Here is a 163723-nt window from a genome sequence, read left to right on the forward strand (position 1 = left end):
CCGAAGCCGATTCCCCGGGTGCCCCCGGTGATGACGGCGACCTGTCCTTGTAGTTGCACGGATGGCTCCCTAGCGGTGCGGTGAGCGGCGACGGTTCTCCACGTCGGGCGCGGGGACGGTTCTCCACGTCGGGCGGAATGTGCGGGGCGCGTCGGCGATGAGTATGACCTCAGTCACAACGACTGTGCAACGGTTTGAAGCACTAGAAACTAAATCCAGTATCTAGTTACTGATCGAGAATTCGTCGCGTTGACCTGTGAGGACTGCCGTTCGCGGAACGGTGAAGACTGAGATCGAGTGCATGAACTTGTGGGGCTGGACGTCTGCCCCGCTAGTTACTAGAGTCTCTCATAAGTAACTAGCGAGGAGGCGACGATGGATCTCGGACTGGCCGGCCGCAGGGCGCTGGTGACCGGGGCGAGCCGTGGCATCGGCCGCGCCATCGCCGAGGCCCTAGCCGCGGAGGGATGCTCGCTGGCCCTGTGCGCCCGGGGGCCCGAGGACCTGGACAAGGCGCGCGCCGAGCTTGAGGCGGGCCCTCTCCAGCGTCATGGCGCCGCGATCGTGGCCGAGGCCGTGGACGTGAGCGACGTCGCGGCGCTCAGAGGCTTCGTGGACACCGCGGCCGATCGGCTCGGCGGCCTCGACATCGTGGTGTCCAACGTGTCGGCCGGCAACACCAAGGGCGAGGATGCCTGGGAGCAGAGCTTCCGCGCCGACCTGCTGGCTTTCGCCGAGCTCGCTGCGGCCGCCGTGCCGCATCTCGAGCGCAGCGATTCGGCCGCCATCGTGGCGATCGGCACGACCAACGCCTCCGACACCGCCCGCCCGGCCGGTCCCACCCCGTACTCGGCGGTCAAGGCGGCGGTCGTGCAACACGCCTCCGCCCTGGCGCACTCGCTCGCCCCCAAGGGCATCCGGGTCAACACCGTCTCGCCGGGGCCGATCGACTTTCCCGGCGGCCCGTGGGAGCAGATCAGGCAGGCGAGGCCCGCGGTGTACGAGGAAGTGCTGGGCAAGCTGCCGATCGGCCGGTACGGAGCCGCCGAGGACGTGGCCAACGCGGTGGCCTTCCTGGCCAGCCCCCGGGCCGCCTTCGTGGTCGGGGCGAACTTCGTGGTCGACGGCGGGCTCCTCACCCGCGTCCAGTACTAGGACGGCCCGGTGGGTCCCGGCGGCAGGCTCGACGCGGTCCTGGTGTGCGGCGGGCGCTGGCACGACTTCGACCACGCCCGGCTCCGCCTGCTGGCGGAGCTGGCGCGGCACGAACGCGTGCGCACCAGGGTCTTCGAGGACTACGGCTTCGGCGGAGCCCTGAACGCGCCCCTGGACACGGCGGACCTCCTGGTCACCTACACCTGCGACGTGCGGCCGACGCCCTCGCAGCAGGACGCCCTCACCGAGTTCGTCGCGCGTGGGGGCCGCTGGCTCGCGCTGCACGGCACCAACGCGGCCATCGACGCCCCGCCGGACGGCGGCCCTCGCATCTTCCGCACACCTCCGGAGTTCGGGCAGGTCGAGACGGTGCTGGGCAGCCGCTTTCTGGGGCATCCCAAGATCGTCCCCTACCGCGTCGAGGTCACCGACCCGGCGCATCCCCTGGTGGCGGGCATCGAGCCCTTCGAGGTGCGAGACGAGCTGTACGTCAGCAGGTTGCACGGGCCGCTCCAGATCCTGCTGCACACCACCTTCGACGGGCCGTGCCCGGGCTTCGAGGAGGGCCATCACCATGGCGATCCGCTGCGGCCCGTCCTCTACCTGCGGCGACATGGGGCCGGCACGGTCTGCTACCTCACCCTCGGGCACTGCCGGGGCCGGTTCGACGTGCAGGACCTCGGCGTGGACGACACCGGGCGGACCGACCGGGGGAGCTGGGACGTCCCGCAGTTCCAGACGGTGCTCGCCCGGTGCGTCGACTGGATGGCCACTACTTACTAGAATCAATCTATAGTTGTTTCGGCGAAGGAGAACCGATGAACACTCCGCAGGCGCCGGGCTCGGCCCGCTGCCCCGGGCCGAGCGTCCAGGACTATCTCGACCGGGACAGCCGCCCGGTGCCCGCGGTGCTGCGCTACGAAGCCAATGACTTTCTTGGCAGCGAGGACATCGACGTCGAGCGGTTCGTCTCCCCCGAGTGGGCCCGGCTGGAGCAAGAGCGGCTCTGGCGGCGGGTCTGGCAGTTCGCCTGCCTGGAGGACGAGATCCCCGAGGTCGGCGACCACGAGGTCTACGAGATCGGCACTGACTCGGTCCTTATCGTGCGCACCCGGCCCGACGAGCACGGCAGGGACATCCGCGCGTTCGTCAACGTCTGCCTGCACCGCGGCCGCAAGCTGCGCACCGAGGGCGGCAACGTGCCGGAGTTCCGCTGCCCGTTCCACGGCTTCACCTGGAACCTGGACGGCTCGCTGAAGAACCTGCCCTGCGCCTGGGACTTCCCGCACGTGGAGCCGGAGAAGTTCACCCTGCCCGAGGTGCGGGTGGACACCTGGCGGGGGTTCGTGTTCATCAACATGGACACCGCCGCCGAGCCGCTGGCCGACTTCCTGGGCACGTTCCCCGAGTACTTCGTCTGGCCGCTGGAGGACCGCTACAAGGCGCTGCACATCGCCAAGGTCCTTCCGTGCAACTGGAAGGTGGCCCAGGACGCGTTCATCGAGTCCTTCCACGTCATCGCGACGCATCCGCAGCTGCTGCCCTGGCTGGCCGACGCCAACTCCCAGTACGACGCCACCGCCGACCAGCCCAACTGGAGCCGGATGATCAACGTGCAGGGCGCGCCCAGCCCGCACGTCGCCGGCACGGTGACCGAGCAGGACGTGCTGGAGACGTTCTACTTCTCCCGCTCGTTCTACGCCGCCTCCCAGGGCCGCGACCTGCAGGTGGCGGACGGGGAGATGCCCCAGGTCCCGGAGGGCGGCACCGCCCGCGCGGTGCTGGCCGAGCAGATGCGCACGCAGCTCGCCGCGGCGACCGGGCGGGACCACTCCGCGACATCCGACAGCGAGCTGCTCGACGCCGTTCACCATCTGGTGTTCCCCAACTTCCACCCGTGGGGCGGCGTGAAGAGCAACATCGTCTACCGGTTCCGGCCCCACGGGCTGGACCCGGACTCCTGCATCGCGGAGATCATCTACATGTCCGCCTACCCGCCGGAGGGGCCGAAGCCGAAGCCCGCCAAGATCCGCTGGGTGCCGGATGACGCGCTGTTCGCCGACATCCCCGAGCTCGGCCTGGTCGGCCCGGTCTTCGACCAGGACATCGAGAACCTGCCGCATGTGCAGACGGGCCTGAAGTCCCTGCGCAAGCCCGGCATCACGCTGAGCAACTACCAGGAAAGCCGCGTCCGGCACTTCAACCGCACTCTGGACGCCTGGATGGAAAGGTGACCGGGACGCTGGACGGAAAGGTGACCAGGACGGTCGTCGTCCAGCCGGCCGGGCTGGAGATCGTGGTCGAGGACGGCGAGTCGCTGATGCGGGCCGCCGAACGCCAGGGCTACCGGTGGCCGACCATCTGCGGCGGCCAGGGCACGTGCCGCACCTGCTTCGTGCAGGTGGACGACGGCCTGGCGCACTGCTCGGGGATCGGCGGGCTGGAGCGGGAGGGCATCGCGGCGCTGCGCAGGCCGGTCGACGGGCGCACCAGGCTGGCCTGCCAGCTGCGCGTCACCGGCGGGCCCGTGACCGTGACCAAACGCGGCGTACGCCGCCGGACCGAGGGGGAACAAGGTGTCGGCTGACGAGGAGAACAAGGTGTCGGCTGACAGGGAGAACAGGGTGTCGGCTGGCAAGGAGGTCGTCCACCCGCTGACCAAGCAGGTGTACCGGCTCACCTCAGAGGGCCTGGTCGAGGTGTACGACCCGGCCACCGGCCTGCGGGGCCTGTTCGACGAGCGAGCACAGTGGCAGTCCGGCGAGCTGCGCCACGCAGACATGCAGGTCGCCGGGTGGGTCGGGCGGCTGGCCAAGCGCAACCCTCTCCCCCAGGAGCCGTGACCGTGCCGCGCACCCGCGTGGTGTGCCTGGTGCGGCGCCCCGACGGTGATCCGGTCCCTGAGGACTTCGCCGTGGAGGAGCGGCCGTTGCCCGAGCCCGGCGAGGGGCAGCTTCTGGTGCGCAACGTCTACATGAGCGTCGACCCGTCCATGCGCGGGCGGCTGGAGGCCACCGAGAAGCACTACACGCACAACTTCCGGCCCGGCGAGCCGCTGGACGGACGCGCGATCGGCGAGGTGATCGTCGCCCGCGTGCCCGGCATCGAGCCGGGCGCGTACGTGCGTCACCATCTCGGCTGGCGGGAGCACTCGGTGGTGGACGCCGTGGACGCGTCCACCGTGGACGTGTCGGTCGCGCCGCCGCGGACATGGCTGGGCGTGCTCGGCTCGACCGGCTTCACCGCCTACGTCGGGCTGGTGCGGGCCGGTGAGCTGCGGGCCGGTGACACGGTGTTCGTCTCCGCCGCGGCCGGCGCGGTGGGCAGCGCGGCCGGCCAGTTCGCCCGGCTGCTGGGCGCCGGACGGGTCGTCGGCAGCGCGGGCGGCGAGCGCAAGCGCGGTCTGGTCGTCGAGGAGTTCGGTTACGACGCCGCGTTCGACTACCGGGCGGAACGGCCGCAGGACGCGCTGGCCCGGCTGGCGCCGGGCGGCGTCGACCTCTATTTCGACAACGTCGGCGGAGTCCAGCTCGTGGCGGCCCTGCACGCCCTGCGGCAGGGCGGCCGGGTCGCGCTGTGCGGCATGGTCTCCCAGTACGGCGACCGGCGCGACCAGCAGGACCTTCAGCACCTCGTTCAGGCCGTCCTCAAGCGCCTGACCCTGCGGGGATTCATCGTCCGCGACCACGAGGACCTGCGGCCGGAGTTCGAGCGGCGGGCCGCGGGCTGGCTCGCCACGGGCGAACTGGTCGCCTGCGAGACCGTCGTCGAGGGGCTGGACAACGCCGCCGGGGCGCTTCTGTCGATGCTGCGCGGTGCCAACGTGGGAAAGATGCTCGTCCAAGTCGGCGAGGAGCGCTGACCCGCCCCGGAACACGACCCGGGGCAGGAGCCGGATCACGAACCGGGGCGGGAGTCAGATCAGGAGCCGGGGACGGGGACGGGTTCGGCGGCCGGGACGCGCCGGTCGGCGACCAGGTGGGCGGTCTCGTTCACCGACTCCACGACCACCCGGCCCGCAGGTACCCGGCGGACTCGTGACACCGAGGTGTAGCCCGGGTGGAACCAGAAGACGCGGGGCGCGCCGATCACCATCGCGAGATAGGCGTTGATCAGTCCACCATGCGAGACCACCACGACCCGGCCGCCCGGATGCGCGTCCATGATCTGGTTCATCACCCGGCTGATCCGCCCGCGGAAGGCGGGCAGGTCCAGCTCCGGCACGAAGTCCTCGAACCGTCCCTCGGCGAGGGCGACGGCCCGCGGATCTCCCGGGTCGAACTCCTCGAGTGGCGTGTAGACCACGGGCTGGACGGTCTCGCCGTCCCATTCCCGCAGGTCGTCCAGCACGTCGGCGATCATGCCCAGCCGCCGTTCGACGGGCGCGGCGGTGTCGCGGGCGCGCTGGTAGGGGCTCGTGCAGACCGCGTCGACACGTTCACCGGTCAGCCAGCCGGCCAGCCGCTCGGCCTGTGCGACGCCGGTCTGCGAAAGCCCCGGATCCATCACCCCACCCTCCGGCAGTGCGTGCCTCACGAGTAGCAGCTCGGTCATGCGTTTTTGTTTCTCCTATCCGGGGTCAGCCTGCGATGGTCCGCTCGGATGCCCAGTACGGGCGGCGCAGCGCGCGCTTGTCGAGCTTGCCCATGGCATTGCGGGGCAGTTCCTCTACGAATTCGTATGTCCTGGGGCATTTGTAGGCGGCCAACCGTTCCCTGCAGTGCGCGTCGAGAGCTGTGGGGGAGAGGGCCGGGTCACTTGGCACCACCAGTGCCCGCAGCGCCTCCCCCATGTCGGGGTCGGGGACCCCGATCACCGCTACATCGGCAACACCGGGATGTTGGGCGAGTACCGCCTCGCATTCGGCCGGGTAGAGGTTGACGCCGCCGGAGACCACCATGTCCGCGGAGCGGTCGGTGATGTGGATGTAGCCGTCCTCGTCGACGTATCCGATGTCGCCCAGGGTGAACAGGCCCGGCGCCAGGTACGCCGCGCGGGTTTTGGCCTCGTCGGCGTGGTAGCGGACGCCGTGCCCGTCAGGTGCGCGGAAGGCGAGCCTGCCGATCTCGCCCCGGGGGAGAGGGCGCGCGTCCTGGTTCACCACGACAGCCTCGAACGGCGGGACGGCGCGGCCGACCGAGCCGGGATGCGCCAGCCACTCACGGCTGTCGATCCTGGCGACAGTGCCGACCTCGCTGGCCCCATAGGACTCCATCAGCACCGGTCCGAACCACTCGATCATCGCTCGCTTGACGTCGGGCGGGCAGGCCGAGCCGGTATGCGCGACCAGCCGCAGGCTGGAGACGTCGTGGCGGGCGCGCTCGGCCTCCGGAAGCGCCAGCAGCCGCTGGAAATGCGTGGGGACCATGACCGAGGAGGTGACACGCCATTCGTCGATACGGCTCAGGCACCGCTGGGCGTCGAACCTTCCGAGCACGACTACCGGCTGGCCGGACACCAGGTGGCGCAGCGCGGTGAGCGGCCCGTTGTGCTGGAGCGGACCTACGACCAGATGGGGCCCGTCCGGGAAATTCGACCCCGCGGAGATCGCGGTCAGGTAGTCGGCGGCGGTCCGGTCTCGCGGGTCGGCCCAGCGGACCTCGGTCCCGCGGGCGCGGCCGGTCGTGCCGGAGGTGTAGACGAGCGGTGGCCGCGCCGGGCGCCCATCGGGCACGGGGCGTACGGGCGCAGAGCACCAGTCGTCCCAGGCGACGACGGGGCCGTCGGCTTGACCGGCCCGCGAGCCCTGCACCGCCACGGCGCGTAGCCCCAGCTCGGCTCCGGCGCGGACGGCGGCCTCGCGGCCCGTCGGGCCGGTGACGGCCGCGACCACCCCGGCGTCGGCGAACTGGTCGGCCATCTCACGGGCGGTGAGCTGGCGTGAGGTCGCGACGGTGCCCACTCCGGCCAGCAGCCCGGCGGCGTGCGCCACGAGCGTGGCGGTGGTGTTCTCACCGATCACCGCGACGCGCTCGCCGGCTCCGGGGGCCAGGCCGAGCAGGACACCGGCGACCCGCTCCACCTGGTCGGCGAACCGGCTCCACGTCAGCGTCACGCTGTCGTCGGCCAGCGCCGGCGCGTCCGGTGCCGTGCGGGCGCGCTCGGCGATCACTTTCCGGGACACCGGACTCCTTCCCGGCGGCCTCCGGGGCCACCGACGTTCTTTGGCTTGCGGGCCTTACGGAGGCTTGCGGGGATCACGGGGAAGGGTCGACGGGCGCCGGATGCCCGGCGGCCCATTGGTGTGCGGCCTTCGAGGCCACCCAGGCGATGGCGTTGCCGAGCAGGCGCCGGTACGGGGGGAGGGCGAACGTGGCGGCGGAGTCGCCCGGCTGGAGCATCACCAGAGGGCTGCGCCCGGCCACGGTCGCCCAGCCGATGAGATCGGACGGCGGCGGGTGGCCCGTGCAGTCGGGGGCCGCCTCCTCCCCGTGCAGCACATGCTCGTACGTGCGCACGAACAGCGCCGGATCGAGATCGGCGTCGGCGCGGAGCAGCGGGACGACCTCGGATGCGAAGACCGGGCAGCAGTACAGCTCGTCGTCCAGCTCGAAGTCGCCGACGCCCGCGCACACGGGGTGGTCGGGGGCGGCCACGCGGGCGGTGTATCGGGTGAGCCGGGTCCCCGAGGACGGCCAGTCCTTGCCGCGCAACCGTCCGGGGGCGTAGTGGAAACGTCCGCCCAGCGCGTTCGCCCAGCCCTCCCAGCCCGGCCATCCGGCCAGCGCGTGATGCAGCATGACCAGGCCCTGCCCTTGGTTGAGCAGTTCCGCCAGCGTCCGGGCGGTGGTGGGGTCGGGGCCGGACGGCTCCGGGGCCCGGCCGCGTTCGAGACGCAGGCCGGGCAGGTCGTGGCAGACGACGGCGTCGAAGGCGTCCGCATGCCGGGGGCTCAGCCAGCCCTGCGCGGACGGTTGCACGGCGTGGGCCCATGCCCAGGCGCGCTCGGCGCAGACCGCGTCCATCATGGCGCCGAACGCGTCGAGATCGACGCGATGGCCGCCGGTGATGGCGAGGATCCGCCGTGCGCCTGCCATGGCCCCTCCTCGTCGGACGGCGTGCCGGCCACTCCGGCCGCGCGAAGTAACTGTATTCAGTGTTAACAAACTTGGACAAGGCTCTGGACAAGACTTACTGAAGTCGACTACAAAAAAGTCAGGGCTGTCCGCCCACTCCGCACGACGCGCGCCTCTCGCGCCGCCGGGCCGGGGCCACCCCGCGTGAGGAGCTTCCACCAGTGCCACCAGCAACGACCGACCCCCTGACAGGGCAGGCGCCGCCAGCCGAGGTGACCCGGGACGTCCATGAGCGCATGGTCCGCATCCGGCTGTTCGAGACCGAGGCGGGCCGGCTGATGGAGGCCGGCCGCCTGCCCGGCTTCCTGCACCTGTACGTGGGGCAGGAGGCGGTGGCGGCCGGGGTGATGAGCGCGCTCGCCGACACCGACCAGATCACCTCGACGCACCGCGGTCACGGGCACGCGGTCGCCAAGGGCGCGCGGTTCCGCGAGATGTACGCCGAGCTGTTCGGCAAGGCCACGGGCTACTGCCACGGCCACGGCGGCAGCATGCACATCAACGACCTGTCCATCGGGATGCTCGGCGCCAACGGCATCGTCGGCGCGGGCATCCCGATCGCGGTGGGCGCCGCCTTCGCCAGCGTCTACCGCGACGACGGCGGGGTCGCGGTCGCCTTCTTCGGCGACGGCGCCAGCAACATCGGGGCCTTCCACGAGGCGGTCAACATGGCCGCCGTGCTGCGGCTGCCGGTGGTCTTCGTCTGTGAGAACAACGGCTACGCCGAGTTCACCGCCCAGGCCGGCCACATGCTGCTGACCGACGTCGCCGACCGCGCGGACGCCTACGGCATCGCCAAGGAGATCGTGGACGGGATGGACGCCGTCGCGGTGCACCTGGCCGCCCGGCGCGCCGTCGACCGCGCCCGCTCCGGCGGCGGCCCCACCCTGCTGGAGGCCAAGACCTACCGCTATTACGACCACCAGGGGGTCAAGGGCCTGCGCATCCCGTACCGCCCGCAGGAGGAGATCGACGCCTGGAAGGCGCGCGACGCCATCGACGCCCTGGAGTCCTGGCTGGTCGAGCACGGGCGCGCCACCCGCGAGGACCTTGAGGCCGTTTGGGACAGGACCCGGCGGGAGATCGCCGAAGCGATCGAGTACGCCGAGCGCAGTCCCGACCCCGATCCGGACACCGACCTGCTCCGCGACGTCTACACGACGTACACCACTGACACCACGGGGAACGCCTCATGACCACCCTCTCGGCGGGCAGTGCTGCCCCCGCCGCCGCACCCGTCGTCACGCGTCAGCTCAGCTACGTCAAGGCGTTCAACGAGGGCCTGGCGCAGGCGATGCGAGAGGACGCCGACGTCTTCGTCGCCGGGGAGGACGTGGCCGGCTACGGCGGCGTCTTCCACATGTTCGACGGCCTGCTCGGCGAGTTCGGGCCGCGCCGCGTCGTGGACACCCCGATCGCCGAGATGGCGCTGGTCGGGCTGGGCGTGGGCGCGGCGGCCCGCGGCCTGCGGCCGGTGATCGACCTGATGTTCATGGACTTCCTCGGCGTCTGCCTCGACCAAGTGGTCAACCAGGCGGCCAAGATGAAGTACATGTACGGCGGCGCCGTCTCGGTCCCGCTGACCATCACCACCGCCTCGGGCGCCGGCCTGGGTGCGGCGGCACAGCACAGCCAGAGCCTGGAGGCGTGGCTGGCGCACATCCCGGGTCTCAAGGTGTGCATGCCCGCCACCCCCTACGACGCCAAAGGGCTCATCGTCGCCGCCGTCCGCGACGGCGACCCGGTGGTGGTGATGCTGAACAAGGTCCTGCTCGGCGCCAAGGGCGAGGTACCCGAGGAGATCTACGAGGTGCCGCTGGGCAAGGCCGACGTGGTGCGCGGCGGAGACGACGTCACCATCGTCACCGTCGGCCGGATGCGGGACGAGGCCGTCAAGGCCGCCGAGGAACTGGCCCGGACCGGCGTCCAGGCGGAGGTGATCGACCTGCGCACCGTGCAGCCGCTGGACATCGGCACGGTGCTGGAGTCGGTGCGCAAGACCAACCGCGTGCTCGTCACCCACGAGGCCGTGACGTTCGGGGGTATCGGCGCGGAGATCGCCGCACAGATCCAGGACCAGGTGTTCGACCATCTCGACGCCCCGGTTCTCCGGCTCGGCGCCCCGTTCTCGCCGGTGCCGTTCGCCCCCGTGCTGGAAAAGGCGTACGTGCCGGACGCCGAGCGGATCGCCGCCGGCTGCCGCCGCCTCCTTGAGCGGAAGTGACCGCATGGCGACCGAGGTGCTGCTGCCCAAACTGGGCCTGACCATGCAGGAAGGCACGATCGAGGAGTGGCTCGCCGCGCCGGGCGATCCGGTGCGGGTGGGTGACCCGCTGCTGCGCATGACCACCGACAAGGTGGACATCGACGTGGAGGCGGAGGGTGAGGGCGTCTTCCACCCGGCCGTGGAGGTCGGTGTCACGCTGGCCCCCGGCACGGTCATCGGCTGGCTGCTGGCCGGCGGCGAACCGATCCCGGCGTCGCCGACCCCGGCCTCGGGGACCCTGGACTCGGCCGTGCCACCGCTCGCCCAGGACCCGCAGGAGCCACAGGACTCCGTCACGGTGCAGGTGGGGAGGTTGTTCGCCTCACCCAACGCCCGCCGGGTCGCGGCCGCCCACGGCGTGGACCTGGCCGCGCTGCGCGGCACCGGGCCCGGGGGCCGGGTGGTCTCCGAGGACGTCGAGGACTACGTGGCCGCCCAGGCGGACGCCCCCGCCCCACAGGCCGACGGCGCCGTGGTGTCCGGGCCGCTCGTACGCCGCTACGCCAGCGAACGCGGCGTCGACCTGGCCGCCGTCAACGGCACCGGCGTAGGCGGGCGCGTCCGGCGCGCCGACATCGACGCCGCCGTGATCGACGCCGCCGTGGCCGACGCCGCCGTGGCCGAGGCTGCCACCGGCCCCACGGCGACGGGCACACGCGTCATCCCGTTCAAGGGAATGCGCGGGGCCATCGCCAAGCGCATGCACGCCAGCCTTCAGGAGATGGCCCAGCTCACCCACGGCTACGAGGTCTGCATGGACGGCGTCGCCGACCTGCGCGCCCGGCTCAAGGAGGAGTGGGCCGGCACCGGCCAGCCCGTGCCGACCCTCAACGACTTCGTCGTGCGGGCGGCGTCGCTGGCCCTGCGCGAGCATCCCCTGCTGAACGCCACCGTCCGCGACGACGGCGTCCACCTGCTGGAGGAGATCCACGTCGGGCTGGCCGTGGCGGTTCCGGACGGCCTGATCGTCCCGGTGATCAGGGACGCCGCCGGCCGTTCGCTGGCCGGGCTGGCCGGGATCACCCGCGAGCTGGCCGGCGCCGCCCGGGCCGGCACGCTGCGCCTGGACCAGCTCGAAGGCGCCACGTTCGTGGTGACCTCGCTCGGCAGTTACGGCGTCGACATGTTCACCCCGGTGATCTATCCGGGCAATGTCGCGATCCTGGGGGTCGGACGGCTGCGGGACGGGGTGGCCTGGGAGGGTGACCGGCCGCTGCGCACGCGGGTGCTCACGCTGAGCCTGACGTTCGACCACCGGGCGGTGGACGGTGCCCCGGCCGCCGAGTACCTGCGCACGATCGACCGGCTCCTGCGGCAACCGCTGCGCCTGCTCGCCGGGTGACCTCGCCGCCGGCTACTGCGCCGCCTGCTACTGCGGTGCCATCCCCGTGACCTTGTCGGCCAGGGCGACGACCTCCGCCAGGAACGCGCGGTGGCCCAGCCTCTGGTACGTGACGTCCTTGGCCAGCCAGGAGGCGACGGTCGTCTCCAGAAGGGACAGCAGGCCGACGCCGATCACCTCGGCCTCGCCCGCGGCGAGCCGTCCCCGCGCCCGGCGGGTGGCCTTGCTCAGCAGGTCCAGCAGCTCTGTGCGCTGCTGCCGCCGCACCACCTCGACGTCCTGGTTCACGCCCACCGAGGAGATGAAGTAGGTCTTGCCCGCGGCCTCGTGCTGGTCGATCCAGCGCACGACGCCGGTCAGCATCTCGCCCAGCCGCTCGCCCCGCGGCAGCCCGTCGGCGGCCTGCGCCGCGTGGGCGATGAGCGCGGCGCCGAAGCTCTGCACGCCCTCCAGCAGGATCTGGTCCTTGGACGCGAAGTGGTAGTACACAGCCGCCGACGTCATGCCCGCCCGCTCGGCGATGTCGGCGACCGTGACCATGTCGGGCGCCTGCACGGCGAACAGGTCCATGGCGGCGTCGACGACGGCCTGGCGGCGGGAGGGCCGGTGCGCCGCGCGTGGAGCGGAGATGGTCATGGTGTGCCTAGTCTGCCCGCCAGGTGGGCAGCTGTCATCTCGCTGGAATAGGGTCGAGCCGTGACCGAGGCGCAGCAAGAGCAGCGGCAGCCCGCGCATCGTCCGTCGCGGCGGCAGCACATCGTCAACGCGGCCGTGCGGGTGTTCGGGCGGGCAGGGCTTGCCGACGCGAGCATCCAGGAGATCGCCGACGAGGCCGGGGTGGCGGCGACGGCCGTCTACTACCACTTCAGCGGCAAGGAGGAGCTGTTCGACCTCGCCCTGCGCCGGGTCCTGGACCAGCTGGACGAGGTGGTCCGGCGGTCCAGAGCGGACGACGAGCCGGGCGATCCGGAGACCCTGGCCAAGGTGATGGACGCGGTGTGGGACTGGATGGAGGAAAACCCGGACTCCGCCCGCATGTACCAGCTCCACCTGGCCGGAGCGACGGGGCAGGCGCGGGTGATGCGCGAGGAGTTCGAGCAGCGGCACGTGCAGCGGGCCTTCGACTACCTGGCCGACCGGCAGCCGCGCAACGCCCGGTCCGCCGCCGCCCGGCACGCCGCCCAGACGCTGGCCGTCCGGACCATGATCACATCGACGATCTACGTGTCGGCGCTGCGGGCCGAGGGCGGGCCGCTGTCGACCCTGCCGCAGCGTTCGGTACGCCGGGCCCTGCATGACCTCGCCCAGCGCCTGGTGTCCTCCTGACCAGCCGTTTCGCCTGGTAATCCAAGGGCCGTTGCACTAAGGTGCTACTTACTGAAGTTCGTCATCAGTAAGTCCCTGGCCCCGGGAGGCTCCGGTGGACGTTGCGGTCGTGGATCCCGCCCTCTTCGCCGGGACGGTGCCGCCCCGGCTGGCCGGCTCACGCTGTCCCGGCTGCGCGACCGTCACGTTCCCGTCTCGCGGCTCGTGCCCGTGCTGCCCAGCCGGGGCGATGTCCGCGCACACGCTGCCCGAGCGCGGGGTCGTGTGGTCGTGGACGGTGCAGGAGTTCGAGCCCAAGCCCCCGTACCGGCGGCTTGGAGAGGAGTTCGTGCCGTACGCGGTCGGCTATGTCGACCTCGGCGAGGTGATCGTGGAGTCCCGGCTGGACGTCCCCCGCGAGCGGCTGCGGATCGGGCTCCCCGTGCGGCTGACCACGATCCCCGCCCATCTCGGCGAGGACGGCGCCGAGGTGCACACCTTCGCTTTCTCCGCCGACGCCTTCTCCGCCGACGAGGACGGGGAGGTCCGGTGAGCGCCCGAGAGGACGTCTACATCGTCGGGGCGGGCATCCACCCGTTCGGCCGCAACGAGCACGTGGACGGCCTCACGATGGCCGAGCTGGCGTGCCGGGGTGCGCTGGCCGACGCCGGGCTCGCCTGGCAGGACATCGGCTACGCGGTCGGCGGCTCCAACGAGGCCGGCAAGCCCGACACCCTGGTCGACCGGCTGGGGCTCACCGGCGTCCCGTTCGTCAATGTGCGCAACGGGTGCGCGACCGGTGGGGCCGCCCTGGCCACGGCGGCCGGCGCGCTGCGCGCCGGGGAGGCGGGCACGGCCCTGGTCGTGGGGTTCGACAAGCACGAGCGCGGCGCGTTCAGCCGGCCTGCCGCCTCCTACGGCCTCGGCGAGTGGTACGCCACCACCGGGATGATGCTGACCACCCAGTACTTCGCCCTCAAGACCCGCCGTTACCTGCACGAGCACGGTATCCCGGAGGAGACGCTGGCGACCGTGGCCGCGCGGGCGCTGCGCAACGGCGCCCGCAACCCGATGGCCTGGCGGCGCAAGGAGCTGTCCGAGCAGGAGATCATGGACGGCGCCCCGGTGAACCCGCCGCTCACCAGATACATGTTCTGTTCACCGGCGGCCGGGGCGGTGGCGCTCGTCCTGGCCACGGGGGAGCGGGCGCACGACCTGTGCGAGCGGCCGGTCCGGTTGGCGGCGCTGTCGCTCAGAACCCGCCGCTTCGGCTCGTTCGAGGTGTTCTCCCCATGGCTGGCGCCGGAGCCGTACCACAGCCCCAGCATCGACGCCGCCGCCGCGGCGTTCGACCGCGCCGGGGTGCGCCCGTCCGAGGTGGACGTCGCGCAGGTGCAGGACACCGACAGCGGCTCGGAGATCATCCATCTGGCCGAGACCGGCCTGTGCAAGGCGGGGGAGCAGGAGACGCTGCTGCGCGAGGGCGCCACCGAGGTGGACGGCCGCCTGCCGGTCAACACCGACGGCGGTTGCCTGGCCAACGGCGAGCCGATCGGCGCGTCCGGGCTGCGGCAGGTCCATGAGGTCGTCCGGCAGCTTCAGGGCCGCGCTCTCGGCGCGCAGGTGCCCGGTTCGCCACGCGTGGGCTTCACGCACGTGTACGGAGCCCCGGGCGTCAGCGTCTGCACCGTCCTCACTTAGCAGGAACGGGGCATCAGGAACGGGGCAGCTGGGAGAACGCGCCCTTGTCGGCCCGTGGCTCGCGGGGCAGGCCGAGCACCCGCTCACCGATCAGGTTCCGCTGGATCTCGTCCGTGCCGCCCGCCACCCGGTAACCGGGGGCGCCCAGCAGGTGCCCGGTCCAGGCGAACGTGCCCGGCTCGCCGGTGTCGGCGGCGATGCGCGACCCCATCAGCTCGGCGGCGACCCGGCCGGTCAGGGTGAGCGTCTGCGAGGCCATCAGCTTGGTGATGGACGCGGCGGGGCCGGGGCGCCGCCCGGCGGCGGTGGCCCGGGCCACCCGGTCCACCGTGGCGGCGTGCAGGACGGCCCGCACGTGCAGGTCGGCCAGCCGCTGCCGCGCCAGCGGGTCGCCGGTGCGGCCGAGCCGGCGCGCCAGCGCCACCACGTCGCCTGCCGACCCGCCCTTGCGGCGTCTGCCCGCCCCGGAGGCGGACCGCTCGAACGACAGCGTGGCGTTGGCGATCTCCCAGCCCTGGCCGGGCTTTCCGAGCCGCAACGCGTCGGGGACGCGCACCTGCTCCAGGAACACCTCATTGAAGGAGGACCCGCCGCTCATCTGCCGGATCGGCCTGATCGTCAGCCCCGGGGCGTCCATCGGCACCAGGAACGCGGTGATCCCGGCCTGCTTGACCACGTCGGGGTCGGTGCGCGCCAGCACCATTCCGTAGTCGGCGAACCGGGCGCCGGAGGTCCACACCTTCTGGCCGGTGACGACCCACGCGTCGCCCTCGCGCACGGCCTTGGTGGACAGCGCGGCCAGGTCGGAGCCCGCGCCGGGCTCGCTGAACAGCTGGCAGGCCAGCAGATCCGTCCGCTGGAAGGCGCGGGCGAACCGCCGGCGCTGCTCCTGAGTGCCGTAGACGGCGACCGCAGACCCGATCAGCCCCACGGTGACGCTGATCAGCTCGGTGCTCGGCGGCACCGCGAAGGCCGTCTCCTCCTGTGCGAACGCGGACGCGTACGCGGCGGGCAGACCGCGGCCGCCGTGCTCCTCGGCCAGGGTCAGCGCCTGGAATCCGGCGTCGAACCTCGCCCGCTGGTAGGCGCGGACCCGGTCCAGCAGTGCCCGCTCCTCGTCGTCGGGCAGGTTGTGGAAGACGGCGTAGTCGTCCAGTTCCTCGTCATGGTCGAAGCTCTTGGGCGGCAGGGTGGCGGCAAGCCATCGGCGTACCTGCTCCCGCCACTGCTCCAGGGTGGGTGTGGGCATGTCCGCTCCTCGTTCTCGACCGCGCATTACCAGCCCAGCAGCCGGGCGAGCTGTTCGCGGTGATGGGCGGAACCGCCGAGCAGCGCGGCGTCGGCCACCGCCCGCCGGAAGTACAGGTGCGCGTCGTGTTCCCAGGTGAAGCCGATGCCGCCGTGGAGCTGCACGGTCTCCTCGGCCACCCAGGTGTAGGCCTCGCAGCACCAGCTCTGCGCCACTGCCGCGGCCTCCGCCAGGGCAGGCGGGTCGTCCTCGACGGCCACCCCGCGCAGCACCGCCGACCGGGCGGTCTCCACCTGCAGCAGCATGTCGGCGCAGCGGTGCTTGACCGCCTGGAAGCTGCCGATGGCCCGGCCGAACTGGGTGCGCTCACAGGTATAGGCGACGGTCATGTCCAGGCACGCCTGGGCGCCACCGAGCTGTTCGGCCGACAGGGCCACCAGCGCCAGGTCGAGACCTTCGGTGACCGCCGCCGCGCCGGTTCCGCCGACTGTGACGCGGATGGCCGGGGTGTCGTCCAGCAGCAGCATCGCCTGGGAACGGCTCAGGTCGAGGCATGGGGTGGGCTGCGCCGTCACGCCCGGGGCGCCGGCGGCCACGGTGAACACGTCCACGCCGTCCGGCCCGGTCGCCGCGACGACGAACCCGGTGGCGCCGGTGCCGTCGAGCACGAACGGGCTCATCCCGGTCAGTCGCCAGCCGTTCACGGCCGGGTGCGCGGTCACCGCCAGGCCCTCCGGGCGCCATACGCCGTCGGCGTCGGCGACGGCCAGCGCGTGCACCCGCCCCTCGGCCACGTCCTTGAGGGCAGTCGTGGCGAGCGGGCCGCACCGGGCGAGCACCTGGCCCGCCAGCACGGTCGAGCCCAGGAACGGCACCGGCGCGAGCACTCGGCCCAGCTCTTCGCAGACCACGGCCAGTTCGGCCAGGCCACCGACGCCGTACGGCTCGGGCAGGCCCAGCCCGGCGAGTCCCACTTCCTGGGCGAGCACACGCCACAGCCGCTCGTCGTATCCCCGCCCGCTCTCGTCCAGCTCGCGGACGGCCGTCGTCCCGCCCGCGTCGGCACAGACCTCGCGGACAGTGTCCCGCAGAGCCTCCAGCTCCTCGTCGTCCAACGTCGAGGTGCCGGTCTGCGCGGTGCCGGTCTGCGCGGTGGCGGACTGCGAGGTGCCCGTGGTCATGAGGTCCTGTCTTCCTGAGCGGCGCAGGTCGCCTGGGCGGCGGCCAGGCGGGCGATCGGCACCCGGCCGGGTGAGCAGGACACGTAGTCCAGGCCCAGCCGGTCGCACAGCTCGATCGAGGCCGGGTCGCCGCCGTGCTCGCCGCACAGGCCGAGCTTGATGCCCGGACGCACCGCCCGGGCCCGCTGGACGGCGATCTCGATCAGCGCGCCGACCCCGTCGGCGTCGAGCCGCTCGAACGGGCTCGCGGCCAGCAGCCCGCCCGCCACGTACGGCTCCAGGACCCGCCGCTCGACGTCGTCGCGCGAGAAGCCGTAGGTGAGCTGGGTCAGGTCGTTGGTCCCGAAGGACAGGAACTGCGCGGTACGCGCCAGCTCCCCGGCCAGCAAGGCCGCGCGCGGCGTCTCCACCATGCTGCCGATCCGGTACGGGAGGGCGGTGACGTCGATGCCCGCCCGCGCCGCCACAGCCTCGGCGGCGGCGCGGACCTGCCGGGCGGCAGCGGTCAGTTCCTCGGGCAGGCTCACCAGCGGGATCATCACCTCGAGCTCCGGCTCGACGCCCTCGGCGCGCACATCGAGCCAGGCGCCGAACAGCGCCTCGGCCTGAGCCGGGTAGAGCCGGTCGTGCAGCAGGGCCAGCCGTACGCCGCGCACCCCGAGCATGGGGTTGGCCTCGCGCAGTTCCTCGGCGCGCTCCTCGGCCTCGGCGTCGCCGGCGTGGCCGGGCGCGGGCAGGAACTCGTGCATTGGCGCGTCCAGCAGCCGCACGGTGACGGGCCGGGAGCCGATTCCGCGCAGCAGTTCGCGGAAGTCCTCCCGCTGGGCCTCCGCCAGCGCGTCCAGCGCCCGCCGTTCCGCCTCGGGATCGGCGGCCAGGATGACCCGCCGGATCAAGGGCAGCCGCTCGCCGAGGAACTGGTGCTCGGTGCGGCACAGCCCGATGCCCTCGGCCCCGAGCTCCACCGCCGTCCGGGCGTCCCGCCCGGTGTCGGCGTTGGCGCGCACGCCGAGCTTGCGCAGCGTGTCCGCCCAGCCGAGCACGGTCTGCAGCTCGCGTGGCGGACGGGCGGCACTGATCTCGACCGGGCCCGCGTAGACCGCTCCGGTCCGCCCGTCCAGGGCCACCATGTCGCCCTCTCGCAGCGTCTCGCCTCCGGCCGTCGCGGTGCCGGACGCGGCGTCGATCCGCAGCCCGCCGGCTCCGCAGACGGCGGGCACCCCCACGCCGCGCGCCACCACCGCGGCGTGCGAGGCCAGCCCGCCGGCGGTGGTGATCACCCCGGCGGAGGCCAGCATGCCGGGCAGATCGGCCGGCGTGGTCTCTGTGGCGACCAGCACGACAGGGACGCCCTCGTCGGCCCGGGACACCGCCGCGTCGCTGGACAGGACCATCTCACCGCACGCCGCCCCGGCGGAGGCGGGCAGTCCTCGCACGAGTTCGGTCTCGGTGCCGGTCAACCTGAGCCGGGGATGCAGCAACTCCTGCACGTCGGCGGGCCGGACCTGCCGGACTGCCGCGCGCTCGTCGCGGGCGCCCGCGTCGACCAGATCCACGGCCAGGCAGATGTTGGCCAGGGCGGCGGCCCGGTCAGGCCGGGCCGACAGCAGCGCCAGTTCGCCGTCTCGCAACTCGAAGTCCAGGGTGGCGGGCGCCGCGAAGTGCTGTTCCAGCGTGAGCAGCGCGCTCTCCAGAAGCCCCACGCCGCCCGGCACCGCCGACAAGTCCTCGGGCCGGGGTGGGCGGGGCGTGCTGCGGCGCACACCCCGGTAGAACGTGCCAGTGGGACGGAAGGCACCGGTCTCCGCATCGCGGCTGGTGGCAGTGCCGAAGCCGGACAGGTCCCACGGGCCCAGCGCGAGCGCTTGGACGTGCAGTGCCAGCGGCAGGTCAGCGGGCAGCTTCTGGGTGCGCCGCGCGCGCTTGGCCCGTGGTGTCTGCCAGCGGGCCAGCATGGCGCGAGCCGCCACCGAGAGCTGGCCGGCCGGATCGTCGGGAAACGGCGCGGCGGCCTCGGCGGCGATGAGTTCCAGCAGCGCGGGCACCTGCTCGTACGGGTCGGTCACGTCGAGCATCAGGTCGTCCATCGCCGCCCCGGCCACGCCCAGGCCGTGCTCTCCGATGCTGCGCAGCATCGCCGCCCACACCTCGTGCAGCACCTGGTCACGTCCGATGACCTTCATCACGGCATCGCGGTTGTGCGGAGCCAGCCCCACCACCGGCAGATCGGGCGGCAGCCCTGCGACCGGGACGGGGGCGCTGGCGGTGAGCCGCACCAGCATCGGACGCTCACCGTGGGCGAGCCGCCGCCCGGCCAGCTGCTGGAGCAGCTCGACGGCGGCCGTGGCGACGTGCGGATCGGTGAGGGACGCGGCGTCGGCGACCGGCACGGTCAGCCCGGCGACCATGGGCAGGCCCAGGGAGATGAGCTCGTCCATCTGGCCCCCGTGCGTGCCGAGCGTGGCGGCGTCCAGCCCGCGGGCGCGTCCCTGCCCGTAGGGGATCAGCCCGTGCCCGAGTGACGTGCCCGCCCAGGACGCCCGGCCGGAGACGCTCAACCGGCGTCCCTGGTTTCGGCGACCAGGCGCTCCTCGAGCTCGGCGTCCTCGGCGCGGCTGACGCCCAGGGCCAGCAGCAGCTCCTGGTGGAGGTGCATCCAGACCGTGTGGTACGAGTCGACCATCGGTGAGGCCATCCAGGAGTGGTCGCCGTCGTCGAGCCGCTCCAGCGCCGCCTCCAGCCGCGTCAGGTATCCGCCGATGCGGGGCAACACCGGTGCCAGCCGCCGCAGCACGGGCGCGACCGCCTCGTGGACGTCGTCGAGGTCGTCTCGGACCGCGGCGTCGTAGGCGGCGTCCGAGTGGTCGTTGGCGCTCCCGTCCGGGCGGCACTGCCAGGTGGTGCACACGTCGCGCAGGCGCCGGTTGATCGGCAGGAACGCCTCGTACAGGGCGCGGACCCGTCGCTCCTCGGCGGAACCGGAGGGCAGCCGCAGCATCTCACCCGCCAGTTCGGTGCCCTGGGGGGTCGGCATCGCCAGCGCACCCTTGATCACCGCGAGCCCCTGCTCGGCCAGGGTCTCCAATTGCGGGGTCACGGGTCCGCGGTGCATCCCGCGGACGGCGAGCTCGACCAGTTCGGCGGAGCAGTCCTCGGCCAGGGGCGTGGCGGACCGGCCGACGCTGCCGGTGGCTGGCATGGCGGGCATGTCGCGCTCCTCTCCGGCCCCGCGGTGGGCCCGGGGCTGGCGGGGTCACGGCACGGGGGCGACGTGACCTGGGTGGGTGGTGGTGGGAATGAGTGACGTGGATTACATCGGGTGGTGAAGGCATCGTGCCGCGTTAGCGAACTCGACGTCAAGAAACTCGTCGCTACTTTTTGGAGGTTCGATCTAGTAAGCAGCCGCGTCCGGAGGGCCGGGAACCATGCGCGTTCCAGGACGTCGGTACTCCATGGAACACCAGGTCGGCGGCCGTGTGCCAGCCTCCCGGCCGACGATCACCGGGAGTGCCGCGGGCGAGGCCGTCGCCGCCGGGCCCGGCGGGGCATGCGCGGCGGCACGGCTCCGACGCGATCGGAGGCGGGTGCGGTGCCCGGGTGCCGAATCCGGATCCCGTCGCACCTCCCAGCCGGAGCCGGCCGCTTGCGGGGCGCCGCCACAAAACTGCGGGAGAAACTGTAGCCATGATAAAGAAACTGGGTCATACTCCCGGCCATGGGAGCTGACCTTCCGCCCGGCCGGACCTCGTCCGGGCGGGCCCGCGCGGCGGAGCGGCGGTCATGAGCGCGCGCCCCTTCCGCTTCGCCTGCCAGGCCTACCGTTCGACGTCCGCGCGGCACTGGCGGGAGCTGGCCCGCCGGGTCGAGGCGCTGGGCTACACGAGCCTGCAGGTGCCCGATCACTACATCGGCCCCGGACCGGCGCTCGACTCCACGGGGCACTCGGTGCAGGTGCTGGCCGCCGTGCCGGCGATCGCGGTGGCCACCGCGGTGACGTCGACGCTGGAGGTCGGCGCCCGGGTTCTGTGCACCGGCTATCACCACCCGGTCGTCCTGGCCAAGGAGGCCGCCACTCTCCAACTGCTTTCGGAGGGCAGGTTCCAGCTGGGACTGGGCGCGGGCTGGCTAGCGGCGGAGTACGACGCCATGGGCCTGCCGTTCCCGAGTGCCGCTGAGCGCATCGACCGGCTCGAAGAGACACTGGAGCTGGTGCGGCAGTGCTTCGCCGGCGGCCCTGTCGACGTGCGGGGGGAACACGTGCACGCCACCGGCTTCACCGCGGTGCCCGCGATCGAGCGGCCACCACCGATCATGGTGGGCGGCGGGGCGCCGCGTGTCCTGAGGCTGGCCGGTGCCCGGGCCGACATCGTGAGCGTCAACTTCAACAACGCCTCCGGCGTCCTGGGGCCGGACAGCGTCGCGTCGTCCACAGCCGAGCAGACCCGGCGCAAGCTGGACTGGGTGCGGTCCGGGGCGGGAGAGCGCTTCGGCGAACTCACGCTGGAGATCGCCGCCTACTTCGTGGCCGTCGAGTCGGGAACGGGCCCCGGTGTCCAGGCGCTGACGGCGCGCACCGGGCTGGACGCCGAACGGCTCCGCGAGTTCCCGCACGCGCTGGTGGGGTCGGTGGACGCGATCTGTGAGGAGCTCGAACGCCGCCGTGCCGAGTACGGCTTCTCCTACGTGACCGTGGGCGAGGCGGTCCTGGACGACTTCGCGCCCGTCGTCGCGCGGCTGTCCGGCCGCTGAGGCCCCCGATCGGTGCTCGTCTGGAAGGGAGCGAAAGCACATGCAGTCCGAGGTGACCTCTCCGGTCGCTCTGGTGACCGGTGCCGGTTCGGGCATCGGCCGGGCGACCGCCGAACTCCTGCTCTCCCGCGGCCACCGGGTCGTCGGCCTCGACCGGGACGCCGCGGCCATGTCCCGGCTCTCGGCCGAGCCGAACGCCGAGACGGTCTGCGGCGACGTCGCCGACGAAGCCGTCAATCTCCGCGCGGTCGAGGTCGCCGAGAGCCGTTTCGGGCGGCTCGACGCCGTCGTGCTCAATGCCGGCATGCCGGGGTCGGGACCCCTCGAAACGCTGGACCTGGACACGGTACGGCGGGTGTTCGCGGTCAACGCCTTCGGCGTGGTGCTGGGCATGAGGTCCGCCCTTCCGGCGCTGCGCCGCGCGGGCGGCGGCTCCGCCGTGGTGACGGCCTCCGTCTCCGGCCTGGGCGGCGAGCCGAACCGCTGGTCGTACGGCATGTCCAAGGCCGGCGCGATCAACCTCGCCCGCTGCCTGGCCGTCGACCTGGCGGTGGAGGGCGTCAGGGTGAACGTCGTCTGCCCGGGGCCGGTGCACACCACCATGACCCGCCGGCTGCGGGAGGCGCAGCCCGAACGCTACGAGGCGCTCCGCCGGGCGGTGCCGCTGCAGCGCTGGGGCGAGGCCGCGGAGGTCGCCGAAGTGATCGCCTTTCTGGTGTCGCCGGCCGCGAGCTTCCTGACCGGCGCGGTCATCCCGGTGGACGGCGGTGTGTCGGCCCGGACCGGCCAGTTCCTCCCACCCGAGCCGGGGACGGCGCCCGTGACCGGCTCGACCTGACCCGAACCACCAGGTAACTAATAGTCGACATCAGTAACTGACCTCGGATTTCACCGCCGGTCTAGGCGAGAGTTCGGCTCGGTCGGCTCGGCCGGGGTGGTCGCCGGGTGGGCGATTCTGTCGTGGTTGATTGAGTTATCCCTGGTGGAGCCTGAAAATTCTCGGCCTCAGCTGATTGCGCGGCCGGTAGTGCCCGGTTACTGTGTCCCACATCACAAACACTAACGGCTCTCAAGTAAGTCGAGCCGGACCGGGATTCCGGGAGGGCGTATGCCGGGACCAGCCCTACGGGTGAAGGGGCTCTCGAAGAGCTTTCCGGGTCAGCGGGCCCTCGCGGACGTCGATCTGGACATCGCCCCCGGTGAGATCCGCGGCCTTGTGGGCCAGAACGGCTCCGGCAAGTCGACCCTCATCAAGGTGCTGGCCGGCTACCACGCCCCCGACCCCGGCGCGACGGTGGAGGTCGCGGGCACGGCACTGCCCCTCGGCGCCCCCGGCGCGGGCGACGCCGCGGGGCTGCGCTTCGTCCACCAGGATCTCGGGCTCGTGCCGACCCTGGACACGGTCGACAACCTCGCCCTGGGCCGCGGCTACGAGACCGGTCCCACCGGGCTCGTCCGCTGGCGGCGGGAGCGCGCGGCGGCCCGCTCGGCCCTGGAACGGCTCGGCTACCACTTCAGCGTCCGGCGGCCGCTGGGCGAGCTGTCGGTCAGCGAGCGCACGGCGGTGGCGGTCGCGCGCGCCCTCTCGCGGCACGCCACGCCGCCGCGCGTCCTCGTCCTGGACGAGCCCACCGCGAACCTGCCGGACACCGAGGTGGAGCGGCTGTTCTCCCTCGTGCGCTCCGTCCGTGACTCGGGAGTCGCCGTGCTGTTCGTCTCCCACCACCTCGACGAGGTCTTCGGGCTCTGCGACACCGTGTCGGTGCTGCGCGACGGCCGGCACGTGGCCACCGTGCCCGTCTCCGGGCTCGAGGAGAACGCCCTGGTGGAACTCATGATCGGGCGCCGGCTGGAACAGTACGACGCCCCGGCCGCCGTCCCCGGCACGGCCGGCGAGGTGGTCGTGACGGTGTCGGAGCTGACCGGCGCGGTGCTGGCGGGGGTCTCCTTCGAGATGCGCGCCGGCGAGGTGGTCGGCATAGCCGGGATCACCGGCTCGGGCAGGGAGGAGATCACCTCGGCGATCTTCGGGGGAGTCCCGCGCGGGGGCACGGTGACGGTCGCCGGGACCGCGCTGCCGCCGTCGCGGCCCGACCTGTCCATGGCGGCCGGGATCGGGCTGGTGCCCGCCGAGCGGCACGCCAACGCCGCGTTCCTCGAACACTCGCTCCGGGAGAACGTGTCGATCGCCGATCACGGCCCGTTCCGCCGGCACGGCCTGCTGAGCCGCGGCCGCGAGAGGAGCGACGTCGCCGCCTGGCTGGAGCGGCTGGACGTCCGGCCGCCCGGGACCGAGCGGCGGCTGGCCGCGCTGTCGGGCGGCAACCAGCAGAAGGTCGTGCTCGCGCGCTGGCTGCGCCGCACCCCGCGCGTGCTGCTCCTCGACGAACCCACCCAGGGCGTGGACGTCGGGGCGAAGGAGGAGATCCACGCCCTGGTCGACCGGGCCGCGGCCGGGGGCGCCGCCGTGGTGGTCGCCAGCAGCGACGACACCGAGCTCGCCCGCCTGTGCGGGCGGGTCATCGTGCTCCTCGGCGGCCGCGCCGCCGAGGAACTGCACCGTCCCGATCTGGATGCCGGCCGGATCACCGCCCTGACCGTCCGCAAGGCGTCCGCCTGAGCCGGCGCGCCGGGCCGTCCGTCACGTTGTCCGAACCGCCGAGCGGCGACAGGGCCGAGGAGTGCACATGACCACAGACGCAGCCGAGCCGAGGACCGATGGCCACGGGCAGGTCGCGCAGAAGTCCCCGGCCCCGCCCGGCCGCCCCCGGCGCATGCCTCACCTTGGCCTCGAGCGCTTCAGCGGCCTGTACGTCTGGGCGGCGGCCATCGCGATCTTCGCCGTCTGGGTGCCGGACACCTTCCTGACCATTGCCAACGCCCGTATCGTGGCGGGCGACCAGGCGATCACCGCGATGCTGGCGATCGGGCTCGTCCTGCCACTGGCGGCCGGGGTCTTCGACCTGTCGTGCGCGGCGACCATGGGGTTCGCGGTCACCGTGGTGATGTGGCTGCAGGTGCACGGGGTCAACGCACTGCTGGCCGCGCTCATCACCGTCGCGGTCGGAGCCGGGATCGGGGCCCTCAACGGGTTCATCGTCGTCGAGCTGCGGGTCAACTCGTTCATCGGCACCCTGGGGGTCAGCAGCGTCCTGGCCGGCGCCGCGTACTGGGTGACCAACGGCCAGCAGATCGTCGAGGGCGTCTCGGTGAACTTCCTCGACTTCGGCGGGTTCCAATGGTGGGGCCTGCCGCTGCCCTTCTACCTGATGCTGGCGCTCGCCGCCGTCGTCTACATCGTCATCGAGCACACCACCGTCGGCCGCTACCTGTACGCGGTGGGCGGCAACCCGCAGGCGGCGCGGCTGGCCGGTGTGCGCGACCGGCGCCTGGTGTTCGGCGCGCTGCTCGCCTCGGCCACCGTGGCCGCCTTCACCGGAGTCGTCCTGGCGAGCAAGCTCGGCTCCGCCTCCTATGACGTCGGCCTGCCCTACCTGCTGCCGGCCTTCAGCGCGGTCTTCCTGGGATCGACCCAGATCAGGGCGGGCCGCGTCAACGTCCTCGGCACGCTCGTCGCCATCTACCTGCTCGCGACGGGCGTGAAGGGACTGCAACTGGCCGGTGCGCCGGTGTTCGTCAACGACCTGTTCAACGGGCTCGCGCTCGTCGTCGCGGTCGCGCTCGCCGGCCGCTCGGCACGCCGCACCTGACCCCGCCGCCGGCCCGGTCCGGCACGCTCCCGCCTTTGTTCCCCCGCCCGCCACGGGGACCACTCACCCCCACGGAAGAGGAGCAATGATCAACTTCAAGCGGCCGCTGATCGCGGCCACCCTCGCGTCGGTTCTGGCGGCGACGGCCGCGTGCGGCGACTCGGACGCGGGCACCGCCGGTACCGTCGACGTCGCCGCCGTGGACCAGGCCAAGGCCGCCGTCGCACAGCTGCTGAAGAATCCCACCGGCATCGAACTCACCGAGCCGGTGTCCAAGCGGCCGCCCACGGGCAAGCTCATCGCCGTCCCGGAGAGCCCGCAGCCGGTCACCCACGTCAAGAACCTCGGCATCGTCGAAGCCGGCAAGGCGCTCGGCTGGCGCGTCCAGGTCATCCCCGAGGGCACCGGCCCCGAGGACGCCGGCACGGCGTTCGACCAGGCGCTGGCCATGAAGCCCGACGCGATCGTCTTCTCCGGCACACCGGTGGCGCTGCTGCGAGCCCAGCTTGAACGGGCCAAGGCCCAGGGCATCCCGGTCCTCGGCGAGAGCATCACCGACCCCGTGCAGCCCGGGATCATCTCCACCTCGCTGGACAGCGTCCCCCAGGTGGCGCAGTACGGGAAGATGGTCGGCCAGTACGTCGCCGCGCACGGCGGCGGCAAGGCGCACGCCGCGGTCTTCACCATCAGCGGCTATCCGATCCTCACCACCTTCACCGACAACTTCAAGCAGGCGCTGACCTCGGCCTGCGCGTCGTGCAAGGTGACGGTGGTCAACCAGCAGATCAGCGACCTGGGCACCAAGACGCCGCAGAGCGTGGTCAGCACGATCCAGCGTGACCCGAGCGTCAACTGGGCGATCTTCTCCATCGGCGACCTCACCCTGGGCGTGCCCGCGGCGCTGCGGGCCGCCGGTCTCACCGGGAAGGTCAAGATCGGCGGGGAGACGCCCTCGCCCGCCAACATCGCGGCGCTCAAGGCCGGCACCGAGGAGGTCTGGACCGGCTTCGCCGCCACGGTCCTCGGCTGGCGCGACGTCGACATGCTGGTCCGGCACTTCAACGGCGACAGCCTCGACACCGCCAACAAGACCCTGCTGCCGACCCAGCTCATCACCAAGGACAACGTCCGGTCGGTCCCGCTCGACTCGGGCGGCTACTACGTCGGCTACCCGGGCTACGCCGACGCGTTCACGAAGCTCTGGAAGATCGGCTGACCCCCGGCGGGTCGTCTGCGAAGGGAAGATCATCATGCTCAAGGGACTGGCGGGCAAGACCGCGGTCGTGACAGGCGCCGCCGGCGAGATCGGCGCCGCGGTCTGCCGGCGGCTGGCCGAGGAGGGCTGCACCGTCGTCGCGGCCGACATCGACGGGTCCGCCGTCGAGGACCTGGCCGGCAAGCTCGGCGACGGTGTGGTCCCGGTGACCGCCGACGTGACCACGCCGGAGGGCGCCACGGCATGCGTGGACGCGGCGGTGGAGACCTCGGGACGGCTCGACCTGTTCCACGCCAACGCCGGAGTGGAGTGCAGGGTGCGTCCGGTCGCCGAACTCGACATCGCCGACTACGACCGTGTCTTCGCCGTGAACGTCCGCGGCGTGTTCCTCTGCGCGCAGGCGGCCGTACGGCGCTTCACCGAACAGGGAGGCGGGGGCGGGCTGCTGTTCACCGCCTCCATCGCCGCGCTCATGGGCACTCCCGGCACGTCCGTCTACAACGCCTCCAAGCACGCTGTGCACGGCCTGGCGCGCTGCCTGGCCAAGGAGGTCGGCGCCCAGGGCATCCGGGTGAACACCCTGGCCCCCGGCGTGGTCGACACCCGCATGATGCGCTCGCTCGAAGACGGACTGGGCACCCTCGCGGGAGTCGGCGCCGCGGATTTCAAGACGGCGATGGAGCAGCAGGTGCCGCTCGGCCGTTACGCAACGCCCGATGAGGTCGCCGCGACCGCCGCGTGGATCCTCAGCGACGAGGTCCCGTACCTGCACGGCGAGGTCGTCACCGTCGGCGGCGGCATCGTCCCCTGAACACCCCCGGAGACCCGGGGCGGACCCCGGATCTCCTCCCACCACCGACCGGCAGGAGGACCAGATGCCACCAGAGAACACCGCGTCGTCCTGGGACACGGCGCCGAACGCGCGCTTTCCCATCTACACCAGGCTGAACGCCGCCGACGTACTGCCCGATCCGCTCACGCCGCTCGGCGCCAGCCTCGCCTGGCGCCCGCACATCTTCCCGGGCTGGGCCGCAGGCTACTTCGCGCTCGACGCCTTCCGGCCGTCCGAGCTGGATCCCGCAGGGGCCGCTGTCGGCGGGATCTTCTACGGGCACCTCTATGTCAACCAGTCCAGCGTGCGGGTCATCGGCATCCGGGCCGGCATCGGGGCGGACGCCATCGACGCCGCCTTCTTCGCCCACCCGGACGCACCCCCGCACGTGCCTCACCAGGACGACGTCAACGAGGAGCTGTCGGAGCTGATGGCGGCGCGCACGCAGTGGGCGCTGACCACCACGTCCGTCCCGGAGATCGAGGAGGAGCAGAGGATCGCCGACCGGGTCCGCGCCGAACGGCCGGATCTGCCGGAGCTGTCGCTCGCGGCCCTGGTCGCGCGCGCCCGGTCGGTGATGCCGATCGAGCGGCTGATGTGGCGCGGCGAGACCATCGGCAGCAACCAGGCGGCGATCGGGCCGGGCGTGATCGGCGCCCTGGTCGGCGCGGCCGACCCCTCCCTGCTGGTGCGGCTGATCGGCAAGGCCGGGGACGTCGATTCCGCGGCCCCGTCCTACGCGCTCTGGGAACTGTCGCGTGAGGTCTGGGCGGACCCGGGCCTCACCGCGACGTTCGACGGCGGCGTGGAGGGGCTGGCGGCACGGATCGACTCCGGTCACCCGGACTTCGCCGGAAGGTTCCGGGGATTCCTGCGCGAGTTCGGCTACCGGGGGCCGGGGGAGTGGGACATCGGCGCCGACAGCTGGGAGACGCGGCCCGAACTGGTCCTGGCGCTCGTCGACCGGCTGCGCCACCTGGGCGAGGACGCCTCGCCCGTCGCCCGGCAGCGGCGTCAGGCCGAGGACACCCAGGCGGCGATGGACCGCGCGCTCGAGATCGTCGGTGACGACGAGACCGCCAGGCAGACCCTCCGCATGGCCGTGGCCTCGGCGCGGCGCTTCGCGGCCTTCCGCGAGCGCGGCAAGACCAACGCCGTCAAGGTGCTGCACGAGGCCCGCGTCGCCCTGCTGGAGGTCGGGCGAAGGCTGCACGAGGCGGGCCACCTGGACGGCCCGCGGCAGGTCTTCATGGCGCTTGAGGACGAACTCGACGGCCTCGTCGCCGAGCCGCAGGAGCTGAAGGAGACGCTTGCGCGCCGCGAGAAGGAGTGGCAGGCCCTGTTCGGGCTGGAACTTCCGACCTTCATCGACGCGAACAGCCCCCTGCCCCCGCTGGAGCAGCTGTCCTCCCGCCGCGACGCCGAGCACGCGTCGGCGCGAGCTGGAGACGTGCTGCAGGGAGCCCCGGCCTCCGGCGGCGTGGTCCGCGGAAGGGCGCGGGTCGTGACCGACATCTCCCAGATCGCCGAGTTCGAACCCGGCGAGATCCTGGTCGCTCCCCAGACCGATCCGTCCTGGACGCCCCTATTCATGGCATCGGCCGGTGTGGTCGTCGACACCGGGTCGATGGGCAGCCACGCCATGATCGTCAGCCGGGAGCTGGGCATCCCCTGCGCGGCCGGCGTCCAGGACGCCACCCGGCGCATCCCCACCGGAGCCCTCGTCGAGGTCGACGGCTCCACCGGAACCGTGACCGTGCTCGACCTCTGACCCCTCGACCTCTGACCCAGGAGAGATCATGAAACTGCAGGACAAGGTCGCCGTCATCACCGGAGGCACGGCCGGCATCGGCAAGGCCATCGCGGCCGCCTTCCTCGCTGAGGGCGCCCGCGTCGTCATCAACGGCCGCAGCCCGGAGAAGGGCGAGAAGGCGCTGGCCGAACTCGGCGCGGGAGACCGTGCCGTGTTCTGCCGGGGCGACGTCAACGACAAGGACGACATCGAGCGGCTGATCGCGACCGCCGTCGACACGTTCGGACGGCTCGACATCCTCGTCAACAACGCCGGCGGGGCGGCCAGGCTCGCCCCGGTCGTCGAGCTCACCGACGAGGACTGGGACCTCCACATGAAGTGGAACCTGTACTCCACGTTCTACGCCACCCGGGCGGCGCTGCGCCTCATGCTGCCGCGCAAGTGGGGCCGTGTCATCAACATCTCCTCCGTTGAAGGCAAGCACGGCAAACCCGTCATCACCCCCTACGTCACCGCCAAGCACGCCATCAACGGGTTCACCAAGTCGGTCGCCAAGGAGGTCGGCACGGAGGGGATCACGGTCAACGCGCTGTGCCCCGGCATCATCATCACCGACATCGTCAAGGAGAACGGCCCGCGGACCGCCGAGGCCATGGGCATCACCTACGAGCAGCTGATCGAGATGTACGTCCAGGACTCGGCGATCAAACGGCCGAACACGGTCGAGGAGGTCGCCGCCGTCGCGGTCTTGCTCGCGTCCGACGCCGGCGCGGGCATCACCGGCGCGATGCTCAGCATCGACGGCGGCACCGCAGCGTACTGATGGAGGCACCAGCATGGAAACCTATGACGTCGTCGTGCTCGGCACCGGCGCCGCGGGCCTCACCGCGGCGCTGGCCGCCCACGACGGGGGAGCCCGTGTCGGCCTCTTCGAGAAGGCGTCCCAGGTCGGCGGAACGACGGCCTGGTCCGGCGGGATGGTCTGGATCCCCGGCAACCCGCACATGGCCGACCTGGGCCTGGACGACGACGACCGCACACAGGCCCTGACCTACCTGGAATCGCTCTCGAACGGCCTGATGGATCACGATCTCGCAGCCGCCTTCGTCGACACCGGGCCCGAGGCGGTCTCCTGGCTGGAGGCCAAGACCCCGGTCGAGTTCCGCGTCATCCCGGGCTTCCCCGACTACCACTCCGAACACCCGGGCGCCAAACGCGGCGGCGGCCGCTCGCTGGAGACCCTGCTGTTCCCGTTCGACCGTCTCGGTCCGTGGGCGGCACGGGTCACCACCGGCTACCAGCTCACCGGCAACATCATGATGGGCGAGACCTCCCTCGGCCGGGGCGCGCCCGGCGGCGTGCCGGAGGAGGAACTGGCCCGCCGGCGGATCCAGGACGAGCGCGGCGCGGGACAGGGCCTGGCCGGCGCCCTGCTGGCCGGATGCCTGGACCGCGGCATCGAACCTCGCACCGACAGCAGGGCGGTGGAGCTCATCGTCGACGACGGGCAGGTCACGGGCGTCCGTTTCGAGACGCCCACCGGCCCGCTCCTCGTCCGGGCGACGGCCGGGGTGGTCCTCGCGACCGGCGGTTTCGAAGGCGACGCCGAGCTCGTCCGCGCCTTCCTGCGCGGCCCGATGGAGCGTCCGGTCTCGACCCCGGCCAACACCGGCGACGGGCTGCGGATGGCCATGCGCGTCGGCGCAAGCCTCGGCAACATGCGGGAGGCCTGGTGGGTACCGACGATCGATATCGATCACCCCCAGGCCGGAAGGGTGCCGTGGCAGGTCAACGGTGAGCGGTCCAAACCCCACTGCATCCTGGTCAACCGTGCCGGGCGGCGCTTCACGAACGAGGCGGCCAACTACAACGCGCTGGGGGCGGCCTTCCACGTGCTGGACGTCACCACGTTCGACTACGTCAACCATCCCGCCTGGATGGTCTTCGACCACCACTACCTCACCCGCTACGGCCTGGCCGGCCACCGTCCAGACTGTCCCACGCCCGGCTGGATGATCGAGGCGCCGTCCGTCGACGCGCTCGCCCGCGCCCTGGACATCCAGCCAGGGACGCTGACGGAGACCGTCGAACGGTGGAACCGCCATGCCGCCGCCGGCGCCGACCCCGACTTCGGCCGGGGTGACACCGTCACCGACCGGTGGTGGGGCGATCCGGCGCTCGGTGACACCGCCACTTCGACGATCGGCCCGCTGGACACCGCGCCGTTCTATGCAGTGCGCGTCCGCAGCGGCACTCTCGGGACCAAGGGCGGACCGCGCACGGACACCAGCGCACGCGTCCTCGACGTCGACGGCCGGGCCATTCCCGGCCTCTACGCCGCCGGCAACACCATGGCCTCCGTCATGCACATGACCTATGGCGGAGCCGGCGGCACACTCGGGCCCGCCATCGTCTTCGGATACATCGCGGGACGCCACGCCGCCGCCAAGCTCACCGCCGAGGAGACGCCATGACGCCCCCCTTCCACGGCAGGACGGCCGTGGTCACCGGTGCGGCCGGTGGCATCGGCCGTGCGACGGCGCTGGCGTTCGCCGAGGCGGGGGCGAGCGTGACCGTCGCGGACGTGGCGGCCGATGAGGGACGGGAGACGGCCCGCCTCATCGAGCAGGCCGGCGGGCGGGCCCGCTTCATGCCCGTCGACGTCGGCGACGCCACCGACGTCCAGCACATGATCGACGAGACGGTGACGGCGTTCGGCCGCCTCGACTGTGCCGTCAACGCCGCCGCGATCGGACCGGAGACCGCCCCGCTGGCCGCATGCGACGAGGAGATCGTCGACAGGCTGCTGCGCGTCAACCTCAGGTCGGTGTTCCTGTGCATGAGATCCGAGATCAACCGGATGCTGGAGCAGGACACCGGCGGGGCGATCGTCAACATCGCCTCCGTCAACTCCTTCCGGCCCCAGCCGCACCAGGCCGTCTACACCGCGACCAAGCACGGCGTGCTCGGCCTCACCCGCGCGGCGGCCGTCGACTACGCCGCCGCCGGCATCCGGATCAACGCCATCTGCCCCGGCGCGATCGCCACCCCCATGCTCGATGCCGCGATCAAGGAGCGCGGCCGGAATCCCGCCGAGGTGGCGGATCGGCTCAGCCTGCTCGGCCGCTTCGGCCAGCCGGCTGAGATCGCGAGGGCCGCCCTCTGGCTGTGCTCGGAGGAGTCGTCGTTCACGATCGGCCACGCCCTCGCCGTCGACGGCGGCTACCTGGCACGCTGACCGGAACCCGCAGGTCACGGAGAAACCAGGGGCCGTGGCATCAGGTACGACCCGCACCGGCGCGCGGAGCGGGCCGTACCTGTGTCTACAACTGGGCGGCGACCTCCTTGGCCACCCGCTCACCTGAGCGCACCGCGCCGTCCATGTAGCCGGTCCAGTAGTCGGAGGTCTCCGTACCCGCCCAGTGGATCAGGCCGGTGGGCTGCGCCAGGGCCTGGCCGAACTCGGTCAGCACGCCGGACGCGGCGACGCCGACCGGGCCGCCGCCGCTCCAGAGTTCGTTGTCCCAGCGCTGGAACGCCGTCTGCTTCGGGCTGGCGGCCTTGGCGCCGAAGTACTTGACGAAGCTGCCCAGACAGGCCTTGGCGAAGTCGGCGGACGACGCACTGTCCAGCTTCCGCATGTTCGACTGACTGACGAAACCCATGAGGATGCCCTGGGAGGCGTCCGGCGGGCTGTTGTCGAAGGTCGCGTCGATCGGGCCGATGTCGCTGACCGCCTGGCCGGTGAGCCCGTCGGCCCGCCAGAACGGCGTGTCGTAGACGGCCACGAACTTGGCGACCGACCCCATCGGATAGCGCTGCATGAGCTGCGCCCGCGACGCCGGCAGGGCCGGCTCGAAGTCGATCTTCGCGGCCATCGCGGGCGCCATGGCGACGATCACCCGTTTGGCGGTCACGGTGATCCCGTCGGCCACGACGGTCACCTTGCCGCTGGCGACCGTCACCTTACGGGCCGGCGCGCTGTACTTGACCACGCGGCCGAGCTTGGCCGCCAGTTTGAGAGGCACCAGCGCCGAGCCGCCCACGAACCGGCTTTCCTGGGCGCCGCCGGCGACGTTGATCAGCCGGTCGATGGTGCCGTAGTTGCCCTCGTTGCCGGCCGAGGCGATGTAGTTCAGGACGTACAGCAGCGACACGTCCTTGGAACGGACTGACAGAGACGAACTGATGAACTCGTCCAGCAGCACGCGGGCACCGTCGGTCGTCGTGTTGGCGCGCGACCAGGTGTAGAAGCTCTGGCTGTCATACTCCTCGGCTTTCGCCGCTGTCCACGGCCGGCCCGGCGTGATCTCGCTTGCCGCGATCGTTCCGAGCTGTTGCAGGGCGGGGAAGAGATCGGCCAGGTCCGGGTCGGGCGGCAGTTCGCCGGCCGCGTAGGTGGACTTGGCGCCGTTGCGCCAATAGACGTTGTTGCCGGTGTTGTACGTCTTGAAGGTCGCCACGCCCATGTCCGTGGCCAGGGCGGCGATCCGGTCCTGGGTGGGGCCGATGAACTCGGCGCCGCCCTCGCTGGTGGTGCCGTCCCCGATGGGCATGTTGTAGACCCTGCCGCCGACCCGGTCGCGGGCCTCCAGCAGGATCACCGACTTGCCGGCCGCGATGAGATTGCGGGCGGCCGTCAGGCCGGCCAGCCCGCCGCCGATCACGACGACGTCGGCAGAGGCGGTGGCGGCGGATGCGGGCGAGGCGGTCGATACCGCGGTGAGTGCCGCACCGGCGGTGAGGGCTGAAGTACCGAGAACGCGGCGGCGGCTGAGTCCAGTCACGCGGAGGGTTCCTTCCATACGCGTACTGCAGACGGATTAGGCGGCAAAGCTATGGGATCGCCCACAAAGTGATCAATAGCGATCGTCCTCCTGATTTACGAGGGGTCCGGCCGTGCGGGCGCCGTACCGCTGGACGGCGCGCCCGTTCTACCTCCCGTTTTCGGGATTTCCGCTGGTACGATCCCGGGCCATCGCTCCCCGCCGCGGCACGCGGCATGGGGATGTTCCTCCGTCCATGCCTGCCTTTGCCCCCCGCTACGAAACAGGAGGAGAACCATGCGCCGCAGAACTGCCGTAGCAGCCCTGGCCCTCACCTTCACCGCCGCCTTCACCACCGCCACCGCCACTGCCGCCCCCACCACGACCGCCCCCGCGAAAGCCGCTCCCGGCGGGCACAGCAAGGCCACCCTGCTGGACAAGGTGCCGCGGCGAGGAGTGCTCCGGGTGTGCACCACCGGGGACTACCGGCCGTTCACCTATCGGGACCCCAAGACCGGCGCTTACACCGGCATCGACATCGACATGGCCAAGCACCTGGCTGCCAGCCTTGGCGTGAAGGCCGACTTCGTGACGACCACCTGGACCAAGCTCATGGACGACTTCACGGCGGGCAAGTGTGACATCGGCATGGGCGGCATCTCCGTGACCCTGGCCAGGGCGCAGAAGGCGTACTTCAGCGAGCCCTACCTGGTCGATGGCAAGGCGCCGATCGCCCGCTGCGCCGACAAGGACAAATACGACTCCCTGGCCAAGATCGACCAGGCCGGAGTGCGCGTCATCGTCAACCCCGGCGGAACCAACGAGAAGTTCGCCAAGGCGAACATTCGCAACGCCACCATCATCACCCATCCCGACAACAACACCATCTTCGACGAGATCGTGGCCGGTCGCGCCGATGTGATGATGACGGACGGGAGTGAGACGAAGTACCAGGCCAAGCTCCACCCCGAGCTCTGTGCGATCAACCCGGACAAGCCGTTCACCTTCGCCGAGAAGGCGTATCTGCTCCCGCGGGGCGACGAGGAGTTCCAGGAGTACACCGACCAGTGGGTCCACCTGACCACCCGCGATGGCACCTACAAGGGCTTCGCGGAGCCCTGGGAGAGCTGAGTACGTTGCGGCAAACGGAACCCCTGCTCGATGAGCGGGGGTTTTCCGTTGACTAGCGGCGGCGGCCGACTCCCGCGTACATCCACCGGGTGCCCTCGCCCGGGTGGTCGGGCCGCCACTCCGGTACCCACACGACCCCGGGCTCCAGGAGGTCGAATCCCTGGAACAGGGCTGTCACTTCGTCCCGGGTTCGGCTGTGGATCTGCACGGTCGCGTTCTTCCAGGCCTTCACGACCTCGCCGCCGCTCTCCGGATGCCCCTCGACGGTGCTGTGCGACATGATCAGCAGGCTGCCCGGGACGATGGCGTCATGGAAGGCCGCGATGGTGTTCCGTGCCTCCTCGTCCTCGGCGAAGTGCAGGATCGCCAGCATGAGAACGGCCACCGGCCGGTCGAAGTCGATGAGCGCACGGACCCGCGGGTTGTCGAGGATCTCCGCCGGCTTCCGGGCGTCGGCCTGGATGACGACCGTCGTGTCGGAGGGAGACAGCAGGGCCCGCGCATGCACCAGCACGATCGGGTCATTGTCGACATAGACCACCCGCGCGTCGGGGGCGAGCGCCTGCGCGACCTCGTGCACGTTGCCCTGCGTGGGCAGCCCGGTCCCGAGATCGATGAACTGGGTGATCCCCGACTCCACGGCGAGCCGCACGGCCCGTCCGAGAAAGGCCCGGTTCTCCCGTGCCGCCCGCGGCACGTCCGGCCCCGCCTCCGTCGCCACCTTCGCCGCAGCGCGGTCGACCGCGAAGTTGTCCTTCCCACCGAGGAAGACGTCGTAAATGCGGGCGGGGCTGGGGGTACTCACATCGATCCCGGGCGGTGCGTACTCCTCGTTTGTCTCCACCTTATGATCATGCCCGATCGACGCCCGGGAAGGGACGAATTGGACTACGAACCGACCACCGCCGAGCCCGTCCATCTGAACCGCTGCGTCGAACGCCACCGAGACCGTGAAGGGCGCGGCGATTACGAGTCCTGGTAGACCTCCAGTTCGATGATGCGGGAGTAGTCACCGCTGTTGGACGCGAGCGCGACGACGCGTACGGACGAGGTGGAAACCACCGGATCGGGCGAAAACTCCAGTCGGCCCGTGGTGTTGCCGCGGACGCTCGACACCGTCGTCCACTCGCCGCCGCTGCCGAGCACCTGGACGTCGAAGTCCCGCAAGCCGTTGCGGGCAGCGGGGTAGCGTACGGAGTCCAGCGTGTACAGGACGATCCGGTCGATCGGCTGCGGGCCGCCGAACTCGACCGTGTAGGTGTCCGGGAACGCCGCGCGCGTGCTGTCGTTCCAGCCGGTCCGCGTGGACCAGTCGTCGGAGTTGGTGTTGCCGTCCACGCCGCCGCAGACGTGGAAGTTGCCGTGCGTGGACGAGGCGCTGACGGGACCGCCGAGGGCGAGGTTGGCGCCCGGCCCGGACGGCTTCGGCGTGACCGTGACGGCCGCCTGCTGCCGAGCCCCGCGCGGACCCAGCCGCAGCGACACGTCGTGTGTCCCTCCGGCGGAGCCGATCGGCGCGGAGACCTGTGCTCGGAGGACGACGTTGTCGTTGGGCGGCACGTAGGTCGAGATGACGTCATGCGAGGTGACGAGTGGACGTTCCGGCGTGATGAACACGTCGACGTACGCGCCCTGGGAGCCGGAGTTGGCGAGGTCGACCACCAGCGGCCTGCCTCCGCACGGGGCGGCGAGCACGTCCAGCGTCCCGGACTGCACCGTCATCGTGACCGGCCCGCGTCCCTGCCTGGCGGCGGAGGCCGTGCCGACGTACAGGGCGACACCGGCGACCGCCGTGAGCGACACGGCCAGCAGTGCGATGATTTTGCGAACGCTCACTTGTGGTTCCCCTTCAGCGGCTCGGGAGGCTCGACCTCGGAGGCGGACAGGTATTTCCTGCCGCGTGCCGCGCTCTTGGAGTCGGCCTGCAGGCCGGGCTTGCCGTCCTCGACGGCGAAGCTCGCGCGGGTGAACACGGGCGCGCCGCGTTCCCGGACGTACGGCACGACACGGTAGGACGCGTTCCAGGTGTCGGGCGTGACGTTGAACGTCATGTAACCGCGCTGCCCGTTGTAGAAGCGGATGTGGTCGTTGGCTGCGAGAAACTGCGAGCCGAACTCGTCCATGTCCGCCCCATCCATGCCGGACGAGATGGACGAACCGAGGAACTCCGTCGCGATGGTGGGGGACGCGGGGTCGTCGAAGTCCTGTTTGACGTTCGCGGCCATGCTGCGGTGGAAGTCGCCCGACAGCACGATCGGATTGCTCGCCTTCCGCTCGACGATCCCGTTCAGCAGCCGGTCCCGCGAGGGCTTGTACCCGTCCCACAGGTCCATCCCGAACGCCTGCCCGGGGTTGGTGTTGAAGTCGACCTGCGACAGCATCATCTGCTGCGCCAGAACGTTCCACTTCGCCTGCGAGCGTTCGAGACCGCCCAGCAGCCACGCCTCCTGGGCGTCGCCGAGCAGCGTCCGGGACGGGTCCAGCCGCTGCTCGCAGTCGGTCTTCAGACCGTCGCCGCACGCTTGGTCACTGCGGTACTGGCGGGTGTCCAGGACGCTGAACTCCAGCAGCCGGCCGAAGGTGAACCGGCGGTACAGCGACATGTTCTGACCGGCCGGCTCCAGTGCCCGCAGTGGCATGTGCTCCCAGTACGCCCGGTACGCGTTGGCGCGGCGGACGAGGAAGTCCTCCGGCGGCGCTGATGGGTGGGCGAGGTCGGCATAGTTGTCGACGACCTCGTGGTCGTCCCAGGTGACGAGCCACGGTGCCCTGGCGTGCGCTGCCTGCAGCTCCGGGTCGAGCTTGTAGAGCGCGTACCGGTCGCGATAGTCCGACAGGTGAACGGTGGGGGTGTGGAACTTGCCCGGCACCGGTGTGTCCGGCCTGCCGCCATTGGTCTGCACGCCGTATTCGTACAGGTAGTCACCGAGATGAACGACCAGGTCGAGATCTTCCTTGGCCAGGTGGCCGTACGCGGTGTAGTAACCGTCGAACCATGCTTGACACGACACCATCCCGAAGGTGAACGCGCTCGCCGTCGCCCAGGGCGCGGGGGCGGTCTTGGTCCGTCCGGTCGGTGAGACCTCGTTACCCGTCTTGAACCGGTAGAAGTATTCCCGTCCGGGCCGCAGGCCGCGCACGTCGACGTGCACCGAGTGCGCGTACTCCGGCCTTGCGGCCGCCGTTCCCTGCCGGACGACCCGGCGGAACCTCGCGTCCTCGGCGACCTGCCAGCGGACGGGGACGCGGTGCGGCTCCATGCCGCCGAGCGAGGCCAGCGGTTCCGGTGCCAGCCGCGTCCACAGCACGACCGAGTCGGGCAACGGATCGCCGGACGCGATGCCGAGGCTGAACGGATTGTCCTTGAACCGGGACACCTCACGAGTCAGGGTCGACGGCTCTGCCTGCAACGGCCCGAACGCCAGTGCCAGCGCCCCGATCCCGGAGTACCCCAGGAAGCGCCGCCTGCCCGGATCGCTCAGAGCAGGCCCGACCTCTACGTTTCTGCCCACCTAGGCGCTTCCCTTCCGTCCGTCACCCTCATCAGAGAATGAGTCGTTATCAAGATCGCCTGTTAGGTTCACGCCAAGGTAACGCCAAAGCTGAGAAATGTCTCCCTTCGCGTTAACATCCGGGGCGCGGGGCCGGCCCCGGACGCGACGGAGACGTGTGGGGCAGCGCAGCCGAGCCCATGGCGGCTGGCAAGGCCCTCGATGGCGTCGAGCGGTAAGCCCCGTTCACGTCCATTGGAACGGTGGGTGGACGCCCGATCGAGTACCGCTTCCAGGCAGGGACTCTCACCGGGCGAGGTTTGCGGCACCGGCGTCTGTCGATGATCGCGGTTTTGCATGATCTTGTCGGGCGTTGGCGCTAGCTTGCTCCGCATGCCCCAGAACGAGGATCTGCTCATCCTTCCTGATGATTGGCGCGCCACTCTCCATCCACGTCGTGGCGGGACGCCCGGACCCTTGCTCGAACTCGCCCCGGACGCTGCCTCCACCGTTCAGCAGTGGGTAAAAGAGATGCGCGACGAGATCGACTATCTGCTCGACAACCAGCAGAGTCGAAGGGACCTTGCCGGATCCGCACGCGCGCACATGCAGGGAGAGACAAACCCGCAGGGCGCCGCCGTGCTCGCGGCCGTCCTCGCCGCGGAGTGGTTCCTAGGGAACGACCACGAGTACGGCGAGGAACCCTATGCCACCTTCGCGGACGCGTGGATCGGCGAGCACGGCCTGGTGTTCGCCGCCGAGGCCACGGTCGAACTCAGCGGTGTCTTCGTCGACGGTTACGAATGGCGGGAACGGAAGCAATGGCGCCATCTCCGGGGCCGCCGTCTGGACAAGCAGGACCCCTGTTACAACCGCGGTCTGGACTGCCTCGCCCTGGTCGCGGCCCGCACTCGCGCCTTTCTCGCGGCCGCCGACGAGCTGGAGTACCAGCGGGTCGTCGAGGCGCTGGGCGAGCGCCGCCAGGACGGCATGCGACGTCTGGCCGCCGCGTACCTGGTGCCGACGCAGACCGCGTGGGTCGACGAACTCTGCGCGACCCTGCCCCAATTGCAGCCGGACACATGGATGATGGTGCTGCGCACGATGGGGTCGGCCGACCATCTCGCCACGCTGCTCGCCGGTCAGAGCGGATGGTCCTGGCTCGACGGCAGGCCGGGTGTGCTCCCCACGGCCGTCGACGGCGTCGGTCCGGCGCTGGCCTCGACGCTGGCCACCGTCGCCGACGAAGAGACCGAGATCGGACGCGCCCCGCAGGAGTTGTTGCGGGCGCTCGGTGTACTCGCGACGGACGAGGCGTTCCGGCTTCTGGTGGACCGCCTTGACCGGCCGCACGTGCACAAGGCCGTGATCGAGACGGCCCGCCATTTTCCCGGGCGTGCAGTGCGGCTGCTCGGCAAGGCGGCCGCATCGGGCCCCGCGCCGATCTCCGCCCACGCCGTCCGGCTGCTGCGCGACCATGTGGCGGCCCGTCCCGACGTCACCGCCGCCGTTCTGCCGCGGCTGCCCGCCGCGGTCCGCGAGGTCGTTGAGTCGATCGACGAGCTGGCGGCCGGATGGGTGCCGGAGGCTTCGGCGGAGTCCCTGCCACGGCTGCTCGTCGAGCCGCCGTGGACGCGCGAGCGTCCCACGTTCAAGCGAGTGACCGTCAAGGGACTCCAACCGCTCACGGTGCCGGGAGAGTCAGAGGAACGAGCGGCGATCCGCGCCCTCATCCCCATCGCGCTGGGAAAGACCGGCCCACAGCGTTTCAAGGCGGAAGCCTCCCTTCGGCGCATTGCCGCGGCTGAGGGTGAGGAAGGAGTCCTCGAGGTGGCCGGTGAATACGGTGTCAAGGCCGCTAAAGCGGCCAAGACGCTGCTCGCCTCTGACCCTCTGAACGACCTTCCGGCTGAGATGCCGCGGCGGGAGGTCTGGCAGGATCCGTACATCCTTCCCCAGGTGCTCCTTCGGGAGAACGGCCTGGCGCTTCCCACCGATGCGCTCGACCACATCGTCTCCATGCTTTCCATCTCCAAGCCCGACAAGCCGTACGCGGGCATCGACGTCGTCAAGGAGATCTGCGACCCCGCCTGCCTCGCCGAACTCGCCTGGCGGCTGTTCGAGCTGTCGGGCCTGCGTGAGCAGAGCTACAGCGCGGAAGAACGCAACTGGGTGCTGACGGCCCTCGGGTTGTTCGGCGACGACGAGACGGTGCGCAGACTCACGCCGGTGATCCGCGCCTGGCCGGGCGACGGCGGCCACCACAAGGCGGTCAGGGGCCTAGACGCCCTGCTCGCGATCGGCACCGAGGTGGCGCTGATGCATCTCCACGGCATCGCCACCAAGGTCAAGTACAAGGGCATCAGGACGAAGGCGCAGGAGCGGATCAATGCCCTGGCCGAAGAAATCGGATTGAGCCCCGAACAGCTCGGTGACCGGCTCGTTCCCGACTTCGCGCTGGATGAGACGGGCGGGACCTTCCTCGACTACGGCCCGCGCGGCTTCACTGTGGGCTTCGACGAGCAGCTCAAGCCGTACGTCATCGACGACACCGGGCAGCGGCGCGCGAGCCTTCCCAAGCCGGGCGTCCGCGACGACCAGGAGCTGGCCCCGGCCGCATACAAGCGGTTCGCCACCTTGAAGAAGGACGTCCGGACTGTGGCCGACGAGCAGCTCCGGCGCTTCGAACGGGCCATGGTCGCGCAGCGGCGGTGGACCGCCGAGGAGTTCCGGACTCTGATCGTCGGGCATCCGCTGGTGTGGCACGTCGCCCGGCGGCTGGTGTGGATCACCGAGGACGGCCGCACGTTGCGCGTCGCCGAGGATCGGTCGTTCGCCGACCTCCAGGACGACGAGCTGACCCTGACCGAGACGGCCTGGGTGGGGGTGGCCCACCCGCTCCAGTTGTCCGGCAACCTGGAGGCCTGGGCCGAGGTGTTCGACGACTACGAGATCGTCCAGCCCTTCCCGCAGCTGAGCCGCCCCACGTACGCGCTGACCGAGGAGGAGCGCGCGGGCACCGAGCTGGCACGCTTCCACGACGTCACCGTGCCGGTCGGCAGGCTGGTCGGCATGGAACGGCGCGGCTGGCAGCGAGGCAGCGCCGAGGACAACGGCATCCAGGTCAGCGTCCTCCGGGAACTGCCCGGCGGAGCAGCCCTCGTCATCAGCCTTGATCCGGGCATCGTCGTCGGTGACATCGGTTACTGGCCCGAGCAGCGCATCGAACGTGTCTGGCTCAACCAGGGCACCGACCTCAGCTGGCGGACCGAGTCCCGCCCCCTGCCGTTCTCCGAGCTGGACGCGGTCACCGCCTCCGAAGTCCTCGCTGATCTCGTCGAGCTGACCACCGTCGCCTGACCTTGCCCTCGCCTGCTATGTCGCGCCGACTCGGCCCAGGACGAGCACACCTAGGTGATGTTGAAGTCGCCGTGGACGTCGCGGAGCTGGATGCTCTTCTCGGCGGGGCCGTTGAAGACGTTGACGACGCCGTCGGCTGTCGCGGTGGCCTGCGTCTGGGCGCTGCTCCAGATCGCCTCGAGCTCGGCGCGGAACTCGGGATCCTCGTCGAGGACACGCTGGACGTTCTCTTCGGTCGGCTCGCCGCGGAAGCGTTCGCGGACGCGGCGCGAGATCTCCGCGACGGCCGCGCGTACCGGCTCGCTCGCGACCTCGACGGCCTTGCCCGCCATGGCGGTGGCGATGGCGACGGTCATTGGATCAGGCACACCACAGTTCAGCACGGATCGGCTGCGGGAGCCAAGGCAATGGAACGTCGCGATGTGACGGGCAACGACTTCAAGGAACGTGTGAATGTGGCCGTGGCCTCCGGGGCGCCTTCGGCGGTGGGGTCATGAGCTGCGGCGTTGGCGCTCGCTGCGAGGCCCTGGCACACTCCGGCTTGCGACTGGGCGGACTTGCGGATCACGACCTTGCGGGCGGTGCCGAAGTGGCTGGCGAAGACCATCACCAGGCCGGGGACGGGAACCGATATGAGGGTGAAGCCCGCAACGTGGTCCAGGCGCATCGCGTTGAGGTGATGAACGTCTACACCACGCCGGGTGCCGTACGGGAGGAGCCACCGTCCGCGTTGCCCCCGGCCGCGAACCAGTTCCATGACCGGGAGCCGTTGCTGCGGCAGATCACCGAAGCCGTGAGTGTGAAGCGCCACGCCGGTGAGCCGATGGTGGTGATCGTGGCCGGGCTGAGCGGGGTCGGGAAGACCGCGATGGCGGTGCACTGGGCGACCCTGGAACGCGACCGGTTCCCTGATGGCCTCCTCTACTCCGATCTCGGCGGTCTCTCGCGGCGCGGCATGGGCGGTGGCATCGGCGAGACGGTGACCTATCTGCTCGAACAGCTCGGGATCTCGGGGGAGCACCTGCCGCGTTCGGATCAGGGGCGGCTGGCGTTGCTCCGGTCCCGGCTGGCGCGCCGCAGGGTGTTCCTTCTGCTCGACAACGCGCGTCTGGCGACCGAGGTGGAACGCCTTCTGCCCGCGTCCCCGGACAGCGTCGTGTTCGTGACTACAGGTGGTGAGCTGACCGAGGTCGCCGACCTGGCAGGACGGCAGAACGCCGAGGTGATCCTGCTGCGTGAGCTCTCGGAAGGGGTCAGTCTCGATCTGCTGCGTTCGCTGATCGGGAGCGAGCGGGTCGACCGGGAGATCGACGGCGCCCGGGCGCTTCTGCGCGTCTGCGGCGGCTGGCCGCTGGCGATCCGGCTCGCGGCGGGCAGGCTGAAGACCCGTCGCAACCTGGGCCTGGCCGACCTCGCCACCAGATTGGAGGCCGCCCACCGAGACCCGCGCCGGGTTCCGGAAGGGGAGTGGGCCGTGCGCGTGGTCGGCGACGAGGTGTACGGGGCGATGCCTGACGAGGTGCGGCGGGCGTACCGGATGCTGAGCCTGCATCCCGGGGCGGGTGACCGGCCGACTCCCACGCCAAGGGCGGGCAGGGGCCCGAGGGTGGTCTTCGGAACGGGCGCCGCCGCGGCCCTGCTGGGTTGTACGGAAGCGGAGGCGGACGCGCTCCTCGACGAGCTCGTGAACCGCCATCTTCTGGACGACGAGGCCGGTCGCTTCGTCTTCCATGACCTGATTCGCGTGCACGCACGAAACAGGGCGGAACACGAGGAGACCGCCGAGCACCGCGACGCCGCCGTTCGCAACGCGGTGGAGTGGTACCTGCGGGCAGCCGCTGAGGCAGATCTCGCCGTCAACTCGCACAGGCCGACGACCGGACCGGTTTTCCGGGAGCTGCGTGGCCGCCCGTCGCCGTACGGATCGGGACCGGAAGGCGTAAAGCGCGGGCTCGGCTGGTTGCGGGCCGAGCACCAGAACCTGTGCGCGATGGTGTACGCCGCCGAAGACCGCGGCTGGCATGACCTCGCCTGGCAGTTGTGCGAGGCGCTGTGGGGCTTCTACCTCTCGCTCAAGCACTACGACCAGTGGATCGAGACGCATCAGATCGGGCTGCGCGCCGCCGAGCGACTTGATGATGCCGAGGCGCGATTCCGGATGGGGATTCAGCTCGGGCGGGCGCTGTACGAGACGCGCCGGTTCGCCGAGGCGCATGACGTGCTCGCCGGGACGCTCGAAGTGGTGACCGACCCGCTCGACCGGGCGACGACGCTGGAGTTCATCGGACGTGCCCACCTGGACGCCGGTGAGCCGGGGGAGGCGCTGCCGTTCTTCCAGCAGTCCAAGGAGCTGGAAGAAACGCATGGCCGGATCCGTGGCGTCGGGATCAACCTGCACCATCTCGGCCGTACGTACCTGGCGCTGGGCCGGGCGGACGACGCCGTCCGCTGCCTCGACCGGGCGCAGGAGATCTTCGAGGGCATCCCGGACCCCTACAACCGGGGCCGAACGCTGATCACCGTCGGCAGGGCACACCTGAGGGCGGAACGCGCCGAGCCTGCCGCGGCGGCCCTTGGGACGGCTCTTGAGATCATGCGTGCGGAGGACCGTACGTACCAGGTGGGGGAGATCTACGAGTCGCTGGCACACGTGGCGGCGATGATGAACGACCCGGCGCATGCCGCGGAGCTGCGCGCGGCGGCGATCGCCGCGTACGACGAGGTCGGCAGTCCCAGAGCCGACGAGCTCAGGGACTCAGCCTGAGACGTGCTCCCAGGTGAACGGGAACTCGACCCGGCCCAAGCTAGTGCTCAGCGTCGCGGGCAGTGCGGCGATGGAGTGCCCTTCGGCAGTCCAGGCGTAGATCGCGGAGGCCAGAACGCCCGGATCGATCGCAATGTCCACCCGAAGCCTCGGCACACTCGGTTCGATCGCCGTGTCCGCCCGAAGCCTCAGCACGCCGCCACCGGGAAGCCGTAGCCGGCACACGCCGTCCTCGCGGGTCTCGGCCACCATGACGTCCCGATCGTCGAACGCCGGGAAGGCGCGGGCGCCGGCCCGCTGGACGACGACGTCGGCCAGCCCCCGGAGCCGATGGTCGGTCTCGGTGCCGTCCACCACCAGGTGCCGGTTGGCGCGCAACGGCGCCGCGCGCAGATCGGCCATCTCAGCCGGAAAACGTTCGACGAGGAAATCCGCACGCCCCGGTGACCGCGTGATCGTCACCGTGGCGAGCAGCGCCGGTCGCTCGGCGTCCGCCCACGGCCGCGGCTCGGGGCCGCACGGCGGCACCGGCGACGTCCGGACTGGGGCCGGAGGGGGATCGAGACGCATCAGCCGGTACATGTTCGCCCGGAGGATCTCGGCCGCGCGTCCCTGAACGGCGAACACCCCGTCCGCGACGTGCGCCCCTGTCCGCGGATCGTGCATGGCGATGGCGGAATCGACCTGCTCTGCCAGCGGACGGTCATCGATCACCGCCGCATGACGCGCCAGTTCGGACAGGGCGGTCCGGGGATCCACCGCGTCCGCCGGGAAACGTGCGAACACCACCGGCCGCCCGAGCGCCGCTCCGTACAACGCGACGGACCCGTGGTCACCGATCACAAGGTCGGACGCGACCAGCGCGGCGCGCCAGCCTTCGCGCGGCGGAACCACCACCAGGCCCGCACGGCGGCAGTCCGCCAGCCATGCCCGCACCTGCCAAGGGCTGTGGCCGTGCCACACGTTCGGATGGATGACCGCCGCCACGAGGTACTCGTCCACCGGCAGGTCGGCGATCAGCCGCGCGATCAGCCCGGGATCCTCGCCCAGCAACGATCTCGGCCCCCAGGTCGAGGTGACGACGACCAGACGCTGCCCGGGCCGCAGGCCCAGCGCCGCGCGATAGTCCTCCCGCCACGGGAGACTCGCCACGAGCCGGTCGAAGCAGATGTCCCCCGCGACCAGCGCCCTGTCCAGCGCCTCGGGGCACTCCTCGCCGAGCCGTTCCAGTTGCTCCGCGTGAGAGAGGACCACGACCGAGGGCACGACCTCGCCGTCGTGAAGCAACTGATCACGACTCAACCCGTAGGCCGCTTTCTGCTTTCTGCTTTCTGCTTTCTGCTTTCTGCTTTCAAGTATTTATTGTATCCAGCGCCATGTGGAAGTGTTATAAGTGGCGCATTTATCTCGTGCAAGGGGCCGCTGCTGGCCGCCGCGAGAGCGAGATCGAATTCCCTTCCTGTGGCCTCTTTCCATGAGATCGCCTTGACTTGGAGGTCGGCGAGGAATTCGTCCACCCCATCCGGGGCGGTCGCTCCGGGGGCCGTCGTGAGAAAGAGCTGGAGCCGGTGGTCCCCGTCGAACGTCGCCAGCACATCCAGCAGGCGGGTCGTCGACGTCACCGTGTGAGTGATCGCCAAGACCGAACGTTCCGTGCGGACCGTCGACCCGCCGGGGGAAGGAACGGTCAACGTCGCTGTCCCCTCGACTCGTCACCATCAGGGCGAGTCACTCTACCCGCACAAACAGGACAAGTCGGCAGCAAATGGCGCCGCGTCAGCGGCGCTTCTTACGCGACCCTGCGTTCTTGCCCTTCTTCTTCGGCTTCTTGGGTGTGCGGCCCCGGGCTCCGGGCCGTTCCTCGGATAGACCCTGACGCCGTCGGTGGGCCGCCTGAACGGCCCTCACCACCGCCGGCGCAGGATGGTCGATCAGGGCCGACATGATCCGTTCCCGCCATGGGTGGTCGGCGTAGGACACCGCCGTCACCAGATCGGCGGCCTCGGCCGGATCGGTGTCGTGGGCGAAGGCAGGGAGGAGGGTCCCCGGGTGGCCGCCGAGCTCGATACCGGCGGCGGCCATGTCCGCCAGGACCCAGGCGCCGTCCGCGTGGCCGGGCATGAACTCGGTCTGTTCGCCGCGATCGGCCAGGCGGAGTGAGGCTACGCCGGCGATACGCGGGTCGCCCTCCAGCGACGCGAGCGCCGCCCTGCCCGCCGGCCCGAGATCGTCGATGAGCATCGTCACGCCCACCGCACGGGCCAGCGGGCTGGCCTCGCCGAGGGCCTGAGCGATCTCCTTGGCCGCGTCGTCGGCGCTCCGGCCGTTCAGCCAGCCGGACAACTCCTCCTGGCGTTCCGCCTCGTCGTACGCGCGCATCCCGTAAATCAGCGTCGCGGCGTCGACCCCGGAAAGCGAACCAAGAATGGGGACGGGGAATTGCGCGACACGCTGGAGCAGCACGCGCCCCGCCCAGAGCCCCAGCGGTGTGAGGACGAGCGCCGAGCCCGCCCGTTCGACCAGCCCGGCCAATCCCAGCATTTCTGCGGCGTGCTCGATCGCTCGTGTGCCGGCGGTGAGCCCCCTGTCCCGCAGCTGTTCCTCGGCTTCGCCGGGCGTCGTCGGCTCACGCCGGTTGAACAGCAACAGGAGCAACGACCTCGACGCCTCCAGGGCCGGGCGATCGCGTTCCGGCACGGGAAGCTCCGGATCGATCAGGCTGAGGATCACCTCTTCCCATGACTCCAATGTGTCGGCGTCGTCTCCGTCCTCCAGCACCAGATCGCCGCAGTGCACCGCTCGTTCGTCGTCATCGATCTCAAGCAGGCCGCTGTCCAGTGCGATCACCCAGAGCCGGTGCAACTCGGGAAGTTTGGCCGCGTCAACGAGCTCGCCGGGAGGCGGTTCGGCAAGCCCGAGATGCGCGACCAGCTCCAGCGCGGCCCTCGGCGGCAACACGTCATGCTCGGTGATCCCTTCCGAGACGCCGATCCAGTCGAGCATGCCGATCAGCGTGGCCGCCAAGGGGGCCGCCCTGACGGCGTCGGCCAGCTCAGCGAGCGGAGCCATCCGCACCGGAGGAATGGGCGGAGCCACCTCCTCGGGCCCCGAGGCGGGAACGATCGCGACCCGTCGCCCACCGAAGGCGACGGCGATCTCATCCGAGTACCTGTCGAGGTCCGCCACCTCCCGCCGCTGCACCGCGCCGACCTCGTGCCGCCCCGCTGCGGCCGTCTGGAGCACGGACTTGGAACTGCTCCAGAGCTGTGGATTCATGACGGTCATCTCCAACCGCGGGCGCACCCGATCCAGCGCCGTCCGCAGCCGCCCGGCGTCCTCGTCCCCGATCCGGCCGGTCGCGCCCAGAAAGGAGATGACGTCCGCCACGGCCGCCGACACCGCGGGAAGTTCCTCGTCCGGCTCAATGATCACCAGCTCCCGGGGGCACGCCTCGAGCAGCAGTTCCTCGAGGTCGTCCGGCGTGAGCTCGGCCAGCCCCCGCGCCAGATGGTCGTCGGCCAGCGCGGACAGGACCCGAACGGCGTCCACTGAGCCGCCGTGCCCAGATTCCACGGCCCAGGCGGTGAACGAGTCGAGAAAAGAATCCTGGTGTGCCACGGGAAACGAGGCTAGTGGCCGACACCGGCCGGACCCCGCCATTTCAACGGCCGCCCCGCTCCCCGCCGCCCGAAGAGTCGCGTTCGCCCGCCGACCATCAAGGCCGTTCCGCCGCCAGAGGCGCAGCTACCGCATCGAGGAAGGAGTGCAGCTCTTCTGGCCTGATGCCGACGAGTTCTGCGCGGTGGACGGCCATCAGGAGCAGGTGCGCCACCATCTCTCGTCCTTGGTCTTCGCCCCCGAACCACTCCCAGAGTTTCTCGAACCCGAGATCGTTGAGCTCGCTGCTCACTCTGTACCGTTCCCTGGCCTCCCGGACGACCTCGGCGATGGCTCTGAACCGGTCCGTCCCAGGTCGTGCGCAGTAGAGGCGAGGATGGTGTCGATCGTCTTGCCAGTGACAGCCCGCCGGCGGGTCAGCGCTCATGGCCGCGTACACCGCCGACATATCCCTTCCTGAGTAGGGGTTGAACAGCAGTACGAAGCACTGCATAGGCTTGCCGTCCTCGCCGACAAGCCGGACCTCATCAGGGTGGAGCGTCGGATAGTGGTCGCTGGGCATGAGCGCTCCGAGTTCATAGTCAGCCGACGTGGGGTCTTCGACTCACACTTCTCCTACGCCGTGCGAGCCAGGCGTCGCCCTCGTCGATGAGAGTGATGGTGTGCTTCACCGCCATGGTCCCTCCTGCCGTGGATACCCTCGATTCCACACTGTCACCGACCTCTGACAGAACGTGGGCGCTCCGCGCCTCACCGGCGACGCGTGCGGGTCGCGACGCCGCGACGCCCGCCCCGGGTGGCGGGGGCATGACGACCGCGCGGAGATCGTGGCTGATGAGCGGTTCACCGAGCATCTGATCACGCTGAAGGAGAAAGAGGAGGGGTGATGGGTGTCGGATATAGCAAGTGGTCCGAGGTGGAGGCAAAGGCTGCTGCGCTTGACCGGCGCAGTGATGTCGAACGTGCCGCCGGAGAAACCGCGCCCGTCAAACGCTCCCCGGCCTGAAGGCCGGGGCCTTGTCCCGCTAGTCGGGGTGGGCCTTGTTTGACCAGCCCGAGCCAACACGTTTCAAGGAGGTGACTTTGTTGGCTACGTTCCGTTCAGGATCGCAGACCCACTCTCGCGTGCTTCTCCAGCGCGGGACTCTGGAATCTGGTTCAGCAGACATGCCTGGGAGCAGGCACGAAACGGGAGCCGGACATCACCCTGGGGTGGTACCCGGGGCGGGACATGGGCGAGGAGAGACCACCGCCGTTTCACCTGACGGCGGCGGCGTCACCCCCAACCCCTCACGGGTTGGGGAGAAGCCGCGTGAGCGGCACCCATCTGCCCGTCATCTGTCTGTCTGTCATCCGTCGGTGTTCGTGCTCGACAAGCACGGCACCCCGCTGCAACCGTGCCACCCGGCCCGCGCGCGGGAGTTGCTGCGCAAGGGCCGGGCGGTGGTGCACCGGCACACACCGTTCGTCATCCGGTTGAAAGACCGCACCGCCGCCACCTGTCAGGTGGACGGGGTTGAGCTCGGGGTCGACCCGGGGTCCAAGCACACAGGGATCGCGGTGTTCACCGCCCGGGGCGGGGAGCGGCGCGGCCGCTACAGCATCCAGCTCGACCACCGCGGCGCCACCATCGGCAAGAAGATGGAACGACGCGCGGCGTACCGGCGTGGCCGACGATCCCGGAACCTGCGTTACCGGCCGCCCCGGTTCGACAACCGGACCCGGCCGAAGGGGTGGCTGCCGCCGTCCCTCAAGCACCGCGTGGACACCACGGTGTCGTGGGTGGACCGGCTCACCCGCTGGGCACCGGTCACCGCTGTCCACGTCGAGCGCGTCGCGTTCGACACCCACGCGCTCGCCGTCGGCGGACCGCTGGAAGGCGTGGAATACCAGCAGGGCACCTTGCACGGCTACGAGATCCGCGAGTATCTGCTGGCCAAGTGGGGGCGGTCCTGCGCCTACTGCGGCGCGGAGAACGTGCCGCTGAACATCGACCACATCCACCCCAGAGCCAAGGGCGGGTCGGATCGGGTGTCGAACCTGACGCTGGCTTGCATCCCCTGCAACCAGACCAAGTCCAACCGGCCCGTGGCCGAGTTCCTGGCCACCAAACCGCAGATGCTGGCGGCGATCCTGGCGCAGGCCAGGGCGCCACTGAAGGACGCCGCCGCTGTCAACTCCACCCGAGCGGCCCTGACCGACGCGCTCGGGCAGCGCCTGCCCACCCGGACCGCCTCAGGCGGCCGCACCAAGTGGAACCGCACCCTGGCGGGTCTGCCCAAGACCCACACCCTGGACGCCCTGGCCGTCGGTGACCTGGAGACCATCACCCAAGTCGTCGGGCGGGTGCTTGTCGCGGGATGTTCGGGGCGCGGATCGCATGCCCGCACGACTCCGGACCGGTACGGGTTCCCGCGCTTGACACGGCCCCGCACGAAGGTGTTGCACGGGTTCCAGACCGGCGACCTGGTCCGCGCGGTCGTCCCGACCGGCAAGAAGGCCGGAACCCACACCGGACGCGTCGCCGTCCGCGACAGGGGCTACTTCGACATCCACACCCGACACGGCCGCATGGCAGGCATCGGCCACCGGCATGTCCGGCTCCTGCAACGAGCAGACGGTTACGCCTACACCACCCACCCCGAAACCACACCCGACCACCGAAGGAACAGATAGATGCCCACCACACCCACCGCGCTACGCGCTCAGAACCGCCCCGGCTCCGCCGGGCCGCCCCCTACCGGGGCCCGGATTCCTCCCCGGCTTGAAGGCCAGGGCATCCTCCGGAGGAACTGGTGAACGGCGCGAAGCGTATGTCCGTGGTTTCCAGCTCGCTGAGATCCGCAAGGCGGCTGGAATCACCCAAGCCGAACTTGCCGACATCCTCGGTGTGAGCCAAGCGCGCATCTCCAAGATCGAGCATGGTGAGGTATCCGGCATCGATGTGGTCCGCGACTACGTCGCCGCCCTCGGCGGCCACCACGATCTCGTTGCCACCTTGGGCGACCGCACCTGGCGGGTCGCCTGACCACCATCAAAGCCGCATCCATTCGGGCGCTCCAGCGGCAAGCAACTCTCTCGAAGTGGGACGGCGTGCCCGCCGAGGAGTTCCCAGGCTTTCCTGGGTGATCAGTGCAGCCAATATCAGTTCTCGGAAGACGACCTCAAGGGTTGGCGGCATCCGGCGAAGGGGCGCGGGCGTAAGAAGGCCCTGATCTGTCGGCCGACTAGTGACCGCGCGGCCGGGAGGCGGGGACATCCCGGCCGCGCGCAGAGCGAATCTCAATGGCGTGGGCGGGCCCTGGAGATGGCACGCGCGAGGGCGTCCAGGGTGATCGCGCTGACCAGACGCGAGGAGGCCCCGCGCGGAATGAGGGCCCACCACTGCTGCGAATAGATGCCCCACCAGCAGGAGACACCTGGGAAGCGCCGCCGTACCTCCGACACCGTCATCGCTTGGTCCGGGGCGATGCCCCACGCGGCTGGCAACCACGGTCCGAGGAGGAGCGCGATCGTCTCTGCTGCGGCAGCCAGGTCACTATGAGGTCCGATCAGGATGCCGGTGCTCGTTCGGTACCACCACTCGTCCGGGCTAGGGCCGGGATCGACGGCGATCGTCTCGCCGATGTGCGTGGCGGAGGGGATGTAGACGCGCAACCTCTGGGGGTCGTCTTCGTAGCGGGGGAGTGTCGGTAGACCCTTGCGGGCGAGCGCGTCGGCGAGGCGGTCCAGGTGAACGGTCGGGGAAGAGGCCGCGCGAACGGTGTGCTCGGGGGGACTCTCACCGGCCGCGCGGCCCTTCCTCCCCCAGCGGAGCCGCGCACTCCAGCGGCGCGGCTCCTTCCGGTGGCGTCGCAGGAGCGTCATCACCGGGTCCTCCGTCCGCGTTCGGCGTCGAGCGCCTGCCGCAGGTCGGCGGCGCTGTCGCGGATCACGGTCGGGTCGATGCCTGCCGAGTCGTCGTGGAGGGTCCCGATCCAGTCGCCCGGGAGGCCGTCGTACCGGGTCGCTCGCCAGATGCGATGACCGGGGAAGTCGGTGCGAAGCCTGGTGAGTGCCTGGTCATCAGGGTTTGTGTGGGTGTCCATCGCGTGGCGAGCCTCATGGGGTCGGAAACTCTCGGTTACGAGCCACAAGCTTGCTGTGATCGCCGTACGCTCGGAAAGAGCAAGAAGCCCACCGTCAGAAAGCCCACGTCGGTCGTTAGAAACTGCCCCCGGTTTCGAATCAGCGGAGTGTCCGATGCCCCGTCGCCCCCGTGACCCTGGTGTCCCACAATCGCCAACCGAATACTTCGGGACTGAGCTGCGCGCTTGTCGCGAGGCGGCTGGGCTGACTAGGCCGAAGCTCGCTGAACAGCTGGGTTATACGCCCCAGTGGATCGGCCAGATCGAAGCGGGCAAGAGTGAGTCGTCGGAGGATTTTGCCAAGGACTGCGACACGTTCTTTAGGACGAATGGGACTTTTCTCCGATTGTGGGGATGGATCCAGGATGTGGATCGGCTCCAGGTCCTGCCGCCAGGGTTTCGTCCGTTCGTCAAGGCTGAACGGAAGGCGACGTACATCAAGATCTACGGGCCGTTGTTGATCCCTGGGCTGGTTCAGACGGGGGATTACGCCACAAGAGTGCTGACGGAGGGCCGTCGCCCCGACAAGTTCGAAGAGCTCTTCGCAGCGAGGATGGCGCGGCAGGAAGTACTTGCGCAGGAAGAGCCGCCATGGCTGCTCATCGTCATCAGCGAGGTTGTGATACGCAGCATCGCTGCGGGAAGAGAGGTTATGCGGGGTCAGCTGCAGCGACTTCTTGATCTTGCCATGCAGCCTCACGTGACGTTGCAGGTCATCCCGGCCGAGGCGCCCGTGTTCCACGCGGGCGATATCGTCCTGTTGAGCTTTGAGGATGAGCCGGACATGGGATTCGTCGATGCGGCGGGGGGCCACGGGCGGCTTCTCGACGACCGTCACGATGTGGACGAACTTGCCGTAATCTTCGATCAGGCGCGGTCGGCTGCCCTCTCGGCAGAAGATTCGGTGCGCTTCGTCAGAAATGTCATGGAGGAGATGTGACGGGACAAATTCACCCTCCCATCCGCTGGCGCAAGAGCAGTCGCAGTGACTCATCGGGCGGCGCGTGCGTGGAGTTGGCCGATCTTGGTGGCGGGGTCGCGGTGCGGGATTCGAGGGATCCTGAGGGGCCTCGGCTGGTGTTCGGGGCTGCCGACTGGGAGGCGTTCGCTCGGCGGATCAAGGACGGCGGGCTCGACCTGGTCTGAGGCGGGCGATCATCCCGGGTAGAGGTCGAGTCAAGCGCGAGTCGGACCGCCCCGAGGACCCCCTGGCCGGCGACTTCGAGATCGAGCTGTCGAGCGGGTTCGGCGAGGCCGAGCAGCGGATCGACGAGTACGTCGTCTACGGCCAGCTCAGCATCATCGACCGGCGTGTCACCTGACTTGGCGAACACATGTGGTCAGCACGCTTGCTGTCCATGCCATGCATAGCGATCGATCGCAGAATTCAGCCGGATGTGTCGGTGGGGCGCGGTCGTGGACGATCAGGCCGAGTACAGGATCGATAAACCTTTGGGTGACATACCTTGCACCGTGACGACAGTATCGATCGGTCGCCGGGGTGAGGTTTCGTGTGTCGGATCTGGCGGGCCGACGGGGCGTCCCACCTGATGCGGCGGAGTTCCCCGCGCTCCGATCCGTCATGCCGCGGTCCGCGACGAACGACACATCGGGGATGTGGCACTGGCACGGCTTTGGCTGATGCCATGACGGGGAGGACAGTTGTCAGGCAGCGGTACGGAAATTCGGATTCTGGGGCCGATCGAGCTGTCGGCGGGAGGCAGAGAACTGCGGCTGAGGGGGAGGCTCCAACGTGCGTTGCTCGCGATGCTCGCGCTGCATTCGAACAGGATGGTGCAGCGTTCCCTTCTGATCGACGCCCTGTGGGAGGACCCGCCCGCGACGGCGGAGGCGCAGGTGCGACGGCAGGTGTCATGGCTGCGCCGGGCCCTGGATGACGAGTCGGGGATCGTCACCGACCCGGGCGGCTATCGGCTCCGCATCGATCCGGAGCGTGTGGACGCGCAGATCTTCAGGCGATTGGTCGCCGATGCCCGGCGCGCGACCGAGGCCGGGGATCTGGACAAAGCCGGTCGTGAACTGGCCAACGCTCTGGAGCTGTGGCACGGCCCCGCCCTCGCTGACGTACGCGGACCGTACTTCGAGGCGGAGGCGGCCCGGCTGGAGGAGTTCCGTCTCGTCGCTCAGCAGGAGTACGCGGCAACCCGCCTGGCCGCGGGGGAGGACCGGGATCTCATCGGAGAGCTGACCGCTCAGGTCTCCAGATATCCGCTGCGTGAAGGACCACGAGCCCAGCTCATGCTGGCTCTGCACCGGGCGGGACGGCAGGCCGAAGCGCTGGAGACCTACCGGCGGGGGCGCGACACGCTCGTGGCCGAGCTCGGCTTGGAGCCGTCGCAGGAGCTCACCCGCCTGCATCAGGCGATCCTGGCGTCCGACCCCGGTCTCCGCCTCGGACTCAGCTCCCGAGTCGGTGCCGACCACATCGGCCTTCGCCGCGCTCGTCGGCAGCGACCGGCCGGGGAGTCCCCCGATGGCCACGTCCCCGATCCCCGCGATGCCCTGATCACCCGGCTCAAGAACGAGAACAGCACGCTGAAGCGCCAGGTCCTCGCGCAAGGCGCCACGATCGGGAAGCTGATCTCCCGCAACGACCTTGTCGGACTGCTGGTACGCGGGACATCGATCAAGGGCTGGCCGGACGCCCTCCGAACGAAAGAGGCTCAGGGCTGATCGCTGGCCTTGGCCGCATTCCTGATTCGCGTATCGAGAACCTTCCGTACGGAGGTGAGCACGGGCTTGTTCTGAGCGATCGCGATCTTTTGATAGGCAGTTTCGACGCCGGCCCAGACATTGATGAGATTCGTTTCCTTCTTACACCTCACATCGGCGAGCGCCGTAGCGGTCTCACGTTTCGTGACGTCGTGCGTCCTGCTGTCGATGAACGCCCGGTCGCTGTTCGCGTCCACCGGCGTGGAGTAGTTGAAACCGGATCTCTTCATGCATGCGCTCCACTTGGCGAACACCGCTCGCACCCGGCTGTCCCGGGCGGACCGTTCGAGCGTCGCGACCCCCAGCCTCCCGACCGCCGTTAGATCTGGTTTCGGGTCCGGGATTCCCGCGCCGAGCATCTGATCGGCCTTGCCCTCACAACCGCCGTCCGGGATCTTCTTCCCCCGGACCGTCGGTGATCCCTTTCCGAAGACGGCCCGCTCGACTTCCGGAGAGAGGCCGGGCTGGCGAGGCCGCTTGCTTATTTCCGGAGCGCTGTAGCCGAATGTCCCGGCTCGTGCCTCTTCGGCGATGCCATAGCGGCGCGTGTTCGGCTGAAATGGAGTGTTCCGGGGATTGGGCAGATCGGCCTTGAGTCCCAAGCCTTCCAGGCAGCGTGTCATGAGAGCCTTCTTGGCCACCTGAATGGACCGCCGTTGCGCTCGAGTTGGTGAATACGCATCCAACGGCAGTGTGAGGGCGTTGATGTCACGGATGTTCAGGACATGGGCGGGAGGCTCCTTCCCGCCGTCGGTCGGAGATCCCGTGCATCCGGCTAGAGCCAGGCAGAGGCTGAGCACGGCCCCACTCTGCACGGGCGGTTTCCTTCGCATCACCCACTCCTTCGTCGAGTCATCGTCCGAATGCCGGGTCCGGGCGTCCGTTGTCACCAGATGCCCGGACCCGGCGTTCACGCGATCACCTTGCAATGAGCGCGTCAGTTGGCGTCGAAGGAGCCGAGGGTGTTGTTGATCCCCTTGTCGAGGTTGCCCGAAGTCTCGTCTTCGAGTTCCTGCTCTTGCCCGCCGTAGTTCGGGTCGCTGTAGGCGTACTCGTTCAACACCGTGTTCTTGTTCTGCCAGGAGGAGGCCGAGCTCATGGGCTTGCCGTTAGGGAACGTCATGCCCCGGAAGTCCTGGACATTATCCCGGAAGCACTTGCTTGAACCCTTCTGGCCTGCCTTTTCCCAGAAACAGCTCTCCGCCTGAGCGGGCGTAGTGGAAGCCAGGGCCGCCACGCCGATTCCGCCGGTCAGGGCCAGTGTGCCGATCAGGCGCTTGGCGCCTTTTCTCATGGGGCTTTCATCCCTTCGCTACGATCCCGTCTCCGATATGCGGGATCACTTGTAGCAAGTAAAGCGACCCGCCCTGCGGGTCGCGTATCACCGACGTATCATGCACGTGTCGCGAACTGGCGATGAACAGTGTGGAAGAACACGTGACTTATGGTCGGGGCGCCATTTTGATTTGCGCGGCCTGCTCGCGCAGATGGTCGAGCATCAGCACCGGCGGGCCGCCGAAGGGGCGCTTCGGCGGCCACATGGTGTGCCGGTCAGGAGCGCTGGCCGGGCTCGTCGACGATCGCGGCGGCGAGACGGACACTGAGGCCCTGCAAGGTCCCCTTCCTCACCAGGCCCGGCCCCGACCTGTGGTCCTTGATCGCGATGCCGCGCGCCCCGAGGTAGGTGTAGGTCTTGGGGTCGAGCAGGATCTCCTCGTGCGCCCAGTCCTCGGTCCATCCAAGGGCGATCGCCGGTCGGCCGGCCGCGTCGACCCGTCCCTTGACCAGGGTCACGCCGCGGATCCGCTTCATGGCCTGGAAGATCGCTGCCTCGGTCTTGGGAGGATGGACGTTCTCACTCAGGATGGTGACCAACGTCTCGAACACCAATCCGTCGCCGCCCCCCGGCTCCGCCTTGCGGAGCTTCCGCAACAGCGCGTCGGGATCGGTGGGAAGGGGGTTGAATCTGACCCATCGAGGATGGTTCCCCACCTGCTCGCGGTCGATCACGAGCTTGCCGTTCCGGTAAGAGGCCCACTGCTTGCCGTCAGCCCGCCGCCAGCTCTCCCAGTCGTCGGTCCTGTACGGGCCGCCGAACGCTATTCCGCCCGGCTCGACCGGCGTCGTGTGGCGGAGCTTGATGTAGATCCACTGCTGGGGCTTGGGCGCGGCGAATGGCCGGGTCTTGGCGGCCGCGGCGGCCCGGTCCAGTACCTCCGACGCCTCGGCGACCGACCCCAACTGGATGTCCGGCAGTACCGAGGGAGACCGCCCGTCATCGCCAGGCCCGCCAGAGGTCTGCACGAGGGTCGTCCCGATCGCCATGACCGCGGCGAGCGCGCCGACGGCGATGAGCCGTACGCCCGTCCGGGACGGCCGGAACCGGCGCTGTGACACGGTGCGGTCCGCGGCCCGGGCCGACGGTGCGGTCCCCTGGTGGAGATCGTCGGGTGGCGCGATGGCCGTGACCTCGTCCAGCAGATTCCGCGCGGCCGGCCGGTCGGCGTACCCGCGCAGGGACTCGTCGCGAACGCGGGACATCGTACGCACCAGGTCGTCGGTGGGATGAGACTTCATGTCAGAGACCTTCGCTCGCTGATGGATCGGTTCGTGACCGCAGGCTTCACGTCGTTCTCCGCTGAGCGCAGCGCACGGGCCAGGCGCTTGCGCGCCCGATGCAGCCGGACACGCGCGGCGCCTGGCGAGCAGCCGAGGACGGCGGCGATGGCGGAGTGGTCCAGCCCCTCCCAGGCGACGAGACCGAGCAACTCGCGGTCGTCGTCGGACAGTTCCCGGAACGCCTGGCCGAGGGCCGAGGTGTCGACGGGATCCGCACCGACCGCGGCGATCTCGTCCCGCAGGTCGTGGCGCAGGCTCGTGGTCCGCCGTCGCCGCTGCGTCTCGGCCCGCCAGTGGTTGGCCAGCACCCGCCGCGCGGTGCCGTACAGCCACAGCCGCGCCCTGTCACCGGCCGGAATCTCCTCCAACCGCCTCCAAGCGATGGTGAAGGTCTCCGCGACGACATCGGCCGCGTCCTCCGGCGAGGAGCAGCGCCGCAACACGTATCCCAGGATCGGCTCGTACGTCGCGGCGTACATCGCCTCGAACCTGGCCTTGCGATCATCCATCGAAGATCCAACGGCCAGACTTCCCATGTCGCACGTGACTCTCCTTCAGTGAGGGGACACCCCCTACGTGTCGAAAGCCGCGCCGGCGTTACCGACAGATTCGGGCCGCAGCCGGATCCCAACCGGTTCCCAACCGCCTTCGAGGAATCTCGAATCAGGTCGAGCAGTTCCCGACATTCATCACCCCGTTCGAGGAGACCCCCTGTGCCCGGATCCTTGTCGCGCCGCAGCCTGTTGAAGATCGGCGGGGGTGCCGTGGTCGCGGGCATGACCGCGTCCCTGGCCCAAGACACCTTCGCACCGTCCCCCGTTCATGCCGACTCCTGGAGCTCCAAGCTCGTCTACCCCGGCACCGATGGACGGCTCGTTTACGCGGCGGATTCCCGCGGCAAGAAGATTCCGGACTTCAGCTGGGCCGGCTACCGCAACGGCGAGGAGCCGCTCCCCCACGTCCCCGTCGTCAAGGAGATCAGCCCACTCAGCGACGGCCGTGACAACACGGCGCACATCCAGGCAGCGCTCGACGAGGTCGGCGCGATGAAGATCGGCGCCAACGGTTTCCGGGGGGCGCTGCTCCTCAAGGCCGGGCACTACCCGGTGTCCGGCGTCATCAAGATGAAGCGCGACGGGGTCGTGCTGCGGGGTGTGGGCAGGTGGTCCGACCCGGCGTCCAACACGGTCATCACCGGTACCGCCGCGGCCGGGACCACTGTCTTGTGGGTCGGCGGTACGAGCGGCGGCTGGGAGGAGCCGGCATCGAAGGTGGCCGGCACCGAGACCGCTGTCACCTCCAGCCTGGTCAAGGCGGGGGAGCGGAAGCTCACGCTGGCGTCGACGACCAACCTGAAGGTCGGCGACAACATCATCATTGAACACCCGCACACGCAGGAGTGGACCGACGCGATCGGCGGTGGGGGCATGGTGAAGGGGGACCCCTGGGCCCCCGGCTCGCTGCCCATCCGGTACAACCGGTACATCAAGGAGAAGGTCGGCAACGACATCATCATCTGCGCCCCCGTCTTCAACGATCTGCGCCGGTCCCTGTCCCAGTGCTCCGTCTACGTCTGGAACCAGGACGGGCTCGTCCGCAACGTCGGCGTGGAGAACCTCCGCATCGACATGGGCGATCCGACGCCGGACGACAACGAGAACCACCCGGAGAGCTGCATCTTCATCAGCCGGGCCGAGGACGCGTGGGTCAAGGACGCCAGGCTGCTGCACTTCTCGGTCTCCGGCGTCTGGGTGCAGCGCAGCACGCGGGTCACCGTTCAGCAGGTCGAGGCCCTCCAGCCCCGCTCGAGGATCGAAGGCAGGAAGCGGTACAACTTCTGCGCCGCCGGCATGGCCCAGCAGGTCCTCTTCCGCGACCTGGAGGCCGTCAACGCCCGGCACGCCTTCATCGCCACAGGGCAGAGCACCTGCTCGGGCAACGTGTGGCTGAACGGGATCAGCAAGAACGGGCTCAACGAGTCCGGGGGCCACCAGAAGTGGAGTCAGGGGCTCCTGTACGACAACATCCAGGAACTGTCGAATCAAAGCGACAACCCGTGGGTCCTGGCCCTGCACAATCGCGGGGACAAGGGCGAAGAGCATCAGCACGGCTGGTCCTCGGTGAACAGCGTGACGTGGAACTGCACGGTCGACAACAACAAGCAACTGTGCGTGCAGACCCCGCCGACCGCCCAGAACTTCGCGATCGGCACCACCGGCGTCGTCACCGGGAAGAACTGGTACACCGACCGGATCGGCCATGTGGAGGGGACCACCGGGGCGGGGCTGGATCCCGCCTCCCTCTACCTGGCTCAGCTCAAAGATCGCCTTCGCGGCGCGTGACGTCAGGGAACTGATTCTCTGAGGTGGCTCAGGTCCGCCGGACGGTCTGGCGGTACTGCCTGGGGGTGAGACCGATCTGCCAGGCGGCGGCCTGCACCGGGTCCCGGATCCAGCCGGGTACCAGCTCACCGAACTCCCGGCGGGTGCCGTCACGTTCCACCGTCCCGTTGGTCATCAGCAGCAGGTGCAGGTGGTCGTCGTACACCTCCTCGACACACCAGAGACTGAGGACCTGTCCGGGGTTGCCCGGGTCGGGTGCCTCCTGACCGACCTGTGGCCATCCTGCCTGGCCGGCCACCTGACGCCAGCCGGCCCGCCCGGCCAGCATCTCCACGGCGCAGCGCCGCTGCTCTGAGTTGCGCAGCGACACCGCGCGGGCGATCGGGACGTCGTCTTCGACGATCTCGCGCGGCATGGTGACGCCGTGCCACGCCCACAGGCACCAGCCGTCGGGGTACCGCACCGCCGGTCCGCTTGGATGATGGAGCCGGCCTTGGGCGTCCTGGTGCAGTTCGGTGGGGCGTTCGGTGAGGATCACGCTGTTGCGCATCGGCCACCACTCCCCGGACGACCGTCCCACCTGGAGCAGACCACGGCTGTGGCGGTCTGGTTCCCAGACACCGCACCGTTGGAGGAAGGCGAGCCGGGCGAGCTGCCGCAGCATCCGCGGGCGGAAGGCGCCCAGCCGGGGCAGCGCCGTCACTTCGGGAAGCTGCTGCGCGTCCTGCCAGGTCGCAGCCACCTGGTCGACGGCCGCGCCGACAGACTTGCCCAGCCCTGTCTCGACCGCAGCGGTCACCTCACGGCCGAGCTGGCCCAGCAATCCACCCCATCGCGGGTCCCGTTCCAGGTCGTCGAGGTCAGACGGCAGCGGGTCCAGCATGATCAGGTCGGTTTCCGGAGGGTCCTGCGGCACCCGTTCGACGATGGCCTCGGCGGTCGGTTCCGGCAGCGTCCGCCACGCCCGCCTGGTGACCAGCGAAAGCCGGCCCGCGCGGATGTCGGCACCGATGCTGCCCGCCATCGGCGAGCCCAGCCAGATCACGTGCTCCGGTGGCTGCCGGCCGGCGCCGAGGTAGACGTCCTGGACGCCCGCCTCGGCCGCTGCCCGGTCCGCCGGACCCACGGTCAGCCCGTGCCCCACCCACTCCTCACGCACGGACGGCAGCAGTGCCTGTTGCTCCGCGGTCGGCGCCGGTAGCGGCCGACCGTGGCTGTGTGCAGGCCGCAGGTCCGCCATCGTCAGTCCGCAACGACGCGGACGGTCGCGTTCCATGCTTGCTCACGTGCCGCCTGGTCACGGGCTGCCTGCGCCCGGGCCTCCTGCTTGCGTGCCTGCTTGCGGGCCTGATCGCGCTTGCGGCGAGCCCCGGGGTCGAGGACGCGCGGCGCCAGTTCGCGCTTGCGGCGCAGTACGTACCGCCCGGGGGCGATTCCGGTGTTGCCGTGCTCGGGGTGGTCAAGCCACGCGGTCGCGCCCTCGCCGACCTCCAGCGACCCCAGGATGATGTCGTTCGCCGCGCCGTCGCGAGCGTCGTACCGGACGTCACCGGAGGCGAGCAGGAGGTGCGTGTGGCCGCCCGCCTCCCCGCGGACCACGGCGACGCCGGCGGTCGGGACCCGGGTGGTCGGATGCCGGTGGTCTTCCGACGCCATCGCGGCGGGGATCACGGAAACATCGCCCTGGTGCTGCAATCCGGCGATCGTCGGGATGTCGAGTTCGGCGGCCAGGTGAGCCAGGTCGGCGCCATCCGACCGCACGCTGCTGAGGAGTTTCATTACAGCCTCCTGCGAATCGTCTTCCCATGGAATTTAGCGGCGTCCGCCCCCAGGGGAAACCGAATTTCCGTACCGCAGCACCCGCCCCTCCGGCCACGCCGAGACTCCGGGAACGTCGCGAGGAATGCTCGCCTTGACTTGATTCTCAAAAGATCCTTGTCGACTCAATCGGGTTATGACGAATTTATGATGAGCCTATGACGGTCGTCGGTAAACTTCCCAGACAAAGTTCTAGAGGAGTGTGAAATGGTGACCAAGCTTAATGCGGTCCGTCCGGGTCGCATTTCCAGAATTTCCCTGACCGCCGGAATAGCCGCTGCGTTCTGCGGGCTGTTCGGGATGTCGCAGAACGCAGCGTTTGCTGCGGCGGGGCCGGCGAAGGTGGGGCGGCTCGTGCTGTTCCAGAACCCCAACTGGACGGGGTCGGTCAACGTGATCACTGTCCAGACCTGCAACCAGGTCAGGCGCGTCGCGGGCATGGTGGGCTCGTTCGACAACGCGCCTCCAGCGGGCTGCAGGGTGTGGCTGGAGACGGCGACGGGCCTGCGCTTCGCCCTGTGCACCGGCCGCGGTGTCGTTCCCGCGCAGTTCCGACAGTCCCCGTCCGTGGTCTTCAGAGCCGGCGTCTCGGTCCCCTGCGCGCTGTAGGCGGGTCTTGCTGTCCTGTGGGCGAGTCAGGGGACCTGGAGTTCGGCTATCTGAAGGAAGCCGTTTCCAGTGCCCGGTGCGGGGCTTGTCATGTCGAACCGCAGCGAGGACGTCGTGACGGGGTCGAACGCGACAAAGGTGGGCTCGTTCGAAGCCGTCGCCCACGTGACGCGGAGGGTCCGCACGGGGACGTACCGGCGGCCGTCCCAGTACGACACGTTCAGCGTCGCGGGCAGGACGCGGCCCTCGCCGACCGTGAAGTACGCCCGTATCGGGCCGGTGATCCGCCGTGGACGCGGCGAGTTGACCGCGACCCATTCGGCGGCATGGGCGGCGCTCACCGCCGGCAGGAGCGCCGTCGCCTCCTTGACGTAGTGGTTCGACCACCCCGTGGCGAGGTTCCCGTCGAGCATCGCCATGGGTACCGCGGCGGCCGTTCCGGAGTAGCTCGCGTCCGCGGCGGGGACGCTGGGTGGCGTCCAGCGTGCCGTGACGGGGTCCGCCGGGGGAGTGGTCCCGCCGCGCGCGGGGGTGGATGAGATCGTCGCGGTTCCCGTCCGCAGCCCGGGCGCGGTGGCGGTGACCCGGATCGGCCCGGCGCGGTCCGCCGACCGGATCACCGCGAGCGCCTTGCCGCTGAAGGTCATCCGCGTGGGCGCCCGGTAGTTCTCGGCACTCTCCTGCCGTCCGCTGTCGAGGCCCGCCAGCTCGCCGCCCCTGACGCGCACGGTGACCGGGACGGCCGCGCCGGGGACCACCACGCCCTCGCGGTCGACGACCTCGGCGGTCACGAACGCCAGGGACCGTCCGTCGGCGGTGACGACCTTCCGGTCCGGGCTCAATCGCACCGCGCTGGGAGCACCGGCGGTGTCGAGCCGGTCCCGCGCGACCTCGACGCCGTCCCGCTTCGCGACGGCCACCAGCGAACCCGGCTCGAACGGCACTTTCCAGGTCAGGTGGAGCTTTCCGGTGCTGCCGTTCGGGCTGGTGTAGCTGCCGGACGGGAAGGTCTTATCGTCGCCGCTCGGCTCGGTCGTCTCCAGGTACTTCGTGCCGTACGTCGTCGTCTTGGTGTCGAATCGCCGTACGCCCAGCGACTTGCCGTTGAGGAGCAGTTCGACCGTGTCGACGTTCGAATATGCCCAGACCTGGATCTGCTCACCGCGCTTGTGGTCGGTCCAGTTCATCGGCAGCAGGTGGACCATCGGCTTTGTCGTCCACTGGCTCTTGAAGAGGTAGTAGAGGTCCTTGGGGAAACCCGCGGTGTCGACGGCGCCGAAGAACGACGACTTGACGGGGAAGTCGTTCCAGTAGGGGGTGGGTTCCCCGATGTAGTCGAACCCGGACCACAGGAACTCACCGATGAAGAATTTGCGGTCCCGGTCCTTCTTCAAGCCGTACTCACCGCTCATCGTCCAGGACGCGAGGTTGTTGTCATAGGACGACGTGGCGCGCTTGCCCGGCGTCTGGTTCTCCCCGGTGTTGGGGAGTTCGGGATCCTGGTAGACCCCGCGGCTGGAGGTGGACGACGACGACTCGGACTCGAAGAAGAACGTGTTCGGGTACTTGGCGTGCAGTGCGTCCACGGACTTGGCCGTGTTGTAGTTGAGCCCGACCCCGTCCAGGAGACGGGCGATCCGGTCGTTGACGGACCCATCGGCCGGAACACTCCGGTAGCTGTCGCTGCCCCACACCACGGGCCGGGTGGGGTCGGCCGCCTTGACGTCGCGGATGAGCCGTTCCGCGGTCGCCACCGTCTGGCCCCGGATCTCGTTGCCGATGGACCACATGATGACGGCGGGCGAGTTCCGGGCGGCCTGGACCATCGCCGTGATGTCGGCGTCGGCGTTCGCCTCGAAGAAGCGCGCGTAGTCGTAGGTGGTCTTGGCGTTCTGCCAGGTGTCGAACGCCTCGGCCATCATGACGATGCCGAGCTCCTCGCAGGCCTCGACCAGCTCGGGTGAGGGCGGGTTATGCGCGGTCCGCAGCGCGTTCACGCCCATGCCCTTCATGATCTTCAGCTGCCGGACGAGCGCGTCGCGGTTGGTGGCCGCGCCCAGGGCACCCAGGTCGTGATGGAGGTTGACGCCACGGATCTTGGTGTGCGTGCCGTTCAGTGAGAAGCCCTCGGCGGAGTCGATGCGGAAGTACCGGATGCCGAACCTCGTCGAAGAGGTGTCGACCGCCTTCCCGGCGATGGTCAGCTCCGTCCGCGCCGTGTAGAGGTGGGGCCGGTCGAACGACCACAGAGCCGGGCGCTGGACGCGCAGGTCGACGGTGTGCTGGGAGGTCCCCGTACCGGCCGTGACACTCGACCGGGCACGCGCCACCACCTTGCCCCGGGCGTCCACGATCGAGGTGGCGATGCCTACGGGCGTTGTGCCGCCCGTCGCGTTCGCGATGTCGGTGCGTACTCGCACGGTCGCGTACCCCGACTTGATGGTGGTCTCCAGGTCGGGTGTGGTGACGAACGTCCCCCAGCGCGGTACGTGCACCGGGTCGGTCGCCGTCAGCCTCACGTTCCGGTAGATGCCGCTGCCCGAGTACCAGCGGCTGCTCGGCAGGCGGTTCCGCACCTTGACCGCGATGACGTTGGGTGTACGGCCGTCGGCGCGCACCTTGCCGGTGAGGTCGAAGCCGAAGCCGGTGTAGCCGTACGGATGCCCGCCGAGCAGGCTCCCGTTCACGTACACCTCGGAGTCCATGTAGACGCCGTCGAACTCGATGCCGATCCGCTTCCCGGCCGCCGAGGACGGCAGCGTGAAGGTCTTGCGGTACCAGCCGAGGCCGCCCTGCAGGAACCCGGTCCCCGCACTGGTGCCGGCACCCGGGTCGGCCGTGGGGGTCAGTTCGATGCTCCAGTCGTGCGGCACGTTCACCGTCCGCCACATGGAGTCGTCGAATCCGGGCTCGGGTGCCTTCTCGTACCGGCCGCCGGGGTCGTCGATCCCGCTCGGGTTCGCGAGAGCGAACTTCCAGCCCGCGCCGAAATCGGTACTGCGGGCGGGCGTGGCTGCCAGCCCCGAGGGGTGTCCCGAGGCGTGCCCTGAGGCGTGTCCCGACGCGTGCCCTGAGGCATGCCCCGCCGGGGGCACGACGGCGATGCACACGCCGATCATGAGGACCGCGGCGAAGGCCGCGACGAGCCGGCGCGGCAGGCGTGCCACCGCTGGAGCGAATGCGTTCATCGAGACCCCTGTGCCGTCGTCGACTCGAGCTTTGGGAGCGCTCCCAGTGCTCGGAGCGTCACATGAGACCGCCGCGCGGTCAACACCCGATCACCTACCCGAATGATCTGTTCGGTCGGGGATTCTGCCGACAGAACCCTCTACGGTTTCTGTTCACCGGTGGTCCATATGGGGGCATGGACGGGGGCGGTACGGAGGCTTATCTTCAGGTGATACCTGAGGGTGTTTCATGTTTGCTCCGTCATGAGGAGGACCCCCCGTGCCCAGACCTCGCCGGCTCACCGAAGCGCTGCTGGCCCTCGTCTCCACCGCGGCCCTGTCCACGGCCGTGGCGGCACCCGCCTCCGCCTCCGCAGCCGCGGGCGGCTCCTTCACCGTCATGACCTACAACATCGCCGGACTGCCGGAGGGGCTGTCCAGCGCTCCCACGCCGCGGGCGCCGGCCACCACCGCGATCGGCCAGAGGCTCGGCCCGTACGACGTCGTCCAGGTGCAGGAGGACTTCAACTACCACGCCAACCTGTACGCCGCCGACACCCATCCGTACCGGACGCCGACCAGCGGCGGCGCAGGCATCGGCAGCGGACTGAACCTACTGTCGTCCTATCCCACCGGCGACGATGACTTCGAGCGGGTGAAGTGGCAGGACTGCAACCTCAACTCCGGCGACTGCCTGACCCCCAAGGGGTTCACGTTCATGCGCGTGAGGGTGGCCGAAGGCGACGTCATCGACTTCTACAACCTGCACGCCGACGCCGGGAGCGACAGCGGCGACATCACCGCCCGGGCGGCCAACCTCCGCCAGCTCACGTCCTTCATCAAGACCCACTCGAATGGGAACGCCGTGGTGGTCATGGGCGACATCAACGCCCGCTACACCAGGTCCGGCGACGGCGCGACCCTGCGTACCTTCGCCGCCGACAACGGGCTGACCGACGCGTGGGTGCAGCTCCCCCGCAAGGGCAGCGTGCCGGCCGAGGGCAGCCCCGCCCTCGTCTGCGACCCGGCCAACGTCACCGACACCTGCGAGACGGTCGACAAGATCTTCTACCGGAGCAGCCGGCTCATCACGCTGATCGCGTCGGGCTACGCCAACGAGCACGCGAAGTTCCTCGACGACTCAGGACGCATGCTGTCCGACCACGACCCGATCGTCACCAGGTTCTCCTGGGCCCAGAATCCGGACTACCAGTTCAGCGACCAGTTCGGTGGCCCGCACGGCACCTACTTCAACGACATCGAGGGCGTCCCGGCCGGCGCCCGCGCCACCCAGATCTCGTTGCGCGCCGGGGCGCGGGTGAACCAGATCGGGATCACGCTGGCCAACGGCACCGCGTTCACCCACGGGGGGACGGGCGGCACCGCGTCGTCCCGGACGCTGGCCAGCGGTGAATACGTGACCTCCGCGTATCTGTGCCAGGGCCAGAAGGACGGGCACACCAGAATCTTCTACGCCAAGCTCACCACCAACCTCGGCAACACCCTGGCCGGTGGGACGACGACCTCCACCTGCACGACCCGGACCGCGCCGTCGGGCTGGCAGATCGCCGGCTTCCACGGCCGCTCCGGCAACGAACTGGACAAGGTCGGCTTCATCTACACCCAACGCTGAGTCCGGACGCGTCCAGATGTTCGGCCCGCGGCTCAGCCGATCTTCAGGACGGTTCCTCGGTCATCTGCTCGAGGACCTCGACGAGGGCGGCGATGTCGCGCCGCTGGTAGCCGAGGGCGGCGGCGATACCGAGTACCTCGTCGGCGCGGTCGGCGGTGGGGTGCGGGATCTGGAGCCTTCGTGCCTCATCGAGCGCCAGTTCCAGGTCCTTGAGCAGCAGGCGAAGATCGAACGACGACTCCTTGGCCGGGTCCAGCACGAACGGTGCGCGTGCCTTCAGCAAAGGTGAGCCGATCGCGCTGTCGGCCATCAGCTGGGCGGCGAGCTTGCGGTCGACACCCGAACGCTCTGCGAGGAGGAGGCCCTCCGCGAGGGCGAGCACCTGGGCGGCCTGGCCGATGCTGATCGCGAATTTCAAGGCCAGCCCCTGCCCGTTCGAGCCCACGTAAGAGGGGGTGCCGAGGTCGCGCAGGATCGGTTCGATGCGTGCGTAGCCGTCGTAGCTTCCCCCCACCATGATCGTCAGGGTCCCGGTGGTCACCTGCGGGGCGCTGCCCGACACCGGTGCGTCGAGCATGGTCGCGCCGCGCGCGTCCGCCTCCGCGGCGAGCCGGCGGCTGACGTGGGGGCTGACGGTGCTCATATCGGCCCAGATGCTGCCAGGGGTGAGCCCGGCCAGGATGCCGTCCGGTCCCGAAGCGATCGCCTCCAGCGCCTCGTCATCGGGGACGGAAGTGAGAATGACATCGGCCGCCTCCGCGACCGCGCGCGGACTCCGGCGCCAGCGCAGCCCATGCGACAGCAGAGACCGTGTCCGCTGGGGCGTTCGGCTGGTGCCGTGCACGGGGCGGCCGGCGGCCAGCAGGCGCCCGGCCATCGCGCCGCCCATGTGCCCCAATCCGACCAGCCCGATGGTGGGGTGTCCGGTGATCTCCACACCGGTCTGGCCCAGCGGCTGCGAATCGAGCTGCGTCATTCCCATTTGCTCCCCTTTAGCCGGTCCGTGTTCGGTCGGTCGCCATCGACACTCACCCAGCTTCGCCCTTGAGGCACGTGCCCGTCTTCACGGCCACCGGCCGTTCCCACCCCCCTGCCAGCCGGTACCCGAACGTTGCAGCCTCCTGCGACCACGCCCCTCGAGCATCTGCCAATGACGGTGACCACAAGCGTGCGGGAACTCCTCGAAGGTCCGAGCTGCGGGCCACTGCTGCCGGGACGGGGATGCCGCCCAAGATCGGCCAACGGAGCAGTACGGGTTTCGGTGAAGTTGGCCGCGGTGCACTGCTGAGATCAGCGTTGACAGAACGTGACGCCGTGCTAGCGGAAGGTGACACCGCTGTTAGTGGCGGTGAGCGGGAGGTCCACGCGCAGACTGGTCCCCGTTCCCGGCGGGCTGTCGAGAAAGATCTCACCGCCGAGCGCCTCCACCCGGTCCTTGAGGCCGACCAGGCCGGTTCCGCGGGTGAAGTCGGCGCCACCCGCGCCGTCATCGCGGACCGCGACGTGGAGGACGGCAGCCGCGGTGTCGGCTTCGGCAGTGACCGTGACGGTCGAGGCGCGCGCGTGCTTGGTCGCGTTGGTCAGTGCCTCGGCGACGACGTAGTACGCGCTGACCTCGACATGCTCGGGCAGCCGCCCCTGCACCGACAGGTCGAGGTCGACCGGGATCGGCGCGCGGCGGACGAGCGCGCGCAGCGCCGGGCCGAGGCCCTTGGCCAGGCTCGGCGGGTGGATACCGCGCGCGAGGTCGCGCAGTTCGTCCAGCGCGTCGGTCGCCTCGGCGACGGCGTGGCCGAGCTCGGCGCCGAGCTCGCCGAGCTCGGGCGGCACCTCCGCCTGGGCCGCACGCAGCTGCAGCGCCAGTGAGACCAGCCGCTGCTGGGCGCCGTCGTGCAGGTCCCGTTCGAAACGCCGGCGCGTCTGGTCGGCGGTGGCGACGATCCGCGCACGCGACGTGGTGAGCTCGGCGCGGCTCTCCGCGTTGGCGATGGCGGTCGCGACGAGTTCTGTGAAGTCGGCCAGCCGCTGCTCGGTGTCCGTGGGCAGCCGTTCGCGCCGTGACGCGACGCCCATGACGCCCCAGACTCGGGCTTCGACGACGATCGGGCTGGCGACCGCGGAGCGGACCCCCTCGGAGAGGGGCCCGGTCAGGCTCGCCGACATCGGGTCGTCCACGTCGCGGCGAGCTGCGCGGCCCGTGGCCTGGACCGACGCCATGGCCGAGTCAGGGTCGAGCTTGCCGCGCGAACCCGGTGGGGAGTGCGTGAATCCGGAGCCTCCCATCAGCGTCGCCTCCCTGTCCGGCTCGAACCTCATGATCGTCGTGCCGTCGGCGCCGAAGAGGGCGCCGACCTCCTGGGCCACCACGGTGAACACGTGATCCGGCGCCACCCCGCGGGCGACCAGCGTCGCCACCCGCCGCAAAGCGGTTTGCTCGTCGGCGATCCGGCGAAACCCGGCGTAAAGCTGGGCGTTGTCGAGGGAGACGGCGAGCTGGCCGACGATGAGCTTGACACCGTCGAGCCGTTCGGTGGAGAACGCGCTGCGGATGAGTCGATTCTCCAGCAGCAGCAGCGCTTGCAGCGTGCCCCGGTTGAGGATGGGAAGGGCCAACAGTGAGCAGCAGGTGATGCCGGTGAAATAGGGGTCACGGGCGAAACGATCGTCGTGGATGACGTCGCTCACGACCAGCGGCTCACGCATCCGCTGGGCGTATCGCAGTACCGACATCGGGACTGCGAGTCCGTGACCGGTGCCATCGGCGAGGACGGTGCCGCCGCTGCCGGGGGTCGGCAACAGCCAGACCTGCCGGTCGGCGCTCCACAGCAGCAGATGTACGTCGGTGGCGCCGGTCATCGCGCGCAGCGCTTGGGCCACGCGCTGATGCAGTCCCTCGACACTGGTCTCCGAGCTCAGTGCCTGCGATACCGACAGAATGCCAAGGAGATCGATCGTTCCGGTCGTGACGGTGGAGCGGTGATAGGGAAGATCGCCGGACCGCTCGCCGCGGTGCCCGCTCGTCGCGTCGGCTTGTGGCCGCAGCGTCGGGTAGGCCCAGTCCAATTGGGCGGCTTTCGCGGTCGCCCCCCAGGCGAGGTAGTCCTGGCGGGCCTGGGCGAGAAGATCGTAGCCGGTGTGTTCGGCGCCGTGGGCGAGGTGGAAGCGGGCCGCGCGTTCGGCGATCAAGGCCCGATGCCATGGGCGTTGACGCCGGGCGACCTCGCGCCGCGCGGCGTCGAAGGCCAGGACGGCGGCTTGGAAGTCGCCGACGGCCCATGCCCGTTCCGCATCGACCCATCGCAGCAGGTGGAGGAAGTTCGCCGGCGCGTCCGCGGCGCGTGCGGCGAGCCAGCGCGCCACATCGTCCAGTTCGGACAGCAGACGGCCGCGCTCGTCGCCGTGCGCGGCGCGGGCCTGCCCGGCGAGGGCCAGCCCGTGCAGCAGGTAGGCCCCAGCGGTCGGGTAGCTGCCCATGTCGGCCGGTAGCAGCGGCATCGCTGCTGCGCTGTGCCGTGTCAGAGCGGCCGGATCGTCGAGGATGGCGGCGGCCATCGCGTGACAGATATGTGCCTGGAGAAGTGCCACCGGGCTGGCGGCGTGTCTGTCGATGGGGAGCGCCTCACCGACTGCGGCTTGGCTTTCGCCGCGAAGCACAGCAGCCAACCACAGGTAGCTATCGAGCGACTCGACGGTCTGCTCGCTGCCTATGCGCCGTGCGAAGGCCAGGCCCGCCTCCACCTCGGCCACCAATCCGTCCAGTGATGGCGCGCAGTCCAGCAGCCCCCTCGTGGTCGTGTAGAAGGTGTAGCCGGCGTAGACGTTGTCGCCACCGGCGGTCAGTCCCTCGCGGGCCCGCCGCGCTGCCTGGACACCGTTTTCGACCGGCTCGAAGCACCAGCTCTGTATGGCGAACAGAAAGCGCAGTTGGGACGTGTCGGGCTCATAGCCACAGGCCTCGCCCAGATCCAGGAACCGGCGCAACGCCCGGTACCCCGCGGCATAGTCGCCGCGCAGCGCGACAGCGGCGAAGGCGGCGATGCCGGCGGGACCGACGAGAGTGCGGCACGGGCCGTGCTCAAACCAGATCCGCACCGCCTCCAGGCTCAGCCAGGCATGCGTGACCAGGTCGGGGATGAGGTAGGCCGCAGGCAGAACCGCGTTGAGCAGGCGGCTCGCGGCGAGCAGCGTCGGCTCGGTGATGTCGGGCCGAGCGAGATCGTCTGCGGCTTCGGTGTGGTCCAGCCACCGGTAGAGAAACTCGAACTGGCGGTCGAGTTCCTTGGCGAGCCGGTCCGCTGCCGGCACGGCGATGCCCAGCTCACGCAGCGACTCAACGCCAAGGACAACCGCCTCCGCAAAGCGCTTCCGATGAGTCAGGTTCAGCACCTGAACGCACGTCGCGTCTGCACGCTGCAAAGCGGTGGTGCACAGCCCCTCGATCGTGCGGTACTCCTGGTCCGCTTCGTCCAGGCGTCCCAGGTTGAACAAGGCGGCGTGGCAGCCGGTGTGCAGCTCGACCAGCGTGGTGACCTGACCCGGGTCGGTAAGTCGCAGCGCAGCGGCCAACAGCGCGTTCACCAGCGAATGGTCTCCGACCAAAGCGGCCTGGTCGGCGGCGCGCCGCAGCAGCCCCACCACCACCCGCCGCTCCGCGGCGTCGTCCACCGCGTCGGCCACCGGCAGGTACTGCTCTGCCGCAACCGCGTACAACTCCGGCACCTCTGCAAGCCGCCGTGCCATGGCCAGTTGCAGGGCGCGTCGCCGCTGCGGGTCCAGTCCACCCAGGATCGCTTCGCGGATCCGGTCGTGGCGGAACGACACCGCTTCGCGCGGGCCGGGCTCCACCACCAGCAGACCCGCGTCGAGGGCGGGCGCCAAGCGCTGGTCCACTTCGCCTGCCGGATCTTCGCCTGCCGGATCGCCGGTGGCGGTCTGCAACAGGCTCAGGTCGGCTCGCCCGCCCAGGCACGCCATTGCCTCCACCATCGCCCGGGACGGCGTCGGCATGGCCTCAACCTGCGCCATCAGCAGCCCGGTCACCACTGACTCGCCAAGGTGAGCGCGTACGGCCCCCCGGTCCCACCGCCACCCGGCCGGCGTCGCCGCCAGCACGCCGTCGCGGCGCAGCGCGTTGAGCAGTTCCACGGTCTCGTACGGATTGCCCGACGTGTGCGGTTCGATCACCTCGGCCAACCCCGCCGCTTCCGCCCAACCCACGTGCAGCATCTCGGCGACCATGGTGACGAGACTCGGCAGAGGCAGGTTGCCCAGCCGTAGGTGCCGCACTCCGGCCTGTTCCCGCCACCGGGACAGCGGCGCCGCCAGCGGATGCGTCGCGTCCACGTCGTCTTCACGGTACGCAGCCACCAGCAACAGGCCGTCGACCGGCTCCTCGCTCAGCACCAGATCAACGAAGCCGACCGGGGTGCGCCCCGCCCACTGCAGGTCATCGACGAACAACACCACCGGCCGCTTCCGCGAGGCGACCACCCTCAACACCTGCACACTCGCCCGCTGCACCCGCACCTGCGCGGTCAGCGGATCCCCTGGATCCGGCGGCACCGCGAGCAGCGCCGCGAACTCCGGCACCACCGCGGTCAGCAGCCCCGCGTTCGCCCCGACCGCCTCCAAGATCCGTTCGCGGACCTTGGCCAGCTCGTCCTCCGGCTCGGCCAGCAACAGCCGCCCCAACGCGCGAAACGCCTGATTGATCGCGTCGAACTCCAGATCCCGCCGGTACGGGTCGAACTTGCCCGTCACCAACCAGCCGTCACCGTCCGTCACCACCGTCGGCAGCGCATCGACCAACGACGTCTTACCCACCCCCGGCGCCCCGCTGATCAGCACCCCACGACAGCGGCCCGACGTCGCGTCCTCGAACGCCGCCTCCAGCGCCGCCACCTCGTCATCGCGTCCCACCAGCCGTGATGGCGGCAGCAGACGCAGCGGAAAATCGCGCTCGCCGACCCGCAGCGCCGTCGCCGCAGGGCGTGCGTGGGGATGCCGTGCGCTGGCCCGCAACCGCTCCAGGTCGTAGATCACGCCTTCCGCGGTCCGGTAGCGGTTGTCCGGTTCCTTTTCCAGCAGATGCATGATGATCGCTGACAGCAGCCCCGGCAGGGCCCGGTTCACCTCAGCAGGTGGGACTGGCACACGGGCCAAGTGATCATGGGTGAGTCGCAACGGGTCCCCGGAGCCGAACGGCGGTTCCCCCGTCGCCAGCTCGTACAGCGTCGCGCCCAAGGCGTACAGGTCGGCACGCTGATCCACCGATCGGCCGGTGCGCCCGGTCTGCTCCGGCGCCAGATACGCCAACGTCCCGACGATCTCAGTGTGGTGGGTGAACTCGGGACGAATCCCGGCAAAGGAGGTCGCCAAGGCGAAGTCCACCAGGTACGGGGCGCCGTCGCGAGAGATCACGATGTTCGCGGGAGTGATGTCCCGGTGCATCACCCCTTGACGGTGCATCCCCGCCACCACCCGGGCCAGCTCCACCGCGAGTCCGATCAGTTCATCGACAGCCAGCGGCTTCGCCAGCCCAGCCAGACTCGCGCCGCCAACGTCCTCCTCCACGATCGACCCCGGGTACTGCGGCGCCTTCAGCAGATGTGCGATCCCACCGACATCGCAAAGCCGGTCCAGCATCGCCAGCTCATGCTGCAGCCGTCGTTGCGCGTCCGGCCCCAGCGGCTCCTTGCGGATGACCGTGCGCCCAGGGAAGAAGAGCCGGGTCACGCGCGTACGTTCACTCTCGTGCACGACTTCGGCCTGGGCGGGCAGCTTTCGACCCTGCGACACCCCGCCTGACCTCATCGACACCTCCCATGCGCGGTCGGGCCCACCTCATAGCGTGAGTACACCTAATAGCCTGAGTACACCTATGTGAGAGCAAATTGAACTACGCATAAGTACGGAAACTGTAAATCGTTCGCCTTTGTCACAGGTTTGGTGGTGACGGGAAGGCCGGGCAACCGCCCCGTGATGCCCGAAACACGTAACCTTACTTATGGTGACGAAGGGGGTGAAGGAAGTTTCGATCCGCATAGCGCTGGCAGACGACGACGTCCTGCTACGCGGGGGGATTGCCAGCCTGCTCGAACGATCAGGCTTCGAGATCGCCGGGCAGGCGGGCGACGCGACAGAACTGCTCGGTCTCGTCCGCGAACAGAAGCCCGATCTCGCCATCGTCGACATCCGCATGCCCCCGGGCTACTCGACGGAAGGGCTCGACGCGGCGCGCGTCATCCGCAAGGAGCTTCCCGAGATCGGGATCCTCCTTCTGTCGGCGCACACCGAGGTAGAAGAGGCGATGGAACTGCTCGCCGCCGGACAGCGTGTGGGGTACCTGCTCAAGAGCCGGATAGCCGATGTCGCCGACTTCGTCGAGACGGTCGAGCGGATCGCACGCGGAGCCTCGGTCGTCGACCCGGGGCTCGTCCAGGAGCTCATCGCCGCCCACCACCGGGACGATCCGCTGGAAGCGCTTACCCGACGGGAACGCGAAGTGCTGGCCCTCATGGCGGAGGGCCGATCGAACGCCGGGATCGCGCAGCGGCTGTGGATCACCGAGGGCACGGTCGAGAAGCACGTACGCAGCATCCTCGCCAGGATGCAGTTGCCCGAAACCGAAGACGCCCACCGCCGGGTGCTCGCGGTCCTCAAATTCCTTGAAACCCGGTAGCACGGTTCTTCCTGAAACCCGGTAGCACGGTCCCCGGATGTTCTCAGCCGCCCCCCGCCGGGCCATCACCCCCGGCCCCGAGGACCTGCTCGATGGCCGTGCCCGACAGCTCGGGCTTCGCAACGAATCCGGCGGCCGGACTGGAAGCGATCACGTCGGCGAAGTCGGACTCTGCGTACGAGGAGATCAGGACCGTGCTCGGCCGCCACGACGGTGGCAGTTCGGCGAGCCGCTCCACCAGATCAAAGCCGCTCTCACCGCCGATATCGATGTCGATGAGGGCCACGTCAGGAAACAGCCTCTCCGTCTGCGCAAGGGCATCCGCGATGGTGGACGCGACGCCGCAGACGACGATGCCTTCTCTCTCCAGCACCGCACGGGCGACTCCGAGAAAGCGATCGTTGTCGTCGACGAGGAGACAACGGATGGCCACGTCTTCAGCTTGCTGCCCGGACACAGGGGTCCGCATTGCAGCTAGCTGGAACATCCAGAGACCGCAAGCAGGGGGTCGAGTTTGGCGGCTGCCCACGAAGACAACCGGCCCCGGATGGCGAAGGCTGAGGACATCGGCATCCAAGCAGTGACATCCAAGCAGGGAGTGACCACCGTGTGCCAGCACCAACCGCCATGTCCGGCCGCCAGCGCGTCCGACCACGCGGCGGCCCGTGTGGTGTCCGCACACCTCGAACAGGGCTGGAGCCTCCTCTGCAACGGAGTCGTCGTCTTCGACGACACCGGTGAGCTGCTCCCTGACGGTCACGCCGTGCCACCGCACCGTGACGAAGTGCTGGTCGCCGCCGCCTGAGGAGCCGTCACCTCTCCAGGAGCCCGTAATGCGCCGCATCCAGTGCGTCTCATATGGCCGTCGATCTGGCCGTCGATCACATGCCTGAGATGGCCGCTGTGTAGGGCGGTGCAGGTGCCGCGGCCAGCGGGCGGCCGGCGAGCAGAGCGGGGGCCAGCCACCGGCTGATCTGGATCGCGCCCTGGCGCAGCGGCTCGATGCCGCCGGGCGGTGGAATGCCTCTCGCGTACCCCTTGCCGTAGTCCTTCTTGTACCACTTGTACTCGACCCTGGTGACCAGGTTGCGGGTACGGAAGATCACGACGGCGTCCCAATCCTGGAACTCTGCCTCGCCGGTGGTCTCGTCCCAGACGAACGCTTCGTCGCCGACGCCGGGGACCGGCCGTGGGGCGGTGCGGGTGGGGGAGGCTCTCGGCTGGGCTGCCGAGGTCGCGACGGCCTGCCGCATTGTGGTGAAGTCGGCGTGGGCTCGTCTCATGGGGTCGTCCGGCGGGCTCGCTTCGACCGGCCGGCTCAGGATGACGGCGCTGTGGCCATCGTGGGTGGCGTTGCGTTCGTTCCACAAGCAGGTGTCGGTTTTGGGATGAATGTAGTGATTGAAGTAGTCCTCGGGGGTGGCCGTCGTGTCGGAGCCCACGCCGGCCATGGGGACCAGGCGGTTCATCCATGCCGGGCTGAGCAGCCCGCACAACGACGGCACTGTGGCGAACGGCGCCGGGCGGTCTGCCCGCCCGGACGACCGGCCGTCCCGCAGCAGGGCGAATCCGGTCACCGTGGTCACCAGGCACACCAGGACGGCGAGCGTGATCGTCACCGGCCGCCGCCGGGTGCCGCCGCTGGCGCCGGTGTCGGGGGGCAGGGTTTCAGCGTTATCGGCAGGCCCGGTGGCCTCTGTGCTCTCTGTGCTCTCCGTGGTCGCGGTCGCGGATGCTTGGCTGATCGCGGCCAGTTCGCGGCGCGTCTGCGTGGCGGTCGGCCGTGCCGAGGCGTCCTTGGTGAGCAGGCGGAGCAGAAGCCCGGCCAAGGGCCCGGCGCGCTGTGGCGCGGTCGGCTCGTCGGCCAGCACGGCTCCCAGCACGCCCATCGGTGTCGACCCGCCGAACGGCGTGCGGCCCTCCACCAGCGTGTAGAGCGTGGCGCCGAGCGACCACAGGTCGGAGGGCGGGCCGCCGGGCTCGCCGCGGATCCGTTCGGGAGGCATGTACGCGGGGGAGCCGATCAGGGCGCCCGGCCGGGTCAGCGGGGTGTCGCCGGCCAGGGCGGCGATGCCGAAGTCGGTGAGGATCGCGTGGCCGTCATCGCGCAGGAACACGTTGGCGGGTTTCACGTCGCGGTGCTCGATGCCATGGCCGTGCGCGGTGTGCAGCGCGTCCAGGATCTCCAGCCCGAGCGCGGCGACCCGGTGCGGCTCGATCGGCCCGTCCAGCTCGATGACCTTGTCCAGGGACCGGCCCGACAGCAGCTCCATCACGATCCACGGCCGCCCGTCGGCGAGGACCACGTCGTGCACGGTGATGATGCTGGGATTCCGGAGCCGCGCGGCGGCCCGGGCCTCCCGCAGGGCCCGGCGCACCGCGAGCTCGCGGCGCGCCTGGCTTGATTCGCGCGGCAGGACGAGCTCCTTGACCGCCACCTCGCGGTTCAGCGTCTCGTCGCGGGCCCGCCACACCGTGCCCATGCCGCCGCGGCCGAGTTCGCCGGTCAGCCGGTAGCGACCGGCCAGCAGCTCACCGATTTTCATCCGCGGTTTCCCCACTGCGCGAGCGTTCCGGTCACCGCCACCGCGGCGCGCCGGGCTCCGTCGGCGGCCGCGCCCCGACCCGTCCGGCGGCCCGTCCACTGGAGCGCGAGGACGACATTGCTCTTGCGCAGGGTCACGTTGACCTTGTCATAAGGCGCCGCGTCAGAAGGCGCCGCACCGCGCTCCGTGTAGGTGACCGCCTCGTCGGCCACGCCCGGCATATCGGTCAGGTCGGTGGTGGTGGCTACGTTCACGTCGGTCGTGGGGAAGCCCGCGTGCCGCCAGGGCCAAGAGCTCTTGTGGACGGAGTTGTGGACCGACTGCAGGTAGCCGAGTAGTTCGTTCCGCTTGATTGCCATCCGATCGACAGCCGCACCGGGTGAGGCGGCCACCGCTTCGGGCTTGTAGACCGTCAGGATGGCGGGGACGCCCGGGGCCAGCCATGAGCAGTCTCCCTTGCCCGGCTCATCGCGTCGCCGCACCGCCCCGGCCAGCAGCTCGCGCGCCTGCTGGTCGGTGAGCACGGCACAGGGGTCCACAGCCGGCACCGGTTGTGGCTTCGGCGATGCGGTCGCGCGCGGCGGGGGATCGGCGCCGCGGTCGTTCATGAGCAGGACGCCCGCCGGCGCGACGGCGGCGACGATCCCGACGGCCAGGACGGCACGCCGCCGCGGCGAGCGGGTCATCATCGCCGGCCAGGTCGCGGGAGGACGGGTGGCCGGTGGAGCCGTGGCGACACCGGAGTCGCCGCCCGCCGCGACTCGGCGCAGTGCGGCCGCTGCCTCGGCCGCGCCGATGCGCTTGACGGGATCCTTGTCCAGCAGGCGGGCGAGCACCGGCGCCAGGGCTCCGGCCCGGCTGGGCGAAGGGGCCTCTTCGGCGAGGATCGCGCCCAGCGCGGCCATGGGGGTCGCCCGGTCGAACGGCGCCCGGCCCTCGACCGCGGCGTACAGGGTGGCACCCAGTGACCAGAGGTCCGAGGCCGGTCCGGCCGGTTCGTCGCGCAGCCGCTCGGGCGCGATGAATCCGGGCGAACCGACGAGCGCGCCGGTCCGGGTGAGCGCCGGATCACCCTCGATCGCGGCGATCCCGAAGTCGGTCAGGATGATCCTGCCGTCGTGGGCCAGCAGGACATTGGCGGGCTTGACGTCCCGGTGGAGGAGTCCCTGCCCGTGCGCGGCGGTCAGCGCGTCCAGCAGCCGCGCCCCGATCTCGGCGACCCGAGGAGGAGGGAACGGGCCGTCATCGTCCACGGCCCGGTCGAGCGAGCGGCCCTCGACCAGTTCCATGACGATCCAGGGCAGGCCGTGCGGTTCGACGACATCGTGAACGGTGATGATGCCCGGGTGGTCGAGCAGCGCCGCCGCCCGTGCCTCGCGGGCGGCCCGCGCGTACAACATCGCGCGTTCGTCCGGCGGTGCGTCCTCGTCCACATCGATCCGTTTGACCGCGACGTCCCGGCCGAGCAGCTCGTCGTGCGCCCGCCAGACCGTGCCCATGCCGCCCGCTCCCAGCACCTCCACCAGCCGGTAGCGTCCGGCGAGACGATCGTCGGTCATCGGCGCTCCGCGACTGCGTGACTTCAGGGGGCGACACGAACTCTAATGTGTTCGCGGAAGCCGATCACGCTTACTGCGCCGATCACGCTTACTGCCCGAGCAGCGCATTGACCGCGTCCAGCTCAACCAGGACACCCACCTCAGCTGGCGGTGACCGAGTCCCGGCCGCTGCCGTTCTCCGAGCTGGACGCGGTCACCGCCTCCGAAGTCGCGGGTGGGAAGTCGGTGGAAGCGGAATGTCGAGAAGCGTCAGAACGCGCAGTCGGGGACGCCGTCGAGATGGGCATTGCCGCGAATGTAGACGTTGCTGATCCAGCTTGTGGGCCTGTGGTATCCCGCGTACATGTAACTCCACCACTCGCTGGAATAGCCGCTGTCGGAGACAGGCTGGCCCTTCTTCTGGCAGTAGACGACGATGTTTTGTTTGGAGACTTTGGTGACGACATCGGGGCAGTTGCGAGCAGACGGATAGTCCAGACACGCCCGGTTGCCAGCCAGGCTCGTACGGACATTGACATTGTTGGCCCACACATAGACGGTGACTTCCGCATTGGCCGGCGCAGAGGTGACGGCGACGGTGCCGGCGGCCAGCATGCCGACTGCGGTCAGTGCCTTAAAGAAGCGCATTCCTTCTCCTTGTCTCAACCCTCGGTCGCGCGATTCCCGCGTTCGGCCGACGTCTCGGATTGATCGTCTTCATCATCGGATACGTCACTGGCGTATTGCTTGCGCCTTCCTGGCGCGGATTTCGCCGAGGATCTCCGGCGACGCCTGCCGGTGCAGGGTGTCGTGCATGGTGAAGGCCTCCTCAGCTTGCGCGCTCATACGCGAAGAGCCGCACCAGGTCAGGAAGGCGGTAACGGGTTTCTCCCGAGGCGCTGGGACAGGCCGCGTCGACGAGCCTGGCATCGACGAGCCTGGCGTCGACGAGTCGTTCCAGCGCCGCTTCCGCGTCGGCCTCGTTCATCCCGGTGACACCGGCGGCGGAGCGGATCCCGAACTCCGGTGCCTTGAGCAGGCCGACGCGGCGGAACATCGTCTTGGCGGGATCGTCCAGACCGCCATAGCCGTGCGCGAGACGTGCCCGGACCTCCAGCCCGCCGTGCACGAGCTCGTCCAGGCGTCCGGATTCGTCGCGCAGCCGCGCGGCCATGTCCGCAAGCCGCCAGTGCGGTTTGGTCACGAGCCTGGCCGCGGCGATCCGCACCGCGAGCGGCAACCCGCCGCACAGCCGGACGATCTCGTTCGCCGCCGCCCGTTCGCCCGCCACCCGTTCGGGACCGAGCACCCGCCGCAACAGCTCGACGGCCTCGCGCGGTGCCAGGACGTCGAGCTCCAGCAGGCGGGCGGTGTCGAGCCCGCCCAGGCGCGCCTGGCTGGTCACCAGGACCGCGCAGCTGCTCGTTCCGGGGAGCAGTGGCCGGACCTGCGGCTCGTCCATGGCGTTGTCGAGGACGACCAGGATCCGCCGGCCGCTCACGATGTCGCGGTACGTGCCGGTGCGCTCATCCAGATCGTCGGGGATCCGCTCGCGTTTCACCCCCAGGCTCCGCAGGAGGCGCACCAGCACGCGCCCGGGATCCGTGCCGCACATGCGCAGGTCGATGTACAACTGGCCATCGGGAAAGTCCTCGGCCACCAGGTGAGCCGCGTGCACGGCGAGGGCGCTCGTGCCCACTCCCGCCCGTCCGGTGACCAGCGCGATCGGCACCGTGGCGCCGGCGCCGGGCGCGGGCCGGAGGGTCTCCCGCAGTATTCCGATCTCCTCGTCGCGGCCGACCACGACGCCGATGCCGGGCGGTAACCGGCGGGGGATCATCGGGGGCGCCGCGGGCACCGGTGCGACGACCGAGGTCGTCTCGGCGATGACGGGTCCGACGGCCTCGGACACCATGTCCGGTCCGGTCTGACCACGCAGGATCGCCGACTCCAATCGGCGCAGTTGCTCGCCGGGGTCCAGGCCCAGTTCCTCGACCAGCCGTTGCCGTGCGAACCGGTAGGCGGCCAGCGCCTCGGCCGTCCGCCCGGACCCGTGCAGGGCGATCACCAGCTGGGCCCAGAACCGCTCGCGCAACGGATGCTCGGCCGTCAACTCCCGTAACTCCGCCACGACACCGCACAAGCGGCCCAGCCGAAGCTCCGCATCGATCCGGCGCTCATGCGCGCCGAGCCGTTCCTCCGTCAGCCGCGGCACGTCCTCACGGTGCAGCGTCTCAGACGCCACGTCGGCCAGCACCGGGCCGCGCCACAGGGCCAGCGCGCCCCGCAGGCGCTCCGCCTCACCGGGCACGTCACCGCTCTTGGCACGTTCGGCCGCCTCGGCGGTCAATTCACGAAACCGCAGAAGATCGAGCTGTACGGTGCGGACATCGAGCCGGTAGCCCCCCGGCACGCTGCGGATGAAGTGCGTCCTCTGAGAATCGAGTCTCAGCCGAAGTCTGCGCACATACGAGTGCAGCGTCGTCCGAGCGCTCGCCGGCGGTTCCTGTCCCCACACACAATCCATCAGCCGGTGGTACGGCACCGGCGCCCCGGCCCCCAACGCCAGCGAGGCCAGCAGCGCCCGCTGCTTGGCCGCACCCAGCCGTACGGCCTCCCCGTCAACGGCGGCCAGCAGCGGCCCCAGCACCCCGCAGTGCAAGGGCGGATCCACCGCCGAGCGTCCTTCGCTCACCAGCACTCCTCGAGGCGGGCCCGGCACGGGGGATCACTCGCACACGGGCGTTGAGCACCGTCAGAGAGCGCGGCACCGAGCGAGCATCTGATCACGAGGCGCCTCACCGGCTCAGATCGGTTCCGCACGAAAGCGCAGTCAAGCCCTGGATCATCCATTCATTTCCGCTGTAGCGGATCACGGTCGTCCCCTCCTGCTGGTCATCGACATAGGGCGGACCCGGGCGTGCCGCCTTCACCGATCGGCGATCTCGACGTTAAGAACGTTCTAGATTGTCCGAAAGGCCCGGCCGATGGTTCCGCACAATTCGACGCGCCAGGTGAGCGTGTGGAAGGAAGATCACTGCGGGGACGAGTGGTTGGTCGTCAGACGAGTGGTCGGTCGTCAACGGTGCCGCACGTGGGAGGACGGTGGGTCGTGAGGCGTGGAGCCGGCAGGCCGGAACGGGCGGTGGATCCGGATGCCGGCCCGGTGGAGCGGCTGGCCTGGGAGTTACGGCAGCTGCGAGAGCAGGCCGGCGCTCCGAGCTACCGGCTGCTCGCGAAGAAGGCACACTACTCGGCCAGCACCCTGGCCGAGGCGGCACGCGGCAGGCGCCTGCCGACGCTCGAGGTGACCCTGGCCTATGTCGAGGCCTGCGGCGGAGACAAGGACGAGTGGACGGCACGGTGGCGGGCGGCCGCCGGCCCGACGGTCTCGGCCGCTGGCCCAACGGCCTCGGACGCCGAGCCGGAGAGCGGCCTGGAGTGTCCGTATCCGGGGCTGGCGGCGTTCCAGGAGCAGGACGCCAGGTGGTTCTTCGGCCGGGACGATCTGGTCGCACGCCTGGCCGATCGGCTTCGGCGGGAGGGCGGCGACGGTCTGACCGCGGTGTTCGGCGCCTCCGGAAGCGGAAAATCGTCACTGGTCCGAGCCGGTCTGATCCCCGCGCTGTCCGCCCCCTGGCGTCCCGTGGTGCTCACGCCGGGGGCGCATCCGCTCGCCGAGCTCGCCGCCGCCATCGCCACGGTCACCGGCGATGACGCAGAAGCGCTGCGCAAACGGCTGATCGAGGACACCGGCGCGCTCGACGCACCGGTGGGCGACTGGCTGGCCAGACAGCCGGACGAGGTGCGTCTGCTGGTGGTGGTCGATCAGTTCGAGGAGGTCTTCACGCTCTGTGCGGACGACGCGGAGCGCAGCGCGTTCATCCGCGCGATCATCGATCTGGGGGCCGTCGGCCACCACCCCGGCCACCGCCGCGTTCGTATGCTTCTCGCCGTACGGGCCGACTTCTACGCCCACTGCTCGCGCGATCCGAATCTTGTCGTCGCACTGCGCGAAGGCACCCAGCTGCCGATCGGCCCGCCAGGCACGGCGGAGCTGCACGACATCATCAGCGGACCCGCCGCGAACGCGGGCCTGACCGTCGATCCCGACCTGGTCGCCACGCTCATCTCGGACGCGGCCGACCAACCCGGCGCACTCCCGTTGTTGTCCCACGCACTGCGGCAGACCTGGCAGCGCCGCCAGGGCCCGGCCCTGCGCCTGGCGGACTACCAAGCCAGCGGTGGAATGCGCGGCGGCATCGCCCAGACCGCCGAGGGAATCTATCTGAACAGTGACACTGCCCGCCGGCAGGCGATGCGGACGATCTTTGTGCGGCTGACCGCGTTGGGCGAGGGAACTGACGACACCCGGCGGCGCATCGACCGAGCCGAGCTGACCGGCATCGCGCCGCGGGTCGACGTCGGGGACCTGCTGGAGGAGCTCGCACGCGCCCGGCTCATCGTCCTGGGAGAGGGCACCGTCGAGGTCGCTCACGAAGCCGTGATCTCCGCCTGGCCCCGGCTGCGGAACTGGCTCATCGACGACCGTTCTGGCCTGCGCACGCACCGGCGCCTGACTCAGGCCGCCGTCACCTGGAACGAACTCGGCAGCGATCGCGGTGCCCTGCTGCGCGGCGGGCAGCTGACCGCCGCGCAGAGCTGGGCGCAGGCGCACCCCTGGGACCTCAACGACCTGGAGGCCGGCTTCCTCGCAGCCAGCGCCGCAGCCGCCCGGCGACGCGGCCGGCGGAGCCGGCAGCTGATCGCCACCATGGCGGTGCTGCTGGCCCTGGCGCTCACCGCCGCGGTCGCGGCCGTACGGGCAGAGCGAACGGCTGACGGTCAACGTCGTGTGGCCCTGTCGGAGAAGGTGGCCGCCGACGCCGCCGAACTTCGCGAGGTCAATCCGGTACTGGCGGCCCACCTGAGCCTGGCCGCCTACCGGCTGTCTCCCACGGTCGCTGCCCGGGGCAGCCTGATGAGCGGCTTCGCGGCCCCTTTCGGCACCCGGCTGAACCATGAGATCAACACAACGGCGTTCACCCCCGACGGGCGCGTCCTGGCAGCCGGAGGGGACGACCGCACGATCCGGCTCTGGGACGTCACGACGCCGCATCGCCCCGCCCTGCTCGCGGCCCTGCCGAGCCAGCCCGAGGACGTCGAGTCGCTGGTCGTCACTCCCAATGGCAAGACCCTGATCAGCGCCAACTACGACGGTTCGGTCAGGCGCTGGGACATCTCCGACCCGCGTCACCCCGCGCTGCGCGACAGCCTGGCCGCCCACAAGGAGGCGGTGTTCCGGGCGGTACTGAGTCCCGACGGCACGACACTGGCCACCGCCAGCGCCGACGGCACCGCACGGCTGTGGGAGCTGCCCCCGCAAGGGTCCCCGACCATGCTGGCCGAGCTGACCGGCCACACCGACATCGTCTGGGAAGCGGCGTTCAGCGCCGACGGGAAGACCCTCGCCACCGGCAGCGAGGACGGCACCGCGCGGTTGTGGAACATCGCCGACCGGCGTGCCCCCGAACTGCTGGCCCGGCTGCCCGACCGGAAGGACGCCGTCACCTCGGTGGCGTTCGCCCCTGACGGCAGGACGCTCGCGGTGGCCGGCTATGACCACGAGACCAAGCTGTGGGACGTCACCCGCCCCGGCAAACCGGTCGCCCTCGGCGCCTTGACCGGCCATTCGGGACCACTACGGGCGGTGAGATTCAGCCCGGACGGCCAGACCGTGGCATCAGCCGGCTGGGACTACACCACGCGCGTGTGGAACGTCTCCGACCGGCGCCGCCCCAGGCCGCTGATGACGCTGACCGGACACACCAACACCATCTGGTCGCTGGCCTTCAGCCCCGACGGACGCTTCATCGTTTCGGCGAGCTCAGACCACACCGCCATGCTGACCGACGTGCCGGGGCCGCTGCTGTCCGGACACGGCGGCGCGCTGCCCAGCGTGACCACGAGCCCGGACGGCCGGATCGCGGCGGTCGGCGGCGACGACTTCACGACGCGGCTGTGGAACGTCCACACCGGTCGTCCCGAGACGCTCGCGGAACTGTCCGGACACACCGGGCAGGTCGAGGCGGTGGCCTTCGCCGGAGCACGCATCCTGGCCACCGGAAGCATCGACACCACAGTCGCCCTTTGGGACCTCGCCGATCCGCGGCGCCCGGTCAGGCTCCGCTCACTGCGCACCCATGGCGATGTACGGACCATCGCCATCGCACCCCGCGGCGACATCCTGGCGAGCGCGGGCGGAAGCACCCCCGGCGTGCAACTGTGGGACATCTCCGATCCACGCCACGCCAAGCCGGCTGGCGAGATCAAGCAGAACATGGGCGCGATATCGGTGGCCTTCAGCCCGCGTGGCCGCCTGCTCGCCGTCGGCCAGGAAAGCGAAGTCCATCTGTGGGACGTCACCGACACCCGCCGTCCGCAGCGCCTGGCGGCCTTCACCGCGCACCCCGACACGGTCCAGAAAGTCGCCTTCAGCCCCGACGGCCGCAGACTCGCCACGGCGAGCCTGGACGGCACCGCACGTCTGTGGGCGATGGACGACCCGAGGCGTCCGCTGGCCACCATGACCGGACACGTCGGCGGAGTACGAGCCGTCGCGTTCAGCCCGGACGGTCGCGCACTCGCAACCGCCGGCGTGGACGGCACGGCACACCTCTGGAACCTGCACATCCGACCGACACTGCGGGCGATCTTCACCGGCCACACCGATCGCGTCAACGCCGTGGCCTTCACCCCCGACGGACGCACCTTGCTCTCCTCCAGCGAAGACCGCACCGCACGCCTGTGGCCCACCGACCCCGAACGGATGGCCGCACAGGTCTGCGCGATGGCATACCCCCGGATCACCCGCGCAGAGTGGGGACGCTACTTTCCCGGCATCGACTACCGCCCCCCATGCCGGTGACATGCGGTGCAGAGCCTGGTGTTAGTCGCAGGCGGTGTGCGCCGACACGACGGCCGGGCTGACCCGGGTACCGGATCGGTCCGGGGTTCGGGGGTGGTCAGGCACGCGGCGATGCGACGGCTCGGACCCGCCGATCAACAACGCCGCGCACTGACCGGATGAGGCTCCGGCGGCCCGCGCCTGTCGTTCACCCGTCCGGCAGACGGCGGGCAGTCCGCCCAAACCGCTGGGCAGTTCGTCACGGCCAGTACGGTTGGGCCTGCTCCGCCGCGCGGGCAATGGCACTTCCGTCGAGCGTTGTGGGCGTGGGGCTGAGGCCCACGCTCTGCCACTCGATGACGAACTCGAAGGGGCCCGGCAGCGGGAGCGGCCAAAGCCAAAGCCGCCGGGCGCCCTCATAGAACGTTTCATTGCTGCTGGATGTGCTGTCGGTCTCCACGAGCATGGGCGGCTCAGGCGGATCAGGTCTGCACCGGCCGGTTCACCACCAACGTGGCTCGCAAGCAGCTTCTGCCACACCGACCCGTCCAGCGATTCACGCCGGACGGCCAATTGCACGATGAGGCTGCAGCCCTCAGGGAAGGCGATGACGTGCTGCAGTGCGACGACCGCATGACAGACCGGCGCTGGGTCCATCGATAACGACTTGTGGATCTCCGGTCACCCTTCCACGATGTCAGTGACCGGAGGAGGATCACATGCGGGTGAATGCCCATCTCGACGTGGAGATCGTGGCTCATGAGACCGATGACGAGCTGTCGCTCCTGGTGGAGATCGAGGCCCCGGAGCCGTCCGGCGAACGGGCGAACAGGCCCGCCGGGACGTTCGTCGTCGTGCTCGACCGGAGCGGTTCCATGGGGGGCGGGCGGCTGGCGGGGGCCAAGACCGCGCTGAGCACGGTGGTGGACCGGCTGGATCCGGCCGACAATTTCGGGGTCGTGACGTTCGACCACGAGGTGGAGGTGGTGGTTCCGGTCGGTCCGCTGAGCGACAAGGCGGCGGTCAAGCGGGCGATCGAGGGTGTGAGCAGCCGCGGTTCCACCGACCTGTCGGCGGGCTACCTGCGCGGGTTGCAGGAGGCCCGCGCGGCGGCCGGGCCGACCGGGGCCACGGTGCTGGTGGTCAGCGACGGGCACGCCAACGTCGGGATCACCGAGCCGGGCGCGCTCGGCTCGGTCGCGGCCGGGGCGCGTGACCAGGGCGTCACCACCTCGGCGCTCGGATACGGTCTCGGCTACGACGAGGCGATCATGTCGGCGCTCGCCAGGGAGGGGCTGGGGAACGAGCTGTTCGCTGAGGAACCCGACACTGCCGCCCAGCTCATCGTCGGGGAGGTCGACAACCTGCTGGACCTGGTCGCTCAGGCCGCCTCGGTGCTGATCCGGCCGTCTGAGCGGGTCAGGGCGGTTCGGCTGCTGAACGACCTGCCGTCCTCGGCCGGGCCGAACGGCGTACGGGCCGAGCTCGGCGGCTTCTACGCCGGCGAACGGCGCAAGCTGCTGGTGGTCTTGGAGATCCCGGCGATCCCCGCGCTGGGGCTGGCCGAGGTGGCGACGCTGGAGTTCAGCTGGGTGGAACTTCCCGCGCTCACCGAGCACACCGTGACCGTGCCGGTGCACGTGAACGTGGTGCCCGGCGACGAGGCGGCGGGGCGGATCCCCGATCCGGTGGTGCGCACCGAGGTCGCCTACCTGCGGACGCAGCAGGCCAAGCGGCGGGCGTCCACCTACTTGTCGCAGGGCGACACCGACGCCGCGCTCCGTGAGATCGGCGCTGCCCAGGCACTCAACTCCGCCGCCCGCGCGCAGGCCCCGGCCGAGCTCGCCGACGACCTGGCCGAGGAGGCCGAGGCGCTCGACTATCTCCAGCAGGAGATCGAACGTGGTGAGATCAGCCGGGCTGCGAAGTACTCCTCCCAGGACAGCGCTATGAAGTCGGGCAACTCCGGCCAGTCCGGATACCAGTCGCGTCCCTCCTACCGGCGCAGGAAGCGCGACGACCCGCAGTGATCAGATGATGATCAACGATTCGGTGGCGCCACGAAGCCCATGACCACCTCACCAATCCGCACGTGACGGGCAACGACTGCCCGGTTTGGCATCGCGTGCTCATGGATGTGCCTAAAACGCCGCTCATCTGTGTAAATCAGTCGGCCCCTGGCACTTCACCTGCCCGCCGCCCCATTTCTGCTGACAGCCGAGGCGAGGGCGTGTGAGCGTCACGGCGCTTGTTGGCCCAAGGGAATCGGTACGCACGCGGGCAGCGCTACTCATGTGGCGGTCTGGTACGGGCTGCCAATCGGGCGCCCAAGGGCGTGCCTAAGAAGTGTCTAAGTGGATCGGTTGCCTGGCTGGTGTGCCGTCCGAGACGGGTGGACCACGCAGAAACCCGTCATGCCCCACAATTCCCATCACCCGCATCACCCGACCATTCCCGCCGTGCCGAAGTGTGTGGGCTTGCGCGCTCGGCCGCGGGTGAGCCAGCCCGCAGGGGTTGTGCGGCGACGATCTGCTCCGCCAGCTGCACGCCGCCGAGGGCGGGCCGCTGGACAATCCACGAGCCGCCACCGCCCCGGACGCGTGCTGGTCGGGTTTCGACGGCAGCATGCACGTCTCCGCCGACGCAGACCTGATCGCCGATGGCATCCTGATCGAGTTCAAGATCACCCGCCGCGTCCACGACCTCCCCCTGCCGGTCATCTTGCAGCTGCTCGGCTATGTACTGATGGACTTCGTCGACCGGTACAAGATCGACACGCTCGGTGTGTACCTCTCCCGGGCCGGCGCGCTCATCACCTGGCCGCTGGAGGACTATCTGGCGCTGCTCGGAGCTCGCCGCCGGAATCTGACCGAACTGCGGGCCGTGTTCGCCAAGCTGCTCGCCTACCTGGGCTGCCGTGCCGCTGACGACCCTCTGCCCGACCAGCTCGACGGCGTCCGGCAGTTGCTGGCCGGTCTGGCCCCGGTCATCCCCGCCGGATGCTGCCGCGTCTGTGCCCAGCCGCCGGCCAGCCCCATCCTCGGCGCCGGCGTTCCCGTTTGTACTGCTCAACATTCTGCAGCCAGCGTTCGGCGACCCTGCGCCGCCACGGCTGGCTATAACGGCGTCGAGCTGCGCATGCGGCGGCCAGTCACCATACGCGCTGATCGCCGACATCGCGGTGGTGCTGGCCGGCCGCGGCCAGCGGCACGTCCCGCCACCACAAGACAGGCAGCAGCAACGCCTCGCCTCATATCTTGATCGAATTCCCGGCGCGGGACACTAGGACTTGAGGAGCTCCAGCACTGCCTGATCCCCCTGTTCTTCGATGAGATCCGTCGTTGAGTCCGCACCTCGGTTGGAGAGGACGTGTCTCCTGAGGGCCTGCAGGAGCTTGACGCCTTCGTCGCTGCGGCCGTAACCGGGGCTGGCGAGGATGAGCTCCCACAGTTGCTGTGCCTGGGGGAAGGTGTCGGGGAGGCCGCCTTCCTCGATGCCCATGGCGGAGCCGATGATCTTCCAGACCCCCATCCAGGCGAGGAGAGCCTCGCCCTGCGGGATCTCTATGTCCTGTTCCTGCATGCTCGCCAGAGGCGAGTAGGAGAAGGTCAGTAGCGTGTAGGCGAGGCTGACCTGGTTGATGTAGGGGTGTTTCTGAAGTTCCTGGTTGTCGTCGGCGATCGTGGTGTGACGCTGGCCTAGAGCCTGGTAAGCGACCAACAGGCCGTAGCCGCCGGATCCTTCGGCGAAGCCGTCGCGCACTCTGTCCATGATGTCGTCGGTTTTGCTGAGACGCTCTCCAACGAACTGCTCCTCGGCGAGCCGCCTTGTCTTGACCAGCAACTTCGCGCCGTCTATATAGGCGTAAGTCTGCGGGAGGGATCGGGCCAGCAACAGGATGCTGTACGTCTGATCCATCATGGTGTTGGCCGCTGCGAACCCATCGATCAGGACGAGATAATGCTTCGCCACCTCAGCTGAGAGCGAATCACTCTGGACGAGGTCTTCGAGAAGAGCCTTGTTGCTCCGTACGTTGTCACCGAGCGCGTCCATGATCGGCTTGAGGGCTCCGTACAGGGTCCCCTGCGCGCTCTGTGGCCTCTTGCGAGCTTCCGCCAGCTGGTCCTGGGTCGTCCACACCATCGGACACCTCCTCGTGCCTGGATTACCCGCAAGTCAAGCGGCCATTGGGGATCGGTGGCGGCGCGGCGGCTGACCGTGTCCGGACGCCCCGAAGACCTCGCAGCCCACGTGTGCCGGGCGAGTGCGCTAGCCGCAACCGGCCACGCGAACCGGGCGCAAGGAGCTCGGCCTTCCACTGCTCGGTCAGCCGGGCGATGCCCCAGGCCGACAGATTGGCGCTCGACCCAAGGAACTGCCCGAGCGCGGGCACGAAGTCCCTGGAACGACAGGCCGTGCAGGCGCAGCACCTCGGTCAATTTGGAGGTCTTGCGGCACCACGGCGGCAGGATCACGGAAGAGAACCCCTTGCGCTCACCAGCGGCCGGGCCGGTGCGCTTGTCGTTGACTCGCGGCGCCTTCACCTCTGCCGCTCCAATCGAGGTGAGGGCCTGGTGAAGTGCATGTGGAAGCGTGGGGTGGGCCGCCAGCGCAGAGACCGATTTGTCGCCGGGCCGGGCCAGCTCCACAGCGCGGCGCCGGAACTCCGGCGGGCGAGGTGTAGGCACGGGAAGCTCACGCCAGATGTTCCGTGTCCGGCCGAAGCTCACTCAGAATCGGGTTGTTCCTGGGCCTCTTGCCGAGGAGGGCGGCTCCGCCGCCTCTCCGTTCCAGGGCCGGTCACCACGGGCTGCGGCGAACAGGTCCCCGATCGCCGCGAGCTTCTCGCGTAGCGTCGGGTCGAGCGAGATCAGCAGGTACAGCAGCGCCCACAACGCGGCACCGGCTTTGGCGAGGGCGTAGTGGTCGGGTTTGAGGTCCAGCAGCGGCTGGGCGGCCACCACCATCACGATCGGCGCGACCGCGATCAGCGCCGCCCGCAGCAGGCGTACGGCAGTGGTGAAGCGGCTTGGGCGGGGCAGATCCGCCGCCCCGGGCTCGACCGTCGGCAGCTCACCCAAGTTGCCGGTGGCCAGCGCGGCCAGGGTACGAGTGAGTTGCGCCTCCAGATGCTCCCAGCGGCTGGCGGTCGGCGCGGCGACATCACGCTTGAGTTCCCGCACAGCGGTTGCCGCGGCGGCGCAGTGGCGATGAACCCAGGCCCGCGTGGCCGGATCCCGCCCCGACACCTGTCCCATGAGCGGACCTTCGATGAGGCGGGCGGTCCGTTCCAGATGCCTGAACAGGGCACGGCGCTGCTCCACCGGGCAGTGCCCTTCGCCGCAGCGGACGTCGGCGCGCAGCTCCAGCAGGCGATCGATCGCCGCTGCCTGCGGGTGCCGGGCTTCCCGTCGGAGCAGGTCGTAGGTCGCCACCAGATTGAGGGCCTGCGGAACGGCAGCCAGCACGACGGCGGTGAGGAGCCCAGCTCCGGCGGCCCACGCTATGGGCCGCTGACCGAGATCACCTGCCCGAAGCAGCCCGATCCCCGCGCCGCACCACAGCACGACCAACGGAACCGACCTTCGCACGCCGGTCCAGAACGGGATGCGTGGCTGTCCACGGAAAACAGCGAGCGGTATCGCCGCGGCACTGACGACGGCGACGCCGGTACCGGCCAGTGCCGCCGGCACGGAGAAACCGGTGGCGAGCGCGACGGCGACGACGGTCGCGACCAGGACCAAAAGGAGCCTGCGTGCGGCGTTCCGCCACGATTGCCACACGGCTGTCACGGTGCTGAAGGAGCGGGCCCACCCCAGCAGGTAGGTGTCAAGGGACCGCTGGATCTGGGTGGCAGCGTCGTCGCCCATTCCCGGCAAGGAGGCGATTTCGGCATGGTGAACCGACCAGGAACGCCACAATCGCAGGCAGTTGCGGTCATGATCGCGTACCCGGTCCCGACAGAGCGACAGCGGGCCGCCGGTCAGCAGCCAACTGGTCCGCCGGGCGCGTCTGGCGGCAGGATCAAGACCGGCGACATCCCCATAGGCATCCAAGGCCAGGGCGCGCAGCCCGGCCCGGCGGTACACCGCAGCCCGTACCTGCCGGATCTTGGGGTGTGCGTCGTCCGGGCGGGTTTCGACGACGTGCAAGGCCTGGCGGAGATACGACAGGGTGAGAGCACGCTCAACATGGCCGACGACTTGATCCGGGTCGTCGGGCGCCAGCGCCAGGGCCTGGGCCGAATGTTCCAGCGCCTGGCACTCCATTCCTTTCTCGGCCTCCAAATCGGCCAATTTCACCAGCACCCGCGGGTGCGGGCCGTGCTCGGTCAACTCGGCCCTGAGCAGCTCGACGGCCTCCAGCCAGCGACCCTGCTCATCGAGCTCGGTGGCCGCCACAAGACTGTCGTGCCTGGTGTTGTCGTCGCCCATGAGGTCACCGTGATGCTTGCCCCTCAGCGGGCCGGGGCCCGTCACATTCAGGTCAACGACTCGGGGGCGGTCGCGGGCAACGACCTCCACCAGTCGGGCACCTACGTGGCCGGCCGAGACCTCCACATCGGAGAAGCCTGACGACCGCGCCACCACCTGCCGCCCCCTCACCGAGCCAGGGGAGATAAGAGACGGCCGGGGCGTTCTCGGCATGTCGAGAACGCCCCGGCCGGATGTGGGGGCCGGTGAGCGTGAGGGCTAGCGGATCACGGTCAGCGTCACGCCGTTGTTGTCGTACGACACCTTGAACCGGTGGCCGTCCGCCTTCACGATGCTCCCCTGGGGCAGTCCGTGGAACGCCCCGCGGACCGCCTTGCCGCTGATGATCGTCAGCTTGGCGCCCGGGGTCAGGGTGCCGTTCACGTCCAGGTCCAGCTTCCCGCCCAGCGCCAGCCCCCCGGTGGCACGCACGCTCGTGTGGTCGCCGCCGGAGATGGTCACGGCGAGGCGGCCACCCCGGCCGATGCGCACGTCCCCTCCGACGTTCAGGACCTTGCCGACGACGACGCGCTCGTTGGCGGCCTGCTCGGCCTCCTCGGCCGAGACGCCAGGCTGGAGTGCGCCGTCGGCGACGTTGACGTCACCGGCCACGGTGCCGCTGCCGCCGAGCGTTCCGCCGCGCACGTTGATCGAGCTGGCGTGCGAGCCGACGACCGAGAGCTTGCCGTCCAGGACCGCGCTCGTCCCCTGCCAGGTCTCGTTGCCTGCGAGGAACAGGGTGCCGTTGCCGCGCTTGCTGAGGCTGCCGGTGTAGGCGCGCGCGTCGCGCGCCTTTTCGCGCCGGGTGCCGACCGCGTAGCCGAACTTGTCCTTCTCGCTCGCGTTGGCGGGCAGGCCGTGCGTCCAGCCTCGAGCGGCCTTGGTCGCCTTCCACTCGGCGGCCTCGGCGGCGTCCTCCTGCTTGCGCGCCTGGGCGGCGACGTCGGAGATGTCGTTCGACCACACGTCGCTGTATCCGCGCGTGTTGATGTCGACCGGTCCCAGCAGCTGGCCCGGGCCCTTCATGGCCTCGCGCAGGCTGACCGTGTGCCAGCCGTTGCGCTTGTCGGGAAGCTGGACGATCTGGCCGCGCGTGGGGTTGGGAACGTGGTTGCCCTGCGCGTCGCTGACCGTGTTGTTCTGCCGGCCGGTGGTGAACATCGTGTGGAGCGCCTGCGTGTTGGTCATGTACGGGAAGCGCTGCATGATCAGCGACAGCGCGGCCGCCGAGTGCGGTCCGGCCATCGATGTCCCCGAGGCGGAGCGGTAACGCGCCTGCGGCACGCCGTTGACGACCTCGACCCAGGTGCTGTTGATCGACCTGCTCGGCGCGGTGACGCAGGACCACTTGGCGACGCCGCACTGGTTGAACTCCTGCTGCCCAGGAACCAGCACCGAGCCGTCCGCGTTGAACGTCCGGCCGGTGGTGGGGTTGATCCCGGAGGTGGTATACCAGCTTCCCTCCAGGTCAGGCCGGTAGTACGGGGTGGCGGCCCGGGCCGTCGGGTTCGAGACGCCCGCGTTGCCGGCGGTGAACTGGAGGATCTTCCCGGACCGCGCGACCCGCATGGCTCCGTTGAGCCAGTGCTTGGTGTTGCCGTTGGCGTCGGCGACGCCGTCCGGGGTCGACAGGTAACGCCACGCCGCGTTCACGCCGAAGGTGGCCGGGGCCCCGGGCGGCGGCTCGAGCGTGTTGTAGTTCTCGGTGGACGGCGCGCTGCCCCAGCTGCTGGTGATGATCCTGACGGGCTTGCCGTTGGCCGTCTTCGCCTTGTTCACGGCCTTGTAGACGTTGGAGAGATGGGCGTTGTCCAGCGTCTGCGCGACGGTCGCGTCCTTCGGCACCAGCCCGTAGAAGACGCCGTCGGTCTTGGCGGTGTTGCCGCTGTACACGTTGCCGTTGAACGCGACGCCGTGCATGTTCGCGGCGGGCCCCTCCGGCTGCTCTTGGCCGACGCCGTCGCGGCTCGCGGCCACGGTCCCGCTGACGTGCGTGCCGTGGCTGTCGTTGAACGCCGGGTCGTACCAGCCCGGGGTCGGGCCGGTCTTGCCGCCCTGCGCAGTCACCGAGAAGAAGCGGTCCCCGACCTTGTACTGGGTGCCGAGGCTGCCGTGCTCGCGCACATGCCCGGCGAAGACGCCCGAGTCGACGACGCCGATGTTCTGGCCCTGACCGGCGTATCCGCCGGCGTAGGCGTACTCCGCGCCGATCGACACCAGGCCGGCGTCCCGGTTGAACTCGGGGGTGCGCCAGCTCGCCGGGTCGCCGAGGCGGCCGGGATCCCCCTCATACGACTTGATCGGCGGTGGCTTGTAGGGCTGTGCCATCGCCGACTGCGCGACAACGAAGGGCAGCATCCCCATCGAGGTCAGCGCCACCATCCGTGCCGTCCGCACGCGCTTCCGGGTCGCCATCGGCCACCTCCAAGGTCGAAACCGTGCGAACGTATCTCCGCGACCAAATGCGATCAAGGTGATGGTCGATAACAATCTGGGCCTTCGGTGCGTAACGGTGACGTGGTGCGGCCGCCGGTGATGTCACCACGCGACGGTCGGGGCCGAACTGCCCACCGCCATCCAGACCGGGCGGCACTGCTGCTACCGCCCAGCCTGAGAAGTGCCGCACAATGACGAACCGGATGTGGTGAGCGCTGCTCAGCCGGCGGAGGGGTTCTCGTAGCGGGTGATGGCGTACGCCGCGGCGGCGAATCCTATGGCGGTGAGCGTCCAGGCCAGGCCGTCCAGGGCGGCGTTCGGGATGCCGGCGGCGAAAACGGCGTGCAGGGGCTGGGAGACGATCAGAGCGAGTGCGGCCCAGGCTGGGATGGTCTTGCTTCGCCAGAGGGCGATGCCGAGCAGGATGACGCCGAGGATGTGGCCGAGGACGAAGAAGACCGTGGCGAGTGTGAGGGCCGGCAGACCTTGCACGTCGTCCAGGAGCCGGGCCGTGTCCGCGGGGTCCAGTCCGGCGCGGGCAGCTGACAGCGCGACGTGGTCGACGATCGAGACGGAGTACATCGAAGCGAATCCGGCGACGGCCAGAATCATGCCGGCCATCCCCAGCTTCGGGCTGTGCCGGACGGCGAGCAGGCCGACCGCGATCGTGCTCGGGACCAGCGTCAGGGTGGCCAGCAGAGTCAGCCAGAGCACGAGGCTCTCAGCGCTTTGATCAGCGGCGACGCTGCCCGCGAGTTCTGCGGATTTGTCAGTGGTCGAGTAGGGGAGGAGGACGCGCAGGGCCGCGACGGCCAGTGGGCCGATCGGGATCAGCAGTGCGAGTGCGGAACGGCTCAGCGGTGTCCGCACAGCCATGGTCGTGGTGGGGGTCATGAAGTGTGTGCCTCCAGGGTTGGGATGCCGACGCGGCCAGCCTCCGCCCCTGCCAATCCCGAACGCATGAGCACGGACTGCCGGAGGGCCGGGAGAGTCTCCCGGTCGTCCTGGGTGCGCACACCCAGGACATAACGGGGAGACCGGGCCCATCATGTGGTCATGACATCGGCCGGTTCCCCTGCCGGCCGCCGGGCTCTTCGCCGTGGCCGTCGCCGAGGTGCTCGTGGCGGTGATCGGCGCCGCCGCGGCCGGGATCGGCTGGGGCGAGGCGCTGGAGCGTTTCGTCGTGACGAATTCGGCGATCGGGCTGTCGTTCGCGATCGCCGGTGTCCTGGTGAGTTTTTCCAGGGCCTGGTCACCCAAGATTTCGGGAACACCAGTGCCCTTCCCCATCTTGATGATCCGCGCGTGGGCCGCCGGATCGTCGCACAGGACAGGCGCGTACTCGGCACGGGTGTACATCACTTTGCCTTGCGGAGTGGTGTGCATCGGTGATGGCTGCACCCGCAGCCGTACGCAACCACCCGTGGTGAATTCGGTGGGCTGCTTGTTCGCAGGAGGTTTTGGCTTCTCGTCCGTCAGGACCGCGCGCACGAAACCGATGACCGCGAGCCCGCCGACGATCAGCAGGACGGCCAGGGCGGCACCCAGCAGGCGCGTGCCACACCCCGCCGGGGCCGGGCCGCGAGGCGGCGGCGGGCCGGGCGAGTAGCGGGAGCCGGGGAACGGCGGCGTGCCCGGAGGGTGAGGCGGCTGCGTCATGTGCACTGCTCGCTTCAGCTCAGATGGCGCAAGCCTCCCGTCACTGTGGCCACGACGCAACCCCTGACTGGCGTCCGCCAGTAGGGATGGGCAAGGAGTCGGCGGCTGGCGAGCTGGCCTGCCGGGCCGTTACGGCGGGTTGCCTGCCTTGGCGTGGATGAAGGGCAGGAACACCTCGTCGACGATGTGCGCGGGCCGGGCCCCGGCCGACTGTCGGGAGTACCGATCACCCCCGCCAGACGGTCCTGCACGTACTCCCGCAACCTATCGTTGGTGACCAGCTTTGCGGTCCTGGGCCTGCTCGCCCGCCGATCGCGATGCCACTGCGCGGCCACCGCCCGATAGACCAGATTCCCACCCCGTGTCGCCGCGTTGCGCCGCAACTCGCGGGAGATCGTCAAGGGTGATCTGCCCAGGTGCCGGGCGATCTGGCGGACGCCATATCCATAGGCGCGACAGATCGCGATCTCCTCCCGCTCGGCGAACGACAGGTAGCGGCCGGTGTGCGGATTGAAATCCGAGGGTGGGAGCCCGCCAGCCTCACGGAACCACGGCGTCCCCACGGCTGGCGACCCACCCACCCGAATCCAGCCACCGCAGGCCGCGTGGTCGTCGCCATTGTCCGCCGTTTCCTCGAATCACTTGTCACCACGACCGCAGGTAACGACCACCCCACCGAACCTGACCAGTGATCGTAGCGAAGTGGTTTTCCGGGGTCCGCGGGGAAGTCATCCTGTCCTTCCCCGCGAACCGAGGAGAATGCGAAGCCCGCCTTGGACGGTCGTGGCTCTCCCGGCAGATCTGTTGGCAGCACGGTGTCACTCGTGTGCGACACCGCCGTTCGGATCAGGTGAGCACACGATAGGTCACGTGTGTGACCGAGCTCGCTGCCCGCGATTCCACCTGCTCGAGATTCAGGGGCGGAACACCATCGAATAGCCGAGCGCCGGCGCCGAGCGTGAACGGCACGATGTGCAGCCGCAGTTCGTCGACCAGGCCGGCGGCGAGATACTCATTGATGGTGATCGCGCCGCCATGGATGGAGACATCACCGTCCCCGGCCGCCTCGCGCGCCTGGGCCAGTGCCGATTCGATTCCGTCGGTGACGAAGTGATATGTGGTGCCGCCATCCATCGGCTGCGGGTTGCGCGGGTAATGGGTGAGCACGAAGACCGGGGCGTGGAACGGCGGATTATCACCCCACCAGCCCTTCCATTGCCGGTCCCACTCACCACGCACTGGGCCGAACATGTTCCGCCCCATGATGACTGCTTTGGCGGCGTTGATCCGGTCGATCTCGGTCCGGTTCTCCTCGGGGTCGTCGAACATCCAGGCGTGCAACCTGTTGCCCCAGCCGTCACCGCCGTCGTCACCGAACGGGCGCTTCTCCGACTGGTTTGGCCCAGCCGAGTAGCCATCGGCCGAGATGGTTTGGTCGCAGATGACCCTGCTCATGTGTGCCTCCTGCCAGGTCGAACAGGCGTGTTCTGGTAGTGCATGTCATTCCGGTCCGGTTCTTGGTCGAGGTGGTTCAGGCGCCGGTACGGGTGAAGGTCACGTGCGTGACTCCGCTGGGCGAGGATGTGGCCTCGACCTGGTAGTCCTTCTCCAAGCCCTCCAGCCCGTCCCAGAGGCGTACACCCCGGCCGAGCAGGATCGGGACCACCACTATGTGCATGTGGTCGACGAGCCCGGCGGCAAGGAAGTCGCGGATCACTCTGGGGCCTCCGCCGAGGCGTATGTCCTTATCGCCGGCGGCCTCGCGCGCCGTCTTGAGGGCTTCGGCGGGTGAGGCGTCGATGAAGTGGAACGTCGTGCCGCCTTCCATCTCGATCGACGGGCGGGTGTGATGGGTCAGGACGAACACCGGTGTATGGAACGGCGGATTGGGACCCCACGCGCCCTTCCACTGCGGGTCATCGTGCCATCCGGGGTGGCCGAACTTCCCGGCACCCATGATCTCGGCACCGATCCCCGGATCGTGCTGCTGGGTGAAAGCGTCATCGACGCCTCCGCTGCCGCCGGGCTTCCACCGCCGGGTGTTGAACATCCACTGGTGCAGCCTGTCTCCGGCATGACCGAAATGTGCCTCGCGGCTCTGTCCCTCACCGGTGCCGAAACCGTCGAGCGAGATGCCGAAGTTGTGAACACGGACACGTGACATGACTTGATGCTCCTTCGATAAATCGGGGTGTGGATTCCCTTGCGATCCCGACCTCGGTCAGGCCTGGTAACGGCCGGTGCTGTGGCCTCGCCGTCCGAGCCCCTCCCGGCCATTCACTCGTGGAGCCGTTCCCACCTTTCCCGACGGGCGCCTTGGTCCCGACGTTCGGATATCGTCACGTCCAGGAGCACCTGACTCATCGCGGGTCTCCTTCGCTCCATCGGCGCGCCGTCCTACCGCCTCCCGAGGACGGCATGTGCGGGATGATCGCCAGCTTGGCGGACCGCAAGTGACAGAGTTGTGTCAGTCCCGTGACATCGGCTGCCGGCCTAGGAAGGGGGCGCGATCTGCGTGCTGACCGTCGAGTTGCTTGGGCCGTTGCGCGTTACGCTGGACGGGCGGCAGGTCGAGTTGCCGGGCGTCCGGCTGCGCGCGTTGCTGGCCGTGCTGGCGATGTCGGCGGGCCGTACGGTCCCGGCGGACACGCTCGCCACCGCGGTGTGGGGGATGGATGCGCGCGGCGACCCGGGGGCCAACGTCCGTACGAGTGTCAAGCGACTGCGCGGCGCCCTGGGGATCGCCGGCAGGGAGCTGATCACCGCCCGGCCGGGCGGTTACCTGCTGGCCACCGAGCCTGATCACGTGGACGCGCTCCGCTTCGGCCGCCTGCTCGATGAGGCCGCGGCGGCAGCGGATCCGGTGGCCGAGCGGTCCCGGTTGGCCACCGCAATGGCACTTTGGCGCGGCACCCCCTTCGACGGGATCCGATCGGACTGGCTGGAGCACTCCGTTGCCCCGGCATTGGCCGAGCGGTACCTGACCGCGCTGGAGCGGCGGGTCGACCTGGACCTCGCGAACCGACAGCATCCCGACCCGGCCAGGCCGGTCGACCCGGTCGAGCTGGCCGAGCTGGTCGAGCTGGCCGAGCAGCATCCGCTGCGAGAGTCCCTCTGGCTGCGGCTGCTGCGGGCCTTCGAATCAGCGGGCCGTCCCGCCGAGGCGCTGGCGTGGTACGAGACGATCCGGCGACGGCTCGCCGAGGAACTCGGCGCCGATCCCAGCCCCGAGCTGCGGCAGGCCCACGCCGGCCTGCTGACCCGCGGCGCCCCGTCCGAAGGACGCGCGGTGCCCAGGCAACTGCCCCCCACCGTCGACGGATTCGCCGGCCGGGAGGCCGAGCTGGCGGCGCTGGACGCGCTGCTCGGCCCGCCGGGCGAGACCAGATCCAGGTCGCCGCTGATCGTGGTGATCGCCGGCACGGCCGGCGTCGGGAAGACCACGCTGGCCGTGCACTGGGCGCATCGGGTCGCCGGGCGGTTCCCGGACGGTCAGCTCTACGTCGGCCTGCGCGGGTACGACCCGTCAGGAGAGGCCGTACCACCCGAGGCGGTCATCCGCGGGCTCCTTCACTCGCTTCAGGTGCCGCCGCAGCAGATCCCGGACGACCCGGCCGCCCAGGTCGGGCTGTATCGCAGCCTGCTGGCGGACCGGCGCGTGCTGGTGCTGCTGGACAACGCCCGCGAGGCCGGCCAGATCGCCTCGCTGCTGCCCGCCGCGCCCGGCTGCCTGGTCGTGGTCACCAGCCGGGATCACCTTGCCGAATCGGTCATGGCCTACGGCGCGCATCCGCTCACCCTCGACCTGCTGCCGCCGGACGAGGCACGGCGGTTGCTGACCGCCCGGCTCGGCCGGAACCGGCTCGCCGCCGAGCCCGAGGCCGTCGAAGAGATCGTCCGCCGCTGCGCCGGGCTGCCGCTGGCATTGGCGATCGTCGCCGCCCGAGCCGCGATCCATCCCCGGCATTCGCTCGACGCCCTCGCCGGTGAGCTCGCGGACGCCCTCGGCGCGCTGGACTGTGCCGTCGACGTACGGGCGATCTTCTCGTGGTCGTACGGGACGCTCAGCGAGGCAGCGGCGCGGCTGTTCCGGCTGGTCGCCGGGCTGCACCCCGGCCCCGGCAGCGCGGTCACCGGCGCCGCCAGCCTGGCAGGCATCCCGGTCTCGCGGCTACGGGGACCCCTGGCCGAACTGACCCGCGCCAACCTGCTCACCGAGCACCCCCCGGGCCACTACTCGTGCCACGACCTGCTGCGCGCCTACGCCGCCGAACTCTGCGAGGCCCACGACGCGGACCGAGAGGCCGCGCGGCACCGCATCGTGGACCACTACGTCCAAACCGCGTACGCCGCTGTGCTGCCCCTCCACGGACACATCGAGACCGTCGCCCCCGCCGCGCCCCTCCCAGGCGTCTCCGTCACCGACTTCGCCGGGCCGGACGAAGCGATGGACTGGTTCACGGCCGAGCGTCCCGCCCTGCTCGCCGTCCTCAAGCTCGCCGCCGAACTGGGCCTGGACCGGCAGGTCTGCCATCTGGCACGGTCGCTGTTCGTTTTCCTGCAGCGGCAGGGCTACTGGCTCGACCAGGCCGAGACCCAGCAGACCGCACTGGCCGCCGCCCGGCGGATGGGCGACCCGGTGGAAGAGACCCACGCGCACCGCAACCTGGCCTGGGCCCTGGCCGACCTGGGCCGCTTCGACGACGCCCACCGCAACCTCGACGCCGCCTTTGACCGGTCATACGACGACCCCATCGGTCAGGCGTGGACGCACTACCATCGCGACCTCGTCTTCACCATCCAGGGCCGGGAGGCCGACGCGCTCGACGCCGCCCGCCGCGCCCGCGACCTGTTCGACCGACTCGGCGACCAGGCCGGCCAGGCCATCGCGCTCACCAACCTCGGCTGGCACCACGGCCGCCTGGGAAACCACCGTCAGGCCCTCAACCTGCTCGAGCAGGCTTTGGTCCTGCATCAGAAGTTCGGCAACCGTTCCGCGGAGACCCATACGTTGTCATGCCTCGCCGACACCCACCTCCAGATGGGCGACCCCGCCAGGGCGGTCCCCTGGTACCGGCAGGCCCTCGACCTGTTCCGGGAGATCGGGGACCGGTACGGCGAGGCCAGTACCCTCGCCCACCTCGGCGCCGGGCACCGCCTCGCCGGCGACCACGCGACCGCCCACCGGCACTGGCGCCGAGCCCACGACCTGCTCGGGGACCTGACCCCTTCTGCCATCGACCAGATCCATACGCAGCTGACGTCCATCGACGAGTCCGTCGCCGATGCCTTCCGCCGGCACTGCTGACAGAAGCACCACGTTCAGCGCCGCACGCAACGTGACGCGGATCCGATCCAGCGTGGCGCGTTCTGCGCCGGATCCGGAGGTCTTTCTTGCAGTGATCGATGCGGCCGATGCCGGCTGTAGGTGCCCGGCTCCCGTGATGATGTGTTGTTATGGTGGTTCACTTGTCACAATGGACGATTTCGTATGGCATGGATGAGCACTGACGCCTCCAGAATCGTGGGTAGCGACTTCCTCAGAACCATCTCCCGTAATGATCTCATTCCGGATCTTCAAGGCCCCATAGATCGTGGCTGGACGGTTTCCGACGGCGCGACCCTCCTGAGGGCCTGGCGCGAGAGCTATTTCGGAGAGAGGGGGCGATTCTCTGAAGTGATCGACTACGAGGCGGCGGTCAACGGCCGCGGCATACCGGATATGGATTTGGATGCTGTAGGTGAGGCACGTGTTGTGCACCTGCTGCGACGTGGCGTGGCGTTCGCATGGGCAGCCCTGTGCAAGCAATACCGTGAATATCCAGGCATTAGAATGGCCGGATATATTTCCGCTGCTCCAACCCTGGTAGACCCTGATCATTTCACGGGGAATGTGACCTTTTGCACAATGAGGCCGGATCGGGCCGCGTATATCGATCCGGACCGCACTGCGGGCGATATCGTCATTGTGCTTTTCACTGAGGATTGCAAGGAGTACCTGCCTTGAGGCAGGGGCGAGGGTCATCCCACGCGCTGACATATCAGGCGCCATGCTCGGCTCACGGATCAGGAATCGCGCCCTACGATGTACGGTCATGGGGGCTGCGGCTCGCTGCGAGGAGCAGGTGCTGCGGCCGGTGACCTTGGCCTAGGTATCGTCCGGCACAGGGGGCCGCCGCCACGAGGTTTCGAAAGATCTGCCTCGTTGTGTGCAGCAGCTGAACAGCAAGGTTGGCGATCTAAGTGAGCGGTTGGGAATTGACTGTTAATCGGGAATGGTCAAAAGGTGGGTCGAGTGAAATATGTGATCGTTGAGTGGATTGACGATGACGACTACCCCGCCTACCGGCTGGATCCCAAGCCGTACCTGGAGAGGTTGCCTCAGCTCGCGGAAAAATTGCCGAGCGGTGCCCGTGATTTCGTGCTGCAGCCCAGTCACTACGAGTTCGGTGAACCGAAAAGCGTCAAGAATCTAAAGGTCGCGGAGTTGGGGCTGTGGGCTGACGGCCAAGCTTCCATAGTCCTGCGCCTGTCGCCGAATCCGTGGATGCACACAAGTTTCTTGACTATTGAGTACCAAGGAGTCTCCGCTTGCACTATCGAAGTCGATGAGGACGAAGATGAGGAGTATCCTCAGGGTCTCGATAGACTGCTTCTTGACGAGATACTTCCTCATGTCAATGGCTGCACACACGAAATAAAGTTTACGGGTGGCCTCATCAATATCACCTGCAAGGACCTAACTGCCCGTTGGGAAGAGAAACGTCCATAAGGGCTCGACCCTTGGCTGGCGTCGTTGCGGTGTCCGTCGATCACGCCGACGGCCAGCGGGACGCCGTTGCGGTCACAGATCACATGGTGTTTGAAGCCTGGCCCGGGCACGCGCGATCGGAGATTGACCACCCGTAACCAAGCGTCATCCACGGTCCGTGGATACGCCAGCCACGTCCGCCTTTACCTGGCGCCCTGCCTCGGCAAGATCCTCCTTACCGACCTGGCAGTGCTGCACCTGCACGCGATGTTCGCCGCGATCGCCCGGCAGCACGAAGTACTGGGCACGCCGGTCACCGCGGCAACCCTCAATCGCATCCGCGCGACGCTGCGCGTCGCGCTCAACACTGCCGTCCGTCAGGGCTTGATCCGCGACAATCCCGCAGCCCAGGTCGAACTGCCCGGCGCGCGGCGCCCTCGAGCGGTGGTGTGGACAGCGAGCCGCGTCGAACATTGGAAACAGACTGGGGAACGGCCGGTGGTGGCGGTATGGACCGCCGCACAGACCGCGGAGTTCCTGCACGCCATTCGCGAGCATCGGCTTTACGCCGCGTTCCATCTGATCGCGCTACGAGGGCTGCGCCGTGGAGAAGCGGCGGGCTGCGCGGGTGCGACGTAGACCTGGACGAGGGCGTTGCCGTCATCACCCAGCAACTCCAGCAATGCAACGGGCATCTGGCGGTGTCACTGCCCAAGACCGCCCACAGTGCACGGGTGATCGCCCTGGATCGCACCACGGTCGCGGCGCTGCGCGCCCACCGTGACCGTCAACGGCGCGAAGGTCTCCGGCTTGGCGAGCGCTATCGAGACAGTGGCTATGTGTTCACCGGGCTGAACGGGGATCCGATGGCTCCCGACAGGCTTACCCGCACCTTTCGAGAGCTGGTCGCCGAACATGGGCTCCCGCCAGTCCGGCTCCATGACCTACGGCACGGTGCCGCCACGCTGGCACTCGCGGCCGGTGTGGAACTGAAGGTGGTGCAGGAGATGCTGGGTCACTCCAGCATCGTTCTCACTGCTGACACCTACACCTCGGTGCTGCCCGAAGTCGCCCACAGTGCGGCTGAGAAGACCGCTGCGCACGTCCTCGAGGCTGGAAGGCTCGTCCCCGGTACGAACCGGACGCGCCGACGCCCTCCATCACGGAAAAACCGCCGTGGGCGCAAGAACCGCAAGGGTCGTATAAGCCGATCGAGGGCGCATCCAAGCCGCCAGGTCGGCCGGCCCCAGCGGCGCTGATCACGCCAGCGCACGAGGGGCCCGCCGCTCCTGGGACGCATCAAACGAGCCTCTGAGCTCCCCCTTATTTCTGGCGTCGGCATAGCGAAGGGCTAACTGGAGATCGCAAGCGCGGTCGTACTGCCAGGCCAGCGCGTGATCACGCCTCCGCCCGAACCATGCTGAGACCCCTAGACGCCCATGCAGGGCGAGTCTGATCTGCGGGTGCCTCAATCGCGGCCCCAGGTCGGCCACTGCTCGGACCCATGCATCAGCAGCGGTAACCCGATCAGAGGGCGTTGCTGCAGGCTGAAACGGGTGCGCCGTCAGGGACTTGAACCCCGAACCCGCGGATTAAGAGTCCGCTGCTCTCGTGTCAGATCAGTGCTCTCAGTGTCAGTCTATACCGCCCTGTGCACGTCACCGCCCTGTGCACGTCCAGCCCGATTTTCATGCCGCCGCATGTCGCGGCGTGTCGTGCGGTACCTGGGACGCCGAGCAAACAACGAGCGAACATGGCCGGTCCGGACGAGCCGCCAACCGGGACCGCAGATCGGTCGCCGACCGTATCGGGTTTCGGTATTCCTACAGGTAGTAGATACGGACGAAGCCGCCGTGCCTCTGGTCGCAGCCCGGTGGTGGTCTACGGCTGAGGCGATCGGCTGGCTCGCATGGACAATCTCTGGCGGACTGCGAAAGCCCAGATCAGCGTCTAGGCGTGCAATATTGGCCCCCACACGCTCAAGCGGACTCGTGGCAGCATCCTCGACAGAGAGCAGAACTCGATCAGGTGGCTGGAGGGCAGGACGGTTCACCTGCCGCCGCAGTACCGCCACCTGATCACGCTCATCGCGTGTTCCCACAGGGAAAACCAGCAGGTCAAGCCTCGCATCGGGATTCTGAAGCCCCACAAGATCGCTCGGGTCGCCGACAAGCTCGGGGTGCATCGTGAAGCGTTGCGGACCTGGATCCGGCAGGCCGACGTCGATGCCGGCAGGCGCCCGTGGACCACGACCACCGACGCGCAGAGATCGCCGAGCTCGAGCGTGAGAATCGTGAACCACGGCGGGCGAATGAGATCCTGAAGGCCACAAGTGCATTTTTCGTCTGGGAAATCGATCCGAAACAGCCGCGCTGGTCGAGTTCATTTATCCTCACCAGGAGCAGACCGGTGCGGAGTCGATCTTTGCTGTCCTGAAATGTGTGCCGTCGACGTATTGGGCGACGAAGAAACGCGAGCTGAAACGTCGGCTCGCGCGGCGCGTGACGAACAATTGAAGACTTGAAATAAGGCGCGGGTGTGGGAGGGGTCAGACCAGCGGATGTGCGGGGCGCGGAAGGTATGGACGCAATTGAACCATGAGGACGCCCAGGTCGCCTGGTATACGCCCGACCCGCACAGTCCTGGGCAGTGTGGTGCCAACGAGAACACCTATTGGCGGCCGAGAGAATGCCATAGATGTGACAACCGCCACCATGGAATGGGTGGCGTGGTATAAATTACAAAGGATACATTCACGCTGGCGGGCATGTGCTGGATTGTGGGAGAGATGGGCATGCGGACGCGATCTGAGGTGACTCCAGCGCTGTTGGACCGGCAGCGAGAGCGCGCGGCGCTTGATGGCCTTCTGGGGGATCTGCGGTCAGGACGCGGGCGGGTGCTGGTGGTCCGGGGTGACGCGGGGGTGGGCAAGTCGGCGCTGCTGGAGTACCTGGCCGGGGCGGCGGCGGATATGCGTGTGGCCCGGGCGGTGGGGGTCGAATCGGAGATGGAGCTGGCGTTCGCGGGCCTGCATCTGCTGTGCGTGCCGCTCCTGGACCGGCTGGAGGGCCTGCCACGTCCGCAGCGCGACGCGCTGGGGGTCGCGTTCGGCCTGCGCGAGGGGGATGCGCCAGACCAGTTCATGGTCGCACTGGCGGTGCTGACCTTGCTGTCGGAGGTAGCGGAGGAACGGCCGCTGCTGTGCGTGGTCGATGACGCGCAGTGGCTGGACCGGGCGTCGGCGCAGGCGCTGGCATTCGCGGCGCGGCGCCTGCTGGCCGAGCCGGTGGGGCTGATCTTCGCCGCGCGCGAGCCGGGCGAGCAGTTCCGCGGGCTTGCGGACCTGGAGGTGGGGGGCTTGCCCGACCAGGAAGCCCGCACGCTGCTGCAGTCGGTGGTCCGGTTCCGGCTCGACGAGCCGGTCCAAGATCGAATTCTGGCCGAAACGAACGGCAACCCGCTGGCGCTGCTGGAGTTGCCGCGCGGGCTGGGCCCAGCGCAGCTGGCGAGCGGGTTCGGGCTGGTCGAGGGACAGGCGATCCCGGCGCGGATCGAGCAGGGTTTCCGCAGCCGACTGGAAACCCTCCCCGCCGATACGCGGTCGCTGATGCTGGTCGCGGCGGTCGAGCCGGTCGGCGACCCAGTGCTGGTCTGGCGGGCAGCCGAGCGACTGGGGATCCCGACTTCCGCCGCAGAGGCCGCTCAGACCGACGGGTTGCTACAGATCGGGACGCGAATGCGGTTCCGGCATCCGCTGGTGCGGTCTGCGGTGTACTCGGCGTCGTCGTTGCCAGAGCGGCGGGCGGCACACTGGGCCCTGGCCGAGGTGACCGACCGTGACCGTCACCCGGATCGGCGGGCGTGGCATCTGGCGGCGGCGGTGCTAGGACCCGATGAGGAGGTGGCCGCGGAGCTGGAGCGGTCAGCGGGCCGGGCGCAGGCCCGCGCCGGCATGGCCGCGGCGGCGGCGTTCTTGCAGCGCGCGGCCGAGCTGACGGGCGAGCCCGCACCGCGGTCCGAGCGCGCCCTCGCGGCCGCGCAGGCAAATCTCCAGGCCGGCGCATTCGATGCGGCGACCGAGCTGCTCGCCATGGCGGCGGCGGGGCCGTTGGATGAACTTCAGCAGGCCCGCGCCGCCCTGCTTCGCGGGCAGATCGCGTTCGCCTCCAGTGCGGGTGGCGACGCCCCGACGCTGCTGCTGAAGGCGGCCAAGCAGCTCGAGCCGCTGGATGTCGTGCTCGCACGCGAGACATACCTGGACGCGTGGTATGCCGCGTTGTTCGCCGGGCAGTTCGCGGGCGCCGGCGATCTGCACGAAGTCTCCCAGGCCGCCCGGTCAGCACCGCCGCCCGCAGGCGCGCCCCGCCCATCCGATCTGCTGCTGGACGGCGTGGCCGTCCTGGTCACCGAGGGACGCGCCCAGGCTGCACCCCTGTTGAGGCAGTCAGCGCGTGTCTTTGCCGAAGAAGAGATCACCATGGCGGAGCGCCTGCGGTGGAGCCCGATGGCCGTGGCCGCCGCGTCCTGGGTGTGGGATGAGGAGTGCTGGCATACCATTCAGGCCCGCGAGCTCCAGTTCTGCCGCGAGGCGGGCTTGCTCGCCCAGCTGGTGATCTGGGTGAACTCGACAGTCACCCTTGCGGTCTGGCGCGGGGATTTCGCCGTGGCCGCTTCGTTGATCGCGGAGGGGGAGGCGATCGCAGCGGCGACAGGGACCCGCTATCCCCCCTTCGGGGCCATATCGCTCGCCGGATTCCGGGGGGCAGAAGCCGAGGCCATCGAGCTGATCGATGCCGTGATCACGGATGCTCGGGCCGCGGGACAGGGCACAGGCATCCAATACGCGCAGTGGGTATCGGCCATCCTCTACAACGGGCTCGGCCGCCACGAGAAAGCCCTGGCCGAGGCGCAAGCCGCCGAGCAGGCGCCTGAGCTGCACGTCTCCATGTGGGCGCTGCCCGAGCTGATCGAGGCGGCCATCAGGACCGGGCAGACCCGGCTGGCTGCGGACGCGCTCGGCAGTCTGGCCGAGGCGACCAGCATCGGCCAGACCGACTGGGGACAGGGCATCTACGCGCGTTCCCGGGCGCTGCTCAGAGACGGCGAGGACGCCGAGCGCTGTTATGGCGAGGCCATCGACCGGTTGAGCCGCACCGGCTTTCGGCCCGAACTCGCCCGCGCGCACCTGCTCTACGGCGAATGGCTGCACGGAGAGGGCCAGCGGACCGACGCGCGGGCGCAGCTGCGCACCGCGCACGACATGTTCGCCGCGATCGGCATGCAGGCGTTCGCCGAGCGGGCCCGCCGGGAGCTGCTGGCCACCGGCGAGACCGTCCGCAGGCCCACCGCCGGCACGCGCGACCAGCTCACCCCTCAAGAGGCTCAGATCGCGCGGCTGGCCCGGGCAGGCATGTCGAACCCAAAGATCGCCGCCCAGCTGTTCCTCAGCCCACGCACCGTCGAGTACCACTTGGGCAAGGTCTTCGCCAAGCTCGAAATCACCTCTCGCCACCAACTCCGGCAGGCGCTGCCCGACAGCGGCCACGACGGGCCGATGGCATAAACCGGACGTCCACACTGTGGAAACCCGGCCCCCGGCGCGGGATTGGGGGTAGCGGTTGGTGGCTGCCGACAGGAGCCCGGCGAGGACGCACACAGACTCGGCGCGGGTCGCCAGCGCCCATGGCAACCACTACGGCCGCCGCCGCGTCTTCCTCGAGGGCGTCCGGGGCCGGTGCGATCGTGCAAAGGGTGGACGCGAGCGCGAACCACACGACTCACCGCAAGGTTGTTTGCGTCCCAAACCTCCGCGGTCGGCAGCAACGGGACCGAGGGGATCGTCCTGCGCGACGTGATCAACGACATCGCCCGGCCGGTCATCCCCGTCGGCGGGATGGTGATCAGCCAAGCAGCGGCCGACAACCTGGCCGTGCGCTCCCTGGTCGGCCACTCGAAGCAGCAGGGGCCGCAACTCGAGGAACTTCGCTCGAGTTGTCACAGGTCGCAAGGTTGCTCTGTCTTAGCTGGAGAGGGCAACGGCCACCCGGCGGACAGGAGGTTCGTCATGAAGATCGTGGTAGTCGGCGGCGCCGGCCTGATTGGTTCGAAGCTGGTGAGGAAGCCCGGCGAGCACGGCCACGAGCGGTGGCGGCATCGCCGAACACCGGTGTCAACACCCCCACCGGCGAATGGCTGGCCGGGGCGTCTCGAGCAGATTGAGCGGCCCAACGACGTGCCGCTGTCGGGCCGTTGGACCGGAAGTGCTCAGCATTGCAGCCGCGTGCGCGTCCTCACCCACGAGGGGCGGCGAGGACGTGCACCCAGCGACGTACAGCCCTCGCTGGTCGTCGGGGGCGGTGCACAGGCGCGGATGCCGATCACGTTGAGATGTCGGCGATGGAATGTGTGAACAAGGAGGTCAGACATGATCGTGGTGGTGGCCGACGGCTCGCAGGCGGGCCTACGAGCCGTCGAATGGGCCGCGCGTGAGGCGGCTGATCGTGTGGTCACGCTGCACGTGCTGCACGCTGTCTCGGCGGCGGTGGGGGGAGCGAAGACGCCGCCGGAGGATGGGCTCGTCGATGCCGCACGTGCGATCGGCGAAGGCGCCGACGCGGTCCTGAAACAGGCGCGGGCCGCTGCTTTGGCCGCCGAACCCCGCATCCTTGTGACCACGGCGATCGTTCCGGGCGATCCGCGGCCCGCGTTGATCGAGGCGGCGCGAGAGGCCGAACTGCTGGTGATCGGCGACCACGGGCTCGCCGACCACGGCCTGGGCACGTTCGGCGAGCCGCCGGTCAACTCGGCTGGCCTCGGCGTTCCCCCTTGCGTCCTGTGCGACGTGGTGGTGGTGGGCCGGCCGCCTTCGTTGCACGGGTTGGATATCGAAATCGAGGCGGAACCGGCCATCGCTCCGTCGACTCACCTGAAGAAGATCATCCGGCTGCCGCCCGCCAAATGGCTGTTCGATCCGGCGGACGTCGAGCGGGACGATGCCGACCTGCGCGGGCTTCTCGGTGCGGTCGGGACGCTGGAACTCCACTCCCGGCCCGACCGTACTTTCCCGGACGAACGGGTCTGACTGACGTGTGGTCGGGAGCGATCGGGTAGTTCCACGACGCGATCGAAGATGGACTGCGCCACCTGTGCGCGCATTTCGGCGTGCTAACCCATGCCCTTGTTCCCTCATGTGGACGTACCGCTGCACAGGTTCTCGATCGGCCGGAGCGCGGTTCCGCATCGCCTGATCGCGAACCGATCAAGGAGACGACATGACCGAACAGCCCGTTGAGGACATGCCCGTTCCGGTGAGCACCGACAGTGACCGGTCACAGGGCTGGGACGACTCAGACTCCGCGATCGAGGGCGTGCGGCTGCGCAGAGCGCCGCTGCAACTGGACGGCGCCTGCGAACGGCCGTACCTGGTCGTCGACGGGAGGTCGACATCACCACGCTCGCCACCTTCACCACCGCGCTGTCCAGCGTGCTCGAACACACTTCCGGCGACGTTGGATCGACGTGGAGAGGCTGAGCTTCATCGACGTCAGCGGACTGCGCGCCCTGGCCCTGCCGCGTGACGGCTGGGACTGCAGAACCGGCGGCTGGTGCTGCGGTCGGGCGGTCGACGAGCCGGGGTATCGGGCTCGTGTCCACGCCACCCTCGCGGTGAGATCGGCACCGAGGAGTGCAACGAACGCCTCGCCGAGCTCGCATGACGACCGTCCACCGGCACGCGCACCGTACTCGGCGGATCCGCCGGCTGATGAACGCCGCCAGCGCTGTCCAGACACCGCTCACTGCGTCCGGGCATGCGCTGGGGTCACATCAGGGAGAGCCTGGCCAGGGTCCCTAGGGCGTCGAATGGCCGCCGTCTCCAGCCCACCGAACTCGGTCGGCGGCACCGCCTCCTGGAGCTCCAAGCTGGCCGCCGGTCCCGCTCGCCGAAATCCGCACCGGCGATGCCCCAAGGACGGGGCATGGAGAAGGGGCATGTGCGGGTAGCGACGCCGCTGGGGTCAGGGGAGCTCCTCAAGCTGATGACGCGAGGCGACGCCGAGTTTCGTGAAGACCTTGCGCAGGTGGTGTTCGACCGTGCGGGGGCTGACGTACAGGCGAGTGGCGATCTCCTTGTTGGTCAGGCCGGTGCGAGCCAGCCTGGCGATCTGGGCCTCCTGAGGGGTGAGCTGCTCGGTGGTCTCGATGTTGCGCTTCCGGGCGGTCTCCCCGGTGGCCTGGAGCTCGCGTGCGGCCCGGTCGGCGAAGGCCTTCATGCCGATCTCGGTGAACAGGTCGAAGGCGGTGCGGAGGTTCTGGCGGGCCTGGGTACGGTGGCGTTCGCGGCGGAGCCATTCGCCGTAAAGCAGGTGGGCGCGGGCGAGGTCGGAGCGAAAGCGGGTCCGGCCGAGGTGTGTGATCGACTCTTGGTAAAGGCACTCGGCGGCCTCGCCTTCTGTCAGCAGCGCACGCGAACGGGCCTCGACACCGAGCGCCCAGTCGGTTCCGCTGGCACCGGTGATCTCGGCAAGCCGGCGAAGGGCTCCGGCCGCTGACTCGCTCGTCCCGCTGCGTGTGGCCGCCTCGATGAGCTCGACCGCAGCCCAGTTCGATACGCCCAGGTCCCGTTCATGGACGACGGCCCGCTGGGCGGCGATCATCGCCTCGCTGTAGCGGCCAAGGCCGTTGTTGAGCACTGTGGTCGCCAGCTCGGCCGTGGTTATCCCGACGCCCTCCCCACGCCTGGTCACATCCTTGGTGGTGACCTCGATCAGCGCGGATGCCTCGGCTTCGCGACCGCGCAACGCGGCGAGAGTAATGGCGCCGTACGGCGCGAGGTTGCTGCCCGTCGCCTCCGTGGCGGCCCGTACCTCATCGATCAGTGATCCCGCGGCGGTCAGGTCGCCGGTGAACAGGAGCAGGTGGGCGCGCATGGTGAGGGCGAGCGGAAGCTCGCTCAGCGCGCCGACGCTGCGAACCAGCTCGACGTACCGGCCGGAGAGCGCCTCCCAGCGATCGTCATCCCAGATATGCAGCGCAGCGACGCAGGCCAGCCACATCCAGCGCAGCTCCTCATCCGCGGACATGCCGCCGCCGAAGGCGGCCAAGGCCCGCCGCAGGATCGGTACTGCCGCCGCGCACCCCTCGTTGAACAGCGCCGCGAAGCCGTCCAGCAGGAGGTCGGGTGCGCGCGGGGCGTGCAGTGGCCGTGGCGCCGCACCTGCGGCACTTGCCACCTCCAGCATGCCGCCGCCGGGACGGGCCAGACGGCCGGCGAACATCGCGGCGGACATCGCATCCAGATAGGTCGCCCGGGAAAGACCGGCGTCGATCGGCTCGAGCCGTTTGGCGGCCTTGACGAGGAGGGGCGGAGCGTCGCTACCCCGGTTCGTTACGAACGCGAGCTGGGCCCGCAAGAGGTCGATGCGGGCCTGCTGAAGCTCGCCGAGCGGTCCGGTCTCGGCCGTCGCCAGGAGCGCCAGTGTGGACTCGGGCTTGCCGGCCAGGTGCTTGGCCCTGGCGGCGTCGAGGGCGCGTTCGGCCCTGCGCCGGGCATCGGGGGTGAGCTCGACCGCCCGCTCGAGGAAGGCCGCGGCGGCGGCCAGACCGCCGCGGGCTTGTGCGCGCCCGGCTGAGCGTTCGAGTTCGGCGGCGATGCCTTCGTCGGGGTGGGCGGCGCTGTGGGCGCGGTGCCAGGCCCGCCGGTCGGGGTCGGTGGCGGCGTCGGTCGCCTCCGCCAACGCTCGGTGGGCCTGTCTGCGCTCCCTTGGGACGGCCGCGTTGTACACCGCGGAGCGGACGAGCGGGTGCCGGAAACGCACCCGGTCGCTGAAGTCGATCAGTTCATCGGCCTCGTCGACCGCGGCGGCGTCGATGCCGATCATGTCGGCGGCGCGCCACAGCAGAGCCGTATCGCCGAGAGGCTCGGCGGCGGCCAGCAGCAACATCATCCGGCCGTCGGCCGGCAGGCCGTTCAACCGGCGCTGGAAGCCGGCCTCGATGCGGCTCGACAGCGACTGCCCGGTCGCCGCCGCCACGAATCCGCCCGCGGACGCGGCCTTGGGCAGCTCGAGCAGGGCGAGCGGGTTCCCGCGCGACTCGTACAGGATCCTGTCGCGCACCTCCTCGTCCAGCGGCCCGGGGACCACCCGGCTGACGAGGGTCCGCGCATCGGCGTCCCGCAGTCCGCCGACCTCCATCACGGGCAGACCCGGCAGCACGTCGGTCTCGCCGGAATCACGGACGGCGAAGACACAGGCCACGGATTCGGCCATGAGGCGGCGGGCCACGAAGGTGAGGACCTGCGCAGAGGCCCGGTCCAGCCACTGGATGTCGTCGATCACACATACCAGGGGACGCTCGTCGGCGGCCTGGGCCAGGAGGTTGAGCACGGCGAGGCTGATGAGGAACTGGTCGGGAGCGGGACCTGCGCGCATCCCGAACGCGGTGCCGAGCGCGTCATGCTGCGGTTCGGGCAGGGAATCCAGGAGGTCCAGCATCGGCAGGCACAGCTGGTGGACGGCCGCAAAGGCCAGCTCCATCTCCGCCTGGACCCCGGTGGCCGCTACGACCCGGCACCCCGAGGACCTCGCGACAAGGTGATCCAGCAGCGCCGACTTGCCCACTCCCGCCTCGCCGCGCAGCACCAGCACCCGGCTCTCGCCGCCGCGGACGTCCGCAAGCAGCCGGTCGAGCGTCCTGCACTCCGCCTCTCGGCCCAGCAGCGACGCCGGCCGCAGGGTTCCACCCGCCCCGGCGGCGGACCGCCCATCCCCAGAATCAGACTTTTGGGACATCTATGTCATGTCTTCCGCGCCGCACATCAATGGTGGAACTAGGGCCAATCTGTCATCTAATGCACTATCTCATTCAGGCGGCTGCGATGGTGCCGCCGCACCCGGCTGAGCTGCGCCTAGTCGGTTCTCAAGAGCCGGCCAGGGCCAGCTCGGCGCGCCCCCTGATGCCGAGCTTGGTGAAGACCTTGCACCGGTGGTACTCGGCGGTCCGCGCGCTGACGAACAGCCGGGCGCCGATGTCGCGGTTGGTCAGCCCTTCGCGGGCGAGGCGCGCCACGGTGAGCTCCTGGACGGTGAGCTGCGCCGCCGACGCTCGCGCGGGGTCTCGCCGATCGCGCTCAGCCCACGTGCGGCGCGCTCGGCCAAGCCGTCGAAGCCATGGATCGACAGCGTCTCGTACGCGGCGCGGAACTGCTCGCGCGCCTCGGCGTGCCGGCGCCGACGGTGGAGCGCCTCTCCGTACAGCAAGCGGCAGCGCCCCAAAATGACCGGGATCGGCTCAACCACATCCAGTGCAGCTCCAGCGAGTCCGGTGCCTGCTCCAGGAACGCCCGCTGCGCCCGGCGCAGCGTCGCGATCACGGCCTTCTGCCCCTTGGCGGCCAGCAGCGCCTGACCGAGCAGGATCCGGTCCCGCACGATCGGACTCCTCCTCGGCGGCGGTCGCCTCCAAGATCGCGTTCGCGACGGCGGTCACCTGCTCAGCGTCGCCCAGCCGGCCCCGTAGACGGCGGCCATGCTTGGCCTCGGCGACCGCGATCAACCGCCGTCCGCGGTCGGCGGGCGCGGGCGTCAGCTCCGCCGACCGTTCCAGGAACGCGCCGGCGGCCGCCGCGCGACCCCGGGCCCGCGCCCGCACCGCGGACCGTTCCAAGTCAGCGGCGACCTCCTCGTCCGGGCACGGTCCACCAGCGCATCCAGCTCCGCCAGCTCGCGACGCCGCCTCCGCAGCGACGTGGAATCGGTCACGCTGTCACCCTCGCTGGATTCGCCGATGCACGGTGCCTTCGCCGAACCCCACCCGGGACATCGGCGTTGCATGAGCAGCGAACTGAGCCGCGGAGCCTCAGCGAGGCCGACAGGACCTCGACTTCTTCACCTCAGGGAGCGGCGGCCCTGGATCGTTGCATCACCCGCCTGAACGTCGGGCGGGCGGGGGTTCGATCAGGTCGTCCATCGCGCAGTCGAGGATGTCCAGCAAGGCCATCAGCGCGCGGAGGTTCAACCGCTCCGGCTTGCCGACCACGAGCCGGTACACCTGGCTCGGCGACAGGTCGACACCGCGAGCGGCCAGCAGGGGACGCAACTCCGCGGTGGAGAACATGCCGCGCTCCGCCATGACCTCGCGCAGACGCCACCCATAGTTCAAATCCGCCATCACCCGCCAGTCCTCCTCTTCTGCCCGCACGGAGTGGTGCCTCAAGACCAGGTGCGGGCGCATTCGGGACAGGGTCCACCCGCCCGCGCCGCGTTCGCATCCGTGACGTCCCTAGCGAGGGCCGGTACCGCCGATTACCACGATCTTCAAACGTGCCTTCCTGGCCGCCGGGGTGTCCGTCAATGTCCGGTCGGCAGCTAAGACAGGAAAGCTCCCCGGCCTGTGACAGCTCTGGCGAAATTTCTTCCCGTTCTGGATTCCGGGACTCCCCAGGTGTCACAGACCGGGACGCTGTCTTGTCCATCGGGGAGGGACTCGTGAATCGACAGGAGCGGGATCTTGCTGCCAGGACAGACCAGGAATCGCATCCGGGTCCGGATGTTCGCGCGTCCGATCGATGAACCGCACCGCGCGGCGAGCCCGCTCGAACTGTTGTTTGATCTCACCTTCGTGGTGGCGATCGCGGCCGTCACCGCTGAGTTCGCGCACAGAATCGCCGACGGTCACGGCCCGGCAGGGCTCGTCCCGTTCCTCCAGGTCTTCTTTGCGATCTGGTGGGCGTGGATGAACTTCACCTGGTTCGCGTCGGCCTACGACACCGACGACGTCGCCTATCGGTTGCTGACCATGGTGCAGATGGCCGGCGTGCTGGTCCTGGCCGCCGGTGTACCGGCCGCGGCCGAGCATTCCGATTACCGCGCAGTAACGCTCGGCTACATCATCATGAGGATCGGCCTGGTCAGCCAATGGCTGCGCGCCGCCGCCGAGCACCTGGAGGGCCGCCGGACAGCGCTGCGCTATGCCGCCGGCATCACCACCTTGCAGGCGGGCTGGGTCCTCCAGCTCGTCCTCACCGAGACGGGCGCGTTGCCGTCGCCGGCCCAGCTGCCGTTCTTCGCGGGCCTGGTCGTCCTGGAGCTCGCGGTGCCACGCTGGGCGGAACGGACCACGACCACCAACTGGCACCCGCACCACATCGCCGAGCGCTACGGCCTGTTCACGATCATCCTGCTCGGCGAGAGCGTTCTCGCCGCGGCCACGGGAGTCCAGACGGCACTCGAAACAGCCGAGATCACCGGGGCCCTGGTCATCATCGCCGTCTCCGGTCTCGTCCTGCTGTTCGCCCTCTGGTGGCTCTACTTCCTCACACCCGCCGGCGAAGGTCTCAGTGACCGCCGCCATCGCTCCTACCTGTGGGGATACGGCCACTACGGCATCTTCGCGGCGCTCGCCGCCCTCGGCGCCGGCCTTGAGGTCGCGGTCGAGCAGACCGGCCACGACGTCAAGGCCTCGCCCCTCGCGATCGGCTACGCCATCGCGATCCCGGCTGGGCTGTTCCTGGTGTTCCTCTGGATGGTCCACGCACCCATAGCGGTGGAGCCCGCGCTCCGGCCCACCGTGGCCATGGGCGGCCTCACCGCCGTCCTGCTGCTGCCGCTCGCGGTGCCGCGGATCGGGGTCGCGGGCGTCGTGGCGTCGATCACCACCGTCTGCGTCCTGATGATCGCCGCCATCCTCGTCCCGAGGACCGGCCGCAATCCACAGGAATCATGAGCTGACACAGATCTCGGCAAGGGCAGGCAGGCGCATCATGGCCTGGTCGGTTTCGGTCTGCCGTTCGCGTGATCGTCGGCGCAGACGATGAGCTCGCAGCGGGTGTGCTCCCAGACGACGGGAACGGTGTCGCCTCCTAGGGGGTTGCCGTACTCGGAGTACGAGCGGGCGCCGATGACCACCAATTCGCCGTGCGCGGCCTGTGCGGACAAGACCTCGCCGGGCTCGCCATAGGTGATCCGGACACGGGTGGTGATGTTCTGGTGGTTCGGCACCATGCGGGTGACCAGGTTGCGGAGCCGCAGCCATTCCTTGATCCCGCGCAACGAACGGGAGTTCTGACCGGATTCTCGACTGGGTCCGCGCCGGGCAGGCGCTGCAGCGCATGCTCCTGCGTGCCGCGCAGGAGGGCGTGGCCGCCACGTTCCATCCCCGGGCACTGGAGATCCCCGAGCTGCGCGAATCGATCAGCACACGGTTCTGCGATGAGTGGTGTCCGTAGGTGCTGCTCCGGCTGGGACGGATCTGAAGGCGCTGGAGCCGCCGGGCCCATGCTCGGCCCGGCGACATCCGGCCGGGTTCTCCTCCCGGCTGATCGTGGACCCGTTCCACATTGTCGCTGGTGATGGTGGAATGGGGTGGATCTGTAGTGATTTGAGAGAAATGCCCGCGCTTGTCGCTACCGGGCCATGTGAGCTGTCAGGAGGCCGATGTCCCGTGGGCGAAGAACCGAGGCCTGATGCGTGCGGGGGGATCGGCTGATGCCAACGGGGCGCTACTCCGGCGATGAGCGCGCCAGGCTGATCCTGCCGCAGCTGCAACTGGACGACCTTCTGGCGGAGGTGCAGGCGCGGCTGGAGGCGGCTCGGGGAGCGCGGGACCGGGTGCACGCGCTCCTGGACGCCGTGGTCTCCATCGGTGGCGAGCTGGACCTGGACACGGTGCTGCGCCGGATCACCGAGGCGGCCTCCATGCTGGTCGATGCCCGGTACGCGGCGCTGGGAGCGGTCTCCGAGGAGGGCGAGCGGCTGCTGCACTTCGTCACCGTGGGGCTGACGGACGAGCAGATCGAGGCGATCGACCACTGGCCCCACGGTCACGGCATCCTGGGCCTGCTGATCAGGGAGCCGCATCCGCTCCGGCTGGCGGAGATCGCCGACCACCCCGAGTCGCATGGCTTCCCCGCCGGCCATCCCCCGATGCACACCTTCCTGGGGATCCCGATCCGTGTTCGAGGCGAGGTGTTCGGCAACCTGTACCTGACCGAGAAGGCCGGCGGCGGGCCGTTCGAGACCGAGGACGAGATCGTGGTCGCCGCACTGGCCACGGCGGCCGGGGTGGCGATCGAGAACGCCCGGCTGTACGAGGAGACGCGGTGGCGCGAGCGGTGGCTCGAGGCGGCGGCGGAGGTGTCCACCATGCTGCTGTCGGGCACCGACCCGAACGAGGCGATCGCCCTGGTGGTACGGCGCGTCCGGGAGATCACCGGGGCCGGACTGGCGGCGATCGGCCTGGCCGATGAGGAGGCGGGGGAGATCGTGGTGGTCGCGGCCGACGGCGAGCAGGCCGACGTGCTGATGGACATGCGCCGCCCCCTGGATCAGGCCATCGGGGGCAGTGTCTACATCAGCGGATCCCCCCTGCGGCTCACCGATGCCGGGAAGCCGCTGCGGGAAATGGGCTTCCACCTGGAGTTGGAAGTCGGCCCGCTGCTGTCGGTCCCGCTGGGCCAGGGAGCCTCAGCGCGTGGCGTACTGACGGTGCTCAACCCGCCCGGTGGGACCCCGTTCAGCGATTCGGCGCAGCGGCTGTTGGAGGCGTTCGCGGCGCAGGCGGCGGTGGCGTTGGAACGGGCCGACCGGCGCCGCGACGCCGAGCGGCTGACCCTGCTGGAGGACCGCGACCGGATCGCCAGGGACCTGCACGACACGGTGATCCAGCAGTTGTTCGCGACCGCGATGACACTGATGAGCGCGGTGAAGATGACCCAGCGCCCCGACGTCGCGGACCGGATCCAGCGGTCGGTGGACGATCTGGACGGCACCATCCGCCAGATCCGTTCCACGATCTTCGCCCTGCAGGCCACCGCGGACGACGAAGAGACCCTGCGCAGCCGTCTGCACGCGGTGGTCGACGCCGCCACCGAGCACCTGGGCTTCGCCCCGTCCCAGCGTCTGGACGGGTTGATGGACACCCTCGTCCCGGACAAGACCGGGGAGCACCTGCTGGCGGTCGTGCAGGAGGCGCTGTCCAACATCGCCCGGCATGCCCGCGCCACCGAGGCCGCCGTGGTCGTCGAGATCGGCGATGACCTGGTGCTGCAGGTCGAGGACGACGGCGTCGGCACCTCCGGGACCGGCCGCCGCAGCGGGCTCCGCAACATGCGGGAGCGGGCCCGGACTCTGCGCGGTTCCTTCACCGTCGGCCCGCGCCCCGAAGGCGGTACGGTCCTGCGCTGGAGCGTTCCCCTGGACCACGACGTGGAGTAGGCGTCCCGGCGGGTCGTGGCCCGGTGCCGCGTACCGGCCGCTCCTGGAACCGCACCCGCGTGCTCCGCTTCCGTCCGCTGGTCGCCGGATCAGCGCCCGGCAGGGAGGTAGGTCCTTGACCCAAGGGTGCGGGCGGAACCGGTGCGGCCACTGCCGACCGCGATCCGGCCCGGCCAGTCGCCGTACCTGACCTTGCCGAGGAGAGCGCCCTCACCGGGCAGTAGCGTCCGCTCGCCCAGCTCGGCTCCGAAGTAGGGCGCGTGCGGGACGGTGAGCACCTCGCGATGGTCGTTCCAGGCGGCAAGGGCGTGCCGGAAGAACTCGTCCATTCTGAACTGCTCGGGCCCGGCGACCTCGGCCCTCCCGTTCAACGGCGGTCCCAGTGCGATCCTGCCGACCGCCCGAGCGACATCGTCACCGGCGACGGGCTGGAAGAACGCGGGAGCCATCCGTATCTTTCCGCCCTCGGCGGCCGAGTCGGCGATGGTGCGGGCGAATTCGAAGAACTGCGTGGCATGCACGATCGAGTACGGGACGGGCGAGCTTTCGACCAGCTTCTCCTGAACGGTCTTCGCCCGGAAGTAGCCCCTGTCGAGCAGCCGCTCGGACCCCACCACCGACAGCGCGATGTGGTGGCCGACGCACGCCGACTCCTCCGCGGCCAGCAGATTGCGGGTGGAGGTCTCGAAGAACTCCATGACCGATCCGTTGTCCGAGGACGGGGAGTCCGACACATCGATGACCGCGTCCGCGCCGGCGAGGGCGCCGGCGAGTCCTTCGCCGGTCAGGGTGTCGACGCCGGTGTCCGGTGATGCGGCCACCGCCTCATGGCCATGCTCTCCCAGTCCGGTCACCAGCTTCGCCCCGATCAGGCCGCTGCCCCCGACTACCACGATCCGCATGAGGTGCCTCCCCCCTTCGCCGTGGCATCCGTTGCCATCCGGTCGTCAGGTAAGACAAGACGGGCCTTCGGCCTGTGACAGCTCCGGACGAGATCGTGCCACCGGTGACCGACCGCCATCCGCGGTGGAGAGCCGATTTACGGGATCCGGACATCACCGCTGGTGACGAGCCGGCCTTGGGCGTCGTACACGGTCGCGTGCGCGGCTTTCAGCGCGAGCCGGGAGGCGATGAAGTGATGGCGGCAGAACAGCAATTCCGTCGGCTCGCCCTTCGCCGGGCTCAGGACGGCCGCGACCACGGGCCTGGCAAGGCAGCAGCAGGAATGTTCCGCCTTCGCGATGGCGGCCGACCACAGGATTTCAAGGTATGTAGGGACGGAGGTATCGATCTGCTCGTGGGAGTGCGGGGTGAACGTGCGGAACAGTTTCGCTTTCATGCGCTCAGCTTCGCCGGATGGACCGCCGGCCTGATAGAGGCCAAGGGCCGGTCTCCCCGGCACACGGTCGGGACCTTGGTCCCTCGGACTCGGGACCTGCGGTCTTCTCGGCGGCCCACCGGCCCGGTAGCGTCCTTCGGAGTCGATCCAGACGATTCCACCATCACCAGGGGCGAGGGAGAACGGTGCCATGGGCGGCCGGAGCGGAGAGACCATCCGGGTGTTCCTGATGGACGATCACGAGGTCGTCCGCCGTGGTGTGGCCGCGCTGCTGTCGTCCGAGGACGACATCGAGATCGTCGGGGAGGCCGGCACCGCGGCCCATGCCCTGGCCCGCATCCCTGCCGCCCGCCCGGATGTGGCCGTCCTGGACGTGCGGCTGCCCGACGGCGACGGCGTCACCGTCTGCCGCGAGATCCGGTCGGCCATGCCCGACGTCGCCTGCCTCATGCTGACCTCCTTCGACGACGAGGACGCCCTGTTCGACGCCGTCATGGCCGGTGCCGCCGGATACGTGCTCAAGCAGATCCACGGCACGGACCTGGTCGGCGCGGTGCGGACCGTCGCCTCCGGCCAGTCCCTGCTTGACCCTCGCTCCACCGCCCGGATGCTGCAGCGCATCCGCGACCGCCAGGAGCGCAAGGACCCGCTGCAGGCCCTCACCGACCAGGAACGCCAGATCCTCGAACTCATCGGGGAAGGGCTGACCAACCGGCAGATCGGCGAACGCATCTTCCTGGCCGAGAAGACTGTGAAGAACTACGTCTCGAACCTGTTCGCCAAGCTCGGCATGCAGCGCCGTACCCAGGCCGCCGCCTATGCGGTACGGCTCAAGGCCGAGGCCGCCAAGGGCCACGACCGGGAGTGACCGGCTCACGGCGAAGGACTCGGCGGTGCCGGGACGGTAGGGGCTTGCGACGCCCCCGGGTGGGACCTTCGCCTCTGGTGTCCGTCGTGCCGCGGACACGAGGCTGGAGGCGTGACGATGACTACCGCCCCCGGCCCGCCGTACCAGCGCACCGCCTCCCAGGTGGCGGGCGACCTGGGGACCGACCCCGGCCAAGGCCTCACCTCGGGGGAGGCCGCCGCGCGACTGGCCGGGCACGGTCCCAATGTCCTCCCGGTGACGCGACGGCGCGGGCCGGTCCTGCGCTTCCTCCTGCAGTTCAACAGCCCGCTGATCTACGTGCTGCTCGTCTCCGCCGTCATCACCGCCGTGCTGGGCGAGCATGTCGACGCCTCGGTGATCCTGGGCGTGGCGATCGTCAACGCGATCGTCGGCTTCGCCCAGGAGGCCCGGGCAGAGCGGGCGCTGGCCGCGCTCGCGGCGCTGACCCGCACCATCGCCACGGCCGTCCGTGACGGGCGGGCCACCCGCGTACCGTCGGACGACCTCGTCCCAGGGGACGTGGTGGCGCTGGAGGCCGGCGACAAGATCCCCGCCGACCTGCGCCTGGTCCGCACCGCCGAGCTGAAGGTGGACGAGTCGGCGCTGACCGGTGAGTCCGCCCCGGTCACCAAGGATCCCGCCCCCCTCGGCGAGAGCACGCTGGCCGACAGGCGCAACATGGCCTACTCCGGAACGTTCGCCACCTACGGCACCGGTACCGGCATCGTCACCGCCACGGGCGCGGGCACCGAGATCGGCCTGGTGCATCGGCTCGTCGACCAGGCGACCACCGTCCAGACGCCGCTGACGCGCAAGCTCGCCCGTTTCAGCCGGCTGGTGACCGTGTCGATCCTCGCCCTGGCGGCCGTCACGTTCGCCGTCGGGGTGCTGCGCGGGCAACCTGCCGCGGAGATGCTGACCGCCGCGGTGGCCCTGGCGGTCGGCGCCATCCCCGAGGGGCTTCCGGCGGTCGTGACGATCACCCTGGCGTTCGGGGTGGCCCGCATGGTGCGGCGCAACGCCATCGTCCGCCACCTCCCGGCCGTGGAGACGCTGGGCAGCACCACCGTGATCTGCACGGACAAGACCGGGACGCTGACCCGCAACCAGATGACCGTCACCGGCATCGCCGCGGGCGGACGCCTGTACGAGGTGACCGGCACCGGGTACGCACCGCGCGGCGAGATCGTGCTCGCCGGCGCGCCTGCCGACCTGGCCGCGCAGCCGGTGGTGCGCGAGTGCCTGCTGGCCGGGCTGGCCTGCAACGACGCCCGGATCACCGATGACGGGGACGGCCTGGTCGGGGATCCGACCGAGGGCGCGCTGGTCGTCAGCGCGGCCAAGGCGGGCATCAGCGAGCCCCCCGAGCGGCTGGACACGATCCCGTTCAGCTCCCAGCGCCAGTACATGGCCACGTTGCACCCGGGCGGCACCGTCTTCGTCAAGGGTTCGGTGGAACGGGTCCTGGCCATGTGCGACACCCAGCTCGGCCCGGGCGGCGAGCCCGAACCGCTCGACCTGGACGGCGTCATCGAGCTCGCCCACGCCTACGGCGGCCAGGCCCTGCGCGTGCTCGCCTTCGCCCGCGCCTCCACCGATCCGGCGGCCGACCGGCTCGACGTCCTGCCCCGGCTGGTCTTCCTAGGCCTGCAGGCCATGCACGACCCGCCCCGGGACGAGGCGGCGCGCGCCGTCCGCGCCTGCCGGACCGCGGGCGTCCAGGTCAAGATGATCACCGGCGACCATGCCGCCACCGCCCGCGCCATCGGCGAGCGGATCGGCCTGGACGGCCGGGTCATGACTGGAACGGAGCTGGCCGCCTGCACCGACGCGGAGCTGCCCGGCGCCGTCGAGCGGACCGCCGTGTTCGCCCGGGTCTCCCCGGAGCAGAAGCTCCGCCTCGTCCAGGCCCTGCAGGGACGGTCGCACGTCGTCGCGATGACCGGGGACGGGGTCAACGACGCCCCCGCGCTCAAGCAGGCCGATATCGGTGTGGCGATGGGACGCGGCGGCACCGAGGTCGCCAAGGAGTCGTCCGACATCGTCCTCACCGACGACGACTTCGCGTCCATCGTGGCCGCCGTCGAAGAGGGGCGCGGCGTCTTCGACAACCTGGTCAAGTTCATCGTCTGGGCGCTGCCCGCCAACATCGGCCTGGGCCTGGTGCTGATGGCGGCGATCCTCGGCGGCGGCGAGCTGCCGATCCTGCCCGTCCAGGTGCTGTGGCTGAACATGACGGCCGTGCTGGTGCTCGGGCTGCCGTTCGCCATCGAACCCCGCGACGAGAACATCATGCGGCGCCCGCCCCGCGACCCGGCCCTTCCCCTCATCACCCGTTCCTTGACCGCGCGCATCCTCCTGGTCTCGGTGATCCTGCTCGCCGGCGCCTTCGGCCTCTTCCACTGGGAGCAGGCCCAGGGTGCCTCCCTCGACCAGGCCCGCACCGTCGTGGTGAACGTCTTCGCGGCGACGCTGCTGGCCTACCTGTTCAACTGCTTGTCACTGGACCGGCCCCTGCTGTGGCGCGGTGTCCGCCGCAACCCCTGGGTCGGCGCGGGTGCCCTTGCCCTCATCGCCGTCCAGGCCCTTTACACCTATGTGCCCGTCATGAACGACCTGTTCGGCTCCGCGCCCCTCGCCGCCCCGGCCTGGGCACGCATCGCCGCCGTGGCAGTCCTCGCCTACGCACTCGTCGAACTCGCCAAGTGGAGGTCGCACCCCTCGTCCGACCCGGAAATCGGAACTTTCGTCCCTGATATGGGCTCCACGAACCAGGAAGCCTAAGGCCATGCGACTCGACCACGGTGGGCTGGAGATCCTCGCCCCCGAGGACTGCCGGGCTCTGCTCGCCGCCACCCCACTCGGACGCATCGTCTTCACCGACTGCGCCCTGCCCGCCGTCCAGCCCGTCAACTACGTCCTCGCCGACGGAAACGTGATCATCCGCACCTCCCGCACGTCCCGGCTCGCCACGGCCGTCCACGACGCCGTCGTCGCCTTCGAGATCGACGACTACGACGCCGCCGCCCGCATCGGCTGGTCCGTCGTGGTCATCGGAAAGGCCCGCGGGGTCACCGACCCGGGCGACGTGATCACACTCCGCGCCCTCGCCCTCGACTCCTGGGGGCCTGGTGAGCGCGAGCACTACATCCGCATCCACCCCCAGATCATCTCCGGCCGGCGCACCCCGGGAGTGTGAGAGGGCCGCACGACGGTGACGGAACACGCGTCGGTCCACCTGGAATTCGGTCCTGGCCGAAGGAGATAGACGCGGGACCAAAGTCCCCGCGCCCGTGCTCCGTTCGCCTCTGATTCCGGCGCCGCCAGCGCGGTTGAGTAGGAGCCGTAAGGCAATGCGGGCCACCCGCCAGGCGCACCACTTCGGAGCCGAGGCGGGGGAGCGGAGCCCGGTGCCGGGCAATCGCCCGGCACGCCCCAGCCACACGGAGGTGTTCCACATGTCCCATACCGATGAGGCCAGTACCGGAGGCAAGCCGAGGTCGAACGCATGGCAGAGCGCGCTCACCATGCTTCAGGAGGCCGAACCGCCGTTCATCCCGGCGGGAGCGCACGCGATGACCGTGGTCATCGCGTACCCGCCCGGCGATCCGGGTACGCCGCCGCACCGGCACACGGGTCCGGCGTTCGGCTACGTGCTGGAAGGCGAGATGTTGCTGGAGGTGGAAGGCGAGCCGGAGCGGGTCGTGCGGGCCGGTGAGGCGTTCTGGGAGGCGGGCGGCGACGTCATCCACTACCAGGACGGCAACAACCGCGACGACGTCCCGCTGCGCTTCACCGTCACGATGCTGTGCGAGCCCGGCAAGCCGATGCTCACCCTGGTGGAGGAGGACGAGCTCGCCCAGCGCCGGGACCGCCGGGCCCCTCGGAGCTCCTGACCGCCGGCCCGAATCCCTCAGTCAGCAAGGAGCATGACCATGGACGCTTTGGAACGGCGGATCGCGGCGCCGGTCCTCGTGATCGGGACCGGAGGCGCGGGGCTGCGTGCCGCGATCGAACTCGCCGAGCGGGGCGTCGGCGTGCTCGCGGTGGGAAAGCGGCTCAAGACCGACGCCCACACCACGCTCGCCGCCGGCGGCATCAACGCGGCCCTGGCCACGATGGACCCGCAGGACACCTGGTACGCGGGGTGCCGGCCGATCCAGGCGGACTAGAACGGGCACACGGCGCGCACCGTCAATCCCTGCGCACGGGCCGCGTCCAGCGATGGGGTTTCACGCACGGATCAGGGGTGCGTCGACCAGGTGCTCGGCGAGGAACCAGGTCTGGGCCTCACCGAGGCGGATCACCGATGAGACGATCAGGTCGTTGCTGCCGTCGTCGCAGAGGCCGGCCACGCAGGTGGCCGCGTCGCGCGCCTCGATGAGGATCAGCTCGTGCGCCTTCAGCAGCCGCGAGAACATGGCGGGCACCTCCTCCCCGCCATCAGGCGGGCGCGGTACGCCGGTGACCTCGGCGGCGTGGCGAGGGTCGCCGACAGCGACGCCTCCGAGGGTCTGCACCCGTTCGGCCAGCGCGTCGACGAGGGTGAGCTGCTCGTGGGCGTGCTTGTCGAACAGGAGGTGCAGCTGGTGAAAGGTGGCACTGCGCACAAGCCAGTGATGCTTCTTGTAGAGCGCGTACAGCATCTGGGTGTATCAGCGGAGGGCGTACAGGGCGGCTTCCACGGTCCGGTGGAAGGTCGGATAGGTGTAGATCATGTGCTTGAGGTGCCCGGTCGGCACCTCGGTGTGGACGGCGACGTTCAGGCCGTACAGCACCTCGCCTCCCGTGGGGCCGGCCGAGGTCGCGCCGACCAGGACGCCGCGGTCGGAGTCCTCGACGAGCTTGATGAATCCCTCGTTGCCGGGCCCGTGGACCAGGCCGCGCGCGGACGAGGCGATCGGCACCACGGCGGTGCGCACCCGCAGGCCCTGGTCGCGTGCCTGCCGCTCGGTCAGTCCCACGGCCGCGATCTCGGGGTCGGTGAAGGTGACGCGGGGCAGCGCCCGGTAGTCGGCGTCGGGGCCCGGCTCGCCCAGGATGTCGCGGACGGCGATCCGCGCCTGGTACATCGAGACGTGGGTGAAGGCGCCGCGGCCGGTGATGTCGCCGACCGCCCACAGCCCTTCCCCTACCCGCATCTGCCCGTCGGTGCGCACGGCGGGCGCGGCGGGGTCGATCCCCACGGTGTCGACCGCCAGAGCGGCCAGGTCCGTGCGGCGACCCGTCGCGACCAGCAGTCGTTCGGCGCGCAGGGGTTCCAGGCCGCCTTCGAGCAGGGCCTCGAAGGTCGTGCCGTCATGGTCGATCTGAGCGGCTCGGGCGCCGGTGCGCACGGTGACACCGGCGGCCCGCAGCACCTGCGCGGCCAGATCTCCGGCCTCCGGTTCCTCCTGGGAAAGCAGCCGGTCCTGTCCTTCCAGGATGGTGACCGCGCATCCGAAGCGCGCGAAGACCTGGGCGAGTTCCACGCCGATCGCGCCGCCGCCGAGCACGAGCATCGACGCGGGCATCTCCTCGGCCGCGATGGCGTCCCGGTTGGTCCAGTACGGCGTCTCCTCCAGGCCAGCGACCGGGGGAATGCGCGGACGGGAGCCGGTGGCCAGCACGATGCCGCGCCTGGCCTGGAACGTACGGTCGCCTACGGTCACCCGGCCCGAACCCGCGAGCCGTCCCCGTTCACGAACCAGCCGCATGCCCTTGGCCGCAAGGCGGTCGGCGGCCGGCTCGTCGTTCCAGCCGCCGGTGGCCTCCGCGCGGACGCGGTCGGCGACCCGGCTCCAGTCGGCGACCGCCTTCTCCTCACCGGCCAGGAAGGGGACGCGGCCGGCCTCGGCGAGCGCGTTCCCGGCCCGGATCATCATCTTGCTGGGGACGCAGCCCCAGTACGGGCACTCGCCTCCGACGAGCTCCGCCTCGACCCCGACCACGTCCAGGCCCGCCTCGGCCAGCGCGCCCGCGGCGAACTCGCCACCGGGCCCCAGCCCCACTACCACCACATCAACCTGATCGCTCACGTCGTTCTCCTCTCGTCCTGGCCTGGGAACGCGGCCGTCGCGGTCCCGCTTGCTTGCGTTCCTGATCTGCGTTCGACGGCGTCGACTCGGGTGCCGGCGGTTCCGGACAGGAGCGCGGGTACGTTGGTGAGCGCGCCGATCACCGCGACGGCGCCGTGGCGGTGCTCGGCGAAACGGCAGGCCGCCTCCGCTTTGGGGCCCATGGAGCCGGCCGGCAGTGGTAGGCGCCGGAGCCGGCCGGGGGTGATGTGGCCGATGGGCCGGGCGTGCGCGGTGCCGTGGTCGCGCATGATCGCGGGGACGTCGGTGAGGGGCAGCAGCGTGTCGGCCTTGAGCCGTGTTGCGAGCAGCGCGGTGGCCAGGTCCTTGTCGACCACGGCTTCGATGCCCCGATGGTCGTCGCCGGTGGGGACGCCGCCTCCGCCGGCGGCGATGACCAGGCACCCCTCATCGGTGAGGCGGGCGATGGTCGGCAGTTCGACGATGTCGCGCGGCTCGGGGGACGGGACGGCACGGCGCCAGGCGGTGCCGTCCTGACGCATGATCCAGCCGTGTTCGGCGCGCATCCGTTCGGCTTCCGGGGCGTTGTAGGTGCGGCCGACGAACTTGGTCGGATCGCCGAACGCGGGATCGCGGGGGTCGACCACGGTCTCGGTGAGGACGGCGATGATCTCGCGGCAGGGAAGGGCGCGGCGCAGCTCGCGGGCCAGCCAGTAGCCGATCATGCCTTGCGTCTCGGCGCCGAGCACGTCGAGCGGGTAGGGAGCCGAGAGTGCCGGGTCGGCGGCGCTCTCGACGGCCAGCAGCCCGACCTGCGGGCCGTTGCCGTGCGTGACGACCAGCTCGTTGCCGTCCGCCAGCGTAGCCAGCCCGCGGACGGCCTCACGGACGTGCGCTATCTGCACGGCCGCGTCCGGCGGCTCGCCGCGACGCAGCAGCGCGTTGCCGCCCAGGGCGGCGACGATCCTCATCGCCGCCCTTCCAGCCGCTGGGTGAGCAGCGCGTACAGCACCGCCTGCGTGGCGGGCAGCCGGTTGGCGGCCTGCTGGAAGGCCAGCGAGCGTGCGCCGTCGATGACGTCGGCGGTGACCTCCTGGCCGCGATGCGCGGGGAGGCAGTGCATGAAAACGGCGTCGTCGCGGGCCTGGACCATCAGCCCCTCGTTCACCTGGTAGGGCGCGAGCGCGCGGGTTCGGCGGTCCCGCTGGTCATCGAGGTCGCCCATGGACAGCCAGACGTCGGTGTAGACGACGCTCGCGCTCTTGACGGCCTCGGCGGGATCGTGGGTGAGCGTGACGGCTCCGCCGCGCCGTCCGGCCTCGGCGGTCGCGAACGCGACGGCGTCGTCCGGCGGCGCGTAGCCCGGCGGGGTGGCGACGGCGACGTCCATCCCGGCGAGGGCCGCGGCCTCCATCAGGCTGCGGGCGACGTTGCCGCCGTCGCCGAGGTAGGCGATGCGGTGGCCGTGCAGGTGCCCGAAGTGCTCCTGGACGGTGAGCAGGTCGGCCACGGACTGCAGCGGGTGGTGGCCGTCGGTCAGCGCGTTGATCACCGGGACGGACGCCGCGGCGGCCAGGTCGGCGACGTCGGCGTCGGCGAAGGTGCGGATCACGATCGCGGCGGCGTAGGAGCCCATCACCCGGGCGGTGTCGCCGATGGTCTCGCCACGGCGGAGCTGGAGCTCGTCGGGCCCGAGGGCGAGGGCCGTTCCGCCGAGCCGGGCCACCGCCGCCGCGGTCGACAGCCGCGTCCGGGTGGACGGCTTGGCGAAGTACATCGGCACGATCCGGTGGGTGAGCAGGTCGGAAGCGGATTCGGGGGCCTTCTGGAAATCGGCCGCCAGCCGCAGGAGCAGGGCCAGGTCGTCGCTGGTCAGGTCGGCGGTGCGCAGCAGGTCTTTCACGGGGTCGCCTCTTTCACGGTGTCGCCTCTTTCATGGGGGTCACTTCGTCGCGCTGGAGGGGGCAGCTCATGCAGCGGGGGCCGCCGCGTCCGCGGCCGAGCTCGCCGCCGGGGATGGTGATGACCTCGATTCCGTTGCGGCGGAGCATGGTGTTGGTGGTGACGTTGCGCTCGTAGGCGACGACCACCCCGGGTTCGAGGGCCAGCACGTTGTCGCCGTCGTCCCACTGCTCGCGCTCGGCGGCGCGTATGTCCTGATCGGCGGTCAGGACGTGCACGCGGGACAGGCCGAGCGCGCGGGCGATCGCCGGGAACAGCGACTCGTTCTCGTGCACGAGGACCTCTAGACCGTGGTCGTTGCCGGGGGTGAGGCTGTAGGAGCGGAGCGGCGGCAGCTCCGGGTAGACGGTGAAGGTGTCCCGGTCGACCATGGTCATGACGGTGTCCAGGTGCATGAAGGCGCGGCGCCGCGGCAATCGCGCGGCGATGACCTCCCGGGCGGCCCCGGCGGTGAACAGCCGCCGGGCGAGCAGTTCGACGGCCTGCGGCGTGGTGCGCTCGCTCATCCCGATCAGGACCACGCCGTCGCCGAGGACGTGGACGTCGCCGCCTTCCAGGGAGGGCAGCGCGAAATCGGTGCCCGGATACCAGACCGGGAGGCCGTCGCCGGTGAACATCGGGTGGTGCCGGTAGACGGCGCCCAGATGGACGGTCTCGCGGCGTCGCGCGGCCTTGGCCATCGGGTGCAGGGTCACCCCGCCGTAGATCCACGCGGACGGGTCGCGGGTGAACAGATGGTTGGGCAGCGGCGCCAGCACGAAGTCGCCGTCGTCCACGGCGGACAGCAGCAGGTTGTGCACGGCCAGCCCCAGCTCGGCCTTGGTCAGCCCGCCGATCAGGTGACGGGTCAGGGTCTGGGGGTCCATGTCGTCCAGCACGGCCCGTACCGGCCCGGCGAGCGTCGGCCCCAGCGCCGCCTCGGACGCGGTGTGGTCGAGGACCTGGGCACGGGCATCGTCGATCTTGAGGATCTCGGCGAGCAGGTCGGCGAGGTAGTGCACCTGGACGCCGCGTTCGCGGAGCGCGTCGGCGAACACGTCGTGCTCCTGGCGGGCGCGCTTGGCCCACAGCACCTCGTCGAAGAGCAGGTCGTCCTTGTTGGCCGGGGTGAGGCGGAGGAGTTCCAGATCGGGGCGGTGCAGCAGCACCTGCCGCAGCCGCCCGATCTCGGAGGAGACGGTGAACATGGAAGGCGTGTCCTTTCAGGCGGCGTGGACGGGCGGTTCGGGCTGGTCGGATCGGCCGGGCGGTGGGCCATAGAGTTCCGCGTCGTCCACCGCGGCCTCGACCGCGGTCTCGGCGGCCTCGGCGGTCTCGGCACCGGCGTGCTGGGCGCGGTACTTCAGCCAGGCGTAGACCGGCATGCCGGCGAAGATCAGCAGCGTGCCCTTGTAGACGACCTCGTAGCCGGCGCCGGCGATCGCCCAGGTCGAGTAGCCGAACGCCAGCACCGCGATCACCGCGTCCCGGGCGAGACGGCCGCCGGAGAACGCGGCGCGGTCGGTGGCCAGCAGCACCAGCTCGGCGACGGCGGCGTAGGCGTAGGGGATGACGGTGGTGAGGGTGGCCAGCAGGATGATGAAGGTGAACTGGTCGACGAGACTGGCGTTGTAGTTCATCAGCATCAGCCCGGAGGCCAGGACGCTGGAGACGACGAGCCCGACGATCGGGCTGCCGCCGCGTCCGGTGCGGGCGAACAGGCGGGGGAACAGCCCGTCGCGCGCGGCGGCGAACGGGACCTGGCCCTGGAGCAGGATCCAGCCGTTGAGCGCGCCGAACGCGCTGATGGCGGCCCCCGCCGCGACCAGGTCGGAGGCCCACCCGCCGAAGGCGGCGCCGGCGGCGTCGGCGAACGGGGCGGTGGAGGTGGCCAGCGCGGCCGCCGGCACCAGGCCGAGGACCGCCACGGTGCCGAGGATGTAGATCAGCGCGGTGACCGCGGTCCCGGCGACGGTGGCGCGCGGGATGGTCTTCTCCGGGTCCTTGACGTCCTCGGCCGGGACGGTCGCCGACTCCAAGCCGATGAACGCCCACAGGGTGAGCGCCGCCGCGGCGGTCACCGCGGAGAAGGCGCTGTCGCCGCTGGCGTTGAACTCGCCGAAGTTGCCGGCCTCGATGAAGAACAGCCCGCCGACCGCGATCATCAGCAGCGGCACCAGCTTGATCACCGTCGTGACGACCTGGACGGCGCCGCCCTCACGGACGCCGTAGGCGTTGACTCCGGTCAGCAGCCAGATCGCCGCCAGGCCCACACCGGCGGCGAGGATCTTGTCGTCGCCCAGCGCCGGCCAGAAGTGGGCGAGGTACCCGACGAACGCGATCGCGATCGCCGCGTTGCCGGCCCACACCGCGATCCAGTAGCCCCAGGCCGTCTGGAACCCGACGAAGTCCCCGAACGCCCGCCGCGCGTAGGCGTACGGGCCGCCGGTGCGCGGATAGGCCCGGGCCAGGCGGGCGAACACCAGGGCCAGCAGGATCGCGCCGGTCGCGGTGAACACCCACGCGACCAGGCTGATCGGCCCGTACGCGGCGAGCGAACTGGGCAGCAGGAAGACTCCCGACCCGATCATGTTGCCCACCACCAGGGCCGTGGCCATCCACAGCCCCAGCTTCCGGCGGGCGGGTTTCGCGCTCATGGCTTCCTCCTTCGGCTCGGCGGAGTGCCGCTGTTCAAGCTGATCACCACGCTGTGGGGCCGGGCCGCGGTCGTCGGTCCCGGGAATGCCGGACCAAAGTCCCCTCCGGCGAGGTCACCGGTCCCGGCCGGCCTTGGCGGCGGCGTCGGCCAGCAGGACGGCCGGGACGACGGAGAGAGCGGCCAGCCAGCCGAGCGGGGACGGGAGGCCGCCGCCGAGCAGGTGCGCCACCGGCGCGATCCCGAGGAAGGCGAACATCAGCACGAGATCGATCGCGACCGCCCACAGCAGCAGCGGGTTGCCGTTCCAGCGGAGCCGCCCCGCCCACCGCGACTCGCTGCGGCAGGAGAACGCGACGGCCATCTGCCCGAGCATGATGGTGGCGAACGCGGTACCGGACGCGGTGAACAGCAGGCCGTCGGAGGGCGTCTCACCCCAGCTCCATCCACCGGCGATGAGGACGGTGGCGAAGGCGGCCATGGTCACGGCGGCCTCGGCGGGACCCAGAACACCGAAGACCCGGCCGAGCACGCCACGGTCGATCAGGCGGTTCTTGCGGGCGCGGCCCTCCATCGTGCGCGGCCCGGCGGGTTCGGCCCCGAGCGCCAGCGCGGGCAGGAGGTCGGTGCCGATGTCCACGGCGAGGATCTGCAGCACGCCGAGCGCCAGCGGAAGCTGCCCGCCGGTCGCCGCCCACACCGCGAACGGCACCAGCTCGGCGACGTTGGAGGTGAGGTGGTAGGTCAGGAACCGGCGGATGTTGGAGAAGGTCGCGCGGCCCAGCTCCACCGCCGCGACGATCGTGGCGAAGTGGTCGTCGAGCAGGTCGAGGTCGGCGGCCTCGCGGGCGACGTCCGTGCCGGACGCACCCATCGCCACGCCGATGTCGGCCTGCCGCAGCGCCGGGCCGTCGTTGACGCCGTCGCCGGTCATCGCCACCACGTGCCCGCGCGCCTGCAGGGCCCGGGCGATCCGCAGCTTGTCCTCCGGCGTGACGCGGGCGACGACCACGCCGTCGCGGTCCAGCAGCCGCCCGAGCCCGGCTTCGTCCCGGGGGAGCTCCTCACCGGTCACCACCAGCGCGTCCGGGCCGGCCAGCCCGACCTCGGCGGCGATGGCGCGGGCGGTCGCCGGATGGTCGCCGGTGATCATCGCGAGCCGGATCCCGGCCCGGTGGCAGGACGCGATGGCGTCGGCGACGTCGTCGCGAGGCGGGTCCTGCAACCCGACCAGGCCAAGCAGCGTCAGCTCCCGCTCGGCCAGGTCGGGGTCGGCCGGCGGCTCGTCCGGCAGGTCGTCCGGACGGCGGACGGCGACCGCGAGGACGCGCAGTCCCCGTTCGGTCATGGCGGCGAGGGCCTCTTCGGCACCGGGCACGGTCGCGCAGCGCGGCAGGACGGAATCCGGAGCGCCCTTCAGGTGCAGCCCGCCGGCGGTGAGCGAGGACGAGCGCCGCCGCCGCGCGTCGAAGGGATAGCGGCGTCGCACGGGCTCGTCGGACAGGTCCGACCCGGCGCGCAGCGCGAGTGCGTGCAGGGCCGCCTCCATCGGGTCGCCGACCGCCCGCCAATGGCCGTTCTCGCGTCGCGTGCGCCCGGTGGAGCAGCGGTAGGCGGTGACGGCGAGCCTCCGGACCGCCTCCACCGCGGCCGGGACGCCGACGAGCCGGCCGTCCGGGGAGTACCCGCTGCCCTCGACCCGCACCGTCCCGGACGGCGTCCAGACGCAGACGGCCGTCATCTCGTTGCGCGTCAGCGTCCCGGTCTTGTCGGTGCAGATGAACGTGGTGGCGCCCAGGGTCTCCACCGCCTCCAGCCGCCGTACGAGGGCCTTGTGCCCGGCCATCCGCTGTGCGGCACGGGCCAGCGAAAGCGTGACGGTCGGCAGCAGCCCCTCCGGTACCAGCGCGACGGTGACGCCCACGGCCAGCAGGAACCCCGCGCCGGGCTCCAGCCCGAGCAGCACGGCGACGCCGAAGAACACCGCGCCGACGGCGACCGCGATAGCCGCGACGGCCAGCACCACCCGGTGCAGCTGCGCCGACAGCGGGCTCGGGCGCCGCCGCGCGGAGCGGGTCAGCGCGGCGATCCCCGCCAGCCGGGTCCGCGCTCCCGTCGCCACGACCCCGGCCTCGGCCTCGCCCTCGGTCACGAACGTCCCCGCGTGCACGCGCGCGCCCGCCTCGGGCCGTACCGGGACGCTCTCGCCGGTGAGCATCGACTCGTCGACCGCCAGCGCATGCGCCTCCAGCAGGTCGAGGTCGGCGGAGACCCGCTCGCCGGCCTCCAGCAGGACGACGTCCCCGACCACCAGGTCCGTCGTGTCGATCACCGTGCGGTGATCGTCCCGGCGGACGGCCGCCCGCGCCGGCAGCAGCTCCCGCAGCCGCCTGCCCGCCCGCTCGGCGCGGTACTTCTGCGCGAACGCGAAAACCCCGTTGACGACGACCACGATGGCGATGGCCACCGCGAGCTGCGGCAGGCCGCCCATGTAGGCGAGTACCGCCGCCGCCCACAACAGCAGTGCGAAGAAGTGCACCATCTGCTTGGCCAGGGATATCAGCGGCGAGGGCGGCCGTTCGGCCGGGAGCACGTTCGGCCCGTCCCGCCGCAGCCTCGCGGCGGCCTCACCCGAAGTCAGTCCTCGCCGGACAGGGGGCGGCGTCGTCTTCATGACCATTGGCCCACCCTGCACCGGGAAAGATCGCGACTGCAGGGGCGCAAGCCCCGCCTGGCCGGGACCTTCGGCACCCACCTGGCACGCGTATCCGGACGCTACGGGCCCCGCAGCAGACCCGCCTGGCTGCCGACCGCGGCTACGACCACGACGAACACCGCCGCCTGGCCCGGGCCCGGGGCATCAGGCCGTTAGGACCTCTCGGGTGTCACAGGGCGGGACGGTCTCGGCCCGCCACGCCGGGAGACGGCCCGCCACCGCGCTGGGCACGGATGAGCGCGATCACGGTGTCGGTGGTGTGGTCGAGGTGGCTGCGGCCATCGGGCAGCCACGCCTTCGGGCTGATGTAGCTGCGCCGCCCGAGGTGGGTGGCCGGATCGAGCCGGTGCACGGTGATCTTTCCGGCGCGGTGCGCCCGGTTCCATCCGCTGCGGTGGAACAGCCGCCAGCGCTGAGGGAAGATCCAGGTGCCGACCCGCTCGATCCGGTCTCCGGCGCTGGTGAGCTGATGCAGGTGTTCGGCGCGGGAGAGATCGTTGGCGCCGTTGTGAAACCCGCCGATGGTGATCAGCAGGAGCGGGGCACGCAGCCGGGTGTGCAGTTCCTCGACCGCGCCGGTGGCGACCTGGGCGCCACCGCTGTAGCTGAGCAGCACCACGGGTATGCCACTGTCGGGCCGGTAACCGGCGTGCCGCAACTGGTCGGCGATCTGGGCGCCCACGGCGCGGTTGTACAGGGGGCGGTACCGGTGGTCGGCGGCGACAAAGATCTGCATGACGTTGTGCAGGAAGAGCAAGAGCCCGATGTGGTGGCGGAGCCACGCCCATACGGGCCTGTTGAGGAGCGGGGCGGCCAGCGGAGAGTAGGGCTGCACCTGACCCAGCACCCGCAGCTCAGGGGCTCCGGCGATCAGGGCCTTGACCAGCTGGCCCCCATCGCGGGTGTCGCGGGGCTGGCGTTTCCCGATGCCGTCCAGATAGACCACGTAGGCGTCGGGAGGACGGTCGGGGTCCGCGCCTCGGGCGTAGGGCATGTCCTGCGGGAGTTCGCCGGTGGGGGTCCGCCAGCCGGCGGTGTAGACCATCACCTCGTAGCGGGCGAGCAGGGCTTCGGCGAGCAGGACCGCACCGAGCACCAGGAGGGTCAGCGGGAGCCAGCTCATGTGAACGGCTCCCGTGCACCGGTGGCGAGGATTCTTGCGAACAGGCGCCGGACGGCATCGACGACGGCGGCGAGCCCGACTCCGGCGATGGCCACGCATCCCGCGGCCGCCCACCAGTTCAGCCCCGTCGCCGCGGTGAGCGGGGTGACCAGGCTGGCCCCGACCCCCAGGAGGAGCAGAAGGTGCAGCAGGGGACCGAGCAATGGGAAGGCGAGGATGGCGGCGAGAAGCAGCGGGGCGATCAGGCCGGGTGTCCAGGTCAGTGCGGGGCCTGCCGGCGGAGCGGGCAGCATCAGTCCGGCAAGGGTCCATGTGGCCAGTGGCCACAGCGCGATGATGACGCTCTCGACCGTGGTTCCGATCAGCAGCAGCCCGACCACAATGGGCGGCGACATGCCGGACCGGCGGGACACGAGGGGGAGGATCCGCCCAGCGGCCTCGGACAGCCCGGCGAACAGCACCATGACGGCGACGACGGGTGACATCGGTCAGCGCTCCTTGGGCGGCGCCGCCGGGGCCGGCCGACCGTCCCGGCGGTCCCGGTGCAGGTAGCGCTCGAGTTCGTCGGCAGCGCGCAGATAGCCGCCGGCCTCGCGCTGGACGATCTGCAAGGTGGCCGCCGCGTCTCGGAAGTGCGGCTCGTTGAGCAGCCGACGGGCGAGGGAGTTCACGGATTTCGCGGTGGCGTCCTGGACACGGATCGACAGGCCGGCGCCGAGCTCGGCGACCCGCCGGGCCACCAGCGGCTGATCGGCGCCGTGCGGGACCACCAGCATCGGAACCCCGGCGTGGGTGGCTTCGCTGACGCTGTTCATCCCGCCGTGAGTGACGAACATCGCGGCGCGGGCCAGTACCTCTGGTTGCGGTACGAAGCGGCGAGCGAGCACGTTGGCCGGCAGCGGACCCAGCGCGGCCGGATCGATAGGTCCGGTGGAGAGGACCACGGTGCCGCCCAGTGGGGCGAGCGCGGTGGCGAAGGCGCGCAGCAACCGCGGGCCGGAATTGATCACCGTGCCCAGGGAGGCGTACAGCACCGGGGCCTTCAGGCGGTCGGCCGGAAACGACGGATCGGGTGGACGGGCCCCGAGGCTTGGGCCGACGAACCGGTACGACTGGTCGAAGGCGTCGGCGCCGGGCTGGAACGCGCGCGAGGTGTAGACCAGGTTGAGCGGCTGCTGAACGTTCACCAAGTCCAGCAGCGGTAGTCCACGGGTGTCGTAGCGGCGATGCAGCGTCCACTGCGACCGCAGGTAACTCTGAAGATTGCGAGGCCGGGCCGCCGCTGCGGCGAGCAGCTCCCACGAGGCGCGGGTGGGGCTGGGCACATCCCCGTTGAACGCGAACGTGGTGAACGACGAGGCCGCCGGCACCTGGAGCTCGCGGGCGGCGACCGCACCCCATGGGCAGGCGGAGCCGTGGACGATCAGGTCGGGCCGGGCGCGACGCAGATCGGACAGCACGGCGGGCAGCACGCCGACGGCGGTGCGCGCGAGCCCGTCCAGCATCGTGACCGGTATCGGCGGATCGGGGAGCGGCTGGTCACCCCCGAGGTAGAGGCACACGGTCGCACCGGTGGCCTTGATCTCCTTCGAGAACGCGGGCGAAGCGTGATAGGTGACGGAGTGGCCACGACGAACGAGCTCGGCCACGACCGGCAGCGTCGGATTGATGTGCCCGTGCATGGCGGTGTTGAGGAACGCGATGGTGCTCACGAGCCGACCTCTGATACGGAGCCGGTCCGTGCCTCGCCCAGGCCGGTCGGCGGCACAGGCGGACCGCCGGCCCGGTACAGGCCGGGTCCGCTGATGCGCAGCCGGTCGAGAAAGCGCCCTGCCGCCAGGTAGGCGGTATCGATCAGCCGCTGGGAATGGCCGAAGTCCCACGGCGCGGGCCAGGTATCGACCCCGGTCGGCAGCACGACGGTCGGAACCCGCTGGGACACCTCGTTCAGGTCGCGCTCGATCTGATGATGGAGCAGCAGCAGCCCGGCCCTGACGGCGACCGCGCCCGCCCGCCGCGGTGGGACGGGCGGGCGCAATGACCACGAATCCGGCCCGGTCGACAACACCACGATGCTGGCCGCCCCGGCCTGCAAGGCCGCCAATACCGGGACGTAGGCGATCACCCCGCCGTCGATGAGCGTCCGGCCCTCCCGGACCACCGGGGGCAGGACTCCCGGAATGGCCGCGCTGGCCAGCAGCGCGGACTCCAGATCTCCGCGGTCGAGCAGCACCTGAGCGCCGGTGACCAGATCCGTGGCCACCGCGGTGAACGGAATCTCCAGCTGTTCGATCCGCGACGGCAGTTCGGCCCGAGCGATCAGCCGGCGCAGGCCCCGATCGGCGAAGACGCCGGCCCGCGAGGTCAGAAAGCCGAACGGAAACACCTCACGACGGCGCAGCTTGGTCCACACACCCTCCAGCCACGGGGCGGCCGTACCGGGGTGGGCGGCCGCGATCGCTCCGTTGAGCGCGCCCACCGAAGTCCCAATGATCATGTCCGGGACGAACCCGCGCTGCTCCAACGCACACCCGACACCACAATGCACAGCCCCGTACACACCCCCGGCACCCACCACCACCGCCACGGGACGGGGAAGGCCGCCCAAGCCCACCGATTTCGGTCCCTCGGCCGACCGCCCCGATGACGAGGGATGCTTCCCCTCATCACCTGACATGGCTAGACGCTTCTCATGACCCCGACCACCAGGCGAGCCGCTCTCGCCAGAGCCACTGAGAACCGCGGAGGCCGATCCTCGACGACGCGTGCACCTCATGGTCACCCTCTCCCACAGCACGGGATCGTGTTCTCTCCCCGGCTATGACCGGGTGACCACCGAATCTGTGACAGCCGTAGAGAAGGCCGCCGCCTATGGCTCGATCGCCTTCGCGGTCACCGGCGCTTGGCGGTGAACGTAAGGTGGGTGACGTCACTGGGCGTGGAGACCGCCTCGATGTCGTATGCCTCCTCCAGCGACTCCAGGCCGTCCCAGAGCCGGACACCGCGGCCGAGCAGGATCGGGACCTGAACCACGTGCATGCGATCGACCAGGCCCTTGGTGAGGAAGTCGCGTACCACCGAGGGCCCGCCCCCAAGGCGCACGTCCTGGCCACCGGCCGCCTCGCGGGCCTGTCGAGCGCCTGGTGGCGGCCGGGCTGGTGAAACGGCGAGGGCGAATGCGCACCGATTCCACCTCCGTGGACGCAACCGCCGTCGGCAGAGGCGGCAAGCGGCGCCCAGAGGGGGAACGACGCTTCCCATCGCCGATCAGCAACTTGCTTTCCCAGCCCTATGTGCGGGACCTCACGGCGGCCTCGACGGGCGATGCCGTGTCGTCACCACCGAACACGCAGGGACAGCGACGGAGCGGACTGCAGTTGTTGCCGGATTCTCCGGCGTGAGAATGCTGCGTGGAGTCCCCGGTACGAACTGGCAGATCCGTGCCACATGGGTACCACGAGCCCCAGGACATACAAGTCAGCGACCGAATCTCGTTCTCGGACGCCATCCTCCGGGCTGATGTCACTCAGAGTGACCGGCCTCGGCGGGGCGTTGGGGTCATGGTCGTGTCTCGGCTCGGCACGACGAGCGAACATCGAGCGAACATGGTGTTTGGATCGATCCAAAACGGCCGGAAACACTCTCGGATCTGGCGAGAATGTGCTGGTCAGGCGGGGTGCGCCGTCAGGGACTTGAACCCCGAACCCGCGGATTAAGAGTCCGCTGCTCTGCCAATTGAGCTAACGGCGCGTGTCGCGTGCGGCGACCCCGAAAGGTTACCAGGCGGGGGAGGGTGGATCGTCCGTTGTCGGGAGCGGGTGAGACGATGCGGGGGGCTTCCAGCGGACGAAAGGACCTACCTCGTGACGGCGGAATCGACGGTCAGGAGGCTCTCGGCGGACGATGCCAAGGTGGTCGCGGGCGTGCTGGCCCGGGCGTTCGACGACGATCCGGTTTGGCAGTGGATCATCCCCGAGGCGGACGGGCGGGTGCGCCGGCTGGCGCTGGTCTTTGAGCTCATCACGCGGAAGGTCCACCAGCCGCGGGGCGGGTGCGAGCTCGCCGGGCGGGGGCCTGCGGAGATCGAGGCGGCGGCGTTGTGGGATCCGCCCGGCGAATGGAAGGTGCCGCTGAGTGCTCAACTCGGGCAGCTGGTGCCGCTGGCGCGGGCGTTCGGGCTCCGGTTGCCGGCGGCGCTGCGGGCCTTGGGCGCGATCGAAAGGCTCCATCCGACGGAGCCCCACTGGTATCTCGCCGTGCTCGGCACCGATCCGGACGCTCAGGGCAACGGGCTGGGCGGGTCACTGCTGAGGTCCCGGCTGGAACGCTGCGATGCCGAACGGCTGCCCGCATATCTGGAGTCGTCCAAAGAGAGCAACGTGCCGTACTACGAGCAGTTCGGGTTCCGGGTGACCGACCGGTTCGTCCCACCTGGGGGTTGCCCGCCGGTCTGGCGGATGTGGCGCCCACAAGGCTGAGCCTCCGGGATGAACATCATCATGCGGGTAAGACACCGGCATGCGGCTCAGGCACATCGATCCGGAGAGTCCCGGCATCCGTCGCCGGCGCCATGGCCGTGGATTCCAGTACCTCGGCCCGGACGGCGCCCCGCTGCGCGACCCGGACGAGCTCGCAAGGATCAAAGATCTGACGATCCCGCCAGCCTGGAACGACGTTTGGATTTGCCCCTCGCCCTCAGGGCACCTGCAGGCCGTGGGGATTGATTCGGAAGGGCGTCGGCAATATCTCTATCACGAAGAATGGCGAAGGCAGCGGGACGCTGAAAAACATGAGCGCGTTCTGGAGTTCGCGGCCGTTCTCCCGGGAATCAGAGAAACTCTGACCGAGCACCTGGACACGCGTGGATATACGCGAGAACGTGTGCTGGCGGCCGCCGTTCGTCTGATTGACCTGGGCTTCTTCCGGCCGGGCGGACGGGAGTATGCCGAGGAGAACGGCACGTACGGGCTGGCCACGATCCTGCGAGAGCACGTTCATTGCGGCCGGAACCAGGTGACGTTCGAGTATGTCGCCAAAGGATCCAAAGAACGCGAACAAATCGTTGCCGAAGAGAACGTGTGCACCGTTGTACGTGGACTGAAACGCCGTAAGGACGACGGCCCAGAACTCCTCGCCCACAGATCAGGACGTGGATGGCGGAGCGTTCAGGCCGAGGACATCAACGAATACCTGCGCGAGATATCAGGCGGCGACTTCACGGCCAAGGACTTCCGCACCTGGCACGCCACCGTCCTCGCCGCCGTCGGCCTCGCCGTCTCGGTCGAGCCCGATCCCGCCGCCGCGGCCCGCCGCCGCGCGGTCAGCCGCGTCGTCCAGGAGGTCGCCGAGTACCTGGGCAACACCCCAGCCGTCGCCCGCGCCTCGTACATCGACCCCCACATCATCGAGCTGTACGAGGACGGCGTCACGATCAACTCCGCCCTCGGCCGCCTGGGCGAGGGCGTCGGCCCCGGTGAGCTGGCCACACAGGGCGAAACCGAAGACGCCGTCCGCCGCCTCCTCGTCAGCGCCAAGAAAAGTGGCAAATGATGTGAATTGAGATGTTTGCTCGCCATGGGGCGGGTAGCGATCCCGGCAACGGCCGCTCCTCCGCAGGCCGTATGGGGTGGGAGTGGAGCGACCGGAACGGGCGATGCTGGGGGGTATCCAGCCCGTTCCGGTCGCTCTCATATCTCCAAATTGCCGAGGCCCTTCGCCGAACCGGTCCGGAGACACGTCCGCGATGCGCCCCCACACGCCCAGTCGGGCTTGTTTTGCGCCGTGTACGCCGAGACCGTGATTGCCCGGCCGATAACCCACCGGAAGCAGCACGGAGCTGCAGCTCAAGGAAACTTTGCTCAAGCTGTCACAGACCGCGAGGCTGTTTTGTCTTAGCTGGGGAAGGCAGTGCCCGACCCGGCGGGCAGGAGGCCTACGGCGGCCCTGGCTGGTGTGGCCGGTAGAGCTGATCAGAGGTGGCCGATGGCGCGCCGTTGGCGGCACTTCATGGAACCTGACACCTAGGCGAAGGGCCGGTGAGAGCGATGGAGGTCCCGAAGCAGCACGTGGTTCACATACTCCGGCAAGCGGGACTGCCGTACGTGGCCGACGAGGCGCAGCGAGTGCTGCCCGACCCGGTCAAGTACGACCGCGCGGAGAGGTTTCTCGCCCAGTACGGCATCACCAAGGACGGGCTGATCAGCCGACGTGGAGGCAGCCCGTGACCCGGTAACGAGTCAACAGTGACACCAAGCGGCGATCGGGAGCCGATTCGCCGCTCAACATGCTGGGCAACGCGGGGGGTCACGTCCTGCGGGGTGCGCCGTCAGGGACTTGAACCCCGAACCTGCGGATTACCTGCGGATTAAGAGTCCGCTGAGCCCGCTGCACCCGGGGGCTTGGTCGAGGGCGCAGTGCAGGACCAGTTCGCCTGCTCGATCGGCACTGGGCGAGCCTGGGGTGGGGCGTGGCCGTTATCGGCAAGCACGAGATATGGCTTGCCTCGACTGGTCAGGGCATTGTCAAATTCATGTGACCGTGCGCGATCTCCGCCCGCAGCATGGGAGCGATCGTGACGAACGACCAGTCCGGCGGTTCGCGCCTCGGCCGGCTCCGGATCCGCCTCGCGGCCGCCGTCGCCGCGATAGGTGCGGGGGCCAGCGCCTTTGCCGCGATCGCCGGTCCCGGCGGTGAACCGCGACACAAGAGTCAGTCGACACGAGAGTCGGTCGACAGGAGAGTCGGTCGATACCGGAGTTGCGCGGGTAGCCCGTGTGGTTCAGAGGAGGGCGGGTTCCTTGGTCGTCCGCCGTTTGTGCAGTGCGCGCAGGGGCGGGAGGACGGCGACGATCAGGATGACGGCCAGCAGGCTCGCGGCGATCGGCTCGGTCAGGAAGCCGGTGAGATCGCCGTCGAAGGCGCGCATGGAGCGCCGGAATGAGGCTTCCAGAATGCCTCCGAGCACGAACGCGAGGACCAGGGGCCCGGGCTCGAAACCGACCTTCTTCATGAGGTAGCCCACCGCGCCGAGCCCGATGACGAGGAACATGTCGAAGACGTTGGTGCGCACGGTGTAGACGCCGATCATCGTGACGAGGATCGTCAGCGACGCCAGGATCGCGGGCCGGACCCGCAGCACGCGGACGAAGATGCCGATCAGCGGCAGGCTCATCGCGAGCAGCAGCAGGTTGCCGATGTACATGGAGTTGACCACGCCCCAGAACAGGTCGGGGTTCTCCTTCACCAGCAGCGGCCCCGGGGTGATGCCCTGCAGCATCAGCGCGCCGAACATGACGGCCATCGTCGCGTTGGCCGGGATTCCCAGGGAGAGCAGAGGGATGAACGAGGATGTGGCGGCGGCGTTGTTGGCGGTCTCGGGTCCCGCGACTCCCTGGATCGCGCCCTTTCCGAATTCCTCCGGTTTCTTGGTGACCTTCTTCTCCACGGCATAGGCCACCATCGAGGACATCGTGGCGCCGCCGCCGGGCAGGATGCCCAGCAGGAAACCGATCACCGAACCGCGGGAGATCGCCCCTCTGGACTCGCGCAGATCAGTGCGGGAGGGGTACACCGAGCCGACGGCCTTGGCCCGCCCGCTCCGGCGGCGCAGGGATTCGAGATTGTGCAGGATCTCGGCGACCCCGAACAACCCCATGGCGACGATCACGAAGTCGATCCCGTCGAGCAGCTCGTCGCTGCCGAAGGCCAGCCGGGCGGTGCCCTGCAGCGGGTCCTGGCCGACGGTCGCCAGGAGCAGGCCCACCGTGGCCATCAGCAGGCTCTTGGGCACCGACCCGGTGCCCAGCGTCGAGATCATCAGGACGCCGAGCAGGGCCAGCATGGTGTATTCGGCGGGCCCGAAGTCCAGCGCGACCTCGGCGACCAGCGGCGCGACCAGGGTCAGCGCGATGATCGCGACGGTGCCGCCGAGGAAGGAGCCGATCGCTGAGATGCCCAGCGCCGCCCCGCCCCGGCCGCGCTTGGCCATCTCGTGGCCGTCGAGCGCGGTCACCACGCTGGAGGCCTCGCCGGGCAGGCGCAGCAGCACCGAGGTGATCGTGCCGCCGTACTGGGCGCCGTAGAAGATCCCGGCCAGCATGATGATCGCCGCGGTCGGCTCGATGTTGTAGGTGATCGGCAGCAGCACGGCGATGGTGGCCGCGGGCCCGAGACCGGGCAGGACGCCCACGAGCATGCCGAGGGTGACCCCCAGCAGGCAGTAGAGCAGGTTCGCGGGCGTGAAGGCGACCCCGAACCCATCGATCACCGGGGAGAGGAAGTTCATGGTCGGGCTTCCTTAGAAGTGCGCGAGATGGGGCAGCGACACCCCGAGCGCCGTGATGAACAGCAGGTACACGGCCACGGTGGCGGTGAGCGAGAGCGCGACGGTGACCCGCCACGACTCGCGTCCCAGCACCTTGAGCCACAGCACCAGCAGCGCCACCGTGGGGATCTCGAATCCGACGCGTTCGAACAGCAGGGCGTACCCGGCGAGGGAGAGGACGGCGACGACCACGATGAGCGCGTCGCCGGTGATCTTCTCCTCCGTGCCGGTCGGCCGTGAACGGAGCACCTGCACCGCGGCGAGCACGACCATGGCCACGCTCACCACGAGCGGCCACAGCCCGGGCCCCGGGTCGGCGAGGTCGCCGACTCCCAGCCGCCAGGACAGCACCACCGCGATCGCGCCGATCACGAGCGGCACCAGCCCCGCGACCACGTTCTGCCGACGCGCGTAGGAGGCGCTCGGCCGAACGGGCCCGTCCTCGTCCCCCTCTTCGTCCGCGACGTCGGCCCGCGCGAGTCCCTCGTCCTGCGGCGCGGGTGCGCTGGGTGCGCCGGGTGCGACGGGGTCGCTGGGTGCGATCGGTGCTCGTGGTGCGCCGGATTCACCAGGTGGGCCCGGTGGCCCCGGTGGGTCGGGTGCCTCGGGTTTGCCGGTTTCGCCGGATGCGCCGGGTTCGCCCATCACTGCGCCGCGAGGTCGATGCCGAGCGTCTTGGTCATGGCCGCGAAGTCGTCACGGCTCTTGGTGAGCTGCTTGCCGACCTCGGTGCCGTCCACTTCCCAGCGGCCGATGTAGCTCTGCTTCAGCATCTGCCCGTACTCGCTGGAGGCCACCGCCTTGTCGATCGCGCTGGCCAGCTTGTCGCGCACGTCGGCGGGCAGCCCGGCGGGCGCCGCGACGAACCGGCGCTGGTCGACGACGATCGCGTGCCCGGACTCGGTGGCGGTCGGCACGTTCGGCAGGGCCTCGACCCGCTTGGTCGCGAACACCACGAGCGGCCGCAGCTTGCCGGCCTCGATGTGCTTGACGACCTCGGCGACATGCATCGCGCCGACATCGACCTTGCTGCCGAGGACCGCGGTCACCAGCGGGCCGCCGCCGTCGAACGGGATCGCGGTCGAGCGCACCTTCGCCTTGCCGAACAGCAGGGCCTGGGAGAGCTGGCTGCCGGTGCCGGCGCCGGTGGTGCCGTACCGGACCCGCTGGTTCCCAAGCAGGTCCTTGAGGCTCTTGACCTTCGAGTTCGCGGGCACGGTGAGCACGTAGTCCTCCACGCTCAGGCCCTTGACGAACGTCATGTCCTCCAGCTTGATCGCGTCGGGGTCCTTGACGACCAGGGGCCCCACCGCGAACAGGGACTGCGGCATCACCGCGACCCGGTGGCCGTCGGGCTTGCTGGAGAAGACGTCCTTGCCCGCGATCTTGCCGTTGGCGCCCGGCTTGTTGACCACGACGGCCTGGCCGCCGAGCGGCTTCTCGATGCTCTTGACCAGGGCTCGCGTGATCAGGTCCGTGCTGCCGCCGGGCTCGGTGGGGACGGTGAACTCCACGGCGCGGCTCGGGTATTTCCCCCCGCCGTCGTCGGAACCGCCGCCCTGCACTGAGCAGGCGGACGCGGCGGCCAGGACCAGCGCCGTGCCGGCCGTCAGGAACGCGCCGGCATGGCCGTGAGCTCTCCTCGGCAGAACCTTCATCAGTCCTCCAAATCCTTGTTCACCAGCGGGGTAGGGGTGGTCTGCTGACGTCCACGAGGTCGACTCCTTTACTCAGCAGTGCGTCGAGCACGTCGAGAATGTACGGTTAATCTGTCTCCATATGTGGACGGACTGCTGAGTATGAGGATCGTTGCTCAGATCTGGTATCATTGTCAATGGACTGAACGGTTAATCGACGTGCGAAGAGACGTGAACGGGGTGCGATGACCCGACCTTCCGAGGCCGCCGGCGCCGTGCGTCACACCGCTGAGGCGGCGAAGCCGGGCGTACGGGGAGTGAAGTCCGCAGCGCGGGCCGTGGACCTGCTCGAAGTCCTCGCATCCCGGCAAAACCGGCCGGCCCGCCTCCGGGAGCTCAGTGAGGCCCTTGAAGCGCCCAGGAGCAGCGTCCACGCGCTGCTCCGCACGCTCGCCGAGCGCGGCTGGGTCCGCACCGACCCGACCGGCACCCTCTACAGCGTCGGCATCAGGGCCCTGCTGGCCGGCACCACCTACCTCGACACCGACCCCTACCTGCGGATCGCCCAGCCGCATATCAACGATCTCGGGGCGGAATTGAACGAGACGATCCACTTCGGCCGCCTGGACCGGACGGACATCGTCTACCTCGCCACCAGGGAGTCCTCCCGGTACATCCGCCCGTTCAGCCGGGTCGGCCGCCGGCTCCCGGCCTACAGCACCGCGCTGGGCAAGTCCCTGCTGGCCGAACGCCTCGACTCCGGTGTGGACGCCCACGTGCCACGCCGGCTCACCCCGCTGACCCCCAACACCCTCACCGACTTCGACGCGCTGGTCCGCGACCTGGAACGGACCCGCGAGCGCGGTCACGCCATCGACGACGAGGAGAACTACGCGGGCATCAGGTGCTTCGGCCTGGCGCTGCGCTACACGCACCTGCCGATGGACGCGATCAGCTGCTCGGTGCCCGTCGCGGGCCTCGACGAGACCCGGCAGCAGGAGATCATCGAGGCGATGGAGCGGACCAGGCTGGCCATCGAGCGGATGGCGCCGGTCGACCCCTCCGCCGCCGTCGATGGCTGAGGCGGGATCGCGGGAGTGGGCGCGGGTTCCACAGCGCTGCTGCGAACGAAACTCCCCGCCCACATCCTGCACCTACCAGCGACAGGAGCTTTGGTGACCACCACCGACACCATCACCTGGATCCGTCTCTCCTCCGTCCGCCTGCCGCTGGCCACGCCGATCAGTGATGCCAAGGTGCTGACCGGCCGTCAGAAGCCGATGACCGAGGTGGCCATGCTCTTCGCCGAGATCGCGACGGCCGGCGGACACGAGGGCCTCGGCTTCGGATACTCCAAGCGGGCCGGCGGCCCCGGCCAGTACGCGCACGCCAGGGAGATCGCCCCCGAGCTCCTCGGCGAAGACCCCAACGACATCGCCCGCATCTGGGACAAACTCGTCTGGGCTGGGGCTTCCGTCGGCCGGAGTGGACTGGCGACCCAGGCGATCGCGGCCATCGACATCGCCCTGTGGGACCTCAAGGCCAAACGAGCCGGCCTGCCGCTGGCCAAACTGCTGGGTGCCCACCGCGATTCCGTACGGTGCTACAACACCTCCGGCGGGTTCCTGCACACTCCCATCGACGAGGTCATCGCCAACGCGACGGCCTCGCTGGAACGTGGTATCGGCGGCATCAAGCTCAAGGTCGGCCACCCCGACTCGCGGGTGGACCTGTCCCGGGTCAAGGCCGTCCGCGAAAAGGTCGGCGAGCACGTCCCGCTGATGGTCGACGCGAACCAGCAATGGGACCGGGCCACCGCACAACGCCTCGGCCGGGAACTCGAACAGTTCCACCTGGTGTGGATCGAGGAACCGCTCGACGCCTACGACCACGCCGGCCATGCGGCGCTGGCGGCCTCCCTCGACACCCCGATCGCCACCGGCGAGATGCTCACCAGCGTCGCCGAACACGCCGAACTCATCCGCGCGGGCGCCGCCGACATCCTCCAGCCGGACGCGCCCCGGATCGGTGGCATCACCCCGTTCCTGCGCCTGGCCGCGCTCGCCGACCACCACCGCCTCCAGCTCGCCCCCCATTTCGCGATGGAGATCCACCTGCATCTGGCGGCCTGCTACCCGCAGGAACCGTGGGTCGAGCACTTCGAGTGGCTGGAGCCGCTGTTCAACGAACGTCTCGAAATACGCGACGGCCGGATGATCGTGCCCGGCCGCCCCGGTCTCGGCATCACGCTGAGCGATCAGGCCGCCGCCTGGACCGTGGACCACTGCGAATTCGGCGCCAGAACCTGAGCCGTCAGGCCGGATCAGCCGTCAGGCCGGATCAGCCCGGTTCCGAGATCGATGAACTGAGTGATCCCCCGACTCCACGGCGAACCGCACGGCCCGTCCGAGAAAGGCGGGATTCTCCCATGCCGCCCGCGGCACGTCCGGACCCGCGTCCGTCGCCACCTTCGCCGCTTCGCGGTCGACCGCGAAGTTGTCCTTGCCGCGAGTTGACGATGTGCTCTGACCTGAGAAGGGGCGCCGTCAGGGGCGCGAAGTCCGGCCCGCTCGTGGACATGATCGTTGATTGACGACACAGCCTGACTGGCGGACACCCTGACCGAGTTCTTGCACGTCAGTCGGCTGGCTGACAGAGTTCGAGCAGTTTTGTCCCGACTAGTGACTGAAGTTACGCATGGGTGTTACGTTCCACGCGTGACCTCAAGCAAGCGACGTGCGCACATCATGTCCTCGGTGCGTACCAAGGGAGCGGCGTCGGTCCGGGAGCTGGCCGAGAGCCTCCAGGTGAGCGAGTCCACGATCCGCCGTGATCTGGACGTGCTGGATCGCAACGGCGAGCTCGTGCGCACGTACGGTGGGGCGGCTCAGTCGCCGCAGTTGTCGGTTTCCGAGATCCCCTTCGGGGCGTCGGCGGAGCAGGACCCCGCGGGTAAGGAGGCGGTGGCCGAGCGTGCCGCCGCGATGGTCGAGGACGACATGGTGGTCGTGCTGGATATCGGCACCAGCACCCGGCTGATCGCCCGGCGGCTGCGCGGCCGGCCCATCACCGTCATCACCGCCAATCTCGCCGTCTTCGACGAGCTGCGTGACGACGACGCCGTCCGGGTGTGCCTGCTCGGCGGTGTCGTGCGGCGCAACTACCTCTCGCTCGTCGGGTCGCTCACGGAGACGGCGCTTCGCCAGGTCAGCGCGGACCTGGTGTTCCTCAGCTGCACCGGCGTCCGGCCGAACGGCCATGTCGTGGACGACATGGAGGTCGAGACGCAGATCAAACGGGCGATGATCGAGGCCTCCGACCGGGTGGTGCTGGTCGCTTCCAAGGCGAAGTTCCCCGGTACCGGATCGTTGCGGGTCTGCTCGCTGGACCAGATCGACACGCTGGTCACCACGCCCGGTGCCGATCCCCAGACTCTCGAGCTCTGCCGGCAGGCGGGCGGGAAGGTGTTCATCGCATGAAACTGGCCATTCTCGGCGGTGGCGGGTTCCGGGTGCCGTACGTGTACCAGGCCTTGCTGCACGACCAGGGCTCTCCGCGCATCGAGGAGGTCTGGCTGCAGGATTCCGACGCCGGACGCCTGGAGGCCATGGCCATGGTCCTCGCGACGTTCGCCGAGGGGGTTCCGGAGTCGCCAAGGGTCCACATCTCCACCGAGCTGGACAAGGCGCTGGAGGGGGCGGACTTCGTGTTCGCGGCCATCCGGGTCGGCGGGCTCGCCGGGCGGGTGTGCGATGAGCGGGTCGCCCTGGACCTGAACGTGCTGGGCCAGGAGACCACCGGTCCCGGCGGCCTGGCATACGGGCTGCGCACGATCCCGGTCATGGTCGACATCGCGCGCCGGGTGAAGGAGCTGGCGCCGGACGCCTATGTCATCAACTTCACCAACCCCGCCGGCATGATCACCGAGGCGATGCAGGGGGTGCTCGGCGACCGGGTGCTCGGCATCTGCGACACCCCGTCCGGGCTCGGCATGCGGGTCGCCGCGGCGCTCGGCCTGGACCCCGGACGCGTCCAGCTCGACTACGTCGGGCTCAACCACCTCGGCTGGATGCGGCGCATCCTGCACGACGGCGTGGACGTCATGCCCGGCCTGCTCGCCGACGACGACCTGCTCGGCGGGCTGGAGGAGGGCGTGGTGTTCGGCCGTGACTGGCTGCGCGACCTCGGGACGATCCCCAACGAGTACCTGTACTACTACTACTTCAACCGTGAAGCGGTGCGCGCCACGTTGGACGTCCCTCAGACCCGCGGAGAGTTCCTGCTCAAGCAGCAGGCCGCGTTCTATGAGCGGATCGCCGAGGCATCGGGTGACGCCGCCATGGAGCTGTGGCGCGAGACGGTCACCTCCCGCAGCGCCAGCTACATGGCCGAGATGAAGGGCGCCGGGACCGGCGAGGTCCTCGACGGCCACGCCGGGGTCGACCCCGTGGACCAGGGGTACGCGGGGGTCGCGCTGAACGTGATGAACGCGATCAGCCGCAACGAGCACGCCACCATGATCCTCAACGTGCGGAACGGCTCGACCGTGACCGCGCTGCCGCCGGACGCGGTGGTCGAGGTCCCGGTCATGGTGGACGTGCACGGCGTCCACCCGCTGTCCCTCACACAGCCCGATCTGCATCAGACGGGGCTGATGCAGCAGGTCAAGGCCGTGGAACGACTGACCATCAACGCCGCACTCACCGGCTCGCGGGCCGACGCCGCCAAGGCGTTCGCGCTGCATCCGCTGGTCGACTCCGTACCGATCGGGCGGCGGTTGCTGGACGGCTACATCGACCGCATCCCCGAGGTGGCGGCCGTCTTCGCGGCCGACCGTCGGTTGTGATCCCCCGACAGGAGCGTCAGGAATGACCAGACAGCCATCGAGTGCCCGCAGAATCGCGAGTGCCCGCAGAATCGCGAGCGTGCTCGCCGGAGCGGTGGTGATGGCGCTGCTCGTGGGCGTCCTTCCTGCCCATGCCGCGCCGGGCGGCCAGGCCCGTCCGCGCGCCCGGGCGACCGCGGCCGTGGACGCGATGATGAAGTTCTACGACCCTGCCTCGGGACGCTGGGATCCGGAGGCGCCGTGGTGGCAGTCGGGGAACGCGCTGCAGGCCCTGCTCGACTACATGTCCAAAACCGGCTCGACCCGCTACATGCCCCAGGTGAAGAACACCATCAAGGAGCAGCGCAAGCCGCTGCCGTGGTGGCCGGAGGGCGGCGGCGAGTTCCGGGCGGACTCCACCGACGACACGGGGTGGTGGGCCCTCGCCATGATCCGGATGTACGACCTCACGCGGGACAGGCAGTACCTCGACATCGCCAAGACCGGCGCGGAGTACATCCACAAGTACTGGGACGACACGTGCGGCGGCGGCGTCTGGTGGGACATCCCCAACAAGTCCTACAAGAACGCCATCAGCCTGGAGCTCCATTTCAAGCTGCTCGCGTCCCTGCACAATCGTGTCCCCGGTGACCGCACCTACCTGGAACGTGCCAAGCAGGCCTGGCGATGGTTCGCCGGCAGCGGCATGATCAATAGCGCGGGCCTGGTCAACGACGGCCTGCAGACCCAGAGCGGGAGCTGCGCCAGCAACCACGGCACGACCTGGACCTACAACCAGGGTGTCGTTCTCGGCGGGCTCGCCGAGCTGTACAAGGCGACCGGTGACCGCGGCCTGCTGACCTCCGCGCGCCGCATCGCCGACGCCGTGATCGCGAGCCCGGAGCTGTCGCCGAAGGGCATCCTCACCGAGCCCTGCGAGCCCGCCGGCACCTGCAACTCCGATCAGGCCGCGTTCAAGGGGATCTTCGCCCGCAACCTCGACGAGCTGGACCGGGTCGTGCCCGGCCACCCGTACCGCGGTTACCTGCGCACCCAGGCCGATTCCCTGTACGCCCACGGGCGCGACGGCCAGAACCAGTACGGGCTGAGCTGGAAGGGCCCGTTCGACCGCGCCGACATCTCCCGCCAGGACTCCGCGGTGTCGCTTTTCGTCGCCGTCCTCTGACCCGCCGGCGATCCCGTAGACCGAACAGACCTTCACGTCATCACCGACGGCCCGTGCGGAGGCGCCATGACAGCAGAGACCCTGAACGAGGCACGGGCCGCGGCTTCCGGTGAGCCGCCCGCGCCGTCGCTGACCGATCCGTGCGCCGAGCGCGGGCTGGTCGGCGACCGGCTGCGGCAGGCCCAGGACGCCGGTGACCCCGGCGCGGTCCCCGACCTGGACGTCTTCCTGACCGGCCAGGTCTTCATGGACATGATCTTCACCGGCCTGCCGGGGCTGCCGCCGCCCGGCACCGAACTGTTCACCGACGGGCTCGGCTCGGCACCGGGCGGTATCGCCAACATCGCGGTGGCGATGAGCCGGCTCGGCCTGCGCGTCGGCCTGGCCGCGCCGTTCGGGGACGACCTCTTCGGTTCGTACCTGTGGCGGACGCTCGCCGAGCAGGAGGGCGTTGAACTCGGCCAGTCCCGGCGGGTGACGGGCTGGGCCACACCGGTCACGGTGTCGCTGGCCTACGACTCCGACCGCAGCATGGTCACCTACGCCCGGCCCCTGCCGGACCTCGGCGTGAGCGCCGAGGCCACCGCACCCGAAGCCACCGCACCCGAAGCCACCGCACCCGAAGCCACCGCGGAGGATGGTGACATGCGGGGCTTGGTCGGCTCCTCGCCGCCATCGGCGCGGGCGTGCTTCGTCGACATCGAACGGCCGGTGCCCGGCTGGGCGAAGGAGATGCGGCGCGCGGGCACCACGGTGTTCGCCGACCTCGGCTGGGATGCGACCGAGACCTGGTCGAGCGAGGTCCTGGACCGGCTGGAGCACGTGGATGTGTTCATGCCGAACGCTGTGGAGGCCATGGCCTACACCCGTACGGACTCGCCCGAGAAGGCCGCCCGCGCGCTGTCGGAGCGGGTCCCGATCGTGGTGGTCAAGCGCGGCGGGGACGGTGCCATCGCCATCGACTCGACCACGGGCGAGGTCGCCGAGACCGACGCGTTGCCGGTCGAGGTGCTCGACGCCACCGGCGCGGGCGACGTGTTCGCCGCCGGGTTCATCTTCGGAACACTCGCCGGGCTGCCGCTGGCAGAACGGCTGAGGTTCGCCAACCTGTGCGCGGGCCTGTCGGTCCGGCACCGCAGCGGCTCGCTCGGGGCGCCCTGCTGGGCGGAGATCGCGGCGTTCGGTGAGTCGGGTGAGGTGCCCGACTCCGTGCTTGAGGGCTACTCGTTCGTCGTCCCCTTCATCCCCGACTCGACGACCGAGGACGTTGTCCGGGCCGGGCCCACGTTGCGGGCCGACCTGGAGCAGCCCTCCTGATCCCCCCATCCGTACGCAGAAGGAGCCGCTGGAGATGCCGAAACCAATGAGACGAGGGGCGACCGCGGCGGTCGCGGCCCTCGTGACCGTCCTCGCCGCCGCCTGTGCCCCGGGCTCGTCGAACGACAAGCCTGACAGCAAGGTGCCGGCGGCCGTCAGCACCGACGTCGCCAAGGCCGGAAACGTCACGCTCACCGTCTGGGACCAGGAGGTTCAGGGCGGGGCGAAGGAGCAGATCGAGAAGCTCAACGACCAGTTCGAGGCCAAGTACCCGAACGTGAAGATCAACCGGGTGTCCCGGTCGTTCACCGACCTGCAGAAGACGCTGCGGCTCGCGCTTTCGGGCAACAATCCACCCGACGTGGTGGAGGCCAACCAGGGCTACGCGTCGATGGCGCAGTTCGTCAAGGCGGGGATGTTGCTGCCGCTGGACTCTTACGACGCGGTGTACGGGTGGAAGAAGCGCTACCCCAAGGGCCTGATGGATCTCAACAGCGTCACCAAGGACGGCAAGCTCATCGGGTCCGGCAACCTGTACGGGGTCTCGCTGAACGGTGAGATCGTTGGCCTGTACTACAACAAGGAGAAGCTGGCGAAGCTGGGCATCCAGCCGCCCAAGACCTGGGCGGAGTTCGACCAGGCGCTCGCTACGGCCAAGAGCAAGGGCGAGGTCCCGATCGCGTTCGGGAACGTGGAGAAGCTGCCCGCCATGCAGCTCTACGGGATCCTCCAGGACGGTCAGCTCGACAAGGAGTCCGTCCGCAAGCTGGTGTTCGGCGGCGGCGGGTCGTGGACGGACGCGCCGAACGTCCAGGCGGCGCAGAAGCTGTCCGACTGGGCCAAGAACGGCTACCTCACCAAGGACGCCAACTCCATCAAGTGGGACGACACCCCGGTGAACTTCGCCAAGGGGCAGGGCGTGTTCATGTTCGGCGGCACGTGGTGGGCCCCAGACCTCAACGACCGGATGAAGGACAAGGTCGGCTTCATGCTGCCGCCGCCGTCCCAGGCCGGGACGCCCACGGCGACCATGGGTGGCGAGAGCCTGCCGTGGTCGATCACCGCCAAGTCCAAGCACCCCGATGTCGCCGCGGCCTACATCAACTTCATCACCTCGCCGGAGGCGATGGACGTCGCGGTCGAGACCGGGAGCCTGCCGGTGCTTCAGGCGCCGTCCAAGCAGCCCACCAAGCCGTTGATGAAGGAGGTGTCGACGGCCTGGGCCACGCTCAGTCAAAACGACGGCACCACCCCGTACCTCGACTACGCGACGCCGACCTTCACCGACGAGTTCGGCGGTCCGCTGCAGAAGCTCATCACCGGCAGGGCGACGCCACAGGAAGTCATGCAGGCGGCTCAGGACGACTACGCCGCGTTCAAGAAGAAGAAGTAAGGATCACCCCGTGTCCGTCACCGGGCTCGCGGCCGGCCGGTGACGGACGCGGCAGGTGACGGACACCGGTTGACGACCGATGCAAGGGAGCCCGCACATGACGACTGTCGCGCGGCACAAGACCCCGGAGGCCGGGCGAGGGGTGACAGCCAAGCGCCAGGCGCGATCCCAGGGTGGACGGGAGGGGTCCGGTCCGCCGGGACAGCCCCGCCAGATCGGCTGGCTGTACGTCCTGCCCGCACTGCTGGTGTACGGGGGATTCCTGCTGTGGCCGCTGGTGCGCGGGGCGCAGTTCTCCCTGTTCGAGTGGGACGGTCTCGGCCCGGCGACGTGGGTGGGGATCTCCAACTACACCAGCACGTGGTCGGATCCGGAGCTGCGCGGCGCGTTCGGGCACCTGCTGATCCTGGTGGTGTTCTACGCCGTCCTGCCGTGCTGTATCGCGTTCGTGCTGGTCGCCGCGATGTCGCGCACGAAGATCCGCGGCCTGACGTTCTTCCGCACCGTGCTGTTCCTGCCGCAGGTCATCGCGATGGTGGCGGTGGCCGTGGCGTGGCAGTGGGTGTACTCCGCCGACGGACCGGTCAACACGGTGCTGGGGTGGCTGCACGCGATCGGCCTGCCGGATTGGCGGCACGGCTGGCTGGGCGACTTCACCTTCGCGCTGCCCGCCGTCGGGGTCATCGGCACGTGGGTCGGGATCGGGCTCGCGCTGGTGCTGTTCCTGGCCGGGGTGCAGAAGATCCCGACGGAGCTGTACGAGGCGGCGCGGATCGACGGTGCTGGTCCGGTCCGCGAGTTCTTCACGGTCACGCTGCCGGGGCTGCGGCGTGAGCTCGCGGTGGCGCTGACGCTGACCACGATCATGGCGATCCGCAACTTCGACCTGATCTACATGGCCACCAGCGGCGGTCCGGGCAACTCCACGTCGGTGCCCGCCTACGAGGTCTACAACCGCACGTTCAACACCGGCGAGGTCGGCCTGGGCTGCGCCATCGGCGTGACGCTGGCCGTGCTGGCGTTCGCCGTCACCGCGGGCATCGGCCGCCTGGTGGAAGGGGGAGGCGAATGACCACGCGGGGCGAACGGCTCTTCAACCATGCGCTGCTGGCCGTCTTCGCGGTGATCGCGGTGTTCCCGATGATCGGCATCGTGGCGCAGGCGCTGCAGCTGCCCGATGATCTGGACTTCTCGTCGTTCGGGGTGGCGTGGCGGGAGGGGCACTTCGCCACGTACCTGCGCAACAGCGTGATCGTCACGCTGATCACCGTCGTCGTGGCCACCACCCTGTCGATCATGGCGGGGTACGCGCTGGGCACCATGCGCTTCCGCGGTGCGTCGGTGGTGTTCTTGCTGTTCCTGGCGGGGCTGACGATCCCGACCGAGGCCATCGTCGTGCCGCTGTACTTCGACCTGCGCTCGATGGGGCTCGACAACACCTACGCCGGGCTGATCCTGCCGCAGGTCGCCATGTCGGTCGCGTTCGGAACGTTCTGGATGCGCGCCTACTTCCGCAGCGTGCCGCCCTCGCTGGTGGAGGCGGCGCGGATGGACGGCGCCTCAAGCTGGACGACGTTGTGGCGGGTGCTGGTGCCGATGGGCCGCCCGGCCATCCTCACCATGGTCGTGCTGACCACCATGTGGACCTGGAACGAGTTCCTGCTGCCACTGGTGATCGTCAACTCCGACGAGGCGCTGCGCACCGCGCCGCTCGGCCTGTCGTTCTTCCAGGGTGCGCACAAGACCGACTACTCGCTGCTCATGGCGGGCGCGCTGATCATCGCCGCGCCCATCGTGATCGTCTATGTCTTCCTGCAACGCCAGTTCATCGCAGGAATGCTCTCGGGGGCCATCAAGGAGTAGGGCGTCCGGGGCTCGCATCCGGCGGGCCTCGGACGGCAGGACAACCGAACATAGGAGACTTCATGCGAAGACTCGTCCTACCCGCCGTTCTGTCCGCCGCGCTCGCGGCCTCGGCCATCGCCATGGCCGCGCCGCCCGCGTCGGCGGGGGCGGCACCTCCGGCCGGCAAGGGGGGCCTGGACGTGCTGTTCGTCGGCGCTCATCCCGACGATGAGGCGGGCGCGCTCTCGACCTTCGGCCAGTGGAACGAGTTCGGCAACGCCAAGACCGGCGTCCTCACCGTCACCCGCGGCGAGGGCGGCGGGAACGCCTCCGGAAACGAGGAGGGGCCGCCGCTCGGCCTGCTGCGCGAGAAGGAGGAGCGCGACGCGGTCGGCAAGGCGGGTGTCACCGACGTCCACTACCTGGACAAAGTCGACTTCTACTACACGGTGAGCGCGCCGCTCACCGCCGACACCTGGGACCATGACAAGGCGCTCGAGAAGATCGTCCGGCTGGTCCGCGAGACGCGGCCCAAGGTCATCGTGACCATGGAGCCCGCGCCGCTGCCCGGCCAGCACGGCAACCACCAGGAAGCGGCACGGCTGGCGACCGAGGCGTACTTCGCCGCGGCCGACCCGAGCGCCTACTCCTCCCAGCTCGGCAAGGAAGGGCTGCGAGCCTGGGCTCCCGGACGGCTGTTCGGCACGGGCGGCGCGTCCGGGCCGACCGGGGCCGCGTGCGCCAAGGACCTCACCCCCGCCGCCCAGGGCGCGCTCTCCTATGGCGTCTGGGGCGGCCGCGCGTCCGCCCGCAACGGCGGCAAGACGTGGGCGCAGATCGAACGCGAGGCGCAGCGGTTGTTTGTGAGCCAGGGCTGGGGCGGCTTCCCCGACGTTCCGTCCGACCCAGCCAAGATCGGTTGTGACTACTTCACGCAGATCCACAGCCGGGTGCCTCTGACGCTCGGCAACAACGACCCGGCCGCGATGCTGGAAGGCGCGCTGACACCCGTGAAGGGCGGCCTTCCGCTCGGGAGCCGGTTCTACCTGACGACCGAGTCGTACGGCGTGACGGCGGGCCGGGCGTTCAAGGTGACCGCGCACGCCGGCTCGCCCAAGGCCCTGCGCGGCGCGAAGGCCGCGCTGTCGGTGCCGTCAGGCTGGACGGTCACGGGTTCGGGTGACCTCGGGACGGTCGGGTCGAAGGAGCGCACCACGGTGTTCACCGTCACGCCGCCGGCCGGTGCCGGGAACGGGCGCGTGAGTCTCGCGGCGACCCTCACCGCCGGGAAGGCCACGGGCCAGACGGCGACGGTGGCCGAGGTGCGGCCGGCCGTCACCGGCGTCCAGGAACCGCTGCCGCGCGTCGCGGACTTCGACGCCTGGGCGGGGAAGACGGGTGTTCCGGCCCTCACCGGCAGGGTGAAGCGGGTGCTCACGCTCGCCTCCGGCGCGTCCCGCAAGGTGCGCGTGGACCTGACCAACACGACCGCGTCCGCCCAGAAGGGAACGGTCCAACTCGACCTGCCGGAGGGCTTCGCTGCCGACTCCGCCACCAAGCCGTACGAGCTGGCGGCCGGAGCGAAGGGCTCGGCGACCTTCACCGTCACCAACACCGACGCCTCCCTGCCCACCTCCAACCAGGGCGGCACCAACGGCGACTACGACATGACCATCACCACGACCTCCGGTTCCGGCACCGACGTGCAGAAGGGCGGCTTGGAACTCGTTCCGGCCGCCGAACTGCCGAAGGCCTCGTCCGCCCCGGCGGTGGACGGCAAGGAGGCGCCCGGCGAGTACCCGGGCAAGGAGCTTGACCTGTCGCGCCTCTGGGAGGGGACGGTCTGCGAGTCGGCGGCCGACTGCTCGGCCACCGGCAAGGTGACCTGGACCGACGACGCGCTCAACGTCCTGGTCAAGGTCCGCGACGACAAGCCCGGCACGACCCTCGGCGCCGACGACTGCAAGCGGCACTGGCGCACCGACTCCGTCGAGATCGCCATCGACCCGCGCGGCGACTCCGAGAACACCTCCACCACGTTCAAGACCGGCATCTTCCCCCGCATGTCCGACGGCAAGCCGTGCTTCGAGCGCGACGCCGACGCCCATCAGGGCGGGCCGGAGACCGCGCCCGGCATGCAGGTCGCCTCGACGGTGAACGAGCCGTACGACGGTTACACGATCGAGGCGAAGATCCCGTTCAAGGTCCTGCCGAGCGCCGTGGACCCGGAGCGGATGGGCCTGAACATCTTCGTGTACGACTCCGACACCCAGGACAAGATCGGCCAGACCCGGATCGGCTGGTCCACGTGGGGCGGCGTGCAAGGCGACCCGTACCGCTGGGGTCTGGTCTCGCTGCCAGGCCACACCCCGCCGTCCGGCATGCCGACCACGCCTCCGCCGCCGGTGATGCCGACGGACGCGGCCACCTCGGTGAACTCGCCCGAGTCCATCATCCAGTCGGCCCGCACGGGGATCCCGCTGGCCGCGGGCCCGGCCGCCCCGCCGTCGGACACGGCGCGCATCTCCGGGAAGCCGGTCGTCTCCGGCGGATCGGTGACGTTCAAGCTGTACGCCACGGGGCCAGGTACCGCGTACGTCCACGTGTGGGACGGCAAGGTCCTCGGCACCACGAAGGTCACCGTCACAGGCGCGGGCACCAGGACTGTGACCGTGCCGGGCACGAGCGGCGTCCTGGCCGTCGCCTTCGAGGCCAAGAAGGGCGGGACGGCGAGCAGTGTGGCCCGGCTGTCCGGCTGACGGCCGTTCCACGGAAGAGATGACACCGCACAAGAGATGACACCGCACAAGAGATGACACACCGCCGCGCCGAGCCCCGGGCTCGGCGCGGCGGTGACAGAACCGGAGTGGACGCGGGAATTGGGGAGGGCGGTATGAGGATCGGGCTGGCAGGGGTCGGACGGATCGGTGCCGGGCACGCCGAGACGCTGCGGGGTCTCACCGAGGTCGAAGAGGTCGTGGTCGCCGACGCCGACCCGGGACGGGCGCGCGAGGTGGCGGGCAAGCTGGGCGTCCGCTCGGTGGACGAGGTCGACGCGCTGCTCACGGCAGGGCTGGACGGTCTGGTCGTCGCCACGCCGACCGCCGCGCACGCACCGCTGGTGATCGCCGCCGCGGCGGCGGGGGTCGCTGTGTTCGTGGAGAAACCGGTCGCTCCGGACATAGATGGAACGCTCCAAGTTCTGGCCGCGATCCGCGGGTCCGGCGTGCCCGTCCAGGTCGGCTTCCAGCGGCGCTTCGACCGCGGCCACCTCGCCGCGCGGGAGGCGGTGCGGTCCGGGCGGCTCGGCCGTGTGCACACGGTGCGCGCGTGCACGCTCGATCCCGTTCCGCCGCCGGACGCCTACATCCCCACCTCGGGCGGGTTGTTCCGCGACTGCTCCGTGCACGACTTCGACGGCGTCCGGTTCGTCACGGGCCGGGAGGTCGTCGAGGTGAGCGCGACCGGGGCGAACCGGGGCTCTCCGGTGTTCGCCGAGTCCGGCGACGTCGACACCGGTGCCGCAGTGCTCACCCTGGACGACGGCACCCTCGCGGTCGTTTCCGCGACCCGCTACAACGCCGCAGGCTACGACGTCCGGCTGGAGGTGCTCGGCTTCCGCGGCAGCGTCGTCGCCGGGCTGGACGACCGGACGCCGCTGACCTCGGCTGGCGACGGGTTCCATCCGGCGGGGCCGCCGCACACCGCGTTCCTTGACCGGTTCGCCGAGGCCTACGAGGCCGAGCTGCGCGCATTCGTCGACGTCGTGGCGGGACGCACGGACAACCCGTGCCCGCCCGAGGAGGGATTGGAGGCGTTCTACGTGGCCGAGGCATGTGAGATCTCCCGGCGCGAGAAGCGCACCATCACGATCGAGGAGGTCCGCAGGTGACCCGCGCCGTCCCCGCCGGCCGCGTGGCGGCGGCCCCGATCTCGTGGGGTGTCTGCGAGGTGCCGGGCTGGGGCCACCAGCTCGATGCCGGACGGGTGCTCGCCGAGATGCGTGACCTGGGCGTCATCGCGACCGAGTTCGGTCCCGACGGGTTCCTGCCCGCGGGGCCGGGCGAACGGTCCGCGCTGCTCGGCCTGCACGGGCTGCGGCCGATCGGTGGCTTCGTCCCGCTCGTCCTGCACGACCCCGACCGCGACCCGCTGCCGGACGCCGCGCGTGCGCTCGAGGCGTTCGGAGACACCCCTGGGACGGTCGTGCTCGCCGCCGTCACAGGCCTGGACGGCTACGACGAGCGGCCCGCACTCGGTGCGCGGCACTGGACGGCCCTGATCGGCAACCTCGGCCGCGTGGCCGCCCACGCCGCCGAGCGGGGCCACCGGGCCGTGCTGCACCCCCACGTCGGAACGGTCGTCGAACGACGCGAGGAGGTCGACCGAGTGCTCAACGGCTCGGACGTCCCGCTCTGCCTGGACACCGGCCATCTGCTCATCGGCGGCACCGATCCGCTGAGCCTGGCGCGTACGGCGGCCGACCGGATCGCCCACGTCCACCTCAAGGACGTCGATGCCGCGCTGGCCGAGGCGGTACGGGCCGGGCGCACCGGTTACACCGAGGCGGTGCGGCGGGGGATCTACCGCCCGCTCGGCCGGGGCGACATCGACATCACCGGCATCATCGACGCCCTCGAGGGCGCGGGCTACGACGGCTGGTACGTCCTGGAGCAGGACACCGTCCTGACCGCGGAGCCCGCGCCGGACGCCGGGCCGTCCGAGGACGTCCGCGCGAGCCTGGCGTTTCTCAGAGGCGAGGCGGCGTGAGCGAGCGAGGCGACGGCAAGGCGCACGACGTCATCACCATGGGACGGGTCAGCGTGGACCTCTACCCGCTGCAGGTGGGGGTTCCTCTGGACGAGGTCGAGTCGTTCGGCAAGTACCTCGGTGGGAGCCCGACCAACGTGGCGGTGGCCGCGGCGCGGTACGGGCACCGGACCGCCGTGATCACGCGGACGGGCGCCGACCCGTTCGGGCGGTTCGTCCACCGGGCGCTGGGGGAGTACGGCGTGGACGACCGGTTCGTCACCGACGTCCCGGGCCTGCCGACGCCGCTGGCGTTCTGCGAGATGTTCCCACCCGACCATTTCCCGCTGTACTTCTACCGCTATCCGAAGGCGCCCGACCTGGAGATCTACCCGAACGAGCTGGACCTGGACGCGATCGGGAAGGCGCGGATCTTCTGGGCCACGGTCACTGGGCTGGCGCGGGAGCCCAGCCACGAGGCGACGCTTGACGCGCTGGCGGCGCAGCCGGGCACGACCGTGCTGGACCTGGACTGGCGGCCGATGTTCTGGGAGTCGCCCGAGCAGGCGCGGGCGCGGATCGGGAAGGCCCTGGAGCACGCGACCGTGGCGGTAGGCAACCTGGAGGAGTGCGAGGTCGCGGTCGGCGAGCGGGAACCGCGTGCCGCCGCCCGCGCCCTGCTGGACAGGGGCGTGTCCATGGCGATCGTCAAGCAGGGCCCGCGTGGCGTCCTGGCGGCCACCCCGGACACGATGGTGGAGGTCCCGCCCACGCCGGTGAAGGTCGTCAACGGGCTCGGTGCCGGTGACGCGTTCGGCGGGGCCGTCTGCCACGGCCTGCTGCTGGGCTGGGACCTCGAACGGCTCGTCGGCTTCGCCGGCGCCGCCGGGGCGATCGTCGCCTCGCGGCTGTCGTGCGCGGACGCCATGCCGACGTCGGCCGAGGTCGAGGCCATGCTCGCGGGAGAGCCCACGACCGGAGACATCGAGAACACCGAGAACATCGAGAAGAAAGCCATCCGATGAGCACGAGCACGTTCGCCGAACGCCTTGCCGCCCTGGCCGAGACGAGGGCGGTGCGGCCGGAGGCCGTCGCGGAGGCCGCGGCCAGGCGCACCCGGTTCGAGGGGGTGTCACGCGACCGGCTGATGATCATCGCCGCCGACCATCCGGCGCGCGGGGCGCTGCGCGCCGGGACCGACCCGCTGGCGATGGGCAACCGCGGTGACCTCCTCGAACGGATCTGTGTCGCGCTGGCCAGGCCCGGCGTGCACGGCGTCCTCGGCACCCCCGACATCATCGAGGACCTCCTGCTGCTCGGCGCGCTGGAGGGCAAGCTCGTCTTCGGCTCGATGAACCGCGGCGGCCTCGCCGGCGCCTCGTTCGAGATCGACGACCGGTTCACCGCCTACACTGCGCCGGCGATCGCGGCCGCCGGTCTGGACGGCGGCAAGATGTTGCTGCGCGTTGAGCCGGACGACCCCGCGACCGCCCGCACGCTGGAGTCCTGCGCGCACGCGGTCACGGGCCTTGCCGAACGCGGGCTGACGGCGATGGTCGAGCCGTTCATGTCGACCCGGAGCGGCGGCAAGGTCACCAACGTGCTGACACCCGAGGCCATGATCCGAGCGGTGTCGATCGCCTCCGGGCTCGGCTCCACCTCCGCGCGCACCTGGCTGAAGGTCCCGGTCGTGGACCGGATGGAGGAGGTCATGGCGGCCTCGACACTGCCCGCCCTCCTGCTCGGCGGCGAGGTGCCCGACGATCCGGACGCCGCGCTGGCCGGCTGGCAGAAGGCGCTCGCGCTGCCCACCGTCCGCGGCCTGGTCATCGGCCGGAGCTTGCTTTACCCGC

General features: G+C 70.0%; 137 protein-coding genes, 1 tRNA gene and 3 pseudogenes (1 of these 141 running past the window's edge). 74 read left to right on the top strand and 67 right to left on the bottom strand.

Annotated elements, in window-relative coordinates; translation table 11 throughout:
* Positions 1–59, bottom strand: the 5' end (the start) of a protein-coding gene (locus ACH34W_RS18255; protein ID WP_395962093.1) for an SDR family NAD(P)-dependent oxidoreductase. The gene continues 721 nt to the left of window position 1, outside the view; 59 of the gene's 780 nt are visible here — the first part of the coding sequence; its start codon is at positions 57–59; its stop codon lies beyond the left edge, outside the window.
* A 316-nt stretch (positions 60–375) separates the two neighbouring features.
* Here ACH34W_RS18255 and ACH34W_RS18260 point away from each other — a divergent pair, with 316 nt between their 5' ends.
* The 6 genes from ACH34W_RS18260 to ACH34W_RS18285 are packed head-to-tail and all read left to right on the top strand — an operon-like array spanning position 376 to position 5017.
* Positions 376–1155 (top strand): SDR family NAD(P)-dependent oxidoreductase, encoded by a 780-nt coding sequence (locus tag ACH34W_RS18260; RefSeq protein WP_395962094.1) that lies wholly within the window; start codon positions 376–378, stop codon positions 1153–1155.
* Between the two features lie 9 nt (positions 1156–1164).
* The gene (locus ACH34W_RS18265) at positions 1165–1938 is read left to right on the top strand and encodes a ThuA domain-containing protein (RefSeq protein ID WP_395962095.1); all 774 of its coding nucleotides are present in this window, start codon (positions 1165–1167) and stop codon (positions 1936–1938) included.
* A 35-nt stretch (positions 1939–1973) separates the two neighbouring features.
* Positions 1974–3389 (top strand): SRPBCC family protein, encoded by a 1416-nt coding sequence (locus ACH34W_RS18270; protein ID WP_395962096.1) that lies wholly within the window; start codon positions 1974–1976, stop codon positions 3387–3389.
* Positions 3386–3742: a 2Fe-2S iron-sulfur cluster-binding protein gene (locus ACH34W_RS18275; protein ID WP_395962097.1), complete on the top strand. Its 357-nt coding sequence runs from the start codon at positions 3386–3388 to the stop codon at positions 3740–3742. The genes ACH34W_RS18270 and ACH34W_RS18275 overlap by 4 nt, the downstream gene beginning before the upstream one ends.
* A gap of 13 nt (positions 3743–3755) precedes the next feature.
* Entirely contained in the window at positions 3756–3998 is a 243-nt protein-coding gene (locus ACH34W_RS18280) for a hypothetical protein (RefSeq protein WP_395962098.1), read from the top strand.
* Positions 3999–4000: 2 nt separating this feature from the next.
* Entirely contained in the window at positions 4001–5017 is a 1017-nt protein-coding gene (locus ACH34W_RS18285) for an NADP-dependent oxidoreductase (RefSeq protein WP_395962099.1), read from the top strand.
* A 59-nt stretch (positions 5018–5076) separates the two neighbouring features.
* On the opposite strand, the gene ACH34W_RS18290 is transcribed toward ACH34W_RS18285, so the two are convergent.
* From ACH34W_RS18290 to ACH34W_RS18300, 3 genes are all read right to left on the bottom strand, one after another.
* Complete coding sequence (locus ACH34W_RS18290; protein ID WP_395962100.1) at positions 5077–5709, bottom strand: histidine phosphatase family protein; 633 nt, start codon at positions 5707–5709, stop codon at positions 5077–5079.
* Between the two features lie 25 nt (positions 5710–5734).
* The gene (locus ACH34W_RS18295; protein WP_395962101.1) at positions 5735–7279 is read right to left on the bottom strand and encodes an AMP-binding protein; all 1545 of its coding nucleotides are present in this window, start codon (positions 7277–7279) and stop codon (positions 5735–5737) included.
* A gap of 73 nt (positions 7280–7352) precedes the next feature.
* The gene (locus ACH34W_RS18300; protein ID WP_395962102.1) at positions 7353–8192 is read right to left on the bottom strand and encodes a ThuA domain-containing protein; all 840 of its coding nucleotides are present in this window, start codon (positions 8190–8192) and stop codon (positions 7353–7355) included.
* A 200-nt stretch (positions 8193–8392) separates the two neighbouring features.
* On the opposite strand from ACH34W_RS18300, the gene ACH34W_RS18305 reads away from it, so the two are divergent.
* From ACH34W_RS18305 to ACH34W_RS18315, 3 genes are read left to right on the top strand one after another with little or no spacing between them, the layout of a single operon-like run.
* Positions 8393–9427, top strand: coding sequence for a thiamine pyrophosphate-dependent dehydrogenase E1 component subunit alpha (locus ACH34W_RS18305; RefSeq protein ID WP_395962103.1), 1035 nt, complete (start codon positions 8393–8395; stop codon positions 9425–9427).
* Positions 9424–10455 (top strand): alpha-ketoacid dehydrogenase subunit beta, encoded by a 1032-nt coding sequence (locus ACH34W_RS18310; RefSeq protein WP_395962104.1) that lies wholly within the window; start codon positions 9424–9426, stop codon positions 10453–10455. Before ACH34W_RS18305 ends, ACH34W_RS18310 begins: the two co-directional genes overlap by 4 nt.
* A 4-nt stretch (positions 10456–10459) precedes the next feature.
* Positions 10460–11839: a 2-oxo acid dehydrogenase subunit E2 gene (locus ACH34W_RS18315; protein WP_395962105.1), complete on the top strand. Its 1380-nt coding sequence runs from the start codon at positions 10460–10462 to the stop codon at positions 11837–11839.
* Between the two features lie 27 nt (positions 11840–11866).
* Here the strand turns inward: ACH34W_RS18315 and ACH34W_RS18320 are convergent, their stop codons facing one another.
* On the bottom strand, positions 11867–12475 hold the full coding sequence (locus ACH34W_RS18320; protein WP_395962106.1) for a TetR/AcrR family transcriptional regulator: 609 nt from the start codon (positions 12473–12475) through the stop codon (positions 11867–11869).
* A 60-nt stretch (positions 12476–12535) separates the two neighbouring features.
* Between ACH34W_RS18320 and ACH34W_RS18325 the strand changes: the two genes are divergently transcribed.
* From ACH34W_RS18325 to ACH34W_RS18335, 3 genes are all read left to right on the top strand, one after another.
* Complete coding sequence (locus ACH34W_RS18325; protein WP_395962107.1) at positions 12536–13165, top strand: TetR/AcrR family transcriptional regulator; 630 nt, start codon at positions 12536–12538, stop codon at positions 13163–13165.
* A 94-nt stretch (positions 13166–13259) separates the two neighbouring features.
* Positions 13260–13697 carry a Zn-ribbon domain-containing OB-fold protein gene (locus ACH34W_RS18330; RefSeq protein WP_395962108.1) on the top strand — a complete coding sequence of 146 codons (438 nt, stop codon included), beginning with the start codon at positions 13260–13262 and terminating at the stop codon, positions 13695–13697.
* Complete coding sequence (locus tag ACH34W_RS18335) at positions 13694–14845, top strand: thiolase family protein (RefSeq protein WP_395962109.1); 1152 nt, start codon at positions 13694–13696, stop codon at positions 14843–14845. The genes ACH34W_RS18330 and ACH34W_RS18335 overlap by 4 nt, the downstream gene beginning before the upstream one ends.
* Before the next feature lie 13 nt (positions 14846–14858).
* Here ACH34W_RS18335 and ACH34W_RS18340 read toward each other — a convergent pair whose 3' ends face one another.
* The 4 genes from ACH34W_RS18340 to ACH34W_RS18355 are packed head-to-tail and all read right to left on the bottom strand — an operon-like array spanning position 14859 to position 20483.
* Positions 14859–16094, bottom strand: coding sequence for an acyl-CoA dehydrogenase family protein (locus tag ACH34W_RS18340; protein WP_395962110.1), 1236 nt, complete (start codon positions 16092–16094; stop codon positions 14859–14861).
* 26 nt (positions 16095–16120) lie between these two features.
* Entirely contained in the window at positions 16121–17275 is a 1155-nt protein-coding gene (locus ACH34W_RS18345) for an acyl-CoA dehydrogenase family protein (protein ID WP_395962111.1), read from the bottom strand.
* A complete protein-coding gene (locus tag ACH34W_RS18350; RefSeq protein ID WP_395962112.1) occupies positions 17272–19833 on the bottom strand; it encodes a putative PEP-binding protein in 2562 nt (853 codons plus the stop codon). The genes ACH34W_RS18345 and ACH34W_RS18350 overlap by 4 nt, the downstream gene beginning before the upstream one ends.
* Positions 19830–20483: a MarR family transcriptional regulator gene (locus ACH34W_RS18355; protein WP_395962113.1), complete on the bottom strand. Its 654-nt coding sequence runs from the start codon at positions 20481–20483 to the stop codon at positions 19830–19832. Before ACH34W_RS18355 ends, ACH34W_RS18350 begins: the two co-directional genes overlap by 4 nt.
* Positions 20484–21055: 572 nt before the next feature.
* On the opposite strand from ACH34W_RS18355, the gene ACH34W_RS18360 reads away from it, so the two are divergent.
* The 10 genes from ACH34W_RS18360 to ACH34W_RS18405 all read left to right on the top strand — a co-directional run bounded on the left by ACH34W_RS18360 (position 21056) and on the right by ACH34W_RS18405 (position 32773).
* Entirely contained in the window at positions 21056–22024 is a 969-nt protein-coding gene (locus ACH34W_RS18360) for a TIGR03621 family F420-dependent LLM class oxidoreductase (protein WP_395962114.1), read from the top strand.
* Between the two features lie 40 nt (positions 22025–22064).
* Positions 22065–22862 carry an SDR family NAD(P)-dependent oxidoreductase gene (locus ACH34W_RS18365; RefSeq protein ID WP_395962115.1) on the top strand — a complete coding sequence of 266 codons (798 nt, stop codon included), beginning with the start codon at positions 22065–22067 and terminating at the stop codon, positions 22860–22862.
* Between the two features lie 270 nt (positions 22863–23132).
* Entirely contained in the window at positions 23133–24644 is a 1512-nt protein-coding gene (locus ACH34W_RS18370; RefSeq protein ID WP_395962116.1) for a sugar ABC transporter ATP-binding protein, read from the top strand.
* A gap of 67 nt (positions 24645–24711) precedes the next feature.
* Positions 24712–25734, top strand: a complete 1023-nt coding sequence (locus tag ACH34W_RS18375; protein ID WP_395962117.1) for an ABC transporter permease — start codon at positions 24712–24714, stop codon at positions 25732–25734.
* Positions 25735–25819: 85 nt separating this feature from the next.
* Entirely contained in the window at positions 25820–26950 is a 1131-nt protein-coding gene (locus ACH34W_RS18380) for a sugar ABC transporter substrate-binding protein (RefSeq protein WP_395962118.1), read from the top strand.
* A gap of 34 nt (positions 26951–26984) precedes the next feature.
* The gene (locus tag ACH34W_RS18385; RefSeq protein WP_395962119.1) at positions 26985–27761 is read left to right on the top strand and encodes an SDR family NAD(P)-dependent oxidoreductase; all 777 of its coding nucleotides are present in this window, start codon (positions 26985–26987) and stop codon (positions 27759–27761) included.
* Positions 27762–27825: 64 nt separating this feature from the next.
* Entirely contained in the window at positions 27826–29553 is a 1728-nt protein-coding gene (locus ACH34W_RS18390) for a PEP-utilizing enzyme (protein ID WP_395962120.1), read from the top strand.
* A gap of 28 nt (positions 29554–29581) precedes the next feature.
* Complete coding sequence (locus ACH34W_RS18395) at positions 29582–30358, top strand: SDR family NAD(P)-dependent oxidoreductase (protein WP_395962121.1); 777 nt, start codon at positions 29582–29584, stop codon at positions 30356–30358.
* A 13-nt stretch (positions 30359–30371) separates the two neighbouring features.
* Positions 30372–32009 carry an FAD-dependent oxidoreductase gene (locus ACH34W_RS18400; RefSeq protein ID WP_395962122.1) on the top strand — a complete coding sequence of 546 codons (1638 nt, stop codon included), beginning with the start codon at positions 30372–30374 and terminating at the stop codon, positions 32007–32009.
* Positions 32006–32773 carry a glucose 1-dehydrogenase gene (locus ACH34W_RS18405; RefSeq protein WP_395962123.1) on the top strand — a complete coding sequence of 256 codons (768 nt, stop codon included), beginning with the start codon at positions 32006–32008 and terminating at the stop codon, positions 32771–32773. The genes ACH34W_RS18400 and ACH34W_RS18405 overlap by 4 nt, the downstream gene beginning before the upstream one ends.
* A gap of 85 nt (positions 32774–32858) precedes the next feature.
* Here ACH34W_RS18405 and ACH34W_RS18410 read toward each other — a convergent pair whose 3' ends face one another.
* Positions 32859–34322, bottom strand: coding sequence for a flavin monoamine oxidase family protein (locus ACH34W_RS18410; RefSeq protein ID WP_395962124.1), 1464 nt, complete (start codon positions 34320–34322; stop codon positions 32859–32861).
* Positions 34323–34598: 276 nt separating this feature from the next.
* Here ACH34W_RS18410 and ACH34W_RS18415 point away from each other — a divergent pair, with 276 nt between their 5' ends.
* Positions 34599–35432: a transporter substrate-binding domain-containing protein gene (locus ACH34W_RS18415; RefSeq protein ID WP_395962125.1), complete on the top strand. Its 834-nt coding sequence runs from the start codon at positions 34599–34601 to the stop codon at positions 35430–35432.
* A 52-nt stretch (positions 35433–35484) separates the two neighbouring features.
* Here ACH34W_RS18415 and ACH34W_RS18420 read toward each other — a convergent pair whose 3' ends face one another.
* The 3 genes from ACH34W_RS18420 to ACH34W_RS18430 all read right to left on the bottom strand — a co-directional run bounded on the left by ACH34W_RS18420 (position 35485) and on the right by ACH34W_RS18430 (position 38944).
* Complete coding sequence (locus tag ACH34W_RS18420; protein WP_395962126.1) at positions 35485–36276, bottom strand: SAM-dependent methyltransferase; 792 nt, start codon at positions 36274–36276, stop codon at positions 35485–35487.
* Positions 36277–36398: 122 nt separating this feature from the next.
* Positions 36399–37268 carry a discoidin domain-containing protein gene (locus ACH34W_RS18425; RefSeq protein ID WP_395962127.1) on the bottom strand — a complete coding sequence of 290 codons (870 nt, stop codon included), beginning with the start codon at positions 37266–37268 and terminating at the stop codon, positions 36399–36401.
* The gene (locus ACH34W_RS18430; RefSeq protein WP_395962128.1) at positions 37265–38944 is read right to left on the bottom strand and encodes an alkaline phosphatase D family protein; all 1680 of its coding nucleotides are present in this window, start codon (positions 38942–38944) and stop codon (positions 37265–37267) included. The genes ACH34W_RS18425 and ACH34W_RS18430 overlap by 4 nt, the downstream gene beginning before the upstream one ends.
* 372 nt (positions 38945–39316) lie before the next feature.
* On the opposite strand from ACH34W_RS18430, the gene ACH34W_RS18435 reads away from it, so the two are divergent.
* Positions 39317–42283 carry a DUF4132 domain-containing protein gene (locus tag ACH34W_RS18435; protein WP_395962129.1) on the top strand — a complete coding sequence of 989 codons (2967 nt, stop codon included), beginning with the start codon at positions 39317–39319 and terminating at the stop codon, positions 42281–42283.
* A gap of 50 nt (positions 42284–42333) precedes the next feature.
* Here the strand turns inward: ACH34W_RS18435 and ACH34W_RS18440 are convergent, their stop codons facing one another.
* Both ACH34W_RS18440 and ACH34W_RS18445 read right to left on the bottom strand, forming a co-directional pair.
* Positions 42334–42639, bottom strand: a complete 306-nt coding sequence (locus tag ACH34W_RS18440) for a hypothetical protein (protein WP_395962130.1) — start codon at positions 42637–42639, stop codon at positions 42334–42336.
* 20 nt (positions 42640–42659) lie between these two features.
* Positions 42660–42950, bottom strand: coding sequence for a hypothetical protein (locus ACH34W_RS18445; protein WP_395962131.1), 291 nt, complete (start codon positions 42948–42950; stop codon positions 42660–42662).
* Between the two features lie 12 nt (positions 42951–42962).
* Here ACH34W_RS18445 and ACH34W_RS18450 point away from each other — a divergent pair, with 12 nt between their 5' ends.
* A complete protein-coding gene (locus ACH34W_RS18450) occupies positions 42963–45047 on the top strand; it encodes a tetratricopeptide repeat protein (protein WP_395962132.1) in 2085 nt (694 codons plus the stop codon).
* On the opposite strand, the gene ACH34W_RS18455 is transcribed toward ACH34W_RS18450, so the two are convergent.
* The 4 genes from ACH34W_RS18455 to ACH34W_RS18470 form a co-directional block, all read right to left on the bottom strand.
* Positions 45039–46349 (bottom strand): hypothetical protein, encoded by a 1311-nt coding sequence (locus tag ACH34W_RS18455; protein WP_395962133.1) that lies wholly within the window; start codon positions 46347–46349, stop codon positions 45039–45041. The two genes, ACH34W_RS18450 and ACH34W_RS18455, sit on opposite strands and share 9 nt — an antisense overlap.
* Positions 46346–46687, bottom strand: coding sequence for a hypothetical protein (locus ACH34W_RS18460; protein WP_395962134.1), 342 nt, complete (start codon positions 46685–46687; stop codon positions 46346–46348). Before ACH34W_RS18460 ends, ACH34W_RS18455 begins: the two co-directional genes overlap by 4 nt.
* A 136-nt stretch (positions 46688–46823) precedes the next feature.
* The gene (locus ACH34W_RS18465; RefSeq protein WP_395962135.1) at positions 46824–48665 is read right to left on the bottom strand and encodes a hypothetical protein; all 1842 of its coding nucleotides are present in this window, start codon (positions 48663–48665) and stop codon (positions 46824–46826) included.
* A gap of 97 nt (positions 48666–48762) precedes the next feature.
* A complete protein-coding gene (locus tag ACH34W_RS18470) occupies positions 48763–49227 on the bottom strand; it encodes a hypothetical protein (protein WP_395962136.1) in 465 nt (154 codons plus the stop codon).
* A 172-nt stretch (positions 49228–49399) separates the two neighbouring features.
* On the opposite strand from ACH34W_RS18470, the gene ACH34W_RS18475 reads away from it, so the two are divergent.
* The 3 genes from ACH34W_RS18475 to ACH34W_RS18485 all read left to right on the top strand — a co-directional run bounded on the left by ACH34W_RS18475 (position 49400) and on the right by ACH34W_RS18485 (position 51693).
* Positions 49400–49552, top strand: a complete 153-nt coding sequence (locus ACH34W_RS18475; RefSeq protein ID WP_395962137.1) for a hypothetical protein — start codon at positions 49400–49402, stop codon at positions 49550–49552.
* Positions 49553–50024: 472 nt separating this feature from the next.
* Positions 50025–51341: an RNA-guided endonuclease IscB gene (iscB, locus tag ACH34W_RS18480; protein ID WP_395962138.1), complete on the top strand. Its 1317-nt coding sequence runs from the start codon at positions 50025–50027 to the stop codon at positions 51339–51341.
* A complete protein-coding gene (locus ACH34W_RS18485; protein WP_395962139.1) occupies positions 51259–51693 on the top strand; it encodes a helix-turn-helix domain-containing protein in 435 nt (144 codons plus the stop codon). Before iscB ends, ACH34W_RS18485 begins: the two co-directional genes overlap by 83 nt.
* Before the next feature lie 254 nt (positions 51694–51947).
* On the opposite strand, the gene ACH34W_RS18490 is transcribed toward ACH34W_RS18485, so the two are convergent.
* Together ACH34W_RS18490 and ACH34W_RS18495 are read right to left on the bottom strand one after the other, a co-directional pair.
* Positions 51948–52532: a hypothetical protein gene (locus tag ACH34W_RS18490; RefSeq protein WP_395962140.1), complete on the bottom strand. Its 585-nt coding sequence runs from the start codon at positions 52530–52532 to the stop codon at positions 51948–51950.
* Complete coding sequence (locus ACH34W_RS18495) at positions 52532–52753, bottom strand: hypothetical protein (RefSeq protein WP_395962141.1); 222 nt, start codon at positions 52751–52753, stop codon at positions 52532–52534. Before ACH34W_RS18495 ends, ACH34W_RS18490 begins: the two co-directional genes overlap by 1 nt.
* 154 nt (positions 52754–52907) lie before the next feature.
* Here ACH34W_RS18495 and ACH34W_RS18500 point away from each other — a divergent pair.
* The 4 genes and pseudogenes from ACH34W_RS18500 to ACH34W_RS18515 form a co-directional block, all read left to right on the top strand.
* Positions 52908–53114 (top strand): annotated as a pseudogene (locus tag ACH34W_RS18500) (helix-turn-helix domain-containing protein); the annotation flags it as partial.
* 45 nt (positions 53115–53159) lie between these two features.
* The gene (locus ACH34W_RS18505; RefSeq protein WP_395962239.1) at positions 53160–53732 is read left to right on the top strand and encodes a DUF5753 domain-containing protein; all 573 of its coding nucleotides are present in this window, start codon (positions 53160–53162) and stop codon (positions 53730–53732) included.
* Positions 53729–53938, top strand: a complete 210-nt coding sequence (locus ACH34W_RS18510; RefSeq protein ID WP_395962142.1) for a DUF397 domain-containing protein — start codon at positions 53729–53731, stop codon at positions 53936–53938. The genes ACH34W_RS18505 and ACH34W_RS18510 overlap by 4 nt, the downstream gene beginning before the upstream one ends.
* A gap of 612 nt (positions 53939–54550) precedes the next feature.
* Positions 54551–55486 (top strand): BTAD domain-containing putative transcriptional regulator, encoded by a 936-nt coding sequence (locus ACH34W_RS18515; protein ID WP_395962143.1) that lies wholly within the window; start codon positions 54551–54553, stop codon positions 55484–55486.
* Here the strand turns inward: ACH34W_RS18515 and ACH34W_RS18520 are convergent.
* From ACH34W_RS18520 to ACH34W_RS18535, 4 genes are all read right to left on the bottom strand, one after another.
* On the bottom strand, positions 55477–56439 hold the full coding sequence (locus ACH34W_RS18520; RefSeq protein ID WP_395962144.1) for a hypothetical protein: 963 nt from the start codon (positions 56437–56439) through the stop codon (positions 55477–55479). The genes ACH34W_RS18515 and ACH34W_RS18520 overlap by 10 nt on opposite strands.
* Positions 56440–56462: 23 nt before the next feature.
* Positions 56463–56819 (bottom strand): hypothetical protein, encoded by a 357-nt coding sequence (locus ACH34W_RS18525; protein WP_395962145.1) that lies wholly within the window; start codon positions 56817–56819, stop codon positions 56463–56465.
* Between the two features lie 257 nt (positions 56820–57076).
* The gene (locus ACH34W_RS18530; RefSeq protein ID WP_395962146.1) at positions 57077–58102 is read right to left on the bottom strand and encodes a CU044_5270 family protein; all 1026 of its coding nucleotides are present in this window, start codon (positions 58100–58102) and stop codon (positions 57077–57079) included.
* Positions 58099–58653, bottom strand: a complete 555-nt coding sequence (locus ACH34W_RS18535; protein ID WP_395962147.1) for an RNA polymerase sigma factor — start codon at positions 58651–58653, stop codon at positions 58099–58101. The genes ACH34W_RS18530 and ACH34W_RS18535 overlap by 4 nt, the downstream gene beginning before the upstream one ends.
* Before the next feature lie 204 nt (positions 58654–58857).
* On the opposite strand from ACH34W_RS18535, the gene ACH34W_RS18540 reads away from it, so the two are divergent.
* Positions 58858–60486 carry a hypothetical protein gene (locus tag ACH34W_RS18540; RefSeq protein ID WP_395962148.1) on the top strand — a complete coding sequence of 543 codons (1629 nt, stop codon included), beginning with the start codon at positions 58858–58860 and terminating at the stop codon, positions 60484–60486.
* 28 nt (positions 60487–60514) lie between these two features.
* Here the strand turns inward: ACH34W_RS18540 and ACH34W_RS18545 are convergent, their stop codons facing one another.
* Positions 60515–61726, bottom strand: coding sequence for a DUF6745 domain-containing protein (locus ACH34W_RS18545; protein WP_395962149.1), 1212 nt, complete (start codon positions 61724–61726; stop codon positions 60515–60517).
* A 2-nt stretch (positions 61727–61728) separates the two neighbouring features.
* Positions 61729–62265 carry a hypothetical protein gene (locus ACH34W_RS18550; protein WP_395962150.1) on the bottom strand — a complete coding sequence of 179 codons (537 nt, stop codon included), beginning with the start codon at positions 62263–62265 and terminating at the stop codon, positions 61729–61731.
* A gap of 246 nt (positions 62266–62511) precedes the next feature.
* On the opposite strand from ACH34W_RS18550, the gene ACH34W_RS18555 reads away from it, so the two are divergent.
* Positions 62512–62913 (top strand): hypothetical protein, encoded by a 402-nt coding sequence (locus tag ACH34W_RS18555; protein WP_395962151.1) that lies wholly within the window; start codon positions 62512–62514, stop codon positions 62911–62913.
* A gap of 26 nt (positions 62914–62939) precedes the next feature.
* On the opposite strand, the gene ACH34W_RS18560 is transcribed toward ACH34W_RS18555, so the two are convergent.
* Positions 62940–66101, bottom strand: coding sequence for a glycoside hydrolase family 2 TIM barrel-domain containing protein (locus ACH34W_RS18560; RefSeq protein ID WP_395962152.1), 3162 nt, complete (start codon positions 66099–66101; stop codon positions 62940–62942).
* A 259-nt stretch (positions 66102–66360) separates the two neighbouring features.
* Here ACH34W_RS18560 and ACH34W_RS18565 point away from each other — a divergent pair, with 259 nt between their 5' ends.
* Entirely contained in the window at positions 66361–67713 is a 1353-nt protein-coding gene (locus ACH34W_RS18565; protein WP_395962153.1) for a jacalin-like lectin, read from the top strand.
* 43 nt (positions 67714–67756) lie between these two features.
* Here the strand turns inward: ACH34W_RS18565 and ACH34W_RS18570 are convergent, their stop codons facing one another.
* Together ACH34W_RS18570 and ACH34W_RS18575 are read right to left on the bottom strand one after the other, a co-directional pair.
* A complete protein-coding gene (locus ACH34W_RS18570; protein WP_395962154.1) occupies positions 67757–68689 on the bottom strand; it encodes an NAD(P)-dependent oxidoreductase in 933 nt (310 codons plus the stop codon).
* Positions 68690–69030: 341 nt separating this feature from the next.
* Entirely contained in the window at positions 69031–74511 is a 5481-nt protein-coding gene (locus tag ACH34W_RS18575; RefSeq protein ID WP_395962155.1) for an AAA family ATPase, read from the bottom strand.
* A 223-nt stretch (positions 74512–74734) separates the two neighbouring features.
* On the opposite strand from ACH34W_RS18575, the gene ACH34W_RS18580 reads away from it, so the two are divergent.
* The gene (locus ACH34W_RS18580) at positions 74735–75394 is read left to right on the top strand and encodes a response regulator (RefSeq protein ID WP_395962156.1); all 660 of its coding nucleotides are present in this window, start codon (positions 74735–74737) and stop codon (positions 75392–75394) included.
* 43 nt (positions 75395–75437) lie between these two features.
* Here the strand turns inward: ACH34W_RS18580 and ACH34W_RS18585 are convergent, their stop codons facing one another.
* Positions 75438–75827 carry a response regulator gene (locus ACH34W_RS18585; protein WP_395962157.1) on the bottom strand — a complete coding sequence of 130 codons (390 nt, stop codon included), beginning with the start codon at positions 75825–75827 and terminating at the stop codon, positions 75438–75440.
* A gap of 174 nt (positions 75828–76001) precedes the next feature.
* Here ACH34W_RS18585 and ACH34W_RS18590 point away from each other — a divergent pair, with 174 nt between their 5' ends.
* On the top strand, positions 76002–76199 hold the full coding sequence (locus tag ACH34W_RS18590; RefSeq protein WP_395962240.1) for a DUF5999 family protein: 198 nt from the start codon (positions 76002–76004) through the stop codon (positions 76197–76199).
* A 76-nt stretch (positions 76200–76275) separates the two neighbouring features.
* Here the strand turns inward: ACH34W_RS18590 and ACH34W_RS18595 are convergent, their stop codons facing one another.
* The 4 genes from ACH34W_RS18595 to ACH34W_RS18610 form a co-directional block, all read right to left on the bottom strand.
* Positions 76276–77940 carry a protein kinase gene (locus ACH34W_RS18595; RefSeq protein WP_395962158.1) on the bottom strand — a complete coding sequence of 555 codons (1665 nt, stop codon included), beginning with the start codon at positions 77938–77940 and terminating at the stop codon, positions 76276–76278.
* Positions 77937–79499 carry a protein kinase gene (locus ACH34W_RS18600; protein WP_395962159.1) on the bottom strand — a complete coding sequence of 521 codons (1563 nt, stop codon included), beginning with the start codon at positions 79497–79499 and terminating at the stop codon, positions 77937–77939. The genes ACH34W_RS18595 and ACH34W_RS18600 overlap by 4 nt, the downstream gene beginning before the upstream one ends.
* Before the next feature lie 249 nt (positions 79500–79748).
* A complete protein-coding gene (locus ACH34W_RS18605; RefSeq protein WP_395962160.1) occupies positions 79749–80126 on the bottom strand; it encodes a hypothetical protein in 378 nt (125 codons plus the stop codon).
* Positions 80127–80307: 181 nt separating this feature from the next.
* Positions 80308–82173: a BTAD domain-containing putative transcriptional regulator gene (locus tag ACH34W_RS18610; protein ID WP_395962161.1), complete on the bottom strand. Its 1866-nt coding sequence runs from the start codon at positions 82171–82173 to the stop codon at positions 80308–80310.
* Between the two features lie 417 nt (positions 82174–82590).
* Here ACH34W_RS18610 and ACH34W_RS18615 point away from each other — a divergent pair, with 417 nt between their 5' ends.
* A complete protein-coding gene (locus ACH34W_RS18615) occupies positions 82591–86406 on the top strand; it encodes a helix-turn-helix domain-containing protein (protein ID WP_395962162.1) in 3816 nt (1271 codons plus the stop codon).
* A 238-nt stretch (positions 86407–86644) separates the two neighbouring features.
* On the opposite strand, the gene ACH34W_RS18620 is transcribed toward ACH34W_RS18615, so the two are convergent.
* Positions 86645–86851: a hypothetical protein gene (locus ACH34W_RS18620; protein ID WP_395962163.1), complete on the bottom strand. Its 207-nt coding sequence runs from the start codon at positions 86849–86851 to the stop codon at positions 86645–86647.
* Positions 86852–87104: 253 nt separating this feature from the next.
* Between ACH34W_RS18620 and ACH34W_RS18625 the strand changes: the two genes are divergently transcribed.
* Positions 87105–88415 carry a VWA domain-containing protein gene (locus ACH34W_RS18625; protein WP_395962164.1) on the top strand — a complete coding sequence of 437 codons (1311 nt, stop codon included), beginning with the start codon at positions 87105–87107 and terminating at the stop codon, positions 88413–88415.
* A gap of 484 nt (positions 88416–88899) precedes the next feature.
* Positions 88900–89646 carry a hypothetical protein gene (locus ACH34W_RS18630; RefSeq protein ID WP_395962165.1) on the top strand — a complete coding sequence of 249 codons (747 nt, stop codon included), beginning with the start codon at positions 88900–88902 and terminating at the stop codon, positions 89644–89646.
* Positions 89647–89667: 21 nt separating this feature from the next.
* Here the strand turns inward: ACH34W_RS18630 and ACH34W_RS18635 are convergent, their stop codons facing one another.
* Together ACH34W_RS18635 and ACH34W_RS18640 are read right to left on the bottom strand one after the other, a co-directional pair.
* Complete coding sequence (locus ACH34W_RS18635; protein ID WP_395962166.1) at positions 89668–90528, bottom strand: hypothetical protein; 861 nt, start codon at positions 90526–90528, stop codon at positions 89668–89670.
* A 587-nt stretch (positions 90529–91115) separates the two neighbouring features.
* On the bottom strand, positions 91116–92819 hold the full coding sequence (locus ACH34W_RS18640; protein WP_395962167.1) for a hypothetical protein: 1704 nt from the start codon (positions 92817–92819) through the stop codon (positions 91116–91118).
* A 9-nt stretch (positions 92820–92828) separates the two neighbouring features.
* On the opposite strand from ACH34W_RS18640, the gene ACH34W_RS18645 reads away from it, so the two are divergent.
* Positions 92829–92960, top strand: coding sequence for a hypothetical protein (locus ACH34W_RS18645; RefSeq protein WP_395962168.1), 132 nt, complete (start codon positions 92829–92831; stop codon positions 92958–92960).
* A gap of 117 nt (positions 92961–93077) precedes the next feature.
* On the opposite strand, the gene ACH34W_RS18650 is transcribed toward ACH34W_RS18645, so the two are convergent.
* Positions 93078–95273 carry a S8 family peptidase gene (locus ACH34W_RS18650; protein ID WP_395962169.1) on the bottom strand — a complete coding sequence of 732 codons (2196 nt, stop codon included), beginning with the start codon at positions 95271–95273 and terminating at the stop codon, positions 93078–93080.
* A 240-nt stretch (positions 95274–95513) separates the two neighbouring features.
* The gene (locus ACH34W_RS18655; RefSeq protein ID WP_395962170.1) at positions 95514–96188 is read right to left on the bottom strand and encodes a hypothetical protein; all 675 of its coding nucleotides are present in this window, start codon (positions 96186–96188) and stop codon (positions 95514–95516) included.
* 205 nt (positions 96189–96393) lie between these two features.
* Between ACH34W_RS18655 and ACH34W_RS18660 the strand changes: the two genes are divergently transcribed.
* Positions 96394–96903 carry a hypothetical protein gene (locus tag ACH34W_RS18660; protein ID WP_395962171.1) on the top strand — a complete coding sequence of 170 codons (510 nt, stop codon included), beginning with the start codon at positions 96394–96396 and terminating at the stop codon, positions 96901–96903.
* Positions 96904–97144: 241 nt separating this feature from the next.
* Here the strand turns inward: ACH34W_RS18660 and ACH34W_RS18665 are convergent.
* The 3 genes and pseudogenes from ACH34W_RS18665 to ACH34W_RS18675 form a co-directional block, all read right to left on the bottom strand.
* Positions 97145–97540 (bottom strand): annotated as a pseudogene (locus ACH34W_RS18665) (transposase); the annotation flags it as partial.
* Between the two features lie 259 nt (positions 97541–97799).
* On the bottom strand, positions 97800–98408 hold the full coding sequence (locus tag ACH34W_RS18670; protein ID WP_395962172.1) for a dihydrofolate reductase family protein: 609 nt from the start codon (positions 98406–98408) through the stop codon (positions 97800–97802).
* Positions 98409–98484: 76 nt separating this feature from the next.
* Positions 98485–99117, bottom strand: a complete 633-nt coding sequence (locus ACH34W_RS18675; protein WP_395962173.1) for a dihydrofolate reductase family protein — start codon at positions 99115–99117, stop codon at positions 98485–98487.
* Between the two features lie 351 nt (positions 99118–99468).
* Here ACH34W_RS18675 and ACH34W_RS18680 point away from each other — a divergent pair, with 351 nt between their 5' ends.
* From ACH34W_RS18680 to ACH34W_RS18715, 8 genes are all read left to right on the top strand, one after another.
* Complete coding sequence (locus ACH34W_RS18680; protein ID WP_395962174.1) at positions 99469–102261, top strand: BTAD domain-containing putative transcriptional regulator; 2793 nt, start codon at positions 99469–99471, stop codon at positions 102259–102261.
* A 192-nt stretch (positions 102262–102453) separates the two neighbouring features.
* The gene (locus ACH34W_RS18685; RefSeq protein ID WP_395962175.1) at positions 102454–102960 is read left to right on the top strand and encodes a hypothetical protein; all 507 of its coding nucleotides are present in this window, start codon (positions 102454–102456) and stop codon (positions 102958–102960) included.
* Between the two features lie 288 nt (positions 102961–103248).
* Positions 103249–103725 (top strand): hypothetical protein, encoded by a 477-nt coding sequence (locus ACH34W_RS18690; protein WP_395962176.1) that lies wholly within the window; start codon positions 103249–103251, stop codon positions 103723–103725.
* 123 nt (positions 103726–103848) lie between these two features.
* Positions 103849–104343 (top strand): hypothetical protein, encoded by a 495-nt coding sequence (locus ACH34W_RS18695; RefSeq protein WP_395962177.1) that lies wholly within the window; start codon positions 103849–103851, stop codon positions 104341–104343.
* Between the two features lie 62 nt (positions 104344–104405).
* Entirely contained in the window at positions 104406–104963 is a 558-nt protein-coding gene (locus tag ACH34W_RS18700) for a tyrosine-type recombinase/integrase (protein ID WP_395962178.1), read from the top strand.
* A 1535-nt stretch (positions 104964–106498) separates the two neighbouring features.
* Positions 106499–109267, top strand: a complete 2769-nt coding sequence (locus ACH34W_RS18705) for an AAA family ATPase (protein ID WP_395962179.1) — start codon at positions 106499–106501, stop codon at positions 109265–109267.
* Between the two features lie 288 nt (positions 109268–109555).
* Positions 109556–110113, top strand: a complete 558-nt coding sequence (locus ACH34W_RS18710; RefSeq protein ID WP_395962180.1) for a hypothetical protein — start codon at positions 109556–109558, stop codon at positions 110111–110113.
* Between the two features lie 15 nt (positions 110114–110128).
* Positions 110129–110785 (top strand): universal stress protein, encoded by a 657-nt coding sequence (locus ACH34W_RS18715; protein WP_395962181.1) that lies wholly within the window; start codon positions 110129–110131, stop codon positions 110783–110785.
* A gap of 934 nt (positions 110786–111719) precedes the next feature.
* Here the strand turns inward: ACH34W_RS18715 and ACH34W_RS18720 are convergent.
* The 4 genes from ACH34W_RS18720 to ACH34W_RS18735 form a co-directional block, all read right to left on the bottom strand.
* Positions 111720–114494, bottom strand: coding sequence for an ATP-binding protein (locus ACH34W_RS18720; protein WP_395962182.1), 2775 nt, complete (start codon positions 114492–114494; stop codon positions 111720–111722).
* 127 nt (positions 114495–114621) lie between these two features.
* A complete protein-coding gene (locus ACH34W_RS18725) occupies positions 114622–114771 on the bottom strand; it encodes a helix-turn-helix transcriptional regulator (RefSeq protein WP_395962183.1) in 150 nt (49 codons plus the stop codon).
* Positions 114744–115367: a hypothetical protein gene (locus ACH34W_RS18730; protein WP_395962184.1), complete on the bottom strand. Its 624-nt coding sequence runs from the start codon at positions 115365–115367 to the stop codon at positions 114744–114746. Before ACH34W_RS18730 ends, ACH34W_RS18725 begins: the two co-directional genes overlap by 28 nt.
* 255 nt (positions 115368–115622) lie before the next feature.
* Positions 115623–115871, bottom strand: coding sequence for a helix-turn-helix domain-containing protein (locus tag ACH34W_RS18735; protein WP_395962185.1), 249 nt, complete (start codon positions 115869–115871; stop codon positions 115623–115625).
* Between the two features lie 339 nt (positions 115872–116210).
* On the opposite strand from ACH34W_RS18735, the gene ACH34W_RS18740 reads away from it, so the two are divergent.
* Positions 116211–117425 carry a low temperature requirement protein A gene (locus ACH34W_RS18740; protein WP_395962186.1) on the top strand — a complete coding sequence of 405 codons (1215 nt, stop codon included), beginning with the start codon at positions 116211–116213 and terminating at the stop codon, positions 117423–117425.
* Between the two features lie 35 nt (positions 117426–117460).
* Here the strand turns inward: ACH34W_RS18740 and ACH34W_RS18745 are convergent, their stop codons facing one another.
* Complete coding sequence (locus ACH34W_RS18745; RefSeq protein ID WP_395962187.1) at positions 117461–117751, bottom strand: hypothetical protein; 291 nt, start codon at positions 117749–117751, stop codon at positions 117461–117463.
* Between the two features lie 435 nt (positions 117752–118186).
* Between ACH34W_RS18745 and ACH34W_RS18750 the strand changes: the two genes are divergently transcribed.
* Positions 118187–119914, top strand: coding sequence for a GAF domain-containing protein (locus ACH34W_RS18750; protein WP_395962188.1), 1728 nt, complete (start codon positions 118187–118189; stop codon positions 119912–119914).
* Positions 119915–120003: 89 nt separating this feature from the next.
* Here ACH34W_RS18750 and ACH34W_RS18755 read toward each other — a convergent pair whose 3' ends face one another.
* Both ACH34W_RS18755 and ACH34W_RS18760 read right to left on the bottom strand, forming a co-directional pair.
* Entirely contained in the window at positions 120004–120816 is an 813-nt protein-coding gene (locus ACH34W_RS18755; RefSeq protein WP_395962189.1) for an SDR family oxidoreductase, read from the bottom strand.
* 137 nt (positions 120817–120953) lie between these two features.
* Entirely contained in the window at positions 120954–121253 is a 300-nt protein-coding gene (locus ACH34W_RS18760; protein ID WP_395962190.1) for a hypothetical protein, read from the bottom strand.
* Positions 121254–121443: 190 nt separating this feature from the next.
* On the opposite strand from ACH34W_RS18760, the gene ACH34W_RS18765 reads away from it, so the two are divergent.
* From ACH34W_RS18765 to ACH34W_RS18785, 5 genes are all read left to right on the top strand, one after another.
* The gene (locus ACH34W_RS18765; RefSeq protein WP_395962191.1) at positions 121444–122121 is read left to right on the top strand and encodes a response regulator; all 678 of its coding nucleotides are present in this window, start codon (positions 121444–121446) and stop codon (positions 122119–122121) included.
* Positions 122122–122238: 117 nt separating this feature from the next.
* Positions 122239–124926, top strand: a complete 2688-nt coding sequence (locus ACH34W_RS18770; protein ID WP_395962241.1) for an HAD-IC family P-type ATPase — start codon at positions 122239–122241, stop codon at positions 124924–124926.
* A gap of 4 nt (positions 124927–124930) precedes the next feature.
* The gene (locus ACH34W_RS18775; protein WP_395962192.1) at positions 124931–125341 is read left to right on the top strand and encodes a pyridoxamine 5'-phosphate oxidase family protein; all 411 of its coding nucleotides are present in this window, start codon (positions 124931–124933) and stop codon (positions 125339–125341) included.
* Positions 125342–125600: 259 nt separating this feature from the next.
* Positions 125601–126038: a cupin domain-containing protein gene (locus tag ACH34W_RS18780; protein WP_395962193.1), complete on the top strand. Its 438-nt coding sequence runs from the start codon at positions 125601–125603 to the stop codon at positions 126036–126038.
* A 39-nt stretch (positions 126039–126077) separates the two neighbouring features.
* The gene (locus ACH34W_RS18785) at positions 126078–126314 is read left to right on the top strand and encodes an FAD-binding protein (protein ID WP_395962194.1); all 237 of its coding nucleotides are present in this window, start codon (positions 126078–126080) and stop codon (positions 126312–126314) included.
* 60 nt (positions 126315–126374) lie between these two features.
* Here ACH34W_RS18785 and ACH34W_RS18790 read toward each other — a convergent pair.
* The 13 genes and pseudogenes from ACH34W_RS18790 to ACH34W_RS18850 form a co-directional block, all read right to left on the bottom strand.
* Positions 126375–126794: pseudogene (locus ACH34W_RS18790) on the bottom strand (Dps family protein); the annotation flags it as partial.
* 3 nt (positions 126795–126797) lie between these two features.
* Entirely contained in the window at positions 126798–128159 is a 1362-nt protein-coding gene (locus ACH34W_RS18795) for a dihydrolipoyl dehydrogenase family protein (protein ID WP_395962195.1), read from the bottom strand.
* The gene (locus ACH34W_RS18800) at positions 128156–129130 is read right to left on the bottom strand and encodes a carbamate kinase (RefSeq protein ID WP_395962196.1); all 975 of its coding nucleotides are present in this window, start codon (positions 129128–129130) and stop codon (positions 128156–128158) included. The genes ACH34W_RS18795 and ACH34W_RS18800 overlap by 4 nt, the downstream gene beginning before the upstream one ends.
* Positions 129127–130062, bottom strand: a complete 936-nt coding sequence (gene argF, locus ACH34W_RS18805) for an ornithine carbamoyltransferase (RefSeq protein ID WP_395962197.1) — start codon at positions 130060–130062, stop codon at positions 129127–129129. The genes ACH34W_RS18800 and argF overlap by 4 nt, the downstream gene beginning before the upstream one ends.
* 13 nt (positions 130063–130075) lie before the next feature.
* Positions 130076–131308: an arginine deiminase gene (locus ACH34W_RS18810; RefSeq protein ID WP_395962198.1), complete on the bottom strand. Its 1233-nt coding sequence runs from the start codon at positions 131306–131308 to the stop codon at positions 130076–130078.
* 15 nt (positions 131309–131323) lie between these two features.
* On the bottom strand, positions 131324–132757 hold the full coding sequence (locus tag ACH34W_RS18815; RefSeq protein WP_395962199.1) for an amino acid permease: 1434 nt from the start codon (positions 132755–132757) through the stop codon (positions 131324–131326).
* Between the two features lie 114 nt (positions 132758–132871).
* A complete protein-coding gene (locus ACH34W_RS18820) occupies positions 132872–135430 on the bottom strand; it encodes a cation-translocating P-type ATPase (RefSeq protein ID WP_395962200.1) in 2559 nt (852 codons plus the stop codon).
* Positions 135431–135641: 211 nt separating this feature from the next.
* Positions 135642–136595: a hypothetical protein gene (locus ACH34W_RS18825; protein WP_395962201.1), complete on the bottom strand. Its 954-nt coding sequence runs from the start codon at positions 136593–136595 to the stop codon at positions 135642–135644.
* Complete coding sequence (locus tag ACH34W_RS18830; protein ID WP_395962202.1) at positions 136592–137080, bottom strand: hypothetical protein; 489 nt, start codon at positions 137078–137080, stop codon at positions 136592–136594. The genes ACH34W_RS18825 and ACH34W_RS18830 overlap by 4 nt, the downstream gene beginning before the upstream one ends.
* Before the next feature lie 3 nt (positions 137081–137083).
* Positions 137084–138307: a macrolide family glycosyltransferase gene (locus ACH34W_RS18835; RefSeq protein WP_395962203.1), complete on the bottom strand. Its 1224-nt coding sequence runs from the start codon at positions 138305–138307 to the stop codon at positions 137084–137086.
* The gene (locus ACH34W_RS18840; RefSeq protein ID WP_395962204.1) at positions 138304–139371 is read right to left on the bottom strand and encodes a patatin-like phospholipase family protein; all 1068 of its coding nucleotides are present in this window, start codon (positions 139369–139371) and stop codon (positions 138304–138306) included. Before ACH34W_RS18840 ends, ACH34W_RS18835 begins: the two co-directional genes overlap by 4 nt.
* A gap of 116 nt (positions 139372–139487) precedes the next feature.
* Complete coding sequence (locus tag ACH34W_RS18845; protein WP_395962205.1) at positions 139488–139856, bottom strand: dihydrofolate reductase family protein; 369 nt, start codon at positions 139854–139856, stop codon at positions 139488–139490.
* A gap of 416 nt (positions 139857–140272) precedes the next feature.
* Positions 140273–140345, bottom strand: a tRNA-Lys gene (locus ACH34W_RS18850).
* Between the two features lie 113 nt (positions 140346–140458).
* On the opposite strand from ACH34W_RS18850, the gene ACH34W_RS18855 reads away from it, so the two are divergent.
* The 3 genes from ACH34W_RS18855 (at position 140459) to ACH34W_RS18865 (ending at position 142819) form a co-directional block, all read left to right on the top strand.
* The gene (locus ACH34W_RS18855; RefSeq protein ID WP_395962206.1) at positions 140459–141073 is read left to right on the top strand and encodes a GNAT family N-acetyltransferase; all 615 of its coding nucleotides are present in this window, start codon (positions 140459–140461) and stop codon (positions 141071–141073) included.
* A gap of 40 nt (positions 141074–141113) precedes the next feature.
* Positions 141114–142145 (top strand): DNA topoisomerase IB, encoded by a 1032-nt coding sequence (locus ACH34W_RS18860; RefSeq protein ID WP_395962207.1) that lies wholly within the window; start codon positions 141114–141116, stop codon positions 142143–142145.
* Positions 142146–142639: 494 nt separating this feature from the next.
* Positions 142640–142819, top strand: coding sequence for a hypothetical protein (locus tag ACH34W_RS18865; protein WP_395962208.1), 180 nt, complete (start codon positions 142640–142642; stop codon positions 142817–142819).
* A gap of 554 nt (positions 142820–143373) precedes the next feature.
* On the opposite strand, the gene ACH34W_RS18870 is transcribed toward ACH34W_RS18865, so the two are convergent.
* From ACH34W_RS18870 to ACH34W_RS18880, 3 genes are read right to left on the bottom strand one after another with little or no spacing between them, the layout of a single operon-like run.
* The gene (locus ACH34W_RS18870; protein ID WP_395962209.1) at positions 143374–144879 is read right to left on the bottom strand and encodes a tripartite tricarboxylate transporter permease; all 1506 of its coding nucleotides are present in this window, start codon (positions 144877–144879) and stop codon (positions 143374–143376) included.
* A gap of 12 nt (positions 144880–144891) precedes the next feature.
* Positions 144892–145563, bottom strand: a complete 672-nt coding sequence (locus tag ACH34W_RS18875) for a tripartite tricarboxylate transporter TctB family protein (protein ID WP_395962210.1) — start codon at positions 145561–145563, stop codon at positions 144892–144894.
* Positions 145563–146576: a Bug family tripartite tricarboxylate transporter substrate binding protein gene (locus tag ACH34W_RS18880; protein WP_395962211.1), complete on the bottom strand. Its 1014-nt coding sequence runs from the start codon at positions 146574–146576 to the stop codon at positions 145563–145565. The genes ACH34W_RS18875 and ACH34W_RS18880 overlap by 1 nt, the downstream gene beginning before the upstream one ends.
* A gap of 224 nt (positions 146577–146800) precedes the next feature.
* On the opposite strand from ACH34W_RS18880, the gene ACH34W_RS18885 reads away from it, so the two are divergent.
* The gene (locus tag ACH34W_RS18885; protein WP_395962212.1) at positions 146801–147637 is read left to right on the top strand and encodes an IclR family transcriptional regulator; all 837 of its coding nucleotides are present in this window, start codon (positions 146801–146803) and stop codon (positions 147635–147637) included.
* Between the two features lie 93 nt (positions 147638–147730).
* Positions 147731–148864 carry a mandelate racemase/muconate lactonizing enzyme family protein gene (locus ACH34W_RS18890; RefSeq protein ID WP_395962213.1) on the top strand — a complete coding sequence of 378 codons (1134 nt, stop codon included), beginning with the start codon at positions 147731–147733 and terminating at the stop codon, positions 148862–148864.
* A gap of 21 nt (positions 148865–148885) precedes the next feature.
* On the opposite strand, the gene ACH34W_RS18895 is transcribed toward ACH34W_RS18890, so the two are convergent.
* On the bottom strand, positions 148886–149023 hold the full coding sequence (locus ACH34W_RS18895; protein WP_395962214.1) for a hypothetical protein: 138 nt from the start codon (positions 149021–149023) through the stop codon (positions 148886–148888).
* Between the two features lie 249 nt (positions 149024–149272).
* Between ACH34W_RS18895 and ACH34W_RS18900 the strand changes: the two genes are divergently transcribed.
* From ACH34W_RS18900 to ACH34W_RS18955, 12 genes are all read left to right on the top strand, one after another.
* Positions 149273–150034 carry a DeoR/GlpR family DNA-binding transcription regulator gene (locus ACH34W_RS18900; RefSeq protein WP_395962215.1) on the top strand — a complete coding sequence of 254 codons (762 nt, stop codon included), beginning with the start codon at positions 149273–149275 and terminating at the stop codon, positions 150032–150034.
* Positions 150031–151401 (top strand): 6-phospho-beta-glucosidase, encoded by a 1371-nt coding sequence (locus ACH34W_RS18905; protein ID WP_395962216.1) that lies wholly within the window; start codon positions 150031–150033, stop codon positions 151399–151401. Before ACH34W_RS18900 ends, ACH34W_RS18905 begins: the two co-directional genes overlap by 4 nt.
* 22 nt (positions 151402–151423) lie before the next feature.
* Positions 151424–152566, top strand: coding sequence for a glycoside hydrolase family 76 protein (locus ACH34W_RS18910; RefSeq protein ID WP_395962217.1), 1143 nt, complete (start codon positions 151424–151426; stop codon positions 152564–152566).
* 66 nt (positions 152567–152632) lie between these two features.
* Positions 152633–153883, top strand: coding sequence for a carbohydrate kinase family protein (locus ACH34W_RS18915; protein WP_395962218.1), 1251 nt, complete (start codon positions 152633–152635; stop codon positions 153881–153883).
* A gap of 34 nt (positions 153884–153917) precedes the next feature.
* Complete coding sequence (locus ACH34W_RS18920; protein ID WP_395962219.1) at positions 153918–155276, top strand: extracellular solute-binding protein; 1359 nt, start codon at positions 153918–153920, stop codon at positions 155274–155276.
* A 97-nt stretch (positions 155277–155373) separates the two neighbouring features.
* A complete protein-coding gene (locus ACH34W_RS18925; protein WP_395962220.1) occupies positions 155374–156348 on the top strand; it encodes a carbohydrate ABC transporter permease in 975 nt (324 codons plus the stop codon).
* Complete coding sequence (locus ACH34W_RS18930) at positions 156345–157139, top strand: carbohydrate ABC transporter permease (RefSeq protein WP_395962221.1); 795 nt, start codon at positions 156345–156347, stop codon at positions 157137–157139. Before ACH34W_RS18925 ends, ACH34W_RS18930 begins: the two co-directional genes overlap by 4 nt.
* Before the next feature lie 62 nt (positions 157140–157201).
* Complete coding sequence (locus ACH34W_RS18935) at positions 157202–159880, top strand: sugar-binding protein (protein WP_395962222.1); 2679 nt, start codon at positions 157202–157204, stop codon at positions 159878–159880.
* 134 nt (positions 159881–160014) lie between these two features.
* Positions 160015–161013, top strand: coding sequence for a Gfo/Idh/MocA family oxidoreductase (locus tag ACH34W_RS18940; protein WP_395962223.1), 999 nt, complete (start codon positions 160015–160017; stop codon positions 161011–161013).
* Positions 161010–161891, top strand: coding sequence for a TIM barrel protein (locus tag ACH34W_RS18945; RefSeq protein WP_395962224.1), 882 nt, complete (start codon positions 161010–161012; stop codon positions 161889–161891). The genes ACH34W_RS18940 and ACH34W_RS18945 overlap by 4 nt, the downstream gene beginning before the upstream one ends.
* A complete protein-coding gene (gene iolC, locus ACH34W_RS18950; RefSeq protein WP_395962225.1) occupies positions 161888–162895 on the top strand; it encodes a 5-dehydro-2-deoxygluconokinase in 1008 nt (335 codons plus the stop codon). Before ACH34W_RS18945 ends, iolC begins: the two co-directional genes overlap by 4 nt.
* Positions 162892–163723 (top strand): aldolase (locus ACH34W_RS18955; protein WP_395962226.1); only part of this gene is annotated, 832 nt, incomplete at its 3' end. The genes iolC and ACH34W_RS18955, both read left to right, overlap by 4 nt.

The sequence above is a fragment of the Actinomadura sp. 6N118 genome (assembly GCF_044326415.1).
In the GTDB taxonomy this organism is placed as follows: domain Bacteria; phylum Actinomycetota; class Actinomycetes; order Streptosporangiales; family Streptosporangiaceae; genus Spirillospora.

What these genes read in the sequence shown, in the direction of transcription:
- ACH34W_RS18260 (WP_395962094.1), top strand. Translation starts at nt 376, where the DNA reads ATGGATCTCGGACTGGCCGGCCGCAGGGCGCTGGTGACCGGGGCGAGC.
- ACH34W_RS18270 (WP_395962096.1), top strand. Translation starts at nt 1,974, where the DNA reads ATGAACACTCCGCAGGCGCCGGGCTCGGCCCGCTGCCCCGGGCCGAGC.
- ACH34W_RS18290 (WP_395962100.1), bottom strand. Translation starts at nt 5,709, where the DNA reads ATGACCGAGCTGCTACTCGTGAGGCACGCACTGCCGGAGGGTGGGGTG.
- ACH34W_RS18300 (WP_395962102.1), bottom strand. Translation starts at nt 8,192, where the DNA reads ATGGCAGGCGCACGGCGGATCCTCGCCATCACCGGCGGCCATCGCGTC.
- ACH34W_RS18310 (WP_395962104.1), top strand. Translation starts at nt 9,424, where the DNA reads ATGACCACCCTCTCGGCGGGCAGTGCTGCCCCCGCCGCCGCACCCGTC.
- ACH34W_RS18315 (WP_395962105.1), top strand. Translation starts at nt 10,460, where the DNA reads ATGGCGACCGAGGTGCTGCTGCCCAAACTGGGCCTGACCATGCAGGAA.
- ACH34W_RS18320 (WP_395962106.1), bottom strand. Translation starts at nt 12,475, where the DNA reads ATGACCATCTCCGCTCCACGCGCGGCGCACCGGCCCTCCCGCCGCCAG.
- ACH34W_RS18340 (WP_395962110.1), bottom strand. Translation starts at nt 16,094, where the DNA reads ATGCCCACACCCACCCTGGAGCAGTGGCGGGAGCAGGTACGCCGATGG.
- ACH34W_RS18345 (WP_395962111.1), bottom strand. Translation starts at nt 17,275, where the DNA reads ATGACCACGGGCACCTCGCAGTCCGCCACCGCGCAGACCGGCACCGCG.
- ACH34W_RS18355 (WP_395962113.1), bottom strand. Translation starts at nt 20,483, where the DNA reads ATGCCCGCCATGCCAGCCACCGGCAGCGTCGGCCGGTCCGCCACGCCC.
- ACH34W_RS18360 (WP_395962114.1), top strand. Translation starts at nt 21,056, where the DNA reads ATGAGCGCGCGCCCCTTCCGCTTCGCCTGCCAGGCCTACCGTTCGACG.
- ACH34W_RS18365 (WP_395962115.1), top strand. Translation starts at nt 22,065, where the DNA reads ATGCAGTCCGAGGTGACCTCTCCGGTCGCTCTGGTGACCGGTGCCGGT.
- ACH34W_RS18370 (WP_395962116.1), top strand. Translation starts at nt 23,133, where the DNA reads ATGCCGGGACCAGCCCTACGGGTGAAGGGGCTCTCGAAGAGCTTTCCG.
- ACH34W_RS18375 (WP_395962117.1), top strand. Translation starts at nt 24,712, where the DNA reads ATGACCACAGACGCAGCCGAGCCGAGGACCGATGGCCACGGGCAGGTC.
- ACH34W_RS18380 (WP_395962118.1), top strand. Translation starts at nt 25,820, where the DNA reads ATGATCAACTTCAAGCGGCCGCTGATCGCGGCCACCCTCGCGTCGGTT.
- ACH34W_RS18385 (WP_395962119.1), top strand. Translation starts at nt 26,985, where the DNA reads ATGCTCAAGGGACTGGCGGGCAAGACCGCGGTCGTGACAGGCGCCGCC.
- ACH34W_RS18390 (WP_395962120.1), top strand. Translation starts at nt 27,826, where the DNA reads ATGCCACCAGAGAACACCGCGTCGTCCTGGGACACGGCGCCGAACGCG.
- ACH34W_RS18395 (WP_395962121.1), top strand. Translation starts at nt 29,582, where the DNA reads ATGAAACTGCAGGACAAGGTCGCCGTCATCACCGGAGGCACGGCCGGC.
- ACH34W_RS18400 (WP_395962122.1), top strand. Translation starts at nt 30,372, where the DNA reads ATGGAAACCTATGACGTCGTCGTGCTCGGCACCGGCGCCGCGGGCCTC.
- ACH34W_RS18405 (WP_395962123.1), top strand. Translation starts at nt 32,006, where the DNA reads ATGACGCCCCCCTTCCACGGCAGGACGGCCGTGGTCACCGGTGCGGCC.
- ACH34W_RS18415 (WP_395962125.1), top strand. Translation starts at nt 34,599, where the DNA reads ATGCGCCGCAGAACTGCCGTAGCAGCCCTGGCCCTCACCTTCACCGCC.
- ACH34W_RS18435 (WP_395962129.1), top strand. Translation starts at nt 39,317, where the DNA reads ATGCCCCAGAACGAGGATCTGCTCATCCTTCCTGATGATTGGCGCGCC.
- ACH34W_RS18440 (WP_395962130.1), bottom strand. Translation starts at nt 42,639, where the DNA reads ATGACCGTCGCCATCGCCACCGCCATGGCGGGCAAGGCCGTCGAGGTC.
- ACH34W_RS18445 (WP_395962131.1), bottom strand. Translation starts at nt 42,950, where the DNA reads ATGCGCCTGGACCACGTTGCGGGCTTCACCCTCATATCGGTTCCCGTC.
- ACH34W_RS18450 (WP_395962132.1), top strand. Translation starts at nt 42,963, where the DNA reads ATGAACGTCTACACCACGCCGGGTGCCGTACGGGAGGAGCCACCGTCC.
- ACH34W_RS18470 (WP_395962136.1), bottom strand. Translation starts at nt 49,227, where the DNA reads ATGCCCAGCGACCACTATCCGACGCTCCACCCTGATGAGGTCCGGCTT.
- ACH34W_RS18485 (WP_395962139.1), top strand. Translation starts at nt 51,259, where the DNA reads ATGTCCGGCTCCTGCAACGAGCAGACGGTTACGCCTACACCACCCACC.
- ACH34W_RS18490 (WP_395962140.1), bottom strand. Translation starts at nt 52,532, where the DNA reads ATGACGCTCCTGCGACGCCACCGGAAGGAGCCGCGCCGCTGGAGTGCG.
- ACH34W_RS18495 (WP_395962141.1), bottom strand. Translation starts at nt 52,753, where the DNA reads ATGGACACCCACACAAACCCTGATGACCAGGCACTCACCAGGCTTCGC.
- ACH34W_RS18525 (WP_395962145.1), bottom strand. Translation starts at nt 56,819, where the DNA reads ATGAGAAAAGGCGCCAAGCGCCTGATCGGCACACTGGCCCTGACCGGC.
- ACH34W_RS18530 (WP_395962146.1), bottom strand. Translation starts at nt 58,102, where the DNA reads ATGAAGTCTCATCCCACCGACGACCTGGTGCGTACGATGTCCCGCGTT.
- ACH34W_RS18535 (WP_395962147.1), bottom strand. Translation starts at nt 58,653, where the DNA reads ATGGATGATCGCAAGGCCAGGTTCGAGGCGATGTACGCCGCGACGTAC.
- ACH34W_RS18545 (WP_395962149.1), bottom strand. Translation starts at nt 61,726, where the DNA reads ATGGCGGACCTGCGGCCTGCACACAGCCACGGTCGGCCGCTACCGGCG.
- ACH34W_RS18550 (WP_395962150.1), bottom strand. Translation starts at nt 62,265, where the DNA reads ATGAAACTCCTCAGCAGCGTGCGGTCGGATGGCGCCGACCTGGCTCAC.
- ACH34W_RS18555 (WP_395962151.1), top strand. Translation starts at nt 62,512, where the DNA reads ATGGTGACCAAGCTTAATGCGGTCCGTCCGGGTCGCATTTCCAGAATT.
- ACH34W_RS18560 (WP_395962152.1), bottom strand. Translation starts at nt 66,101, where the DNA reads ATGAACGCATTCGCTCCAGCGGTGGCACGCCTGCCGCGCCGGCTCGTC.
- ACH34W_RS18570 (WP_395962154.1), bottom strand. Translation starts at nt 68,689, where the DNA reads ATGACGCAGCTCGATTCGCAGCCGCTGGGCCAGACCGGTGTGGAGATC.
- ACH34W_RS18595 (WP_395962158.1), bottom strand. Translation starts at nt 77,940, where the DNA reads ATGAAAATCGGTGAGCTGCTGGCCGGTCGCTACCGGCTGACCGGCGAA.
- ACH34W_RS18600 (WP_395962159.1), bottom strand. Translation starts at nt 79,499, where the DNA reads ATGACCGACGATCGTCTCGCCGGACGCTACCGGCTGGTGGAGGTGCTG.
- ACH34W_RS18605 (WP_395962160.1), bottom strand. Translation starts at nt 80,126, where the DNA reads ATGCGCTTCTTTAAGGCACTGACCGCAGTCGGCATGCTGGCCGCCGGC.
- ACH34W_RS18620 (WP_395962163.1), bottom strand. Translation starts at nt 86,851, where the DNA reads ATGCTCGTGGAGACCGACAGCACATCCAGCAGCAATGAAACGTTCTAT.
- ACH34W_RS18625 (WP_395962164.1), top strand. Translation starts at nt 87,105, where the DNA reads ATGCGGGTGAATGCCCATCTCGACGTGGAGATCGTGGCTCATGAGACC.
- ACH34W_RS18635 (WP_395962166.1), bottom strand. Translation starts at nt 90,528, where the DNA reads ATGGTGTGGACGACCCAGGACCAGCTGGCGGAAGCTCGCAAGAGGCCA.
- ACH34W_RS18640 (WP_395962167.1), bottom strand. Translation starts at nt 92,819, where the DNA reads ATGGGCGACGACAACACCAGGCACGACAGTCTTGTGGCGGCCACCGAG.
- ACH34W_RS18650 (WP_395962169.1), bottom strand. Translation starts at nt 95,273, where the DNA reads ATGGCGACCCGGAAGCGCGTGCGGACGGCACGGATGGTGGCGCTGACC.
- ACH34W_RS18655 (WP_395962170.1), bottom strand. Translation starts at nt 96,188, where the DNA reads ATGACCCCCACCACGACCATGGCTGTGCGGACACCGCTGAGCCGTTCC.
- ACH34W_RS18670 (WP_395962172.1), bottom strand. Translation starts at nt 98,408, where the DNA reads ATGAGCAGGGTCATCTGCGACCAAACCATCTCGGCCGATGGCTACTCG.
- ACH34W_RS18675 (WP_395962173.1), bottom strand. Translation starts at nt 99,117, where the DNA reads ATGTCACGTGTCCGTGTTCACAACTTCGGCATCTCGCTCGACGGTTTC.
- ACH34W_RS18685 (WP_395962175.1), top strand. Translation starts at nt 102,454, where the DNA reads ATGAGCACTGACGCCTCCAGAATCGTGGGTAGCGACTTCCTCAGAACC.
- ACH34W_RS18705 (WP_395962179.1), top strand. Translation starts at nt 106,499, where the DNA reads ATGCGGACGCGATCTGAGGTGACTCCAGCGCTGTTGGACCGGCAGCGA.
- ACH34W_RS18715 (WP_395962181.1), top strand. Translation starts at nt 110,129, where the DNA reads ATGATCGTGGTGGTGGCCGACGGCTCGCAGGCGGGCCTACGAGCCGTC.
- ACH34W_RS18720 (WP_395962182.1), bottom strand. Translation starts at nt 114,494, where the DNA reads ATGTCCCAAAAGTCTGATTCTGGGGATGGGCGGTCCGCCGCCGGGGCG.
- ACH34W_RS18735 (WP_395962185.1), bottom strand. Translation starts at nt 115,871, where the DNA reads ATGGCGGATTTGAACTATGGGTGGCGTCTGCGCGAGGTCATGGCGGAG.
- ACH34W_RS18750 (WP_395962188.1), top strand. Translation starts at nt 118,187, where the DNA reads ATGCCAACGGGGCGCTACTCCGGCGATGAGCGCGCCAGGCTGATCCTG.
- ACH34W_RS18755 (WP_395962189.1), bottom strand. Translation starts at nt 120,816, where the DNA reads ATGCGGATCGTGGTAGTCGGGGGCAGCGGCCTGATCGGGGCGAAGCTG.
- ACH34W_RS18760 (WP_395962190.1), bottom strand. Translation starts at nt 121,253, where the DNA reads ATGAAAGCGAAACTGTTCCGCACGTTCACCCCGCACTCCCACGAGCAG.
- ACH34W_RS18765 (WP_395962191.1), top strand. Translation starts at nt 121,444, where the DNA reads ATGGGCGGCCGGAGCGGAGAGACCATCCGGGTGTTCCTGATGGACGAT.
- ACH34W_RS18770 (WP_395962241.1), top strand. Translation starts at nt 122,239, where the DNA reads ATGACTACCGCCCCCGGCCCGCCGTACCAGCGCACCGCCTCCCAGGTG.
- ACH34W_RS18775 (WP_395962192.1), top strand. Translation starts at nt 124,931, where the DNA reads ATGCGACTCGACCACGGTGGGCTGGAGATCCTCGCCCCCGAGGACTGC.
- ACH34W_RS18780 (WP_395962193.1), top strand. Translation starts at nt 125,601, where the DNA reads ATGTCCCATACCGATGAGGCCAGTACCGGAGGCAAGCCGAGGTCGAAC.
- ACH34W_RS18785 (WP_395962194.1), top strand. Translation starts at nt 126,078, where the DNA reads ATGGACGCTTTGGAACGGCGGATCGCGGCGCCGGTCCTCGTGATCGGG.
- ACH34W_RS18800 (WP_395962196.1), bottom strand. Translation starts at nt 129,130, where the DNA reads ATGAGGATCGTCGCCGCCCTGGGCGGCAACGCGCTGCTGCGTCGCGGC.
- ACH34W_RS18810 (WP_395962198.1), bottom strand. Translation starts at nt 131,308, where the DNA reads ATGTTCACCGTCTCCTCCGAGATCGGGCGGCTGCGGCAGGTGCTGCTG.
- ACH34W_RS18815 (WP_395962199.1), bottom strand. Translation starts at nt 132,757, where the DNA reads ATGAGCGCGAAACCCGCCCGCCGGAAGCTGGGGCTGTGGATGGCCACG.
- ACH34W_RS18820 (WP_395962200.1), bottom strand. Translation starts at nt 135,430, where the DNA reads ATGAAGACGACGCCGCCCCCTGTCCGGCGAGGACTGACTTCGGGTGAG.
- ACH34W_RS18825 (WP_395962201.1), bottom strand. Translation starts at nt 136,595, where the DNA reads ATGAGCTGGCTCCCGCTGACCCTCCTGGTGCTCGGTGCGGTCCTGCTC.
- ACH34W_RS18830 (WP_395962202.1), bottom strand. Translation starts at nt 137,080, where the DNA reads ATGTCACCCGTCGTCGCCGTCATGGTGCTGTTCGCCGGGCTGTCCGAG.
- ACH34W_RS18840 (WP_395962204.1), bottom strand. Translation starts at nt 139,371, where the DNA reads ATGAGGTGCACGCGTCGTCGAGGATCGGCCTCCGCGGTTCTCAGTGGC.
- ACH34W_RS18845 (WP_395962205.1), bottom strand. Translation starts at nt 139,856, where the DNA reads ATGGGAAGCGTCGTTCCCCCTCTGGGCGCCGCTTGCCGCCTCTGCCGA.
- ACH34W_RS18860 (WP_395962207.1), top strand. Translation starts at nt 141,114, where the DNA reads ATGCGGCTCAGGCACATCGATCCGGAGAGTCCCGGCATCCGTCGCCGG.
- ACH34W_RS18865 (WP_395962208.1), top strand. Translation starts at nt 142,640, where the DNA reads ATGGAGGTCCCGAAGCAGCACGTGGTTCACATACTCCGGCAAGCGGGA.
- ACH34W_RS18870 (WP_395962209.1), bottom strand. Translation starts at nt 144,879, where the DNA reads ATGAACTTCCTCTCCCCGGTGATCGATGGGTTCGGGGTCGCCTTCACG.
- ACH34W_RS18875 (WP_395962210.1), bottom strand. Translation starts at nt 145,563, where the DNA reads ATGGGCGAACCCGGCGCATCCGGCGAAACCGGCAAACCCGAGGCACCC.
- ACH34W_RS18880 (WP_395962211.1), bottom strand. Translation starts at nt 146,576, where the DNA reads ATGAAGGTTCTGCCGAGGAGAGCTCACGGCCATGCCGGCGCGTTCCTG.
- ACH34W_RS18885 (WP_395962212.1), top strand. Translation starts at nt 146,801, where the DNA reads ATGACCCGACCTTCCGAGGCCGCCGGCGCCGTGCGTCACACCGCTGAG.
- ACH34W_RS18905 (WP_395962216.1), top strand. Translation starts at nt 150,031, where the DNA reads ATGAAACTGGCCATTCTCGGCGGTGGCGGGTTCCGGGTGCCGTACGTG.
- ACH34W_RS18910 (WP_395962217.1), top strand. Translation starts at nt 151,424, where the DNA reads ATGACCAGACAGCCATCGAGTGCCCGCAGAATCGCGAGTGCCCGCAGA.
- ACH34W_RS18915 (WP_395962218.1), top strand. Translation starts at nt 152,633, where the DNA reads ATGACAGCAGAGACCCTGAACGAGGCACGGGCCGCGGCTTCCGGTGAG.
- ACH34W_RS18920 (WP_395962219.1), top strand. Translation starts at nt 153,918, where the DNA reads ATGCCGAAACCAATGAGACGAGGGGCGACCGCGGCGGTCGCGGCCCTC.
- ACH34W_RS18925 (WP_395962220.1), top strand. Translation starts at nt 155,374, where the DNA reads ATGACGACTGTCGCGCGGCACAAGACCCCGGAGGCCGGGCGAGGGGTG.
- ACH34W_RS18930 (WP_395962221.1), top strand. Translation starts at nt 156,345, where the DNA reads ATGACCACGCGGGGCGAACGGCTCTTCAACCATGCGCTGCTGGCCGTC.
- ACH34W_RS18935 (WP_395962222.1), top strand. Translation starts at nt 157,202, where the DNA reads ATGCGAAGACTCGTCCTACCCGCCGTTCTGTCCGCCGCGCTCGCGGCC.
- ACH34W_RS18940 (WP_395962223.1), top strand. Translation starts at nt 160,015, where the DNA reads ATGAGGATCGGGCTGGCAGGGGTCGGACGGATCGGTGCCGGGCACGCC.